Source organism: Pseudoprevotella muciniphila, from assembly GCF_003265305.2.
Classification (GTDB): domain Bacteria; phylum Bacteroidota; class Bacteroidia; order Bacteroidales; family Bacteroidaceae; genus Alloprevotella; species Alloprevotella muciniphila.
Map to the genome: position 1 here is coordinate 2,248,330 of NZ_CP033459.1, position 230,686 is coordinate 2,479,015.

General features: G+C 46.3%; 201 protein-coding genes, 7 tRNA genes and 1 pseudogene (2 of these 209 running past the window's edge). 136 read left to right on the forward strand and 73 right to left on the reverse strand.

Going from position 1 to position 230,686, the window contains the following annotated elements:
* The 4 genes from C7Y71_RS09050 to C7Y71_RS09065 all read right to left on the reverse strand — a co-directional run.
* Positions 1-403, reverse strand: the 5' portion of a protein-coding gene (locus C7Y71_RS09050; RefSeq protein WP_028912861.1) for a nucleotidyltransferase domain-containing protein. It extends 98 nt beyond the left edge of the window; only the first 403 of its 501 coding nucleotides appear in the window; it begins with the start codon at positions 401-403; its stop codon lies off the left edge, out of view.
* An 11-nt stretch (positions 404-414) separates the two neighbouring features.
* Complete coding sequence (locus C7Y71_RS09055) at positions 415-1,056, reverse strand: Vat family streptogramin A O-acetyltransferase (protein WP_193215894.1); 642 nt, start codon at positions 1,054-1,056, stop codon at positions 415-417.
* 157 nt (positions 1,057-1,213) lie between these two features.
* A complete protein-coding gene (locus C7Y71_RS09060; RefSeq protein ID WP_146739392.1) occupies positions 1,214-1,456 on the reverse strand; it encodes a hypothetical protein in 243 nt (80 codons plus the stop codon).
* Positions 1,457-1,722: 266 nt separating this feature from the next.
* The gene (locus C7Y71_RS09065; RefSeq protein ID WP_111898163.1) at positions 1,723-7,239 is read right to left on the reverse strand and encodes an alpha-2-macroglobulin family protein; all 5,517 of its coding nucleotides are present in this window, start codon (positions 7,237-7,239) and stop codon (positions 1,723-1,725) included.
* Positions 7,240-7,600: 361 nt separating this feature from the next.
* Between C7Y71_RS09065 and C7Y71_RS09070 the strand changes: the two genes are divergently transcribed.
* Positions 7,601-7,816, forward strand: a complete 216-nt coding sequence (locus C7Y71_RS09070; protein WP_111898162.1) for a hypothetical protein — start codon at positions 7,601-7,603, stop codon at positions 7,814-7,816.
* A 251-nt stretch (positions 7,817-8,067) separates the two neighbouring features.
* Here the strand turns inward: C7Y71_RS09070 and C7Y71_RS09075 are convergent, their stop codons facing one another.
* The 6 genes from C7Y71_RS09075 to sufC all read right to left on the reverse strand — a co-directional run bounded on the left by C7Y71_RS09075 (position 8,068) and on the right by sufC (position 18,231).
* Positions 8,068-10,848, reverse strand: coding sequence for a calcium-translocating P-type ATPase, PMCA-type (locus C7Y71_RS09075; RefSeq protein WP_111898161.1), 2,781 nt, complete (start codon positions 10,846-10,848; stop codon positions 8,068-8,070).
* A 182-nt stretch (positions 10,849-11,030) separates the two neighbouring features.
* Positions 11,031-14,369 carry a hypothetical protein gene (locus C7Y71_RS09080; RefSeq protein WP_146739391.1) on the reverse strand — a complete coding sequence of 1,113 codons (3,339 nt, stop codon included), beginning with the start codon at positions 14,367-14,369 and terminating at the stop codon, positions 11,031-11,033.
* A 37-nt stretch (positions 14,370-14,406) separates the two neighbouring features.
* Positions 14,407-14,784 (reverse strand): FMN-binding protein, encoded by a 378-nt coding sequence (locus C7Y71_RS09085; protein WP_111898159.1) that lies wholly within the window; start codon positions 14,782-14,784, stop codon positions 14,407-14,409.
* A gap of 63 nt (positions 14,785-14,847) precedes the next feature.
* Entirely contained in the window at positions 14,848-16,059 is a 1,212-nt protein-coding gene (locus C7Y71_RS09090; protein WP_111898158.1) for an aminotransferase class V-fold PLP-dependent enzyme, read from the reverse strand.
* A 42-nt stretch (positions 16,060-16,101) separates the two neighbouring features.
* Complete coding sequence (gene sufD / locus C7Y71_RS09095; protein ID WP_111898157.1) at positions 16,102-17,472, reverse strand: Fe-S cluster assembly protein SufD; 1,371 nt, start codon at positions 17,470-17,472, stop codon at positions 16,102-16,104.
* 12 nt (positions 17,473-17,484) lie between these two features.
* A complete protein-coding gene (gene sufC, locus C7Y71_RS09100) occupies positions 17,485-18,231 on the reverse strand; it encodes a Fe-S cluster assembly ATPase SufC (RefSeq protein WP_111898156.1) in 747 nt (248 codons plus the stop codon).
* A 287-nt stretch (positions 18,232-18,518) separates the two neighbouring features.
* Between sufC and C7Y71_RS11880 the strand changes: the two genes are divergently transcribed.
* Positions 18,519-22,058, forward strand: a complete 3,540-nt coding sequence (locus tag C7Y71_RS11880) for a hypothetical protein (RefSeq protein ID WP_193215895.1) — start codon at positions 18,519-18,521, stop codon at positions 22,056-22,058.
* A gap of 641 nt (positions 22,059-22,699) precedes the next feature.
* Here the strand turns inward: C7Y71_RS11880 and C7Y71_RS09110 are convergent.
* Positions 22,700-25,024 (reverse strand): glycoside hydrolase family 16 protein, encoded by a 2,325-nt coding sequence (locus tag C7Y71_RS09110; RefSeq protein ID WP_111898155.1) that lies wholly within the window; start codon positions 25,022-25,024, stop codon positions 22,700-22,702.
* Positions 25,025-25,232: 208 nt separating this feature from the next.
* Here C7Y71_RS09110 and C7Y71_RS09115 point away from each other — a divergent pair, with 208 nt between their 5' ends.
* Positions 25,233-26,504, forward strand: coding sequence for an O-acetylhomoserine aminocarboxypropyltransferase/cysteine synthase family protein (locus C7Y71_RS09115; protein WP_111898154.1), 1,272 nt, complete (start codon positions 25,233-25,235; stop codon positions 26,502-26,504).
* Positions 26,505-26,637: 133 nt separating this feature from the next.
* Here C7Y71_RS09115 and gdhA read toward each other — a convergent pair whose 3' ends face one another.
* Positions 26,638-27,975: an NADP-specific glutamate dehydrogenase gene (gdhA, locus tag C7Y71_RS09120; protein ID WP_111898153.1), complete on the reverse strand. Its 1,338-nt coding sequence runs from the start codon at positions 27,973-27,975 to the stop codon at positions 26,638-26,640.
* A 322-nt stretch (positions 27,976-28,297) separates the two neighbouring features.
* On the opposite strand from gdhA, the gene C7Y71_RS09125 reads away from it, so the two are divergent.
* The 4 genes from C7Y71_RS09125 to C7Y71_RS09140 all read left to right on the forward strand — a co-directional run bounded on the left by C7Y71_RS09125 (position 28,298) and on the right by C7Y71_RS09140 (position 32,366).
* Positions 28,298-30,025 (forward strand): AMP-binding protein, encoded by a 1,728-nt coding sequence (locus tag C7Y71_RS09125; RefSeq protein WP_111898236.1) that lies wholly within the window; start codon positions 28,298-28,300, stop codon positions 30,023-30,025.
* A gap of 85 nt (positions 30,026-30,110) precedes the next feature.
* Positions 30,111-31,232: an acyltransferase family protein gene (locus tag C7Y71_RS09130; RefSeq protein WP_111898152.1), complete on the forward strand. Its 1,122-nt coding sequence runs from the start codon at positions 30,111-30,113 to the stop codon at positions 31,230-31,232.
* 10 nt (positions 31,233-31,242) lie between these two features.
* Positions 31,243-31,887 (forward strand): ribonuclease HII, encoded by a 645-nt coding sequence (locus tag C7Y71_RS09135; protein WP_111898151.1) that lies wholly within the window; start codon positions 31,243-31,245, stop codon positions 31,885-31,887.
* 11 nt (positions 31,888-31,898) lie between these two features.
* Positions 31,899-32,366, forward strand: a complete 468-nt coding sequence (locus C7Y71_RS09140) for a hypothetical protein (RefSeq protein ID WP_111898150.1) — start codon at positions 31,899-31,901, stop codon at positions 32,364-32,366.
* A gap of 25 nt (positions 32,367-32,391) precedes the next feature.
* On the opposite strand, the gene C7Y71_RS09145 is transcribed toward C7Y71_RS09140, so the two are convergent.
* From C7Y71_RS09145 to C7Y71_RS09185, 10 genes are all read right to left on the reverse strand, one after another.
* Positions 32,392-32,958, reverse strand: coding sequence for a hypothetical protein (locus C7Y71_RS09145; RefSeq protein ID WP_111898149.1), 567 nt, complete (start codon positions 32,956-32,958; stop codon positions 32,392-32,394).
* Positions 32,959-33,194: 236 nt separating this feature from the next.
* Complete coding sequence (locus C7Y71_RS09150; RefSeq protein ID WP_111898148.1) at positions 33,195-33,695, reverse strand: CYTH domain-containing protein; 501 nt, start codon at positions 33,693-33,695, stop codon at positions 33,195-33,197.
* 124 nt (positions 33,696-33,819) lie between these two features.
* Positions 33,820-33,987: a hypothetical protein gene (locus C7Y71_RS11885; protein WP_193215896.1), complete on the reverse strand. Its 168-nt coding sequence runs from the start codon at positions 33,985-33,987 to the stop codon at positions 33,820-33,822.
* Between the two features lie 36 nt (positions 33,988-34,023).
* Positions 34,024-35,145, reverse strand: a complete 1,122-nt coding sequence (prfB, locus tag C7Y71_RS09155; RefSeq protein ID WP_111898147.1) for a peptide chain release factor 2 — start codon at positions 35,143-35,145, stop codon at positions 34,024-34,026.
* Between the two features lie 185 nt (positions 35,146-35,330).
* On the reverse strand, positions 35,331-36,434 hold the full coding sequence (locus C7Y71_RS09160) for an alpha/beta hydrolase (RefSeq protein WP_111898146.1): 1,104 nt from the start codon (positions 36,432-36,434) through the stop codon (positions 35,331-35,333).
* On the reverse strand, positions 36,431-37,018 hold the full coding sequence (locus C7Y71_RS09165; RefSeq protein ID WP_146739390.1) for a cyclophilin-like fold protein: 588 nt from the start codon (positions 37,016-37,018) through the stop codon (positions 36,431-36,433). Before C7Y71_RS09165 ends, C7Y71_RS09160 begins: the two co-directional genes overlap by 4 nt.
* A 37-nt stretch (positions 37,019-37,055) precedes the next feature.
* The gene (locus C7Y71_RS09170; protein WP_111898235.1) at positions 37,056-37,742 is read right to left on the reverse strand and encodes a dihydrofolate reductase family protein; all 687 of its coding nucleotides are present in this window, start codon (positions 37,740-37,742) and stop codon (positions 37,056-37,058) included.
* A gap of 102 nt (positions 37,743-37,844) precedes the next feature.
* Positions 37,845-38,747: a helix-turn-helix domain-containing protein gene (locus C7Y71_RS09175; RefSeq protein ID WP_111898144.1), complete on the reverse strand. Its 903-nt coding sequence runs from the start codon at positions 38,745-38,747 to the stop codon at positions 37,845-37,847.
* 43 nt (positions 38,748-38,790) lie between these two features.
* A complete protein-coding gene (locus C7Y71_RS09180) occupies positions 38,791-40,284 on the reverse strand; it encodes a PQQ-binding-like beta-propeller repeat protein (protein ID WP_146739389.1) in 1,494 nt (497 codons plus the stop codon).
* Positions 40,285-40,383: 99 nt separating this feature from the next.
* Entirely contained in the window at positions 40,384-42,213 is a 1,830-nt protein-coding gene (locus C7Y71_RS09185) for an AMP-dependent synthetase/ligase (RefSeq protein WP_111898142.1), read from the reverse strand.
* Between the two features lie 175 nt (positions 42,214-42,388).
* On the opposite strand from C7Y71_RS09185, the gene C7Y71_RS09190 reads away from it, so the two are divergent.
* Complete coding sequence (locus C7Y71_RS09190; RefSeq protein WP_111898141.1) at positions 42,389-44,605, forward strand: beta-N-acetylhexosaminidase family protein; 2,217 nt, start codon at positions 42,389-42,391, stop codon at positions 44,603-44,605.
* A gap of 1,059 nt (positions 44,606-45,664) precedes the next feature.
* Here C7Y71_RS09190 and C7Y71_RS11890 read toward each other — a convergent pair.
* From C7Y71_RS11890 to C7Y71_RS09245, 12 genes are all read right to left on the reverse strand, one after another.
* Positions 45,665-45,841 carry a hypothetical protein gene (locus C7Y71_RS11890; protein WP_193215897.1) on the reverse strand — a complete coding sequence of 59 codons (177 nt, stop codon included), beginning with the start codon at positions 45,839-45,841 and terminating at the stop codon, positions 45,665-45,667.
* The gene (locus C7Y71_RS09195) at positions 45,838-48,840 is read right to left on the reverse strand and encodes a leucine-rich repeat domain-containing protein (protein ID WP_146739388.1); all 3,003 of its coding nucleotides are present in this window, start codon (positions 48,838-48,840) and stop codon (positions 45,838-45,840) included. Before C7Y71_RS09195 ends, C7Y71_RS11890 begins: the two co-directional genes overlap by 4 nt.
* A 1,455-nt stretch (positions 48,841-50,295) precedes the next feature.
* Positions 50,296-50,997, reverse strand: a complete 702-nt coding sequence (locus tag C7Y71_RS09200; protein ID WP_111898137.1) for a hypothetical protein — start codon at positions 50,995-50,997, stop codon at positions 50,296-50,298.
* A gap of 586 nt (positions 50,998-51,583) precedes the next feature.
* Entirely contained in the window at positions 51,584-52,252 is a 669-nt protein-coding gene (locus tag C7Y71_RS09205; RefSeq protein ID WP_111898136.1) for a peptidylprolyl isomerase, read from the reverse strand.
* Positions 52,253-52,326: 74 nt separating this feature from the next.
* Positions 52,327-53,547, reverse strand: a complete 1,221-nt coding sequence (locus C7Y71_RS09210) for an FtsW/RodA/SpoVE family cell cycle protein (protein ID WP_111898135.1) — start codon at positions 53,545-53,547, stop codon at positions 52,327-52,329.
* Between the two features lie 30 nt (positions 53,548-53,577).
* Positions 53,578-54,915, reverse strand: coding sequence for a UDP-N-acetylmuramoyl-L-alanine--D-glutamate ligase (murD, locus tag C7Y71_RS09215; protein ID WP_111898134.1), 1,338 nt, complete (start codon positions 54,913-54,915; stop codon positions 53,578-53,580).
* A 12-nt stretch (positions 54,916-54,927) separates the two neighbouring features.
* Positions 54,928-56,196 (reverse strand): phospho-N-acetylmuramoyl-pentapeptide-transferase, encoded by a 1,269-nt coding sequence (gene mraY / locus C7Y71_RS09220; protein ID WP_111898133.1) that lies wholly within the window; start codon positions 56,194-56,196, stop codon positions 54,928-54,930.
* A gap of 54 nt (positions 56,197-56,250) precedes the next feature.
* On the reverse strand, positions 56,251-57,699 hold the full coding sequence (locus C7Y71_RS09225) for a UDP-N-acetylmuramoyl-L-alanyl-D-glutamate--2,6-diaminopimelate ligase (protein WP_111898132.1): 1,449 nt from the start codon (positions 57,697-57,699) through the stop codon (positions 56,251-56,253).
* A gap of 24 nt (positions 57,700-57,723) precedes the next feature.
* A complete protein-coding gene (locus tag C7Y71_RS09230) occupies positions 57,724-59,988 on the reverse strand; it encodes a penicillin-binding protein (RefSeq protein ID WP_111898131.1) in 2,265 nt (754 codons plus the stop codon).
* A gap of 3 nt (positions 59,989-59,991) precedes the next feature.
* On the reverse strand, positions 59,992-60,441 hold the full coding sequence (locus tag C7Y71_RS09235) for an FtsL-like putative cell division protein (RefSeq protein ID WP_111898130.1): 450 nt from the start codon (positions 60,439-60,441) through the stop codon (positions 59,992-59,994).
* Between the two features lie 123 nt (positions 60,442-60,564).
* Positions 60,565-61,467, reverse strand: a complete 903-nt coding sequence (gene rsmH, locus C7Y71_RS09240) for a 16S rRNA (cytosine(1402)-N(4))-methyltransferase RsmH (protein WP_111898129.1) — start codon at positions 61,465-61,467, stop codon at positions 60,565-60,567.
* A gap of 27 nt (positions 61,468-61,494) precedes the next feature.
* Positions 61,495-61,938: a division/cell wall cluster transcriptional repressor MraZ gene (locus C7Y71_RS09245; RefSeq protein WP_111898128.1), complete on the reverse strand. Its 444-nt coding sequence runs from the start codon at positions 61,936-61,938 to the stop codon at positions 61,495-61,497.
* A 198-nt stretch (positions 61,939-62,136) separates the two neighbouring features.
* Between C7Y71_RS09245 and C7Y71_RS09250 the strand changes: the two genes are divergently transcribed.
* Positions 62,137-64,392, forward strand: a complete 2,256-nt coding sequence (locus C7Y71_RS09250; RefSeq protein ID WP_111898126.1) for a CotH kinase family protein — start codon at positions 62,137-62,139, stop codon at positions 64,390-64,392.
* Positions 64,393-64,455: 63 nt separating this feature from the next.
* Here the strand turns inward: C7Y71_RS09250 and C7Y71_RS09255 are convergent, their stop codons facing one another.
* The 3 genes from C7Y71_RS09255 to C7Y71_RS09265 all read right to left on the reverse strand — a co-directional run bounded on the left by C7Y71_RS09255 (position 64,456) and on the right by C7Y71_RS09265 (position 66,669).
* A complete protein-coding gene (locus tag C7Y71_RS09255) occupies positions 64,456-65,355 on the reverse strand; it encodes a tyrosine-type recombinase/integrase (RefSeq protein WP_111898124.1) in 900 nt (299 codons plus the stop codon).
* A gap of 142 nt (positions 65,356-65,497) precedes the next feature.
* Complete coding sequence (gene rpsU / locus C7Y71_RS09260) at positions 65,498-65,689, reverse strand: 30S ribosomal protein S21 (protein ID WP_111898122.1); 192 nt, start codon at positions 65,687-65,689, stop codon at positions 65,498-65,500.
* Positions 65,690-65,811: 122 nt separating this feature from the next.
* Positions 65,812-66,669 carry a mechanosensitive ion channel family protein gene (locus C7Y71_RS09265; RefSeq protein WP_193215898.1) on the reverse strand — a complete coding sequence of 286 codons (858 nt, stop codon included), beginning with the start codon at positions 66,667-66,669 and terminating at the stop codon, positions 65,812-65,814.
* An 82-nt stretch (positions 66,670-66,751) separates the two neighbouring features.
* Between C7Y71_RS09265 and rlmH the strand changes: the two genes are divergently transcribed.
* The 4 genes from rlmH to C7Y71_RS09285 all read left to right on the forward strand — a co-directional run bounded on the left by rlmH (position 66,752) and on the right by C7Y71_RS09285 (position 71,145).
* Positions 66,752-67,225, forward strand: coding sequence for a 23S rRNA (pseudouridine(1915)-N(3))-methyltransferase RlmH (rlmH, locus tag C7Y71_RS09270; RefSeq protein WP_111898119.1), 474 nt, complete (start codon positions 66,752-66,754; stop codon positions 67,223-67,225).
* Positions 67,218-68,252: an endonuclease/exonuclease/phosphatase family protein gene (locus C7Y71_RS09275; protein ID WP_111898117.1), complete on the forward strand. Its 1,035-nt coding sequence runs from the start codon at positions 67,218-67,220 to the stop codon at positions 68,250-68,252. The genes rlmH and C7Y71_RS09275 overlap by 8 nt, the downstream gene beginning before the upstream one ends.
* Positions 68,253-68,367: 115 nt before the next feature.
* Positions 68,368-70,020, forward strand: coding sequence for an alpha/beta hydrolase family protein (locus C7Y71_RS09280; RefSeq protein WP_193215899.1), 1,653 nt, complete (start codon positions 68,368-68,370; stop codon positions 70,018-70,020).
* Between the two features lie 3 nt (positions 70,021-70,023).
* Positions 70,024-71,145 (forward strand): endonuclease/exonuclease/phosphatase family protein, encoded by a 1,122-nt coding sequence (locus C7Y71_RS09285; RefSeq protein ID WP_111898113.1) that lies wholly within the window; start codon positions 70,024-70,026, stop codon positions 71,143-71,145.
* 981 nt (positions 71,146-72,126) lie between these two features.
* Here C7Y71_RS09285 and C7Y71_RS09290 read toward each other — a convergent pair.
* The 3 genes from C7Y71_RS09290 to C7Y71_RS09300 form a co-directional block, all read right to left on the reverse strand.
* Positions 72,127-73,251 carry an HNH endonuclease family protein gene (locus C7Y71_RS09290; protein ID WP_226943437.1) on the reverse strand — a complete coding sequence of 375 codons (1,125 nt, stop codon included), beginning with the start codon at positions 73,249-73,251 and terminating at the stop codon, positions 72,127-72,129.
* Positions 73,248-74,342, reverse strand: a complete 1,095-nt coding sequence (locus C7Y71_RS09295) for an adenine-specific methyltransferase EcoRI family protein (RefSeq protein ID WP_111898112.1) — start codon at positions 74,340-74,342, stop codon at positions 73,248-73,250. The genes C7Y71_RS09290 and C7Y71_RS09295 overlap by 4 nt, the downstream gene beginning before the upstream one ends.
* 477 nt (positions 74,343-74,819) lie before the next feature.
* Positions 74,820-76,967, reverse strand: coding sequence for a fasciclin domain-containing protein (locus tag C7Y71_RS09300; protein ID WP_111898110.1), 2,148 nt, complete (start codon positions 76,965-76,967; stop codon positions 74,820-74,822).
* Between the two features lie 373 nt (positions 76,968-77,340).
* On the opposite strand from C7Y71_RS09300, the gene hpf reads away from it, so the two are divergent.
* The 14 genes and pseudogenes from hpf to rpoC all read left to right on the forward strand — a co-directional run bounded on the left by hpf (position 77,341) and on the right by rpoC (position 90,963).
* A complete protein-coding gene (gene hpf, locus C7Y71_RS09305; RefSeq protein WP_111898109.1) occupies positions 77,341-77,634 on the forward strand; it encodes a ribosome hibernation-promoting factor, HPF/YfiA family in 294 nt (97 codons plus the stop codon).
* A gap of 324 nt (positions 77,635-77,958) precedes the next feature.
* Positions 77,959-78,041 (forward strand) — tRNA-Tyr (locus C7Y71_RS09310).
* Positions 78,042-78,065: 24 nt separating this feature from the next.
* Positions 78,066-78,138 (forward strand) — tRNA-Gly (locus C7Y71_RS09315).
* A 15-nt stretch (positions 78,139-78,153) separates the two neighbouring features.
* Positions 78,154-78,225: transfer RNA gene (locus C7Y71_RS09320), tRNA-Thr, on the forward strand.
* 85 nt (positions 78,226-78,310) lie between these two features.
* Positions 78,311-79,492, forward strand: coding sequence for an elongation factor Tu (gene tuf / locus C7Y71_RS09325; protein WP_111898107.1), 1,182 nt, complete (start codon positions 78,311-78,313; stop codon positions 79,490-79,492).
* A gap of 55 nt (positions 79,493-79,547) precedes the next feature.
* Positions 79,548-79,620: transfer RNA gene (locus C7Y71_RS09330), tRNA-Trp, on the forward strand.
* 20 nt (positions 79,621-79,640) lie between these two features.
* Positions 79,641-79,829, forward strand: coding sequence for a preprotein translocase subunit SecE (secE, locus tag C7Y71_RS09335; protein ID WP_111898105.1), 189 nt, complete (start codon positions 79,641-79,643; stop codon positions 79,827-79,829).
* A 21-nt stretch (positions 79,830-79,850) separates the two neighbouring features.
* Positions 79,851-80,390, forward strand: a complete 540-nt coding sequence (gene nusG, locus C7Y71_RS09340; RefSeq protein WP_111898103.1) for a transcription termination/antitermination protein NusG — start codon at positions 79,851-79,853, stop codon at positions 80,388-80,390.
* A 79-nt stretch (positions 80,391-80,469) separates the two neighbouring features.
* On the forward strand, positions 80,470-80,907 hold the full coding sequence (gene rplK / locus C7Y71_RS09345) for a 50S ribosomal protein L11 (RefSeq protein WP_111898102.1): 438 nt from the start codon (positions 80,470-80,472) through the stop codon (positions 80,905-80,907).
* Between the two features lie 25 nt (positions 80,908-80,932).
* Positions 80,933-81,627: pseudogene (gene rplA / locus C7Y71_RS09350) on the forward strand (50S ribosomal protein L1).
* A gap of 13 nt (positions 81,628-81,640) precedes the next feature.
* Entirely contained in the window at positions 81,641-82,162 is a 522-nt protein-coding gene (gene rplJ, locus C7Y71_RS09355; RefSeq protein ID WP_111898100.1) for a 50S ribosomal protein L10, read from the forward strand.
* Positions 82,163-82,263: 101 nt separating this feature from the next.
* On the forward strand, positions 82,264-82,641 hold the full coding sequence (rplL, locus tag C7Y71_RS09360; protein ID WP_111898099.1) for a 50S ribosomal protein L7/L12: 378 nt from the start codon (positions 82,264-82,266) through the stop codon (positions 82,639-82,641).
* Between the two features lie 173 nt (positions 82,642-82,814).
* Entirely contained in the window at positions 82,815-86,627 is a 3,813-nt protein-coding gene (rpoB, locus tag C7Y71_RS09365; protein WP_111898098.1) for a DNA-directed RNA polymerase subunit beta, read from the forward strand.
* Positions 86,628-86,706: 79 nt separating this feature from the next.
* Entirely contained in the window at positions 86,707-90,963 is a 4,257-nt protein-coding gene (gene rpoC, locus C7Y71_RS09370) for a DNA-directed RNA polymerase subunit beta' (RefSeq protein WP_111898097.1), read from the forward strand.
* Positions 90,964-91,042: 79 nt separating this feature from the next.
* Here rpoC and C7Y71_RS09375 read toward each other — a convergent pair whose 3' ends face one another.
* The gene (locus C7Y71_RS09375; protein WP_193215900.1) at positions 91,043-91,363 is read right to left on the reverse strand and encodes a DUF3467 domain-containing protein; all 321 of its coding nucleotides are present in this window, start codon (positions 91,361-91,363) and stop codon (positions 91,043-91,045) included.
* A gap of 217 nt (positions 91,364-91,580) precedes the next feature.
* Between C7Y71_RS09375 and C7Y71_RS09380 the strand changes: the two genes are divergently transcribed.
* The 6 genes from C7Y71_RS09380 to C7Y71_RS09405 all read left to right on the forward strand — a co-directional run bounded on the left by C7Y71_RS09380 (position 91,581) and on the right by C7Y71_RS09405 (position 99,287).
* Positions 91,581-92,930, forward strand: a complete 1,350-nt coding sequence (locus tag C7Y71_RS09380; RefSeq protein WP_111898095.1) for an OmpA family protein — start codon at positions 91,581-91,583, stop codon at positions 92,928-92,930.
* Between the two features lie 244 nt (positions 92,931-93,174).
* Complete coding sequence (locus C7Y71_RS09385) at positions 93,175-94,491, forward strand: OmpA family protein (protein ID WP_111898094.1); 1,317 nt, start codon at positions 93,175-93,177, stop codon at positions 94,489-94,491.
* Positions 94,492-94,668: 177 nt separating this feature from the next.
* Positions 94,669-95,229: a hypothetical protein gene (locus tag C7Y71_RS09390; RefSeq protein ID WP_111898093.1), complete on the forward strand. Its 561-nt coding sequence runs from the start codon at positions 94,669-94,671 to the stop codon at positions 95,227-95,229.
* Between the two features lie 176 nt (positions 95,230-95,405).
* A complete protein-coding gene (locus tag C7Y71_RS09395) occupies positions 95,406-96,122 on the forward strand; it encodes a phosphatase (protein ID WP_111898233.1) in 717 nt (238 codons plus the stop codon).
* A gap of 26 nt (positions 96,123-96,148) precedes the next feature.
* Positions 96,149-98,242 (forward strand): ATP-dependent helicase, encoded by a 2,094-nt coding sequence (locus C7Y71_RS09400; RefSeq protein ID WP_193215901.1) that lies wholly within the window; start codon positions 96,149-96,151, stop codon positions 98,240-98,242.
* Positions 98,243-98,387: 145 nt separating this feature from the next.
* Positions 98,388-99,287 (forward strand): diaminopimelate dehydrogenase, encoded by a 900-nt coding sequence (locus C7Y71_RS09405; protein WP_111898091.1) that lies wholly within the window; start codon positions 98,388-98,390, stop codon positions 99,285-99,287.
* A gap of 78 nt (positions 99,288-99,365) precedes the next feature.
* Here the strand turns inward: C7Y71_RS09405 and C7Y71_RS09410 are convergent, their stop codons facing one another.
* Positions 99,366-100,820 (reverse strand): carbon starvation CstA family protein, encoded by a 1,455-nt coding sequence (locus tag C7Y71_RS09410; RefSeq protein WP_111898090.1) that lies wholly within the window; start codon positions 100,818-100,820, stop codon positions 99,366-99,368.
* A gap of 221 nt (positions 100,821-101,041) precedes the next feature.
* On the opposite strand from C7Y71_RS09410, the gene C7Y71_RS09415 reads away from it, so the two are divergent.
* From C7Y71_RS09415 to rplQ, 37 genes are all read left to right on the forward strand, one after another.
* Entirely contained in the window at positions 101,042-103,303 is a 2,262-nt protein-coding gene (locus C7Y71_RS09415; RefSeq protein WP_111898089.1) for an alpha-N-acetylglucosaminidase, read from the forward strand.
* 379 nt (positions 103,304-103,682) lie between these two features.
* Complete coding sequence (locus C7Y71_RS09420; protein WP_146739387.1) at positions 103,683-104,675, forward strand: hypothetical protein; 993 nt, start codon at positions 103,683-103,685, stop codon at positions 104,673-104,675.
* A gap of 147 nt (positions 104,676-104,822) precedes the next feature.
* A complete protein-coding gene (locus tag C7Y71_RS12055) occupies positions 104,823-108,305 on the forward strand; it encodes an Ig-like domain-containing protein (RefSeq protein WP_226943438.1) in 3,483 nt (1,160 codons plus the stop codon).
* Between the two features lie 344 nt (positions 108,306-108,649).
* Positions 108,650-109,507 carry an IS256 family transposase, variant Zn-binding type gene (locus tag C7Y71_RS12250; RefSeq protein ID WP_449619032.1) on the forward strand — a complete coding sequence of 286 codons (858 nt, stop codon included), beginning with the start codon at positions 108,650-108,652 and terminating at the stop codon, positions 109,505-109,507.
* Positions 109,508-110,028: 521 nt separating this feature from the next.
* Positions 110,029-110,412 carry a 30S ribosomal protein S12 gene (gene rpsL / locus C7Y71_RS09445; protein WP_111897452.1) on the forward strand — a complete coding sequence of 128 codons (384 nt, stop codon included), beginning with the start codon at positions 110,029-110,031 and terminating at the stop codon, positions 110,410-110,412.
* A gap of 128 nt (positions 110,413-110,540) precedes the next feature.
* Positions 110,541-111,017 carry a 30S ribosomal protein S7 gene (rpsG, locus tag C7Y71_RS09450; RefSeq protein ID WP_111897453.1) on the forward strand — a complete coding sequence of 159 codons (477 nt, stop codon included), beginning with the start codon at positions 110,541-110,543 and terminating at the stop codon, positions 111,015-111,017.
* A 25-nt stretch (positions 111,018-111,042) separates the two neighbouring features.
* Positions 111,043-113,163 carry an elongation factor G gene (gene fusA, locus C7Y71_RS09455; protein WP_111897454.1) on the forward strand — a complete coding sequence of 707 codons (2,121 nt, stop codon included), beginning with the start codon at positions 111,043-111,045 and terminating at the stop codon, positions 113,161-113,163.
* A 95-nt stretch (positions 113,164-113,258) separates the two neighbouring features.
* A complete protein-coding gene (rpsJ, locus tag C7Y71_RS09460) occupies positions 113,259-113,564 on the forward strand; it encodes a 30S ribosomal protein S10 (protein WP_111897455.1) in 306 nt (101 codons plus the stop codon).
* A 49-nt stretch (positions 113,565-113,613) separates the two neighbouring features.
* Entirely contained in the window at positions 113,614-114,231 is a 618-nt protein-coding gene (rplC, locus tag C7Y71_RS09465; protein WP_111897456.1) for a 50S ribosomal protein L3, read from the forward strand.
* Entirely contained in the window at positions 114,231-114,860 is a 630-nt protein-coding gene (rplD, locus tag C7Y71_RS09470; protein ID WP_111897457.1) for a 50S ribosomal protein L4, read from the forward strand. Before rplC ends, rplD begins: the two co-directional genes overlap by 1 nt.
* Positions 114,861-114,874: 14 nt before the next feature.
* A complete protein-coding gene (gene rplW / locus C7Y71_RS09475) occupies positions 114,875-115,168 on the forward strand; it encodes a 50S ribosomal protein L23 (protein WP_111897458.1) in 294 nt (97 codons plus the stop codon).
* Between the two features lie 7 nt (positions 115,169-115,175).
* A complete protein-coding gene (rplB, locus tag C7Y71_RS09480; RefSeq protein ID WP_111897459.1) occupies positions 115,176-116,003 on the forward strand; it encodes a 50S ribosomal protein L2 in 828 nt (275 codons plus the stop codon).
* Between the two features lie 20 nt (positions 116,004-116,023).
* Complete coding sequence (gene rpsS, locus C7Y71_RS09485; RefSeq protein WP_111897460.1) at positions 116,024-116,290, forward strand: 30S ribosomal protein S19; 267 nt, start codon at positions 116,024-116,026, stop codon at positions 116,288-116,290.
* Positions 116,291-116,335: 45 nt separating this feature from the next.
* The gene (gene rplV, locus C7Y71_RS09490; protein ID WP_111897461.1) at positions 116,336-116,737 is read left to right on the forward strand and encodes a 50S ribosomal protein L22; all 402 of its coding nucleotides are present in this window, start codon (positions 116,336-116,338) and stop codon (positions 116,735-116,737) included.
* A 10-nt stretch (positions 116,738-116,747) separates the two neighbouring features.
* Positions 116,748-117,485 carry a 30S ribosomal protein S3 gene (rpsC, locus tag C7Y71_RS09495; protein WP_111897462.1) on the forward strand — a complete coding sequence of 246 codons (738 nt, stop codon included), beginning with the start codon at positions 116,748-116,750 and terminating at the stop codon, positions 117,483-117,485.
* A gap of 29 nt (positions 117,486-117,514) precedes the next feature.
* A complete protein-coding gene (gene rplP, locus C7Y71_RS09500; RefSeq protein WP_111897463.1) occupies positions 117,515-117,940 on the forward strand; it encodes a 50S ribosomal protein L16 in 426 nt (141 codons plus the stop codon).
* 2 nt (positions 117,941-117,942) lie between these two features.
* A complete protein-coding gene (rpmC, locus tag C7Y71_RS09505; protein WP_111897464.1) occupies positions 117,943-118,140 on the forward strand; it encodes a 50S ribosomal protein L29 in 198 nt (65 codons plus the stop codon).
* Between the two features lie 8 nt (positions 118,141-118,148).
* Positions 118,149-118,406, forward strand: coding sequence for a 30S ribosomal protein S17 (gene rpsQ / locus C7Y71_RS09510; RefSeq protein ID WP_449619033.1), 258 nt, complete (start codon positions 118,149-118,151; stop codon positions 118,404-118,406).
* Between the two features lie 2 nt (positions 118,407-118,408).
* Positions 118,409-118,774, forward strand: coding sequence for a 50S ribosomal protein L14 (rplN, locus tag C7Y71_RS09515; protein WP_111897466.1), 366 nt, complete (start codon positions 118,409-118,411; stop codon positions 118,772-118,774).
* A 23-nt stretch (positions 118,775-118,797) separates the two neighbouring features.
* A complete protein-coding gene (gene rplX / locus C7Y71_RS09520; protein ID WP_111897467.1) occupies positions 118,798-119,118 on the forward strand; it encodes a 50S ribosomal protein L24 in 321 nt (106 codons plus the stop codon).
* Positions 119,118-119,678, forward strand: coding sequence for a 50S ribosomal protein L5 (rplE, locus tag C7Y71_RS09525; protein ID WP_111897468.1), 561 nt, complete (start codon positions 119,118-119,120; stop codon positions 119,676-119,678). Before rplX ends, rplE begins: the two co-directional genes overlap by 1 nt.
* Before the next feature lie 3 nt (positions 119,679-119,681).
* A complete protein-coding gene (gene rpsN, locus C7Y71_RS09530) occupies positions 119,682-119,984 on the forward strand; it encodes a 30S ribosomal protein S14 (RefSeq protein WP_111897469.1) in 303 nt (100 codons plus the stop codon).
* Between the two features lie 141 nt (positions 119,985-120,125).
* Positions 120,126-120,521 (forward strand): 30S ribosomal protein S8, encoded by a 396-nt coding sequence (gene rpsH / locus C7Y71_RS09535; RefSeq protein WP_111897470.1) that lies wholly within the window; start codon positions 120,126-120,128, stop codon positions 120,519-120,521.
* 15 nt (positions 120,522-120,536) lie between these two features.
* Positions 120,537-121,103: a 50S ribosomal protein L6 gene (gene rplF / locus C7Y71_RS09540; RefSeq protein WP_111897471.1), complete on the forward strand. Its 567-nt coding sequence runs from the start codon at positions 120,537-120,539 to the stop codon at positions 121,101-121,103.
* A 19-nt stretch (positions 121,104-121,122) separates the two neighbouring features.
* A complete protein-coding gene (gene rplR / locus C7Y71_RS09545) occupies positions 121,123-121,467 on the forward strand; it encodes a 50S ribosomal protein L18 (RefSeq protein WP_111897472.1) in 345 nt (114 codons plus the stop codon).
* 6 nt (positions 121,468-121,473) lie between these two features.
* Positions 121,474-121,980: a 30S ribosomal protein S5 gene (gene rpsE, locus C7Y71_RS09550; RefSeq protein ID WP_111897473.1), complete on the forward strand. Its 507-nt coding sequence runs from the start codon at positions 121,474-121,476 to the stop codon at positions 121,978-121,980.
* A gap of 11 nt (positions 121,981-121,991) precedes the next feature.
* Positions 121,992-122,168, forward strand: coding sequence for a 50S ribosomal protein L30 (gene rpmD, locus C7Y71_RS09555; RefSeq protein ID WP_111897474.1), 177 nt, complete (start codon positions 121,992-121,994; stop codon positions 122,166-122,168).
* Positions 122,169-122,190: 22 nt separating this feature from the next.
* On the forward strand, positions 122,191-122,637 hold the full coding sequence (gene rplO / locus C7Y71_RS09560) for a 50S ribosomal protein L15 (protein ID WP_111897475.1): 447 nt from the start codon (positions 122,191-122,193) through the stop codon (positions 122,635-122,637).
* Positions 122,638-122,659: 22 nt separating this feature from the next.
* The gene (gene secY / locus C7Y71_RS09565) at positions 122,660-124,006 is read left to right on the forward strand and encodes a preprotein translocase subunit SecY (protein WP_111897476.1); all 1,347 of its coding nucleotides are present in this window, start codon (positions 122,660-122,662) and stop codon (positions 124,004-124,006) included.
* A gap of 8 nt (positions 124,007-124,014) precedes the next feature.
* Positions 124,015-124,809 (forward strand): type I methionyl aminopeptidase, encoded by a 795-nt coding sequence (gene map / locus C7Y71_RS09570; protein WP_111897477.1) that lies wholly within the window; start codon positions 124,015-124,017, stop codon positions 124,807-124,809.
* 3 nt (positions 124,810-124,812) lie between these two features.
* Positions 124,813-125,031, forward strand: a complete 219-nt coding sequence (gene infA, locus C7Y71_RS09575; protein ID WP_111897478.1) for a translation initiation factor IF-1 — start codon at positions 124,813-124,815, stop codon at positions 125,029-125,031.
* A 12-nt stretch (positions 125,032-125,043) separates the two neighbouring features.
* Positions 125,044-125,160, forward strand: a complete 117-nt coding sequence (ykgO, locus tag C7Y71_RS09580; protein ID WP_111897479.1) for a type B 50S ribosomal protein L36 — start codon at positions 125,044-125,046, stop codon at positions 125,158-125,160.
* A 29-nt stretch (positions 125,161-125,189) separates the two neighbouring features.
* Positions 125,190-125,570 (forward strand): 30S ribosomal protein S13, encoded by a 381-nt coding sequence (rpsM, locus tag C7Y71_RS09585; protein WP_111897480.1) that lies wholly within the window; start codon positions 125,190-125,192, stop codon positions 125,568-125,570.
* A 10-nt stretch (positions 125,571-125,580) separates the two neighbouring features.
* Entirely contained in the window at positions 125,581-125,970 is a 390-nt protein-coding gene (gene rpsK / locus C7Y71_RS09590; RefSeq protein WP_111897481.1) for a 30S ribosomal protein S11, read from the forward strand.
* Positions 125,971-126,064: 94 nt separating this feature from the next.
* Positions 126,065-126,673 (forward strand): 30S ribosomal protein S4, encoded by a 609-nt coding sequence (rpsD, locus tag C7Y71_RS09595; protein WP_111897482.1) that lies wholly within the window; start codon positions 126,065-126,067, stop codon positions 126,671-126,673.
* A gap of 119 nt (positions 126,674-126,792) precedes the next feature.
* A complete protein-coding gene (locus C7Y71_RS09600; RefSeq protein ID WP_111897483.1) occupies positions 126,793-127,785 on the forward strand; it encodes a DNA-directed RNA polymerase subunit alpha in 993 nt (330 codons plus the stop codon).
* Between the two features lie 8 nt (positions 127,786-127,793).
* Positions 127,794-128,384, forward strand: coding sequence for a 50S ribosomal protein L17 (gene rplQ, locus C7Y71_RS09605; RefSeq protein WP_111897484.1), 591 nt, complete (start codon positions 127,794-127,796; stop codon positions 128,382-128,384).
* A gap of 82 nt (positions 128,385-128,466) precedes the next feature.
* Here rplQ and C7Y71_RS09610 read toward each other — a convergent pair whose 3' ends face one another.
* Entirely contained in the window at positions 128,467-128,781 is a 315-nt protein-coding gene (locus C7Y71_RS09610) for a hypothetical protein (protein WP_111897485.1), read from the reverse strand.
* A 183-nt stretch (positions 128,782-128,964) separates the two neighbouring features.
* Here C7Y71_RS09610 and C7Y71_RS09615 point away from each other — a divergent pair, with 183 nt between their 5' ends.
* Both C7Y71_RS09615 and C7Y71_RS09620 read left to right on the forward strand, forming a co-directional pair.
* Positions 128,965-130,146, forward strand: coding sequence for a multidrug effflux MFS transporter (locus C7Y71_RS09615; RefSeq protein ID WP_111897486.1), 1,182 nt, complete (start codon positions 128,965-128,967; stop codon positions 130,144-130,146).
* A 55-nt stretch (positions 130,147-130,201) separates the two neighbouring features.
* Entirely contained in the window at positions 130,202-130,999 is a 798-nt protein-coding gene (locus C7Y71_RS09620) for a TrmH family RNA methyltransferase (protein WP_111897487.1), read from the forward strand.
* Between the two features lie 110 nt (positions 131,000-131,109).
* Here the strand turns inward: C7Y71_RS09620 and purL are convergent, their stop codons facing one another.
* On the reverse strand, positions 131,110-134,802 hold the full coding sequence (gene purL, locus C7Y71_RS09625) for a phosphoribosylformylglycinamidine synthase (RefSeq protein WP_111897488.1): 3,693 nt from the start codon (positions 134,800-134,802) through the stop codon (positions 131,110-131,112).
* A gap of 238 nt (positions 134,803-135,040) precedes the next feature.
* Between purL and C7Y71_RS09630 the strand changes: the two genes are divergently transcribed.
* Both C7Y71_RS09630 and C7Y71_RS09635 read left to right on the forward strand, forming a co-directional pair.
* On the forward strand, positions 135,041-135,415 hold the full coding sequence (locus tag C7Y71_RS09630) for a hypothetical protein (protein ID WP_111897489.1): 375 nt from the start codon (positions 135,041-135,043) through the stop codon (positions 135,413-135,415).
* Between the two features lie 60 nt (positions 135,416-135,475).
* The gene (locus tag C7Y71_RS09635) at positions 135,476-136,351 is read left to right on the forward strand and encodes a carbohydrate kinase family protein (RefSeq protein WP_111897490.1); all 876 of its coding nucleotides are present in this window, start codon (positions 135,476-135,478) and stop codon (positions 136,349-136,351) included.
* 109 nt (positions 136,352-136,460) lie between these two features.
* Here the strand turns inward: C7Y71_RS09635 and C7Y71_RS09640 are convergent, their stop codons facing one another.
* The 5 genes from C7Y71_RS09640 to C7Y71_RS09660 form a co-directional block, all read right to left on the reverse strand.
* Positions 136,461-137,717, reverse strand: a complete 1,257-nt coding sequence (locus C7Y71_RS09640) for a carbohydrate-binding domain-containing protein (protein ID WP_111897491.1) — start codon at positions 137,715-137,717, stop codon at positions 136,461-136,463.
* Positions 137,714-138,157 carry a T9SS type A sorting domain-containing protein gene (locus C7Y71_RS09645; RefSeq protein ID WP_111897492.1) on the reverse strand — a complete coding sequence of 148 codons (444 nt, stop codon included), beginning with the start codon at positions 138,155-138,157 and terminating at the stop codon, positions 137,714-137,716. Before C7Y71_RS09645 ends, C7Y71_RS09640 begins: the two co-directional genes overlap by 4 nt.
* A 481-nt stretch (positions 138,158-138,638) precedes the next feature.
* Entirely contained in the window at positions 138,639-139,538 is a 900-nt protein-coding gene (locus C7Y71_RS09650; RefSeq protein WP_111897493.1) for a DUF2490 domain-containing protein, read from the reverse strand.
* Between the two features lie 17 nt (positions 139,539-139,555).
* A complete protein-coding gene (locus C7Y71_RS09655) occupies positions 139,556-140,284 on the reverse strand; it encodes a DUF4956 domain-containing protein (RefSeq protein ID WP_111897494.1) in 729 nt (242 codons plus the stop codon).
* A gap of 12 nt (positions 140,285-140,296) precedes the next feature.
* Positions 140,297-141,130 (reverse strand): polyphosphate polymerase domain-containing protein, encoded by an 834-nt coding sequence (locus C7Y71_RS09660; RefSeq protein WP_111897495.1) that lies wholly within the window; start codon positions 141,128-141,130, stop codon positions 140,297-140,299.
* A gap of 652 nt (positions 141,131-141,782) precedes the next feature.
* Between C7Y71_RS09660 and C7Y71_RS09665 the strand changes: the two genes are divergently transcribed.
* The 5 genes from C7Y71_RS09665 (at position 141,783) to C7Y71_RS09680 (ending at position 145,530) form a co-directional block, all read left to right on the forward strand.
* Positions 141,783-141,857, forward strand: a tRNA-Pro gene (locus tag C7Y71_RS09665).
* A 122-nt stretch (positions 141,858-141,979) separates the two neighbouring features.
* On the forward strand, positions 141,980-142,225 hold the full coding sequence (locus tag C7Y71_RS09670; protein WP_111897497.1) for an antirestriction protein ArdA: 246 nt from the start codon (positions 141,980-141,982) through the stop codon (positions 142,223-142,225).
* 134 nt (positions 142,226-142,359) lie between these two features.
* A complete protein-coding gene (locus C7Y71_RS09675; RefSeq protein ID WP_111897498.1) occupies positions 142,360-144,411 on the forward strand; it encodes a hypothetical protein in 2,052 nt (683 codons plus the stop codon).
* 426 nt (positions 144,412-144,837) lie between these two features.
* Positions 144,838-144,966, forward strand: coding sequence for a hypothetical protein (locus tag C7Y71_RS12125; protein ID WP_262883949.1), 129 nt, complete (start codon positions 144,838-144,840; stop codon positions 144,964-144,966).
* A gap of 60 nt (positions 144,967-145,026) precedes the next feature.
* Complete coding sequence (locus tag C7Y71_RS09680; protein WP_111897499.1) at positions 145,027-145,530, forward strand: hypothetical protein; 504 nt, start codon at positions 145,027-145,029, stop codon at positions 145,528-145,530.
* A gap of 167 nt (positions 145,531-145,697) precedes the next feature.
* On the opposite strand, the gene C7Y71_RS09685 is transcribed toward C7Y71_RS09680, so the two are convergent.
* The gene (locus C7Y71_RS09685) at positions 145,698-145,877 is read right to left on the reverse strand and encodes a hypothetical protein (RefSeq protein ID WP_146739330.1); all 180 of its coding nucleotides are present in this window, start codon (positions 145,875-145,877) and stop codon (positions 145,698-145,700) included.
* 318 nt (positions 145,878-146,195) lie between these two features.
* Here C7Y71_RS09685 and C7Y71_RS09690 point away from each other — a divergent pair, with 318 nt between their 5' ends.
* Together C7Y71_RS09690 and C7Y71_RS09695 are read left to right on the forward strand one after the other, a co-directional pair.
* Complete coding sequence (locus C7Y71_RS09690; protein WP_111897501.1) at positions 146,196-146,519, forward strand: hypothetical protein; 324 nt, start codon at positions 146,196-146,198, stop codon at positions 146,517-146,519.
* 179 nt (positions 146,520-146,698) lie between these two features.
* Positions 146,699-147,265: a DUF4468 domain-containing protein gene (locus C7Y71_RS09695; protein ID WP_111897502.1), complete on the forward strand. Its 567-nt coding sequence runs from the start codon at positions 146,699-146,701 to the stop codon at positions 147,263-147,265.
* Positions 147,266-147,469: 204 nt separating this feature from the next.
* Here the strand turns inward: C7Y71_RS09695 and C7Y71_RS09700 are convergent, their stop codons facing one another.
* Both C7Y71_RS09700 and C7Y71_RS11895 read right to left on the reverse strand, forming a co-directional pair.
* Positions 147,470-148,726, reverse strand: coding sequence for an ATP-binding protein (locus tag C7Y71_RS09700; protein WP_111897503.1), 1,257 nt, complete (start codon positions 148,724-148,726; stop codon positions 147,470-147,472).
* Between the two features lie 179 nt (positions 148,727-148,905).
* Complete coding sequence (locus tag C7Y71_RS11895) at positions 148,906-149,049, reverse strand: hypothetical protein (RefSeq protein ID WP_193215902.1); 144 nt, start codon at positions 149,047-149,049, stop codon at positions 148,906-148,908.
* Between the two features lie 326 nt (positions 149,050-149,375).
* On the opposite strand from C7Y71_RS11895, the gene C7Y71_RS09705 reads away from it, so the two are divergent.
* The 6 genes from C7Y71_RS09705 to C7Y71_RS09730 all read left to right on the forward strand — a co-directional run bounded on the left by C7Y71_RS09705 (position 149,376) and on the right by C7Y71_RS09730 (position 152,719).
* On the forward strand, positions 149,376-149,678 hold the full coding sequence (locus C7Y71_RS09705) for a hypothetical protein (RefSeq protein WP_111897505.1): 303 nt from the start codon (positions 149,376-149,378) through the stop codon (positions 149,676-149,678).
* 86 nt (positions 149,679-149,764) lie between these two features.
* The gene (locus C7Y71_RS09710; RefSeq protein ID WP_111897506.1) at positions 149,765-150,028 is read left to right on the forward strand and encodes a hypothetical protein; all 264 of its coding nucleotides are present in this window, start codon (positions 149,765-149,767) and stop codon (positions 150,026-150,028) included.
* 663 nt (positions 150,029-150,691) lie between these two features.
* Positions 150,692-151,015: a hypothetical protein gene (locus C7Y71_RS09715; RefSeq protein WP_111897507.1), complete on the forward strand. Its 324-nt coding sequence runs from the start codon at positions 150,692-150,694 to the stop codon at positions 151,013-151,015.
* Positions 151,016-151,067: 52 nt separating this feature from the next.
* Positions 151,068-151,640 (forward strand): ArdC-like ssDNA-binding domain-containing protein, encoded by a 573-nt coding sequence (locus C7Y71_RS09720; protein WP_111897508.1) that lies wholly within the window; start codon positions 151,068-151,070, stop codon positions 151,638-151,640.
* A 105-nt stretch (positions 151,641-151,745) separates the two neighbouring features.
* Positions 151,746-152,321 carry a hypothetical protein gene (locus C7Y71_RS09725; protein ID WP_111897509.1) on the forward strand — a complete coding sequence of 192 codons (576 nt, stop codon included), beginning with the start codon at positions 151,746-151,748 and terminating at the stop codon, positions 152,319-152,321.
* 83 nt (positions 152,322-152,404) lie between these two features.
* Entirely contained in the window at positions 152,405-152,719 is a 315-nt protein-coding gene (locus C7Y71_RS09730) for a MutS N-terminal domain-containing protein (protein ID WP_111897510.1), read from the forward strand.
* Between the two features lie 483 nt (positions 152,720-153,202).
* Here C7Y71_RS09730 and C7Y71_RS09735 read toward each other — a convergent pair whose 3' ends face one another.
* Positions 153,203-153,478 carry a hypothetical protein gene (locus C7Y71_RS09735; RefSeq protein ID WP_146739331.1) on the reverse strand — a complete coding sequence of 92 codons (276 nt, stop codon included), beginning with the start codon at positions 153,476-153,478 and terminating at the stop codon, positions 153,203-153,205.
* A gap of 440 nt (positions 153,479-153,918) precedes the next feature.
* On the opposite strand from C7Y71_RS09735, the gene C7Y71_RS09740 reads away from it, so the two are divergent.
* From C7Y71_RS09740 to C7Y71_RS09760, 5 genes are read left to right on the forward strand one after another with little or no spacing between them, the layout of a single operon-like run.
* On the forward strand, positions 153,919-154,191 hold the full coding sequence (locus C7Y71_RS09740) for a hypothetical protein (RefSeq protein WP_111897512.1): 273 nt from the start codon (positions 153,919-153,921) through the stop codon (positions 154,189-154,191).
* Between the two features lie 14 nt (positions 154,192-154,205).
* A complete protein-coding gene (locus C7Y71_RS09745; protein ID WP_111897513.1) occupies positions 154,206-154,790 on the forward strand; it encodes an N-acetylmuramoyl-L-alanine amidase in 585 nt (194 codons plus the stop codon).
* Entirely contained in the window at positions 154,787-155,242 is a 456-nt protein-coding gene (locus C7Y71_RS09750) for a hypothetical protein (protein ID WP_111897514.1), read from the forward strand. The genes C7Y71_RS09745 and C7Y71_RS09750 overlap by 4 nt, the downstream gene beginning before the upstream one ends.
* A 1-nt stretch (position 155,243) precedes the next feature.
* Positions 155,244-156,272: a hypothetical protein gene (locus C7Y71_RS09755; protein ID WP_111897515.1), complete on the forward strand. Its 1,029-nt coding sequence runs from the start codon at positions 155,244-155,246 to the stop codon at positions 156,270-156,272.
* A 9-nt stretch (positions 156,273-156,281) separates the two neighbouring features.
* Entirely contained in the window at positions 156,282-156,515 is a 234-nt protein-coding gene (locus tag C7Y71_RS09760) for a maintenance system killer protein (protein WP_111897516.1), read from the forward strand.
* 57 nt (positions 156,516-156,572) lie between these two features.
* Here the strand turns inward: C7Y71_RS09760 and C7Y71_RS09765 are convergent, their stop codons facing one another.
* A complete protein-coding gene (locus C7Y71_RS09765; protein ID WP_111897517.1) occupies positions 156,573-156,884 on the reverse strand; it encodes a helix-turn-helix domain-containing protein in 312 nt (103 codons plus the stop codon).
* Between the two features lie 19 nt (positions 156,885-156,903).
* Positions 156,904-158,331, reverse strand: a complete 1,428-nt coding sequence (locus C7Y71_RS09770; protein WP_111897518.1) for an RNA-binding domain-containing protein — start codon at positions 158,329-158,331, stop codon at positions 156,904-156,906.
* A 139-nt stretch (positions 158,332-158,470) separates the two neighbouring features.
* Between C7Y71_RS09770 and C7Y71_RS09775 the strand changes: the two genes are divergently transcribed.
* From C7Y71_RS09775 to C7Y71_RS09810, 8 genes are read left to right on the forward strand one after another with little or no spacing between them, the layout of a single operon-like run.
* Positions 158,471-159,601 carry a Clp protease ClpP gene (locus C7Y71_RS09775; protein ID WP_111897519.1) on the forward strand — a complete coding sequence of 377 codons (1,131 nt, stop codon included), beginning with the start codon at positions 158,471-158,473 and terminating at the stop codon, positions 159,599-159,601.
* Between the two features lie 35 nt (positions 159,602-159,636).
* Complete coding sequence (locus tag C7Y71_RS09780) at positions 159,637-160,590, forward strand: hypothetical protein (RefSeq protein WP_111897520.1); 954 nt, start codon at positions 159,637-159,639, stop codon at positions 160,588-160,590.
* A gap of 29 nt (positions 160,591-160,619) precedes the next feature.
* On the forward strand, positions 160,620-161,234 hold the full coding sequence (locus C7Y71_RS09785) for a hypothetical protein (RefSeq protein WP_111897521.1): 615 nt from the start codon (positions 160,620-160,622) through the stop codon (positions 161,232-161,234).
* A 10-nt stretch (positions 161,235-161,244) separates the two neighbouring features.
* Entirely contained in the window at positions 161,245-161,847 is a 603-nt protein-coding gene (locus tag C7Y71_RS09790; RefSeq protein WP_146739332.1) for a hypothetical protein, read from the forward strand.
* Positions 161,831-162,316 carry a phospholipase D-like domain-containing protein gene (locus C7Y71_RS09795; protein ID WP_111897523.1) on the forward strand — a complete coding sequence of 162 codons (486 nt, stop codon included), beginning with the start codon at positions 161,831-161,833 and terminating at the stop codon, positions 162,314-162,316. Before C7Y71_RS09790 ends, C7Y71_RS09795 begins: the two co-directional genes overlap by 17 nt.
* An 11-nt stretch (positions 162,317-162,327) precedes the next feature.
* On the forward strand, positions 162,328-163,158 hold the full coding sequence (locus C7Y71_RS09800; protein ID WP_111897524.1) for a hypothetical protein: 831 nt from the start codon (positions 162,328-162,330) through the stop codon (positions 163,156-163,158).
* Positions 163,159-163,164: 6 nt separating this feature from the next.
* Complete coding sequence (locus C7Y71_RS09805; RefSeq protein WP_111897525.1) at positions 163,165-163,437, forward strand: hypothetical protein; 273 nt, start codon at positions 163,165-163,167, stop codon at positions 163,435-163,437.
* A 53-nt stretch (positions 163,438-163,490) separates the two neighbouring features.
* Positions 163,491-164,051 (forward strand): hypothetical protein, encoded by a 561-nt coding sequence (locus C7Y71_RS09810; protein WP_146739333.1) that lies wholly within the window; start codon positions 163,491-163,493, stop codon positions 164,049-164,051.
* Positions 164,052-164,066: 15 nt separating this feature from the next.
* On the opposite strand, the gene C7Y71_RS11900 is transcribed toward C7Y71_RS09810, so the two are convergent.
* Both C7Y71_RS11900 and C7Y71_RS09815 read right to left on the reverse strand, forming a co-directional pair.
* A complete protein-coding gene (locus C7Y71_RS11900; protein ID WP_193215903.1) occupies positions 164,067-164,219 on the reverse strand; it encodes a hypothetical protein in 153 nt (50 codons plus the stop codon).
* Between the two features lie 217 nt (positions 164,220-164,436).
* Entirely contained in the window at positions 164,437-166,236 is a 1,800-nt protein-coding gene (locus tag C7Y71_RS09815; RefSeq protein WP_111897527.1) for a tetratricopeptide repeat protein, read from the reverse strand.
* Between the two features lie 312 nt (positions 166,237-166,548).
* Between C7Y71_RS09815 and C7Y71_RS09820 the strand changes: the two genes are divergently transcribed.
* The 16 genes from C7Y71_RS09820 to C7Y71_RS09895 all read left to right on the forward strand — a co-directional run bounded on the left by C7Y71_RS09820 (position 166,549) and on the right by C7Y71_RS09895 (position 185,487).
* Positions 166,549-166,962 carry a DUF3244 domain-containing protein gene (locus C7Y71_RS09820; protein ID WP_111897528.1) on the forward strand — a complete coding sequence of 138 codons (414 nt, stop codon included), beginning with the start codon at positions 166,549-166,551 and terminating at the stop codon, positions 166,960-166,962.
* Between the two features lie 339 nt (positions 166,963-167,301).
* Entirely contained in the window at positions 167,302-168,855 is a 1,554-nt protein-coding gene (locus tag C7Y71_RS09825; RefSeq protein WP_111897529.1) for a vitamin K epoxide reductase family protein, read from the forward strand.
* 7 nt (positions 168,856-168,862) lie between these two features.
* Positions 168,863-169,558: a lanthionine synthetase LanC family protein gene (locus tag C7Y71_RS09830; protein ID WP_111897530.1), complete on the forward strand. Its 696-nt coding sequence runs from the start codon at positions 168,863-168,865 to the stop codon at positions 169,556-169,558.
* A complete protein-coding gene (locus C7Y71_RS09835; RefSeq protein WP_111897531.1) occupies positions 169,555-170,796 on the forward strand; it encodes a glycosyltransferase in 1,242 nt (413 codons plus the stop codon). The genes C7Y71_RS09830 and C7Y71_RS09835 overlap by 4 nt, the downstream gene beginning before the upstream one ends.
* Positions 170,797-170,798: 2 nt before the next feature.
* Positions 170,799-171,647, forward strand: coding sequence for a glycosyltransferase family 2 protein (locus tag C7Y71_RS09840; RefSeq protein WP_111897532.1), 849 nt, complete (start codon positions 170,799-170,801; stop codon positions 171,645-171,647).
* 96 nt (positions 171,648-171,743) lie between these two features.
* Positions 171,744-172,028: a TIGR04149 family rSAM-modified RiPP gene (locus C7Y71_RS09845; protein ID WP_111897533.1), complete on the forward strand. Its 285-nt coding sequence runs from the start codon at positions 171,744-171,746 to the stop codon at positions 172,026-172,028.
* Between the two features lie 115 nt (positions 172,029-172,143).
* Positions 172,144-174,891 (forward strand): outer membrane beta-barrel protein, encoded by a 2,748-nt coding sequence (locus tag C7Y71_RS09850; RefSeq protein ID WP_193215904.1) that lies wholly within the window; start codon positions 172,144-172,146, stop codon positions 174,889-174,891.
* A 130-nt stretch (positions 174,892-175,021) separates the two neighbouring features.
* Positions 175,022-175,279: a TIGR04149 family rSAM-modified RiPP gene (locus C7Y71_RS09855; protein ID WP_111897535.1), complete on the forward strand. Its 258-nt coding sequence runs from the start codon at positions 175,022-175,024 to the stop codon at positions 175,277-175,279.
* Positions 175,280-175,340: 61 nt separating this feature from the next.
* A complete protein-coding gene (locus C7Y71_RS12235) occupies positions 175,341-175,601 on the forward strand; it encodes a TIGR04149 family rSAM-modified RiPP (RefSeq protein WP_111897536.1) in 261 nt (86 codons plus the stop codon).
* Positions 175,602-175,788: 187 nt separating this feature from the next.
* Entirely contained in the window at positions 175,789-178,764 is a 2,976-nt protein-coding gene (locus tag C7Y71_RS09865; protein WP_111897537.1) for an outer membrane beta-barrel protein, read from the forward strand.
* Between the two features lie 140 nt (positions 178,765-178,904).
* Positions 178,905-179,195, forward strand: a complete 291-nt coding sequence (locus C7Y71_RS09870) for a hypothetical protein (protein ID WP_146739334.1) — start codon at positions 178,905-178,907, stop codon at positions 179,193-179,195.
* Between the two features lie 127 nt (positions 179,196-179,322).
* Complete coding sequence (locus C7Y71_RS09875) at positions 179,323-179,586, forward strand: TIGR04149 family rSAM-modified RiPP (RefSeq protein ID WP_111897538.1); 264 nt, start codon at positions 179,323-179,325, stop codon at positions 179,584-179,586.
* A 63-nt stretch (positions 179,587-179,649) separates the two neighbouring features.
* Positions 179,650-181,029 (forward strand): hypothetical protein, encoded by a 1,380-nt coding sequence (locus tag C7Y71_RS09880; protein WP_151908906.1) that lies wholly within the window; start codon positions 179,650-179,652, stop codon positions 181,027-181,029.
* Entirely contained in the window at positions 181,026-182,498 is a 1,473-nt protein-coding gene (locus C7Y71_RS09885) for a hypothetical protein (protein WP_151908907.1), read from the forward strand. Before C7Y71_RS09880 ends, C7Y71_RS09885 begins: the two co-directional genes overlap by 4 nt.
* Before the next feature lies 1 nt (position 182,499).
* Positions 182,500-184,743 carry a peptidase domain-containing ABC transporter gene (locus C7Y71_RS09890; RefSeq protein WP_111897540.1) on the forward strand — a complete coding sequence of 748 codons (2,244 nt, stop codon included), beginning with the start codon at positions 182,500-182,502 and terminating at the stop codon, positions 184,741-184,743.
* Positions 184,744-184,902: 159 nt separating this feature from the next.
* Positions 184,903-185,487: an HlyD family secretion protein gene (locus tag C7Y71_RS09895; RefSeq protein ID WP_193215905.1), complete on the forward strand. Its 585-nt coding sequence runs from the start codon at positions 184,903-184,905 to the stop codon at positions 185,485-185,487.
* Between the two features lie 149 nt (positions 185,488-185,636).
* Here the strand turns inward: C7Y71_RS09895 and C7Y71_RS09900 are convergent, their stop codons facing one another.
* The 4 genes from C7Y71_RS09900 to C7Y71_RS09915 all read right to left on the reverse strand — a co-directional run bounded on the left by C7Y71_RS09900 (position 185,637) and on the right by C7Y71_RS09915 (position 191,285).
* Positions 185,637-187,532, reverse strand: coding sequence for an ATP-binding protein (locus C7Y71_RS09900; RefSeq protein WP_226943440.1), 1,896 nt, complete (start codon positions 187,530-187,532; stop codon positions 185,637-185,639).
* Between the two features lie 165 nt (positions 187,533-187,697).
* On the reverse strand, positions 187,698-189,134 hold the full coding sequence (locus tag C7Y71_RS09905) for an SIR2 family protein (RefSeq protein WP_226943441.1): 1,437 nt from the start codon (positions 189,132-189,134) through the stop codon (positions 187,698-187,700).
* An 86-nt stretch (positions 189,135-189,220) separates the two neighbouring features.
* A complete protein-coding gene (locus C7Y71_RS09910; RefSeq protein WP_111897543.1) occupies positions 189,221-189,934 on the reverse strand; it encodes an RloB family protein in 714 nt (237 codons plus the stop codon).
* Between the two features lies 1 nt (position 189,935).
* Positions 189,936-191,285, reverse strand: coding sequence for an AAA family ATPase (locus C7Y71_RS09915; RefSeq protein ID WP_111897544.1), 1,350 nt, complete (start codon positions 191,283-191,285; stop codon positions 189,936-189,938).
* Positions 191,286-192,093: 808 nt separating this feature from the next.
* On the opposite strand from C7Y71_RS09915, the gene C7Y71_RS09920 reads away from it, so the two are divergent.
* From C7Y71_RS09920 to C7Y71_RS09965, 10 genes are all read left to right on the forward strand, one after another.
* Positions 192,094-193,137, forward strand: a complete 1,044-nt coding sequence (locus C7Y71_RS09920) for a hypothetical protein (RefSeq protein WP_111897545.1) — start codon at positions 192,094-192,096, stop codon at positions 193,135-193,137.
* Positions 193,138-193,140: 3 nt separating this feature from the next.
* Positions 193,141-194,529, forward strand: a complete 1,389-nt coding sequence (locus C7Y71_RS09925; RefSeq protein WP_111897546.1) for a hypothetical protein — start codon at positions 193,141-193,143, stop codon at positions 194,527-194,529.
* Positions 194,526-195,305, forward strand: a complete 780-nt coding sequence (locus C7Y71_RS09930) for a DUF6712 family protein (RefSeq protein ID WP_111897547.1) — start codon at positions 194,526-194,528, stop codon at positions 195,303-195,305. Before C7Y71_RS09925 ends, C7Y71_RS09930 begins: the two co-directional genes overlap by 4 nt.
* Positions 195,265-196,134: a hypothetical protein gene (locus tag C7Y71_RS09935; RefSeq protein WP_111897548.1), complete on the forward strand. Its 870-nt coding sequence runs from the start codon at positions 195,265-195,267 to the stop codon at positions 196,132-196,134. Before C7Y71_RS09930 ends, C7Y71_RS09935 begins: the two co-directional genes overlap by 41 nt.
* A 218-nt stretch (positions 196,135-196,352) precedes the next feature.
* Complete coding sequence (locus C7Y71_RS09940; protein WP_111897549.1) at positions 196,353-196,856, forward strand: hypothetical protein; 504 nt, start codon at positions 196,353-196,355, stop codon at positions 196,854-196,856.
* Positions 196,837-197,283 carry a hypothetical protein gene (locus C7Y71_RS09945; RefSeq protein ID WP_146739335.1) on the forward strand — a complete coding sequence of 149 codons (447 nt, stop codon included), beginning with the start codon at positions 196,837-196,839 and terminating at the stop codon, positions 197,281-197,283. The genes C7Y71_RS09940 and C7Y71_RS09945 overlap by 20 nt, the downstream gene beginning before the upstream one ends.
* Before the next feature lie 327 nt (positions 197,284-197,610).
* Complete coding sequence (locus C7Y71_RS09950) at positions 197,611-198,174, forward strand: antirestriction protein ArdA (protein ID WP_193215906.1); 564 nt, start codon at positions 197,611-197,613, stop codon at positions 198,172-198,174.
* Positions 198,175-198,283: 109 nt separating this feature from the next.
* Complete coding sequence (locus tag C7Y71_RS09955; protein WP_111897552.1) at positions 198,284-198,592, forward strand: hypothetical protein; 309 nt, start codon at positions 198,284-198,286, stop codon at positions 198,590-198,592.
* Positions 198,593-198,666: 74 nt separating this feature from the next.
* Entirely contained in the window at positions 198,667-203,064 is a 4,398-nt protein-coding gene (locus C7Y71_RS09960; RefSeq protein WP_111897553.1) for a phage tail tape measure protein, read from the forward strand.
* 24 nt (positions 203,065-203,088) lie between these two features.
* Positions 203,089-205,266 carry a hypothetical protein gene (locus C7Y71_RS09965; protein WP_111897554.1) on the forward strand — a complete coding sequence of 726 codons (2,178 nt, stop codon included), beginning with the start codon at positions 203,089-203,091 and terminating at the stop codon, positions 205,264-205,266.
* Between the two features lie 33 nt (positions 205,267-205,299).
* On the opposite strand, the gene C7Y71_RS09970 is transcribed toward C7Y71_RS09965, so the two are convergent.
* The 3 genes from C7Y71_RS09970 to C7Y71_RS09980 all read right to left on the reverse strand — a co-directional run bounded on the left by C7Y71_RS09970 (position 205,300) and on the right by C7Y71_RS09980 (position 208,450).
* On the reverse strand, positions 205,300-206,454 hold the full coding sequence (locus C7Y71_RS09970) for a site-specific integrase (protein ID WP_111897555.1): 1,155 nt from the start codon (positions 206,452-206,454) through the stop codon (positions 205,300-205,302).
* A 279-nt stretch (positions 206,455-206,733) separates the two neighbouring features.
* Positions 206,734-206,808, reverse strand: a tRNA-Asp gene (locus tag C7Y71_RS09975).
* 130 nt (positions 206,809-206,938) lie between these two features.
* Positions 206,939-208,450 (reverse strand): leucine-rich repeat protein, encoded by a 1,512-nt coding sequence (locus tag C7Y71_RS09980; protein ID WP_111897556.1) that lies wholly within the window; start codon positions 208,448-208,450, stop codon positions 206,939-206,941.
* A 173-nt stretch (positions 208,451-208,623) separates the two neighbouring features.
* Here C7Y71_RS09980 and trpS point away from each other — a divergent pair, with 173 nt between their 5' ends.
* Both trpS and C7Y71_RS09990 read left to right on the forward strand, forming a co-directional pair.
* Positions 208,624-209,724: a tryptophan--tRNA ligase gene (gene trpS, locus C7Y71_RS09985; RefSeq protein WP_111897557.1), complete on the forward strand. Its 1,101-nt coding sequence runs from the start codon at positions 208,624-208,626 to the stop codon at positions 209,722-209,724.
* A gap of 164 nt (positions 209,725-209,888) precedes the next feature.
* Positions 209,889-210,659, forward strand: a complete 771-nt coding sequence (locus C7Y71_RS09990; RefSeq protein ID WP_193215907.1) for an endonuclease/exonuclease/phosphatase family protein — start codon at positions 209,889-209,891, stop codon at positions 210,657-210,659.
* Positions 210,660-210,674: 15 nt separating this feature from the next.
* On the opposite strand, the gene C7Y71_RS09995 is transcribed toward C7Y71_RS09990, so the two are convergent.
* The 6 genes from C7Y71_RS09995 to C7Y71_RS10020 form a co-directional block, all read right to left on the reverse strand.
* The gene (locus C7Y71_RS09995) at positions 210,675-211,238 is read right to left on the reverse strand and encodes a hypothetical protein (protein ID WP_146739337.1); all 564 of its coding nucleotides are present in this window, start codon (positions 211,236-211,238) and stop codon (positions 210,675-210,677) included.
* Positions 211,239-211,255: 17 nt separating this feature from the next.
* Positions 211,256-212,107: a formylglycine-generating enzyme family protein gene (locus tag C7Y71_RS10000; protein WP_111897560.1), complete on the reverse strand. Its 852-nt coding sequence runs from the start codon at positions 212,105-212,107 to the stop codon at positions 211,256-211,258.
* Positions 212,108-212,159: 52 nt separating this feature from the next.
* Positions 212,160-212,657, reverse strand: coding sequence for a GNAT family N-acetyltransferase (locus tag C7Y71_RS10005; protein WP_111897561.1), 498 nt, complete (start codon positions 212,655-212,657; stop codon positions 212,160-212,162).
* Positions 212,658-212,663: 6 nt separating this feature from the next.
* Positions 212,664-213,428: a diadenylate cyclase CdaA gene (gene cdaA / locus C7Y71_RS10010; RefSeq protein ID WP_111897562.1), complete on the reverse strand. Its 765-nt coding sequence runs from the start codon at positions 213,426-213,428 to the stop codon at positions 212,664-212,666.
* A gap of 70 nt (positions 213,429-213,498) precedes the next feature.
* A complete protein-coding gene (gene folP, locus C7Y71_RS10015; RefSeq protein ID WP_111897563.1) occupies positions 213,499-214,341 on the reverse strand; it encodes a dihydropteroate synthase in 843 nt (280 codons plus the stop codon).
* A 9-nt stretch (positions 214,342-214,350) separates the two neighbouring features.
* A complete protein-coding gene (locus C7Y71_RS10020; protein WP_226943443.1) occupies positions 214,351-214,959 on the reverse strand; it encodes a serine acetyltransferase in 609 nt (202 codons plus the stop codon).
* A gap of 117 nt (positions 214,960-215,076) precedes the next feature.
* Between C7Y71_RS10020 and C7Y71_RS10025 the strand changes: the two genes are divergently transcribed.
* Entirely contained in the window at positions 215,077-216,372 is a 1,296-nt protein-coding gene (locus tag C7Y71_RS10025) for a UDP-N-acetylmuramoyl-tripeptide--D-alanyl-D-alanine ligase (protein WP_111897699.1), read from the forward strand.
* A 106-nt stretch (positions 216,373-216,478) separates the two neighbouring features.
* On the opposite strand, the gene C7Y71_RS10030 is transcribed toward C7Y71_RS10025, so the two are convergent.
* Positions 216,479-216,551, reverse strand: a tRNA-Lys gene (locus tag C7Y71_RS10030).
* Positions 216,552-216,685: 134 nt separating this feature from the next.
* Complete coding sequence (locus C7Y71_RS10035; RefSeq protein ID WP_111897564.1) at positions 216,686-217,891, reverse strand: AI-2E family transporter; 1,206 nt, start codon at positions 217,889-217,891, stop codon at positions 216,686-216,688.
* A gap of 101 nt (positions 217,892-217,992) precedes the next feature.
* On the opposite strand from C7Y71_RS10035, the gene rsmI reads away from it, so the two are divergent.
* The 5 genes from rsmI to C7Y71_RS11905 all read left to right on the forward strand — a co-directional run bounded on the left by rsmI (position 217,993) and on the right by C7Y71_RS11905 (position 227,547).
* Positions 217,993-218,709, forward strand: coding sequence for a 16S rRNA (cytidine(1402)-2'-O)-methyltransferase (gene rsmI, locus C7Y71_RS10040; protein WP_111897565.1), 717 nt, complete (start codon positions 217,993-217,995; stop codon positions 218,707-218,709).
* 149 nt (positions 218,710-218,858) lie between these two features.
* On the forward strand, positions 218,859-219,857 hold the full coding sequence (locus C7Y71_RS10045; protein WP_111897566.1) for a Cbp1 family collagen-binding glycoprotein adhesin: 999 nt from the start codon (positions 218,859-218,861) through the stop codon (positions 219,855-219,857).
* Between the two features lie 62 nt (positions 219,858-219,919).
* Positions 219,920-220,564, forward strand: a complete 645-nt coding sequence (locus C7Y71_RS10050) for a hypothetical protein (protein ID WP_111897567.1) — start codon at positions 219,920-219,922, stop codon at positions 220,562-220,564.
* 318 nt (positions 220,565-220,882) lie between these two features.
* Positions 220,883-227,275 carry a hypothetical protein gene (locus C7Y71_RS10055; RefSeq protein ID WP_146739338.1) on the forward strand — a complete coding sequence of 2,131 codons (6,393 nt, stop codon included), beginning with the start codon at positions 220,883-220,885 and terminating at the stop codon, positions 227,273-227,275.
* 98 nt (positions 227,276-227,373) lie between these two features.
* Positions 227,374-227,547: a hypothetical protein gene (locus C7Y71_RS11905; protein ID WP_193215908.1), complete on the forward strand. Its 174-nt coding sequence runs from the start codon at positions 227,374-227,376 to the stop codon at positions 227,545-227,547.
* Positions 227,548-227,708: 161 nt separating this feature from the next.
* On the opposite strand, the gene C7Y71_RS10060 is transcribed toward C7Y71_RS11905, so the two are convergent.
* Positions 227,709-228,011, reverse strand: coding sequence for a hypothetical protein (locus C7Y71_RS10060; RefSeq protein ID WP_111897569.1), 303 nt, complete (start codon positions 228,009-228,011; stop codon positions 227,709-227,711).
* A 166-nt stretch (positions 228,012-228,177) separates the two neighbouring features.
* Here C7Y71_RS10060 and C7Y71_RS10065 point away from each other — a divergent pair, with 166 nt between their 5' ends.
* Entirely contained in the window at positions 228,178-229,146 is a 969-nt protein-coding gene (locus tag C7Y71_RS10065) for a hypothetical protein (protein WP_111897570.1), read from the forward strand.
* Positions 229,147-229,169: 23 nt separating this feature from the next.
* On the forward strand, positions 229,170-230,686 hold the beginning of the coding sequence (locus C7Y71_RS10070) for a SusC/RagA family TonB-linked outer membrane protein (RefSeq protein WP_111897571.1). 1,837 nt of this gene lie beyond the right edge of the window; the window shows 1,517 of its 3,354 coding nt (coding positions 1-1,517); the start codon lies at positions 229,170-229,172; the stop codon falls past the right edge of the window.

Below are 230,686 nucleotides of genomic sequence, written 5' to 3' on the forward strand. Positions count from 1 at the left end.
GATGGAACTGTACCTGTGCCTCCGGGTTTATGCAGAACACCTCAATATTCCCGATTTTTCCTTTACCTGAGAAAGTTTCGCTTGGGAAAGTGTATCCGTCATATAGAATTCCATCTTCGACATATTCGAAACAATGCAGATCGATTATTCTTCCGTTGTCATCTTTCCAGACAGTATGGCTGTCGGTCGTATAGTCCATTATAACTTCTCTGTATCCCTTCCCTGTAATCACGGATATGGTTATACAGTAGTCTTTCTTCTCTACGAACAGATCGATGTCGTTATGTATTCTTGTTTCTCTGCCTATAAGTGCATCGACACCCCAACCGCCGTCCAAAAATACCTTTACAGATGCTTCAGACAGCATTTCAAGAATCTCACATACATCAAAACAAGTTACCATAAAATTCGAATTTATAGGTTTCTGATCAATGATAAATCACCACTTGACAAAGCTTTGAAATTGCGCTCAATTTTCTCAATGTCCCAATCCCACCATTTCAGTTGCAGCAGAAAGGCGATGAATTCGTCATCAAAACGCATCCTGACCACTCGGCAGGGATTTCCCACGGCAACAGCGTATGGAGGAATGTCTGAGGCAACAACAGAGTTGGCTCCGATAATTGCTCCGTCACCTATGTGAACGCCTGGCATGATGGTAACATGCTGGCCAATCCAGACATCATTGCCCACAACGGTATCACCCTTCAGAGGCAATTCATCTTTCACTGGAGCAATGGCACTTCCCCAGTCGCCACCAATGACATAAAACGGATAGGTTGTCACACCGTCCATCCTATGATTGGCTCCATTCATGACAAACTCCACACCCTTGGCAATAGCGCAGAATTTGCCAATAATCAATCGGTCGCCTATGAAATCGTAGAAATGAGTGACATGCTTCTCGAACTGGTCAGCACCATCCACATCATCGTAGTAAGTATAGTCGCCGATGATGATACGCGGGTTCTTCACCACGTTCTTGATGAAGCAGAGGCTTGGAATCTTCGGATTCGGAAAAGCCTCATTGGGGTTGGGTCTATTATTGATTTCCATAAATTCCGATTTATCTTGATACGTTAGCATTACAAAAATATAAATAAATTCTGTGTTCCAACTACTTTATGATTATTAAATTTTCATTAGTGTCCACCCTAAAATCAAAAGCAGGTACCTAAAGCAAATGTAGCTCGGTGCCTGCTTGAAATGATTGTTATTGTTTAGCGTTGCTTGCTATCAGAAAAGGTTTATTTCTTTCCCTTGCAACATTCTGCTTTTTGCTTGCAGCCTTTTTGCTCGCTCTTGCATCCTTCTGCTTTGGCTTTGCAGTCTTTTTGCTCGCCTTTGCAGCCCTCTGCTTTAGCTTTGCAGTCTTTTTGCTCGCCTTTGCAGCCCTCTGCTTTAGCTTTGCAGTCTTTTTGCTCGCCTTTGCAGCCTTCTGCTTTGGCTTTATCACATTCTGGTTTCACCTTGTCGCATTCAAATTTTTGCGATTTGCAGCAAGCACATTTAGAGCAATCCTTGCAGTCGTTACAGTCCTTGCAATCTTTACAACATTTGCAGTCCTTGCAGTCTTTGCAGTTTCTTGCCACTTTTTCTTTGCAACAGTCGGCTTTGGAACCTTCTGTCTTTGCACATTGTGCACTCACTGAGATGGCGATGAATGCCATCATTAGAATTGATAAGATTTTTTTCATTTTTCTATTATTTATTGTTTATTGTTTATTCTGCATTGATAGTTGCGCCAGATGTTATTGCCTGATATTCTGGTGAATACATGCACTGAATGCGTGCAGGCGCACATTGGTAAACGCCGCCGCGGTCAATGCGCATCGTTTCTGTAAGTACATGTGTGCCTTTAGCAAACTTCTCGAAGAAGAACTTGGTGTCGGCATCGCGTACTTCCCTGTATGCACCACCGGCTGATGTCCATTTGTAGTCGCTGATCTGATCGACTGGCTCGAGACATGCGGCGCGGCCTGTGCGAATAGTAACGTAGTCGAAGTCGCGCTCAGCCTTGATGGTGAACGTCATGCGTACGTTCTGGCCTTTCTTCAGCACTTCGCCTGTATTGACGGGGCGCCATTTGCCGTTGTCTTCCATCTCGATGGTGCGGCTGATTTGGAAGCCTTGTCCTTTACCGACAACCTGTTCCAGCGGCAGGGTGTAACTGGCATAAATGCCACCCCAACTGAGGCCGTCGTCATGCTTTTTAAGTTCTATCTTGTTGGCACAAGTCTTGTCGGGAGTGGTGTATTTGTCGCAATAGTAGCCCACGGTTTCACCGCCTTTTGCACCGGCAGATGTGTTGCCGTCGATAAATTTCTTACCCTGTAGCAGCGTGTAGTGTACAGGAAGCGTTTCTTTCTTCAGGTCGGACACAGCCTGGCTGCCGGAGTTGAGCAGAAGGGCGTAGGTGGCATCAAGGGTGCTGCTCGAAGTTTCCCACATCTGAGTGCGCTTGCTCTGCATCAGCCAGAGGCGCATATCCTTCAGTTCGTCAACATATTTACCATTGCCCATGAAGGTAATGGCTTCCATAGTGGAGGTTTGAGACGGAATACGGTAGGAACTGTACGTCATAGGAGCACGGCGAGTGTCGAAATACCTGCCCTTTTCGGGTGTGCTCACGGTGTGTTCCATCAGGCTTTGCAGGGCAATGTCTGCACTCTCTTTCTCGTTGTAGTAAGAGAGTACGACGGCACTGTGCGACTTGGTGTACATGTCCTGACCGCTGACGTTTTCTTTCACTCTTTCTAATAGATATTGTATGTCCTTCTTGTTCTTTCTGTCCATCGGTTTACCTTCTGTCAGAGCAAGAGCATAAAGATAGTTCAGACCGAGATAACTGCAGCCCTTGTATTTGTACTTCTTCATCTCTTCCACATATTTGTGCATTTCTGTCGTGAGGTAGTTCATACCATCGTTGAACATACGTTTGGTTTTTGTGTCGCCCGTAAGTTTCTGCAGGCGAGCAAGGATTACGCAGATGCGCGATGTGATGTATGGACTGCCGGGACTGAGAGGACACCAACTCCATGAACCATCAGCATTTTGAAGTTTCTGGAGGTTGGCGAGGGTATTATTGACCTTTGCGGCATTCTCGTTGTCGTCGAAGAGGCTGGCGAGCGCATTGACTCGTTCTGTCTCGCGCTGAGATTCGCGTACCCATGGCGACTCGTTCAGCAATGTAATCTTAAGGTCCTCGTTGCGGTTGAGCACGCTCGCCCAACTCTTGTCGTTTTCTGTGGGTTTGAAGGCTTTCTTGATGGCCGGATTGCTGTCGGCAATGTGTTTTGCCAAGAGTACAGCGTAAAGGCGCGTAGCCCAACTGTCGGATGTGAGGCATTCTCTGTCCGCCAGAACGGGGAGCGTGTTGACCACGTACCAGGTCGGGTTGCTTGAAATCTCTACGGTGAGTACTTTGTTGGCAATATCTTTCGAATCGCTCCAAAGTGTGTCAATCTTGAGGGTCTCAGTACCCGAATTCTTCATGCTGAAAGGCAGAGTGCTGATTACCTGTTCGCGACTGGTAAGAATGGGCAGATAGTGCTCTTCTCCATCGCTGAAGTTGCCGCCTTTTCCGGTGATGCGGCAAATAACCACACCGCTGCCGCCAAGTTTGCTGACATCGATGTCGAACATGGCTGCGTCAGACTTGCCGGCAGCCAGGTCGAATTTCTTACGTAGTGTTTGCAAAGGTTTCTGTGTCTCGGCATCAAGGATCTGGCAAACCACTTCTCCGCGGATTTCTTTCTCGTCAATGTTGGTCAGCATCACAGGAATCTGTGCCTTGTCGCCTTCGCGTACGAAGCGCGGCATATTTGGCTGAACCATAAAGAGTTTGCGAGCCACCACTTTGTCGCTGAGGAAACCATAGTTCATGTCCTGAGTATGGGCAAGAGCAAGGAAGTTCCACTGCGTGAGGCTCTCCGGCAGGGTGAAGTTGATGGTAACCTCGCCGTCATCGTCAGTGCGCAGAGAAGGATAGAAGAATGCTGTCTCATTGAAATTGGTGCGAGGACTTACGTTAGTCGCATCGTCATCACCGCTGCCTTCTGTCTTTGTTTCATTAACATTTTCTTGTTCATCAACCAACATCCTGCCAACTTGTTTCTCTCTTACTGCAGATCTCAAAGGTGCTGCTGCCAACGCATCTTCATAATACGCCACTCCATACAATTTCCCGCCAGTCCAATGTGTGAAAATAAGGTTCTTGTCGCTGCGATGATCGTAACTGTAATTTCCTCTGAGATAGGTGGTGGAGAATGAGCGTGAGTTCCATTTCGTTGTTGGAATTTCGCGAGAGAAGGAATGGCTGAAGTACCAGGAATAGGGTATGAGGGCGTCGAGCGAAGCATCGTACAGACGAGTGATGACTGCCGCATTAGCAGGTGTTCCGTCGGCGTTCTTGACCTTCAACCGCCATTCTTCTTTCTGACCGGGAGTAAGTTCGCTTCTGAATGTGGACCAACTCAAGTCTATTTTTTTGTTTGGCAATGGCTTCTTTAATGTTACATCGGCAGTGTAGAGACCATCGTCTTTTACGAAGGCGAAGTCAAAGCGTGCTGCATCACCATACTCGGGCTTGTAGGCAAGATGGAACTGATATAGTGTGTCGGTGAATTGTATGCGGCGGCTTTCAACAAGTCCTTCGTTGGTCACTACGTCGTAGAACATCGTGATGTTGCTCTTTGGCGAGCCTACTACAACTGTCGCGGAGTCGCCCCTTTCGTTGAGTTTGACATATTTCCAGAAAACATCGTTGCTCGCAGGGTGCTTGTCTTCAAGCGAGAAGAAGAAACTCCTTATTGTACGCTTGTACTTCTCTCCTTCGTGTTCGATGGCGAGGTCAACGGAGTAACTGCCTGAAGGCGGACAATCTGTGGGTTTCAGACGCAATGGTTCTTCTGTGGAGAATGTGCCTCTGCAGAATTCTATAGTGTCCTTGCGGATGACGTAGGTGCCTTTGGCAGGAATGTTTTCACAGTTGGCATTGAGCAGATGTATGTTGATGGCGGGCAACTGTTCCTTGCAGATGGTGTTAGGCCAGTTATCATCGAGGAAGGCCTTGTGATAGGAAACGTACAGGCGGTTTGTACAGGAATGGCTCTCGCCGGCAAGCGAGGTAACGGTTGCTTCAGTGCGAAGAAGGGTGCGGCCGTAGGTGTTGCTGCCTTTCTTGACGATGACAGGAATAGAGAAATGACCGTCAGCGTCTGTAACGGTGTCGCAAATCATCTTCTCTTCTGCCAGCTCGTCTCCCCTGTAACGCCAGTAAAGCAGTTCCCTGCGCTCAGTGATGGCATGCACCTTGGCACCCTGAACGGGCAACCCGGTATAGGTCTTTACCGTACCGGTAAGCAGCACAGTGTCACCGGGAGCATACGTGCGCGTTACGGGTTCAAATTCTGTGGTGAAAGTGGGGCGCTTGTATTCTTGCACTTCGAGAGAAACGTCTCGCGAAGCCCCGGCTGTCGTGGCGCTGATGCGATAAGTACCGAGCAAACCGGACTTAGGCAGGTTGAATTCAGCGCCATAGTTGCCGAATTCATCGGTCATAGCCGTGGTGTCTGCAACTCTCTGACGGTTAGCATCGAAAAGCGATATGCTCACTTTTGTATTCGCCACGGCTTGCGTTTCATCACCATCCTGACTGAACACCGTTCCGCCCACATAAACCTTTTGTCCCGGGCGGTATATGCCGCGGTCGATATAAGTGTAAATTTTCTTATTGATGCCTAACAATCTCTGACCATATTTGCGGATGTCCGAGAACGACAAGGGTTCCAGATAGCGGTCGTCTGCTGTCTGGGCGAAGAAATAATAGTCATCGCCGTCTTTCTCGTCGTAGAAGTATTCACCCTTGTCGTTGCCAGTAAGTTCTTTGATTACTGTATATTGACCGTCTTTCTTTTGCGCAACGAGCACTTTGGCGCCAAGTATGGGGTCTCCACTCTTTGTATCGACAACGACATATCTCCGCTTGTTGTGCTCCATGAGGTAAACAATGAGTTTGAGTCTCGTGCAGTAAACAAGGGTAAGGTCCATCTCGTCTTTACCGTCATACACAGAGAACGCATAGATGCCAGGTTCGGCAGGCGACGCCAGTTCAAAGTCCTGTTGTGTCTCGCGGTATTTAATGTGCTTGTTGATGGTGAAAGCATCCGTCCTTATGAGCCGTCGGTCAAGATCGCGCCAGTTTTTACAGTTGGCGATGGACATAACGTCCTGTCCATCAAGTTTGTATAAGCGTATCTCCCCATTCTTTATAACACTTGATTTTATAGTCTGTTTACGCACCATGCCAGGATAGGTGTGTGATTCGATTGGCGAAACGTATAGACTCGGCAGATTCATCTTATCAATGAAGTTGCGAAGCGGATTGGCTCCTTCCTGCTTTCCATAGAGGCTTACTCCGCGTTCGGCTGTCGCCACGAGGACACTATCGGTGGGTTGGTTGCAATAATAATGGTCATTGAGTTCTATCATGGCGCAATAGGTGCGCACGTTGAGCGGCAGCGAACGATATTGGTCCGCCATCCTGTTGAGGAGTAACCATTCGTCTGATTCCAGGAGCTTGCCACTGTGGTTGTCTGCAGAAGATATGGAGTCAAGCATCATGAGCAAGGTGCCCTCCCTGTTGCCGCGTTGACGATAAATGGCGATGGCTTTTCCGTAGATGGCATTTCTTTCTGACGTTGAGAAATACTCTTTGTTGCAGAAACGTTGAATGAATATGTGCAGCAAATCGTTGTTATAGTATTTACTGTCCTTGCCTTTTGTAAACAGCAGGTCGTACGACGTGTATTTTGCATTGGCAAGGGCGTCCAGGTCTTTCAGGGCCTCTTTTGCAAAGAAAGAAGTCTCAGCCGCATTTCGGCGGCTCCATCTCCAGGAAGAATTCTGCTCGGCGAGGGCATGCGACCACAAGGCATGTTCCACAGGACGTGTCTCCTGTTTGTAAAGTTTCAGGATTTCTGCCTTGACCACCTGTCCGGAATCGGGGGCAATGTCATCTGCCATTTTGTATCTGGCGAAAGAACCCTTAATGAGTTGAGCGGCGTTTTTCTCTTGTTCTGCTTTTTCGCAAATCTTTTTCACTGCTTCAAGTGCCGTCTTGGGCAAATCCTTGTCTTCTGCATCTTGATAGGCTGCCCAAAGTTTCTTGTAACTCTGGGCCATCACAGAAGAAACAGCGAGGAAAAGTGTTGCGAATAGAAATAATATCCTCTTCATGGTGAAATTATTTAATTAGTATCTGCAAATGTAAGTAAAAAATGTGAAGGAAATCCTACTCCTTATTCTTTTTTAACGCAAAGAGAGTATATTTAGTGTTTTTTTATGCAACCAGTTAGGATTAAGCCGAACCACACGCGGCAATGGAGGTAACCTTGAGATACTCGACAAAGCCTATCGCTATAACCACAAAATGGGTAAGCAACGCAAGCGCAGGCCGTGGTTCTCGCGCTCATGGGCGATATCCTCTCGCGTCATCGCAGAAGAATGGCAAAAATCCGTCGGAGATGCTTTCGTAGGATTGTTTGATAATCTGGAGGAATAATTTTGCCATGTCAAATATTATGGCTATATTTGCATTATGATACAGATAATCGCATACATTTTAATAGTGTTTTTTTCCTTGCTCTCTCTGTTTGCTTTATGGGCACTTATTTCAGGTTGGAACATGCCAGCAGCTAAAAAGAAAAGAGAAGAAGGCCTTGAATATTGGAGATTAAAATCATACGGAAAAAAAGTATGGTTTAACCATCCTTTTGACAGAAGTAAGGGACTCTTCGGAAGACCTAAGAGATAAAAACTGTCTTTTTTATTCCAATTATAAACGTATTACTTTGCAATATAAGTAATACGTTTTTTTATGAATCAGCAAGATGTACGTAACATCGTCCTCAGAATAAATGATAGCGATGTACAGCAGAAAAACAAAGAAGCAACAATCATTAAGACTAAATCCTAATCTAATCAGGGGATACCTTTACAAAAGGAGTCAACCCATAACAATCAAAACAAGGCTGATAGGAGCAAATAAATGGGATTGAGCAAATGTTACTTATTTTTCCGTCTCTTTCTGAATAACCTGTAAAGCCGAAAGATTTCGCCGCCAAAAACAACTATCAGTGTTAAGAGAATAATAATGCCCCAATCCCAAAGACAAATGGGTTTTACCTCAAAGAATCCATTTCCAAATGTAACGATGAGGATTTGACCGATAAGTATGATTGCAGCGATGAATAAGAAAGTCTTACAGCCTTTCATATTGATAGCGGATTTACCTGTCATGAATGCTTTTGCATTGAACAAGTTCCAGAATTGAAACATTACGAAGATAGTGAATATCAGGCCGTGTTCGTATTGTTCGATATGTCTAGTCGACAAAGCACCGCTGAATAAATACTTAATTTCACTTAAACCCTTCGCAATAAGGTCTGGCCAAGACTTATAGAATGGTATATGCTCAAAGGAGAATGTGAAGAAAAGCGTTATGATGGCGAAGATAAAGCCTGTTACAGCAATACTCTCTCTCATGGGCCTGCTGATAATGAACGCATTCCGTTGGCGCGGCTTTTCTGTCATGACTTCTCTTGAGGGCGGTAGCGATGTCAGTGCCATGGCTGCAAAGGTGTCCATGATGAGGTTAATCCACAAAATCTGGGTGATGGTCAGCGGCATGTCAGTGCCGATGAAGGAGCCGAGCAGGACAGTAAGGCAGGCCGCCACGTTGATTGTGAGCTGGAAAAGGAGGAAGCGCTGTATGTTACGATAAAGCGAGCGCCCCCACAGTACGGCTTTGCAAATAGAGGAGAAGGAGTTGTCGATGATGGTGATGTCGGACGCCTCCTTTGCCACACTCGTCCCGTCGCCCATGGAGATGCCCACATGAGCCTGCTTGAGCGCCGGTGCGTCGTTCGTACCGTCGCCCGTCACGGCAACGACGTGCCCTTTCTTCTGCAAAATCTCAACGAGGCGCTGCTTGTCGAGCGGACGGGCGCGGGCTACAATCTTGATGTCCTCGATATGCTCCAGGAGTTCTTCGTCGGACAGTGCCTCAAACTCGGGACCTGTGATGATGTGCCGTTCGTCCTCATCATCCGCCCAGATGCCTATCTGATGGGCAATCTTCTTGGCTGTGCATGCAGTGTCGCCCGTGATGACCTTGATGGCGATATGGGCATCCAGACACTCCTTCACGGCGGCTGGCACGTCCTTACGCACAGGGTCGGCTATCGCTACAATACCAAGGAACGTGAGGCGACCGGCCGTTACGGCATGTTTGCTGATGACGTTTTCCCCCTCGTCGAGTTCCTGACAGGCAAAGGCGATGGTGCGCATGGCTTGGTTCTGGAAGTCGTGGAGCTGACGGCGTACCTCGTCTTCTGTCGCACCACCGGCGCAGTCGGCACACATGCGCAGCACGATTTCAGGTGCACCTTTCACGTAGAGCATGCGCTTACCGTTCGAAGAGCGCACCACGGTAGCCATGTATTTCCACTCCGTGCTGAACGGCAACTCTTGTAGTATCTCAACGTCCGAACGTATCTGGAGATAGTCGGCACCGTTCTGTGCCAGCCAGATGAGCAGTGCACCCTCAGTGGGGTTGCCGAGCGGTTGGAAAGTGCCGTTTGGCAGGAGTTCCAGGTGGGCGGTGGAGTTGGCACCAATGCTTTCCCTGACGATAAGGCTCATCGCATCGTCTGACAGTCTTTGCCCCTCAAGCGCATAGAACCTGGTCTCGTACACTTGCATGTTGTTCTCGGTGAGGGTGCCGGTCTTGTCTGTACAGATAACGGTGGTAGCACCCATCGTTTCGCAAGCATGCATCTTGCGCACCAGGTTCTTCTCCTTCAGCATCCTCTGCATACTATATGCAAGGCTGATGGAAATAGCCATGGGGAGACCTTCTGGTACTGCCATCACGATGATAGCAACAGCAAGCATCACACTTTGGATATGGTAATCTATGTGTTCAAAATCATACCAAGACGAGCCATCATCCAAATTCTTTATTAACATGGCAACTCTACCGAAAATAACGAGAAATGCTACAACATAACTTGCGTATGCTATGTATTTACCAAGTCTGTCAAGTTGCTCGTTGAGTGGTGTCTTTACACTATCTTCAAGTTGAACAGCCTCCATCACTTTACCGCTTTCAGTGTGGTCGCCAACGGCAAAAACATTGCAGACAGCGTGTCCTTCAAGCACTTTCGTGCCACGCAGCACATGGTTCGTAGGGAAGGTGGCTTCAGGGTCGAAATCATTTTCTTTTGCCGACTTTCGGCACGAAGGCTCGCCAGTAAGGGTAGATTCGTCTATGTTGAGGTTGGTCGATTCGAGTATTTCTGCATCAGCGGGCACTTCATCGCCGGGTGTCAGAATAATGATGTCGCCGACGACGAGGTCTTTCTTCGCAATCTTTGTGTACCGCCCTTTGCGGATGACGAGTACTTTTTCTTCATCATCTACCTTGTTGAGCAACATGAATTCCTTGTTCGCGCGACGCTCAAAATAGAAGGATACACCAGTGGCGAGAAAAACGGCGATGATGATGCCTATAGGCTCAAAGAATACACTAAAACCTTTTGCTCCACTTTCTAAATAAGCAACGATTAAAGAAAGAATAGCTGCAATCTCAAGAATGAAAATCAGCGCATCTCCGTTGTTCCAGCCGGGAATGAAATGACCCAAAGGACCTGTAAGCCGTTCGAAGAAAAGTTTCCAGTTGGAGTCTCTTTCTATGGGAGTGAGGACGTTACTGCCGTTTCTCTCGCGACTTTTCAGGACTTCTTCATCGGTTAGTCCGCGATATTTCTTGTTGTATCTCGCCATTTTGTTGATAGTTCCTTGCAGAAATAATTATAACTCCTGCAATTATACTGCAAAAATAAGCATTTCTGAACAGGGTAAGAAAACTAATGTGTTAAAATGCTGTTACAGTTGCATTGCCCTAAATATAGAAAAGTGCTACATCCACATTAGGAACGTAGCACTTTCATGATGTAATATGATGTTTATTTCACAATCACTTTCCTGCCGCCGACAATATAGATGCCGCGTGGCAGTCCTGTGAGAGTGCCGTTAGAGCGTATCTTCTGACCGGTGATGGTATATACAGCGTTTGGTTGAGTGTCGCCATTGGCGTTAAGGTTGACTGTGGCAATGTCAGTAACGGCTGATGTCGTCAGTTCGATGGCAATGTCGCCGTTAATGTCGGTCGCTGGAATGCCGCCAAGTCGGAAATAGCCTGTGTTGGCTTCTATCGTAGTGCCTGTAGCCTTGGCAAGGTCAATCACTGTGCCTCGCAGGTAGCATAGCGGGCGATTGATGGTTGTGGGATTAACCACACCAGTAAGTCCGTTCTGCTCAAGCCCTTCGAAAGAGTAGTTGATTGCTGTACCATTATTAAGTTCGGTGAGGAAAATGGATATTTCAGGGATGTCCTCCGTGTTGTTTACAATAAACGGACAGCCGGCAGGAATGGTCTCGCTGTCGTTGTAAGCAATGCACTGTACCGTATTGTTCTTTACGCCTATGACTTTGTAGAGCGACATGTCGGGCGTAACGGCCATTATTTCGAATGGCAGGGTAATCACCTGAAGCCCGCTGGAGATGCGGAGAGAGTGTGTGCCTTGATAGTCTGCTTCTTCTATCAGGTAGGCTCCGCCATCCTGACCTTCAGCGTTTTGGGCAACGGTGAAGTTGCGGTAGTAAGGTGTAGAGTAGGCGAAAAGTCCTTCTCCGAGTTCCATGTTGAGGTAATTCTCTGCGCGTGCGCTACGGAATTTGAAAGGCACGGGAGTTTTCGAGGTGTAGATGTCGTTGCCTGCCTTGTCTGTAGTGCCGAGATAAGTACCTGTGGCTGCATTTCGCGCCTGATAGGTGCCGTCAGAATTCTTTGTGAAACGCCACATGTAGTTCAGACGCATTTCCGGGTTTAACTCCGATGTGCCTTCGTTGTTGTAACTTAGACCCATGAGCGAAGTGCCGTTCTTGTCGGCCTTCAGGTATCGTCCGAAGTTGTCGCTGTTGGGCTCGCCGCTTATGATGAAGTAGAGACGGTCTTCTTCGGGTAGGATGAGCGATGCTTGGAATGCAGCAACGGCGGCGTTCAGTTTTTCAAACAGCGTGTTGTATTGTTCCTGAGTCATGTCCGGGGTAATCTGTGGCTCAATCTCATCGAGCACTCTGACAAAGGCATCAGTGCTTCCTTCCTTGTAATAACCCACTACTTCTTGGTCTGACTCAACGGCAGCATAATAATAGGTGCAGGCATCGTCGTAGGCAGCACGCAGAATTTCAGGGTCGCCATATTTTTTGCAAAGCGCGTCGTAGGCAGCCTGCAGTGCCTCGATAGTTTCTTTTGTGGCTTGTTTCGCTGCCAGTTCGTTCTCTGCTTTCTGCATTGAAGTTTCGAGAGCTTCAGTAATTTCGCTGCCGAGTGTTTCGTAAGCACTGCTTTCGGATAAGTATTCTGCTGTGTAAACACCGATTTCGCTCAAGTTGAAGTAGGGCAGACCGTTGATGGTGCCATTGTCCTTTGTGCGGATGACTTCAAAGCGTAGGTATTTGTATGCTGCTGGCATTTCGATGTAGTTAATGCTAGCCAAGTTTGCAATATCATCAATGTATTCTTCAGGAGCGACACCTCGGTTGAAGTTTGTTGCATAAGTCCCGATGCGTGTCCATTCTCCGGTGGAATCATTGGTTGCATAGAGATTATAGAGCATCGGATTAAGATTTGCAGAATTCTCTAAATCTGTAAAGTAACGGCGCACCATCTTTACTGCAAAGGTCTTGACGGGAGTTTCAAGTTGCACATCAAGGAAGTGGAACACATCCGGTGCTGTTTCTGCAGAACTCCAATTACTGTGGAAATATGTATAGAGGTCTTTGTCGATTGCAAATTCCACATTTCCTTCTGTCGGTTCTTGAGCATTCGTACTTACATTTGTGATGAGTCCGGGAGTGTCAAGAGTGCCGCTTGTAGCCACTGTGGAATTATAACTCTTTGTTTTTTCCACCTTTGTCGCTGTCTTGATGTAGAGCGCTGTAAGTTCTTCGTTGAGTGCTTCTTGCTCCTTGCTCTTTTCTATATCTTCAATGTATTGCTCTGACACACTGATCAACTTGAAGAGTGCTTCATCGCTCTTAGGGTCTGGACTGTCAGCATAGCCCACTCGGGTGTCGAGTGTCAGCATAGCCTTGTTGCCCCATAGGTTAAGGATGTTGAACACCCCTCCGCGACAACTGTAATTATCTGCTTGGTAAGAGAATTTATAGTTGCCATATAGGCTCTTGTCGTTTGTAAGTGTTTGTGCACCATTAGAAAGGGAAGATGAAATGGCTTTTTCTGCAAGCAGGTTGACAATATTGAAATAGCCGGGCTCTTCGCTGGGTGTTATGTGCCAGATGTAGGGCGCGGATGCGATATCAAAACTGTCGGGTATTTCATAGTCTTTACAGTAAAGTAAAGAACTGCTTCCATCGTTGACCACATAGAGTAAGTCATCGTTGATATTGCTGATGTAATAGTAGCCTTCAGTCACTGGATTTATCGCTGAAATGGCAGTTTTATATGCAGTTGTTAGCCTGTCTGTGGCTTCATCGCACTCCTGTGATGTGGGCGCATCTTTATCGTAAATGGCCATGGCTGTGTTGTATGCCGAAAGAAGTTCGTCAAATATTTCCTGAGAAATGCATCCAGGCCCACTTCCTACTTGCCATACACCTTCCACTCCGTTGGGCGTGTATTGATCTATAGCAACTCCCAATTTTTCCTTGCCGCCAATTTCCTCTACAGCATAAATCAGCCAACTGCTGAAATACATGAAGTTAGGATAAATCATGCCGTAGCCGGGTCCACCTGCTCCATACGGAGTCTTTGGAACAAAGTAGAGTACAAAACCCGCATTTTCCTTGTGGCGTTTCATGTGGAAAGCCACCTGACTCTCATCTTGTGTCTGTGTCTCAGATAATGACACTACGAGCGCTTTGGTCTTGTCGTCTGTAAATGTAGTGGTATAGGTGTTTTCTGGCAAATTATCTAAGTCGATGATATAGGTGTTTGTCGCTGGGTTTTTGATGTAGTAACAATCTTCGCCATCAATATTGCCCGCTGACTCGAACTCCATAATGGTGGTCTCGTCCACCTTGGTGCCGTAGTATTTGTTTGATGCGTCTGTAGAGAGGTATTGTATTGTAGTAGGCTTCTCTCCGTTCTGTAAAAGATACTTCTTTCCTGCTGCAATAGATGTCTCTTCATAATCTGCCTGTCGGTATTGTGCCGAGGCGGTCATTGTTCCCGCAAGGAAAAGCAGAAAAAATGACAAAATAGAGTAGATACCCTTCATGCTTTATGGTTTTGTGAATTAATGATTATTTTGATTTTTACTTATGCTCCGCATAGTATTTCGCACCACGTCGGATGTTCTCCTTGATGGCATCGGACGAATAGGTGGCTCCGGTTATCCCGTCAACCTCCACACTGTCAGCCATGTTTATTGCCATACCAGTATAGCGTGGTAATAGTCTTTCTTCTACGGGTTTGAAGAAACGGGGTGTCTCGTTGTTCTTAAGTGCAACCACTTTGCGGATGGTGTCGCCTTCTATGTAGATTTCAACTGGCGTGTTGCCGTTAAACCCTTTGACGTCAGTGGCGATGGTTGTGGTGTTGACAATGTAGGTGTCGTTCTCCTTGCGGATGACTTCGTCGATGGTCATGGCGATGCAAAGTGTTGCGAGTACGACAAAACTGATTCTTTTCATCTTTTTATGCTTTGATTTTGAATGTGCAAAAGTAAGAAAAATATCCTAATCCCGCGTTCATGTTCAGAACATACTTGCCACGCGCCGTATGCCGGAAACGAGTGCATCTATCTCGTCCTGGGTGGTGTATAACGCAAAACTTGCGCGTGCCATGCCTTCCACACCGCAGCGCTGCATAAGTGGCTGGGCGCAGTGGTGTCCCGTGCGGATGGCGATGCCGAGTCGGTCGAGCAGGGTACCGAGATCAAGATGATGGATGTTGCCCACATTGAATGCCACGACGGCATCTTTAGCCGGAGCCGTGCCGTAAAGTTTAATACCTTCGATGCCCCGCATCTGTTCCATAGCGTAGGATGTAAGGGCATGTTCGTGGCGGGCGATGTTGTCCATGCCTATGCCATTAAGATAGTCGATAGCTACGGCAAGGGCGTGCGTGCCTACAAAGTCGGGCGTGCCGGCTTCAAATTTGTAAGGCAGACGCTCGTAGGTCGTTTTTTCGAACGATACGCGGGCTATCATCTCACCACCACCCTGATAGGGCGGCATGGCGTCAAGGAGTTGCTCTTTGCCGAAGAGAACGCCGATACCGGTGGGACCATACATCTTGTGACCGCTGAAGGCAAGGAAGTCGCAACCGATGTCTTGCACGTCAATCTGCATGTGAGGGGCACTCTGAGCAGCATCTACGAGGATATACGCACCATGAGCATGGGCAATCTCCGAAAGTTCCTTGACAGGATTGATGGTGCCAAGCACATTGCTCACATGCGTCACGCAGACAAGACGGGTGCGTTCAGTGAACATGGATTCGTAGGCTTCCATGTCAATTTCACCGGCATCTGTCATGGGGATGACTTTAATGACGATGTCTTTGCGGTCGCGAAGGAGTTGCCATGGCACAATGTTGGAATGGTGCTCCATCACACTGATGAGTACCTCATCTCCTGCTTTTAGGAAGGCTTCGCCAAAAGAACCGGCAACGAGGTTGATGCTTTCCGTGGTGCCGCGGGTAAAAACCACTTCGCTCGTGCTGGCGGCATTGATGAAACGGCGGACCGTATCGCGCGCTGACTCGTGAAATTCTGTGGCTTGTTGGGAAAGGAAGTGAACGCCGCGGTGAACATTGGCATTCACAGAGAAGTATTCTTCGCTGATGGCATCCACCACACACCGCGGCTTCTGAACCGTGGCAGCATTGTCGAGGTAAATCAGCGGCTTGCCGTAAACTTCGCGCGACAGGATGGGAAAATCTTTGCGGATGGAGTCTATATTCATTCTTGGCTTTGTTTTCAAAACATAATTCAACGGCAATATGCCTCAACTGCACAGCGAACACCCATGGCAGTCTTTTGCCATACGACCGCGGAATCGCTGATCGACAAGGAATGACAGGCGGTCGCGCAGAGCATCAAGACGCACATGGTCAATGACATCGTTCAGAAACGCGTGTTGAAGCAACAGGCGGGCCTCTGCCTCTTCTATGCCGCGCTGACGCATGTAAAAAAGTGCCATTTCATCGAGTTTTCCTACAGTAGAACCATGGTTGCACTTCACGTCGTCAGCATATATCTCAAGCATGGGTTGGCTGTAGGCACGTGCATCATTGCCGGCGCAGAGGTTGGCATTGATCTGTTCGCTCAGGGTCTTCACGGCACCCTCGCGCACGAGAACCTTGCCTGCGAAAGCGCCAACGCTATGCTCGTTAAGCACATTCTTGTAGAGCATAGTGCTCTCGCAGTTGCTCACGAGATGGTCAACGAGGATGTTGGTGTCGATGCGCTTGTCGCCGTCAACTATACCGGCTCCGTTTAATTCTGTCTTCGCACCTTCGCCCACTAAGGAAATGTCTGTAACGTTGCGGGTGATACCGTTGTGAAGTGTCATATCGTTGAGAGAGAAACGACTGCCGGCTTGCTGCTCTACGTAGAGATTGTTGAAACGGGTGTTGCCCGAACGCGTCTCTTCTATGCCATAGAAATCAACCTGGGAATTTTTCTCGCAGAACACTTCGATAACCTGTGTGGAAAGGTATCTGTGTTTGCTGTCGGCATTGTCGCAGTAGATGATACTGCATTCGCTGTCGGCTTCTGCCACAATGAGGAGACGGCGATTGAACATCATATCTGCACCGGCACTCGGGATGTTGACAATCTGAATGGGGCATTCGGCTTTAACGCCGGATTTTACATATATAAGGAGCCCATCTTGAACAAACAGACTGTTGAGCGCGGAGATAGCATCGTAGGTCTTTCCCGCAAGTTTGTTATAGTAATGAGATATGAGATCAGGATATTCAACCTGTGCTCGTGCAAAGGGTAAAACGAATACACCATCACCCAGGAATGATGCCCGGCCGGTGGGGTCAGCCACCACGTCTCCCGTTACGTAGTATTGCGATGTACTCATGTGCGGCACACTGCAGAGGTGCCCTTTGTAGGGGTCTTGGTCTGCTTTGATGCGATGCAGGTTCAAACCATAGTCGGGTGCGAGAGCGGCATCCACGTTGGTATATTTGTAACGCTCCACCTTACGGGTAGGCAGACCATTGTCGCAAAGACCGGCAAAGGCTGCTTTCCTACACGCATTCATGAATGCAGGTGAATGCTCTGCAATCAGTTGAGAATGGGCCTCGTAGAGGTCTGTGTACTGCTTCAGGCTTTCCGTGAATTGATATTTTGGTGTTGGCATTTTTTTTCTTTTTCAGCGAATGTCTTTTACCCAGTCAAACCCTTTTTCTTCTATTTCGTATCCCAGGCTTGCGTCGCCGTCCTTAACTATGCTGCCATTGACGAGCACGTGAACAAAGTCGGGCTTGAGATAGTCGAGCATGCGTTGGTAATGGGTAATGACAAGGGCGCTCGTCTGAGGGGTGCGAAGGGTGTTGAAACCCTCCGCCACGATGCGAAGGGCATCCACGTCAAGACCGCTGTCCGTCTCGTCCAGTATGGAAAAAGTAGGTTCCAATACAGCCATCTGGAATATCTCATTACGCTTGCGCTCGCCACCGCTGAAACCTTCGTTCACGCCACGACTCATGAAGTGAGCGTCAAGCCCAACAATCTTGCGCTTCTCGCGAAGCATCTTAAGAAAATCCGATGGTTTCATCGGGTCTTCGCCCAGATATTTGCGCTTGGCATTCACTGCCGCACGCATGAAGTTGGTCATCGAAACACCGGAAATCTCTATGGGAGCCTGAAACGACATGAAAATGCCCTCGTGAGAGCGGTCCTCAGGCGACAAAGCAAGCAAGTCCTTGCCATTGAACGTGATGCTGCCTTCCGTTACTTCGTATTTGGGATTACCTACCAGCACATTGCTTAGCGTGGATTTCCCGGAGCCGTTCGGACCCATCAGGACATGTACCTCGCCATCGCGAATCGTAAGATTTACACCATTCAGTATAGGCTTGCCTTCAACGGAGGCATGAAGATTTTTTATTTCTAACATGTCTTGTCATTCTTTTCAACTGCAAAAATACGATTTAATCTTGGAATGAAGCAATTTGTTGACAGTTGCAGTAGTTTTCGACAATATCTATAGTTGCTATAACTGCTATAAATGTCTATAAAAACAAAAAAGCCGCTGAAAAAGAAAAAAATGAATAAAAAAGTAAAGTAAAGATTGCAAAATAAAAAAATATATGTATATTTGCAGCGAAATTCCCTAAGTAGGAACATACAAACGAGATCAACCTAATTTAATTCACATTATTAACCAAATCAAAGTCAAAAACAATGAGAAAATTTACTTCTTTTCTCGCATTGGTGCTTATTTCGATTTTGAGCGTCAATGCACAAGTCTACACGACGACTACGATTGAAACGATTGGTGAGCAGGTTACAAGTCTCGACCAGTTGGAAGACGGAGGCCTCTACCTCCTTTGGAATACCGGTCGTAACTGCTACATCTACGAAGCAGACGGTGGTGCCTTGATGCAAAAGGCTGCTGCCAACGTAGATGACCCGGGTACTTTTGCCATCACGTTCGAAATCGCGTCTAAGGCTGCTGACAACGTAAAGGCTTATTTACGTACAGCAAGTGGGAACTACTTCCCTAACACAGAAGGCAATCAGGCACTTTCTACGTCTTCTTCAAAAGCACTCTACACCATCAATATGGTGTCTGAGGGCGTGTTCCATTTCACCATGCCCAGTGGCAAGGAATTGAATGGTAATGGTAATGGATCTAATGGCGATGGTTCAACCGTGGCTTCATGGATTAGCGGTGACGGTGCTAACGGTAGGTTCAACATATATCCTTGTACGCTCAGTGAGATGTCAGAGGAAGATGTGGCTATCCAGACACTCGATCAGGCTATCTCTACATGCACGGCAGACCGCTCTTCGTTCAGTGAAGATGTAATCGGTGGTTATCGTTCAGACCTCGTACAGAAATGGGAGGATGCTTACAACGAAGCAACCGACGCGCAAATCTATGCTGACGAATATACACCAGAAGAAATTCTCGGGTATGCACAGGCACTGAAAGATGCATACGAAGCAGCCTTTGCTGAGAAGATTGCTATGGATGCCAGCAAGATGCCAACTCCGGGTTACTACTACCTCGTTTCTTCACGCGACACTACTTCAAACAGCATGATTTCCATTGAATCAGCAATGAATCCTCTCGACGTGGACGCTGCTTATTCTGATGGTACAAGCGCACTGTGGAGCATGCACTTCGATGCTACAGTACAGGGTGCCACAGCCGATGCAAAATACATTTGGGAACTCAAGCAAGTGAACGACACGGCTTACACGCTCCGCAACCTTGCATTCGACAACTATCTTACAAACGTTAATCCTTATAAGATGGGTGCAGAAGCAGACGCTGCTACATTCACCATAGGTACATGCCTCGGTGTTGTAGGTAATGCTGAACAAGGCTTCTATTGTGTTACCAATACGGCAGTAAGCGGAGTGAACAACTCTCTCCATGCTGCAGTATCAGGCAAGACTGTCGTAAATTGGACGGCTAGCGCTGGTGCCAGTGGCTGGTATTTCGCACCGGTTGACGATGCAACTGTTGAAGCCATCAGCGGCAACCTTGATGACATCCGTGAACAGCAGGCTCAAAAAGATCGCAACGTGGCTCTCGAGGCACTCGTTAAGCAGTCGAAGGCTGCCGAAGACGCAGGTAAGTCTTACATCTTCGATGGTACGGACGATGGTCAGTTCATTCAGGATGAAAGTCTGAAAGGCCTTGTAAAGGATGCTTCACAAGTTTACTCAAACGTGAAAGACCCGGGTGAAGGTACATACGAAGCTCTCTTCGATGGCAACTATGAATCATTCTTCCACACTTCATGGCACAATTCACTTCAGGCTTCAGAACCTCACTACCTCCAGATGGACCTCGGCCAGGAAGGTATTGAAAACATTATTTTGAAGTATGCAGAGCGTTCAAATGCTCCAACACCTGACCTTCCTTATGAAGTAACGCTTTATGGTACTAACAATCCTGCACTCCTCTCTGGTGTAGAAACTACACAAATGGACGAAGAAACAGGTGAAGAAACTACTGTAACATCTGAAGTTCCTTCTACAGAATGGACAAAGCTTGGCGAATATACATTCGCATGGGATACACAGTTGCTCAATGCTGAAGGTGGAAACCAAAGCCTTTCAGCAAGTCGTTCTTCTGCGCCTATCTTGAAGGGTGCAGGTCAAGCATTCCTTAATATCAATGGTAACCGTTACATCCGTATCGCTGTAACGAAGAACATGCAGCATGCTATCACAGGCAATGTACGTTCAAACGGTGATACATACGACTATTGGAACCTCTCCGAACTTCGTGCTTATCAGGCAGTTTACGATCCTAACTGTATCTATGAAAACATGGATGCTACAGTTAAGGCTAACCTCGCTAATGCTATAACAAAGGCTGAAGGTGAACTCGCCAACGAAAAGGCTTCACAAGCAACCATCGAGGAACTCCAGGCTGCTTACGACGCATTCATGGCTGTATATCCCAGCAAGGACGAACTCCTCGCCCTCATCAGAGAGGCAAAGACATGGACTACTCCAGCACAGGTCGGTGACAATGCAGGTTACTATCCTGATGGTGCAGCAGCAGAACTCCAGGGAGCAATACAAACAGCAGAGGCTGCCGCTGAAAATCTGACATACGCTTCTTATACAGCAAATATGGCTGCTCTGAAGTCAGGCATAGAAAAATTCATTGGTAAGGTTGTTACTCCTGAAGATGGCATTTACTACATTCTTAGCCACACTTCGGGTGCTGCTAAGGGTTCATACGTATGCACAGATGGTACTGGTACTACCGCCAATGCTTACTCCAACGTGAAGTGGAACTACAAGAACGACACTGAAATCAGCAACCGTCTCAATGCTATGTGGGAACTCAAGCATGTTGATGGTGGTATCACACTCCGCAACCTTGCTACAAACCGCTATATCAGCAATGAGCAAGTTACTTTGAGTGGTCATATCGCACAAACTGTAGATACTCATACTCTCGGTCTGCGTAGCGCACGTATCGATACTATACCTGAAGCACTGAATATCACGCTGTATAACGACTCAGTGAAGTACTTCGCAAATGCACAGCCTGGTGGCGCTGTAATGGTAGTTTGGAATGCTGCGCAAGGTGCAGACAACTCTGCATTCGAATTTGTTCCTGTAAACGACTTCTTTGCAACGATGATTCTCGAACACCCGACGCCCGCTACTATCCACTTGCTGCCATTCGCAGTCTCCGCTCCTATGGACGTAACAGCAATGACAGTTACTGGTATCAAGGACAACGCTGTTCAGCTCGCAGCTATTGAAGGTGATGTGATACCGGCTGGTACACCGTTCATCGTAGTTGAAGATACTGCAGTTGTTAAGAACTTCTCAGTTTACCTCACTGTTTTCGACGCTGCTTCTATCGAATACAATTACAGCGAAGCAAACCTCACAACGAACGGTTTCACCGCAGTTTGGGAGCCTGACACACTCAAGGTCAATGCTCATGTGATTGGTCAGAACGCAGAAACTACGGAAGTTGCACTCGTAGAAGCTAATAAGAACGCTGTTGTAGCTGCTAACGAAGGTTACTTCGTAATCACCGGTATGCCTGAAGCACAATCAGAGGGCATCGCAAGCATTCCTCTCGCTAAGGAAATCGTTGACGGTGTAGAAAAGGTAACTCTCGGCAACGTAATCGTAACGAAGAAGGGTACTTACTCACTCAGTGGTGTAAAGGTCAATGGCAATAACCTGCCGAAGGGCGTTTATATCATCGACGGTAAGAAAGTCGTTAAATAATAACTGACTTATCAAATGAATAAAGGTGCAGATTTCTGCACCTTTATTTTTTTGCTATCGACTCTCAGGTTTCTCATAGGCTCCCAGGCAACGGATAAAGGAGATTGGTAGAACCCCTACCGATTATTCACCCCTGTTGCAGTCCAAACGTGACGCGACATATATGCAGGTGTGTAAGGAGCAAAGCGACTGAAACCATTGTTATATGCAGTAAGATGTCATGAGTCCAGTATGGACGATACATAATTTGTCAAAAGCAAAGAGCGCCGAAGGCGCGCCGGACAACAGTCAGGGGTACAGCGAAATGAACGCAGTTCATGGAGCGGAACCCCTGTCTTACGGTATAATGTCCATGCGTTCCGAAGGACAGCAGGAAAAGCCTGTTTAGATGCTTTGTGCCCCCACCATTGTTGCGCATTTAAAACTGCTACAACCCGTTTCGACACACCTTTATGGTATTGGTGTTTGGCAAACGGGCTGAAAGCCCCAGAAGCGCATAGCCCAGAGTAGCGCCCTGGGTGAATGTGATCAAAACCATTGGCGCGCTGTAAGCGCAAAAGCAGAAATGCTATCAAAAAAAGATTTTCTCCCATCTTTAACAATGAGAGAAAATCCATAAGAGTTTGTTTGCAAATGATACCTTAACTGATAAAGTACTTCTTGCCGTTTTTGATATATATACCGTTTTGTGGTTTAGACACCTTCCGACCACTCAGGTCGTAATAAGTGTTCCTACCTGCAACTTTATCTTCTCTGGTCATGGCGTTGATGCCTGTTGATGCGCCGTCAGTAATGACGATCTTAATGTCTGCAAATGCACCACCGTTGGTCAGAATATCGTCTTCTTCTGCAATCGAACCTGCCGGATTGTAATTATTCCAGTCCACTTTATAACGCATTTGGTAAGTGCCTGGTTGGAGATCCTCAGGAATGATGAATGAAGGTGTTTCCATCGTGTTGTTATCCGATAGAGCCTCTCCAGAACTGTTATATCCATCGTAGTATGAGAAACTCATCATATCTGTACCCTCTGCAATCACACCATCTATAGGTTGTAAAACGTTAAAGAGTCCATTATTGTCTAAATCCATGTAAACGTAGCCGTGCATCCAGTCCTCAGAGAAGTTGAATGATGGTTTTACTGTGTCGCCAGCAGCTGCTGTGAAAGTAATGGTGCTATTTATCCTATTGTATAGCCTTGTGTTATCAGGGATGTCAATCGTTTGGTCGTTGAGAGAGATGCTGTTCAGACGACGTGTGGCATGAGTAACTGCTTGGTCGCGGTAGAAGTATGTGGGATACTTCATAAACTCATCGTAGGCTGCACGGACTACAGGCGTCTTCTGATAGACACGAATCCAGTCAACGCGCGTTTCGTAGGTGAACGCCTCATCAGCGGCAGCAGCCCAAGAGCCGTTGCCCACACTCTGATTGATGATGAGGTAAAACGCTTTGTCGAAGGGCCATTGACCATTCTCGAGGGCATTAGGACTCGTAATCTTCTTGGGGTAGGTAAAAACCTTTTCATTGTCCATATACCAGCGAAGTTCCAGAGAATCCCATTCAATGGCGTAGATGTGCCAGTCTTCCACACTGACCCACTTGTTGTTAGTCTTTTGGGGATTGCCGCTCTGACCCAGTGTGTTGCCCCATTTGGAGTGGATTGTGAAGTAGGCTCGGTCTTCTGAGTCGATAGTCTCCATGATGTCTATTTCGCCACATGCAGGCCATCCGCCAGTAGTGTTGGTCGGCATCATCCAGAAAGCGGGGAAATTGCCTTTGTGCTTCGTTGACTTCAGACGAGCCTCTGCACGACCATACTTGAAGTCGAAATTACTTTGGCGCGCACCACTAAGCATTGCTGCATCGTCCACAGATGTGTCCGGATTGGGGATGGTGCGAAGGACGAGAGCGCCGTCTTTGATGTATGCCACACTGTCGCTGTTCGAGACAAATCGTTTCCAGGTGATGCCGGGCGAGCGAGTCGTCATAATCCATTTCCCATCGTCCGTCTTGCTGTAGTCCGCCTGATTGAACTCATCGTTGAACACGAGTTTCCAGCGCTCCACCTCTTCAAGTTCTCCTTCTGCAACAGGCTCAAAAAGGCCTGTTACGGAAGTGTTGGTGCGGAAAAGGCTGCCGGCAATGTCGAAAATGTTCAGGTTGGTAGCCGAAAAGGTTTCTTCGCCATCTTCGTTGGCTACCTTCAATCCCACTGGCTTGTAGCCTTCATTTGCAGCAAGAAGGAATGTGGCAGGGGTGAAGAATGGGTGCAGAACGCCTTCCGTCATGGCGCTGCCGTCAAAGTATTTCACACTGCCGCCTTCTGTAGTAACATCGGTAATAGTGATGGATTTCGGCTTGCTTCCCAATACGACAAGGTCAATGTCGGCAATAGCGCCGCCATTCCTTAAAATGTCGTTGCCTGCAACGGTAGAACCGCCGGCATCGATGCAGTTCCAGTCCACCTTGAAACGCATCTTGTATGTGCCGGGCGCAAGGTCTGCCGGGATAGTGAACGAAGGCATGGAAAGGCTCACGTTTGGCGAAACAGAAGTGCCGTTGCTGTTCTTGCCTGCGCCTTCTATGCTATAATAGGTGTAGGAAACAAGTTCATTTCCTTCTTGCAGCGTACCGTCAGCGTTGGGCTCGCTCACATCGAACTGCTTGTTGCCGTTGTAGTCAATGTAAGCATAGCCGTGCATCCAGTTAGAACTGAAATCGAATGCAGGAGTAATCGTCTCACCTGCATATACGAAGAAACTTTTGCCTGTAATGTCGTTGTAAATCAACGAGTTGTCAGGAATGCTTACAGTGGCTCCTGCCAAAGATATGGCATTGAGACGTCGTGTGGCATGTCTCACGGCAGACGTCTTGTCGTAATTGATGGGATAATCATCTGCCATGACAATGGTGGGCCAAGTCAAGGTCAGCAAAACTGTAAGTAAAAAGTGTTTTGTTGTCATCTCTATTTTGTCTTTTTATCTTTTCCTTCTCATTTTATGCGAATTTGTTAGAATACAAAAAACGCAAATTCGCTACAAAAATACGAATTTTATTCGAAAAAAAGTCTTTTTGGGCTTCTGTAAATAAAGCATCCCGACTGTCAAAAAACAACTATAAAAAAAAAGAACTAACTTCGCGTCCGAAAAGTAAAAAGACATACCAAACATTATGAAAAAGAATTTAGACACAATTTGTGTGCAGGGCGGATGGAAACCCAAGAAAGGAGAGCCACGCGTCCTCCCCATCTACCAAAGCACAACTTTCAAGTACGACACCAGTGAGCAAATGGCACGCCTCTTCGACCTGCAAGACAGCGGCTATTTCTATACACGCTTGCAGAACCCCACAAACGATGCTGTAGCGGCAAAAATCGCAGAACTCGAAGGCGGAGTAGGCTGTGTACTTACATCAAGCGGTCAGGCAGCAAACTTCTATGCCATCTTCAATATCTGCGAGGCTGGCAGCCACTTTATAGCCATCACAGGCATTTATGGCGGCACATTCAACCTCTTCGGCACCACACTCAGGAAACTCGGCATAGAATGCACTTTCGTTGACCCAGATGCCACCGACGAAGAAATAGAAGCCGCCTTCCGCGACAACACAAAGTGTTTCTTCGGAGAAACCATATCCAACCCGGGTTGCAACGTGTTCGACATAGAACGCTTTGCCAAGATAGCGCACAGGCATGGCGTGCCACTCATCGTGGACAATACCTTCGCTACACCCATCAACTGTCGGCCCTTCGAGTGGGGAGCAGACATCGTAACACACAGCACAACGAAATACATGGATGGTCATGCCACACAGGTGGGCGGAGCCGTTGTCGATAGCGGCAACTTCGATTGGGACGCGCACAGCGATAAATTTTCAGGGCTGACCACACCCGACGAGAGTTACCACGGACTGACCTATACCAAGGAATTCGGAAAGATGGCATTCGTTACAAAACTCACAGCACAACTCATGCGCGACCTCGGCAGCATACCCAGCCCGCAAAACTGCTTCCTGCTCAATCTCGGTCTCGAAACGCTCCACTTGCGAATGCCGCGCCACGTGGAGAACGCGCAGAAAGTGGCAGAGTGGCTGCAGAAGCACCCCAAGGTGGCATGGGTGAACTATAGCGGCCTTCAGGGCGACAAATATTATGAACTGGGGCAGAAGTACCTCCCCAAGGGTGGTTGCGGTGTACTCGCCTTCGGGCTGAAAGGCACACGCGAAGATGCCATCGCCTTTATGGATCGCCTCGACTTTATCTGCATCGTAACACATGTGGCTGACGCACGCACCTGTGTGCTCCACCCGGCAAGCCACACCCACCGTCAGATGACAGACGAACAACTGCTCGAAGCCGGTGTACGTCCCGACCTCATACGTCTTAGTGTAGGAATAGAAGCCCTGGACGACATCATAGCCGACCTCGAACAAGCCTTGAAATAAGCATTTCAGAAAAAACAAAAAATCCGGAAAGCCCAAAGCCTTCCGGATTTTTTATCTGAAGGAGAGAAATTTTCTATAGTATCTATAACATCTATAGTATCTATTGCCTCTATAGAAAACTTTCAACTCTCAACTAAATAACCCCCTGCTGCATCATAGCATTGGCAACCTTCATAAAGCCGGCTACGTTTGCACCGCGCACATAGTTGATGAAGCCGTCTGCCTGCTTGCCATAGCGGAGGCACTGCTCGTGCACGTCGTGCATAATCTGGTGAAGGCGCTGATCCACTTCTTCTGCCGTCCACGACAAGTGCATGGCATTCTGTGACATCTCAAGTCCGCTCGTTGCCACACCACCGCTGTTCACAGCCTTGCCGGGAGCGAAGCACGCCTTGTTCTCGAGGAAGTAGTCAACAGCCTCTGCCGTACAACCCATGTTGCTGACTTCTGCAACGATAAGTGTCTTGTTAGCCACCAGTTTTTTGGCGTCTTCAATGTCGAGTTCGTTCTGTGTGGCGCAGGGTAGGGCAATGTCCACTTTCTGCTCCCAAGGTTTCTTGCCGGGATAGAAGGTGGCAGAAGGATAGCGCTCTGCGTAAGGTGCAACGATATCATCGCCAGTGAGACGAAGGTCGAGCATGTAGTCAATCTTTTCGCCGGAAACACCATCGGGGTCGTAAATGTAGCCGTCAGGACCGCTCAGTGTAACCACTTTCGCACCAAGTTCAGTAGCCTTCTTGACGGCACCCCATGCCACATTGCCGAAACCGCTCACTGAGATGGTCTTGCCTGCAATGCTCTCGTTGATGTCGTCGAGCATCTGTTCTACGAAATAGAGTGCGCCGTAGCCCGTAGCCTCGGGGCGAAGAATGGAGCCGCCAAACTCAAGACCCTTGCCGGTGAGTGTGCCGGTGTGCTCCTGCGTGAGACGCTTATACATACCATAGAGGTAGCCCACCTCGCGACCGCCTACGCCGATGTCGCCGGCAGGCACGTCGGTGTCAGGGCCGATGTTGCGCCAAAGACCCAGCATGAATGCCTGGCAGAAACGCATAATTTCTGCATTGCTCTTGCCGCGCGGAGAGAAATCGCTGCCGCCCTTCGCACCGCCCATAGGAAGTGTGGTCAGGGCATTCTTGAATGTCTGTTCAAAGCCCAGGAACTTCAGGATGCTGAGGTTTACGGAGGCGTGGAAACGAATACCACCTTTGTACGGACCAATGGCGTTGTTGAACTGCACGCGGTAACCGAGGTTCACATGTACCTCGCCCTTGTCGTCCGTCCAGGGCACACGGAACGTTACAATCCTGTCGGGCTCAACAAGGCGCTCAATAATCTTGGCACGTTCAAATTCGGGGTGTTCGTTGTAAACGTCCTCAATGCTGAGGAGAACTTCTTTCACGGCTTGCATATACTCTTTTTCGCCGGGATGTCTGGCTTCAAGAGATGCCAGAATTTGATTTGCTTTCATAACAAAACAATCAGATTGGTTAATGGGTTAGTATATAAAAAATAATGTAATGTTCTGTACCGCGAAGTTAGTAACTAAACTTCGATACAAAAAACAAAATAGGGTATTTTTATTTCGATAAATGTGTAAATCGCTGAAAATATGAAGCATAAAATTTTGTCTTTTTGGCGAATGGCGAAAGAAAGAATAAAAAAGTTGCATTGCTCAATTATTTTTATGTGCAATTTTATTGTAGTATAAGATTTATGTGTAATTTTGCGCAAAGTTTTGCAGATTGTGCAACAATTTAAAGAAAATTAGAAATAAGGAAATTAGACATACCATGCAGACCACGGCAGAAACAAACTCAGCAAGAGATCAGAAGAATAATAATGACTTAACATCATCAAGGGATTTCATCCAACTTATCCAGGAGTCAATAGTAAAGCATTGGAACGAGGAAGCACTGACCGACTATAAGGGCGACACGCTGCGTTACAAGGATGTGGCGCGCAAAATAGAGAAAATACATATCTTCTTTGAACAGACAGGCATAAAGAAAGGCGACAAAGTGGCGCTCTGCGGTAGAAACTGCGCGCATTGGGCGGTGGCATATATAGCCACACTGACATACGGTGCTGTGTGCGTGCCAATACTTCATGAGTTCAAGCCCGACCAGGTGGAAGACCTCGTGAATCACAGCGAAGCGCGACTGCTCTTTGTCGGCGACTATATCTGGCCGCAACTTGATGCTGCTGCCATGCCCGACCTTGAAGGCATCATTGGTATTCTCGACTTCCAGGTGCTGCTGAGCCGTTCTGAAGAACTGACTTATGCACGTGAGCACCTCAACGAACTCTATGGAAAGAAGTTTCCCAAATTTTTCCGCGCTGAGCACGTACACTATCGCACATCAGAGCCAGAAGAACTCGCACTCATTAACTATACCAGCGGAACAACGAGTAATTCAAAGGGCGTGATGGTGCCCTATCGCGCCATGTGGTCCAACTACCACTTCGCGCTGGAGGTGCTCGAACCATATATGCCGAAAGAAGGAGCACGACTGGTGAGCATCCTGCCGATGGCGCACATGTATGGCATGGCATTCGAGTTCCTCTATGGCTTCCTGCGGGGCACGCATCTCTATTTCCTCACACGAGTGCCTTCACCAAAAATCATATTCCAGGCCTTTGGCGAAATCAAGCCGCATCTCATCATTTGTGTGCCGCTCGTACTCGAGAAGGTTATCAAGAATATGATACTGCCGAAGTTGCAGACACCCAGCATGAAAATCCTGCTCGGACTGCCTGTTATCAGTCAGCACATACGCAACCGCATACGCGAACAACTCTTCCAGGCATTCGGAGGCAATTTCTATGAAATCATAGTGGGCGGTGCAGCCTTCAACAGCGAAGTGGAACTCTTCCTGCACCGCATTGGCTTCAACGTAACTGTGGGCTACGGCACAACCGAAACAGCACCTATCATCAGTTATTCAGACTGGAAAGAGGCGCGAACCACATCATGCGGAGTTGCGGCACCGAGAATGGAAATAAAGATTGACAGTTCCGACCCATATAACATAGTAGGAGAAATCCTCACGCGCGGCGACAACGTGATGCTTGGCTATTACAAGAACGAAGCTGCCACACAAGCCTCATTCACAGAAGACGGATGGTACCGCACGGGCGACCTTGGCGTGTTGGATGAGGATGGATACCTCTATATCAAGGGGCGCAGCAAGAATATGCTCCTCGGTGCTAACGGACAGAATATCTACCCGGAAGAAATAGAGGACAAACTAAGCACCATGCCTTACGTAAGTGAGTGCATCGTCATACAGAAAGGCGAACACCTCTATGCACTTATTCATCCTAACTATGAAGAGGCGCAACGCGACAATGTGGAAGGCGAAGCACTCCTCAGACAACTGGAGCAAAACCGCAAGGACCTCAACGAACAAATACCTGCCTACGAGCGAATACAGGGTATAAAGATTTTCGAGGAGGAGTTTGAAAAGACGGCGAAGCGCACCATCAAGCGCTATCTCTACGTAAACGAGGAAGTATAATCAGAATAAAAGAAAACAACTTTTATGGCGGCGGGGCTTGTGCCTGTCGCCATAATTGTAAGGATTATAGGAAGTTTTATAAATTATGCGTGACTCATCCTTCTCCATAGTAAAGGCGTTCGGCATCATGCTCGTCGTCTTTTTCCATTGCAACGTGTTGCCTGTGGTGGGAAGCCTTGCGGGGTCAATTTGTGTGTCGGTGTTCTTTATTTGTTCAGGTTATTTCTTTAGCGGCAAGAATGTGCAGCCTGGAGGACCTGAACGTTTCATCGCACGCAGGTTCCGAAGTCTTTACGTGCCGTTCCTGAAGTGGGCTGTTATCTTTCTCGTGTTGCATAATCTGCTGGTACATATCGGCGTGGAGTCGGGCAGTGGGCTTGGTAAACTTTATGATTGGCAAGCGTTTAGTCAGCGCCTGTGGAGCGTAACATTCAATATGAGCGGTTTCGACGAGCAACTCAGCGGCACATTCTGGTTCTTCCGATGTCTGCTTATCTGTTCACTGGTGATGCTGGCTATCCTTTGGACTATACGTCATTGGTTTGGCGAAAAGTCGCTTCACAGAGCGGCATGGGTGGTGCTGCTGTTGTTGGTTCTCCTTGTTGTCTGGAAAAATATGCTGGGGTTGAAAATTACCGGAGTGGCGCAAGGGGGGTCCAGAGAACTGGCAGGACTGTTCATGATGTTTTCGGGTTTTCTATATCGGAAATATGAAGCGAAAGTGCCCGTTGGCTGGAAATGGTGGCCGCTCTGTTTTGCTATACTCCTTTCTGTGGCATTCTTCTATCCCTCTCTGATGTCTTACAATCAGGACACACCGCATTTCTTCGCCTGGACGGCTGCATCTTACGCTGGTTTCCTGCTCTTGCGCGGTATAGCAAAAGCCATCTCCACACATCTGCCAAAGGCAACGGATTTCCTCGCTTATATCGGCGATCGCACATTGTGCATCTTCGCCTTCCATTTCAGTGCCTTTAAGGTGGTGAGCCTTCTTAAAGTTTGGCTCCTCGGTCTTCCTTCCGGCTTGCTTGCTAACCATCCCGTAACCAATGCCGGAAATGCATGGGATGTTCCTTTTATGGCACTATATTTTATCATGGGTGTGGTACTACCCCTCGCATCAAAACACCTCTACGATACATACTGGAAAAACAGAAGACGGCGCGTTGTTCATGGGTTGCTGTCGCATTTCCACAAAAAATGCTAATTTTGCGGTTATGAAGACTCATAAAGTTCTTGAACCGGTGTTTAACGACCTTGGACTTGTCGAAGCGGGTTGTGACGAAGCAGGACGTGGCTGTCTGGCAGGGAGTGTGTATGCCGGAGCAGTCATTTTTCCGCCTGACTATCGGAATGAACGCCTTAACGACTCCAAGCAACTCACAGCCAAGCAGCGGTATGCGCTCCGCGAAGAGATACAGCGCGATGCGCTGGCATGGGGCATAGGTGTGGTAACGCCGGAAGAAATAGACAAAATCAATATCCTGCGTGCTTCAATAACGGCTATGCACCGTGCGCTCGACAGTCTTGCGATACGTCCCGGATTTATCATCGTCGATGGCAACAAGTTTTTCAATTATGGCGATACGCCATGGCAGACCGTAGTGAAAGGCGACGGGAAGTATCTGTCCATAGCCGCAGCGTCCATTCTGGCAAAAACCTACCGAGACGACTATATGGCGCAACTTCATGAGGAATACCCCTATTATGGTTGGGATCATAACGCAGGATATCCTACAAAGGCACATCGCGATGGCATCCGTAAGCATGGCATTTCGCCCTATCATCGCAAATCGTATAACTTGCTCGGCGACGGACAACTGGAACTTTTCCCCGACGTCGCTTTTTCAGATGAGAAATAATACACCATATTATGAAAACTAAAGCAATTTTATCTATAGTAGCATTTCTGTTTGTGGCTATGCCCTTCCATGTAGGGGCTCAAGAGTACAAAATGAATGTAGAGAAAACGGACGGGCAGAGGGTTACGTTTCCTACAAAAATAGTCAGACAAATAAGTATTTCTGCCGAAGAAAATGCCGAAAATTCCACCCTTGAAGGTGCTATAACAGGACAATGGAAACGGCAGTCAGGCGGTTTCTTGCTCCATGCAGAAACAGACCATACAAAGGCACGACTGGTATATGGCGATTGCAGTTTCAATGATGACGGCACCTGTACACTCGATGGTAGGTCAGCCACATACGTAGTGAAAGGAAATTCTATCTGGCTCTATATGGTACTGGCAGAATACGACAGCACATACTACTATTCAGCCAAACTGAAATACCGCCTGACGGACAATACGCTGATCATCGGCGGACTGGTGCTCAAGAAATAGTTTATAGAATCCCCCTTGTTTGTGCTTATTGCAACTCCCTGCTGAAAGCCACAATTTCTTTACCCATTGTGGCTGTCATCGTGTTGCCATGAATCTCTACGTCGCGGAGGGCACTGCCGCTGTTGTGCTTGTAATAACCTTTAAGTACGTTCCTAATGGTGGAAAGATAATTCTTTATCTGAACCTTGTTGCGCTTTTCGAATGCTCTGCGCAGACTGCCCTGAACAGCATCGTCGTGCTCGGGAAAACTGGTGCCGAGATGTTCCACTTTCAGCGTCTTGCAGTTATAGACGATGAGGATGTCATTGCCGTTGATAGCCCATTTTCCTTCTATGCTGCTTAAAAATGAGAAAACCACGATTTCATCGTTATTATCCCTCACTTCTTCCTCATAGACCACAGTTTCTGCGAGAGTGCCGTCGGGGACAAATTTCCGCACGGAACGTTGTGTCTCGTTGGTGCCGCTCTGCTCGTCAGTGGTAACCAGCGTGCGTGTCCATTTGCCTGCAATAGCATGCTGAAGCGGGGTTTGTGCAGCAGCAAATTGGATGGAAATAAAGCATATTGCAAGAAGATAAAGTGTCTTGTTCATGGGGCAATGTTTTCTGTCTTCTTCTCTTTAAAATAAAAAAATGGGTTACCGCTGTAACCCAACCTTGTTAACCTTAAATCTAATATTATGAAAAACACAATGCAAATCTACAGATTTTCCTTACATTTGAGAGAAAAAACAACAAATTTGTTCGCTTTTGTAAGTTTTATGTTGAGTTTTCTGCAGTTTTTGCAAGGTGAAGTTTGCAAATTGTCAGGTTGTTGCAAGCGTTGGGTCTACGGGTTATCGGTATTGTTTTTTTCTTCCTCGCTCCATTTTTTGTAGGGAGTCGTGCGCAGGAGCGAATTATAGTAACGGCGTTTGCCGGTTACTTCGTCGCCGAGGAAGTCAGGCCGTTCGAAAGGCTCGTTCTCGTCCTTAAGTTCTACCTCTGCCATGACGAGACCTTCGTTGTCGCCATAGAATTCATCAACTTCAAACACGTGCTTACCCACAGGCACAAGCCAGCGTGTCTTGTGGATGATGCCGGGCTCGCAGATGCTAAGCAGTGAGAGACCTTCGTCGCGGGTTATTTCTTTCTCAAATTCATAACGAGACAGTCCGCCGCGTCTGGATGGCCCTTTGATGGTGAGGTAGCATTTGTCATCGCGCAGCCGCACGCGAACCGTCCTGCCTCTTGCGCTGCAAATGTAGCCTTGAATGATGGTGGTGTGGGAGGTCGATAACTTTTTGTAGTCGCCTTTGATGAGAAACTTACGTTCTATTTCTAATGGCATAGGTGTAGTTGTATTGCAGTAGTGTTATGGTCAATGAGGGTAATACGAATCAGCAGACAACCCAATTGCGGCGAGTTGTGTGCCCGTCGTAAGTGGTGAGGAGAATTGCTGTATAAAGGGTAAATCAATGAGCGAGGTTGTAGTAGGCTATCATGCCCAGGACCATGAGAATGAGCAGTCCGAAGAAAATACCCTTCATGATGCGGTCTGCCTTTCTGCGTTGCGCCTCTTCTCTCCGTTTACTTTTGGCTTTGTGCCCGTTTGGCTTGTTCTTGTTTTTATTGTTGCTCATAAATCGCTATAGTTTGCGGCAACAGGGTTGCCGAGGTTAGTTTTCATTGTTCTGTCCTGCAAATTCCATGAGGTAAGCCTTGATGAAACCGTCTATTTTCCCGTCCATCACACCATTTACATCGCTTGTCTGATAGTTTGTGCGGTGGTCTTTTACACGGCGATCGTCGAACACGTAGGAGCGTATCTGGCTGCCCCATTCAATCTTCTTCTTGCCGGCTTCAATCTTTGCCTGTGCGGCTTTTCTGCGCTGCAATTCGCGGTCGTAGAGTTGGCTGCGCAGCAAGCGCATGGCGTTCTCGCGGTTTTCCAACTGCTTGCGGCTTTCGGTGTTCTCTATGAGGATTTCTTCCTGTTCGCCGGTGTCGGGGTCGGTGTATTGATAGCGCAGACGCACACCTGTTTCCACCTTGTTCACGTTCTGACCTCCGGCTCCACCGCTGCGGAAGAGGTCCCAACTGATTTTTGAAGGATCCACGTTCACTTCGATGGAATCATCCACCAGTGGTGTTACGAACACACTGGCAAAACTCGTCATGCGCTTGCCCTGTGCGTTGTAGGGCGAAACGCGAACCAAACGATGAACGCCGTTCTCGCTCTTAAGGTAGCCGTAGGCATAGTCGCCCTCTATCTCGAATGTAACGGTCTTGATACCCGCTTCTTCGCCTTCCTGAAGGTTGGAAATGCTCACTTTGTAGTCGTTTGCCTCTGCATAGCGCATATACATACGCATGAGCATCTGTGCCCAGTCCTGACTCTCTGTACCGCCTGCTCCGGAATTAATTTTCAGTACGCATGACATGGCGTCCTCTTCTTGGCGGAGCATGTTCTTGAGTTCGAGCGCTTCGATGGCTGCGATGGCTTTGGCATAGTCGTCGTCCACCTCGCTTTCTTCAATCAGGCCGTCCTTGCAGAACTCGAATGCCAGTTGCAGTTCATCGGTCAGAGTCTTCACCTCTTTGTAGCCGTTCAGCCATTTTTCGAGTCCCTTGACCAACTTCATCTGCTCCTCGGCACGTTTCTGGTCCTCCCAGAAGTCGGGAGCCTGGGTGCGAAGTTGTTCTTCCTCGTACTGCATCTGCTTGGCAGGAATGTCGAGGTAGCGGTAAAGTTGCTCGCAGCGGTCTTGTGCTTCTTTAAGTTGTTCTGTTGTTATCATTATGAATGCAAATGTACAAAAAAAGTCTGTAACGAAACACTGATTCAGGAATATTGACGCAAATATGCAATAAGGGTGCTCTGTAAATCAGGAAAATAACAAGACGATGAATATATTCCTTATTTATAGAACACCCTTGTAGAAGTCTCAGTATGTTTTGTTAATCTGTTATAAGAGGAAGACTTCTATTTCTTTAGGTTTGACTTGAAGAAGTTTTCTAACTTGTCGAACGGAATCACTCCTGCTGCGTCGTCGTAGAGGTCCACGTGGGATGCGCCGGGAATGATGAGCAGTTCTTTATTCCCTATCGTCTTGCTCACGCCCTCCACGTGCTGCCCTGTCATCTTCTCGAAGGCACCCTCGCTGAAGTAGCGGCTGTGAGCCTTCTCGCCGTGAATGAGCAGCACGGGGCGGTCAATCTCGTGGGCATAGGCGAGCAGGGGCTGATTCATGAACGACTGGGTACCAATGGTGTTCCAGCCATCAGTTGAGTTACCACTGCGCTCATGGTAGCCGCGTGGGGTCTTATAGTAGGCGTGATAATCCTTGACGAACCACGGAGCATCTTCCGGTAGCGGATCAATGACACCGCCCGTGCGGCCATAGTCGCCCGTCTTATATGCCTTGGTGCGTGCTTCTGCCATCATCCGTCGCATAGCATTGCGTGCCTCGGCATTGTCGTTCTGGTCGAAGTAGCCGTTCGCAGCATTGCGACTGATGTCGTACATCGTTGATGCCACCGTTGCCTTGATGCGTGGGTCGAGTGCTGCGGCATTGATTGCCATGCCACCGAAACCGCAGATGCCGATGATGCCGATGCGTTCTGCGTCCACATCTTCGAGGGTGGAGAGGAAATCAACGGCTGCAAGGAAGTCTTCTGTGTTGATGTCGGGTGATGCCGTGCGACGAGGCTCACCTCCACTCTCGCCTGTGTATGAAGGGTCGAAAGCGATGGTCAGAAATCCACGCTCTGCCATGTGCTGTGCGTAGAGACCGCTCGACTGTTCCTTCACTGCACCGAACGGTCCGCTTACGGCGATGGCAGCAAACTTACCGCCTTCGGGGGCAGACTTCGGTGTGTACATGTCTGCTGCGAGTTCTATGCCATAGCGATTGTGGAATGTTACCTTCTTATGGTCCACCTTGTCGCTCTGTGGGAAGGTCTTGTCCCACTTTGTTGTCAGTTGTCGTTGGGTCATATTCTTTTCGTTTTGATTGTTTTTTTCTTTTTGTGCACTGACGGTCAGCATGATGCCGGCGAGGACAGTGCATAGTAATAACTTTTTCATCTGATTATCTTTTTACCGTTTTTGATAATTATTCCTTTTGTCCTTGCCTGGGCTATCGTGCCTTGAAGGGTATATTCCCCAGACTTTCTTTCGTCGGACTCTGTTTGACGAATGCCTGTTGTCTGGTTCAGCGACAATGTTACGCTGATATTGCTTTTGCCCGCTTTGAGAAACGCCCGCAGTTCGCTTTCAGACAGTCCGTCTATCCTCCCAAGAAGGGTGTAACTCCAGGAGTTTGAGCCATAGAACATGCAGATGTTGCTCCCGCCATAGAGGATGATGTCGCCTGGCTGTGCTGTCATTTGCTTATTGCTCGCAGGCAGCGTGAAACCCAGTGCGCCCCATATCTCAAATCCGCCGCTGGAGTTGAGTGTTACTGTTATGGGCGCTTCCTCAAGTCTTGCTGTCAATGCTCTGGTGGCTGCGTTGTCGGTGAGTGTGGCTGATTCTGTCCTTCCGTCGATGGTGATGTACATTTTTTGTGTCAGGTTGTCTGAGGTTTTATTGTCCTGGGCTTTAATTGTGCTCTCCGAGGAACAGCATGTCAGTAACAGGACAGACAGTATGACGAATAACTGTTTCATTCGCTTTATCATTTATAGAACACGCCTTTATCATTTTTTATTTCTTTACTTCCACAAGGTATCTCATCCATACGATGCCGTCCTGTTCTTCCACACTCTTGAATGTGAGGCGGATAGGCTTGCTGGACAGTGTGCGACCGTCGAAAGCAGCAGCCATTCCCTCGCGTCCGTCGATGCCGTAGCCGTACATCATGCTTATCTCGTCTATCAGTCCAAGGTCGAGGAGCGATCCGTTGATATGACCACCGCCCACCACGGCAAGCCGCTCCACGCCGAAGACGGTGCGTAGCGTTTCGAATGCCGAGGCGAAGTCGATGCCGTTGCGTCCTGAAGTGATAAACGAAATGTGCTTCTGTTTCAGGTAGTCCAGATATTCCTGACTGGTGTGTTCCGAGAGAATCATCAGTAGCGGACGCCCAAAGAGTTCTGTAGTGTTGTCATCCCATCGCAGTGTGCCATTGGTGTCTATACCTACTGCGTAACCCTTTGCTTCCACGGCCTTATACAACTGCAGCCCTGCATCTTCATGTGCTCTTGCAGGCTGAAAAGTTCCCTCCTGTGCATAGTGCATCGCCAGTGTGGTCTTTCCTTCAAGTGTTGACGGGCAGCCGAGTTGTGCCAGTGCCTCGTAGTAGTGGTTGGTATCATCAATCTGTTCGGTCATGGCACAGTCTATCCTGCCATCGAGCGAAGCCATCATGTGGCAGATTACGTATGGTCTCATTGTCATTATATGTTTGAATTCTTTTTCCGTTGCAAAAGTGCGGCGAAAAAAACGCAACCCGATTAGACGGATTGCGGATAAATCTACCAAAAATGAGGATTTCTACTTTTTGCGTTGTTCGGCGTAGAATTGAGAAGGTGTCTGCCCGGTTGACTGTTTGAAAATGCGGGTAAAATGGTTGGGGTACTCAAAACCCAGTGCGTCCGCCGTTTGTGTTACGCTGTGTCCGCCAAGCAGCAGATTCTTGGCGCGTTGGATGATAAAACTGCGTATGTAATCCTTTGGACTTTCGCCGAGGGCTTCACGCACGATGTCGCCAAAATAGCCTGCCGACAGACACAACTCACTGGCGCAGTACTTCACGCTGGGCAGTCCTTTCTGCCGTTGCAAGCCATTTTCGTAATAGTCTTTCAGTACTTGCTGGAAACGGCTGAGTATGTCGCTGCTCATTGTTGTCATCTCCTTAAACTGGCGTGCATAGAAACGGTTGCAATAGTCGAGTATCAGCAGAATGTAGTCCTTGATGATGTCGTCCTGTCCTATTTCATCATTTTTCATGATTTCCGTTCTGACGTTAGCCATCAGTCCTGCCAGCGTCTCCTTCTCCTCGGCTGTCAGAAACAGGGCTTCGTTGGCATTGTAAGAAAAGAAGTGGTAGTTGCTGATACGTCGCTCTATCTCCGTGCCATGAACGAACTCTGTGTCGAACAGTAGTACCCATCCGTGGTACTGTCGCAATGTTCCGTCATCCTGCTTGCCGCCAATCTGTCCTTGCGAGTAAGCCATCAGCGAACCGTTACCCTCCCGATAGGTGCCCATGCCGTAAGTCAGACCCTCAGGAAACTCCCGTTGCAGAAAAATGCCGAAACAGTTGATGCGGTTCAGTGAATGGCGTATTTTGCCCATCTCGTCGTAGTGTATCACAGAGACGTGAGGGTGATAGACCGGCGCACCGATGTCGCGTGCGTAGTCGTTCGCTTCGTTGATGTAAAGATCTATTTTCATAGCAGTTGCCTTGCGCGTTCCGAATCAGTGAGGATATGTGCGATTATTCCACGTGGAAACGCATGATTCTGTTTCCCCGTGACCCTACTGCAAACATATTGTCTTTGACGATGGGGGATGACTCAAAGTTGTCGCCGAGCACTTCCTTGAAGATTACGTCTCCGCTTTTGCCGTTGATGAGGTAGAGCCTGCCCGATGAATCGCCCACTACGATGAACAGTTCCTGTCTTTCGTTATAGAATGCGACAGGCGACGACCAGGCAAAGAAGTCCATAGGAATTCTGTAGATGATTTGTCCTGTCTGTTTGCTGAATGCGATGAAATCGGCATTTTTGGAGTCGTTGGGTTGGCAGATGCTGGCGAAGATCATGCCCTCGCAGTTGCCGTGCCCGATGAGCGGGGTGCAATAGAGGCCGCCGTCGAAATGCTTTTTGCCTATCATTCGCTTGGTGCATGGTATTTTCTGTTCCCATACCTTTTGTCCGTTGAGCGCATCGAGTTTCACGAAATGACAGGTGCCTGTGTCTCCCCGTACGTCGATTTCGTTGGCTGTGTAGATGAAGGGATGGTCCGTGTCGTCTGTTTCGCACACGATAGAGCCGTCGGTGTCGTCGTGGTTGTCGTAGTGCCATATCACGTGCATATTGTTGAGGTTGATGCAGATGATGTGGCCGTTGTTGTCGCCGATGTAACCATAGTTCCGGAATATGCACATACTGTTTTCAGTGCCTAACACACTGTTTGGTGCGTCTTTCACCCTGTATCGGAGAATGCTGTGCATTTTCAGTTGTCCGTTGCCTGAACGTGTGTATTTGTAAATGCTGCCGTTTTCTCCGGGCCAGAAGAGGAACTGTCCCGCTGCTACGGGCGAACTGTCGTAAGTGCTCCAGCCGCGATAAGCCTTCTTGTCTCTGCCGAAGTAGTAGGCGATGGTATGGTCGCAGAGGTTGATGGCGAGGTGTCCGAAGGGTTCCGGTCCCGGGAAACCATGTCCCACATAGAGGCTGCCGTTCATTGCCGGGTCAAGGCTTACTGAACCTTTGACGGGGTTTACGACATCAATGGGTTGTCGCGATGCTTCTCCGTTGTCAAAATTCAGGAAATATACTTTTCCTGCGAGTGAACCCACAATCAGTTCGCGCTTGCCGAACTGTGGCGTAAGTCCCGGAGAGGTCTGCCTGAACTTGGTGAGCATCGTGTCGTGCCATTCCACATAGACCGGTTGCCCGTTCCATCCACTTCCGCCTCCCCAGTCGCCTTTCATGTCTGTGCGGAATGTCCAGTCGCAGACAATTTTTGAGGGTGTGCCTTTCACTTTTCCCGCAATCGGTGCATCGCGATGTGCAGAGCCGCGGAAAGTGAACCAGCCTGTTGCGTTGTCGTAAAGGTTTTCGAGTGTGGAGAGTTCGCCCGAAGAAGTGCTGTCCGCTATCTCTACGGTATAGTCTATTTCCCCGGCTGAAGGCATGGGCTGGTCGGGCAGGGCAGTGATGACCTGAATGTCTGAATTGTCATTATCACCTTTCTTGAGCCCCAAATTGCAACTGCATAATGTAATTGCACAAAGGCTCAATGCAAAGATTATTTTGTGCATGTATGGAGAAAAAGTGCTTGTATGTCTTGATTGAAAAAGGTTTTAATGTGCAAAATTCTTCTCTGCCTGTTCGTAGAGTTCGTCGATTTGCTCTGCATAGCGCTCGTTCACTACGTTTCTCTTGATTTTCAGCGTGTTTGTGAGTTCTCCTGTCTCTATGCTGAACGGGTCGGGCAGGAGGATGATGTGCTTCACTTTTTCGTAGTTTGCCAGGTCCTGCTGCAAGGTGTTGATGCGCGCCATGATCATCTTCCGGATGTTCATGTCTTTGCACAGTGCCTCTCTGCTGCCGTATGCTATGCCGCGTTCGTTGGCATACTGTTCGATGAGTTGATAGTTCGGCACTATGAGTGCGCTGACGAACTTGCGCTTGTCGGCAATGACTACCGCCTGTTCTATGTAGCGGTCAACGGAGAGTTTCGACTCTATCGCCTGCGGGGCAATATATTTGCCGTTGCTTGTCTTGAAAAGGTCCTTGATACGTTCTGTCAGGAAGAGTTCGCCGTCCTTCAGGTAGCCGGCATCGCCTGTGTGGAACCAGCCGTCTTCGTCGATGCTCTGTGCCGTGGTGGAGAGTTTGTTGTAGTAGCCCGGCGTGATGGTCTTGCCGCGTAGCAGAATTTCATCGTTCTCACCGAACTTAATTTCTATACCGTCAATCAGTCTGCCTACGGATCCGAGTGTGGTGGGCATGCCGTCGATGTCGCACGACACTGTTGCCGTGGATTCCGTCAGTCCGTATCCCACCTTCATATTGATGCCTGCAGCGTGAATCAGGTTCTCCACCTTTGCGTCCACCTGTGCACCTGCTGTGGGGAAGAAGTTGCCGCGGTCCAGACCGAGTGTCTTGCGCAGTACACTGTAAACCAACTTGTCGTACATCTTGTGCTTCATTGCCAGTGTCAACGGCAGCGGTTTACCCTTCGATGTGTAGTCGCGCCAGCACCTGATACCCGTTTTGAGCGCCATGCTCATCACTTTCCTTTGCAGTGGCGAACTGCTTGCTATTTTCTCAATCACTCCCTGATATACCTTTTCCCAGAAACGCGGCACACTGCTCATGCACGTTGGTCGTACCTCCTTGAGCGATTGTATCACGTCCGTGGGCCGCAGGTTAATCGCCTGAATGGCACCCTCCGTCAGTCCGAGGTAGGTCCATCCGCGTTCGAACACATGAGTCAGCGGCAGGAAGTTGAGCACGATGTCCTTGTCGGAGAAATTCAGTGCGAGGTCGTTCACACGCATCGCCTCATGGTAGTTATTGTGCGTCAGCATGACACCTTTCGAGTGTCCTGTCGTTCCGCTGGTGTAGAGAATGTTTGCCAGGTCGTTGAACGATGCTTCGTCCTGCCGTTTCTTGAACTCGCGGTCGAAATCGCCGACGTTGCCCATTTTGATGAACTCGTCGAAATAGATGCTCAGTTGATCGCTCGGCTGGCGCTTCACTTTCTTGTCGAAAATGATGATTCTTTCGAGTGTGGCACAGAGCGGTATTGCCTGAATGGCAGTGTCGTATTGTTGCTGTTCGCCTACGAAGAGAAACCTCACCTTCGCGTCGTTTATCATATATGTGATTTGCGGTACGCTGCTCGTGGGGTAGAAGGGTGTGGTTACTGCGCGTATGCCGTATGCGCCGAAGTCCACGAAAAGACATTCGGGCTTGTTTTGCGAGAAGACGGCAATGTTTTCCTGCACTGTCGTGCCGTATGCCAGGAGTGAGTACGACACATGCTTCACCATTTCGGCAAAAGCGTTCCAGGAAATGTCTTTCCAGACACCGAGGTCGTAGTCCCTGTACTTGAGTGCTGTGCGGTTTCCGTAGGTCTTCGCCTGTTCGGAAATCAGTCTTGAAAAGTGGCAGTTGTTGATCATAACCCTTTTGATGTTGTTGTAACGTACAAAGATAATGTTTTTTGTCGATTTATAGCGCTGTGTTCATTTTTTTTCGATATAAGCGGATTTTCATATCAGTTGCGTGCAAGGTGCATCGCAGATAAATCGTATCTTTGCATCATAGATTGAATAATAAAAAATAAAGAACCTTTCTATGAACAAAAAGTTTGCAAGTCTTGTTTTAGTCCTTTTCAGTGGTGCAACGCTATGCAGCGTGGCGCAGACCGTTGACCTGTCGCCTGTTCCGCAGAGTGTGGAGTGGGGTAGTCGTGCTTTCAGCAACCAAACGGCGTTTCGCATCAAGGGTGGTTTCAATGCCGACTATGATGCCGTGGAACTCCTCAAGCGCAAGGTGAATACGAAGAATGGCGAAGTGAAAATCATTATCGGCGAGCGTGGCGACAAATCCGTGAAGGCATACGCCGACCGCATACCTGACAGGGCTGAGGGCTATTATCTGAGCATCAGTCCGCGTCAGGTCATCATTGCCGGCAACGACGGGCGCGGCACGTTCTATGGCGTTCAGACCTTCCTGCAAATTCTCAGGCAGCCTGAGGTGATGAGTGTTGTGGTGAAGGATTATCCCACCATGCCCGACCGCGGCATCATCGAAGGTTTCTACGGCAATCCTTTCAGCCATAAGAACCGTCTCGACCTTTTCGACTTTATGGGGGCTAACAAGATGAATGTCTTTGTCTATGGTCCCAAGGACGACCCCTACCACCGCGACAAATGGCGTGAGCCCTATCCGGCAGATGAGGCGGCGCGTATGACGGAACTCGTAAAGGCAGCGCACAAGAACCATGTGCAGTTCGTGTGGGCTGTGCATCCCGGTGTGGATATCCGCTGGAACAAGGCAGACAGCATCAATATCCTCAGGAAATGCGAGAGTGTGTATCAGATGGGTGTGCGCGCCTTCTGTGTGTTCTTCGACGACATCGGCGGAGAGGGCACCAAGGCAGAGAAACAAGCCGCTTTGCTCAACTATCTCAATAAAGAATTCGTGAAGAAACACAAGGACGTTGCACCCCTCATGATGTGCCCCACACAGTACAACAAAGGCTGGAGCCACGGCTCCTATCTGAATACGCTCGGCACGCAGATGGATCCTTCGGTGCGCATCATGTGGACGGGTAATACGGTTGTGGACATGATAGAACGCAACGATATGGAATGGATAAACGCCCAGATCAACCGCAAGGCATACATCTGGCTCAACTACCCTGTTACAGACTATTGCATCGACCATCTGCTCATGGGTAAGACCTACGGCAACGGTCTGGACATCGGCGACATGGTGAGCGGTTTCTGCTCCAATCCGATGGAGTACTGCGAGGCCTCAAAGGTGAGTTTCTACAGCATAGCCGACTATGCATGGAACCCCGTGAAGTACGATGCTGCGAAGTCGTGGGAGATGTCGCTGAACTATCTTATGCCGAACGAGGAAGAGGCTTTCCGTGTGTTCTGTGAGAACAACGTTGACCTTGGTCCTACGGGGCATGGACTGCGTCGCGAAGGCGAGTCTCCGCGTTTCCGTAGTGCCCTGAAAGCCAGTACGGACGGTCTTGGCAACAAGGCTCTGCGCGAAGTGTTCAACGAGATGCGTGTATCTGCCGAGGTGCTGCAGAAAACGACTGATGCGCCGGAGATGATGGAAGAAATAGCACCTTGGGTAGAAGCCATGCGCCTTACGGCATTGCGGGGCGAGGCTGTTCTGAAAATGGATGATGCGCTTGGTGTGGGTACGCCTGAAGTCTTCATCGATGCCTATCTCGCCTATGCCGATGCCAATGGCAAACAGCGCGAGTTGCGTTCTCGCGACTTCCCGGGCAGCATCAAGGTGGCGAGCCCTGTCGTTGCCACGAATTATGTGGAGCCGTGGATGCGAACAATGGTTGCCAGTCTTATTGACCAATACAAGGAAAAATACGATTATCGCCTCGACGTGTTCCCCAAACAACTCATTCCGCAGGGCAAATACTTCATCAAGGTGGATGGTGCCTATCTTACTGACCCTGACAGCAAGCAGGGCGGCATAGCCGCCGAACTGCGAGCCGACCGCGATACCATCAACCCGCAGTCGCAGGAATGGACATTTACGCTCGACCCCAATACCAACCGCTACAAGATTGTCAACAATCAGGCAGGGCGTTATATCAATGAGTTGGGCAAGTTTGGTACCAATCCTTATAATGAGATGTGGAACACCTACGAAATAACGCTGCAAGACGGTAAGTATGCCATCCGCAACGGCGGTAATGCCGGCAACCGGTTCTGGGGAGTGAAGGACGGCAAGATTTATCAGGTGAGCACGCCACAGCCTGAGGCAGGGGCTTTCCGCTTTGAGATTGTTCCTGTCGGGGGCATGTAGAAATATATAGCAGTTATAGCAACTATAGATACAATAGACACAAAGGCCCGCCTGCAACAAAACAGGCGGGCTTTTCCTGACTTTGACAATGCGCCATCCGTGCCAACACCAACAACAAAATTTCAATTATTGCTGTCCGGTAAAAAACAGGAACAGAGAAAGAACTCTTATATAGGCATGTGAATACAAGTTGTGGCGAGTTTAAACGCGAAAGACGCAAATGAACGCGAAGGCATCATCGCTATCTTTCTGACGCTAATTTTAGCCGCAGAGCGGCGATACAGCTTAGGCAGGGGTGTAAAGAGCAAAGCGACTGAAACCCCTGTTTTTCAGTATATAAGAAACGTGAACCCCATAGGGGTGGTACAGAAAAAACAAATAATGGTACATCTGCACACAATGAATATGATGTTTTAATCTGTTGATTTCTGTATCGCCCATACAGCCAGGGGTTATTACCCCTGTCTAAGTTGTGTCGCCCATACTGGGCTCACTATGCTATTCCCTATATAACAGGGGTTCCAGTCGCTTCGCTCCCTACACCCCTGCCTATGGTTGTAACGTCCCTACAGGACTAACATGCAACAAGAAAATAATTTCTAATACCGAACTCACGTTAATTATATCTTCGCTTCGCTTGATGGATGACGCGAATGCCTACGGCGTGGGAATATCAAAAACAGTATCCGCAAGGTCTTCGCGTCTTCGCCGAGTGAAGCAATGGCTGAATTCGTGTCAAAGACAGGGCGAAAAAAGTTCGTGTAAATTCCTTCGCGTTATAAAAACCACAATGCCCATCACGTTCCAAACAAACATATATGTTATAAAAAGTAAGCCCATCATCAACGAAAAACTCAAAACAACGATGTAAACGGACTTGCAGCAGTTCTCTTAAAACACCCATGCTGTTTCATAGAACGCATGGGCATTATACTTTATCCGCTGACCCTACAGGATCTGTTTCAGTAGTTTTGCTTTAGATGCAAAAAGCCCGCCTGTTTTGATTCAGGCGGGCTTTTCGGATTATATAGTTTTGTTTTATGAAAGGTTCCTTTCTGATTAGTCCCAATAACCAAAGCGATTATTAGTCTCTTCATCTTCTTCCAGCCAATCAGCATCAAGTTCCTTCTTGCGTGAGAAGAAGTCGCCTGTGTCAACACTGAAATTCATCAATGGTTCGCCCGGAAGTATAGGAATGATACGCATTGACGGACGTTGATATACACGTTTTTTCATCGGATAACCTCCTTTCTGCCGTTATGGATATATACACCTTTTTCTGTGGGACGACCTGTCAGGCGCACGCCGTTGATGGTGTACCAACCTTCATTCTTTTTAGCAGAGGCGGCGGTGCGGATGCCTGTAGTTGTGTTCTCGTCGATGTCGTTGGTGAACGAGAAGAGCAGACCCGGGCTGCTGTTGTTTACGCCAGCTTTTTCAAGTTCTTCAATTGGAATGAACGCGCGGTGTGCCGGAATCACAGTACGGCTGGAGGGCCAGAAACCGATGCGTGACTGAGCGGTGTAACCCGAATCGTCTGAGCCGGCGGGGCGGCCACGTCCAAGGGCAAGCACACTGTATTTTGCTAGTCCAGTAGAGTCGGTGAGCACACCCTTGAAGATGTTGTTTGCAATAAGGTCGCTGCCATCTTCTGCCACACCGAGGGGCTGTACTATGCCACCATGGTTGTTGCGGTCGAAAGAGAACAGTCCTGTTTCTGTAGCACTCTTTACATATACCGGCGTATATGCAGGAACAACTACTTCTGTGGCACCTGCGCCCGGTACGAGTTTAACCAACTGCAATTGGTCTGCCACAACTTTCTCCTGGCCACCACTTGCTGTACTGTAAATTTCTTCCTTATTGATATTAATCTTCTTTGCAATATAAACCTCTGTGCCTGCCGGAACAACAGCATCGTAGTCAAGATAGATGGTGCCGGAGTAGAAGGGGCTGCCCGGGTTGGCTTCGTTTAAAGAGTGGTTGTCGGCACTCAGTGGGTTGATGTGCATCACGTATGGATAAATCTTTACAGAGATGTTTTCATTGCCACGTTCGGGGTTTTTGTAAACTGTTTCTCCGGCAAGGGTGTAGTTATGATCTCCTGAATAATAAACTGTCTTGCCAAGATTCTCGTCATCATTAGGATTCAAGATATCCAAGATATAGTAGCAATAAGAGAACGTCTTGCCGTAGAGGTCTACGTCCGCCTTTGTATCGTTTGTATTGTCATTTGTGGTTGGGTCGCCGATGTTGTAGATGGATAACCAATATTTTCCGTCGCGATAAAGCACTTCGCCATGTGCAAGATCGTAACCGCTTCCGGACCATGTGTAGAAGTAGTTGAGCGGGTCATCGTTGGGATCGCCAAAGCCTGCAGCACCATTAGGAAGTTCGATGCACACTTTGCTGTGGTCGTAAACCTTGATGTCTTGAATGTCGCGTTGGCAAGAAGCAATGACTCCGGTATGTGTCAGGTTAGAACAGTTGCTTAAGTCGAGCGAGAGAAGTGCATTGTTGTCGCACTTGAGTGCCGTAAGGGAGTCGCTGTTGAGCTTCAACACTTTCAGCCAACGACCATCTGAATTATAACCACCTTGTGCGTCGCAGAAGAGTGTCTTCAGTTTTGTACATGGGGTCATGTCCATTTCGGTAAGTTTGTTTTGTGTCAGAAGCAGTGTCTCCAATGCCGTCAGTTTTGTGAATTCGATTTGTGTCAGGTTGTTGTTGTTCGCCTTGCAAACCTGAAGGTGCTCGAGGTCATCAAAGCCTGAGATGGTGTTCAGCCCGCAGTTGTTGCAGTAGAAGTCCTCAATCAGAGGATTGTTTGTTACATCTAACGTATCAATAGGATTGTTAGAAATACGCAATTTCTTTAGTTTTTTATTTTTAGTAATATCTAAATCACTTAATTGATTACTGTAACAATATAACGTTTCTAAAGAATCATTATGAGTAACGTCTATATTCGTTAACTGATTACCACTACAATCCAAATATTTCAGAGTTACATTAGTTGCACCAGAACAATCCAAACTTGTCAGTTGGTTGTTGGCACATTCCAGTCTTACCAACGCGTTGTCTGCCACGTCGAGTGTTGTTAAGTAGTTGTTTGAACACAACAACATTTTGAGTTGAGAGTCCGCGTGGAGGTCAAGCGTTGATATGCTGCAGTTCTGACATTTCAGGATTTGAAGGTTGGGGCACTGATCAAGATGGTCAATCTCCGTAAGCAGCGGGCAGTTCTTGAAATCCATGTATATCAAGTTGTCGTATGTGCCACTATGAACAAAAGTAGTCAATTTACTGTTGTTAGGCATATAGAGCGTTTTCAGAGCAGAAAGACCTGTAAGATCAATACTTGCCAAATCAGTACGCGATGCAAACAAAGTAGTTAAACCGGTACAACCAGATAAGTTAAGGTAATCTACATGGCTATAGTCAACATCAACGTGATACAAGCCTGGATTATTTGAAAGATCTACGTGCTCAAGATTGTCCAAGTGATCAGAATCGAAACCACCTGCGTAGAATTCATAGAGATAGCAGTCGGTGGCATCTACGTAGGTCAGGTGGGGGAAGAAACGCAGCATATAGCCCAGATAGCGGTATTCGTAGTAGCGTGTCTCCGAGGCTCCTGTAAATGGGTCTGTCCATGAGTATGAACCTGTACGCTGATTGGGATTGATACCAGTCCAAGGGTGATAAGGGTTGGCGTAGTCGTATTCCCCATTTGATTTTTTAGGGTAGAGTACATGCAGAGGGATTACGCCAGAACGCAAATTGTTGCCCGAAAGATAAAGTTCTTCTAGATTCTCAAAAATCTGAATACCGGTAATCTTGGTTAATCTAGTGCCACCATTAGCAGAAAGATCCAAAACTGTTATCGCCTGTGCTTGTTCTTTGGTGATGTAAAGGTCGCGACTTTTATTCCAAGTATAACCACCTACACTTGTATTTCCATATCCTGTTGGCGTTTCATAGCCCATTGCTTTGGCTATACGGAATCTCAAAGTACCATCAGGGAAGTTGCGGGTTTGGTCGCCATCCTCACCATTGTCCTGATAGATACGGCAGTACTGCGTTCCGGAGGGAAGGGATATATATCCTCCTCCTGCTGCATCATTTTGCCAGAATTTTTTGCCGTCGGGACCGGTAGCAGTTCCGTTTGCCGTGAGCCATTCTACGGCATGTAGTTGCGTTGCTTGCAGCAAGAGTGCAAGAATTGCTAACAAAAAGTAGCATTTTCTCATAAGTTCAAAATTTTTTAAGTTTCTATTCTCAATTCGTTGCGCCAATTCTTTAGTATGTTTTGTATAAACAACCTAAGCATCAGAAATGTATGGCGCTTGTAGATGTAATCTGTGCAAAATTATTTTAATTTTTATAAATACAAATTTATCCCTGTAATTATTACATAATTTTTTCATTTTCTGTTTTTATTGCCCTTATTTTGCAATGTAGAGATTGCAAAATACCCCCCCCATCCCCCTTTTTTTTATGTTTTTTTCTGTTTGTATGCGAATATGACGTATGACGCTTGCGGGTACGACTTTTTGCTTCGTGATTTTATCACGAAGGGGATGATTATTTAAGTTCTCAACTTTCGCAAGTGATTATTTATTGTTTTATCAAGAATTTGAGAATTTGAGAATTATATATTCCGTACAATCTGCATCTTCTGTTAGTGATTTTTATCGAGTTATCAAGAATTTGAGAATTATTATTCTCTGTTCAGCGTTTTCCATCCATAATTTTTCAGATAGTATGTAGTTAGTAGTGAAATAAATTCTTTAATTCTCAAATTCTTGAAAATAAAACTATCTTTTATGTTTTTTTCTGTTTGTATGCGAATATGACGTATGACGCTTGCGGGTACGACTTTTTGCTTCGTGATGTTTTCACGAAGGGGTTGATTATTTAAGTTCTCAACTTTCGCAAGTGATTATTTATTGTTTTATCAAGAATTTGAGACGTGTTGTTGAGCGTATGCGAAAAATTTGAGAATTATATATTCCGTACAATCTGCATCTTCTGTTAGTGATTTTTATCGAGTTATCAGGAATTTTAGAATTATTATTCTCTGTTCAGCGTTTTCCATCCATAATTTTTCAGATAGTTAGTAGTTAGTAGTGAAATAAATTCTTTAATTCTCAAATTCTTGAAAATAAAACTATCTTTTATGTTTTTTTCTGTTTGTATGCGGATATGACGTATGACGCTTGCGGGTACGACTTTTTGCTTCGTGTCACGAAGGGGATGTTTTTTTAATATCTCAACTTTCGCAAGTGATTATTTATTGTTTTATCAAGAATTTGAGAATTTGAGAATTATATATTCCGTACAATCTGCATCTTCTGTTAGTGATTTTTATCGAGTTATCAGGAATTTGAGAATTATATATTCCGTACAATCTGCATCTTCTGTTAGTGATTTTTATCGAGTTATCAGGAATTTTAGAATTATATATTCCGTACAATCTGCATCTTCTGTTAGTGATTTTTATCGAGTTATCAGGAATTTTAGAATTATTATTCTCTGTTCAGCGTTTTCCATCCATAATTTTTCAGATAGTTAGTAGTTAGTAGTGAAATAAATTCTTTAGTTCTCAAATTCTTGAAAATAAAACTATCTGATATAATACATGACAACTTACGCAACTTGAATAGAGAACTGTTAACCATTGTTTTTTAAGGTGGGCTGTTGGCGAAGGTGTCCGTGGGCCTGTTGTCTTGCCATGGCATGTGTCTGTTGTTAAGGCTTTCTTTCTTTTTGATTAGTGAAGCGCTGATGGCTGTTTTCGTTAACGTATCCTCAGACGACTGACGTTTTGTCGTTTTAGTTGCAGCCGAATTACGCTTAGTAGTCTTATGTGCAGATATCAGCCCCTTCGGCACTTCAGGCATCGGGGACAGGCATATAGGCGCAAACCCCGGTAACGGTTTGTCAGGTCTCTTCTTTTTGCGGACCTTAGGCAGTTTTATGGTTTCCGGATCATCATATTTATCGTTCTTGTAATTGTCAAGTTGTGAACTACTGAAGTAATATGTGCCATCGCCTTTTGGTGAAAACAGCGGAACATATTCAACGTCAGGTGCCTCTGACATGGTTTTTTCCAGCGCGTAATCTTCCTCAGTCATCTTAGGTTCGAATGGCGGGAAGATGGTCTTGACATAGTTTGACGTGTCCCTTGCGAGGCGTATCTGTCCTCGTTTGAAGTAGATGCTGTTTTCGATAATGGCAATGGCTGCCGGATTGTCTGTGGAATATGTGGCGACATCCCAGCGGCATTCCATAACGCTGCCTTTTGTGAAATGAAACCACACAGCGGCTTTTCCGCACGGTATGCGCAACATCCATTCTGTCAGATCGGGTGCATAATAGGTTTTCATGGTTAACAGTTCTTTTTAATGATTAATTCAAGTGATTTAAGTTTTTCTTGAAGTTAACGAAATTAATGAAGTTAAAGCAGTTAACGACGTATGTTTTGTACGACAGATGGTCATTGACATCCCGCATGTCGGTATTGTCGATAACTTTGTTGACTCCGATAATTCCGAGCGTAGCGATAACTTCAGCATGCAGATTTAATTAACGGAAAATTGATAATTATTCAGGCCTGAAATATGGGGTGTTTTATAAATTAGGAGTTATTGCTTTATAGAGCACCCCTTGTTTTCCGATGCAAAGGTAGGGTGTGTAAACATAGTGACCAAATTTTTCCGTAAGTTGCGTGCACGCCTTTATATAGTGGTGTTCTGGCGATTTTTGCCGGAACTTTTATCAGTCGCCAATAACACTGTTTGTGCTTTTGCGCCTACAGCGCGCTGTTTTCGTCATGTCATTCTCCCAGGGCTTTTCCCCGGGCTATGTGCTTTCCGGGCTTTCAGCCCGTTTTGTGGATGGCAATAATAAAAAAACGGCGTCGTTAAGACGCCGTTGGTGTTTCCTATATGTAATAAGGTGTTTAAGATGGTTTTATTCTATTATTTCCGCTTTTATGATTCTGATGTCCTTAAGTGGTCTGTCGTTTTCGTCGGTTTTTGCGCGTTGTATCTTGTCGATGGTCTCCATGCCTTCCGTTACTTTTCCGAAGACGGTGTAATTGCTGTCGAGATGCGGTGCACCTCCGCGTGTGGCATAGTCGCTGAGCATGTCGGCTGTCCATTTGGGTTCGTTGAAATTGTTTTTTCTCATCCAGCGCCTGATGCCTGCTATGTCCTCGCTCATGCGCTGTGTGCCCGTTACGACATAGAACTGTGCTCCGCTGCTTCTTCGTTCAGGGTTGGCTTCGTCTCCTTCGCGTGCTGCAGCCAGCGCACCGCTGTGGTGATAGTATTTCGGGAAGATGATTTCAGCCGGCAGCGTGTAGGGCACGTCGCGGTCGCCATAGAGCATGCCTTCTTCGGCGTGTCTTGACGAAGAATCGCCTGTCTGCACCATGAACTTGTCGATGACGCGGTGGAAGATGATGCCATCATAATAGCCATCCCTGACCAGGCGCAGGAAGTTGTCGCGGTGGATGGGTGTGTCGTCGTAGAGCACCACGGTGAAGTCGCCCTTTGTGGTACGGAAGCGCACGTGGTTTGTTTGTGCGCTTGCCGTGGTTGCGAGAAGGGTCAGGGCTATCAGGATTATTTTTTTCATTTTGTTTTTTTTGCGGAGGTTCCGGATTTTCCGGGTTTTCCGGAGGTTCCGGAAGTTCCTGTTTTTTTTATGGTTTATTCTTCGATTTCTTCATCGTTTTCTTCTGATGCAATGGCCGCTTTGTTCTTTTTCTTTGTCTTTTGTGCATAGCGGCTTACGCTCAGCATCATGCCAATGTAGATCGATGTACATACGATGGATGTTCCTCCGCGGCTGATGAGCGGCAGGTTCTGTCCTGTTACAGGCAACAGTCCGACAGCCACTCCCATATTGATGAAGGCCTGGAAGACTATGAGTAGCGCCAGTCCCAGTATGAGGAATGCGGGGAAGTTTCGTTCGCATCGTCGCGCTATGATGGCTGAGCGGAAGAGCAGTATGATATATAGCAAGAGCACTATGCCTCCTCCGAGTAGTCCGAATTCTTCGATGATGATGGCATAGATGAAGTCGCTGTATGCCTGGCTGAGGAAGTCGCGCTCCACCGACTTTCCCGGTCCTTTTCCTAAAAATCCTGATGTGGCGATAGCGATTTTTGCATGTCCCACCTGTGCATGCTCCTGTAGTTGGAATTTTGCGGGGTCTTCCGGCTTACTGTCTTTTCCGAAATTCTGTACGCGTGTAGCCCATGTTTTCATACGTGGCAGCGTGTCGAAGAATTTGCTGTCTTTCGGTATGCTGACGAGTAGTATGAAAGCCACGGCTATCGTTCCAAAAATAACGCCGAGCAAAGCCAGCAGCCTCTTCATCGGGATACGTCCTACGAACATCATCATCATGACCACAGCAAAGAGTATGGCAGCGGTAGAAAAGTTCTCGCTGAAGATCAACAGGCACACAAAGCCGGTTATGACAAGTATGATCTTGAACGCGCGCGGGTCGGCACCTTCTTCTTTCTGGTTGAACGACAGGCACAGCGCCACGGAAACGACCACTATCCCCTTTGCCAGTTCGGACGGCTGGAACTGAAATCCAAAGACGTTTATCCATCTTGCTCCTTCGTTCACTTTTTCAGAAAAGAAGAGCACAAAGATTAGCATCAGGCAGATGGCAGGCAGCCCCGGTAGCGGTATGGTCTTGAAAAATCTGCACGGGATGTTGTGTATAAGGATGACCAAAAATGTTCCCAGCCCCAGATACATGGCCTGTTGCACCAATGGCATCCAGAACTTGGTCTTATATGTGAGTGTGCTTGCTGCGCTGTACACCTCAATGAGCGAGATGATGCACAGGAAAAAAAAGACAGTCCAGATGACGGGATCCCCTTTGAATATGCCTCTTGATGTTATTTTAGTCATCGTTGTATAACTCCTTTCTGATAGATATTCTTATTTTGCTCGGTTGAGCACCATTTCCTTAAACATGTTGCCGCGTTCTGCCATGTTGTTGAAGAGGTCGAAACTTGCGCAGCACGGGCTGAGTAGCACTGTGTCGCCCTGATGCGCCAGTGCCTTGCATGCCTCTACGCAGTCCTTCATGCTGTGCGTGTCGGCAATGGTGATGCCGGTGGACCTGAAGAAGTCCTTGAGTTTCGTATTGTCTGCCCCGAGGAACACGAGTGCGCGGCATTTTTCCTTTACGAGCGGCAGTATCTCATTATAGTCGTTTCCTTTGTCCTTACCGCCTATAATCAGCACGACGGGTGTGGTCATGGCATCGAGCGCATAGTAGCATGCATCTACGTTAGTGGCTTTCGAGTCGTTTATGTAGTGCACGCCGTCCACTGTGCCCACTTTCTCCAGTCTGTGCGGCACTCCCCGGAAGTCCTGCAAGCCCTCTCTGATCGTCTGCTCCGGCACTTCTGCCGCGAGTGCTGCTGCTGCCGCCGCGAGCGAGTTTCGCACGTTGTGCCTGCCTTGCAGGGCGAGTTCTGCTACGGTCATTGTGAAATCTGCGGGCGCAGTCAGTACAAAACTGCCGTTTTCCGCATATCCTGTTACGCCCTCCTTCCTTTCGTCGGCAAATGTGCATAAATGTGCCTTTTCATCATATTTTTTCAGTTCTTTCTCGATGTATTCATCGTCTTTCCAATAGATGAAATAATCGGTTGGCTGCTGGTTTCGTATGATGCGCATCTTGGCATCCACATAGCCTTGCATCTTATAGTCGTACCGGTCGAGGTGGTCGGGTGTGATATTGAGCAGCACGGCAATGTTTGCTCGGAAATCGTACATATTCTCGAGTTGGAACGACGAAATTTCGAGCACGAACCATTCCGGCGAGGTGGTGGCCACCTGCAGCGCCATGCTCCTGCCTATGTTTCCAGCCAGTCCGACGCTGAATCCTGCTTTCTGCAGGATGTGAAAGATGAGCGACGTGGTAGTGGTCTTTCCGTTGCTTCCTGTGATGCAAATCATCCTGGCATCGGTGTATCTGCCTGCAAACTCTATTTCGCTGAGAATTGGAATGCCCTTTTCAACAGCCTTCTTCACCATTGGTGCGTCGCCCGGTATGCCCGGGCTTTTCACTATTTCGTCGGCATTGAGGATGAGTTCCTCCGTGTGGTGTTTTTCTTCCCATGCCAGACTGTGCGCCGTGAGTTGCTCTTTATAGTTGTCCTTGATGCACCCCATGTCGGACACGAACACGTCGTATCCCTCTTTCTGTGCGAGGATGGCTGTTCCCACGCCGCTTTCGCCGGCTCCCAAAACTACCAGTCGTTTCATATCGTTGATTTGTTATCTGATTTTAAGCGTGATGATTGTTGCAGCAGCCATAATGATTGTTGCGAGCCAGAAACGTATCGTTACTTTCGATTCGTGCCATGCTCCGCGGGGCCATTTCAGGAGGTACTTGCAGTCGGGCTCTAACTGACTGTCGAGTACGCGGAAATTGTCGTGTATAGGTGTGCGTTTGAAGATTCTCTGCTTGATGCCTTTTCGCTTGCCAATCTTGAAGTATCCCACCTGCAGGATGACGCTGAGGCTCTCCATGAAGAAGATGAAGCAAAGGATGGGCAGCAGCAACTCCTTATGTATAATGATTGAAAGCACAGCAATGACACCTCCTATGGCGAGTGACCCTGTATCGCCCATGAAAATCTGCGCGGGGTAGGCATTGTACCATAGGAATCCGAGCAGTGCCCCCACCATGGCGCTGATGAAGATGACGAGTTCCTCCGTTCCCGGTATGAACATGATGTTCAGGTATTGCGCATACTGTATGTGGCTCGACACGTATGCGAGCACGCCGAGCGCTATACATATTATTGCAGAGTTTCCTGCCGCCATGCCGTCCATGCCATCATTGAGATTAGCCCCGTTCGATACTGCCATGATTACGAAAATCGTCATCAGGACAAATACTATCCATCCGCCAAGCGATTGATATTCACCAAGAAAGGATGTGATGGAAGAATAGTCGAAGTCGTTGTTCTTGACAAACGGAATGGTGGTCTTCGTAGATTTTACAGGCGTGTTTTTATGCACTACTTCTACTTTGTCGCCCACTTTTTCAGTCTCAATATTTTCCCTGATGGTAGCATCAGGACTGAGGTATAGCGTAATACCCACAAACAGACCAAGCAGCATCTGCGCCACCAGTTTCCATCTGCCCGCCAGTCCTTCCTTATTTTTCTTGAAAATCTTTATGTAGTCGTCCAGGAAACCCACAAGCCCGAGCCAGACCGTAGTAACAACAATCAGTATGAGATATATGTTTCTAAGGCGTCCCAGCAAAAGCGTGGGCACAAGTATCGCCACGATGATGATGATACCGCCCATTGAGGGCACGTTGATTTTCTTTTCTCCGAAAGGGTCGATTTTAGGGTCACGTTGTGTCTCACTGAAGTTTTTTCGCTTCATGTATTTGATGAAACGCTCTCCAAACCATGCGGAAATGACGAGTGCAATTATGAGCGCCAAAAGTGCACGGAAGGAAATATATGTCCACATACCCGATCCGGGTATGCCGTAGTCGCCTAAAAAACGGAAAATGTAGTATAGCATATTTTATTCTTCTGTAATAGTTTTTGAATATTCATTACACGTGCTCCCTTCTTCTCAATCAATACCGAAAGCCTTTTTGATTTCTTCGTGGTCGTCGAAGTGGTGTTTCACTCCTTCTATCTCCTGATATGGCTCGTGTCCTTTTCCTGCAACGAGAATGATGTCGCCTGGCTGTGCCATCATCACTGCGGCTCGTATGGCTTCCCTGCGGTCGGTGATGCTGATGGTTTTCTGCATCATTTCTTCATCAAGTCCTGCGAGCATGTCATTGATGATGTCTTGCGGATTTTCGAAACGTGGGTTGTCGCTGGTAATAATGACGCGGTCGCTGTTCTTTGCTGCTTCCTGTGCCATGATGGGGCGCTTCCCCTTGTCGCGGTTGCCGCCTGCCCCGCATACTGTGATGACACGTCCCTGTTTCTTGATGTCGTTTATCGCCTGAAGGACGTTGACTAACGCATCGGGCGTGTGTGCATAGTCCACCACTGCGCTGAAACCTTTCGGTGAGCGTATCGCCTCAAATCGTCCGTTCACGGGATGCAGGGATGAGAGCACGCGCAGCACTTCCTCCTTTTCCTTGCCCAGCATAACGGCTGCGCCATACACTGCGAGCAAGTTATACACATTGAACCTGCCTACGAAGCGCACACTCACTTCTTGCCCGTCGATGTCGAGCAGCATGCCTTCGATGCTCTCTTCCACGATTTTTCCCTTGAGGTCGGCAGCAGTGCGGGTGGAGTAGGTGAGGACTTTTGCTGCGCAGTTCTGTACCATGATCATACCATTCTTGTCGTCGGCATTGGTGATGGCGAACGCGGACTTGTCGAGACCATCGAAGAATGCCTTTTTAGCATCCCGATAGTTTTCGAACGTCTTGTGATAGTCGAGGTGGTCGCGTGTAAGATTCGTGAAGATACCACCAACGAATTTGAGTCCTCCTATGCGTTTTTGCTGTATGGCATGCGACGAACATTCCATGAATGCATATTCGCAGCCTTCCTTCACCATTTCTGCGAGCAGCCGGTTGAGTGTGACGGGGTCGGGCGTGGTGTGGCTTGCCGGCACTTCGCGGTCCTCTATGTAGTTGCATACCGTGCTGATGAGTCCGCATTTGTGCCCCATTGCCCGGAACATGTTGTATAGCACTGTGGCGATGGTGGTCTTTCCGTTTGTGCCTGTAACTCCTATCAACCTGATGTGTTCTGTCGGGTTGCCATAGAATGCTGTAGCCACCTTTCCTGTGGCATCTTCTGTGTCGTCCACGCGCACGACCGTAATGCCTTGCGGTACTTCGACATCTTCGCAGACGAGTACTGCCGCAGCACCCAGTTCCACCGCCTTTGCGATGTATTGGTGTCCGTTGCTTACGGTGCCCTTCACTGCGATGAACAAATTGCCCGGTTTTACCTGTCGGGAGTCGATGTTCACTCCTGTGATATCAATTTCGGCATCGCCAGTTATGACTTTTGGCTGCAGGTTGCCGATGATGGTTGATAGTTTCATATTTTGTTATGCTTTTTTTCGGTTTTAGCCCTTTCTCTCGCCATTCTTTTGTGGCGTTGCCGGGTTTACGGCTTTGGTTTTAGGCTGGTCGTTGCCATTTCCCTTCCGGGGATTGTCTTTATTGTTTTGGGCAGTCATTGTACTGTCGTTCTCGTTTCCTTTTCTGTTTCCGAGCCAGATGATGACCTCCTGATTGCGTGCTATCTTTGTGCCGGGCGCTATACTCTGCATAGTAACTTTTCCTACACCCTTAGCCTTTACCTTGAGTCCGAGGTTTTCAAGTCGGAAAACGGCATCCCTCAGTCCATATCCGATGACTTTCGGCATGACGTTGCCGGACGTGTTCTCCGTAGCCAGGATGGCTTTATCGTTGTTGTAGTTGCAACTGCCCCAGTTATAATAATTGTCGTTCATGCCAATCAGATCGTTCTCGATGTTGAGTTCCGTCAAGATGCGCTCCATGGCATTCATGTCGCCTGCAGAGAGGGTAGGCATGTGTGCATTTATGCTGTCTGTAGCCAAGGCATAGTTGGTGCTTAGGTTGAGCGCCATGACGTTTTCTGCCACTTTCCTGAAGACTGGTCCGCAATGTCCTCCTCCTGATGCACCGGGTCCTTCTTTGATGCAGACAATCATCGAGTATTTTGGTTTGTCAGCCGGGAAATAACCTGCAAAAGAGACGATGTATTGCGACTGGAATCCTTTGTCGGACCATATCTGTGCCGTTCCCGTCTTTCCTGCTATTTCGAATTTTTCGGAGCGTGCCTTTTTCCCCGTTGCGTGTTTGCCTTTGACCACTCTTGAGAGGCACTCCTGTATGTTTGCTATGGCTTCCGGTTTTGCCATTTGTGGGCGAATGACGGATACCGGATATTCCTTTACGATTTCATCATCCCGGGTGAGATGTGTCACAAATCTTGGGCGAACCATTTTTCCGCCATTGGCTATGCCATTATAGAAAGTGAGGGTGCTGATGGGTGGTATTTCCGTTTCGTATCCTATGCTCATCCAAGGTAATGTTGTTCCGCTCCACATTCTGGGTCGGATTTTTGGTATCGCATAACCGGGTATGGGGAGTTTCAGGTCTTCTCCGACTCCTAATTTATATATACCATTGATAAACGCTGTGGTATCTTTTCGATAGATGCGGTCTATTGTGGTGCTTACGGCAACGTTTGAAGAGCGTTCTATGGCTTCAGCCACTGTTATCATTCCTGCTCCTCCGTTTCTCCAACTGGCATCGCGCATTGTCCTGTCGTAGAACTTATGTGTGCCGTTTCCTGCGTTGGCGGGAGTGTTGAGTTCTATTTTGTCATCGTTGAATGCCACGAGGAAGGACATGGGTTTGAATACGGATCCCGGTGCAAGACGTTGTGAGAGTGCCCAGTTCTGTATGGGGTAGTATTTCCCATCTTTAGCCCTGCCTATCGTTGTGATAGCCTTAACGTCTCCTGTTTCCACCTCCATAAGTATGCACAATCCATACTCGGCACTGAGTTCTTCCAGTTTCTCTCTGAGTGCTTCTTCCACGATGTTTTGCATCACGACGTTGAGAGTGGTGTGCACATCGCAACCGTTAACAACAGGTGTGATGGGTATGTTGACCGTGGAGTTGTATTTCTTTTCTTTGATTTCCTTACCTGGCGTGCCTCTGAGTATTGTATCGAGCCCTACTTCCAGTCCATACATTGCAGTATCTTTTCCTGCATAGAATCGTCCTATTGTACGTTTTGCCAAGTTTCCGTACGGGTAGCATCGCCTGATGTGTTTCTCAGCATTGAAGTTGAACCACCTAATCTTTGCGAGCGATCGGATTTGGCTGTACTGTGTGTAGTTGATGTATCTTTTGCCGTTGAGTTTGAGGTGTCTGGCATTATTCTCTCTTCCTTTGAGAATGTGTGCTTTGTATTCTTCTGCCGTTTTGTCCTTTAACACTTCTGCCAGTAGTTCGCTGACAGAATCCACTTTTGCATAGAGTACAGAGTCGCGCTTGTGCTGGTCTTTTTTTCTTCTGTTGAGTGTGTCTTTCTCGTATGACATAAAGTCGAGGTAGATGTCGTATGCCGGCACTGTTGCAGCGAGTACTTCTCCTCCATCGGCATAGATATTGCCGCGTGAAGGCGGTATGGTGATAATTCTGTTGTTGGAAGAGTCTTTCACTGTAGTCCAGTATTTGCGCTCCACTGTCATGGTGTAGCCTGCCTTAGCCAGAATGGCAACGGCTGTCGCTATGAAAACAATAGCGATGACGATATATCTTGGTATAACTTTGCTTGATGGAAATCTCATTTTTTAATCCTCCTTTTCTTCTTTTTTATCCCCTTCGCCTGTTTCGAGACTGTACATGGGTTTGTTGGTGTGTTTTACATTTGGCGCTGAATCTTCCTTGACAGTGCCTTTTGTTGATGTGATTAGATTTTGAGCAGTGAGCAATTTGTAATTTCTGTCTTCAAGTGTGTCGCAGAGGTGTTTCCGCTCAATTTCTGCGTTGTCGTATGCGTATCTGTTGCTGACGAAGATGAGTGTCAGCACTACGCAAAATACGATAAAAAAGATGTACTTTCTGAACCACTGTCCGCTGAGCATATCTCCCCCTAACACCGATTTGAGCGTGAGTTTTGTACGCTGCTCGTTGTTGATGTCGATTGTGTCGTGCAAGGCCTTCCTTGCTTTTTCATTTGCTTTCTCTCTTGAGAGAATTCTTTCCTTTTCCTTTTTCCTGATTTCTAAGTCGTCCGTCATTTTCCTTTTTCTCCCTAAGCAGGAAGAACTTTTTTGATTTGTCTCCCTGCTTTGTTTTACCTTTTTCCTTTTCCTTGTTTTTCCTTTTTTCCTTTTATTAGTTTGTCCTCAGAATGTTTGTCCTCAGACTTTCTGCGCGATGCGCAGTTTTGCACTGCGGCTTCGCGGGTTCCTTTCCTGCTCTTCTGTGTCAGGAACAATCACTTTGTTGTTTACCGGTTTGAGCGGTACAATCCTGTTTCCGAAGAAATCCTGTTCAACTGCCCCTTCAGCATTTCCACTCTTCATGAAGTTTTTTACCATGCGGTCTTCGAGCGAGTGGTATGTCAGCACCACGAGTCGTCCTCCTGTGCATAATGCATCGATAGTGCTTTTGAGCATCTCTTGCAGTGCAACCATTTCGCCGTTTACCTCTATGCGCAGTGCTTGGAACACCTTTGCCAACTCCTTTTTTTCGCGTTCTCTCCCGATGACGGGTCTTACGGTTTCGATGAGTTGTCCGGCTGTTTCAATGTGTTCCGAAACTCTTGCCTTTGTGATGGCTGCAGCCAATCTTCTGCCGTTTTTCAGTTCTCCGTAGAGTCGGAAAATCTGGCAGAGTTGTTCCTCCTTGTAGGTGTTGAGCACATCAGCGGCGTTTATTCCTCCTGCTTGATTCATTCTCATGTCGAGTGGCGCATCGAAGCGGAACGAAAAACCTCTCGTCTCATCATCGAAATGGTGGCTTGATACTCCGAGGTCTGCCAGTATGCCATCGACGTGTTCGATTTCGTAATATCTGAGCCAATTTCTGAGAAAGCGGAAATTGCTTCTGACGAAGGTAAATTTCTCGTCTTCCGGTATGTTGGCTTCGGCGTCAGCATCTTGATCGAACGCCAGGAGTTTGCCCTCCTTTCCCAAATGCTTCAGAATTTCTCTGCTGTGTCCTCCTCCTCCGAATGTCAGGTCAACGTAAATGCCATCGCGTCTGATATTGAGTGCTTCAACACTTTCTTTTAGTAGTACCGGTACGTGGTAAGTCATCATTGAGAAAGTTTTTCAGTTTGCGACCGATTATTCCGTTTTTCCTCCTAAAAGTGCTTCGACAGCCTTGGCATAGTCTTCCGGTGCAATGAAGTCGTTTTCGCGCTTTGCCCAGATTTCGATGCGGTCGTCCATTCCTACGAAAGTGACAGCGTGGTCAATGCCTGCAAAGGCGAGCAGGCGCTTAGGTAAGATGAAGCGTCCGTTTGAATCGAGTTGGAACTGCTCAGCGTCGCTAAGATACTGCCGGAAAATCATAGCCTCCTGCGGATTCCATCTGTTCAACTTAGTGCGCAGTACTTCTACCTCCGATTGCCATGCGGACATGGGGAACACAACGAGGCAAGGTTGATAGATGTCCCTTTTCAGGACAAACTCTCGCTCGCTCTCGGGCAGGAGTTTGCGAAAAGAGGAAGGGAAAAACACGCGGCCTTTCTCATCCAGTTTTGCTTCTATCGAACCAGTAAACATCATCCTTTTTTAGTTTTGTGTACAAAATTAAACACTTTTCCCCACATTTCCCCACCTTTTTTTAAATAATTTTTTTAAAAATATCACAAAATCTTGTAACTCAAAGAAAATCAGCATAATACAGAATGAAAAAATATTAATATTTCTATTCGCTCAAATAAAGTGTCAGATATTTTTTATCTTTGCAAAAAAATCAGGAAAATGCGGAAAATAATTCTTTTTTTGATGATAGCGCTTGCTCTTCCAGTGTCCGCGCAAAACTTCGACAGCAATACAAGCTATAGAATTTCTGTTGAAGAAAGCCTGAACGATGGAGCGCTTTATATGTATTCTTGGGATGGCGAATACGAATTCTATTATTTCAAGACGAACAATTACGACATCTACAGCATCGTATGGTGGAAGTTTGAAAAGTCGGGAAACTATTGGACCATAAAGAATGAGGGAGAAAACAAATACCTCACATACACGAGGAAGACGTACACTATCGGTTATGGTTCGAATACAAGCACAGGCTACGATGACGCGCTTACCGCTCAAAGCACGGTAAAGAATGACAGTTCAAGATGGATAATAGAGGCTGCAAATGGTTGTTATACAATCAGGAATGCCGCTGCACCAGAAAAGTATCTTCATGTGAAAGTTGAAAGATATGGCGAAGGCAGCAATGTCTATATAGACGGATATGTTTACATGGGCGATTTGGAAGAGAACCAGACCGATGTTTATTTTCGCTTCTTCGACAGGAGCGGTGAAGAACTTCCCACAGGTCCTGTTGCTAAAACGGCAGTCAACTATTTACGCGTAAATGGCAAGCGGTTGATTTATGACAGAACGAGCCAGTCCTATCTTTTGCCTATTTCGCAAACCTATATGGGAAAGAGTACTTTTGTCGGTAATATTACTTTCGAAGGCATAGAAGACGAAGTTTCCTATCAAATGGTAGTGGACGACGCTATAAATCAAAATACACGCTTTGCGGTGAAGGATTTCTCCTGTGAGAATCCGCTCACTTTTACCCTGAAAGGTAGCGATGGAAGTGAGGCAGGACCCTACAAGTTGTTGCTGACATTCATGCCGGTTGTGGAAATAAATGTGAGTAGTGTTAATTCCAGTACATACTCTCAAGGCTCTTTCCGTGTGAACGACGGAAATACAACTGAAGAAGATACCACGTTTACAGCCGGTTATAAATACCGCGGTGCATCTGCTCAGCGTTATGGCAAGAAGTCGTACAACGTGAAACTCTTTGAAGAAGATTTTGCCACGGATTATGATGCCAACATCATGGGGCTCAGGGAAGACCACACCTGGATACTCGACGCGATGGCTATCGACCGTGTACGAATGCGTAACCGCATCTGTTTCGACGTCTGGAACGAAATAGACAAACTGCCGTATTCATCGAACTATAACCAGCGCAACGGTACGGTGGGCAAGTTCGTGGAAGTGGTTCTCAACGGCAAGTATCACGGCATTTACTGCTTTACCGACAAAATTAACCGTAAGTTGCTGAATCTGACAAAAGTGCTTGAAGATACGACGGGCGGTACTGCAACCTACACTCAGCGCGGTCTGCTCTACAAGGGCAAACAGTGGGGCGACGCGGTATATCTGAAGAGTAGCAGCGGAACGCCACCTCTTTCGAGTGTAACGTGGCAGAACTGGGAACTTATGTATCCCGATGAGCACCCCACTCAGGCGGCATGGATTCCGTTGCGCAACCTGATCAATTACAACAACCGTTCTGATTCGGTATTCTGTGCCACATTTGCTGACCACTATTATTTCGACAATGTGTTGCATTATGTGATGCTCCAGTTGGCTTACAACCTTCAGGACAACGGCATGAAGAATATGTATCTCAGTACGAAGAATATCCAGAAGTTCGGACAATGTATGCTCTTCACCGTATGGGACATGGACAGTTCTCTCGGTGGTTACTGGGATGGCAGTTATCATGATGTTGTGGCTGATACCACTTACGTTACCCGTGTGTTGCCATTGTCAAAACTGTTTTCGAGAAATCTTCTCGGATTCCGCGACAGTCTTCGTGCATACTGGCATGAGCACAAAGATGTGGAATTCTCTTACGATTCGCTCATGAGTAAGATGAACGCATATAAGGACCTGTTCGTTGAGTCGGGTGCCTGGCAGCGCGAAATGAATCTGTGGAGTGAAAATACTACAACCTACAAAATGCCTAAGTTGCAAGAATTGGAAGCCGAAGTGAACTATGTGGGCGAATGGTATAAGCGTAACATCGCCTACCTTAATCAGTTGCTTCCTGAGCCGGAGCCTAAAGAAGATCCGGACATCACGGCTATTCAGACGCTGCAGACGGGCAAGACGGTCGATGCGATATACACCATCGATGGAAGAAAACTTGAGAATGTGAGTCTTCGCCAGTTGCCACATGGCATTTACATCGTCAACGGAAAGAAAATTGTCAGGTAGCAACTTGGTAAACATGAAAAAGGCATCAGTTTGGTGCCTTTTTTTCTTTATCTTAATCTGTGGCTATGAATCGTGTTTTTCGCGCGGGTGCGCCTTTTCGTATTCCTTGCGCATATCGGCGAAGGAGAGGTGGGTATATACTTCCGTTGCTTCGAGACTTTCGTGCCCGAGCAATTCCTGCACGGCACGTATGTCGGCTCCGTTGTTCAGCATGACGGTGGCGAAAGTGTGGCGCAGGGTATGGGGTGTGCGTTTCTTTTGGTTGGTGACCAGCGTGAGGCGTTTTTTTACTATGTTCCTGATTTTCGGTACGGTCAGTCTGAACCCCCTTTTGTCGATGAACAATGCTTCTTCATTTCCTATGCGGCTTAGTTTGCTTCGTTCTGTGATGTATGCTTTCAGTGCGTTGTGCATTTCTTCTCCGAAAGGCACTATGCGCTCTTTGTTGCGTTTGCCCAGTACTTTCATTTCGTTGCCGGAAAGGCTGAGCGATGACGTGTTGAGCCCTGCCAATTCGGAAACACGTATGCCGGTGGAATAGAACGTAAGTAGTATGAGGTGGTCGCGGTGTCCTTCGAAGTTGTCGTCGAACTCTGTGTCGTCGAACAGTCTGTCCATTTCGCTTTGCTTCAGGAATGTGGGCAAGCGTTTGGCTACCTTCGGATTGGTTACGAGGCGTGCCGGATTTTTGTCAGTAATGCCCATAATCATAAGGTATCGATACATGGTACGGAGTGCGCTGAGTTGCTTTTTCACCGTTCTTGCATCTGTGCCGTTTTCCCGGCGCTGTGCTATCCATCGACGTATGATGTCCACGTCTATGCTGTTCCAGTCGAGGTCTTCGTCCAATGCAGCAACGAAGTTTACAAAATCGCTTATTGCGGTTCTGTATGTTATTACCGTTTGCTGAGAATAGCCCTTCTCTGCTATGAGGTATTCGAGAAATTCGTTGATGTGGTCCATAATGCCGTTGGTTGTGCCTTGTACTGCAAAGATATGTTACATTTTTGGATTTTGCAAAATAGGTTTTGCTACAATCAGTTACAAAAAAATGCCGTACACATTTGCACGGCACCCTTTTCTGTTTCAAGAGAACTAAATTCGCTTAGTCCTGATTCTGATGCAACTGCTGAACATATACAGCATGCTCCATGGCGAGGCGCTTCTTTACAGAAGGCTTCGTAAACTGCTGACGACGGCGAAGTTCTTTCGTTACACCTGTTCTTTCGAATTTTCTCTTGAATTTCTTGAGGGCGCGTTCGATGTTTTCGCCTTCCTTAACGGGTACAATGATCATTTTTTGGTTTTGGTATTTTTATTGTTATTTTTATATTTCAGTCCACTTTGGGGTGCAAAAATACATAATATTTTTCTTATACACCAACAAAACCGATACTTTTTTGATTTAAAAATTTCAGATTATTCCTTCACGATGTGCACGGTGCGTTGCGGGAATGGTATTTCTATGCCTTTTTGTTGGAACTGTCTGTAGATTTCAGCATAGATGACTGATTTGGCGATGATGACGTCTTCGCTCTTTACCCAGGCGTAGATACTCAGGCTGACGCTGCTGTCTGCCATTTCATTCACCATGACGCTCCATGCTGGTTCTTTCAGAATGTATTCGTTTTTATCAAGAACATCGTTGACGGCTGTCTCCACTTCTTTCAGGTCTGTGCCATACGCCACACCAATAGTCCACTCAATGCGTCGTGTGCCTTCCCGTGTCTTGTTGATGATGGTGGCAGTGCTCATGGTGCTGTTGGGTATGTAGATAATCTGGTTGTCGATTTGTCGCAGTATGGTATGGAAAATCTGTATTTCCTCCACCTTTCCTGTCTTGCCATCCACTTCGATGAAGTCGCCAACGCGGTATGGCTTGAAAATCAGAATAATGATTCCTCCAGAAAAGTTTTGCAGATTGCCCGACAGCGCCATACCGACGGCAACGGCTCCCGAAGCCAGTAGTGCGGCGAAGGATGTGGTTTCTATGCCGAGTGCGCCGATAGCGCTGATGACCAGGAGTGTCATCAGCACCATGTTTGCCAGACTTCGGATGAAACTCTGCACCGCCGCGTCAATCTTGGTCTTCTCGAGCATTCTTCGGATAAGCCTATTGATAAACTTTATAATAAGCCTTCCTACGACTATAATGATAATCGCTACAATGATGTTCTTCCCGGCGCTGACGCCAATGTCCATCAACTTGTCGAGCAAACTTGTCATTTGGTCTGTAGAGGGCAACTCTTTTGGTATAGTTTCTATTTCTAATGGCATAATTCTGTTGTTGTTTTGGGCGGCGAAAATACGAATTTTATTCTGATTAAGCATTATCTTTGCCTTACAAAGTAGTTCAGTTATGAAAGTATTGCTCATCGTAACAGGAAAGACCACCGATAAACGCATCGAGGCATTGACGGCAGAATACCTCAGGCGTTCGTCGCATTATGTGCCGCTTCAGATGGAGGTGGTTCCCGATGTGAAAGCTGTCAAGGGGCAGTCCTCACGGAATGTGAAGGACAGGGAAGGTGAGGCTATTATGCGCCTGCTGCAAGAAGGCGATTGTGTTGTGCTGCTCGATGAAAAGGGCAAGGAGATGCGTAGTGTGGAATTTGCCGGATACCTTGAGAAGAAGATGCACAGTGGTGCGCGGCGGCTGGTATTTGTCGTTGGTGGAGCCTTTGGCTTTTCAGAACAACTATATGCACGGGCGAACGAGATGATTTCGCTGTCGAAGATGACCTTTACTCATCAGATGGTACGCCTTTTCTTTGCGGAGCAATACTATCGTGCCATGACCATACTGAAAGGAGAACCCTACCACAATGAATAGCCGCTACACCATTATCATCTTCATTTTGCTCTCGCTCCTGTCGCAGACAGTTTCCGGGCAGCGTTGGTTTCGTGTGGCGCATTACAACATGGAGAATGTGTTCGATACTATCCATGATGCAGGCAAAACAGATGAAGGTTTCCTTCCTGCCAGCGAACGTGAATGGGATTCCCGGAAGTACCGGACAAAACTTGCTAACCTTGCCCGCGCCATAGCGGGCATGGGACAGACGCAGCCAGTGGATGTCATCGGGGTGTGCGAGGTGGAGAACGATTCTGTGCTACGCGACCTCACGGAACGGACGATGCTGCGGCGATTAGGTTACAAGTATATTGCCACATCGAGCAACGACGTGCGCGGCATAGACGTTGGGCTATTGTATCAACCGGAGCGTTTTCTGCCCCTGTCGGTTGACACCATTTCTGTTCCTTATGACTCTATTGAGCGCCCTACGCGCGACATTCTCCATGTGTGCGGTATGGCGGCGAGTGGCGATACGCTGCACATCTTCGTCAATCACTGGCCCAGTCGGCGTGGCGGCAAACTGGTAACACAGGATTACCGCATGAGGGCAGCGCGGACTATCATGCAATTCTTAGATTCGCTCTTTGTTTCGGAGCCTGATGCCAAAATCATACTTGTGGGCGATTTTAACGACGAATACAGAGACAACAGCATCCGACACGGCCTGCGGGCGCGTGCAGGTTTCGACTATAAAGGCGAGGCAGACCCGCGAGGGCTTTATGTGCTGACGGCACGGAAGAAAGGGCGCAACGGCATAAAGGGCACGTACAAGTATCGCGGCAGGTGGAATCAACTCGACCAGATAATAGTCAGCGGCAATCTTTTGCAGGGTAGGGGACTGCGGACTTCGTATGACGACTGTCGAATCGTTGACGACATCCCTTTCCTGCTTGAAAAGGACAAGAACGGCAAATCGGTAAAACCCCGACACACCTACTACGGTACATACTATCGCGGCGGGACGAGTGACCACCTGCCTGTAATTGCTGTCTTTCATTATTGATTCTGAAATGTCGTTTCACGCTAATGGTTGCGGAATCGTTTTTTTTTTACAAAGGGACTGTCTTTTAAAAAATATATATATAAATTTGTATTTTAATATTCTAAAACAACTTGATATGGAGATAAAATCATTACTAATGGGTCTCGCACTCTGTTTGTGCCCCCAACTTTTGTCTGCACAAATAACAATAGGAGAAATCAGAATTATCCATGAGACCGATACTATCTGGAAATTTGGCTATGAGGGCATCAATCTCTACAGTCGTCCGGTACATCGTATAGACATTGCCTATCCATCGAAGGATCCTAAAGGCAATCCGACGGAACTGAGTGGTTATGTAGCAATTCCCGCAGACGTCTATTCGGGTGAACAACCTGTTGACGGTATCATACTATACAACCACTACACCCAGTTGAATTTCAACGATGCACCGACAAAGGGTTATGCTACGGGTGAAGACTATGTACTTGCAAATCCTTTACGTCCCAATTACATCATTGTATGCAGCGACTTTTATGGTTTTGGCATCACTGAAGGCAAGGGACAGAGTTTTTGCTATGGAGAAGCAAATGGTCAAGCCAGTATTGATTGTCTGTTAGCCGCTCGTGCATTGCTCGATGATCGCGGTATCAGTCAAGGCAAGTTTCTTGTCAATGCCGGTTACTCATCAGGCGGATACGATGCTATTGCCGCACAGAAGGTGCGTGATATGAAATATCGGGATGAAATATCCTTTGATAAGACTATAGTTGGCGGTCTGCCATTCGATGTGGAAGAAGCATTTAACGACGTTATTTCAGACAAGGATGATAATGAAAAGGAACTCTTTGGAATTCTGATGATTCTTGACAGTTACAATATAAATGCAGGTCTGGGACTTGATTTACCCAGTATGTTGAAAGAACCCGCAGCGTCAAAGTTCGATGAATGGATGCATTCCGGTAAATATACCACACAGGACATCAAAGATGCGTTGAAAGGACTTGCCCTCACTGATGTCGTGCAGGATACACTGTTGAAGTCTTCTTCTCCGGTGGTTTCTCTTATAAAAAAGTCCATGCGTGATGTCGCATTAAAGAATGATTGGCAGCCCGACACAACGCAGAACTACTTTGTGTTCAATCTTTTCAAAGATGAGACGGTTCCTGTGAACAGTTGCAGGGCTTTGATAAATTTCCTGTCCAATTATGACGGCTGTTTCAAGAAAAGCATTGTGCCCGAGCAGACGCACCTGCAAACCAACTTTGTGATTCCATCCAAAGGTCATACTGTAGTGGGAGGTATTGTTTATTTTATGAACCTAATTGCTACTGTTTCAGCCTTACCGGTTCTTTACTATGACGGAGAGCTCAATACGCATTATGCAGATTTAGTGAAAGACGTCACACCAATGGGTATTATCCACAAACTTGAGGACGCAGGCATTGATGTTAAGAAGATTGTAAAAGAGCGTATGGGCGAAGGTGGCGGACTTGGCGATATTTTCTCTCTTATTGCATCGCTCGACGAGAAGCTCAAGCCATTGGGAATCACTACAATCGAGTTGTTGACGATGGCTGATGACAGCGGACTTTCGCTTTTGGAAATTATGGAGATATACTCATATCTTACTTCTGATGATGCCAGTGAAAGTGCCAAACTCAGGAGTCAGAAGTCGTTGCCGCGCCAAACAAAACTAATGGTCGGTACAACCGATTATTATAGATTTTTCCTGATGGATTGGTTGAAAGAGAATAATGTAAACATTTACGAATCCCAAAAGCACTAAAATATGAAAAAGATTATATTAACGATAGTAGCCTACGTTGTTGCAATGGCAACAAGTGTCAGCATGGCGCAAACCGAAGACGGAACATTCAGCATTATGACGCTCAATGTGGACGGACTGCCCGGAAAATTCCTGATGTTCGACGTCAACAAGGATGGTCCAAAGTCTGATGGCAGTTTAGCAATAAGTAAATACATCTTGAGCAAGGATTGCGACATTATTGCTATGCAGGAAGATTTTAATTATCGTTGGGAGATTTGGTCGCATCTCTTTGCCAATTATGACCACGACGAGTGGACCGGAGGTGTCATTTTCGAAGAAATGCAAGACTGCGACTTTATACACCCGCAAAATATCAAACTGCCATGCGACGGACTGAATATGTCGTGGAAGAAGAATAGTCAGTCAACTGCCTACGAGCGTGTGGCATGGGAGAAAAGTTTCGGTAAGTTCAGCCACGAATTCGATGATATCGTGACTAAAGGCTTCCGCCGCCATGAAATGACTTTAGAAAATGGCAAGCAACTGGTGGTATATAATATGCACATGGATGCAAGCAGCCTCAGGGACGAGCGTTTAGGTAACGACGTAAAAGACCGTGAAGCGCGGCAATCACAGTGGGAACAGTTGCGCGACCATATCCTCGTGCATCTCGACAGTCGTCCCATTGTTGTTGTTGGCGACATGAACAGTCTTTATCACAAGGATTCTGTAGAGTCTGTCTTTATCAATGCCATAAATGCTACAGGACGCGCAACTTCCGGCGACGCATGGGTAACCTTGCAGAGAAATGGTATTTATCCGAAACTTGGCGATGAGCCGCAAAAAGATGAACTTCTCGACAAGGTTATCTATATCAATCCAACGGATGCTGACTACACCATCATTCCTGTGAGTTATGAAATGGACAAGGCGGGCTATACTGTCGATGGTGAACCTCTTGGCGACCATTACCCCGTCATTGTGCATTTTAATACGCTACGGAGCAAGAATGTCAGTGGTGTAAATACAGTAAATTCCACAATAACCGATGAGAAATGGTATTCACCTCAAGGTGTTCGTCAACATGGCATAACCAAGGGAATAAACATTAGCGGTAGCGGTAAGAAGGTGCTGGTGCGATAATCTGCACAATAAGCCTATATTTTTGGGTATCTTCTTATAAGAAACTATTTCAATTGTGGAAAAAAAGATGGCATCTAAGCAAAAACAGCCTTAGAATGAAAAATCCGCTACTTTTGTTGGAAGTAACGGATTTTTTGTACCTTTACAGCGTGAGAGGTGGATTAACCTTTAGAGACCGCGTCTCATTCCAGCCAAGTTAAACGCTTGGCTTTTTTATTTGAACGCGAATTACGCTAATTTCGCGAATCCATGCGGCATGAAAATGACGCAAATTTTGCCAACGCTTCGCGCGGCGATTACGCGAAGGCTTGCAGAATGTTTGTGCAGCGGAAATAAATAGCTTCTATGCCGAATGGCTTCGCGTAATCCATCGAGCGAAGCAATGATAAAATTAGCGTAATTTCACAACACGCGATAAAATATCCCGAAAGGCTTCGCGAAATTCTTGCGGTAGCAAGCGAGCAGAGCTCGATTACGCGTAATTCGCGTTCAAAAAAGTCTGCCACGCAAGCGGCACTTCTTTTTAACGTGAGTTCGATATAAGAAATTAGTTTTTTGTTGCATAGTAGTCCTGTAAGGACGTTACAACCATAGGCAGGGGTGGAAGGAGCAAAGCGACTGAAACCCCTGTTTTTCAGCGTATAAGAAACATAAACCCCATAGGGGTGCTACAGAAAAAAACAAATAACGATACATTTGCACACGATGAATATAATATGATGTTTAATCTCTTAATTCCTGTGTCGCCCATACTGGGCTCACTGTGTTGTTCTGTACATAACAGGGGTTTCAGTCGCTTCGCTCCTTCCACCCCTGCCTACGCTGTATCGCCGCTCCGCGGCTAACGGACACCAATCTTTCAAAATTTATTTATTTGTGAGATTTGTATGATTTGTATTATTTCTGCCTCGACAGAGGCACTAGATTTACTTTAGTCGCTTCGCGAGTCTTTTATTCCTAACCTCTATCTTTTCTTTTGCTTTACTTCGCACCCTTCCTGCGATTACATTCGCGGCAGAGCATCTGGCAGTTTTCGATGACGGTTAGCCCGCCATCCCGCCAGGGGGTGATGTGGTCGCCCTCCATGAATTCAAAGTCGTATTCCTTTCCGCAGTGTGGGCAGATGTGGTTTTGTTTCTCCCATACGGCGAGTTTGATATTTTGAGGGAATGCTCGTAGGTCGAGAAAGCGCTCGTCGCCTGTCAGGACGTAGGGTATGATGCCTTTCTGTCGCTGTATTTCGCCATCTGTCATGAGTTCTGAGATACGCTTGCCGAGATCGGCAGCGTCGAGGGTTTCTGAACGGTATTTATCGTAGTAGAGCGCCCAGTCGAGCCCTTTCATGATGCGCCGGAACTTCTTCATGTCGAAGTTGGTCTGTGCCCAGTTGAGCACGTTCTGGAAGTATGTCCAGAGGTTGTTGGCGTTAGGGTCGTGCTGATGTGCTGCCATGTATCCCACGGGCGTCTGTCGCTTTCCTTCGCGCGTTTCATGGTCTGCCATCCATTCGAGTGCTCTTTTCAGGAAGTCCTGACGTATGGGCGTGCCGTCCACAAGGTCTTTCCCCAAGCGGTATGCGCCGCAGTTCGACTTTGAGAAATGGCGCTTGGCATCACTCACGAATGGTCCGGCATACACGGCATTGTTTATTTCCTGTTCGTTGAGTGGTTTGCCGGCGATGTTGATGGTCTTGAACCACTCAAGTTTCTCCGACGCCTCGCCCTCGCAGACGTAAACCGTGAGTTTGTAGTCGAGTATTTTGTTCTTGATGTCGTCGGTGAGGTTGAAGAAGTTCTTGAAGTCGTAGGAGAACTTCCCTGCCACATATTCGCAGAGCGACAGCGTGCGCTGCTGCCCGTCCATCACCTCGTAGGGGCACTCCGCATCGTCGCTCCGCTTCACCCAATACATCACGTTGAGCGGGTAGCCGTGCAGCACGGTCGTTATCACTGCCTGCTGCTCCTTGTCGCTGTAGATGAACTCACGTTGATAAGGCGGACGAATATCTAACTGGCCGTTATAACCACGCACACCTTGCTCATCGTTATTGATATAACCAGTAGTTATATCTCTTACTGTTACTTCTATTTGTTTTATCGTCATCATGGCATTTGGGGGTGTTTGTTGCGGATGAAAATTCGTGCATATTTCTTTTTACCATTTATATGCCAACCATCAGCACCTGGCGAGAGCAGTTCTACTTCTTTTGAAACTACATCTTTAATATTTATATTGGCATATTTCTTGGAATAATCATTGGCATTTACTATTTCAAATTGTTCTGGGCAATACTTGTCAAGGAAAGTTATAGGAACTCCCATTATTCCATCATAGTTACAAGGGATGTCAGACGTTCTATCTACATTGATTGCGTCGTAATTGTCATATTGAGGGTATTCTTCAGGGGAGTAGCGGCAAACTAAATCGAGTTCTTCGTGACGCTTGTTATGATCCATATTTGTGAACCATCTTACTCCTTTTACTCTTATATACTTCCTTCCATCATCATCAATGCCACAAGTTGCTGCATTTAATGGATAATCATCTGGAACATTAAATTTCCTATCACCACTTGTTATACTCGGACCTATCCACATCTTATTTTCTTTAATGAGTGGGAAAATGTCCCTATATGTTAATGCGTTAACGTTGCCTATTATCAAAAACTTCTTCCCATACTCCATAAGTTGTGCCACATACTCCCGAAATAGTGAGAAGGGCGGGTTGGTAACGACGATGTCTGCCTGTTTGAGGAGTTCTATACATTCCTTTGAGCGGAAATCGCCGTTGCCCTTGAGTTCCGAAAGCACATTCTTGTCGTTTTGAATCAGGTACTCCACGTCAGCGAGATCCACTGCCCCGTCTCCGTTCACGTCCTTTACTTCGGATATCTCTACTTTGTAGGCAATCTTCTTTTCGTTGCCTTCGGTATCAAGTCCGAAGAGGGATAGTTGTGTACCTGCTACGGGTGAACCGTTGTAGCAGGTGCAGATGAGTTTTTTCAGCCCGAGTTGGTTGAAACGCAGGGCAAAATATTTGAAGAAGTTGCTTTCGTAGGGGTCGTCGCAGTTGCAGAGCACCACCTTGCCGCGGAAATGCTGCCAATAGTGCTGCAACTCGCGCTCTATGTCCGCCATCTGCGTATAGAATTCATCCTTTTTTGCAGACTTTGCGGCATTCAGTGTCTTGTTTGCCATAATATGGATTGATAGTTGGTTCATTGCACGCTTCACTATCAATCCGCTGCACACAACAAGGGCGTGATGCACCTTATTGCGTTCAGCTTTGAGGCAGCCTCGGACGGAAACCTCAGGTAACTAACAAGAATGCACCACGCCTGAGCGCAGTTGCATTGCTATATTGCTACCTAAGGCGTTCCATACGAACACCTTATCACATATTACTTCTGTGCGTTATGTTATTTCCAAAGAGTTTCCGAGGCTTTTGGCTGAACGCGAAATAATAGCGAATGCTGTTGTTGTTTGTCGGGGTTTTTCTCCCGATTCGGTTGTAAAATTACTAAAAAGTTTGGGAAGGAAGTAGTCTGGGGGATTTTTTTACCACGAACGATCACGATTTTATAGCTTAGCGAGTGTTTTTCTCCACGTGTTTTAGGAATGGAAAAAAAGGAGACAAGCGGTTGCCTGTCTCCTTGTTGTTTCTTGTAAAGCTGATTACCAGATGTCTTCCGGTTCTGTGCCGTTGAAGACGTTAGCCGGTACGAGTTCAAAGTAGTCAAGGAAGAACTGTGAGTCAAGTTTCTTCAATGATGATTTGAAGCGCAGGTAATATGTCTTGTTTGCTTTCATGTCTGCCACAGTAATGATACGACGCAGTGCCGGCAAAGAGCCATAGCCTTGGTCGCGGGCAGAGCTTTGGAACATGGTATCCCAGAAATAAGCGGGTGCTTTCATGTAGCCGTGCGTGCGGAGTTCTTTGTCGTTCTCAATGATGAGGTCTTCATCGAAATTGAGGTCTTCATCTTTGATGTATGGCACTTCGTAGTTTTCGAATGTTCCTGTGTCCTTGTTGTAGTTTGTGCCTTGACGCAAGTCGAACGGCAGACCCACAGGCAGTGTGTTGTCTGGCGATTCACCGAAGTATATGGTACACATGCCTCTTGAGGGGTTAAGAGCGGAACCCATACGGATTTCGTAGGTACCATCAATAGGTACCGGCGGGAGGCGTAATATGAAGTCGTACAGTCCGGAGAACAGGTATTCGTCGCCTTGGTAGTCGTGCCAGTAGCCGTAGCCATTCCATCCGCATACCAAATAATAGATCTCAGTTCCGTCTGTTTCGTTAGAGATGTCTTCGAAATAACCATGCTGGAAGGCTTGGTATTTAATGGCGCGGAAGTTGTTTGAGATGAGTTCCGGAGTTATAGTAGTAAGGTCGAACCTTATTCTTTCGCTACCGAGTGCGCGACGTGTTTCTATATCATAGAGCAGAATGCCGTCGATGGGGTAGTAGTAGCCGTTAGAAGCATTGTTGTCATTTGCTCCGTTGTTGGCATTTATCTTGATGTTGATGCCCGAACCTGTTGTGTATGGGCGTGTGGAGATTTCTTTATATGTTCCCTTGATACCATTATCGTATTTTGAAATGCGATTGAGGTAGATTTCATGTTCACCAGTAGGAACCTGAAGGACCTTTATCAAGCCTCTTCTGCCGTCTGAACCCATGTTGATTGTATAGAAGTAATCCCAGATGTCAACGGTGTAGTTTACTTCTTGCGGCTCAAGTATGTTTGAACCAAAGCGGTAGTTGTGTTCGCAGCAATGGTGTACAAACCTGTTGTATGCCATCTTTCCTTTTATGAAGTGGTAAGCAACGAAGCGATAGAAGGCGCTGTTGGGGTTCTTTGGGTCGTCGCTTGTGGCATCTGGATAGGCAGCCTGCACCTTAGCCTTGATTTGTGGTTCGATGGCTTCCCAGTTGGTAATGTCACCAAAATCGTTAGTCTGTGGCATCGTGATGCCCCATTCTTTTTGGAATACACTGTCGGTCTCTACGAAAGCGGTGAAGCCCAGATACCGGTGGCGAGGGATGTCCCAGTTTTGGTTGGAACCTTGGTATGCCACACTTGACCAATAGCGAGTTTCAGGCAAATTCTCATCGTTCTCATAGTCCATATCCTTCTCTATGGCAAGACTATCTTGAAGACCTGTTATTTCAAGCAACTTACCGAAAATCTTGAGGTTGTCTGCACTCTTAATGAGTTCTGCCACATTGTTTCCGGAAGGTGCGATTACAGTTGAAACGAGGTGGAGGTAGCCATTGGTCGCTTCATAGTCTGCCGTTTGAACAGGTGAAGTGCCATTGATGATATACACGTCATTTTCGTTAACAACACATGACAATAGACGGTCGTTGAGGTTAGTATTGAGGAATGACCCATTTACAGGGAATTCTGCCGATTCGTAGGCGTTTGCTCTTCCGCAGTCGATGATACAACTATATGCGATGAGTTGCTTCTGTTCGTATGTCAACTGACTGACGTCCTTGCTGCCCGTAATCTTTTCGCAATATGCTTCCACAGCTTCATTCGTTGGTGCGAATACGGTGTAGTTTCCTCGTGCTGAGAGTACGCTTGAGAGCGACGATGCGCGGTCGGAGGAGCTCAGACGCACCTCTTCCAGGATTGCTTTGATATACGACAGACTGTCGTTTCCGGTTATTAGTTCTGTCAGTGTGGGCTTGTCTTTAATGGCATAGTTAGAATCATCAATTTCCTCGGAGCATCCTGCAAAAAAAGATACAATACCAACGAGGAACAGCATCTGTATGCCTCTAATCAGATTAAGTCGGTTAAGCTTCATAGGTTGCAATATCTTTAAAAAACATTGTTAAATATCTAATAGTCTGTTTGCATCTGACTGCTGAGTATAAAACTCATTCTTCCAATTGCAAAGTTCGGCTTGCAAAATAACGAATAAATTTTCTATCGTCCAATCTTTTTTGCAAAAAAGTTACTCTCTCTTTATTTTAGTTTTCTGCCTTGTCTTTGTTGTTCAAATTCAGAAAGTAGAGTAAACAAAAAAAGATTTTGGTTCATTTTTTTTTCGTTTTATGGTGTTGATACAAAAATTTTGCTTAAATTCGCCATTGAAAACAATGATAAATGACTTTGCGTTTAGCAGAGTCAGTGCAAAACATTTTAACCTGTTCGCAAGAACACAAAATGAGTGTATTATGGAAATCAAGATTAAATCTATCCATTTCGATGCAACTGAGCAGTTGCATGCTTTCATCGAGAAGAAATTGTCGAAACTCGAAAAGAACAACGACCGTATTGTGAAGGCAGAGGTTTCCCTCAAGGTTGTTAAGCCTGAAACGGTAAAGAATAAGGAAACGAGTGTTCGCGTGCTGATACCGGGAAATGAGCTCCATGCTGAAAAGGTTTGCGACACTTTTGAAGAGGGTGTTGATCTTTGTCTGGAAGCCCTCAAGAAACAGCTTGAAAAAATCAAAGACAAGAGAAAATAAAGGCCTATAATATAATAAGGAGTGAATCAACTCCTATAATATAATAAAATCGAGGCGGTTGCATCAGGCTTCCGCCTCTGTTTTTGGTGTAGGAGTGTTTTGTTGTCATATTATACCCCGATCGCGTCAAAATTGCAGAACACTCTTGCTGTGTTTTTGAAAAAAATGTATTTTTGCACCACTTTTTCCCAAAGCGTGAATATATTTTTTGGAAAAAAACGAAAAAAAGTTTTGTAAGTCGAAAAATATATCTAACTTTGCAGCCGTTTCGCAGTGTACTTATGTGCTTGCGAACGAGACAGACCGTTTGAAATAAAGCGGCACGGGCAAATACCAGAGTGGACAAATGGGGCAGACTGTAAATCTGCTGGCTTTCGCCTTCGGTGGTTCGAATCCATCTTTGCCCACACTCCTTTACAAGGGGTGCTAATGCGGAAGTAGCTCAGTTGATAGAGCACTAGCCTTCCAAGCTGGGGGTCGCGGGTTTGAGCCCCGTCTTCCGCTCTAAGACAGAGAGACGCTGTTATAGCTCAGTGGTAGAGCACTTCCTTGGTAAGGAAGAGGTCACGAGTTCAAATCTCGTTAACAGCTCTCTAAAAGTATGGTGAAAAACCAACAAAAAAAGAGAGTTAAAATTATCAACGAATAATCATTCATATTAAATAATTTTCAAGCTATGGCTAAAGAACATTTTGAAAGAACCAAACCGCATGTAAACATCGGTACTATTGGTCACGTTGACCACGGTAAGACTACTTTGACCGCTGCCATCACTACTGTATTGGCAAAGAAAGGTCTCTCTGAAGTGAAGTCTTTCGACCAAATCGACAACGCTCCTGAAGAAAAGGAACGTGGTATCACTATTAACACTGCACACGTTGAGTACGAGACTGCAAATCGTCACTACGCTCACGTTGACTGCCCGGGCCACGCCGACTATGTAAAGAACATGGTAACCGGTGCTGCTCAGATGGACGGTGCTATCATCGTTGTTGCTGCAACTGACGGTCCTATGCCTCAGACTCGCGAGCACATCCTTCTCGCTCGTCAGGTAAACGTTCCTCGTCTCGTTGTATTCCTCAACAAGTGCGACATGGTTGACGATGCAGAAATGCTCGACCTCGTTGAAATGGAAATGCAAGACCTCCTCAGCCAATACGAATTCGAAGAGGATACTCCTATCATCCGTGGTTCTGCTCTCGGTGCACTCAACGGTGTTCCTGAATGGGAAGAAAAAGTAATGGAGCTTATGGATGCTTGCGACAACTGGATTCAAGAACCAGTTCGCGACAAGGATAAGGCATTCTTGATGCCTGTTGAGGACATCTTCTCTATCACTGGTCGTGGTACTGTTGCTACAGGTCGTATCGAAACCGGTGTAGTTAAGGTAGGCGACGAAGTTCAGATTCTCGGTCTCGGTGAAGACAAGAAGTCAGTTGTAACCGGCGTTGAAATGTTCCGTAAGATTCTTGACGAAGGTGAAGCAGGTGATAACGTTGGTCTTCTCCTCCGCGGTATCGACAAGAACGAAATCAAGCGTGGTATGGTAATTACTCACCCGGGTGCCATTACTCCTCACTCAAAGTTCAAGGCTTCAATCTACGTATTGAAGAAGGAAGAAGGTGGACGTCACACACCGTTCGGCAACAAGTATCGTCCTCAGTTCTATCTCCGCACCATGGACTGTACAGGTGAAATTCACCTTCCCGAAGGTGTTGACATGGTAATGCCTGGTGATAACGTTGAAATCACAGTTGAACTGATCTACAACGTAGCCCTCAACGTAGGTCTCCGCTTCGCTATCCGCGAAGGTGGTCGTACGGTAGGTTCAGGTCAGATTACTGAGATCCTCGACTAATCAAAAATGACATTGGGTTAGAGGTTTGGTTTGTCCAGGCCTCTAATTCCAACTTACGGGAATAGCTCAGTTGGTAGAGCACTGGTCTCCAAAACCAGGTGTCGGGAGTTCGAGCCTCTCTTCCCGTGCGAATTAAAAGAATGCATATATGTTTAAGAGTATTGCAACATATTGTAAAGGTTGCTACGAAGAACTGGCCCTAAGGACTACTTGGCCTACTCGCAAAGAACTTACACACACCGCAATTGTCGTTTTAACTGCTTCCATTGTGATTGCGCTTGTTGTGTTTGCGCTCGACTTTGTGTTTGAGCATCTTATGCAGTTGATTTATCATTAATCCTTTATCAAAGACTACACTATGGCAACGGAAATGCAGTGGTATGTGCTGCGTGCAGTTAGTGGTAAGGAAGCAAAAGTGAAAGAGTACATCGATGCCGAAATTAAGAACAATCGGTTTGATGGACTCGTTTCGCAGGTGCTTATCCCTACCGAGAAGGTGGTTCAGCAGCGCGGCTCGAAAAGAGTCGTGAAGGACCGCACTCTCATGTCTGGTTATGTTTTTGTTGAAGCGAAGTTAGTTGGTGAAATTGCTCATGAACTTCGTCAGACGCCCAACGTGTTGGGATTTCTGGGAGGTATGGACAACCCCACGCCGCTTCCATTGCGTGAGGTAAACCAACTTCTTGGTAAGATGGATGAGATGCAAGCGGAAAATCCCGAAATGGAGATCCCGTTCACTATCGGCGAGAACGTTAAGGTTATAGATGGTCCTCTCAGTGGTTTCTCAGGGGTTATTGAGAAAATCGACAGAGAAAAGAGAAAACTCATCGTGGTTGTTACCGTCTTCGGACGTAGCACCCCGCTTGAACTTGGGCCTATGCAGGTGGAGAGAAAATAGGTAATGTTACGTGCCTGAGATTCTCTCAATTTTTTGTTGCAGGTATTCTGCGGCAATGACTTAAAAATTAAAAACAAAAATGGCAAAAGAAGTTGCTGGATTAATCAAATTACAGATTAAAGGTGGCGCTGCAAATCCATCTCCACCCGTAGGCCCCGCTCTCGGTGCCAAGGGTATCAACATCATGGATTTCTGCAAGCAGTTCAATGCCAGAACTCAGGAGAAGGCTGGTAAGGTGTTGCCAGTGGTAATCACTTACTACACCGACAAGTCCTTCACATTCATTGTGAAGACTCCTCCTGTTGCAATTCAACTGCTTGAGGCAGCAAAGAAAAAGAGTGGCTCTGCTCAGCCGAACCGCCAGAAGATCGCTTCGGTCACTTGGGATCAGGTTCGTGCCATCGCAGAGGAGAAGATGCCAGACTTGAACTGCTTCACCGTTGAGTCCGCCATGAAACTGGTGGCTGGTACGGCACGCAGTATGGGTATAACAGTAACGGGCGACTTCCCCGGTTAATCATTAAACTTCAATTTTTAGAACAATGGCTAAACTGACAAAAAATCAGAAATCAGTCGCTGACAAAGTTGAAACAGGGAAGGCTTATACATTGGCAGAGGCTGCCGAATTGGTCAAGGAGATTACTACGACCAAATTCGACGCTTCGTTCGATATCGACATCCGTCTCGGAGTTGACCCCCGCAAGGCGAATCAGATGGTTCGCGGCACGGTTTCTCTCCCTCACGGTACAGGTAAGGTAACGCGTGTGCTCTGTCTCTGTCCCCCGAAGCTGAAACTGCTGCAAAAGAAGCTGGCGCTGATTACGTAGGTCTCGATGAATATATCGAGAAGATAAAAGGTGGCTGGACCGACATCGATGTTATCATCACGATGCCTGCCATCATGGGCAAGATTGGTGCACTCGGACGTGTACTCGGACCGCGTGGCCTCATGCCTAACCCTAAGAGTGGTACCGTTACCCCAGACGTTGCTAAGGCAATTCGCGAGGTAAAGCAGGGTAAGATAGACTTCAAGGTTGATAAGACTGGTATTGTTCATGCATCTATCGGCAAGGTGTCGTTCACCCCTGAGCAGATGGTAGGCAATGCCAAGGAATTCATCAACACTATCCTCAAGTTGAAACCCGCTGCAGCAAAAGGTACGTATATCAAGAGTATTTATCTTTCATCAACTATGAGCAAGGGTGTCAAAGTTGATCCCAAATCAGTAGAATCATAATTTTTGCACGAAAATGAAGAAGGAAGATAAACAAATAATCATCAAGCAACTTGGTGAGAAACTCAACGAATACGCACACTTTTATTTGGTAGATGTAACCGGTTTGAATGCACAGCAAACGAGCGATTTACGTCGCAAGTGCTTCAAGCAGGAAATTAAGATGGTTGTAGTTAAGAATACGCTCCTTCAGAAGGCTCTTGATGCTGAAGAAGTTGACTATTCTCCTCTTTATGGTTGTCTTAAAGGTACTACTGCCGTGTTCTTCTGCAACACAGCAAATGTTCCTGCAAAACTTCTTAAAGAGGAAAGCAAGGCTACAGGCATTCCTGCCCTGAAGGCTGCATACGCCGAGGAAGGCATCTACGTAGGTGCAGACCAGATTGACACACTGTGCTCCATCAAGAGCAAGGCAGAAGTACTTGCAGAAGTTGTGGCATTGCTGCAATCTCCGGCAAAGAACGTCGTCTCTGCTCTTCAAGGTGCCGGACAGACGCTCCACGGTGTGCTTAAGACATTGGGTGAACGCCCTGAATAATCAGCCGAATAACGGTTGGCGGGCTTAAAAATATTTGAGTGGCGTCAGGCGTTACGGAAAACCAAACAAATTGAATTAATAACAAAAAAATATTTACAAAAATGGCAGATATTAAAGCTCTTGCTGAACAATTGGTAAATTTGACAGTAAAAGAAGTTAATGAATTGGCAACAGTCCTCAAGGAGGATTATGGTATCGAACCCGCAGCCGCTGCAGTTGCAGTAGCAGCAGCTCCCGTAGCAGGTGGTGAAGGCGCAGCAGCTGAAAAGACTGAGTTTGATGTAGTTCTTAAGAGCCCGGGTGGTGCTAAACTTCAGGTAGTAAAGGCTGTTAAGGAAGCTTGCGGTCTTGGCCTCAAGGAAGCAAAGGACCTCGTTGACGGTTGCCCAAGCAAACTCAAGGAAGGTGTAGGTAAGGAAGAAGCAGAAGCACTGAAGAAGGCTCTCGAAGAGGCTGGTGCTGAAGTGGAAATCGCTTAACACACACATACCCCCCTTTACAGGGTGTCGGTTAAGAATCCTCTGGTAGGGGGTTCTTAACCTTTTTGCGTCTAATAATTCTATGTTTCGGGACCTAAACGAGTACTCATCCCGAAATTATGTAAAATTAAGGGTAAAAACCAGCCCTCAATCATATATTCAAAAACGAAAGAATGTCTTCAAATGTAATTAACCAACGTGTCAACTTTGCATCGGTAAAGAGTCCGATGGAATATCCTGACTTTCTTGATGTTCAGTTGAAATCATTTCAGGATTTCCTGCAACTTGACACACCGTCCGAATTGCGCAAGAACGACGGATTATACAAAGTGTTTGCAGAAACGTTCCCTATTCAGGACACTCGCAACAACTTTGTGCTGGAATTCCTCGATTACTACATCGACCCGCCACGTTACAGCATCGAGGAGTGTCTTGAGCGTGGACTGTCGTACAGTGTGCCTCTAAAGGCCAAATTGAAACTCTTCTGCACCGACCCCGACCATGAGGATTTCGGCACAATGGTGCAGGACGTGTATCTCGGTCCAATCCCCTACATGACCCCTAATGGCACATTCATCATCAATGGTGCTGAGCGTGTTGTTGTTTCTCAGTTGCACCGCTCGCCCGGTGTGTTCTTCGGCTCGAGCATACACGCCAACGGTACAAAACTCTACAGCGCCCGTATCATACCTTTCAAAGGCTCATGGATTGAGTTTGCAACAGACATAAACAACGCGATGTACGCCTACATCGACCGTAAGAAGAAATTGCCTGTAACCACGCTGCTTCGTGCCATCGGTTATGAAAACGACAAGGACATTCTTCAAATCTTCGACCTCGCAGAAGAGGTTAAGGTAAACAAGACTCAACTCAAGAAAGTCGTAGGCAGAAAACTTGCGGCAAGAGTACTCAAGAGTTGGGTAGAGGACTTTGTTGACGAAGATACCGGCGAAGTTGTTTCTATCGAGCGTAATGAAGTGCTGTTCGATCGTGAAACTATTATCGAACAGGATATCATTCCCGAAATCATCGAAAGTGGTGCAAGCACCATTCTCGTTCACAAAGAAGAAAATACTGCAGCCGAATTCTCCATTATCTTCAACACACTGCAGAAAGACCCGAGCAATTCTGAAAAGGAAGCCGTGCTCTACATCTATCGTCAGTTGCGTAATGCAGACCCTGCCGATGATGCCAGTGCACGTGAGGTTATCAACAATCTCTTCTTCTCAGAGAAGCGCTATGACCTCGGCGAGGTGGGACGCTACCGTATCAACAAGAAACTCAACCTCTCAACTGATATGGAAACGCGTGTGCTCACCCGCGAAGACATCATAGAGATTATCAAGTATCTTGTACAACTTATCAACTCAAAGGCAGACGTCGATGACATCGACCACCTTTCTAATCGTCGTGTACGTACAGTAGGCGAACAACTCTCTAATCAGTTTGCCATCGGTCTGGCCCGCATGAGTCGCACCATTCGTGAGCGCATGAACGTTCGCGACAACGAAGTATTCATGCCGACCGACCTTATCAATGCGAAGACCATCTCTTCCGTCATCAACTCTTTCTTCGGTACGAATGCGCTTTCGCAATTCATGGATCAGACGAACCCGCTTGCTGAAATTACGCATAAGCGTCGTCTTTCTGCGCTTGGTCCTGGTGGTCTGAGTCGTGAAAGAGCCGGTTTTGAGGTTCGTGACGTACACTATACTCACTATGGCCGCCTTTGTCCAATCGAGTCGCCTGAAGGTCCTAACATTGGTCTTATTTCGTCTCTTTGCGTTTATGCAAAAATCAACAATCTCGGATTTATCGAGACACCTTATCGTCATGTTGAAAACGAGGTTGTTGACCTTAATAACGACCACATAACCTATCTCAGTGCTGAGGAGGAAGAAGGTGTTATTATCGGTCAGGGTAACGCACCATTGCGCGATGACGGAACATTTATCCGCGACCGTGTGAAGTGTCGTCAGGATGCCGACTATCCTGTTGTTCCACCTTCAGAGGTGAAACTTATGGACGTGTCGCCTCAGCAGATTGCATCTATTGCAGCCGCGCTGATTCCCTTCCTCGAACACGACGATGCCCACCGTGCACTCATGGGTTCTAACATGATGCGCCAGGCAGTGCCTCTCATTCGTAGTGAAGCACCTATCGTAGGTACCGGTATCGAAAAGCAGGTTTGCGAGGATTCGCGTACGATGATCACTGCGGAAGGTGATGGTGTGGTGAAATATGTTGATGCTGAGAAAATTACCATTCTGTACGACAGGACAGAAGACGAAGAATTCGTCAGTTTCGACCCTGCATTGGTTGAATATAAAATACCCAAGTTCCGTCGTACGAACCAGAATATGACCATCGACCTGCGTCCTATCTGCGAGGTAGGGCAGCGTGTAAAGGCCGGTGATATCCTTACAGAGGGCTATGCCACAGAGAATGGTGAACTTGCACTCGGCAGAAACCTCCTTGTGGCTTACATGCCTTGGAAGGGTTACAACTACGAGGACGCCATCGTGCTCAACGAACGCATGGTTCGCGAAGATATCCTCACCAGTGTACACGTTGACGAATTCTCACTCGAGGTGCGCGAAACGAAGCGCGGTATGGAAGAACTCACGAACGACATACCTAACGTGAGCGAAGATGCCACAAAGGATCTCGATGAGAATGGTATCATCCGCATTGGCGCCCGTGTTGAACCAGGCGACATCCTTATCGGTAAGATTACGCCTAAGGGTGAAAGTGACCCCACTCCCGAAGAAAAACTCTTGCGTGCCATCTTCGGCGACAAGGCGGGCGACGTGAAAGATGCTTCGCTCAAAGCCAATCCATCGCTCTCGGGTGTGGTCATCAACAGCCGTCTCTTCTCAAAGGCTCAGAAGTCGCGCTCGTCGAAGGCTGCTGAGAAGGCAGAACTTCAGAAATACGACGATGAATTCAACAAGACTACAGCCGACCTGAAGGCAGAAATGATCAAACGTCTGCTCAAACTGACAAAGAATCTCAAGTCGAAAGGCATCAAAGACAACCTTGGCGCCGAAGTCATGGCGAAAGATGCCAAATTCAGCAAGTCTGTTCTTGAAAATCTTGACTATGCATCGATAATGCTGAACAACTGGACAGACGATGAGCATACCAACGACCTCATCCGCCGTCTCGTTATCAACTATCAGCGAAAGGTGAACATCCTCGATGCCCAACTCAAGAGAAAGAAACTGGCGCTTACTATTGGTGATGAATTGCCCAGCGGTATTATCCAGATGGCAAAGGTTTACATCGCCAAGAAACGTAAGATTGGTGTTGGCGACAAGATGGCAGGTCGTCACGGAAACAAAGGTATCGTTTCGAAAGTTGTTCGTCAGGAGGATATGCCATTCCTCGCAGACGGAACTCCGGTTGACATCGTGCTGAATCCTCTGGGTGTGCCTTCGCGTATGAACCTCGGTCAGATTTTTGAAGCCGTACTTGGTTCTGCAGGAAAGAGACTCGGTGTGAAGTTTGCAACACCTATCTTTGATGGTGCAAAACTCGAGGACCTGCTCGAATGGACTGAAAAGGCAGGGTTGCCCAGATACGGCTCTACACAACTTTATGACGGCGGCACGGGCGAACCCTTCGACCAGAAAGCAACAGTGGGTATTACCTACATGCTCAAACTGGGTCACATGGTAGAAGACAAGATGCACGCACGCTCCATCGGTCCGTACTCACTCATCACGCAGCAGCCGCTTGGCGGTAAAGCCCAGTTCGGTGGACAGCGCTTTGGTGAGATGGAAGTCTGGGCAATCGAAGCCTTTGGTGCTTCTCATGTGCTGCAGGAAATACTTACCATCAAGTCGGATGACGTAACAGGACGTTCCAAGGCATACGAGGCAGTAGTCAAAGGCGACAAGATGCCCGAGCCCGGAATACCTGAATCGCTCAATGTACTTTTGCACGAATTGCGCGGACTTGGTCTAAGCATTAAACTCGACTAAAATAACAGACTCTTTAAAGGGGTGTTGTATAAATCCTGATTTATTAAACATCACCAAAGACATAAAACCAAAATAGAATATGGCTTTCAAGAAAGAAAATAAATTAAAGAGTAATTTCACGAAGATCACCATCGGTCTGGCATCACCTGAGGAGATACAGGCAAACTCATTCGGTGAGGTTCTGAAACCTGAAACCATCAACTACCGTACATACAAGCCTGAACGCGACGGTCTTTTCTGCGAACGCATCTTCGGTCCTACGAAAGACTATGAGTGCAACTGCGGTAAGTACAAACGTATTCGCTATAAAGGCATCGTGTGCGACCGTTGCGGTGTGGAGGTTACGGAGAAGAAAGTGCGTCGTGAGCGTGCCGGACACATCACTCTCGTTGTGCCCGTAGCCCACATCTGGTATTTCAAGTCGCTGCCTAACAAGATAGGCTACCTGCTCGGACTGCCAACTAAGAAACTCGACTCCATCATCTACTACGAGCGTTATGTCGTAATTCAACCCGGTCTTCTTAGTGAGGACTGTAACGAACTCGACTTGCTTACGGAGGAAGAATATCTCGAACTCCTGAAGAAACTGCCACAGGACAACCAATACCTCGAAGACACCGATCCTAACAAGTTCATTGCCAAGATGGGTGCCGAGGCTGTGTATGACCTCCTGCATCGCCTTGATCTTGATGCACTTTCTTACGAACTGCGCGACCGTGCCAATACCGACACTTCCATGCAGCGTAAGAACGATGCACTCAAGCGTCTTCAGGTGGTAGAAGCCTTCAGAAGCAGCAAGGAAATCAATAAGCCGGAGTGGATGATTATGAAGATTCTTCCGGTTACTCCGCCAGACCTCAGGCCATTGGTACCACTCGATGGCGGGCGTTTTGCAACCTCTGACCTCAACGACCTCTATCGTCGCGTACTCATTCGCAACAACCGTCTGAAGCGTCTCCTTGAGATCAAGGCACCTGAAGTTATCCTTCGCAACGAAAAGCGTATGCTTCAGGAGGCAGTGGACAGCCTTTTCGACAATAGCCGCAAGAGTAGTGCAGTGAAGAGCGACAGCAACCGTCCACTCAAATCTCTCAGCGACTCGCTCAAGGGTAAGCAGGGGCGCTTCCGCCAGAACCTGCTCGGTAAGCGTGTGGACTATTCAGCACGTTCCGTAATCGTTGTAGGTCCTGAACTCAAGATGGGCGAATGCGGTTTGCCAAAACTCATGGCAGCAGAACTCTACAAACCGTTCGTTATTCGTAAACTGATAGAGCGCGGAGTGGTTAAGACCGTGAAGAGTGCCAAGCGTCTTGTGGATCGTAAAGACCCGATGATCTGGGATATCCTCGAGTATGTGATGAAGGGACATCCCGTGCTCTTGAACCGTGCTCCGACACTCCACCGTCTCGGTATCCAGGCTTTCCAGCCGAAGATGATAGAAGGCAAAGCCATTCAACTACATCCGCTTGCTTGTACGGCATTCAATGCCGACTTCGACGGCGACCAGATGGCTGTGCACCTCCCGTTGAGCAATGAAGCCATCATGGAGGCACAGATTCTGATGCTGCAGAGCCACAACATCCTCAATCCTGCCAATGGCGCACCTATCACCGTGCCATCACAGGATATGGTGCTCGGTCTCTATTACATCACAAAGATACGTCCGGGAGCAAAAGGCGAAGGACTGACTTTCTATGGTCCCGAAGAGGCTATCATCGCTTTCAACGAAAACAGAGTGGATGTACACGCACCTGTTAAGGTGCTTGTAGATGACCTCGATGAGAACGGATTCCCTGTTAAGCACATTGTTGAGACTTCAGTGGGACGTGTCATCGTCAACGAAATCATCCCGAAAGAAGTTGGCTTTGTCAACACCATCATCTCAAAAAAATCGCTGAGAGATGTCATTACACGTGTTATCAAATCCGTTGGTATGGCTGAAGCCTGTGAATTCCTCGACGGTATCAAGAATCTGGGTTATCGCATGGCGTATGAAGGCGGTCTTTCGTTCAACCTCGACGACATCATCATTCCGGAAGAAAAGAAGAATATCGTCAAGAGGGGTAACGACGAAGTTGACCAGATTACAGCCAACTATAACATGGGCTTTATCACGGATAAGGAACGCTACAATCAGGTCATCGACACCTGGTCGCACGTGAATACCGACCTCAAGAAGATTCTCATGAAAGAGATGACAGAGGCAGACCAGGGTTTCAATGCCGTGTTCATGATGCTCGATTCAGGTGCCCGTGGTTCTGCCGACCAGATTGCACAGTTGGCAGGCATGCGTGGTCTTATGGCTAAGCCACAGAAAGCCGGTGCTGAAGGCAACATGATTATTGAGAATCCTATTCTCTCCAACTTCAAGGAAGGTATGTCGGTACTTGAGTACTTTATTTCTACTCACGGTGCTCGTAAGGGTCTTGCCGACACCGCTCTCAAGACAGCCGATGCCGGTTACCTCACACGTCGTCTTGTCGATGTGTCGCACGATGTCATCATCACAGAGGAAGACTGCGGCACACTGCGCGGACTCGTATGCCATGCGCTCAAGGACGGCGATGAAGTCATTTCGTCGCTCGGAGAACGCATACTCGGACGTGTTACGGTGCACGACATCATCAATCCTGAAAGCGGACGACTCATACTGCCTGCAGGTGAGGAAATCACTGAGAGCGTTGTGGCAGAGATAGAAAATTCACCTATCGAGAGCGTCGAGATACGTTCCGTACTCACATGCGAAAGCAAGAAAGGTGTTTGCCAGAAGTGCTACGGACGAAATCTTGCAACAAGCAAGATGGTACAAATTGGCGAACCTGTCGGCGTTATTGCAGCACAGTCCATTGGTGAACCTGGTACACAGCTCACACTGCGTACGTTCCACGCCGGTGGTATTGCCGGTGATGCTGCGGCAAACGCAACCATTACAGCCAAGTCCGACTGCCGAGTAGAATTCGAAGAACTGCGTACAGTAGATGTCAAGGAGGAAGATGGTACACCAAGCAAGGTAGTTGTCAGCCGACTCACCGAAGTACACTTTGTTGATGTGAATACCAACATTGTTCTTTCTGTTATGAATGTGCCTTATGGCTCACACCTCTTTGTTGACGATAAGCAGATGGTAAAGAAAGGCACACTCGTTGCGCGCTGGGACCCGTTCAATGCCGTTATTGTAACTGAAGATGGCGGTAAGATCAAACTCGAAGGCGTGGAAGAAGGTTCTACCTATCGCATCGAGGAGGATGAAGCAACAGGTCTGCGCGAACGCATCGTCGTAGAGTCGAAAGACCGCAACAAGGTGCCCGTAGCGCACATCATGAAGGGCAAGGAAGTGCTCCGTACCTACAACTTCCCCATCAACGGCCATATCTCGGTCGAGGACGGACAGAAAGTGGTGCCGGGCGACATCCTCGTCAAGATACCGCGTGCCGTAAGCAAGGCTGGCGACATCACTGGTGGTCTGCCTCGTGTAACTGAACTCTTCGAGGCCCGCAACCCGAGCAATCCTGCGGTGGTCAGCGAAATCGACGGTGAAATTTCAATGGGTACCGTCAAGAGAGGTCATCGTGAAATCATCGTTACCTCAAAACTTGGCGAGGTGAAGAAATATCTCGTATCGCTGTCTAAGCAAATCCTCGTTCAGGAGAACGACTTCGTTCGTGCCGGAACACCGCTCAGCGATGGTTCTGTTACTCCCGCAGACATCCTTGCCATCCAAGGTCCTACTGCCGTGCAGAGTTACATCGTCAATGAAGTACAGGACGTTTACCGCCTGCAGGGTGTGAAGATTAACGACAAGCACTTTGAGGTTATCGTGCGCCAGATGATGCGCAAGGTAGAAATCCAGGATGCAGGCGACACACGCTTCCTCGAACAGGAAATTGTTGACAAACTCGACTTTGCAGAGGAAAACGATCGCATCTGGGGCAAGAAGGTAGTTACGGATGCGGGCGACAGTGAAAACTTGCACAAGGGACAGATTGTAACCGCCCGCAAACTGCGCGATGAGAACTCGTTCCTCAAGCGTCAGGATAAAGCTATCGTTCAGACACGCGATGCCGTTCCTGCCACGAGCCGTCAAATACTGCAAGGAATCACGCGTGCAGCGTTGCAGACCAAGAGTTTTATGAGTGCCGCTTCCTTCCAGGAGACTACCAAGGTACTCAATGACGCTGCCATCCGCGGTAAAACCGACTATCTGGAAGGTATGAAGGAGAACGTTATCTGCGGACACCTGATTCCTGCCGGTACGGGTCTGAGACAGTTCCAGCGTATCGTCGTAGGCGACAAGGAACAGTACGACCGCCTGCAGCAGTCGGAAAACGTGTATTAAAACTGGATAACACGAAACTAAATAAAAATACCCCGTGACGTTTGAACGCGTTACGGGGTATTTTTCTTGTTGTCAGAAATTATGCCTTGCCTTCCGGCATTCCAAATGGTGTGGCAGTGCGGCCATTTTGACCAGGAGGCTCGTTCAGGCGGATGCCGCCGAAAACTCTCTCGTATTTGTCGATGTTTTCTCTCAGCGCATTCATCAGGCGCTTGGCATGTTCAGGAGCCATGATGATGCGGGATTTTACGTTGGCCTGCGGCAAGTTAGGCAACATTCGGATGAAATCCATGACAAATTCCGCACTTGAGTGGGTAATTACAGCCAGATTGGCATATTCGCCCTGTGCTACTTCCGGCGACAACTCTATCTTCAGTTGTCCTTCTTTTTGTTTCTCCATATCGAATTTTATTTGTGAATTAATGTGTTATTTTACTCTGCAAAACCCGTGCCAACCCAAAATTCGCTAAATTTACATGGCGAAAAGCAGTTTTTTGGCTGATTTATGTCATTTTTGTGAAAAAATATTGCACAAAAGATTTGCCATATACAATAAAGTTGTATTTTTGCACCGATAAAAAAGGAAACAAAACATTTTTTTATTCAATTTAAATAATATGAGAAAATTATTTACTGTTCTCGCAGTAGCTCTTGCTATGACTGCTACTGCACAGAAGAATGCCTTCGACAGCAATGGCTTCTTCGACAATTGGTCTGTTGGTATCAATGCTGGTGCACAGTCTGATATCCATGGTCTTCGTTCAGATCTCGGCTATAGAGGCCAGGTTAATCCTGATGTTCAAAGCTTCGAAAGCAACCCTGGTAGCTTCTGGCAAAGAGTTCGCCCAACTATGGGTCTTGAAGTAACAAAGGCATGGAGCCCTATCTATGCTACTGGTATTATGGCTAACACAGCTATCAACTCAAACCCAAGCCACACTGTATTTGATGAGTGGAACGTAGTTTTGACCAACAAGATTAACTTTTCCAACCTCTTCTGTGGCTACAATGGTAAACCTCGTTTCTTTGAAGTAGAAGGTGTTGCAGCTATCGGTCTTGGTTCTCACATTCTCAACGATTATTCAGACTATGAGATTGATAACGGACTTGTTCCTGTTCTTAACCAATCCCCAGTTGCAGGTACTGCACAATTGGCTCAGTATGGCGACAACGACCACTACTTTATGTCTCGTCTTGGTTTGAATTTCAACTTCAACCTTGGTAACTCAAAGGCTTGGACAATTTCTCTGAAGCCTGCCATCGTTTACAACCTTGACAAGGAGACTTATCATGGCAAGAAGAACGGCGGTGGTATCTCTTACAAGTATGAAGGTGCCGGTTTCGACATCAACTATGCTAAGGCTGAACTCATGGCTGGTGTAACCTACCACTTCAAGAACCGCAATGGTGAGCACTACTTCACCAACGTTAAGGCCGGTTACAGTCAGGCTGAAATCGATGCTATGAACGCACGCATCAACGCTCTCAAGGCTCAGCTCGACGCTAAGGACGCTGACATCGCTCGTCTGAACCGCGAAATCGCTGACCTCCAGAAGAAGCTCAACGACTGCCTCAACCGCAAGCCTGAAACTAAGATCGTAGAAAAGATCGTAGAAAAGCAAGGTCCGGACCGCAGCCGCCTGACAACTCTCGTACACTTCCCAATCAACAAGACTGTCATCCAGCCTTCTCAGGTGCCCAACGTAGAACGCGTTGCTGCTTACCTCAAGAACCACAAGGATGCTACAGTAGTAGTAGAAGGTTGGGCTTCAATCGATGGTCCTGCTGACAATAACAAGCGTCTCTCTGAAGGTCGTGCTAAGGCCGTTAAGGATATGCTCATCAGCAAGTATGGCATCGCTGCCAACAGAATCGATGCTCGCAGCATTGGTAACGGTATCCTTACCGAGTACTCAGAACCCGAATGGAACCGCGTAAGTGAATGTACAATCGTAGTTAAGGACTAATCAGATAATAGTTCATACATAAAAAAATCCGGACAGCGTAAGTTGTCCGGATTTTTGTTTTTTTTGGGATTTAAACCACATAATTGGTGGATTTTTGGGTTGAAAGGCGTAAAAAATGTCAGAAAGTCAACATTTTTTAATTTTTTTTTGCGAAAAATGATTGTATTTGTCAATTATTGCTAAATTTGCAGACGAAATATAAGAAACTAACATTTACAAATAGTTCAATAACCATTATTTAATTATGAGAAAATTATTCACAGTTCTCGCAGTTGCAGCAATCGCACTTTCTGCTTCTGCACAAAGGGGTTCATTTGAAGGTAACAAGTTTACTGACAATTGGTCCGTAGGTATCATTGGTGGTGCTCAAAGCGACATTCACGGTTTACGTAGTTCTTTGGGACACAATACAGTTGATTTAAGAGATCCGGTAAGCCATCCCGGTAGTTTCTGGCAAAGAACACGTCCTGTTGTAGGTCTTGAATTGTCAAAGCAGTGGACTCCTATTTTGGCTACCAGCATTATGGGAACAGCTACAGTTAACACTACTCCCAGCCACACCGTATTTGATGAATGGGGTGTAATGGTTGCCGGTAAAATTAATCTTGTAAACCTCTTCTTAGGTTATACAGGTGCTCCTCGTTTCTTTGATGTAGAAGGTGTTGCAGGTATCGGTCTCAGTAGCATGCGTCTGAATGACGAACTCGTTCGTTATACTGATGCAAACGGCAGAGTCTATGGTAGAAAGATTACTAAGAGTGAGAACGTTTTCGAACCTGTTACTCGTCTTGGTTTGAACTTTAATTTCAACCTTGGTGAATCTAAGGCTTGGACAATTTCTTTGAGACCTGCTATCGTTTATAACCTTGGCAAGGAAACTTATTATGGATTTGGCAATGGTGTAGGTCGTGCAGGCGACTACAACTCTGCAAGTTTCGACATCAACTATGCAAAGGCTGAACTCATGGCAGGTGTAACCTACCACTTCAAGAACAGCAACGGTCTTCACTACATGAGCAATGTTCAGGTAAGAGACTGCCAGGCAGAAATCGACGCTCTCAACGCACGTATCAACGCTCTTCGCGCTCAGCTTGAGGCTAAGGATGCTGACATCGCTCGCCTCAACCGCGAAATTGCTGACCTCCAGAAGAAGCTCAACGACTGCCTCAACCGCAAGCCCGAAACAAAGATCGTAGAAAAGATCGTAGAAAAGAAGGGTGTTGACCGTAGCCGTCTGACAACTCTCGTTCACTTCCCCATCAACCAGACTACTATTCAGGCTTCTCAGGTGCCCAACGTAGAACGCGTTGCTGCTTACCTTAAGAAGAACCCCGAATCAAGTGTTGTAGTTGAAGGTTGGGCTTCTATCGACGGACCTGCTGCTAACAACAAGCGTCTCTCTGAAGGTCGTGCTAAGGCTGTTAAGGATATGCTCATCAACAAGTATGGCATTGCTGCCAACAGAATCGATGCTCGCAGCGTAGGTAACGGTATCCTTACTGAATACTCAGTTCCCGAATGGAACCGCGTAAGCGAATGCACAATCGTTGTTAAGGACTAATCTTTTAACAACAAGTTACATAGCCGGACAGCGCAAGTTGTCCGGTTTTTTTGTTGCTTTGCAAATGCTAAAAAATATTAAATTTTTGCTTTGATTGTTGTATAATTCAAATTTTGTGTAAGTTTGCAGCGTTTTGAAAATCTTTAATTCACATAATTCACTAACAAAACAAACATTATGAAGAAATTAACTTTTGCATTGGCAGTCCTTTTCGTAGGTGCCATCAGTTTTACAAGTTGTGGTAACAAGGCCGAAGCTCCCGCAGCAGGCGAGGGTGCTGACAGTGGTGAAGTAGTAATCGATCCTGCAGCAGCCGTTGACTCAGCCGCTGCATCTGCAACAGAAGGTGCTGCAGGTGTTGTAGGTGATGCTGTTGAGTCAGCAAGCAACGCAGCCAGTGATGCAGCAGCAACAGCAGCCGACAAAGGTGTTGAAGCTGCAAAGAGCGGTGTTGACGCAGTTGGCAAGGCAGCAGAAGGCGCTGTTGACAAAGTAGCTGAAAAAGTAGGCGTAGGCAAAGAACAAGTTGAAGCTGCCAAGGCAGCTGTAAAGGAAGGCGTTACCAAAGGCAAGGAAGCCGTACAAAATGCTGCAAGCGATGTAAAGGAATCTGCAAAGAATGCCGCAAAGGAAGCAACAACTGACGCAGCAAACAAAGTGGCTGATAAGGCAAATGCTGCTATAGAAGCAGGCAAGGCAAAAGCTGCAGAAGGTCTGAACAAAGCATTGGGTAAATAATTCTTTTATAACATTCTAAATAGTCCGCTCGTTCATGTGTTCGAGCGGGCTGTTTTTTGCTAATTATTTTGGAGCAATAAAACGATGATTTAGGCAAAAGGTGTTAACTTTGCCTATAAGAAAAGTTTTTTGTGTCCAATAAGTATCTTGGTGCTTTAATGGCAAAATATGACAATGTGAAATTTGAGTTGGATGTCCATACGCACACCATAGCGAGTGGACACGCTTATTCCACCATCAACGAAATGGTGGCGGCTGCCGAGGAAAAAGGCTTGCGGCTGCTTGGCATCACAGAACATGCTCCTGCCATGCCAGGGTCGTGCCATGAGATGTATTTCCACAATCTCTATGTTGTGCCAAGACTGCAAGGGGGTGTGGAAGTGCTTTTGGGTGCGGAAGTCAATCTGCTTGATACGGAGGGGCGTCTTGACTTGAGACCAAGCACAATCAGCCGTCTTGATCTTTGTATAGTTGGCATTCACGTTCCGACTTTTGTCTCTGGAACAAAAACGGAGAATACAGACGCCTTGGTAAAAGTGATGTCTCGTCCAGACGTACATATTATTTCTCATCCCGGCGACGGTACAGCCGAACTGGATTTTGAACCTATTGTCCGGGCTGCTGCGGAGCACCATACACTGCTTGAAATCAACAACAGTTCTGCACGTCCCGAAAGAAACAAACCACAAGCGATAAGCAATATGCTCGAACTCCTGCGTCTGCATAAGGAATATGATTTGCCTGTCATACTTGGCAGTGATGCGCATGTTCATTTTGATGTGGCGAGGTTTAATGAGGTTATACCATTGCTCGAAGAAGCAGATTTTCCACCCGAACTCGTCATTAACACCAGTGTTGAAGCCTTCAAGTCATATCTCAATCTCAAATCATAGAAAAGCGCGTTATGGAATTGTCTTCGTTGAATAAACAGCAGCTTGAGGCGGTGTGTGCCACTGAGGGGCGCATTCGTGTGGTGGCAGGTGCGGGCTCGGGTAAGACCCGTGCGCTGGCATACCGCTATGCTTATCTGGTCAATGAACTCGGCATATCTCCGGCAAATATCCTTTGTCTGACGTTCACTAACAAGGCTGCACAGGAGATGCGGCAGCGCATAGCCAAACTTGTGCCCGAAGGCAACTTCAACGACTTTATCTGTACGATACATGCCTTCTGTGTGAAAGTGCTCAGAAAGGAAATCTACCGCGTGGGCTATCCTAAGTCGTTCGTCGTTCTGGATGAAGAAGATGCCAAGGCACTGGCTAAGGAAGTGCTGGAAGACGTCAACGAAGACCGCACAGAAACCACTGTGCAGAATTTCCTCAACGAAATAGCGCAGAGAAAGGCTGACCAGACGTATGTGGGACAATATATGCTACCTGACTCTCCGTTGGTGAGCAGTGTCTCTGATAACTTTGTGCGTTATCTTGAAAAACAGAAGCGAGGTTTTGCGCTCGATTTCAACGATATTATCGCTTTCGCCATCTACATTCTCGACCGCTTCGCGTCGGCTCGTGAATATTGGCAAAAGGAACTCAACTACATCATGGTTGACGAGGCTCAGGACTGCAGTGGTTCCGATTGGTACATCGCCGACTTGCTGAGCAAGCGGCACAACAACCTCTTCATTGTGGGCGACCCCGACCAAGCCATCTATGAATGGCGTGGCGCCAAGCCCGATTTGTTTGTCTCTTTCAAGTCGGACCGCGACATCATTCTCAACCAGAATTACCGCTCTACTCCTGAAATTCTCGATGCGGCGAACAGCATCATAGCCAACAATAAGAACAGGATACCCAAGGACCTCTTCACGCGCAGGCCTCTAAGCACTAAGGTGGTTCATTTCCATGCGAAAAATGAGAAAGAAGAGGCGGAGTATGTGGCACGCAAGATAGTGGAGATGGCAGGGCAGGGCAGTTCGCTCTCTGATTTCGCCATTCTCTTCAGGGCAGCCTATCTGAGCAGGGGCTTGGAGCAGGAATTGATGAAATGCAAGCTCGACTATACCATGTGGGGTGGGGTGCGCTTTTTCGACAGGAAGGAGATAAAGGATGTCCTATCTTATCTCCAACTCATAGAGTTTGGCAATGACCTTGCTTTCGAGCGGGTGGTGAATGTGCCTTCAAGGAAACTGGGCAAGGCATTCCTTTCCGAACTGAGGAAGCGTGCTTCGGTGGATGGCAGCAGCCTGTATGATACGCTCAAACGACATATCAACGACAAACCGCTTAACCGACCCGGCGCACATGAATTCGTGGCGTTGATAGAGAATTGCAGGTCGTACAAGATGGCTGTCGGGATAACCGGTCTTATGACATATCTTCTCGATGAGAGCGGACTGATGCGGCTCGTGCGCGAGGACGAAGATGAGGACAGGCTCGAGAACGTGGAAGAGCTGCTGCAAAGCATAATGGCATACGAGGAAGAGAACAAGGAGGACGATGTTACGCTGCAGAACTACTTGCAGGATGTGGCGCTATACACGAATCTTGACCGCAAGTCCGTCGGTCCGCGAATAAGGCTGATGACCATTCATCAGTCGAAAGGTCTTGAATTTCCTCATGTCTTCATAACAGGATTGAACGAGGGAATCTTTCCCAGTGCCAGAACTGTTCGTGAGCGTCGCGTTTCTGGTCTTGAGGAAGAGCGCCGTCTTATGTATGTGGCTGCAACGCGCGCAGAAAAGACACTCATTCTGACCGAGAGCGAAGGTTTCAATATGGCAACGAAGACCAATAAATATCCCTCGCGATTTATCGCCGAGATTAAGAAGGGGTGTCTCGTTACGGAGGGTACGATGGACGAAACACTTTGGGAAGGCACTCGCGAACTCATGCGCTCGCTGATGCCGGAAGAGTGGACAGAGCAAGCATTGAAAAAGGGCGATAAAGTGGTGCACAAAGTGTTTGGGGGAGGCACTGTTGCAGCCGTAAACTTGCAGCAGGACGCATACGAGGTGCATTTTGAAAACGGAGATATCAGAAACATTCGCGGCAAATTCCTTTCTCTCTGCTGATTTTGACATTTTTGTTTTACAAAAGACAGCTTTTTGCGCAAAATATTTGATATTTTCAATATAAATAGATGGAATCCTTTCAAATGTAACTGATTTTGGTTATTTTTGTGGCAGATAATTATATAAATCAAATATATTACAGAAAATGAAAAAGATCAGAGCCGCCGTTGTAGGTTACGGCAACATCGGACATTACGCACTTCAGGCACTGGAAGCAGCCCCCGATTTCGAGGTGGCAGGCATCGTTCGCAGGAAAGGTGCAGAGAGCAAACCCGCCGAACTGGCAGATTATCCCGTCGTGAAGGATATTAAAGAGCTCAAGGACGTTGACGTTGCTATCCTTGCCACGCCGACACGCAAGGTAGAGGAATACGCCAAGGAAATACTTGCACTCGGTATCAACACCGTTGACAGTTTCGACATTCACACACAGATTGTTGACCTGCGTCGTTCGCTCGGAGAAGTAGCAAAGAAGCATGGCACAGTGAGCATCATTTCAGCCGGTTGGGATCCGGGTAGCGACAGCGTGGTACGCACCATGCTTCAGGCTATTGCTCCTAAAGGCATTTCCTACACCAATTTCGGTCCCGGCATGTCGATGGGACACACTGTGGCAGTGAAGGCTGTGCCGGGTGTCAAGGCTGCACTCAGTATGACTATTCCCACTGGCGAGGGCATTCATCGCCGCATGGTATATATTGAAGTGGAGGAAGGGCATAAGTTTGAAGACGTGGCTGCTGCTATCAAGGCTGATGCCTATTTCGTGAATGATGAAACCCATGTTATCGAAGTACCTTGTGTGGATGATGTTATCGATATGGGTCACGGTGTGAACCTTACGCGTAAGGGTGTATCCGGAAAGACACAGAACCAACTCTTCGAGTTCAATATGAAGATTAACAACCCGGCGCTCACGGGTCAGGTTCTTGTGTGCGTGGCACGTGCATCAATGCTCCAGCAACCCGGGTGCTACACCATGCCTGAAGTTCCTGTGCTTGATCTTTTGCCAGGTGACCGCGAAGAGAATATCCGCCACCTTGTATAAAGGTGAACCTGCATTTGTACTATAAAGAAGCCCCGCAATCCCGCGGGACTTCTTTGATTTTAAGAGGCTTGATTTGGCTTATGAGCCTATATCAGAGCGGTGCTTTCTAAGCCAGATGATAAACCATGTTGTACTGAAAACTGCAGCGCATAGTGCTACGACATATCCTATGTTCTCGTCAAATCCGAACCCATTCTTCGCTACTATGAGGTAGGAGGAGCACACGGCAGTCATGAATATAGCGGGGATAAGTGTGATGATGTAAGGCTTTCGCTTATGTGCCAGATAAACCGTTACCGTCCAAAGTGTGAAGATGGAAAGCGTTTGATTAGACCAGCCGAAATATCCCCATATCACGTTGAATCCATCCGGGTCGGCAATATTGTACCAAAGCAATACGGCAGTAAAGGCGAAAAGCGGTATGCAGATGTAGAAACGTTTGCGCACTGTTTTCTGCTCCAGTTTCAGGAAATCGGCTATGATGAGTCGTGCACTGCGGAGTGCAGTGTCGCCACTGGTGATGGGTGCAGCGACAACGCCGAGGATAGCCAGAATACCGCCGAACGTGCCCAGCCAGCCTGTGGATACTTTCTGTACCACTTGCGGTGCACTTGCTGCAATATCGCTGCCTACTTCGTTGTAACCGCCGTCATACAGGAAATAAGAGGAAATGGTCGCCCAGATGAGAGCAACGATGCCTTCCGTAATCATGGCACCATAGAAGATGGGGCGTCCTTGCCGTTCATGCTTGAGACAACGCGCCATGAGAGGGCTTTGTGTGGCATGGAAACCACTGATGGCACCGCAGGCTATGGTGATGAAGAGGCAAGGGAAGAGTGGTCCTGTCTTATCGTCAGCAAAACTCAGCCCTTCCCATATCTCGGGAAGCGATGGCCACTTGATGAACAATACGACGGACAACGCAAGCGCCATGAAAAGCAGCGAGAAGGCAAACACGGGATAGATGCGTCCGATAATCTTGTCGATAGGCAGCATCGTTGCAATAAGGTAATAGACAAAAATGATACCCACCCATATCATTGTCGCAGTGAAAGTATGTTCTGAAGCGGAGTTGGTTATGCTGCCGAGAATAACAGCCGGACTGTAAATAAACACTGCAGCAACCATTATGAGAAGAAGCACGCTGAATATCAGCATGACCGTCTTTGTGCTCTTGCCAAGATACTTTCCGACCAGTTCGGGAAGTCCCGCACCGCCATTTCGCATTGACAACATACCAGACAGATAGTCGTGGGTGGCACCTGCGAAGATGCATCCGAAGACAATCCAGAAATAAGCCGCCGGACCGAACTTCATACCCATGATGGCGCCGAAGATGGGACCGGTGCCGGCGATGTTGAGAAACTGAATCATGAATATTTTCCAACTCGGCAACACGATGAAATCTACACCGTCAGCCTTCGCCACTGCAGGTGTCTGTCTGTTGTCCGGTCCGAATATGCGTTCAACTATTCTTCCATAAATAAAGTAGCCCAAAACAAGTGCTACAAGGCTTATAATAAAGGATATCATAATAAATCTGTCTTTTCTTCTGAATTATCTTTTCTCGAAAGCCGAAAAAAATCCTTCGGAAAACACTGCAAAGGTATAACTTATTTGGCAAATAACAGGAAATGAAAGAAGTGTTGTTTTTTTGCTTTTGTATATTGTTCTTTTTGACGAATATAAATTAACTTTGTAAAATCATTCTAACCTAATTTATAGGACACACCTCATAACATGATTATCAGGAAATGAAAAGATTTGTTTTTATGCTTGCTCTTACCCTCTCATGCTCAATGAGTTCTGCCCGCAGTCCAAAACCTGTGAGAGATATGCTTTCGCGTATTCTCCCCAACAATGGCGACGCAGCCAAGTTTAAGTGTAGGGTCGTGGCGGGCGCGGCGGATTATTTCACCCTGTCGTGCGACGGCACATCGGTGAAAGTGGAAGGCAACAACAATGTAAGCATATCTACCGGTATCAACTGGTATCTCAATCATTACGCCGGAATAAACATCTCGTGGAACAATTTTACAGCGACCTTGCCAAAGAAATTGCCCGTGTGCCCCGAAGAGACCCATGCGGCAAAGGCAGACTATCGCTATTATCTGAACTTCTGTACGCACAGTTACTCCATGGCATTCTGGGATTGGGAGCGTTGGGAGAAGGAAATCGATTGGATGGCACTGCATGGCATTAACCTGCCACTGCAGATTGTGGGCTTCGAGACGGTGTGGAAAGAAGTGCTGATGACGGACTATGGCTATTCTCTCGAGGATGTGAACAAATTCGTTACGGGAGCAGCCTATTATGGTTGGTTCTTTATGAACAATATGACGGAGTGGGGTGGGCCGCAGCCGCAAGAGTGGTATGACAGCCGGAAGGAAGTGGCAAAGAAGATATTCCGTCGGTTCAACGATTTCGGCATGACACCTGTCATACCCGGTTATGTTGGCATGATACCTAAAGACTTTCTCAGCGAGGCTACGAAGGGCGTGCAGGCGTGGACAGCACCGGACTGTATTGTGAATGGCGGTTCGTGGAACTCCTTTACACGTCCATACTTCGTGAACGATACCACCTGCCTGAAAGAATTTGCAGCCAACTACTATAAAGCCATCAAAACCGTGTTCGGTGATGTGCTCCAAACCAATTATTATGCCATCGACCCTTTCCACGAGGGTGGGGTACCTAATGGTGTAACCAGTGCAGTGAACAGCATCAGGGCTATGTATCATGCGCTGACTGAATACGACGGCAACGCCTTCTGGGTAGCGCAACACTGGCAGAACAATCCCACGACGAACCTGACGCACAGTATCCCCAAGGACCGCCTCATTATTCTCGACCTTCATGCTGATTCGCGCGCACACACAGACAACGACGGCGCGCATACCACTGCTTCGGGCGAGAACCACCAATGGATATGGTGCATGCTGAATAATTATGGTGGCAATGTGGGTCTGTTCGGGCGAATGCAGACGATGATAAATGCCTATTATCAGGCACAGAAGAATGCCACAAACACAAATCTTAAAGGTATAGGAACGATACCGGAAGGCATAGAAAACAACAGCATCCTCTTCGACCTCGTGTATGAGATGCCTTGGACAAATGCAGACTATACGCTCGACACGTGGATACGCGCCTACGTGGCGATGCGATATGGTGTTACGGAGCAATCTGATACCTATAGCTATCGTACACTTGTCAGCGCATGGAAACGCCTTGCTGTGAGTATCTACAACTGCAACAGTTCTAACCAACAGGGAACTACGGAGTCCGTGTTTATGCAGCGGCCATCGGATAAGCCAAGCGTAGTCAGCACATGGGCTTTCTCTTCGTGGTATTGGGATTTTGACCAGGTCCGGACGGCAGCATACGAGTTCCTGAAGGTGAAAGATGTTATGGCTGGTAACAATAACTATCAGTATGACCTTGTTGACCTTATGCGGCAGGTGCTTGCAGACCACGGCAAGGAAGTGCTCGAAAGTATTGGTAAGGCAGACGGATCGGAGAAAGTAGCATTGCAGAATAAGTTCCTGGACATGATACTGACTCAAGACACCTTGCTTGGTACGCGAGAGGAATTCCGGCTCGGCAACTGGATCAGCCGCGCACGAAGCCTTGCAGGAACAAACACAGCGTTTGCCGACTTGTTGGAAAAGAATGCGCGTATGCTCCTGACCACATGGGGCGACCAACCGCAGTGTATAAACGGCCAACTTCATGACTATGCCAACCGCGAGTGGAACGGGCTGCTCTCGTCCTATTATTACGAACGCTGGAACTGCTATTTCAAGACCGGCAGTTACGAAAAGCCCTTCTATGACCACGAATGGCCCTTCGTCGTGGCAAGTACATCAACACCCAACTGCCAATACCTTCCGCCAAATGCCCCATACGCATACGGCACATTCAGCCCCACAACCATGGACGACCCTGTGGAGACGGCATCAAAGGTGTTCAATAAATATCTCCCCAATTTTATACCTGAGAACCTTTCAAACTAATCTGTAAGGTTGTTAGAATTGTTGCATATAAATGTACAAATAATTATTGGTGTCCGGTAAAATAATTTGAGAGTTTCAAAGTGCGGAAAAATATTATTATATTTTTTTCTTTGTGTTGTGAAAAAAATCTTATATTTGTGGCATGAAAGTGAGAAATATGAAAAATATGGTTCAAAAAGTAGGGCAGAAATTTGGCTGTTCCGCAATTTTGTGTACTCTCTCTCTCTCTCTCTCTCTCTCTCTCTCTTAATACTTAATATATTTACTTACATAAACTGTAACTCTCTCTACGCAGTACGTGCGCTGTGTGGAGAGTGTGTTGTTGTCTATTGATGTAACTTAATCTTACTCAAAGTGAACAATATAAAGAAATACAATTATGAAACAGGGAATTATCAACTTATCCATAAACCAATTAAGTAAATCGTCTTTGACAAAGGCACAATTGGCCGTGGTGAGTAGTGTAGTGAAAGCCTATATAACAAGGAGTAAACAGTCGAAAGCCGTTCCCATTTCATCTTTTATTGTGTCGAAATGGACAGAGTATCAAATAACCAAAGACCCACAATTGTTGCGCTTTTTGCTTGCTTTCTGCATAAGAATTCATCATGGACAAAGGATGCCTTGGCTCAATACTTACCAGGCTGTGCTTGCAATCGAAAAGAGTGGAATCCTTAGCTCAAATTATTCTTCTTTTGAAGATCTTTACGATGCCGTGAAGTGTGCATTCAAGGGTATTCCGTTTGCACAAGGAAACCTTACTGTTTATGATACAGCACGTAACCTTGCTTTGTTCTTTGGCAACCAAGTATCTCCAAAGGATTATGTTTATCTCGCCGCAGGTGCCAAAGAGGGCGCAGAAGCTTTGCTCGGACCGAAGATTAAAGATTTCCGCATAAAAGTTGAAGATTTTGAAAGCGTTGGGTTATATCCTGCACTCAATGCAGAAGAAATTGAAGATCTTTTATGCGTCTATAAGTCTGTCTTCGTAAAGATGCGTCAGACAAATGTCACGAATAAAGATATTGACGATATAGATTGTTGCTGTGGAATACCACAATCTTTAAAAGATAATGAAGACGAATACATAGCTACATATCTCAAGAAGATGCATGCGGAAGCATTTAATCAGCTGACAGTGAGCGTAAAACAAACTAATGAAACAGATGTGACTTTCTGCATACAGGTGGATGACGTGGTTTTGCGTGATTATTTGCTCTTTACTATACTAAAAGGAAAGAAAATCACGGTTACGCCAAAAAACGAAATAATTTTAAGTAATGAAAAATTAGCTTTATTGATATCGGTGTTGATTACATATAAGCAAAAGGAGGAAATCAAGAAAAAAAGCAGGGAAAAAGGTGGAAAATAGTAAATATAATAAAGATAATATCTAAGATTATAGCATTAATAAAAGATTCTTGTCAAATATGGGAAATCATAAAAATAATTATAAATTAATTATAGTTCCTTTTATAAACGCTTATAAACGATTCTATTAAATAAAACGGTTTTTATTATGAAACGATTTTTTCTTTCAATTTTGTTCCCTCTTTTAACTCTTTCGTCTTGGGGACAAGAAGAAGCGATGGGCTATAGAGAAATAAATGGGGTGAGATACTCTTTCTATAGAGAAAGAGTCGGCTCGTACTATGGTTACATCGCCAAGGTGAGTAGTGCTAGCACAGATATAAAAGGCAGTATTACCATTCTCCGTACAGTTTATCGATTAGAAGATGGATTATTTTACCCCGTTACAAGCATTGAAGATCTTGCATTCGATGGTTGTTCAGGTCTAACGAGTATCACTATCCCCTCGTCCGTTACAAGCATTGGAGATGATGCATTTTATGGTTGTTCAGGCCTAACGAGCATCACTATCCCTTCGTCTGTTACAATTTTAGGTACGTTAGGTGAATGCTCAAATCTTAAAAATATTTATGTGAATTGGACTTCCTTTAAAGGCGTTTCTTTTGCGAATCAGTACTTTTCCTATAACGAAGCAACAGTATATTGTCCCGAAAAGTACTTAACTTTGTATCAATCAACAGTTCCATGGAAAAATTTTAAAAATATAAAACCAATCGCAACAAGCATTTCCCTAAGTCAATCGTTGTTATCTTTAGAAAAAGGTCAGTCAGCAACCTTGTCTGCCATAGTTTTGCCAACAACTGCCTCAAATAATCCGATATCTTGGACAAGCAATAATCCAAGAGTAGCCACCATATCCAATGGTATTGTTACAGCTGTATCTGAAGGTACTGCAACCATAACAGCAACAACAGCAGATGGTCCAAATATGACTGCAACTTGCTACGTAACGGTAACTAATAATTCATCAAATGATCAGACAATTGGTAAAATCACTCATATAGGTTCTCCAATAACAAGTGTCAGTGAAATAAATGCTAACTCATATTATCTTTTAACAAGTGTTGGTCGTCATCGTTTTGATGGACAATATCTATATGAAAGAAATGGTAGAGATTTAGGCTTTGAAGAAGTAACTGCTGGTCATGATATAACTGCTGCATTTAGGTTCGAGCCTGTCGGTAATAATCAATTTCGCATAAAAACAACTTCTGGTAATTATATTCCAGTAGCCCAAACAGCCGGTTGGTTCACAGTAAGTGCAGATAATCCTGGTACTTTCCTTATAGAACCAATTGAGGGTGTAGATGATCAGTTTACTTTAAGTTGTGTAGGAACAGCATACTATCTTGATGCCAATGTATCGACTGCCTCAATGTGGAATACAAAAAGTTCTGCAAATGGCAATGGTGCATATCGTATCCTACCTGTTACTCTTTCAGATAATAATTTCGTTAAAAACGTGAGCCTATCTCCTACTACACTCACATTGACTGCTGCAGGACAGATGGCAGCGCTTACAGCGATAATCTCACCTGCCAGCGCCTTGAACAAGAATCTAATATGGACAAGCAGTAATCCAAGTGTAGCCACCGTATCCAATGGCATTGTTACAGCCGTGGCTAATGGTATAGCAACAATTACAGCAACAGCAGCCGATGGTTCAAATATGACAGCAACTTGCAACGTAAAGGTAACTATAAATTCATCAGATGATCAGATAACTGGTACAATTACTTATATAGGTTCTTCAATAACAAGTGTCAGTGAAATAAATGCTAACTCATATTATCTTTTAACAAGTGTTGGCTGTCATCGTTCTGATGGACAATATTTATATGAAAGAAATGGTAGAGAGTTATGTTTTGAAAAAGTAGATGTAGGTCATGATCAAACTGCAGTTTTCAAGTTTGAGCCTGTAGGTAATGATCAATTTCGCATAAAAACTGCTTCTGGTAATTATATTCCAATTGCCCATCCAATTGCCCAAGGTATTCCAATTGCCCAAACAACCGATTGGTTTACAGTAAGTACAGATAATCCTGCGACTTTCCTCATAGAACCAATTGAAGGTGTAGGTAATCAGTTTACTTTAACTACTTTAGGTCGTGATGGAATAGAATACTATCTTGATGCCACTAAATCGAATGCTTCAATGTGGGATTTTAAAAGTTCTGCAAATGGCAGTGGTGCATATCGTATCGTACCTGTAACTGTAACTCTTTCAGATGATAATTTCGTTAAAAACGTGAGCCTATATCCTACTACACTCACATTGACTTCTGCAGGACAGTTGGCAACGCTTATAGCGATATTCTCACCTGCCAACGCTACGAACAAGAATGTGACTTGGACAAGCAGCAATCCCAGTGTGGCTACCGTAAGTAATGGCGTGGTTACAGCCGTAGCAAATGGTACAACTACTATTACAGTTAGGACCGCTGATGGTTCAAATAAGACTGCGACTTGTGCCGTAACCGTGAATATAAGTTCTGGAGATAATCCAACAAAAAAAGTAATTGGAACGATTGGAGAGCCTATCACAAGCGTGAGTGATTTGGTTAATGGTGGCACATATCTGATGACAAGTGTGGGCCGTCACGCTAATGATGGTATATATTTATATGAAAACGATAACCACTACCTCTTATTTGAGAGTGTTGCTGAAGGGCATGATGCAAATGCAGCTCTGATAGTAGAGATAGTAGATGGCTCTCATATATACATCAAAACACAGTCTGGTTACTATATTCCTCCTTATGCTGATCCACGCGGTAGATTCAAATTGAGCGAAACAGAGAAAGAACCTTTGCTCATAGAGGCCATTGATGGTGTAGAGGGACAGTTTACCTTGGCTTATACGACCTACGCAGGAGGATCGACTGCTTACCCCAATGCTTCCACCATCTATTTAGATGCGGATGCTGCCAACCTTTCCAATTGGGGCAGCAGAAGTGGTGCAAACGGCAATGGCGCGTTCCGCTTCGTGCCTGTAACGTTAGTTGGTCCAGATGATCAGACAACTGGTACAATTACTTATATAGGTTCTCCAATAACAAGTGTCAGTGAAATAAATGCTAACTCATATTATCTTTTAACAAGTGTTGGTCGTCATGGTTCTGATGGACAATATCTATATGAAAGAAACGGTAGAGATTTATGCTTTGAAGAAGTAGCTGTAGGTCATGATCAAAATGCAGCTTTCAGGTTCGAGCCTGTCGTTAATAATCATTTTCGCATAAAAACAACTTCTGGTAATTATATTCCAATTGCTGAGACATTCGGCCCGTTCTCATTAAGTGCAGATAATCCTGCGACTTTCCTCATAGAACCAATTGAGGGTGTAGATGATCAGTTTACTTTAAGTTGTGTTGGAACAGCATATTATCTTGATGCCAATGTATCGACTGCCTCAATGTGGAATTATAAATCTACAGCAAACCACAATGGTGCATATCGTATCGTTTATTGTGAAATTGAGAGAACGACAGCAATAGATAATATTATTGACAATCCTGAACGCAATACAGACCAATCTGTTTACACCCTTCAGGGCCAACGCGTTACAAATACGCGCAATTTGCGTCCGGGAGTTTACATTATTGGTGGCAAGAAAGTTTTGATAAAATGATTTGGTTAAAGGTGTCGTTCTCGACCTAATTATCCTTTTATTGGAATGTTCCTCCCATGCTGTTCTCAATAGCGTGGGAGGAGTTTTTTTGTTTGGTGGTTAACTAAACCAGCAAATAAAAGGCTTATGGGTCATTTTGCAGGCTGAAAGTTGATCAACGACGCTCTATGGGTCATTTTGCAGGCTGAAAGTTGCGTAAAAGTCCGATGATAACTATATTTGTGTTCATTTGAAATGCTTCAAACCGACTGAAATATGAACAAAAAAATGCCCGTCTTGTCATTCGCCTATATTAAAGAAGAACGGGCTGCGCCAAGGCGTACAATTGTACAAATGCATGGCATGTGGTAGGCAGTTCAGAGGAGGTCATAAAGTCTGTTCTAGTGATGTTTGGCACTTATACTTACATAACAAGCAGACAGTGGCCGAAAATTTCAAATTTGTTTCACAAAAGTGCTTCAACAATAAAGCGCAGGCTACGTGAAGTCAAGATAGATTGGATTCAGCCATCATTGCAAGGTGAAGGTGTGGTACATATAGATGCAACTTACTTTGGTCGCAACACAGGTGTACTACTGGCATTGGAAGCAGGCAGCGGCAGGCTCCTTTACATGCGTCATATCTCTCATGAACACATAGCAGACTACGAAGAAGCCGTGGCCTATATCCAATCGCAAGGCTATAGGATAAAAGGCATAGTGATAGATGGTCTGCAAAAGTTGTTCAGTGTATTGAGTGATTACCCTCTTCAGATGTGCCAGTTCCACCTCGTAGCCATAATCAGACGCAAACTGACTAAAAAACCACATTTGCCCGCCTCTCGTGAGTTATTGGACTTAGCTTATAGGTTAAAGGATATGGATAAAGACACTTTCCAATCTGAATTTGAGCAATGGAAAGCAAAATGGAAAGATTTCTTAGCCGAGAAAACTACGAATCAAGTTACAGGAAAGATCGTATTCACACACCGAAGGCTACGTTCAGCTATGGTGACTATAAGCTTCTACATAAAATGGTTGTTTACCTATGAGGAAGTTGATGGTATGCCCAATACCAATAACTTAATAGAGGGAACATTTACCGACCTAAAGAAGAAACTGCGCAATCATCCTGGTATGTCGGAAGAAAATCGCAAACGTTTCATGAATGGGTTTTTCTTGGCATACGCGAAATTGCATAATGAAAATGGAGGCGGTATCTAACCACCTCCATACAGATGCATTATGCATATTCGGCGATACTATTCCTGGCGGAGTTGCTCCCCAGCAGAGCTCCGTTACGCTTCGTGTCGCAAGGCAAAGATAAATAACTATTTTATCTGGTCAAAACGATGCTAAATTTTCAGCCTGCAAAATGACCCATAGCGCGATTTACTCCGAACCAAATCGGCTTGAAAACTTTTGAAACGATTTAACTAAATGTAAATCATCATGTTACAAAGATTTTAGCCTGCATTTTGACCTATACGCCAAAATGTTTGATAAAGTATAGGTTTCATAGGCTGATTGTTTCCCGATTTGCAAGGCATGTCATACTCCTTATTTATATACGCGCGCGCGAGTGCCTAAAACATCGGTTAAAAAATATTTTAGAAAAACACGCAAAAATTTATTTGTCATTCCGATTGTTTGTTGTAACTTTGCAGCCCGAATGGGCATATTGTGCCCTGACGTTAAAGTTGAAATATAATATATAATATATAAATAATTAAAAATCAAACAAAATGCCTACAATTCAACAATTGGTACGTAAAGGCAGGGTCGTAACAAAGGAGAAGTCGAAATCTCCTGCTCTCGACTCTTGTCCACAGCGTCGCGGGGTTTGCGTGCGTGTTTATACCACGACACCGAAGAAGCCTAATTCAGCGATGCGTAAGGTGGCACGTGTTCGCCTTACAAACTCAAAGGAGGTCAACTCCTACATTCCCGGTGAAGGACACAACCTGCAGGAGCACAGCATCGTGCTGGTGCGTGGTGGTCGTGTGAAAGACCTTCCCGGTGTTCGTTATCACATCGTTCGCGGTGCACTCGATACCGCTGGTGTTGCCAGCCGTACACAGCGTCGCAGCAAATACGGTGCAAAGCGTCCTAAGGCCGCAAAGAAGTAAAAAGAACCGGCGCGTTGATGCGTCGAAATTGAATTAACAAAACATTTGGTTCGCAAAGGGTTGAGTAAATATTCCGACGGGAATGTTGAAGACACGCTAAGCAGCCTAATCAAAAACCAATTCTAACAATGCGTAAAGCAAAACCAAAGAAGCGTGTGGTCCTCCCGGACCCCGTTTACGGAGACCAGAAGGTTTCCAAGTTCGTAAATCACCTTATGCTCTCGGGCAAGAAGAACATTTCGTACGCTATCTTCTACAAGGCACTCGAGATTGTCGGTGAAAAGATGAAAGACAACGAGAAGTCTCCCCTCGAAATCTGGAAGACGGCTCTCGACAAAGTAACTCCTCAGGTAGAAGTGAAGTCCCGCCGTATCGGTGGTGCTACATTCCAGGTGCCTACGGAACTTCGTCCCGAAAGAAAGGAAAGTGTTTCGATGAAGAACCTGATTATCTTTGCCCGCAAGCGCGGTGGTAAGACTATGGCCGACAAACTTGCAGCAGAAATCATGGATGCCTTCAACGAGCAGGGTGGTGCTTACAAGCGTAAGGAAGACATGCACCGCATGGCCGAAGCTAACCGTGCTTTTGCACATTTCAGATTTTAATTAACGAGACTAACGGAAAAGAAAAATGGCAAAAATAGATTTGCATTTGACGCGTAATATCGGTATCATGGCTCACATTGATGCTGGTAAAACAACGACATCAGAGCGCATCTTGTTCTACACAGGTAAAACCCACAAAATTGGTGAAGTACATGAAGGTGCTGCAACAATGGACTGGATGGCTCAAGAACAAGAACGCGGCATCACAATTACATCTGCTGCTACAACATGTTCATGGACATGGAGGGATAAGACATACAAGCTTAACCTTATTGACACTCCGGGACACGTTGACTTTACAGCAGAAGTAGAGCGCTCACTTCGTGTGCTCGATGGTGCTGTAGCAACTTACTGCGCTGTGGGTGGCGTGCAGCCTCAGTCTGAAACTGTTTGGCGTCAGGCAGACAAATATAATGTGCCACGTTTGGCATACGTCAACAAGATGGACCGTTCTGGTGCTGACTATTATGAAGTAGTGCGCCAGATGAAAGCCGTTCTTGGTGCTAATCCTTGTGTGGTAGCAATACCAATCGGAGCAGAGGAAAACTTCAAGGGTATCGTTGACCTCATTCAGATGAAAGCCATACTATGGCACGACGAGACAATGGGTGCAGACTATGATGTTGAAGAAATTCCTGCAGAACTCGTTGACGAAGCAAAGGAATGGCGCGACAAGATGCTTGAAACTGCTGCTGAGTGTGACGAAGCTCTCATGGAGAAATTCTTCGATGACCCAGATAGCATCACAACCGATGAAATCATCGCAGCTATCCGTAAGGGTACCTTAGCAATGCAAGTAACTCCTATGACTTGCGGTTCTTCATTCAAGAATAAGGGTGTTCAAACATTGCTCGACTATGTCTGCATGTTCTTGCCCAGCCCTCTTGACACACCAAACGTAGTTGGTACAAACCCATCAACAGGTGAAGAGGAAGATCGTAAGCCAGATGTAAACGAAAAAACTGCTGCTTTGGCATTTAAGATTGCTACAGACCCATACGTAGGTCGTCTTACCTTCTTCCGTGTTTATTCAGGTAAGGTAGAAGCAGGTAGTTATGTTTACAACGTACGTTCTGGAAAGAAAGAACGCATTAGCCGTCTCTTCCAGATGCACTCAAACCACCAAAACCCAGTTGAAGTTATCGAAGCTGGTGATATAGGTGCCGGTGTAGGTTTCAAGGATATCCGTACTGGTGATACACTTTCAGACGAAAGCGCACCAATCGTATTGGAATCTATGGACTTCCCAGATCCAGTAATCGGTATCGCAGTAGAGCCTAAAACTCAGAAAGACCTTGACAAACTTTCTACAGGTCTTGCAAAACTTGCAGAAGAAGACCCAACCTTCACTGTTCATACTGACGAGCAGAGCGGTCAGACCATTATCAGCGGTATGGGTGAACTTCACCTCGATATCATTATCGACCGTCTGAAGAGGGAATTCAAGGTTGAATGTAATCAAGGCAAGCCACAGGTAAACTATAAGGAGGCTATTACCGAAACGGTTAATCTCCGCGAAGTTTACAAGAAGCAGACCGGTGGTCGCGGTAAGTTTGCAGACATTATTGTAAACGTAGGTCCGGTTGACGAAGACTTCAAAGAAGGTGGTCTTCAGTTTATCAACAAAGTTACCGGCGGTAACATCCCCAAAGAATTTATTCCAAGTGTACAGAAAGGTTTCGAGAATGCAATGAAGAATGGTGTTCTCGGCGGTTATCCTGTTGACAGCCTCAAGGTAGAGTTGCTCGATGGTTCTTTCCACCCTGTTGACTCTGACCAGTTGTCGTTCGAGGTAGCAGCCATGAGTGCCTACCGCAATGCTTGCTCCAAGGCAACCCCCGTATTGCTGGAGCCTATCATGAAACTTGAAGTTGACACTCCGGAAGAAAGCATGGGTGACGTTATCGGCGACCTCAACAAGCGCCGTGGCCAGGTAGAGGGTATGGAAAGCACTCGTAGCGGTAGCCGTCTGGTGAAGGCTATGGTGCCATTGGCAGAGATGTTCGGCTATGTAACAGCTCTGCGTACGATCACCTCAGGTCGTGCAACAAGTTCAATGACCTACGATCATCATGCACCTCTCTCTGCTAATATCGCAAGAGAAGTCTTGACAGAAGTAAAAGGTCGGGTAGACTTGATTAAATAATCAAAACAAGTTTCCAGGAGGCGGACAAACAAATGACTCTTTGTCCGCCATCCTCCGAAACAAAACATCATTTTTTTAATAACAACAAAACAAACATGAGTCAGAAAATCAGAATCAAACTGAAGAGTTACGATTACACACTCGTTGAAAAGTCAGCAGAGAAAATCGTAAAGAACGTAAAGGCTACCGGTGCTGTAGTAAGCGGTCCGATACCCCTTCCCACACGTAAGCGTATTATAACCGTAAACCGCTCCACTTTCGTAAACAAGAAGAGCCGTGAGCAGTTCCAGATTTCTACTTACAAGCGCCTTATTGACATCTATAGTTCAACTGCCAAGACAGTTGACGCGCTGATGAAACTTGAGCTTCCTTGTGGTGTTGATGTGGAAATTAAGGTGTAGTACACTGATAATGAATCAATTATAAACAACAAATCAATAAATTACTGAAATGCCAGGATTATTAGGAAAGAAAATCGGAATGATTTCCGTATTCAGTGCCGACGGCAAGAATGTGCCGTGCACTGTTATCGAAGCAGGTCCTTGCGTGGTAACTCAGGTTAAAAGTGTCGAGAAAGACGGTTATGCAGCCGTGCAACTCGGTTTCCAAGAGGCTAAGGAAAAGAATACTACCGCGCCTCTGATGGGACACTTTAAGAAAGCCGGAGTAACCCCGAAGCGCCACTTGGCCGAGTTCAAAGATTTTGACAAGGAATTGAACCTTGGTGATGTCGTAACCGTAGAACTCTTTGAAGATGCTCATTACGTTGACATCACTGGTACGTCGAAAGGTAAAGGTTTCCAGGGCGTGGTTAAGCGCCATGGTTTCGGTGGTGTAGGCGACTCTACCCACGGCCAGGACGACCGTCAGCGTGCACCCGGTGCAATTGGAGCATGTTCATACCCTGCAAAGGTGTTCAAGGGTATGCGTATGGCCGGCCAGATGGGCGGTGAACGCGTGACTACCCAGAACTTGAGAGTGTTAAAGGTAATCCCTGAAAAGAATTTGCTCCTTATCAAAGGTAGCGTAGCGGGTTGCAAAGGTTCAATCGTAATTATTCAGAAGTAATGGAACTGAGTGTATTAAATATTCAAGGACAGGATACCGGCCGCAAAGTGACGCTTAATGACAGCGTTTTCGGTATCGAACCCAGCGACCACGCCATCTATCTCGACGTAAAGCAGTATCTTGCAGCACAGCGTCAGGGTACAGCCAAATCTAAAGAGAGAAGTGAAGTCAGCGGATCTACCCGCAAACTCGGTCGCCAGAAAGGTGGTGGCGGTGCACGTCATGGAGATATCAACTCACCCGTACTTCGTGGTGGTGGTAGAGTTTTTGGTCCCAAACCACGCAACTATTCCTTCAAACTGAACCGTAAGATGAAGGCTCTCGCCCGTCGCAGTGCTCTCACTTACAAGGCTCAGGAAGGCAACATTATTGTGGTTGAAGACTTCACATTTGAAGCACCAAAGACGAAGGATTTCTTAACAATTGTTAAAAATCTTAACGTAGAAGGCAAGAAACTGCTTGTGGTTTTGCCAGGTAATGATAAAAACGTATATTTGTCGGCTCGAAATCTGCAGGGTGCCAAGTTGGCCATTGCATCTGACATCAACACATACGGTGTGCTTGATGCCAATGTTATGGTGTTAACTGAAAAGGCACTTGAGAGCATCGAGACTGTCTTAACCAAGTAATAAACAGCCGAAAAATGGGATATATCGTAAAGCCTCTGATTACAGAGAAAATGAATAACATCACGGAGAAGCAGGAGAATGTGTTCGGCTTCATCGTGCGTCCTGAGGCAAACAAGCTTCAGATTAAGGCAGAAGTAGAGGAAAAGTACGGCGTTAATGTAGTTTCAGTGAACACATGCATATACGCTGGAAAGAACAAAAGCCGCTATACGCGTTCAGGCCTTGTGAAAGGTCGCACCAATGCGTTCAAGAAGGCTATCGTAACCCTTAAAGAGGGAGAAACTATCGATTTTTACAGCAATTTTTAAATAACAAATGGCAGTACGTAAATTGAAGCCCACTACCCCTGGGCAAAGACACAAAGTTATTGGTACGTTCGAAGAAATTACTGCACGCGTACCAGAAAAATCTCTCGTAAGAGGAAAGAAACGTACCGGCGGTCGTAACAACAGCGGCCAGATGACCATGCGCTACATTGGTGGTGGTCACAAGAAAAAGTATCGTTTCATCGACTTCAAGCGTGAGAAGGACAACATCCCTGCAACAGTGAAGACCATCGAGTACGACCCTAACCGTTCTGCTCGCATCGCCTTGCTGTTCTATGCAGACGGTGAAAAGCGTTATATAATTGCTCCTAATGGATTGAAGGTTGGCGACAAGTTGATGTCCGGAGCAGAAGCAGCACCCGAGGTGGGCAACTGCTTGCCCCTTAAGAACATCCCTGTTGGTACAGTTATCCACAATATCGAGTTAAGGCCCGGTCAAGGTGCGTTGCTTGTACGTTCAGCAGGAAACTTCGCGCAACTTACATCTCGTGAAGGTGATTATTGTGTTATTAAACTCCCTTCAGGAGAAACACGTAAGATTCTTAGTGCTTGTAAGGCCACTATCGGAAGTGTAGGCAACAGCGAGCATTCACTCGAACGCTCCGGTAAAGCCGGACGTAGCCGTTGGCTCGGTCGCAGACCTCACAACCGTGGTGTTGTTATGAACCCCGTTGATCACCCGATGGGTGGTGGTGAAGGCCGTCAGTCCGGTGGTCATCCCCGTTCACGTACAGGTTTGTATGCTAAGGGTAAGAAGACACGTGCACCTAAGAAGGCATCGAACAAGTACATCATTGAAAGAGCAAAAAGAAAGTAACAAGCACTAAACAGTAAATTATGAGTCGTTCATTAAAAAAAGGTCCGTATATCGCTGTTTCTTTAGAGAAGAAGATTCTTGCCATGAATGAAAGTGGTAAGAAAAACGTGGTGAAGACTTGGGCTCGCGCTTGCATGATTTCTCCTGATTTCGTGGGCCACACTATAGCAGTGCATAACGGCAACAAATTTATTCCTGTTTACGTTACAGAAAACATGGTAGGACACAAACTTGGCGAATTTGCTCCAACACGCAAGTTCGGCGGCCATGCAGGTAATAAGAAATAAACAGGCAGTAAACCATTTTCAATCCAGAAAAAATAGAAAAAAATAATGGGTAAAAGAAAAAGAATCGCTGCAGAAGCACGCAAGGCTGCAAAGAAGGATCAATTCTTTGCTAAATTGCAGAATGTTCCCTCATCTCCCCGCAAGATGCGCTACGTTGTAGATATGGTACGCGGCATGGAGGTGAACAAGGCACTCGGCACGCTCCAATTCTCCAAGAAGGCTGCTTCAGCCGATGTAGAGAAAGTGCTGCGCTCTGCCATTGCCAACTGGGAGCAGAAAAATGACCGTAAGGCAGAAGATGGCGAATTGTTCATCACAGAAATCTACGTCAATGAAGGCTACACGCTCAAGCGTATGCGTCCGGCACCTCAGGGACGTGGATACAGAATTCGTAAACGCTCTAACCATGTGACAGTACATGTGGGCACAATAACCGATAATGAATAATTAAAGAAGTATGGGACAAAAAGTTAATCCAATAAGCAATCGTCTCGGTATCGTACGTGGCTGGGATTCTAATTGGTACGGAGGTTCTAACTTCGGTGACACAATCCTTGAGGATAGCAAAATACGTAAGTATCTCAATGCACGTTTGGCTAATACGAGCCTTTCACGCATTGTCATCGAACGTACTCCAAAACAGATTACCATCACGGTGTGCACTGCACGTCCGGGCGTCATAATTGGTAAGGGCGGCACCGAAGTAAACACTCTGAAAGAAGAACTGAAGAAGGTTACGGACAAGGATGTCCAGATCAATATCTACGAAGTGAAGCGTCCTGACCTTGATGCTACGATTGTTGGCGACAGCATTGCTCGTCAGATTGAGCGCCGTGTGGCTTATCGCAGGGCAATCAAGAACGCTATCAGCAATGCTATGCGTGCAGGTGCTGAAGGTATAAAGGTTCAGATTTCCGGACGCCTTAATGGTGCTGAAATGGCACGTAAGGAAATGTTCAAGGAAGGTCGCACACCTCTCCACACTTTCCGTGCAGATATTGATTACAGTCTGACAGAAGCACACACGAAAGTGGGTGTGTTGGGCATAAAGGTATGGATTTGCCGCGGCGAAGTCTATGGCAAGCGCGACCTTGCACCTAACTTCCAGCAAAATGATAAAAACAACGGCAGACAGGGCGGTGGACGCGGACGCGGTAATCGTGATGCGCGTCGTCGTAACAACGATCGCAAATAAGTTCTAATCTGCTAAAACAAATTGTTATTATGTTACAACCGAAAAGAACAAAATACAGAAGACCGCAGAAGGGTCGTTGCAAAGGAAATGCACAGCGTGGTAACCAGCTGGCTTTCGGTAGCTTCGGTATCAAGAGTCTTGATACGCACTGGATTACAGCGCGCCAAATTGAAGCAGCTCGTGTAGCCATGACACGTTATATGCAGCGTGAAGGTCAGAGCTGGATACGCATCTTCCCTGATAAACCCATCACCAAGAAACCTGCTGATGTACGTATGGGTAAAGGTAAGGGTGATCCTGTTGGATATGTATATCCAATCACACCGGGAAGAATTATATTTGAGATAGAAGGTGTCAGTTTCGAAGTTGCTAAAGAGGCACTGCGTCTTGCAGCACAGAAACTTCCCGTGACCACCAAGTTTGTTGTTAGACACGATTACGATAAAAACGCCTGATTATGAAAATTGCAGAAATTCGTAACTTATCAGTAGAAGAACTAAAGGAACGCATTGCAGGCGAAGAAGCCAATTACACACAGATGCGTCTCAACCACAGTATAACTCCTCTGGAGAATCCTGCACAGATAAAGGAAGTACGTCGTAATATCGCAAGGATGAAAACTGTGTTGCGCGAAATAGAACTCAACAATAAATAATTGTCCTGATGGAAACAAGAAATTTAAGAAAGACAAGACAGGGTGTTGTTGTTAGCAACAAGATGGACAAGACTATTGTTGTTGCTGCACGTTTCAAGGAAATTCACCCCATTTATGGTAAGTTTGTCTCCAAGACGAAGAAATATCATGCTCACGACGAGAACAACGATTGCAACATTGGCGATACGGTTCTGATTATGGAAACACGTCCATTGAGCAAGACCAAGCGTTGGAGACTGGTAAAAATTGTAGAAAGAGCTAAGTAATTATGATACAAGCAGAATCAAAACTGACAGTAGCGGATAATAGCGGTGCTCGTGAAGCGCTGTGCATCCGCGTGCTGGGTGGTACACGTCGTCGCTACGCATCTGTAGGTGATGTTATCGTTGTAGCCATTCAGAACGTCATCCCATCGAGTGATCTCAAAAAAGGTGCCGTATCAAGGGCTTTGATTGTACGTACTAAGAAGGAAATCCGTCGTGCTGACGGTTCCTACATACGCTTTGATGACAATGCTTGCGTTCTCTTGACGAATGCCGGCGAATTGAGGGGAAGTCGTATTTTCGGTCCTGTAGCGCGCGAACTTCGTGCAGTTAACATGAAAGTCGTATCGCTTGCACCTGAAGTACTTTAATCCGTAAAACAAAGTATAAAGTAATGAGTAAGTTACATATAAAGAAAGGTGACACAGTTTACGTCAATACCGGCGTGGACAAAGGAAAGACCGGCAAGGTAATCAAAGTACTTGTCGCAAAGCAACGTGCCATCGTGGAGGGCATCAACATGGTCTCCAAGAGCCAGAAGCCAAGCGCGCAGAATCCGCAAGGCGGCATCGTAAAGATGGAGGCTCCTATTCATATTTCTAACCTGAACGTAGTAGATCCCAAGAGCGGCGAGCCCACACGTATAGGTCGTCGTCTCAATGATGCAGGTAAACTCGTTCGTTACGCAAAAAAATCTGGGGAGGAGATTAAATAATGAGTAATACAGCAAGTCTTAAGAAAGAATATGCTGAGCGCATTGCGCCAGCCCTGATGAAGCAGTTCAATTATACTTCTCCGATGCAGATACCTGAGTTGAAGAAAATCGTTATCAACGAAGGTCTCGGTATGGCAACCGCCGATAAGAAGATTATTGAAGTTGCTATCAATGAACTGAGTGCCATCACAGGTCAGAAGGCCGTTGCTACGGTCTCTAAGAAAGACGTTGCACAGTTCAAGTTGCGTAAGAAGATGCCTATCGGCGTTATGGTAACGTTACGTCGTGAGCGCATGTACGAGTTCCTGGAGCGTCTTGTGAGAGTTGCTCTGCCTCGTATTCGCGACTTCAAGGGTATCAATAGCAAACTTGACGGACGTGGCAACTACACACTTGGTATCGATGAGCAGATCATATTCCCTGAAATCAATATAGATAACATCGAGCGTATCGTTGGTATGAACATTACTTTCGTAACAACCGCTAAGACAGATGAAGAGGGCTATGCTCTCCTTAAGGAATTTGGTCTTCCGTTCAAAAACGCTAAAAACAACCAATAAGATATGGCAAAAGAATCCATGAAGGCTCGCGAGATTAAGCGCGCCAAGTTAGTAGCCAAATACGCAGCCAAAAGAGCCGCATTGAAGGAAATCGTGAACAAGAGCAACGACCCTGCAGAAGCATACGAGGCAGCACGCAAATTGCAGAAGATACCTCGCAATGCCAACCCTATCCGTCTGCACAACCGTTGCAAAATTACGGGCCGTCCTAAAGGTTATATCCGAATGTTCGGACTTTCCCGTATTCAGTTCCGCGAGATGGCTTCCCAAGGACTTATTCCAGGTGTAAAGAAAGCAAGTTGGTAAGAAAGTCTAAGGTAACTCTCCACAGGAAGTCTCTGAAAAGCTGTTATGCTTACAGGATAACCTTCGGAGAGACATAGCAGGAAACATTTTTATTATTTAATATTGTCGGGGCAGTCCCGATCAATTAAAAACATTTTTATAATGACAGATCCAATAGCAGACTATTTGACGCGAGTGCGTAATGCCATTATGGCAAAGCACAGAGTGGTTGAAATCCCTGCGTCAAATCTGAAGAAGGAAATCACAAAAATCCTCTTCGACAAAGGATTCATCCTGAACTACAAGTTTCAGGATGACGGACCACAGGGTAGTATTAAAATCGCCCTGAAGTATAACCCTCAGACACGCGAGAATGCCATTCGCTGCCTCAAACGCGTATCACGCCCAGGTTTGCGTAAGTACACTGGCTACCGCGAAATGCCACGAGTTATTAACGGACTTGGTATCGCCATCGTAAGTACATCGAAAGGTGTGATGACGAACAAGGAAGCCAGCGAACTGAAAATCGGTGGCGAAGTATTGTGTTACGTATATTAATACAGGAGGAACAATATGTCAAGAATAGGTAAATTGCCAATTAACATTCCTTCAGGAGTTACAGTAACGATGAAGGATAATGTAGTGACCGTAAAAGGTCCGAAGGGTGAGTTAAGCCAAAAGGTTGATCCTTCTATCAATGTCTCAATCGAAGATGGTACTATCACTATGACCATCAACGAAAAGAGTGAAGTTGAGCAGAAGCAAAAGCAGGCTTTCCATGGTCTCTACCGCGCATTGATTAACAATATGGTTGTCGGTGTGAGCCAGGGATATAAGAGAGAGATGGAACTCGTAGGTGTGGGCTATCGCGTATCGAATACCGGTAACCTCATGGAGTTTGCACTCGGTTATACTCATCCCATCTATATTCAACTTCCACCCGAAATCAAGGTTGAGACAAAAACAGAAAGAAACAAGAATCCCTATATTTGTCTCGAATCCTGCGATAAGCAACTTCTTGGACTCGTATGTGCCAAGATACGTTCTTTCCGTAAGCCAGAGCCATACAAAGGCAAAGGTATTCTGTATGTAGGAGAACAAATCCGCAGAAAGTCGGGTAAGGCAGCAGGTGCTAAATAATTTTAATTAGGCTAAGATTATGACAACCAAGAAAGAACAAAGACGTATAAGAATCAAATATAGGGTTCGCAATAAGATCTCTGGTACTGCCGAACGCCCTCGTATGAGCGTTTTTCGCAGTAACAAGCAGATATATGTACAAATCATCGACGACCTCGCTGCCCGCACACTTTGTAGCGCTTCTTCGTTAGGTATGGAGAAGATGCCCAAATGCGAGCAAGCAGGCAAAGTTGGTGAAGCAATAGCAGCAAAAGCACTTGCTGCAGGTATCAACGAAGTAGTATTCGACCGCAACGGCTACCTCTATCACGGAAGAGTAAAGGAAGTGGCTGAAGGCGCACGTAAAGGTGGACTTAAATTATAATTGATTATGGCAAACAGAATAAACGTAAACAGCGAAGAATTAAAGGATAGACTGGTTGCTATCAATCGTGTAACGAAAGTAACCAAAGGTGGTCGTACCTTCACTTTCGCAGCAATCGTAGTCGTTGGCGACGGTAAAGGCGTTATCGGATATGGTCTCGGTAAAGCCGGCGAAGTACAGGCTGCCATCGCAAAAGGCGTTGAAGCAGCAAAGAAGAACCTTATAAAGGTGCCAGTAAACAAGGGAACCGTTCCTCACGAGCAGTTAGCACGATATGGAGGAGCAGAAGTTCTCATCATGCCGGCATCAGAAGGTACCGGAGTTGTGGCAGGTGGTGCTATGCGTGCCGTATTCGAAAGCGCAGGCATTAAAGACGTACTTGCCAAGTCGAAAGGCTCATCCAACCCCCACAACCTTGTGAAGGCTACTTTCGAAGCCCTTGGTTTGATGCGCGATGCACGTATGGTTGCAGCACAGCGCGGTGTTTCACTTGAAAAAGTATTCAGAGGATAAGTACAACAACTATGGCAACAATAAAGATTAAGCAAACAAAAAGCCGTATTGGCGCACCCATAGACCAGAAGCGAACACTCGATGCTATGGGTTTGAGAAAACTCAATAAGGTTGTTGAACTTGAAGATACTCCGTCTGTACGCGGTCAAATCCGTAAGGTTCATCACCTTGTAACCGTCATTGATTAATAAATCCGGAAAATCATTCATAATGGAATTACATAATTTAAAACCTGCAGCAGGCTCAACTCACTCTCGTAAAAGAATTGGTCGCGGTCCCGGCTCTGGCAAGGGTGGTACTTCAACACGTGGTCACAAGGGTGCAAAAGCACGCTCAGGATACAAGAAGAAGATAGGCTTCGAAGGTGGTCAGATGCCACTCCAGCGCCGTCTTCCTAAATTCGGTTTCAAAAACATCAACCGAGTTGAATATAAAGGTATCAATGTCTCCACTCTTCAAGCACTTGCAGACAGCAAGGGTTTGACGAAGATTGGAATTGAAGAATTGCAGAATGCAGGTATCATCTCCAAGGGTCGTCTGGTTAAGATTCTTGGTAATGGTGAACTCACTGCGAAACTCGAAGTTGCAGCACATGCTTTCTCAAAGAAAGCAGAAGAAGTTATTGCTGCAGCCGGCGGGACAGTAACAAAACTCTAACAATTAATCCAATCTCACGTCGATGAAGAAAATAATCGAGACAATCAAGAACATTTGGCGAATAGAGGACCTGCGCACACGTTTGCTCATCACGTTCCTCTTTGTCGCTATCTATCGCTTGGGTTCTTTCGTAGTATTACCTGGAATTGACCCTACAGCACTTTCAGCACTGCATGAGCAGACAAGCGAAGGTCTGATGTCGTTGTTGAACATGTTCTCTGGTGGTGCTTTCGAGAATGCGTCTGTATTCGCACTCGGTATTATGCCCTACATCTCGGCTTCCATCGTCATACAGTTGCTCGCAGTCGCTGTGCCTTCTTTCCAGAAACTACAGCGTGAAGGAGAGAGCGGCCGCAGAAAAATCAATCAGTACACACGCTGGCTCACAGTATTCATTCTGTTGTTCCAGGCACCTACTTACTTGATTAACCTGCGTGCACAGACTGCTGGTTCAAACGCATTCCTCGTGGGCGATGGCTTCAACTTTATGCTGACATCGACGCTCATTCTTGCAGCAGGATCTATGTTTATCCTCTGGCTTGGAGAGCGCATAACGGATAAAGGTGTAGGAAACGGCGTTTCTCTCATCATTATGATTGGTATCGTAGCGCGTATGCCCGGTGCCATCGGTGAAGAATTCGTTTCAGCCATTTCAGGAGCAGAAGGTGGTGGACTGATCAAGTTCTTGTTCGAAATCATTGCTCTCCTGTTCGTGATGGCTCTTGCCATATTGCTTACTCAAGCAGTGCGCAAGGTGCCCGTACAGTATGCTAAACGCGTAGAAGGCAATCGTCAGGTAGGTGGTGCACGTCAGTACATCCCGTTGAAACTGTTTGCAGCAAACGTTATGCCTATCATCTTTGCTCAGGCCATCATGTTTATCCCGATGATGATTGTGAATGCAGGAGCACAGGATGGACCGAGTTGGTTGGGACAGCAGTTCCAGGACAACACGTCATGGCTCTACAACATAGTATATGTGATACTCATCATAGCATTCACATATTTCTATACAGCCATCACGATGAACCCTGTTCAGATGTCAGAAGACATGAAACGCAACAATGGATTCATACCTGGTGTAAAACCTGGTAAACCCACAGCAGATTTCATTGATACGGTCATGTCGAGAATAACCCTCCCCGGATCGCTCTTTATAGCAATAATAGCCATACTTCCTGCTTTCGCAAGCATTTTTGGAATTAAGCATGGTTTTGCACAATTCTTCGGAGGTACATCATTGCTCATTCTCGTAGGTGTAGTAATCGACACCTTGCAGCAGATAGAAAGCTATATGATGGTTCGTCACTACGACGGTTTGTTGAATTCAGGACCGCAAAGATCCCGTTCAAGGGTGAAAGCATACTGATAGTTCGGATGATCTACCTCAAAACGGATGATGAAATAGAGTTGCTGCGAAAAGCCAACTTGTTGGTTGCAGCAACATTAGCAGAAATAGCAAAAATTGTTCGGCCGGGTGTAACAACCCGAGAAATTGATACACTCGCCGAGCAGTTTATTCGCGACAACGGAGCCGTTCCCACGTTCAAGGGGTTCCCTAATCCCTACGGACCAGAATTTCCCGGTGCAGTATGCACATCAGTCAACGATGTCGTTGTACATGGCATACCTGACGACACTCCGCTAAAAGAAGGAGACTTAGTCTCAGTCGACTGCGGTACGAAGATAGACGGATTTTGTGGAGACTCCTGCTACACATTTTGCGTAGGAGAAGTCAGAGAGGAAGTAAAGCAATTACTTCGTGTAACTAAAGAATCCCTCTATAAGGGCATTGAACAAGCAGTGCCAGGTCATCGCATCGGCGACATAGGTTCGGCAGTTCAGCAGCATGTGGAAGCATACGGCTACGGAGTGGTGAGAGAAATGACAGGCCATGGCATAGGCAGAGAAATGCACGAAGAACCATACGTTCCAAACTATGGTCGCAGAGGAAATGGCAAAGCGTTGAAAAATGGTATGTGCATAGCCATCGAGCCCATGATAACCATGGGATCAAGAGAAATCTTCTTGCTTGAAGACAGGTGGAGCATTGCCACTCAAGACAAATTGCCAGCGGCCCATTTCGAACACACTATCGCTATCCATCATGGTAAGCCTGACATACTTTCATCATTCGAAGAAGTAGAAAAAATAGAACAACAGCAACATTGATATATGGCAAAACAAGCAGCAATAGAACAGGACGGGACCATCGTTGAAGCACTCAGCAATGCTATGTTCCGTGTAGAATTGCAAAACGGCATCGAAATTATCGCGCATATCAGCGGTAAAATGCGTATGCACTACATCAAAATCCTCCCCGGAGACAAGGTTAAGGTGGAAATGAGCCCATACGACCTTACAAAGGGAAGAATCGTTTTCAGATACAAATAAAAAAAGCAAAATATGAAGACAAGAGCATCTTTGAAGAAGCGTAGTGCCGACTGCAAGATTGTACGTCGCAAGGGACGCTTATATGTAATCAACAAGAAAAACCCCAAGATGAAGACACGTCAGGGGTAATCCAAAACAGACAATAATAAAATCATAATATGGCAATAAGAATTGTTGGTGTCGATTTACCTCAGAATAAACGAGGCGAAATCGCGTTGACCTATATTTTTGGAATAGGTCGCAGTAGCGCAGCCAAAATCCTGGATAAGGCTGGCGTGGACAGAGGCATCAAGGTGCAGGATTGGACCGACGAACAGGCAGGTCGCATCCGCTCTGTCATCGGTGAAGAGTTCAAGGTTGAAGGTGACCTGCGCTCTGAAATACAGATGAACATCAAGCGATTGATGGACATCGGTTGCTATCGTGGTGTACGTCATCGTAACGGACTTCCGGTACGCGGACAAAGCACAAAGAATAATGCCCGCACACGTAAGGGTAAGAAAAAAACTGTTGCTAACAAGAAAAAGGCTACTAAATAATAAATAAACTATGGCAAAGAAAACAGTTGCAGCAAAAAAGAGAGTTGTAAAGGTTACTGCACAGGGACAACTTCATGTTCACAGTTCCTTCAACAACATCATTGTGTCTCTTGCAAATAGTGAAGGTCAGATTATTTCATGGTCAAGCGCCGGAAAGATGGGCTTCAGAGGTTCAAAAAAGAATACTCCCTATGCAGCGCAAATGGCAGCACAGGATTGTGCTAAAGTAGCCTACGACCTCGGTCTGCGCAAAGTAAAGGCATACGTCAAGGGTCCTGGCAACGGTCGTGAGAGCGCTATTCGTGCCATTCACGGTGCCGGTATCGAAGTCATCGAGATCGTTGACGTTACTCCACTGCCACACAATGGCTGCCGTCCTCCTAAAAGAAGACGTGTATAATTATCTTTATCAATCGTAATTAACAGCATGCACTTCTGCTGTGAAAGTAGATGGGCAAATCATCAACAGACAATAAAAAATACAATAAAAGAATATGGCAAGATACATTGGACCAAAGTCTCGTATAGCCCGCAAGTTCGGTGAAGCAATCTTCGGACCGGACAAAGTACTTTCTAAGCGTAATTATCCTCCTGGCCAGCATGGTAACAACCGCAGACGCAAAACGTCTGAGTACGGCATCATGCTTGCTGAGAAGCAGAAGGCTAAGTACACTTATGGAGTCCTTGAAAAGCAATTCCGTAACATGTTCGACAAGGCTGCAAAATCTTCAGGCATTACCGGTGAAGTTCTGCTTCAGAACCTTGAATGCCGTCTCGACAATGTAGTCTATCGTCTCGGAATAGCACCAACACGTGCCGCAGCACGTCAACTCGTCAGCCACAAGCACATCGTAGTTGATGGAAAAGTTGTCAATATTCCATCTTATAGCGTAAAGCCCGGCCAAATAGTTGGTGTAAGAGAGAAAGCAAAATCTCTCGAAGTAATCGCTGATTCACTCGCCGGTTTCAACCACGGCAAGTATCCATGGATAGAGTGGGATGAAAGCAGCAAAGCAGGTAAGTTCCTTCACAAGCCCGAGCGTGCTGATATCCCAGAGAATATCCGTGAACAGCTGATTGTCGAGTTGTACTCTAAGAACTAATAATCTTGACAGACCCCGGAGCCGACCATTAGTCGTCGCGTTCCTACTCTTAAATCTTAGAGAAAGAAGTGCGTGAGCATTTCATATTAAAACTCCCAAACAACAAAAAACAAATTCAAATGGCGATATTAGCATTTCAAAAACCAGACAAAGTAGTTAAAATCGAAAGCGACGACAAGCATGGCGTATTCGAATTCCGCCCCTTGGAGCCAGGTTTCGGTGTGACAGTTGGCAATGCTTTGCGTCGCATCTTGCTTTCATCTCTCGAAGGATATGCCATCAATACCATCAAAATAGAAGGTGTTGACCATGAGTTTGCTTCAATTCCCGGGGTGAGAGAAGATGTAACCAACATTATCTTGAACTTGAAGCAGGTACGTTTCAAGCGTACAGTGGATGATGTCACTGAGGATAAAGTCTCTATCGAGGTAGCAGACATGAATGAATTCAGAGCAGGCGACATCTCCAATTATCTCAATGGATTTGAAGTGTTGAATCCTGAACTCATTATTTGCCATCTCGCCAAGAAAACTTCAATGAAGTTGGAACTCACCATCAACAAAGGTCGTGGCTACGTGCCTGCTGATGAAAACAGAGAGTTCTGCAGCGAAATCTCGCAAATTGCAATAGACTCCATCTACACCCCCATCAGAAATGTGAAGTATAGCGTAGAGCCCTATCGTGTAGAGCAAAAGACTGACTATGACAAGTTGGTGCTCGATATTACTACTGATGGTTCCATTTCTCCGCAAGATGCGCTTAAGGATGCAGCAAACATCCTGATACAGCATTTCGTATTGTTCACCGACAACGAGAACTTTGATGGTAAGCGTCCGGATGACCCAAGCGATGAAATTGGCGAAACTGAGTTGAGGATGAGAAAACTGCTCAAGACAAAACTCACCGACATGAATCTTTCCGTTCGTGCCATTAACTGTCTCAAGGCTGCTGCAATTGATACGCTCGGCGACCTTGTTCAGTATTCGAAGGCCGACCTTCTGAAGTTCAGAAACTTCGGAAAGAAATCGCTTACCGAACTCGAGGAAATGCTTGCAAACTTCGAATTGAGCTTTGGAATGGATATAAGTAAGTACAAATTAGATAAAGAATAATACTTGAAATGAGACATAATAAGAAATTCAATCACCTGAGTCGTACTGCATCTCACAGAAAGGCAATGCTTGCCAATATGGCTTGCTCTTTGATTAAGCACAAGAGAATTACTACGACTGTGGCTAAAGCAAAAGCACTCAGAAAGTACGTGGAACCGCTCATCACTAAGAGCAAGACTGACATCACGAATTCTCGCCGTGTAGTATTTAGCAAACTGCAAGACAAACAAGCTGTAACTGAACTCTTCCAGGAAGTGGCACAGAAAGTGGCAGACCGCAATGGCGGCTACACACGTATCATTAAGTTGGGCTTCCGTCCAAGCGATGGTGCTGATATGTGTTTCATTGAACTCGTTGATTACAATGAAGCAATGGCAAAGACACAGAAGAAGACCCGCCGCTCACGCCGTAGCCGCAAGGCAACAACAGAGGCTGCTCCTGCCACTGCAGAAAATGTAGTTGAGGAAGCACCTGTAGCAGAAGAAGCACCAGTTGAAGCACCTGCAGAAGAAACTCCAGTTGAAGCACCTGTAGCAGAAGAAGCACCAGTTGAAGCACCTGCAGAAGAAACTCCTGCTGAAGAGGAAAAGGCTGAATAAATCAACCTCATAATTGTAATAATCCCGAGTCAGGAAACGATTCGGGATTATTTCTATGTATATATCCAGCACTTTGTTTATGCTATTTGTACCTATAGTGCTTACGATGTTTCAGGTACGTTAGGTCTGATTGGTGTCGGTATGCCTCTTTCTCAAATCTGATGTTGAAGTAGGCGTCTCTACCATTGCGGTATTTTATTAGCAAAACGAGCCATTCGAGGATATACCAAATGAAAAATGGTATGTACAGAAGTTCGCGCTGTTGTGCAGAATGAATGCGCTCGTGGTTGAGTTCTGTTTTGTTCAGTTTTCGTTTAGAAAAAATGATTCCGAAAAGGCAAATGGCAAGATAACTCTTACCAAATGGAAGAATGCGGTTGATAATAACTTTGCTCATGTTTTCCTGATGTTTGAATTAGATAAGTTGTTTTCTATAAATTATTTACTTGCAAATTATATACCAATCAATTCCTTTCTATTGCTAGTGTCTTCAATAAATAGATAAACATGAGTACAATCTCTTATTTTTTTGTATCTTTACAACCAAAATAACGATCAAACCCTAAGTTAAACTTTATAGATGGAGAAGAGACCCGGTTTATTCCTTTCCCTGACGATAGGCATATTGACTGCGTTCGGACCTTTTCTGACCGATTTCTATATGCCTGCTCTGCCAGAGATGGTAGAAGCACTCAAAACAGATGAGGCGGCAGTGCAGATGAGCCTCACGGCATGTATGGTGGGTTTGGCACTCGGTCAACTGATTATAGGTCCTCTTTCTGACAAATATGGTAGAAAATCGCTCCTGATAGGGTCTTTGGCATTATTTCTTGTGGCATCAGTGTTCTGTGTTGTGGCATCCAATATCACGATGTTCAACATTGCGCGTGTTTTCCAAGGACTTGGTGGGGCAGGAGGGATAGTGCTTTCCAAATCTATATCCACAGACCTCTTTACAGGAAATGCTTTGACTAAATTCCTCGCTGTGCTGAGTATGATAAATGCTGTAACGTCGCTTGCAGCACCGCTCGTGGGAGGTGCTTTGTTGCTGGTTATGCACTGGCAGAGCATCTTCATAGTCTGTGCAGGAATAGGCCTGATGCTCATTGTTATGTGCGCTTTCGTTCCTGAATCGCTGCCCAAGGATAAACGCAGTGATGTGTCTGTCGTCAAGTCGTTTGGCGGCTTGTTCAAAGTCTTTGAGAGTCGCACTTTCTTCTATTCAACGCTTGTTTTGATGACGATGTATTTCCTCTTTTTCTGTATTGTTTCATCTTCAACTTTCATCTTGCAAACCACCTATGGCATGTCGTCCACACTATATGCCGTGGTTTTCGGAGCAGGGTTACTTGTCATAGGCTTTGGAGCAGCACTGTGTCCAAGGTTTCAGTCGCAGGTAAGGGCGTTGCGGACAGGAGTACTACTCATCGCAGTCTCTGCAATAGCGACTGTCGTTTCGCTACTGGTGCTTCGTAATGTTTATTGCATCATTGCCTCCTATGTATTAGTATTCTTTTCCTTTGGTATGATGCAGACACTCGCCACCACTCTCGGACTCGATGCTGGACGTAAAAGGGCTGGTAGTTCAAGCGCCACACTGGGTGCGTGCAGTTTTATTGCCGGTGCCATTGCACCACCGCTTATTTCTCTCGGTGGTAATCTGGAATCAGGCTCATGCATTGGCATAGGAGTGAGCACCGCTTTGGCATTGGTTTTTGTAATGAAACTTACGCGTTTACCATCGGTAAGGGCAGGCTTCTGAATGAAGGTGTGTTCTGCTAATTCTGATATTTGAAAAATATCCCTTAAAAGATGGAATAATGGTTATAGAAGTTACGTCGCTCGATATAGATGAACTGAAAGTGTTCTGCAAACTGACTGAGGCTCAATTACGCAATCGTTTAGACCCCGAGCGGGGCGTTTTCATAGCAGAAAGCCCGAAGGTCATTCGTGTGGCACTCGATGCAGGTTGCGAGCCTGTCTCGCTTCTCTGTGAGCAGCGGCATATCACTGACGATGCTGCCAACATCATCGCACGTTGCGGCGACATACCTATCTATACAGGTCAACGCGACTTGTTGGCACGGCTCACGGGCTATTCCCTCACTCGTGGAGTGCTTTGTGCCATGAGGCGACCCAAGCAGCCACGTCTTGGGGATATTCTCAAAGGTGCCAGTAGGGTAGTGGTCATCGACAATGTGGTGGAAGCCACGAACGTCGGTATCATTTTTCGTAGCGCAGCGGCTCTTGGCATTGATGCGGTGCTTATGTCCCCTAATGCCTGCGATCCGTTCAACAGGCGAGCAGTGAGGGTGTCGATGGGGAGTGTGTTCCTCGTGCCTTGGACCTGGCTCGATGGTGGACTTGCAGATCTCGAACGATATGGTTTCAAAACGGCAGCAATGGCGCTGACAGACGATAGCATACCTATAACTGATCCCATCCTGCAGCAACAAGAGCGTCTTGCTGTCATTATGGGAACAGAGGGCGAAGGATTGCCCGAAGAAACGATAGCGCATGCTGACTATGTCGTGAAAATACCTATGTCGCATGGTGTTGATTCCTTGAATGTGGCAGCAGCGGCAGCAGTGGCATTTTGGGAATTGAGAAAATAATCTCTAATGACCTATTTGGGATAATGCAAGTCCCCGCGTCTTCTGTTGGACGCGGGGACTTGAGAGTTATTGTTTTTTGTGGGATATGGTTGCAGTCTCAATACTAGTGCTTATTTCCTGTGTTGCTCTACCCATTTCCGTGCATTGACGAAAGCCTCCATCCAGGGGGTGATATCGTCCTTTCGGCGATCTGCAGGGTAGTATGCGTTCTGCCAGGGGAAGAAAGCGCGTTCCAAGTGAGGCATCATAGCCAAGTGGCGGCCGTCGTCAGAGCAAATGCCTGCTGTGCTGTAGCGGCTGCCGTTAGGATTGCCCGGATATTCGTCATAGGTGTATTTCAGCACGATGTTGTAGTCGTCTTCAGGTTGTGGCAAGTGGAACTTTCCTTCGCCATGTGCCACCCAGATGCCCAGACGATCTCCGCTCAGGCTGCCGAACATCACACTGCGGTTAGTCGGAACCGTTACACCAAGGTAGGCGCTCTCAAACTTGTGCGAGTCGTTGTGCTGCATTTTTGTGCCTTCTCCACCGACAAGTCCCAGTTCCACCATGAGTTGGCAACCATTGCAAACGCCTAATGAGAGTGTGTCTTCGCGAGCATAGAAACGGTCGAGTGCCTGCTTTGCCTTTTCGTTGAAGAGGAATGCTCCTGCCCAGCCTTTGGCACTGCCAAGAACGTCGCTGTTGGAGAATCCACCACAGAACACAATGAAGTTCACTTCGTCGAGTGTTTCGCGCCCGCTGATGAGGTCGGTCATCATGACATCTTTCACATCGAAACCTGCCAGGTGGAGCGCATAAGCCATTTCGCGTTCACCATTGGTGCCTTTCTCGCGAATGATGGCAGCCCTTACTCCGCTCTTCTCGCGGCGAGAGGCGTTGAGACCAAATTGTTCGAAAGTTCCTTTGAATTCCGGATGTATGTTGAATTCCAGAGGTTGCTGTTTATAGTTCTCATAGCGTTCCTTCGCCTTGCCGTTGAAACTCTGGTCGCAGTCGAGCAAGTAAGACGTTTCATACCACACATCGCGGAGATAGTCGATGCCAAACTGATAGGTTGCACCGTCCTTTTCTGCAAGAATATGGCGTTCTTCTGAAGGTGTACCGAGTTTTACATAAGCCACCTCATTATCGTCCATAATCTCTTCAAATGCAGCTCTGTCGTTATTGTCCACCTGTACAACTATACCAGGATTTTCAGCAAACAAGGAAGTGATGAGATCGGCTTTCTTGAACGCGTCAAGATTGATGTCCATTCCTCCTTCCGTGTTAGCAAAGCACATTTCGAGGAGACAAGTGATGAGACCGCCTGCCGAAACATCATGCCCTGAAAGGATAAGGTTGTTTTGTATAAGTTCCTGAACGGCATTAAATGCAGCGCGGAAGTATTCAGGATTCTTTACCATTGGTACATCACTGCCCACTTTTCCTTGGCTTTGTGCAAAAGCAGAACCACCAAGTCGGAGTTCATCGAAACTGAAGTCTATATGGTAAAGTGTAGTCTTCGTGTTATTTACCATTACGGGTGTGATGGTCTTGCGAATGTCGCTCACTTCGCCGCCTGCACTCACGATAACCGTTCCCGGAGAAATAATCTTTTCCCCGTTGGGGTATTGCTGTGAGAGTGAGAGAGAGTCTTTACCCGTTGGTACGTTGATTTGTAGTGCGCAGCAGAAATCGCTAAGTGCCTGTACTGCGTTGTAGAGTCGGGCATCTTCGCCCTTCTGTGAGCGGCAGGGCCACATCCAGTTCGCACTTAGGCTCACGCTGTCGAGCCCCTCGGCGAGCGATGCAAAAACGAGGTTGGTCAGTGCTTCTGCCACAGAGAGCACGCTACCTGCAGCAGGGTTTGCCAGTCCTGCCTGCGGTGCATGTCCGAGAGCTGTTGCTATGCCGGCACGCCCTTGATAGTCGAGCGCCACCACACCAACATCTGCCAAAGGCAATTGCAATTCACCAACACACTGCTGACGCGCCACCTTGCCTGTTACGCTACGGTCCACCTTGTTGGTCAGCCAATCCTTGCAAGCAACGGCTTCAAGTTGCAGCACACGGCTGAGATATTCCTGAAGTTGCGATGGCTCATAAGCCACATTTTCGTATTTACGTTCTACTGTTTCATCGCGCATCACAGTCTTAGGAGAGTGTCCGAACATCTGTGCCACATCGAGGTCGAAGGGGCGTTTTCCGTCGCCCTGTTCGAATGAGAAGTGCGCGTCGCCGGTGGTTTCACCCACAACGTACATCGGTGCCCGCTCGCGGTCGGCTATCTGTCGCACATGCTCAAGATGTTCTTCCTGAATGAGTAATCCCATTCTTTCTTGGCTCTCGTTGGCGATGATTTCCTTTGCGGAAAGTGTTTGGTCGCCGATGGGCAATTTCGTCATGTCTATCTTGCCGCCGCATTCTTCCACCAGTTCCGAGAGGCAGTTCACGTGGCCAGCAGAACCATGATCGTGGATAGAAACAACGGGATTGACCTCTTCTTCGCAAAGAGCGCGAACCAAGTTGTTTGCACGTTTCTGCATTTCCGGATTGGCGCGCTGCACGGCATTGAGTTCGATACCGGAACTATAACGTCCTGTGTCAACGCTCGAAACAGAACCACCACCGAGCCCGATGCGATAGTTGTCGCCACCGACCACCACCACCTTATTGCCTTTCTCAGGAGTACCCTTCAGGCAGTCGCGTTTTGTGCCGTAGCCCACACCGCCGGCAAGCATAATGACTTTGTCGTATCCATATTTTTCACCGTTTTCCTGATGCTCAAACGTGAGCACAGAACCTGTAATCAGTGGCTGTCCGAATTTATTGCCGAAGTCGCTTGCACCGTTCGACGCCTTGATCAGTATCTGCTCGGGCGTCTGGTAGAGCCACTTGCGCACGGGGAGTATGTCTTCCCATTCCCTGCCGCCATCAAGACGTGGGTAGGCGGTCATATAAACTGCCGTACCTGCAATGGGCCATGAGCCGACACCACCGCCCATACGGTCGCGTATCTCGCCGCCGGTGCCTGTAGAAGCACCGTTGAAGGGTTCTACAGTGGTGGGGAAGTTGTGCGTCTCGGCTTTCAGCGAAATAACACTCTCTATGTCCTTGATGATGAAATAGTCGCTCGTGGAGTGGTCCTGTGGGGCAAACTGCTCTACTACGGGACCTTCTGCGAAAGCCACGTTGTCCTTGTAGGCACTGATGATCTTATGTGGATTTTCCTTTGTGGTCTTCTTAATCATGGCAAAGAGCGATGAAGGCATTTCCTTGCCGTCGATGATGAATGTCCCACCGAAAATCTTGTGGCGGCAGTGTTCGGAGTTGATTTGTGCAAAACCGAACACTTCTGAGTCGGTGAGTTTCCTGCCCAAGTCATTTTCAACCTTATGTAGGTACTCTATCTCTTCGGGCGAGAGGGCAAGCCCTTCCTGTTCGTTGTAGGTTTCCAGGTCGTCTATCTGCATGATGGGTGCAGGCTTGATATTGACCTCGAATATCTTCTGGTCCAACCCTTCGTAGAGGCGTTGCAGCATAGGGTCGTAGTCCGCATCTTTACCTTCTACGGGAAAATACTCCTCAATGCGACTAATACCCTCCAAATTCATGTTTTGCGTGATTTCCACAGCATTCGTGCTCCAGGGCGTAATCATTTCTCTGCGTGGTCCTACATACCATCCTTCAATGGTCTCCCCATCTATCAGGGTAGAATCGCCGTAGAGCCAATTCAGTTCAGATAATTCTTTATCGTTGAACTTGTGGTTTGTTTCAGTGGCAATAATGCTGCCGTTTGCCGTTTGAAAAAAGGAAATCATACTTTCATGTTTTTTATTTGCTGCGAAATTACAATAAAATACACAAGAAGCAAACAAACCTTCACGCTTTTGTTTGCAAAATCAATAGTTAATCAGGTTGATTCGTAAAAAAAAGTTTAAATTTGACATACTAATTTTAAATTTTTCCGTATTATTGCAGTCTAATAAATAAAAATGCCATTTTTGGCAGTTGATTTAGAGTGATAAAAATGTTATTAACCCAATAAATAATAAAACAATGAAAAAAGTTCTTATCTTTACAATTTTGGCACTGCTTATACCTACGTCTTTCACGTCTTGCGATGATAGTTGGGAAGACGACCTCATCGGAGGGTACTTTTGTGAATATAACGGCAATTATATCAGACTTTATGGGAATGGTAGAGGTTTTATGGAGGATGATTATAGAAGTGAAAGTTTCACATGGTGGGCAGGCAGTCGTACTATCACTTTTGCCTTTGATGGAGGTCCAACAGAAACTTGGGATTATCGTTTTACCCACGATGGCATCTACTTCGGCGGCGATTTCTATATCTATTATGACTACCCATTATATGCAAAGAAAAAAGCCGCAAGGCTGAAAGTGGAAAAGAAAGCCGAAGAAAAGAAATAGAATAATGATAGATTGGAAATTGGAGAGTTATTCTCTCTTTCCTAAATATAATATCGAAATATGCCGAAAGTCGTAGGAATCGGCGAAATATTGTGGGACGTCCTGCCCGAGGGTAAACAACTCGGCGGGGCGCCCGCTAATTTTGCATATCATGTCAGTCGGGCAGGAACAGATGCCGCTATTGTGTCGGCGGTGGGCAATGATACGTTAGGAGATGAGACGTTCTCCCTGCTTGCTGAGAAAAGAATGGACTGCAAATATGTGAAGCGTGTGGGTTTTCCAACAGGACAAGTGAATGTTACCCTTGATGCGGATGGCGTGCCGCAGTACGACATTTGCGAAGGCGTGGCTTGGGACAATATCCCTTTTTCGGATGATGTTCTTTGCCTTGCTTCCGAATGTGATGCCGTATGCTTCGGTACATTGGCACAACGGAACGATGTTTCGAGAGACAGCATTTGCCGTTTCCTTGATGCTACTCCAGGTCAGTGTATGAAGATTCTGGATGTCAATCTGCGGCAGGATTACTATTCTGAAAAGGTGTTGGTGGAAAGCCTGAAACGCGCTGATGTGTTGAAACTTAATGAAGAAGAACTTCCCATTGTGGCACGTTTGGCAGATGTCACAAGCAAGGGTGAAGCGGCGATTTGTCGTTCTATAATGGAAAAGTTCGCGCTTTCCATAGTTATACTTACTTGTGGTGCCAAATATAGTCTTGCCTTAACAAGCGACGGGCAAATCAGTCGCATGAATACCCCACATGTGAAAGTTGCAGATACCGTAGGGGCAGGAGATGCATTTACCGCAGCATTTGCCGCCGCCATACTAAAAGGATGTAATCTCAAAGAAGCGCATGCAAAAGCGGTCGAGACATCTGCATACATTTGCACGTGCCATGGAGCAATGCCCGAATATGGTGGCTTTTGCAGAGAATAATTACAAAACTTACTATACAATAAATCCCCGAATGTTTTCCTAACACCACTCGAGGATTTATTTTTTGAAAGTTTATTAAGTAGTTTCTGTCAATTTGCAGAACTGATTGTCAGAGTTTCTTGTATCCCCCGTCTGCAGTTGGTAAAATGCTTCTGTCCACTATGCCGGTCAGTGCTGATTGCAGGTAGTAGAATATACCCTTGACGCGCCATGTTTTCTCACTGGCATTTTGTATGTCGATGGTTCCGCCGCGATAGTAGAAATCGTTTACAGAACGCAGGGCACGGCAATTCTTTTTGTCAGTAGTGCCATCTGGAAGTGTAACTGTGATACTTGAACCAGGAGCCTCTGTATAAATATAACCGCCTTCAACGATGAAATTTCCACCCGATGAAATACCCTTTGATCCGTTTGCGTTTGCGTAGGTATTGACGCGGCCGCCTGTGATGGTGATGAGTGTGTCGGCTTTTATGGCTTTTGTGTCAACTGTGTTCGTTTTTGCCGTTATAGTGCCACCATTGATGTAAAGCATACCATTGTTCACATCTGTCGGGTCGTTGGTAAAGCCTACGTCGATGCCGTCGCCAGTATTGTTTTCTATGGTAATAGTACCATTATCTATCTGGAGGTACTGCTGCACATTGATGCCGTCAGAAGCAGATTTAAGTACATTGAAGTTGCCTGTGAAATCTTCTGAGAAGATGGTGTATTCATCGGAGCGGTAGCCGTGACGGGCATTACCTGTGATGTTGATGTCGCCATCGCCGGCAAAGCGTGCATGACCATTGATGAAGAATGCACCTTTCTGACCACCTGTTGCGCCATCAACTAAGTTGTTGGTACCGCTGACATTCACATCTACGTACTTGCCATTCAGGAAATTGATGGCAGCCGTGTCGCTGTTGCTGATGCTGACCGAGTTCAGATTGATTACACTGGCGTGCTTGCCGTCTGCTATGAACGCTCCATTGTCAGTAGAACCGCTCAGATTGTAGGTGATGGTGTCTGAATAGGTTGTATCGTTCGTTATGGCTGATACGTATGCACCTTTCACTGTGAGGTCGATATAGGGAACTATGTCTGCTGTCAATGTGACGGTGGCATTGGAGGATGCAAAGTCCACTGTGACGGAACGGTTCATGTCCACTGTGGCATTCTTTTCCACTTGTATGCCCTTAATCTCGCCCGTGTTATAACTGTTGCCCTGAATGGTCAGGACGCTGCCGCTATTTGAAAATACGAGGTCTTCTGCACTCGCATTATACAGGTGCATGACATAGCCTCCGTTCAGCATCACGGTAACTTTCTGTGCAAGAGCCGTGGAAACAGCGGTAGCGAGGAAGAGTAGGAGAGTAAACTTTTTCATCGTATGTACATTTTCTGGGTCATACCGTTTGCCTTGATGATGTATAAGCCTTTGGGCAGACTTTCAGTGGGCAGACCGTTGCCTTGTTTTGTTGTTCTGAGGAGTTGTTTGCCTGTCATGTCGTAAATCGTAACCATTGTGCCATCAGCCAAGGCAGACAGGTCGCTCGGCTGTGTAAGGGTATTCCTGATGCCTGTAGCCACTTCTGAGAAAAACATTCGGTTGAGGCTTGCCAGCGGAATGGAAACGTTGTCAGTGCCGGTAGTTGCGCCAGTGCTGATAACCATGTTGTTGTCATTGCTGAACGTGATGTAAATCTGATCAGTCGCAAACGACCTTTGTGCGCCATCCGATGTCTCTACCGTCAGGAAAGAGTAGGTCTGGGCGCTTACTCCTATGGCAAACATTGCCAATAATGCGACCATGTAAAATTTTTTCATAAGAATTTATTGATGTTTTTTTGGGGTGTTGATAATTCTCTTTTATTTCGAATGCAAAATTAGTGGTTCAATCTCGATTATTTCTGAAAATGAATGTGAAAATAATGTTAAATTTTACACAAAGGAGGCAGTTTTACCTAAAAAAATCAGACAACCCCTTATGGGATTGCCTGAAATATGCTTAACAGTATTAACATATAAAATATAGTTCTGTGAGGCGTCTAAGGGAACTTTTATAAAGTGTCCCTTGCTTGTTTGCACTGCAAAAGTCTGAAAAAGCATCAATCCTCGCAAATTTATTATACAAATCGTTGGATTTTATAGACGAATGGGTATGAGATGGTCGTAGAACCGTTTTTTTTAGTTTTGTTCTGGATAGTTAAAATTTTCGGAGTACTCTGAATCGTCTGAGAACTCCGAAAACTCTGATTTCTCTCAACAATGTCTGTGGCAGGAGAAATCTCAATAATAGTATCAAGGTTTAGAACTTGAACTTGTAACTGAGGTTGATGGCATGCAGGTCGCCCTCGTTATCATCATCAGTGCCATGGTTGTAGACGTATGCCAAGCCAAACTGGTGGGTCTTCTTGATGGTGTAGTCGGCACCGATGGTGTAGCGGTATTTCTTAGGATTCCATGAACTTCCTTCTGTAGCGGAGCTTTTGTGCGTAGAGAAGCCGAATCCCTTATTGAGGCAGTGGCTCAACTCAATAGAAGCGTATGGTTCGAGAGGTATGCCCTTGATGTTGTACGACACCTGGAAGCGCGAGCGTACGTAGTAGCGGTTCTTGCTGTGCTTGTTGTCAATGACTTCTTCTTTTGAACCAAAATACTGGTTGTTGTAAGTATAAACGCTTCGCCCCATCATTTCGTAGAACTCTTTGCTTTCTTCGTCAAGAGGTGTACGATATTTTATGCTGTTAGTTTCATCGGAGCGATAATGGGTGTACTGTAAACGCTCGCGCAGAGAAAAACTGAAACGCCCCACATCAAGTTTACCTACGGCTTGAATATAAAGGCGATGCTTATTGCGACGGAAATCTTTATCAATATTGTAACCTGAGAAAGTTGTAGTGCCTGTTTCCGCGTCAGTGTCATATTTGGTGTTCACCTCTGTATCCTTCCAATCGTTCATAAATGCATAACCGGCACCGAAGCGAAGAAACTTCCAAGGCTTATAGGTAACACCAATATTGAACCCCGTACGCGTAACCTTAGTAACTTTATCTTCGAAGCGTGCTTCAACACCGCCTTCAAGAGAAAGTTTTTTGCCAAATTTCTTTTCTATTCCGACTTCGGTCCAAATGCCGAAGTCGTCGCTTTGTGCCGATGCTGAGAGTACAGCCATGGCACCAAGCACTAATGAAAGGAGTCTTTTCATATTGATTCTTTATAGTTTTATTTCATTCGGATATTCTGGTTCACTGTGTTAGGACCGCGGTCCACTCCTGTAGGGTCGTAATGTACGTTGAGCAGGCAGCAGTCGAGCAAGAAGTCAACGGAACCTACTTCCACATTGGTAATCTTTATGCCCAGACGCTTTTCGAGGTCTGCCTTGAGTTCTTCGCGCTTCTCCGGTACAATGAGGTCGATGTTGTCGTATTTCACGAGTTTTGTGGCCCGGCGTCTGCGGTTTACGGAAAACTCCATGGTGGATGCCACAAGTACGAACACAATGTTTACAACGAGGATAAGCATAAACTCCTTGCTGCTGACCAGTGTTCCAGGGTCAGAGAAGGCGAGACTCCATTTAACATTGGGAGATGTGCCGTTAGCCACACTGAGTGCAACGAGATAGAACAGGTATGTCATTTCGCGCACATTCACCTGCTCCGTCCTGTAGCGAAGAATGCCGAATACGGCGAACAAACCGAGGGCGGCACCCATCTGGAGTTTCGTACCCTGAGCCATGAAGAGCAGTACGAATATCGCTGTGGAGAGCAATATGAAAGTGAAGTAGTAAAGGCGGTTGCGGCTCTTCTTAAAGTAGAGCACGTGAGTGATGAACCATACCGACAAAGAGTTGATAACCAGTAGCGGTACGAAGTTCATGATTGTAACGAGTGCAGACTGACGCTGCGCGGCTGTGTCGAGCAGTTGTTCTGCCGTTTGTTGTAAGAATATCAAGGTATAATGTTTTTAGTTTTCTATGTTTACTTTCTTTTCCTCATCGTTATACTCCTTGAGATAAGAATCGGGATGGTTGATGCGTTTCGCCACGGTGCGTAGGCGCTTGCGCAACAGGTTTTGCCGCAGTGAGCTGTTTGTGATAGCACTTCCGATGACGTATTTACTGAATCCGCTGGGCTTGATGCGCAGTTCGCGCAGCATGGCAAGCAGGGGAGAGTGGGTGCGGCCGTCACGCTTCAGTTCAATGATGACGAGGTTGTCGAGCCGTTGCTTCTTGCCTGTCTCGTGATTGTCGAAGCGCAGGTTGAAGTCTATCGTTACGCGCTCCGTTTTCTCATAATTCACAAGTGTTATACGTGAAAAGAAATTGCTCATGGCAGGAATCAGGTCGCTGAATTTCAGCCCGAGTTGCTCCTCGAGGAAGGGCTCACCCACCAGAGAGTCCTGCATGATAGTGTCCTGCATAGGCACCTTCACACGCTTCTTCCGTGTCTTGCCATGGTTGTCCTTCCGCTTTATCTCAAGAAAGGCAATGCCGCTATCTACATAGCGCCTCGTACGTACCTTCGTGCGAGGTTTGCGCTTTTGGGCGTGAATAAGATAATAGTGGTGGTCATCGCAGAAATCCCAGTAGAGTGTGTTATAGTTCGCTATGCGCGAATCGTTGATTTCCTGAACATAATACTTGCTCTGCGTGAGTTGAAGCAAACGCATAAGCGTCGGCACATTAGTAACATACTTTGTGTCGTTCCGCTTCATCAACTTTACAGCAGACATCTCTTCGAGCGAAATGGTCTTCATCTCGGAAAGCAGACTCAGGATGTCCGTCATGGTATCTGTCATTATGCTTGCAAAAATAATAAAAAAAAATACTAACTCAGTCTGTCTTGGAAAAAAAAAGACAAAAGGGCGGATTGTGTCGACGAAAACAATACCGTTGACTTTAAGTCAAAATCTCTATCTATCAGACATTTTCTTTTCAAGAATGATAGAATTCAAGAATTTAATCTCACCACAAGTTATGAGGATTAGGCATGAATTGAAAAGTGAGTTGTATAGGAAATAAAAATTCTCTAATTCTAAAAATCTTGATATAATTATTTCAGATTGTTTTTCTTTAAGAATGATAGAATTCAAGAATTTAATTTCACCACAAGTTATGAGGATTAGGCATGAATTGAAAAGTGAGTTGTATAGGAAATAAAAATTCTCTAATTCTAAAAATCTTGATATAATTATTTCAGATTGTTTTTCTTTAAGAATGATAGAATTCAAGAATTTAATTTCACCACAAGTTATGAGGATTAGGCATGAATTGAAAAGTGAGTTGTATAGGAAATAAAAATTCTCTAATTCTAAAAATCTTGATATAATTATTTCAGATTGTTTTTCTTTAAGGATGACCATTTCATGTGCAAAAGCGAAATCTTTTAGAAAAAATTGTAGGAATAATTTGCACAATGTAAAAAAAGGTTATACTTTTGCACTCGCAATTCGGGGTGTAGCTCAGTTCGGTTAGAGTACGCGTCTGGGGGGCGTGGGGTCGCTGGTTCAAATCCAGTCACCCCGACTTGTTTCAGGAACCGTTAGGCATCAACTGCTTAGCGGTTTTTGATTTATACAGGAACAGAGGATTTGGTGCATGTTTGGGTTTCTTTGTGTTCTAAAACCATTTTTGATACAGAAAATATAATGTATTCCTTATTTTTAGTTTTAATCGCAACATTGACAGGTGAACGCGACATAGATGCTGCCCGTGAGAACCACTGCGGACAGTGGGACAGCGAGGAAGACTTCGCCTGGCATATCTTCGATGAAATGTATGCCTATCAGATACCCGAATCGATGCACCATTACTTCGACATCAAGCGTCTTGCCAGCGACCTTTTCGATTTCGACTACTACTTTGAAAACGGACACGTTTTCAATCGGTGTTGACATTGTTCAACACTTTTTTAACGAAAGCTCGGTAAAGCCGAGCTTTATTTTTTTATCGTTATAAAAATATTCTCTTGGTCATCAATGATTTATTTTGTTTCTTTGTATAGTTTTAACTATAAGCAAAGACTATCATGAAAAAAGTATTATTTTTTTTAGTTATTTTCTCTTTGATAATATCATGCTCTCATGATGATGCAGACGATGTTGTTCCCAATAATGAAGAGCAAAAGGAACAAATAGACAAAGTAATAGAGGGTCTTGACGAATTGTTAGGACAAGGTAAAAAAGTTCCTTACGAACAAATACAATCCTATTTAAGTAAGTATTCAGGTGTTACTACCTATGTAGAGGATGGACTTTTGAATATAACTACAGAAGAAGGCATGTCATTTATTATTGATAATGATGCCATCTGTTCTTTAAAAGAAAGCTCTGATACTTTAGATGAAAATTATGAAGACATTGCAACCTTAATAGATGAAATAGAAAACGATTTATTTCCTAAACAAGAATCATTAAATGCTGTTTCAGCCTCTTCGTATCCAAAGCATATTAACAAAACGATGAATGCTAACGCAGTAGCAGCCTCTTCTTCATCTTCCCAAAATATACGCTTTCTTAAAAAGAAAAAAATCTTAATATGGTCTCCTTGGGAACTTAATGACAAGTATGCTCAAAGAATCGAAGCATCTTGCAATTCATATAATGCACGGAATAGCAAAAAAATTCAATGTGTTTACAAGAAAGGTGCTGCGGAATGTACATTACAAAGTATGAATCAGTTTTCAAATTATGATATAGTTGTACCGATATGTCATGGAACACCAAAAGGATTTATAGAACTTCCAATGATAAAGAATACCAAAGAAGATGGAACCAAAGAAGATGATATAGATGCACAAAAGCGCTATGCAAAAGCAGGATATGAAATAGTCAAAACATATAACGAGAAGACAAAAAGATATGAATATAGTATTAAACCATCAGAAGAAATGCTTAAAAAGAATTTACCTGCAAGTCTTGAACATACTATAATGTGGACAGCAATATGTTTTGCAGGTAAAAGTAGTAATTCAGTATTGAAGAAGGTTTGTGAAGATAAAAAAGTAGCAGCATTTTATGGAGCGGATAAAGAAACAAGTGGAAATTTTGCCACGAGTGTCTTAAGGAATTTTATTCCTAAATTCTATTATGGAGGAACTGCAAGAGCTGTCATATATGATATTTTAAAAGCATATAGTTCAAAATATTCTGAAGTGGTGGATGTGGATTTTAATCTAAAAAAATATATTGGAGGTACCTATCATCTTGAAAATAGCAATCAATATGAAATTGCTCATATTATACTTAAGACATTAAGAGCGAATCCAAATCCAGGAGGTAGTATCGTAGCTCCTAAAAATATAAATAGTCAGTCAAGTCGCTCTCCTTCAAATAGTTTACTTAAAGAATCGATGTCAGGTAATCAAGAAGTGGGTTTGTGTTTTACTAACCAAAGCACTGGAAAGATAACCAATATACCTTTTGTTCAATCTAATATAGTTAACTATAACATAAATAATAGTACGCTGAGTTCATGTTATAATGTAGAATGTAAAACAGATGTCTTAGAAGCAGGTACATATAAATACAAGACATATCTTATTATAGATGGTGAAACCACCTATGCAACAGAAGAATATGAATACATCAAAGACAACTCCCTCTGCCCCAACAACAACCATCCTCACGCCATCGACATGGGTGCCGCAGGCGTATGGGCTTGCTGCAATGTCGGTGCAAGTAAACCAGAAGACTATGGCGGCTACTATGCTTGGGGCGAGACGAGAACGAATGATGTGGCATGTCAAAAGTGGGGCGGTTCTTGGCGCATGCCATCGAAAGAACAATTAGAAAATTTGGTAGACAATTGCACGTACAAGTGGACGCAAGTGAACAACGTATATGGTCAGATGTTTACAGCCTCGAACGGCAACCGCATCTTTCTTCCCGCTGCGGGCTACCGCGACGGCGCGTCGCTCTACTACGCAGGTTCTTGCGGCTACTACTGGTCGCGTACGCTCATCTCAGACGGCCTCGCGGTCGGCGCGTACACTCTGGACTTCGGCTCGGACTGCTTCGACCTCGACGACCGCTTCTACGACGACTGCGACGGACTTTCGGTTCGGCCCGTTCGCCCTTAAGAACTGAAAGTGCATCCTTCCCAATGCCCCACAACGCACAGATTTGGGACTGTTCTTCTTTGTGGGGCGCAAAGCTGAGGCTTTAGCCTCTCGCCCCAACGGAGAAGAATAGGCTCAAATCTTCTAAGAAAATAAAATAATGGCAAGTATTAACGTATTGGTACAATCTGAATAAGAAGTTAAGAAATAGTCTGTCTTTTCCCACCCCCATAAAAGCGTGTTACTTTGCAACAAACCGCAAAGTAACACGCTTTCTTTATGACCTCCACCGAAATCAAGACCATTGAACTCATCGTAAACTCCGAGCAGGCGAAGTCTTTTAAAGCAAGTTGAGCGCAGAGGCAAAACTTGTTTTTACTATGCCGAGCCGAAGCCCAAAAGTCTGTAGAGAAACGCCTTGACGAGTAGGAGATACGCCTCGAAAATATGCGCGAGACGGACGAGAGCCACTTGGAAGAACGCACGGACTTCTCCGATGCTTTCGATACGATCTATATCGGTTGCGAACGTTTTCCGCAACAACAAATAGTGCTTCCTACAACGTCTGATTTCTAAATGAATTATTGCTTTGTCCAACCGTATAAAATATCACTTTTGTACTCTAATATTAAGATAATGCTTAATTTTGCGCCCATGCAAACCGAACAAAAATACTTTGAAGATGATGTTTTCAAAGAAAGATTGATGATAAACGTAAATGCTGATAAGCGCGAACTTTCAAGTAATATTCGTGCAGCACGTGCTATACTCAATTCTTTTCCAGATGTAACTATTATCATCAATGCACACTCATATACCATAGGTATTAAGAATCCCGAATATACCGTTAACGAGAAACTCGGTGACAGAAAAGGAATTATGAGTGAAAAAGGCGTAACCGCTGGCTTTAAGTCTGCCAAAAAGCAAGGATGCAAGGTAGTGGTGATTGATTTGGATGAACATATTTGGCTGGTCAGACCATTTGAACTGTCCAAATACATTTCGAGGAGAAAAGCGGATTTTGAGCAAGGTCTCATTGAGGCTTGCTATGTTGTTTTCAACGGTGAAGCGGTTTGTGTCAATGCTAAAGAGCAGACACGACGAGAAATAGAATCCATTATAAATGAATTAAAGCCGTAGGTTCTCGACCTACGGCTCTTATTCTTGACGGTTGCGGAGCTTGATGTTATCGCGCCTATATGCAACTCTCATCTGCTGCAAAAGTAGGCATTTTTTTTTATATAGCAAATTATTCTCGATTTTTTTAGGCTGTTACCGTATTTTTTTATCAAAAAAGGGTCAGGGTTTCATATATCGAGCCTAAAGTCTCGACCGGAAGGCTTCATCTCACGAGCCACTTGTCCGTAGTCAGCCTGCCGCGCAAAGTGCGGCGTAGGCAGGAACGGACGTATTAAAGTGGCAAGTAATCCTTCGCTCGAGCTTTGCTCGCTTGCAAGGCAAAAACGCAGGCGTGCTATGAATGGCACGCTTTTTTTTTGTTCCCACCCTGTCGTCTGCATAGGTACTGTGCATACGACTTCCGACTTTTGAGCGGTGCGGATTGTGCTTGCCTTTGTTTGTGAGGGTAAGACTTTAACGTGTTTATGCCCACCGCATTTCTACTGCAAAGGTAAGGGACGCTACGTTGGGTACGCTGCGCCTGCAAGGGTTTCCACAAAAATTGTCAGACTGCGCAGAAATTTGGGCGGACATCCTCCCTTGCAGCCACTACGCGCCCACCTTTCGTAGGCAGTATAAATCACGGGGACAACCCCACAAGTCTTACTCTTAAACTCACAAACAAAATGAAAGCAATCACTATCCTTCGCGCACTGCTCAAAGAAAGCATCAACACAGAAAACTGCGGCATCGTCCGTGTACACGAAGAACTGCCGTACACGGAATTCATCCGAAAGTATCTTTACAGCGACTTCCAAGACAAGGTTATCGACTACCACCGCTTCGTGGCAACCGAAGGCGAGTACTTCTACTGCTGGAACAGCATCGAAATCGACTTTAACCCGATTCACAGACGCTTCGGCTGTGGCTTCTCCTGCTACGTCCATTACATCGACGGACAGTTCCTGCACATCATGCCGCTGGACGAGGAAGAAAGCGAGGTGGATTGACCACCTCGCCTTTCTGCAAAAGCAAAGTCGTTATTTAATCACTGGCGATTTACTTATTTATTCGCCTTTACGGGTTCTTAAATGCTCCTAATTATTAAAGTTTTTAACTTTTGTCCTCATTTTTGTCTTGTTTTGAACTCTTAAATTCGTAATTTTGCAGACACTAAATAATTCTAATTATGAAAAAGTTTGCTTTATTATTCTTTTTTCTCTTAACTGTAGCCATCAACGCTCAGGATGATGGAGTAAAACCTTTGGAACTTGATACAGTAATTCAAGTCAATGATGCGTCTAAACAACAAATATACGATGGGCTAAAGACATGGTTTGTTGAAAATGCTAAAGTTGATTCTCGCTTTTTATTGCAGATTGACAATAGAGATGATGGTTTGTTACAGGGTAAACTTACCTATGAAGTTGTTTGGAACAACCTTACTTGGGCGGCTTTGACTGGATATGTTGAAATCGTATTTAACATTCAAATTAGAGAAGGTCGTTTTAGATTAAAGCTATACAATGTTACACATATATCTACTGAGCCTAATAGAAATTTTGCAAGGCAGTGGTCGCAGGGCTTAGTATATATAGGTGGTTATCCGCCTCATATTAAAGGTTTAGCAAAAAAACCGTATTCTAAAATGCAAGATAAGGTTATACCCTTATTTAAAGTAGAAAGTTTGTCTATGATTAACTCTATGAAGAACAACATTGTTTCAGGAGCTTCAAATGACAATGATGATTGGTAATTTTGTTTTTTGATGGCGTTCCGGCAATGCCGTCAGGCTTTCGTAAATCGAGCCTAAGGTCTCGACCAAAAGGCTTCAATCCTTAACGCGAGCGTGCTATAATGGCACGCTTTTTTTATTCCCACCCAGTCGTCTGCAATGATACTGTGCATACGACTTTTTCCCAAACTTTTGGGCTGAGGCTCGGTAAAGTAAACGAGTTTCCTATGTATCTAAATCAACTTTTCCCAAAAGGAAATCGATAAGACTTATTACTAATATCCCGTTTTCCGTATGCCATGGGATAGTCCTACTTTTTACTATGATAATCTTCCGAAAGGCATCCTTTATGTTCAGCAAAGACTGACTTTCTTGTTCCAGTTTATCTCTGTCTGGAATAGATAATGCCGACTGTATGTAATACCGTTTGCTGAAATCGTTGACCACAAAATCTATTTCCAAATGAGTTCGTTTTGATTCACCTGCTTCATTGCGCTTACGAATTTCCACATCGCCTACATCCACTTGAAATCCTCTTGCGAGCAATTCATTATACAATACGTTCTCCATAATGTGACTCTCTTCTTGTTGCCTGAAATTCAGCAATGCGTTACGAATACCCAAGTCTTCAAAATAGTATTTGGACAAAGTTCCGATATACTTCCGACCTTTCACGTCATAGCGTTCTGCCTTGTTGACGATAAACGCATCCGTCAGATATGAAAGGTATTGGCCGATGGTTCTGCCATGGATGGCAACGCCCTCAACGCTTTGAAATGTATTTGATATCTTGTTGGGATTGTTAGGCGAACCTATCTGAGAGGCTAATATCTGAACTAACTTGTCAAATTCTGAAACATTCTTGATTTTGTATCGTTCCAAGATGTCAGATAAATATGCAGTCTGATATACACTACGAAGATAATTTGCCTTGCTTTCTGCGTCTTCAAAAGAAAGAACTTGGGGAAGGCCACCATAAGTGCAGTAGGACAGCCACGCGTCTTCCTTATCACCGCCTATAGCTGAATAAAACTCTGCGAAACTTAACGGATGAAGCCTAATTTGATGGTCGCGTCCCCTGAACTCCGTTGCTATGTCTGATGATAGAAAACGGGAATTGCTGCCAGTCACAAAGACATCTACATTATGAATGCGCAGCAAACTGTTGAGGACATCGACGAATTCATCCAATCTCTGCACTTCGTCAATAATTATATAATACTGACCTTCTGCCGTTATCTTGTTACGCACATATTCCATCATCTTAAAGGGATTTCTCAATTCATAGAAAGCCATGTCTTCCAAAGAAATCTCTATGATATGGTCTTCTCTTATTCCTTCCGATAAAAGCTGTGAGTGGAATAATTTAGTTAACAGAAAAGATTTACCGCAACGGCGTGGACCGGTAATGACCTTGATCAGTCCATTCCCTCGGCTTTTAGTAAGCTTTTCCAAATAATAGTTTCGATTGATAACGTTCATGTTGCGATAGATTTCTGGAATTTGTACCGATTTTTCAGCGCAAAGTTAGCGATAGTTGTTATATAGACAAAGATATTTTCTGTTTTATAAAGATATTTTCTGTTTTATTATTTTAGGTGGGCGTTTCCCTAACAGGTCAGGCTTTCGTAAATCGAGCCTAAGGTCTCGACCGGAAGGCTTCATCTCACGCGCCACTTGCCCGTAGTCAGCCCGCCGCGCGATGTGCGGCGAAGGCTGGGAAGGACGAAGAAAGTGGCAAGTAATCCTTCGCTCGAGCTTTGCTCGCTTGCAAGGCAAGAACGCAGGCGTACTATGAATGGCACGCTTTTTTTGTTCCCACCCTGTCGTCTGCATAGGTACTGTGCATACGACTTCCGACTTTTGAGCAGTGCGGACAGTGCTTGCCTTTGTTTGTGAGGGTAAGACTTTAACGTGTTTATGTCCACCGCATTTCTACTGCAAAGGTAAGGGACGTTACGTTTGGTGAACCAAGTTCAGCGAAGCCTGAAAGGGTTTCCACAAAAATTATCAGACTGCGCAGAAATTTTGGCGGACATCCTCCCTTGCAGCCACTTCGCGCCCACCTTTCGTTGGCAGTATAAATCACGGGGGCAACCTCACAAGTCTTACTCTTAAACTCACAAACAAAATGAAAGCAAACACTATCCTTCGCGCACTGCTCAAAGAAAGCATCAGCACAGAAAACTGCGGCATCGTCCGCGTACACGAAGAACTGCCGTACACGGAGTTCATCCGTCAGTATCTTTACAGCGACTTCCAAGACCAGGTTATCGACTACTACCGCTACGTCACACCCGAAGGCGAGTATTTCTATTGCTGGCACAATGACGAAATACACTTCGGCTTCGGGCAAAGCTGCTACGTCCATTACATCGACGGACAGCTACTGCATATCATTCCGTTGAATGACGAAGAGAGCGAAGGGGACTGACCCCTCGCTTCTTAAATTTCTCATCGTTATGCCTACGGGTATAGCGACTTTTTATTATTTTTGCAAATAAATAAAATACTTTTGTTATGCTTGATTTTGAAGAAGCCAAAGAGTTCATGAAGAAACCATTGCCAGAGAGATTTCATATCTATATGATTTCTGAAATGTGCGATGAAGATGGTTATAATGAGATGATGAAGAATAACAACTACAATTATCTTCCAATTTTACAACAAATCAAAGAAAAATTACCAGCAGAGTTCTTTGCTTATTTTAATGATTTGTTAATTGAGGAAGAATACGACAAATACTTTGATGCTTTCAAAAAGGCATTAGGAGGAATGGTCTAATAAATTTTACTTAGGGCGTTTCCCTTTCGGGTCAGGCTTTCGTATATCGAGCCTAAGGTCTCGACCAAAAGGCTTCAATCCTTAACGCAGGCGTGCTATGAATGGCACGCTTTTTTTATTCCCACCCAGTCGTCTTCATTGATACTGTGCATACGACTTCCCACCCTTATCTAAGGTGTTGCAAATATGTGAACTATTTGTAACGGGTTTCTTTGTTTTTCTTCTCTCTATCTTGTACTACGCTTCTCTGTTGTGCTGGCTGGTCTTTGCCATAATGTCGGCTGGGAATCTGGGTGTTCAAAACCAAGACAGTTGTCTTTACATCATTTTTAAGTCTTGATGATACTAGCCGTCTATGCCCGTCTGGTGCTCCGCAACGGTATGTGTATTCGAGATTTGCCGCTGCAAAGGTAGGGACGCACCGCTTGGGAAACTCCTGAGAGTTTGGCTCCGCCTGCAAGGGTTTCCACAACTTTTTTCAAAAACTTTTTGCCGCTGCGCTTACCAAAAACTTTTCTGAAGGTCTGCGACTGAAATAAGTTGCGGACGACCTCCCTGTGCACCTGCTTCCTGCGCCTTACCTCTTAGGGCAGTGTCAAAAATCGAAACATACCGCGAAGCGACAGGCGACGCAAAGTATCAACAATTCAAAACTTAAAAATCATGACAACTCTCTTTAACACATCCGATTTCCAGCTGACGGCTCAAGAGCAGCCCAAACGCACACGACGCAGCGCTGACAAGATGTCAAAAATCTCACACCCGCTCGCTCAAGGTTCTACAATGTATCGTAAGGCGCAAGCCGCGTTAGGCATTGCACTCGCAAGCATTTCAAGCGTTTACAGCGGACAAGCCGCAATTATCAGTCGCGAAGCATACAACAACGGCACAGCCCAAGTAATTGCCGAAATATGGGAAGACGGCGAAAACGTACTTTGCCAATTTGACATAAACGAAGACGGCGATTTTACCGAAATCCGCCTATAAACCGACACACAAAACACAATCCACATTTATAAACATTCAAAATTTTACAGCGATGAACACACAGACAACCACCGCTACGAGAACCAGCAACGCGACCAAGAGCCGCAGAGTAACGAACCGCAGCAGCAAGGCAAGCAGCAGCCGCAGGGCAGCAGACCGCCGCACGGCAACCGAACCGCAACACGTTTCGGAAGTAATCCCCGAAGCAGTCGAGGAAATAAAGCAGAAAGCCGAGAGCCGCAAGGAAGCAGCCAAGCAACGCCGCGCCGAACTGAAAGCACTTTCCAACCAGCTTAAACAAGGCGTGCAGGCTGGAATGATACCCGAAAGCGAGGACGGCACTATAAACGGACTTTTGCGCTTTTTCTATGCACAGCAGGGACACACCGAGCTAAAGACATTCGACGAGTGGAAAGAAGCCGGCTATATAGTCCGCAAAGGACAAAAGGCAATTTTACTTTGGGGCAAGCCGCGCAAGCACAATGCAGGCAAGGAAAACGCCGAAGCAGGCGAGGACACCGACCAGCAGACCACCGACCAGCAAGACGATTTTTTCCCCGTGTGCTATGTTTTCTCAAATCTGCAAGTCCACGCAATCAACAAGCCAGCCGACGCGCAGGCATAAAGCAACCCGATAGGATAAAGGGCAAAGGGGAAGCCCGAAAGGGCAACCCCACCGCCCAACCTATAATAACACACTTTATTTTTCACACTTTAATTTTTTACAACTATGGCAACAACAACAGCCAAGAGCGCAACACGCGCAACCGAGAGCAAGAACGCAGCCGCAGCCGCTGCAAGTGTAGCAACCAGCAAGAGCGCAACCGCAAGCCGTATTATTGTGGCAGGCATACCCAAGCCCAGCGAGAAGCCCGAAGCAAAGCCAGCCGAGAAGCCGCAGAGCGCAGCCAGCGCAAACACTGTGCAGGCAGCAGCACCAGCAGCCCAGCCGCGAGAACTCACAGCGGAAGAGAAAGCCGCCCAGCTGCAAAAGGAGATAGAGCGCAAAACGGCAGCACTGCAAGCTGCACTAACGGAGCTTGCACACAAAAAGGAGCTAAACGACCACCGCACGCGCTTTCTCAAAACTTTAGACCAGCTGCAAGCAGCCGAAGCGCAGTTAAACGAAACAGACGATTTTGAAGCCCCAAAATGCAAAATTAGCTTCGAGACCAAGCCCGACGGCTACAGATGGGACACAGCTTTTTCTATCGGTAACGCCGAACTGCAAAAGGAGTTTATAACCTTTATTCGCGCCAAGATACGCGCAAAGGTTGAGGACATCGAAGCCGAACTAATCAAGTAAGGCAGTCCAGCGACAAGGAGAGCGACGGCAAGACCGCGCCGCCGCTTTCCTGCTTTTTGTTAAACCCATAAACAAGCAAGACAATGAACACAACAAACAACACCGACACACGCAGCCCGATTTTAAGGCAATACGAACAAATCAAGGAAAAGCACCCCGACGCCGTTTTGCTTTTCCGCACGGGCGATTTTTATACAATGTACCACGAGGACGCAGACACCGCCAGCCGCGTTTTAGGCATAACCAAGCGCACGGGCAACGACTTGAACGGCTCACGAAATTACGCCGTACCTTTCGCCAGCTTTCCATATCACGCGCTCGATATTTATTTGCCGCGACTGATACGCGCAGGCTGCCGCGTAGCCATTTGCGACCAATTAGAGCAGCCCAGCCGATGACCGACAGGCAGCAACACGACAACCGCCACCGCAGCCCAGCGATGGCGGTAAATTTTGCTTTTGCTTGTTTTTTTTTTGCTCGGTACGGCGGTTTGCGATCTTGCCCAAGCCATACCCTTACTTTCAGTTTATGCCCAGACGCAAACCGCCGTACCTTCGCCAAACCAGGCAAAAGAACAGAGGAGTGCGACAGAAGGATAAACCTCAGTGCCGCACGGCAATATCAAATGCCCAACTCCATTGCATTTCGTTTTCCCACCCACCCGTTTTGAAAAAGCGGAGTGCGGCGAATGGGATGCAATGGTCTCCGTAACCGTTACGCGGCAAAGAGCAGGCACTTCATCACCTTACGACAGACGGGGACGGAAACACACATTGCCCTCCATTCCGTGTTGATACCTCAATACTACATTACGGCAAAGAGTGTTCAAGCTTTCAGCTTAACCGTCCTTTGTTTGTCAGTCGCAGGTGCGTGCTTGCTCTTTATGCTGCTTCACTTCCACTTACAGACCGACACATCCCGTCCGCCGCGCGTGTTTGTGCGGCACAGCCGCGAAGAAAGAGATGATTTTGGAAAACAAGTGTAGCGGTCAGGACTGCCACACACGTTTTCCGAAAACAAAGCGGAGCGAAAAATCCCGTCGGCAAGTCGCCAAGATATTTCGCACGAGCCACTGTGCGAGCCTGCATATAGCGCACGCCGAAACGCGAAAATCGGAGCAAACGGCGTAGGGCGTTGGGGGGTACTATCGTACACATACCGCAGAAATCTGCGGTGTAAAACAGTCTAACTCGCTGATTTTCAACTTAATTATGCTTTTACATTCCGAAGAAAAAAGCACGTTGAAAATCAGCGAGTTAGATTTTAAGCCCATTATTGTTTTTAGCCCTAAGACATCAAACAAAACGGAGCCTAAAGAGCGGAAGGCAAAGAGAACGAAAAACGCTCATATTGCCCTAAAATAAAAGCCTTTACGCTTGCGCGTCTCGGCAGAAAGTTGTACTTTTGTACTGCAATCGATGGAGATTGCAGGTATCAATAGCACTTCGTCCCGTAGCCTGATAAGCACGGGACTTTTTTGTTTTTCCCCACTCATTACATTTCGTTCCCACCCACCCATTAAGGTGTCCCTCTCGCGTCTTTTCTGAGGAAGAAGCAGCAAAGTAGTTTTGCATCATCATTTCAATACTGCAAAACCATGACACGAGAAAGACGTATCAGTTTCCAATACTACACCGCCGCCGCTATGCTGCTGGTCGGTGTGGCATTAGCCATCGCTGGCTTCATCGTTTCGCCACTCGGCGAAATTTCCGACTCCGTACTCTACTTCACCGCGCAATGCTTCATCTACGCAGGAAGTGTGTTCGGAGTTTCAGTTTATGTCTCCGATAAGTTCAAGAACCTCCAGAGCAAGCTCGGCATCAAGGAGAAAGATGAAAGCGAAAACTCCAACGAAGAAACAGAACCCTAAAACAATTATGCCCTATGAAGATACTAATCGACAACGGTCACGGCTACAACACGCCTGGCAAGTGCAGTCCCGATAAGCGACTGTTGGAATGGAAATACACCCGTGAGATAGCCACAGAACTCCTTGCCCGACTGAAAGCCGCAGGCTTCGATGCCGAGCGCATCGTCACCGAGGACGTGGACATCTCCCTCAAAGAACGCTGCCGCCGCGTCAATGCCATCTGCAAGAGGGTGGGAGCAAGCAACGTGGTACTCGTCTCCATCCACAACAACGCGGCAGGCAGCGGCGGCAAATGGCGCGATGCCACAGGCTGGTGCGGCTTTGTCTATACCAAAGCCAGCAGCAGGAGCTGTCACCTTGCCCAGCTACTCTACGCAGAAGCCGAGAAGCGTGGGCTGAAAGGCAACCGCTCCGTGCCTCGTGAACACTATTGGATGAAAAACCTCGCCATAGTACGCGACACGGCTTGCCCTGCCGTCCTCACCGAAAACCTGTTCCAGGACAACAAGGGCGAAGTGGATTTCCTGCTTTCTCCCCAAGGACGCGAAGCCATCGTCTCGCTACACTTCGACGCACTCATAAAATATGTTTCCGAATGAAGAAACTCCTACCATTACTCATCGCCATATTCTCCCTCGCAGGTTGCAAGCCCGACGAGATAATCATCACGCAGACCGAAGTGCAGCGCGTCACGGACACCCTGCATCAATACTCCGTCCTGCGCGACAGCATCTATTTCCGCGACAGCATCTTCCTCTACCGGGAAACGATGCCGTCAGTATTACCCGAAGGACGCGACACGGTAAGGGAAACGAAGTTCGTGTATCGCTACCTCTACAAAGAGCAGAAAGGCAAGGACAGTGTCCGTGTGATAAACCGCACGGACACCATCCGTATTACAGAACCTGACCTCAAAGCCCTCGAAGCTGCCGAATCGGAAGCCAAGGCAGAAAAAGCCACCGCCGCTAAATGGCGGATTTACTTTTTCCTGCTCATCGTCGCAGTCATTGGCTTCGTCATTTATTTCATCTACCGCAAAATCAAGCCTTGATATGCCACAATTCGACGAACGCCTGCCTGGTATGGCATTTCCCACACACCTCGATGAAATACTCATCCACTGCGACGATACAGACCCACTGACTTTCGCCGTCAAGATTGACGGCACGACAGTATTACAGACTACGCTCTATCCCGACAGCAACTTAATGGTCACTGTCTCCGACTTGGCAGAGTTTATTTCGGATAATATCCCCAACGGACATATATCCGAAATAGGCTTCTGGCTGAATGGGCAGTTTGAGGACGGCACGACACTCATCCCCAGCAAGGCAGACATCGATTGCGATGTCGATACCTTCTGTAGGAAAAACTTTCTTTCTCTGCTCAAAGGAGCAAAGACCACCTACATAGGAGGGGACGAATATCTTTCCTACTACTCTACTACTGCCGTAACACCCATCATATCGTGCCTGTGGGTAAACCCTGAAACGGGAGAGACACGGCAGGCTGCAGGCATCGTGGCGATGATAACCCACCACGGAGGAAGCCTTTACACCATCCGCTTCGTGCCAGGCAACTTCGTCTGCCCAGCAGAAGGCTTCATCCTGCACTCCTTCACGGTCAGCGCAGGAGAGCGAGAACAGGAGTACATCCTGCACACGCCCATCGACTGCGACCCGTTCTCACTACGCTTTGAAAATAACTTCGGAATGAGTGAGACGTTCCATTTCTTCGGTACGACAGTAAAGGAACTCAAACCCACGCGCAGCACGGCATCGTTTTCCGGCAAGACCAGGAACTATCGTGTGGAAGCCGTCCCCACTTGGAAGTGCGAGACGGGCATCCTCTCCGAAGCCGTGCAACCTTTGTTCGCAGACCTCTGCGCAGCAACTAAAGTCTGGCGCGAGGACAACGCACAGGAAGTAACCATCACCGAGAACGAACACAAGATAAGCAACGACCGATACGAGATACAACGTGGCACGCTCACTTTCCGAGAAAGCAAGCGCACCACCTTGCACAAGCCGCTTGAACAGGGTGCGACTTTTGACCAAACTTTTGATAACACTTTCGATTAAGCACTACCTATGAAATCCATCCACAAACGCGACGCGCTACGCCTGCTCGAAGACCGGCAGCTGCACACCATCAAAGTCTGGAAACTCTCCACGGGCGACATTCTCACCTACAAGGACTGCATCTGCCACTCGGCAGACCGCAGACGGGGTACGCATAAAATCCGCGTACCCTTGTCGGGAGTGCTCCGTGAGTTCCGCGACATCACGCTCTTTGAAATAGACGAGCTTAGTGTGTACCTCTAACAATGCAAAAGGCGACAACTCCGAAAGAGCTGCCGCCTGTTAGTATTTGAATCATGCTTATCGCAGAACGGGTACAAGCTGTATGCCCAGCACCATGGCAATGCGTAGGAAACTACTCAGCTGCACATCCGTCTCGCCTTTTTCCACTCGGGCGATATAGGAGCGTTTCACACCCACTGCATCGGCGAGTTGCTGTTGCGTCAGTCCTAACTGTTTGCGGCGGTCGCGGAGCAACTCGCGATAATACCAGGCTGTGCTCTGCTGGTTAAATTCCTTGCGACTTATCGTTCCCTCTTTGCCATATTTATTGTCAAAAAGTTCCCTTGCAGTCCGTAAGCCGTTGAGTTTATTTCCATCTAATTGAGCCATCGTCCAATATTTTCCATACTTAGTTGTTTCCTACTTCCCAATGGCCGCTATAGCCACTACCAACATATTTAATATGAGGCAACTTTGCTATATGACGTTTGATGGTTTTGGGATTTAGCCCACATGCTTTCGCTAATTCTTCAGTAGAGATTTTAGGATTCTTCTTTATTTGATTTTCAATCCATATATCTAAATCTCCTTGAGAGACATCTTGAGGGACATCTTGAGGGACACTTAGTGTATTCTCCTTTGTGTCATTGACCGTTGAGAACACATTTACAACAAAAACCGTCAGTTTGGAAACATCAAATTCCGCCTCTTTGTTATTGTTTTCTCGCAACATTTCTTGTACACGCCTTATACCTTGATTGAACATGTTGACGTACTTCATTTCTTTCATGGCTTCGGCAACGATAGGGTTGCGATAATCATTGACAGTAGGAAAATTTTCGGGACGTGCTTCACCATAAAGTCCTCCAGCATTCATGATTTCTATATGGTCGTCAAACTGGTACAACCGCACAGGCATGTTCGACTGATAGTCTCGGTGCATACAAGCGTTCATCAGTAGCTCACGCAACGCATTGTTCGGATAGTTGATAACTGTCCTCTCTCGGAACAGACTTGCCGAAACTGGACGTTGAGTGATGATAGCGTTGCTTACAAACGTTTCCAACTCCGGCAATAGTGAATATAGCGGTCCTTGAAAACGCTTCTCATTGAGTACATCGCCTCCAATGGCATTGCCCGAAAACCGTACATACTGAATGTAGAAGCCAGGCAGGAAATGACGAGGATTCTTGCCGAAAAGGATGATGCCAGCATAAGTGGGGCAATCGTGCGTGGTGTCGTACAAATGGATTGCCGCCAATTGTTCTTTTATATCGCGCTTGTCGCTTGCCAAAACCTCGGCATCAACAACCATTGGTAGATAATGCTTTTTAATGATGTCAATATTGAGGTTTTCTATTGTTGCCCCAAAACAAGGCGTGGCATCAAACGTGGCCATAAAAGCAGTTCTGCGCTCCATCAATATCCGCTCCTCCGCTTCGGTCGCAATGTCTCGGCGCGGACCGATGCGGACAAAAGTCCTGCCGCGATAGCGGACAGGAGGTACTAACGAAGGCGACACTTCTACAACGAGCAAATCACCCTTGTCGTACTCAAAGCTATCTACAGATATAACGGGCAATGGAAGTATATTACCGTTAGAACGGATGGAAGCTATCTTCTTAAGCAATGCATCGTCAACTCTAAGACCAGAAAAATTCCCATTGTCATCTGCTCCTATAATGAGATAGCCCTTTTGCTTAGAGTTTGGCAAATCGTTGGAAAATGCACAAATAGCCTCCTGAAATTTGTCCATATCTCCAGTCGAAACAGTACGTTCCACCCTAAATGTTTCTGTGCTATGTAATAGTGAAATAACTTCAGTTTTGGAAATCATAGTCGGTAAGATTGTTTTTTTTGTTGTTATTATGATTTGCAAAAGTAACTAATTCGTTGCACTTCTCCAAATTATTTTTGTCTTTTCTGCCTTGCACTACGAATAGTTCCTTTGCATCGTCAATCTGAAACAAAAGACTATGACCTATAATCTCTACATCAACGACACCATAGGCTGGCCTATCAGTGCAGCCTATGTCCGTTCGGAGCTTGCCAAATGCAAAGACAAGCCCTGCGACGTGTATATATCCTCGCTCGGCGGCGACGTGGCCACCGCCCTGCAAATCCGCCAGCTCTTTATCGAGCACGGCGACGTAACCGCCCACCTCCACGGCTTCGTGGCTTCGGCAGCTACCATAGTGGCCACCGGAGCCAAGCAGGTCAAGATGGGTGAGTTCGCGCTGTTCATGATCCACAAATGCTCCGCGTGGCAAGAACAGTGGGGACAGATGAACGCCGACGACATCGCCGCCGCCATCGACAAGCTCACTTCTGCCAAAAATGCCCTTGACTCGATAGACCAGGTTATCGGCTCTATCTATGCCCAGCGCACGGGCAAGGATATTACGGCACTCGTGGAAATGATGAAAGCGGAAACCTGGCTCTCGGCAGAAGAAGCCATGGAGCAAGGTTTTGTGAATGAAATCATCCCTGACGAGCAGCCAGCCTCCCTCACGGACGATATGCGCCAACGCATCGTCGCTTACGGCTACCCCGTACCCGAACTGCAAGGCAAGCAGCAGCCTAACAGCTGGCAACGCTTTGCCGCACTCATTGAAAACCTTTTCAAGCAGCAGTCTAAGCGTATCGCTGACGACGCACTCGAAAACCTTGAACCCAGTAACTCAATCCATAATCTTAAAACACATTCAACCATCATGAACAAAGACTACAAATCCATCCTCGCACTGCTGGCTGTTGAAGCCATCGCTGTCAGCGAAGACGGGAGTGCCACGCTTTCCGCGTTCCAGCTCCAGCAGATTGAAGCCGCCCTTGCCGTAAACGCAGACAAGCTCGCCACGGCAGACAAAGACAATAAAGACCTCCAGAAGCAGGTCAAAGACCTTACAAATCAGGTCTCAGACCTCAGTTCCGAGAAATCCAGACTAGAAGACAAGGTAAACGAACTCACTTCACAAGTTGAAGCCCTGCAAAAGGCAGACGGCGAAGAAACCACTCACATCGAAGGTAATGGCGAAAACAATACCGCCATGACCTATGCCGCTCGCGCACGTGCGGACTATGAAAAGATAAAGAGTCTCATCGCCTGAATCATTTCTTTTTAACCTCTTAATTCCCTACCCAAATGCCAACTATCAACATTACAGACGTGGATTTGCAGAAATCCGCGCATCAGTACAAAAAAGAGCTGCTGCTCATGCCAATCATTGCAGCCGAAGCAACGCTTCAGCACATGACAGGCCGTCCAGGAGTGGCAGGTCGCGAGACTGTCGGCCAGCTTTCCGGCAACATCGAAATTGCCCCCTACAACGCCAGCCGTGTTGATAACACGGGCGTGGCTATCACACCGCGCACGCTGGAGACATTCCTCGGCAGTGTCATCAAGAAGTTCGACCTTAACGAAGCCGCCAAGACGGTTTATGGCTCGTTTATCACTCAGGGCGAAGCCCTCACAAGCCTTGACCTTGCTCATCAGATACTCAACTATCTGACAGGACAGCTGGGACAGAACTTGAACCTCGCAATCTGGAGCGCACAGCGCAACGCGGCTGGCACGCACACACAAGACCTCTTTGACGGTTTTGACACCATTACCGCTGCTGAAATCACGGCTGGAACGATTGACACTACCGAAGGAAACTACAAGAAGCTCACGGCTGACATCGACGAAAACAACGCCCTCGACATCCTCATGGGAATCTACGAAGGTGCGGACGACAACCTCCAGAGTGTACCGACCAAACTCTTTGTTCCTGTTCCCGTCTATCGTGCCTACAACAAGGCATATCTGAACACCTTCGGCAGCGTGCTCTACAACAAGGAATACAACAAGCATTTCCTAGAAGGCTCAGACAACCTCTGCGAGATTGTCCCCTTGGTAAGCAAGCGCAACTCGCCGTACATTCACCTCACGCCTAAATCCAATATGATTTACGGCTATGGTGACGGACTCGACGCCGAAAAGCTAGCTATTGAGAAGCACCACGAGTTTCTCCTGTCCTTCGTGGCTACGATGTTTTTCGGCGTTCAGTTCGAGACCATCAGCAAGGAACGTCTCTTCGTGGCAGAGTTGCATTAACATTCGTATAACTCTAAACAAATAGCACTATGCCAAACAGATGTACTTATGGAGGCGTGTATGCCTCCCTCATGTTCTGCAAGGGCAAAACCGTCCTGCCAGGACTCCGAAACCGCCTTTACTTCATCCCCAAAGCGTGGATTGTTTCGTGGCCGACGCTGCGCCCTGTCGCTGGCGATATGGTCTCCACTTTTTCCATCTACGACGGTAGCTTCACCCTTGCCGCAGATAAGAAGTGGATGTATATCGACATCATCGACAATAAGGGCAAACTCGAAAGCGAGAGCCAGGGCGACAAGCCTTCGCGCACGTTCCTCAACAAGTTGAGTGTCGTACACCCGGAGACGGATGAACTCGCCAGCTCGTTCTGCCGTCAGGCGAACTCCGATGACTTCGTGTATCTCGTGCAGCGTCGCAACGGCAAGTTCCGTGTCTTGGGCAACCAGATGTTCGAGACGGACACCAAGCCCAAGCAGGACAGCGGCGAGGGCGTATCGGGTGACTTCGGTACAACCATTGAAATCGAGGTGACGGACGAATGCCCTGCACCTTACTATTTCGGTACGATTGAAACCGTAGATGGCGACATCGAGATAGACCCTATAACAGGTGAAATCACTTCCGATGAAACACACGGTCAATAACAGCAGAAATATGTTAGACAACAAATTCACCCAAGCCATGCAAGCGTGGCTCAACGCGCCCAGCGAGTCCCGTTCCCTGCAAGAGGGAGCGGAACTCCTGCTGCGCTTGAACCGCAACAAGTGGATGCACCAGCAAATCCTCCGTACACGGAACTTCTCCAAACTCGAATACGAGTTGAAGAAACACCTGCAAATCCGCCTGGACGGACTGACCTTGCAGGAAGTCGCAGACATGGAAAAGCGCGTTGTTCCCCAAGCCAAGAAAAGCATTGAGGACAACGTACCCACCATCAGCACCGATGCGGAGAACCCGTCGCCGCAGTTTGCTGGTAAGCGTGCCGACCATGACACGTTGCCAGACGACATCAGGGATTTGTACGAGAAGAACGGAGAAATCTACTTCAAACTCAAACAGACCTTTGAAACCTTGAAGCAGATGCACGACGCACAGCCCTGCGACAGATACGAATACCTCAAAGTGCTATCCGAGCAGGATAAGCAATACCGCGAGAACTGGGCGAAGTACGACAGTTATGACCCCAATACCGCCAAGGCTGCAAAGCCCAAGCGCAGCATCAGCAAAAAGAAATCATCCAATGCGCCAACTTCGTGAGAAGCCTACTATCCTTGACCCGTGCGTAGCCGAGTGCCAAGTGTTCTTAACGGATGCTTTCCAACTCGGCTACGTTTTAGAGCAAATACTTGCTTTCACGGGTAAGGCGAAGATAACCGCCAGCACCTTCGGTAATGGCGAGGAGTTTTTGCGCAAGCTCATCATGCTCAAAAACAAGGGGATGATAACGGAGAGTGTACTTTACTGCGACACCAAAGCCGCAGAGAAGAACGCCAAAATGCACCCGTTGCTCCGCTCCGCTTACGACCGCATCAATTTCTGCGACAACCACAGCAAGGTGCTTGTCATAGAGGGCGCATATCCAGTCGTGCTTTTGGCAAGCCAAAACCAGACACGCGGCAACCGCTTGGAAAACTACGTTATCATCCAAAACGAGGACACGGCAGAGTATTGCCTAAAGATTCTCGCGCAACGTAAAACTGCACAGCTTCACGGATTTAATCATTAGAAACACACGTCATGAAGAAAATCCGCATAGGTAAAGACATCAATATAAATTGGCAAATCAAGATAGACGGCCAAAGTCGTGAACTGTCTGCATACAACCTTTCACTCTTCCTGCATCACGATGCTGTAGCTCTACGTATGCCTCTTGACTTTGAAACAGACGGCGATACCATCATATCCTCCGTTTTGGGTAAAGACCAAAAACACACAGGTATTTATCGACTGACCTTATGGCTCAACAAAGGCTCGGCAAATCAAAGTGTACTCGACAGCAGCAATGCCTTTTGTCTTGTTCCACGCACCGAGTTGGAGGGTGGGGAAGATGACGACAACCTTAACACTGAAACACTAAACCTTACGGGCGATTTAAGTACAGACCCCATTAAGAAAATTGAAGCCATTGAGTCATTGATACCTACGCAAGTATCACCCAACACCATTGACTTGGATTTGAAGAATAAAGATGGCGAGGTCGTTCTCAAATTGCCATTTGCTACAGCAAGAGCATCGGGTGTAGTGAATCCTACTATTTATGACAGGTTGATAAATAGTCTGCCTGGCAGGAATTTAGGAACATTCGCCACTTTTGAAGAACTCGACCAAGCCGTTTTAAGATACACCGATTACAAATATGGCGTATTTGTAACCTATGGTATGGTCAATGACTATAGCGGTAGTTTATGTTGTCTAAATCTGCCCGCAGGTGAAGACCTTGTAGTACAATACTTCTTTCGTGTACAAAATGGTAAGCGCACCCTCTTTAGCCGCATTGCATACTGCGACCCTGCAACCGGCAACTACCGCACACGCGGAAAACAAGACATACAAAATGCAAACATATAGTTCACAATGATGATAAACATAGACCTTGACGAACTAACCAAACTCACCGAGCAAATGACACCCATCAGTGACATTGCTCTTTTGCTCGACATCCCAGAAGGCGACCTGCGCGATGCGGTGTCCGACCACGAAAGCCCCGTCAGTATCGCCTATCGTAAAGCAAAGGCACGGCTAACTTTGCAAATGCGTCAGCAGGACATCGAACTTGCAGAAGCAGGATCGCCGTCAGCTGCCGAAGCTATGCGAAGCCACTTACTTAAAATGTTACAAGACGAGTGAACCCCGAACTAATCAAACGCACCCAAGATTTTCTTTTCGCAAGCGAAGAAGAAATGGAAAAGGCACACGTCCCGATTGACGTGCGCCAGCGTTTGTATCGGCTTCGGGATATGTATTCTTATTGGCTTCGCAACCCCAAACAAGGCGACCGCCACATTCTCGCCGAGATAAAGCGGCGAAACGGCTTGGGCGACACACAAGCCTACGAAGACCTCCGCTTGCTGAAGCTCTGTCTGGGCAACCTCCAGCAGATGACACGCGACTGGTATCAATACTTATTCATCGCACGTTGCGAGGAAGGCTTTCAGATGGCACGCGACAAAGGCGATGCCGGAGCCTTCGCCAAAGTCCTCGCTTCGCTCGGCAAGTTCACGCGCCTCGACCACGAGCAACTTACAGGCCCCGACTACTCGCAGATTATCCCACAGCAGTTTGAGATAACCAGCGACCCGTCGGTGGCAGGCTTCCAACGCATCCCCAACGTGTTGCAGCTTACGCAACAGTTGGAAAAGCGTTTCAAGAAAGAAATCGAAGCCGCAGAGTACGAAGTTATCGAAGTAAAACCCATATACGAAAATGAACCAGCCCATTCTGCGACATATCCGCAAAATTGAATATTGCGCCGCCTATCATTTGAAACGCGCCATCATTCTGCCAGCCCAAGCCATAGCCCTTGTTCGTGACCCTATGCCCTGGCAGGAACTTCCGCTTGTCGGACTTGCTTCTCTTGAAGTTAACGACGAAGTGGAAAATGGTGTACGGATGTATACGTCTAAACTCACAGCTATACTCTGTAAACCATTTCAGCACTCCTCACGCCCATCGGCTTTCCGTCTTACAGATGTTCAAAACCGAACCTACATCCTTGGCACTTCCTATTCCCCATATCCCTTTGTCTCTCAGACCTTGTCTTGCACAACTGAGTCTTCAAAGAGCTCTACAACAGTCTTATCAATAAATCACCAATCCATCTATCCTTTACTCTCTATAGGTATATAATTATACATCGCTATCATCCAGCGCATCACCAAGAAGTTCTGATATTTCTTTTGAAAGGCGATGAGCAGAACTTCGTGGAATATCTGTAACCACCATTATTTCCGACCAACTTAATCCCAGTTTGAGCAGATAGCAAATTTTTAATTTCCTTTCATTCAGTTTTTTGATTCGTTTTTCTGCCTTATAAAGAAAATCAGGGTCAGCTAAATTGATGGCATCCATAAGTAACGACCAATCATCACCATTTATACGAACGCCATTTTTGTAGTTCGCAGCATCTTTAAATTTTCTGAATATTTTCTTTTTACTGACACCTGCTGCTGTGTTCAATTTCACTTTGGTCAATCTCGTATTTCTTTCCTCCGTTTTCTTGATCCGTTCTTTTTGTTGTTCTATTATCTTTTCTCGTTGAGCGAGAATCTTGTCCTGCTTTTCTATTCTCACTTGATTAAGTTCTATTATGCTTTCATTTCTTTGAATTTCTACTTCTTTGCCGGCAATGATGCTCTGTTGCTCTGAAATACTTCTTCTCTGATTCTCAATAATACTCTCTTTGTCGTGCAATTCCAAATCCTTTTTGAATAGCTTATGCTTTAACTTTTTCCTGTATTTCATGTATATGTAGGTTATAATCCCAACCAGCAAGAAGGAAATGAGTAATACAAACACAGAAGTTCGCCACAATGCAGATGACTTCTTGTATGCAGCAGCTTCAGCTTCAATGTCTCGGTTGTACTGATATTCATTGTGAGCATCTTCTGCCAATGCCTGTTGCTGCTTGAGGTTAAACGAGTCAATGTTGGTCGCATATAGATGAGCGTATTTCAAAGCGTCTTCAGTTTTTCCCTGTTCGGACAAGACCTCCATCAGTCCTCGTGCTTCCTCACAATTTCCACTAAGGCTCAAATCTGACTCAAGAACTTTCTGATAATATATAGCAGACGAATCCAATTGATTTGCATGCTGGAAATAAACGGCCTTTGCCATGTAATAATTTCGAGGTATTCTGCCGTCCAAATGGTCATCTAAAAGCGATACGAGTTCAGTTGCTTTCTTTATGCTGTCTTCCTTTGCGTAGAAAGAAGCCTGTTCAGCAATAATATCTGTGTTTGAGCTATAGGAAGCATCCTGTTTAATAAGGTTGATAGCTTGGTCATAATAGAGTTGCATAGAATCTTTCAGTCCTAAATGTTGGTAGCATGTTGCTACATCCATCAGGCTGCGTTCATCCAATTTGCCAATCCTATCTTGCAGGAGGTACTCATTTTTGGAAAACTTTAGTGCATTCTTAAAATCGTGTAACTTGAAGTATATGAATGAAAGCTGTGAATAAATGTTAGAAAGTATCAATGTATCAATCTTCTCATCAGTCTGCTGAGCTATTTCAACTGCTTTCAGATAATTCCTCGCAGCACCGGGGGCGTCGTGCATATCTCTGTGAACACTCCCCAAATAGTAATAGGCTTCCATCCTTTCATTAGCGAAGCCGTTTTGGTCATAATAAGAAACAACTTCTTTAATTAGCGAGTCGGAAGTATGAGGAATAAAAGCCTTGTCCTGTGCTTTAATCTTTAAGAGGAGATACCTATGCCTCGTTCTGTCCTCCATGTTCTCTATTTGCGTCTCTATTGAGTCAAGCTTTTCGCAGGCGTTCTTCGGTTCGGAATAGCAAAGAGAATCAACATGCGCCAAAAAGTCTTGTAAGTTTTGACTTGTTGAGTTTGCGTTAAAACTGCCAAAATATTTTCCAACAATAAATGAACAGATTATGCACAAGACTAGAATTGCAACTTTCTTCATAAGCAAAAACTAAAATCTTTTGAAGTGCAAATGTACTAAGATTTGTGTTAAACGCCTCTATTTTAACACTCGTTATTACAATTACTTTATTTTTTTGCTAAAAATAATCTCATAAAAATGTTTGTTTAACACATTGATAATCAATACTGTAAATGGGGGGGGGTAAATTTTTAGATTTAGTTTTTGGGATTTTCGCGGGATTAATAGGACGCTTTTTGTTTGCAGGATTATTATGCCGACTCGTAACTTTGCATTCGCTTAATTAAAAACAAAACGTATCAAACACAAACTTAATCAAACATAACTATCATTATGAAAAAAATTAATTTAAGAATTTGCGTTTTCGCAATGTTTTCCTGTCTGTTCAGCTTCGGTCTAGCGCAATCGTTGGATTCTATACCTATTCCTTTCACCATGTTAAACGGTGACATTATAGGAGACTCACACGGTAGGCATAGAGGCCCGGCACTGAACCAGCCATTACCTGTTGTTTATTATGATACAACAGAAGAGTTTTTATATTTCGAGTCAGAAGAATTAATTAATGGGCTATCAGTACAAATTGTGGACGAATCAGGTGTTATCATAGAAGAGCAAATTATGACCATCCAGCCTGACGTGTATACAACAATTGATGTTAGCAACCTATCTGAAGGGTTATACTTTATAATAATCTATATGAACGGTCGTACCTATATTGGCGAATTTGAGCCTGGTGGTATTTAGAATCGTATTCTTACTCTCAATAGATGAAGAAAACCAATACAATTGTAAGTCTAAATGTTACTAATTTGTTATTGTAATCTTTCAGCAGTCAGTATTACGGTTTGTGCCCCAAACAGGGACAAATCCGTAATACTACGAGAGTTTGTTAATCAATTTGTCTTTAATTGTCAAAACCGCGTTGAGAGTCTCAAAAACTAAAAAAACAACAGTTCAAAAATACAAGAAGAGTTTCCTGCTGGCAATTACTTAATTTTAAGTAAACTTTAATGGCTTTCAGTCCACGCTGTAATATCACGCTGACAGAAGCTATTTAATAAATAATCTATATCATATTTGAAGATGGCGACACCATTCGAAAGATTCTTATCGGACCTTAAAGTTGTTCATACAGAAAAGTTTACAGATACGGTGTATAATGAGCATCCGTATAAATATACTTTATATGGATTGGGTCAGATGTTGTCTCGCTATAAGATAGAGAATGAGGCACTGAAATTGGAGAAGAAGGATGAGTTTCTACAACTTCAAACACCTTTTATTGCTCAAGCAGCACATGATATTGTTATCGTAAAGTCATTAAGCGACAAGGAAGTGGTCTATGACTGGTATGGAGATGACATCAAAATAGATTATTCAAAGTTCAAGGACATTTTCACTGGGGTCGTTCTCCTTGCTTATCCCGATGAAAAATCTTCAGAACCTAACTATAAAGAACATCATCGCAAGGAAATATTGGAGAAGTCCGAGTGGAGTGTCATAGGATTATCCATTTTCCTGTCAGTCTGTTGCTTATTCTTTGCAAATAAAGTATATGATGATATACTGCTCTTTCTGAGTAGCCTATTGGGACTTCTTGGAGCATTCGTCTCCTATCTAATCATTCAAAAGACCCTTCATGTAGAAAGCAAAGCGGCTGATCGGTTGTGTTCCGTTTTCAAGAAGTCCACTTGTAACAACGTCCTGGAAACACCTGCAGCAAAACTGTTTGGTCGATATGGTTGGGGACAAATAGGGTTAGCCTATTTTTCTGTAAATCTTATAGCTGCTTTCTCCTTTCCTCCATTTGCTTCTAAATATCTCCCGATAGTATCTATTTGTGCATTGCCTTATCCCATTTGGAGCATTTGGTATCAGAAAGTAAAGGCAGGAAGTTGGTGCCCTCTTTGCTTGTTTATCCAACTTATTATATTGGTACAAGCAGTATTGGGCTTCTTTTCTATGACATCTTCACCTGCAACTATTCACGATTATATAGATTCAAGAATCTTTATCCTTCTTTTAGGTTATCTTGCATTTACCCTCTTGCTATGCAAATTTTCTAGACTATATGCAAAAGCAAGTGAAGCCAACGAATGGAAAGCAAAATTAGCATTGCTCAAGTATCGCAAGGATATTATTGAAAAAATGTTCGATTCTATGCCTAATCATGATAATAGCGAAACAGCCTCACGAATTATCTTTGGTAAAAAAGAATCCCCTTACAGAGTAACTGTATTCAGCAATCCCTATTGTAATCCTTGTGCATCAATGCATAAGAAAATAGAAGAACTATATGCCGCAGGATGTCAGATACAATATGTATTTACCTATTTCTCAGAAGATCTCAGCATGGTGAATAAATTGATGATGGCTTCATACGAACAACGCGGAGAAGAGCACACATGGAAACTATTATCTGCCTGGTACGATGGTGGGAAAAGCCAGCAGGAAAAGTTTTTCAGTAGTGAATTAGACACTGAGACTCTGTTTGTGAAAGAAGAGTTCAACAATCATGGAAGATGGAAGAACCTGACAGGTTTTAATGCTACTCCTACATTGCTATTTAATGGGAAAGAAATGCCTGATTCATACAACACACAAGACCTTCTCTTCATAGTTACCAACGGACTATAAAAATAGAATGAAAACAAGAATATTCACAAATGAAGAAAAACTCCTGAATCATTTGGTACTTCACTCTAATGATATGCCATCTGCATTAGGACTTCTCAACGGGCAAATGGGAATAGTCATTGTTTTGGCTCACTATGCAAGAGTCAGGAAACAGCATCAGATAGAGAGAGTTTCCGAACTCCTCCTGGAGAACATCTTAAAACGGCTGACCAAAACAGTAAGTATAGATTTTGCAGATGGATTATGCGGCATAGGCTGGGGGTTGGAATATCTTATACAAAACGACTATATGAAAGGAAACTCGGCTGAGTTGCTCCAAGAAGTGGATGCAAAAATTATGGAACACGATGTGCTGAGAATTCAAGATACAAGTCTTGATACCGGCTTGGAGGGAACACTTCACTATGTATTGGCACACTTGCAGGGTGCTAACCGGGCAGGACAAAGAGTTTTTGATAAAGATTACCTTGAAAATTTGGTTACAAGAGTACGGCAATTATGTATAAATAATCAGAAAAATCAAGATTTTCAAAATCTGTTTGCAAAACTCATCGAAGGCATCAATGGCAGCGAAAATTTTTATGGATTTCAACTATTACGATTTATCAAACCAAAATATAATCCCAAGTTTCTGACTCTGAAAGAGGGAACGGCAGGTCAATTGGAATTACTCATAAACCGAACAGTGGAGCAATCATTATGAAGCGTATCTTTTTAATAGACGAGCATATCAGTTCCAAGCAGAATGGCGTGGGAACTTTTATGACACAATTCCTTGAAAGCCTCCGAAATACTGAATGTGATGTCAACTTCCTTTCATTTAATGACAGTAATGGCCATTTGCGTATTTCCGTAAAGGATGGTTACAGGTATTATCAAATCCCGTTTAGCAACCGTGGCGACTTCTTAATGAATGGAGGCCAAGTGTTTCCATTGCTTTCTCTGTATATCAAGGATACACCTGAAAACCTGTTTTTCATCAACCACTCTCCCTGCGCCGACTTTATGAAAGCGTTGAGAAGAAATTTCCCAAAATCAAAAATTGTCTTTACCATTCATGATCAGGGTTGGACTTCTCCTTGTCTTGGGGATGTTGAAATGCTTCAACATATTTTGCAGAAGAAAAGAGTCTGTGGGAAAGACAAGAGAGTAGAGCAATTTGTCCGCAGATATTGTCGTAATGAACGGACAATGTATAGAACTGCCGATGCTGTGGTTTGTCTGAATCAATCTACTTACGACCTGTTGCAAGATTGTTATTTCGTTCCGGAAGAAAAGATATGGCTTATTCCAAATGGAATAGAAATATCGTCTTTGCAACATTCTCACAGGATGCAGGCACAAAAAGAAGCGAAGTCCAATTTGGGTATTCAGGGTGATGAACAACTGTTCTTGTTTGTCGGTCGTCCTACAAAAGCAAAGGGACTTTTTGAACTGCTTGCTGCTTATGACAAGTTTTTCCTTAAATATCCAGATACGCGATTAGTCATTGCAGGAGGAGTAGAAAACTTTTCAGAATGTTCAAAATACTCTATAAACAGCGCGGCACACGTCACTTATACAGGTCTTATCCCAAAAGAAAAACTTGATCTGTGGTATAAGGCCGCTGATTTTGGCGTTCTACCGTCTTACACAGAACAATGCAGTTTTGCAGGCCTTGAAATGATGAAGAACATAGGAATAGTAATTGCCACCGATGGATGGGGACTTCAGAAGATGTTTAAAGAAGGAGATAATGCACTTGTTGCTCACATACCGGACAGGAAAGAGGATAAAACGAACGGACTTGTTGAAAACCTCCTAAAGGCATTAAGTCAGGCATATCATCTTCAGCAGGAAGAAAGAGAAATGTACAGGAAGAGAACTCAAAAAAATCTTTTGGAGCATTACGATGCTGAAATGATGCGTCAACATTATGTAGAACTGATAAATTCATTATAGTTATGAACAGTAAGACAGGTAACTCTCCTCTTGTCAGCATAGTACTTCCTATGTACAATGCTGCCAAATACATCAAAGAATGTGTCGATAGTATATTGGCACAGACATATTCAGATTTTGAATTGTTGATAATAGACGATGGCTCCACTGATGACAGCGTGAAAATTGTTGAGACATATAAGGATTCTCGTATTCGTCTGATAAGAAACAGTCACGACTTTATAGCTTCCCTCAATAAAGGAATAGTAGAGAGCCGCGGAAAATACATCGCACGAATGGATGCAGACGATAAGATGAAACCGCATCGTTTGGAAAAGCAAGTAGAAGTAATGGAAACCATGCCGGAAATAGTTTTGTGCTGTTCCTATATGCAAAGGATGGGCGGAACAGATATATACAACGCAGGCATTAAAGGACGATTTCCGCACTTCAAGTCGCTGCTTCTCGTCGGCAATTTCATTTCTCACCCAACCACTATGATGAGAAAAGAATACTTGGAAACAAACGAGCTGGACTATAAAAACGGTTATCCATACGCGGAGGATTATAAACTATGGACGGAGATTGCTCTGCTCGGAGGTGGACTGTATATTGTCCCTGAACCACTCATTGACTATCGTGTTTCAGAATCACAAGTAAGCAGAATGCATCATAATACACAGGAAGCATCAGCGCTAAAGATACGTAATGAATTACTGTCTTATTTGATTGAGCACGAAAGTGGTGAGTATAAAAAACACATCTCCAATTTATATGATAATTTTGTAGCTCTAAACGGGAAAAATTTGATAGACGAAGAGACTATTTTCGGAGTTTTCTATCGATTGTTTTCTATACTGGAAAGTAAGTAAATAGATACCTAAAAGTCAAATAGATACTTTAGTTGCAACAAAGTATAGTTCACGTGGAGTAAAATCCACAAATGTTTAACTAAAAAAAAAAAAACAATGAAACAAATCAAGAAAGTAGTCTTGAAAGAGGCTACAAGGCTCTCCCAAGAAGAGATGAAGCATGTATTTGGTGGTAGCGGTTTAGAAAGTGAATCTGGAGCTTGCGCTGGAGTTAAAGATGATCCGGAAAGTGCCTGCGTAGGAAAGGCGGAATGGGATAGTTGCTATTTTTGTATTTTGAGTGGAACGCAGTACGAAAACCTAATACGTGGATATTGTAAAAAGCCTACAGGTTCTGTTGTAGAAGTACACAAAAATATGTATTGTTATAATCCTAGATAGATGTTTTATGATTATCTGCAATGTTGAATATTTGCAGATAGTCATTTTGTTTTTTATGATTAAGATAAATAAAATATGTATCATCATCTCATTTGTATGCATAGGATGTTTGCAAATGGGGGCAAAGGAATACGAACACACAGTACAGGGCTATGTAGTAGATAATATGACGGGAATAGGTATGGATAGTACTCATGTGACTCTGATGAAAAGCGATAGCACTGTTATCGCCTCATCTATGACAATCCCCAAGATAGATGACCAATTAGTTGGAATGTATCGATTTCAAATTCAAAAAGTCGGAAAATATATCATCAAGGCAGAACGTAAAGGATATGATGATGGTTACATGGATTTTGAATTACGCAGTAATCGCGAAACGTTTATTTCAGTTAAAACTATTCGTATGACAAGAGTTTCTTTGCTGCCACCAGCAATCGTGAAGGCGACAAAAGTGAAAATGGTGATGAATGGCGACACGATTGTTTATAATGCTGATGCTTTTAACTTGGCCGAGGGCTCGATGCTTGACGCATTGGTGAGCCGATTGCCGGGAGCGCAACTGACGAAGAATGGCGAAATTTTCGTGAACAGTAAGAAAATAGAGAGTCTCCTCATCAACGGACGTGACTTTTTCAGCGGTAACCCAAAGGTGGCTCTGCAAAACTTGCCCGCCTACACGGTGAGCAAAATCAAGGTTTATGACGAGGCAGGTGTCGCTTCGCGCATTATGCAGCGTGATATGGGCGACAAGCGGTATGTGATGGACGTAAACTTGAAAAAGGAGTATTCCAATACCTACATCGGCAACGCTGAGGCTGGGGGCGGCACCGACGAGCGTTATCTGGCAAGGGCCTTCGGTATGAAAATGTCGGATAATGAATGGGTGATGGGGTCGGGTAGCATCAATAATTTAAACGACAACCAGAAAATAGGGTATGATTATGGAAACAATGGTTTTGGCTGGACTCCGCAGGAAACCATTGACGGACGGATGATCAATCGCGAGGCGGTGTTCAGCTATACACGTTTTTTTGACAGGCAAAACAAACTGGGTGGCGACATCACATTGAACCATACCAATGGAAACAACGAGTCGCGCATGAATACGCAGACCTATCTGCCTGAGAGCGATTCTTTTCTAAAACAACATAGCCATTCCACTCCGAAATCAACACTGCTCAAAAGCTATCTTTATCATAATTTTGAAAAAGACAGGGCTTTCAATCAGAGTGATTTCAGTCTGCAATACATTCGAAACAACAATTTCAGCCATTCCGAACAGACCACAAGCGATTCGATTTCGGTTCTCAACGAAATGCTGACACGAGGCTCTTACGAGAATCAAAGAATCGTTGCAAACGGCTCCATCAGCGGTGGCACAAAAATCATCGTTGATATGCTTCGATGGGATCTCAGTGCCAACTACAACCGCTACAGCATCGACCAATTTTTGCTCAGCGACATCCAATATACAAACGGACAGACACCATGCGACTTCCGCAACACCTACCTCGACAATAGCCATCAGCAGTGGAACATCAAGGCAAGCACCAAATATGACATCTATTGGCCAGGATGGATAATAGCACCAGAATATGAATACAACTACCGTTACAACAAGTCCTCGAATATGCTCTATCGGTTGGAAAAACTCGCTGGTCGCGATTCCACAATTTGGGATATACTACCCTCGACCCGCGAGGCTCTTGTTGATGTGCTCGACTGCCAAAACAGCTACGATTTTCACGAGTATCAGAATCATCATCGTTTCAGTGTTCGAGTAATGTCTGAGCCACAAATGGCCAATCGGAATTATCGTGGCATTTTCCAACGCTGGAGTCTGCTGCTTCCTTTGCGCATCGCGCATAACAACATCTTCTATAATCGCCTCGGTCGGCACGACGTAAGGCGTAACGCCGTGTTTTTCGAACCGAATGTCTACGCCACAGGCTTCTTCTCAGGTCTCAAATGGACCTTAGAGGGCCGAATGTGGTCTGACATTCCCGATATGACGATGCTCATCAGCTACCGCGACGACACGAATCCGCTCAACATTCGATTCGGCAACCCTGACCTGCGCAATCAGCACAACTATAGCACATCGCTTTATCTGAGTCGATCACTCAGTAGCTATCAGCAGAGCTACTGGTTGCGCTTCGATTACAACCAACAGGACAATGCCGTAGCCTACGCCAATGAGTTCGACAAGAATACCGGAACAAACACCATTAGACCCATCAGCGTAAACGGCAACTGGAACTCCAGTGCAAGCCTCGGCTACTCACGTGCGCTCGACAAGGCAACGAAGTTCACCATCGACAACCAATTGAGGTACAAATACTACCATAGTATTGATATGGCTTCAGTCTCGGGTATGGCCTCGACTATGCGCAGCATCGTCAATAACCATTTGCTTAGTGAAAACCTTAAACTGAACTTTCGGCTCAACAACAATTACGAGTTCACGCTACATGGTGGTGGCACATACTATCTCGTCGTTAGCCATCGAAAGGGGTTTGAGAGCATCAACGCATGCGACTATCAAGTCGGCTTCAACACGACGCTGAAACTGCCTGCGAATTTCCAGTTTACGTCGAACTTGACGATGCACGCTCGTCGAGGTTATCAGCAGAGTGAGATGAACACAACCGATTGGGTCTTGAATGCCCAACTGACGTGCAGTTTCCTCAAAGGAAAACTTCTCGCGAAGCTTAGGGGCTACGACATCCTGCAACAACTTTCTAACACGCATTATGTGATGAATGCGCAGGGGCGAACCGAGTCATGGCACAATGGCATTCCACGATACATGATGCTCTCACTCTCGTGGCGATTCAATGTCACAAAGAAGCAGAAATAGTTTTATTTCAAACTGGACTCTTCTGAGTTTTCTATATTGGAGATAAAAACAAATAGATACTTTTTGCGCAACAAAGTATAATTCACGTGGAGTAAAATCCACAAATGTTTAACTAAAAAACAAAAAAACAATGAAACAAATCAAAAAAGTGCTATTAAAAGAGGCTACAAGGCTCTCCCTTGAGGAGATGAAGTTCGTGTTCGGCGGTAGCGGATCCGAAATGACAAGATGTGATACAAGCTGCGAGGGTAATCGTAAGCCTGTAGAGATAATAGATTGTCATGGAACTTGTATCGCAAAACCAGGTTCGGGTGTTACCTGTAGTGGCGCGACAAAAATTATGACTAAATTCTGTAATGGTACTTCCTCTACTACCCAAATTGTATAATAGCTATTTTATAAAAAAATATCATCTACTCAATAATTATAAACGAATTATTATTTGATTTATGAAAACTATCAAAAAAGTGACCTTTAAAACAGCCACAAAACTCTCTCAAGAAGAGATGAAATATGTTTTTGGTGGTAGTGGCAGTGGTAATGGAGTGTCAAATTGTACATCAGATTGTGGTACGCAACAAAGTGTTTATATTACTAATTGTTATGGGACTTGTATAGCATCCGATGGTAATTTCGTCCGTTGTAGTGGCGTTACATCTGTTTTGACAAAGTATTGTGATGGAACATCGTCTCTTCTGAAGAAGTATTAAATGTATGTTGGGGGTGTGGCAAAGTGAATTGAGTACGCTGTCGCGCAGATATCCAAATCTAACACACTGATTATTCAACGATGCTTTTTCGTATTTGGTTAGATTTGAAATAATCTTGCCTTTGTTGTTGACTTCCTCATTTTTGACACACCCTCTTCTTCAATGGCATTCATTATATCATACGAAAATGAAATTAAACTTTATGGCTTCTTTTTTACCAAAAGATACCAAACGAATACGACCTTGTTGTTACAATAGAGTAGCTGCCTTTTTGCGTGGCTTGCTTTTTTTGTTCTTTAGTGTTGATACGATAGCTAGTTATGCCCAGAATGAGAAGATTGTAGGTTCTGTGTACGATCCGGTAAGGGAAATTGGAGTTGATGATGCAGAAATACAAATACTGAATACAGATAGTGTCGTGGTAGTTTCAGGCTCTTCTTCGATTCAACGGGTTTGGGATGAAAATGGTGTGCACGAATTCAAAAAAGAGCCGGCAGTTTTTTCTATTAGTGGAGTGCCTGAAGGAGAGTACATCCTTAAAATTGTAGGAAAAGAATATCAAACGTTATTTCAGCCGATAACAGTTAAATACGTTGGTCGGGACAAAATCTGTGATGTCGGTGAGTTTTGGCTCGACCGTGATAATGTGCAACTACCGGTAGCTGTCGTGCACGGTACGCGCCTTTTGGTGGTGAATAAAGGCGACACGCTGGTTTACAATGTGTCAGCACTACAGACGATGGACGGTGACATGTTGGGTGAGTTGGTAAAGAAACTTCCCGATACAGAAATTCGCGATGGCAAAATATATGTGAGAGGAAAGTTCGTGGAAAAATTGCTGATCGGTGGCAAAGATTTCTTTAACGGTGATATTGCTCAAGCGTTACGCGGTTTGCCTGCCTATACTGTGAATAAAATCAAAATTTACGATAGAGCTGGTGATGCCACGGAATTGACGGGTAAGGATATGGGCGACCAGCAATATGTGATGGATGTGTTCTTGAAAAAACAATACAATGGCCGATGGAATGGAATGCTCGATGCGAAAGCCGGTACGCACAAGCGTTTTGACTTGTTAGGCAGGATCCTACGTTTTGACGACCGGCAGGCTGTTGTGCTTATCGGTGAAAGCAATAATCTCGATGAAGTCACAGAAGGGTCAGACCCCAAATGGACCGGTCGCTATTTTAGCAACAGCGGCAATAACTTTATTCAGTCGCTCTATAGCGGCTACAAATTTGAACCTAATCGCGACCTCAGCTTGGGCATCGTTGGTTTTGTTCGTCGTTATCACAACTATGGCTATACATATTCAGCTTCAGAAGCGTTTCTTGATGGTTCAAACTTGTTCGGTCGCAGTGATAACAATGTTTCTTCCGCCCGCACGAACTTATCCTTGAATATGAATATGCGTTATCGGCCATTCAAAAGATTGCTCTTGAATGCCCAATACAATCTGGATTATTTGCGACAGCATGCCAAATCTTTTTCGCGCGAGCTAAATACGCTGGATAATCCGGATTTCTATTATGCAAAAAGTCCTTTAGACAGCGTTTTTGCAATTTCTCCTGCGAATAGTGCACTTTGGGGATGGATACAATCGCGCATCAGACAAGAGGATTTCGCCCTAAGTAACAGAATAAAGCATATTGCCGCTTTTTCTGCGAAACAAGCTATTGGCAGTAATTTGCTCAATGTCGATTTAAATATTCAACTCTCGCGGATGCAACAGGAACGTTTCAATCTATATGACTTGGATCGTCTCAATGACTTGAGCGAGCATCGCCACCAATTTTATGACGACGCTTCTCATGATGCAAATGTTTCGGCAACGGCTGATTACACGTTTGTTTATGTTGACAAAGAGTCTGCTTACGGTAGAATTACGCCTTACTATCTCTACAGTTATACATACAGTCATACCGACAATCCTCTTTATCGTTTAGATTGGATAGAGGACAGAGAATCCTATCCTCTGTCTTGGTTGCCTTCTGAAACACAAGTGCTGATGAGTTGCTTGGATGTTTCTAATTCTTTTGATTCTAAACAGCACAGTCATAAACATGAGGTTGGCTTGCGATTTATGCAAGACATTCGTTTTATGGGTAGTAAATGGGTGCGCCTGAATGTCTCGATTCCTGTGGAACACCGTAATGCACACATGAATTATGTCCGTGGTGGTTCCCAATTCGATGTCAAGCGCACTGCATTATTCTTCAATCCAAATGTAACGCTGCGTTTCTCGCTTGATTCAAACGACAGGGAGGCCAGAAAACGCAATGTTCAAATCGCCTATATAATGCGTAATAGTTTTCCAGATTTGCTTTATCTGATAGGCATCACCGATGCTAGCAATCCGCTCAATATTCTTACAGGAAACCCTAACTTGCGTAATACGACGCACCATCAATTGCGACTTACGGCAAAGCTTTTGTCAGATAAAGTGACTTGGAATGTGTATGGTTCTTTCAATGGCATACGCGATGCCATAGCCTTTCAGCAAGTGTATACACGTTCAACAGGTGTGCTGCATCGCACACCAGTAAACATTAATGGCAACTGGAATGCAGATATTAACAGTAGCTTGTATCTGCCGGTAACAAACTCGCAAACGATACAATTTCATAAATCTATCGGGTGTTCCTATCAGCGCAGTGTCGACCTCAATGACTGGGATACGACGGCACAAATTTCTACAGAAAAAAATGACGTAAAAACTTTTACTCCGCGCATAACCATAGGGATAGGCTGTCGTCCAAGTAGCAAGTTTTATATAGACTTTAGCGCAACAGGTATATGGCAACATATCAGTGGAAGTTCGCCTGGATTTACAACCCAAAACGTCTATACTACTCACTATAGTGTTTCTGCATCCGCTACTTTGCCATGGGATGTGAAACTGAAAACGGAATTTGATTTATCGTCTCGCTATGGTTATTCGGATCGAAGCATGAATAAAACCATCTGTATGTGGAACATGAACATTGAAAAAGAATTGAATAGTTCAATCACGTTTTCGCTCAAGGCTTATGACATACTGCAACAGTATCGCGGTATAACCTCTGAGATAAACGCCCAAGGTCGCACTGAGACTTACAGGGAATCATTACCCTCACATTACTTGTTCGGTCTGATTTGGAGGTTCAATAAGAAGCATAAATGATATTTTTCAAACTGGACTCTTCTGAGATTTCTATCAAAAGATTTCTATATTGGAGATAAAAACAAATAGATACTTTTTGCGCAACAAAGTATAATTCCCGTGGAGTAAAATCCACAAAGTATAACTAAAAAGTGTAATTTATGAAACAAATTAAAAAAGTGGTATTAAAAGATACCAAAAGACTTTCTCCGGATGAGATGAAATTAGTCTTTGGAGGAAGTGGTACAAATGTAGGAATGCCAAGTGAAATGTGTTATTTACCATGTAATGACTTTTTTATTGTAACAACAATAGAAAATTGTCCAGAAGGTTGCATGTCAAACTATCTGGAACAGACACTAACTTGTAGTGGCACTAACTCTGTAATGACTTTTGTATGTTCTGGTGGGTTAATAACTTCTTCCGTTGTAACAATAGAACCTCCAATTTAATACCATAATTGGAATGGTATTACATACTTTTGGGATTTACTTGGAGGTTTAAAAAGAATTTGCGCAACAAAATATAAATTCACGTGGAGTAAAATCCACAAATGTTAAACAAAAAAAACAAAATTCAATGAAACAAATCAAAAAAGTAGTCTTGAAAGAGGCTACAAGGCTCTCCCAAGAGGAAATGAAGCAAGTGTTCGGCGGAAGCGGTACTGATGACGATAATCAGATTTGTGGTACCACTTGCAGGACAAAAGAAGGTCTTATACTTACGTCTGGACCTACAGCTAATTGCGAGACTCAGACAGTAAGGGACTTTTGTTCAGGAACAGAATGGGACTATGCTATCTGCGTTTGCGATGCTGAAAGCCCTTCATATTTAGTCAATTAAACATCGTCATACACTCGGTTAGTCATTATTATGACCGACCGAGTGTGTCAAAGATTTTTTGCCATGAAATGGAAATTTCTTTTATTTTTCTTCTTGGGTTCTCTTGCTATATGCGGCAATAATGTGCGTGAAACAGACGACTCTGTTAAAATAAGTGGACAAGTTAAAAACGCCCTGAATGGCAATATCATAGAATCAGCGCGTATAACGTGTGTAAATATAGATAGCATTTCATCTGAACATTATGTGTCTTTTGTGAAAGACATTTCCAACGTACCACACTTGTGGCATGAATATATGTATGAGTTCAAGGTGCCAAAGTCTGCTAAATACAGATTATATATTGAGTCGGAAGGTTTTGATAAAGACTCTATTACAATAGAAATTCCCGAAAGGCAATATGGACGACGAGTTCGTGAATGGGAAATGGAAGATATATTTATAATACCAAAACGTCAAGCAGAAAATTTAGGCACAGCCGTTGTGCGGGCAACTCGCGTGATGGTAGTAATGAAGGGGGACACGTTAGTGTATAATGCTTCTGCTTTCAAGTTAGCTGAGGGTTCAATGCTTGATGCATTAATTGCACGCTTGCCAGGAGCGAAAATTGATGAGAATGGACAAATTTTCATCAACGGGAAATATGTCAATAGCCTGTTACTCAATGGGAAAGACTTTTTTAAGGGGCAGGCACATGTCGTGTTAAAGAATCTACCTGCTTATACAGTCAATAAGATAAAGTTTTATCAGAAAGAGGCTGATGATGCTTATCTCGTAAAGCGAGATCAAATTGACCGACAAGGTGACCCTTGGGTGCTTGACGTACAGTTGAAAAGAGAATATAGTACAGGGTGGTTAGTTAACGCGGAAGCAGGATTTGGTAGTATGCATCGCTATATAGGTCGTGCTTTTGCTTTGCGTTTTACAGAAGTTTCTCGCTTGATTACTTATGCGGGTAGCAATAATTTAAACAATTCTTCTTCAGCAGACTTAGATGGTACATGGAATTCATTTGAAAAAAATGTAGGGCGAATTGTAAATAAAGCTGGTGGCATAGATTACCTAAAAGAAAATCCACTTCGTCATAGCCAGTTTAGACTGCACTTGTCTGGAACTCATCAATCATATTCTTTGGAGGAATATTCAAACCAAACGCTTTACCTCCTCAATCCTAATGTTTACAAAAGAACCTTTTCACAATCTCAAGACGCTAACTCTAACATCAATGCATACGCTCAACTTCAATATAGGATGAAAAAGATGTTTCTGTTCATGAAATTGGAATCTTCTTATGAAAGGCAAAACAACAAGTCTTTTTCACGCGAGGCGTCTTTTGATGCCCCCCCGAGGAATATAGTTGGGGAGGAGCCCTCGACAGTCTTTACGAAGGTTCTCATGCATATAAATCAAGAAATTCATTTATCAGCAGGTTACAGGATTTGAATACAATAAAACGTGACACGTGGAGTTTCAACTATTTTCTGAATTCAAGCATAGTTTCTCCATTTACAGGTAAGAAAATCGGTCTAAAAATCAATGCTCAGCATAGTAATAGTTGTGCAACTGGTCGGAATGCCTATGATTATGAGAATGAGGGCATCAATACCAATCTGCTTCAGAAACGTCCTGCACACGCCCGAACGAGCAAATTAGAAACAACGATGAGTTATGAACTATTAAGCAAGAATAAATTCCTAATAGAGCTGATATACAACTTTTTCTATGGATATACTAATGACCGTCTTTCTATTTTTGCATTGCAAACTGACACCAATTTTATATCTGCCACCGATTGGGCTATTGCAACTACAGAAGTATTGCAACCAAATTCTTATCGAACGAGCATCCAAAATGTAGAACACGAACCTTTGCTTAAATTATATTGGCGGCTTTCGCCTAAGATGGTAGTTAATATGTCTTACCCTGTGCGGTTTATACATGAAAAAATAAATGATTCCCGTTATGCATTTTATCAAACCAAACGTCGCAACTATGCCACCTTTGAACCAAATATAAACGTTTCCATTCCTGGAATAGGAGAACTCAATTATCATATAAGCAACCGCGCTGCGCCTATAAAGAATCTTTTGGATATAAATGACGACACTCAACCCCTTGTCAACCGTTTGGGTAATTCAATGCTCAAACGACCCGTATCACACCAGATAATGTTTTGGTGGCAACGCATGTTAGGAAAAAATCAGCGCATGATGAACGTATATTATTGGTACAATATTTATGTCAACAAAGTGTCGCTGGGACTGAGCTATGACCATTTGAGTGGAGTTTCAACCATAAAGCCAGATAACGTCAATGGCAATTGGGATATGTCTCTGAGATTCTCACTGTCGCAAGCACTTGACAAGGCACAACGGCTTCGTGCTACCATCGGGCTCGGGGGAAAGTATGTTAATTCTGTAGAACTTATCAACAATGATATGTCTGCAGAACCGAAAAGGAGCAGTGTGCGGAATTTTGAACCAGACATATCAGGGCGTATCAACTACAGCCTCAACAAACTGAACTTAGCCCTCCGTGCTTCTACATCATGGCAGCACATCACAAATACATCAAACGCTGACAACAACATCAACGCATGGAAATATCAAGTTGGTCTTTCTGCACAATGTCCATTGCCATTAAAACTGACATTGAATTCTGAATTATCAGTACGTGGGCGCAGAGGCTACAACTTTAGTGAAATCAATACGGACGAAGTTGTGTTGAATGGGTCATTATCTCGTGCTTTCGGCAAAAAAGATGAGTTCATCGTAAAACTATATGCAGAAGACATTCTTGGCGGTCGAAAGAATGTCAGTACCATTGTAAATGCCCAAGGTCTTACCGAGAAGTGGCAAAACACATTGCCGAGGTATGTCATGCTAAGTATCATGTGGAATTTCCATAAATAACATGAAAAAGCATTTCCCACACTACTTTCAGAGCGAGATGATGGACTGCGGTCCGGCGTGCCTGCGCATGATAGCCAAGCACTACGGACGGCACTATTCGTTGCAGACACTGCGGCGTAAGTGTTTCATCACACGTGAGGGCGTGTCGCTCCTTGGCATCAGCGACGCGGCGGAGAGTATCGGTTTTCGCACCAATGGCGTAAGACTTCGGTTAAATCAACTGGTGGAAGAAGCAAAACTGCCTTGCATTCTTCACTGGAACCAGAACCACTTTGTGGTCTGCTATGATATCAAGACAAACAGAAAAGGCGAACACACTTTCTATATCGCTGACCCAGCCTCACAGTTGCTCAAATATAAACAGGACGAGTTTTGCAAATGCTGGCTGGGCGCATCTGTTTTGTCTGACCAAAAACAAGGAACGGCTTTGCTTTTAGAACCTGGTGTAAACTTCGCCAACACAGAGGACGAACCGGAAAAAAGCACGAAGAAAGATCTGCTTTTCTTCCTTCGTTACCTGTTGCCTTACAAAAGTCAGTTTGCACAGCTGGCCGTAGGAATGCTCTTGGGCAGTGCTTTGCAGATGGCGTTCCCATTGCTCACACAATCCCTTGTCGATGTAGGTATCAACGGAAAGAATTTGGGGTTCATTACACTGGTCCTGATAGCCCAACTTGCTTTGTTTGCTGCGCAATTAGTGGTAGGCTTTATCCGTAGTTGGATTATGCTGCACATCAATACGCGCATTGACATCGCGTTGATTTCCGACTTCTTGATGAAGCTGATGAAATTGCCGTTGAGTTACTTCGACACAAAGATGACAGGTGACATCATGCAGCGCATCGGTGACCACGGACGCATCAAGTCGCTTCTGATGGGCAATTCGTTCAATATCATCTTCTCCATCTTCAACTTCTTCCTGTTTGCCGCCATTTTAGGTTATTATCATCCACTTATTCTCGGCATTTTCCTTGCCGGCAATACGCTCTATGCCATTTGGGTATTGTCGTTCATGCGTTTCCGTCGCGAGCTGGACATCAAACGCTTCAACCAGAGTGCGGGCGAGCAAAGCAAACTTATACAGCTGGTGCAAGGAATGCAGGAAATCAAACTTAACAACTGCGAAAAGCAGAAACGATGGGAATGGGAACACATCCAGGCACGGCTGTTCAAAATCAGCGTGCGCGGAATGTCGCTCGGACAGATACAACAAGCCGGCTCCGTGTTGTTCACGCAAAGTACACAAATCATTATCTCCTTTATTGCAGCAAAAGCGGTGGTTGAGGGAAACATGACACTCGGTATGATGATGTCCATGACCTACATCCTCGGACAGGTTTCTGCGCCAATCGGCGAATTTATCGGCTTCGCACAAGCCGTGCAGGATGCCAAAATCAGCCTTGAACGCCTGAATGAAGTGCACAACCAGAAAGATGAGGAGCAGGACAGCGAAACAAAACTTCATGAATTACCTGCAAATCATGACATACACTTGGAAAACATACGTTTCAGTTATAGTGGTGCAGAACGCGACTACGCCCTCGATGGTGTCTCGCTCACAATTCCAGCCCATAAAGTAACCGCCATTGTCGGAGCCAGTGGTAGTGGCAAAACAACAATCGTAAAATTGCTGCAAGGATTTTATGAACCGTTGCACGGACAGATAAAGATAGGCAACACACCGTTGTCTATGATACACCCCAGAATGTGGCGCAGCCAGGTGGGGTCGGTAATGCAGGAAAGTTTCATTTTCTCAGACACCATTGCCAATAATATTGCAGTGGGTGTGGACGAAATAGACCCTGAACGCCTGAGACATGCAGCACAGGTTGCCAATATAGAAGAATTCATACTTTCGCTCCCGATGGGCTATAGCACCAAGATAGGTATGGAGGGTAACGGCATCAGTGCCGGTCAGCGACAACGCATACTCATAGCGCGGGCGGTCTATAAAAATCCCGAATTTATCTTTCTTGATGAAGCCACCAATTCACTCGACACGGGCAATGAACGCAAAATCATGGAAAATCTGAACGAGTTCTATCGTGGTAAGACTGTCCTTATTGTCGCTCATCGCCTTTCCACGGTAAGAAATGCCGATAAAATCATCGTGATTGACCATGGGAAGGTAGCTGAAGAGGGAACGCATGAAGAGCTCACCGAGAAGAAAGGATTTTATTATGAATTGGTCAGAAATCAGTTGGAACTGAACCGGAAAACGACAAAAGAGAAAGCAAATGGATAGCGAGAAAGATTACATGAAAGGATTGTCTCTTCGCAGTGAGGAGGTGCAAGAAATCATGAGCAAACCGCCTCACTGGACGTTGCGATGGGGATTTTTACAATCGCAATGATTCTTTTGGGGCTGCTTGTCGGAAGCTTTTTCATACGATATGAAGAACAAATGTCTATCGTCGCGGTTGTGGAGAACAACATTCCCATCGTGAACATCACCGTGCCAACAGACGGGACTTTAGAATGTAATTATGTAAAGAATGGAGAAAACATAACCTGTGGCGATACACTTTTTACTTACCATCCCAAAAAGATGAACTCCAAAGAAACCGATGACAGTCTATGTGCTATTCTCAGCCCAACAGACGGCATGATAAGTTTTCCTTATCCACGCACCGCAGGAATGTCGTTGAAGGCAAAATCTCTTTTCATGGATATCGTGCCTGCCAAAATGCAGGATTCTTCTATGCATGCTTACGGATTCCTGTCCGAATCTGATAGAGGCAAGGTAACTGTGGGGCAAACGCTACGTATTCCCATTGATAATGATGTCTTATTGGGCACTGTCGGTGCTATTTCTCCTTTGCCCAACGACAAAGGGCTCTACTATTTTGATATAGCATTGTCACCTAAATCAGAAGAACTTATTATGGATAGAAATACGCTCTTTTATCATAAAGATCTACCTGCTGAAATAATCATTGGAAATTCACGTCTCATATACAAAATCTTCGCTTCGTTTACGAACTGGTAGTTTACAATGTACAGTTACTCACGCTACAGTTGAAGCAGCGTTTCAAGAAAGAGTGTGAAGCACACAGAGTTCGATATATACAAAGACTATTGGAGCTAAAGTCTAATTTACAGATATTTTGTGACACATAGTTAATCATGTATTTCAAGCTATGATTCTGTTTGAGTATCTTTCTTATTCTGCCACTCATCAGCAATTTGCTCCCAGTTAATATTACGTTCCTTGCATCTTGTCCAAACATCCCAATAGTCAGGGTCATCGGATTGTGGACATTGTGATTTCGGCAAAGTTCTCATCTTCACCATGACAGGTAATTCAGATGCCCAACCTAGCAAAACTGCATATTGGGATGGAAGTGATGGCATTTCACGCAGAATGCCCCTCATATTGTCAGGTAATAATCGATGTACTAATTCTTGATCTCGATCATTTGATATTCGGTGTAACAAGAACGAATTGCACTGAGAAAGTACTGTTGGAGATAATTCGGAAGGTCTTTGTGAAGAGAGTACTAATCCCAGACCAAATTTTCTTCCTTCTCGTGCTATCTTTTCAAATACTTTGCAGCATTGGGTGGTGGGACCTGTGTTCTCAGCATCGTCATTATAACGTTTCACGAAATAATGAGCTTCTTCCATAATCAATACAGTAGGTAAGCACTGCTTGTTTAATTTGAGGTAACGTTGTTGAGCCTCAAACACCATACGAGCAATTACAGCAGTTACTATACTTGTGACATCAGACGGGAATAATGACAAATCAATTATTGTTAGCGACTCTTTATTGTCCGCACCAATATAGTTACTTAGCCAATCATTCAAATTAAGGCTCTCGTCATCAATAACTTTCTTGACTCGAACATCTGACAACAAGGTCTTGATTCGAGGCAGTAAAGTAACTACATATTCTGTTGTATTCAGTATTTCTGCATTTGCCTCGATTGAACGTACAAAATTTTCCCCAGTGAAAGGAATGGGACTGTCTTCATCAGTCGGCAAAAACTCTTCTTCCTTACCACCCGCTTGTAAAAACACGTCATATAGAAGCGTTCGTAAATCATTGATTTCAAATCTATTATATGTATAATCTATAAATCCAGAGCCAGATCTCGTACCTTGGAATTCAACTATTTTAGAACTAACAGCGGAAATAGCAGTCTTTAATTCGTTTGAAAAATCATCCGTTGCAACGATTCCCTCACACCATTTCATTAATAAATTATGAAAGCCCATCGTTTTTCCACCACCAATCCAAGGAAGACCATTCTTTATGCTTACATCAAGAGCCGAGATTATTGTTCTTACATAGTTTGACAATTCTCGTTCTTGAGTTTGTTCCTCAAACTGCACTCCACTTCTTACCGACTTTAGAGCATGTACGATAGTGGTTCTATGGGTCTTCGGGGATGCTTTGGTAAAACCACACCATTCATCGGTATTCCAAAACCAAAGTGGGACTTGTAATTGTTTCTTCCCATCCCCTTCTTCCACATTAACCGTGTAGATGTTCGCATTCGCCTTATCTGCAAAAGCCTTGCTGTATTCCCCATTTGGATCTAATACTATAAAGCGGCTGTTAATGGATTCTCCTTCTTTAGCCAATTGTTGTCTAGTACTTTCAAGAGACCACCTTATTAAACCTGCTACAGAACAAGACTTTCCGCTACCAGTATTTCCAAGTATAGCAAGATGTCTTCCAAACAAACGGTCTGGATCAATCATTACTTTTGCATTACCCATAAGTGGGCTTTTACCAATATACACCCTTCGATTCTCTCCTGATTCAATGATAGATTTTAACTGATCTTCCGTTGGTAAGATTACAATATCTCCTACCGATGGGAATGTTTCCAATCCGCGTTTAAACTTATAGCCATTCTCTGTTCCCACAAGTGTTCCTAATGGCTGTAATTCCATTTTTCGTAGTGGAAAAGGCAAATCTATCAAGCCAAAGTCTTGAAAACCGCTACGCTTAGGATATGGGGAGCGTTGTATTGTTATCCATGAAACTTGCCCTACTACAAAGCCTAAATCAATAGGAATCATCACGTATCCGTTTATACGTGGGAAGTTCCGTGGGGTGCCTGTATTAAGAGCTACACTGTCTGGCGATTCTATGTCAAGCAACACTTCAATCCTGTCTGGCGATATAAATTCCACCGTACCAACTCGAAGTGAGGATAACTGTTCAATGGGGGTTGTAATCATATGCTATACGATTGGGGTTGTTGGAGTTGTTGAGGTAGAAGACGAAGGAGTGACGGGCGCGGATGAAACTGAAGATATTGTTGCAGACGCGCTTGAATCAGCACCCATTCTGTGCTGTAACAGTTCTGCCATTCTAATAGTAGTCCTGTCAATAGCAGACTTAGGCAAGTAATCATTAGCCAAATTGGTAATGTCTCCCAAATCTTTACCAATTAGCATAGACATCTGTGCATAATGTGCCGATTCATAGTAAAACTTCAATATACGACCAATTGGATCATCATAAGAAATGACCACTAAGTGTGTTGAAGGTATAGTAAGCATATCATGAATGGCACGGTTGATATGCTCATCTCCGAAACCATATCCGTATGTCACCAATGTGCTATTGGGTCTGCAAATAGCTGCAGCAAAATCACGGAATAACTCTACATAGGGATATTCAGCCGTTTCACGGTCTTTTGCAGAGTTGGGATATATCATCAACTTTAGCGCATCAGAGCCTTTCAGTCCTGGTGCGCTCAAATATGGCCCAATATCATTAGCGCCAAAAGGCAAGCCTACGCGTCTTATTTCACTGCCATTCTGTATCCAGTCAACAGAGCCATGAAGTTTAGTCAGCCTCGCAACACCTTCGAGATAACGTGGTTCTCCTCGTATTCCTGGCGGATTATAGTGGATGTCAAGATTTAATCTTGAAGACCGAAATACTGGCATCATGGTTCCTACAAACCTGTCCATCAAATGTACACCTGCCAATTCTGTTCCAGCCTCAATTAATCTATCATAATTGGTTGTAAATATATTCAGTCTTTCCCTATTTCCTGTGCGACTTGCAAAACTGAGGAGGAAATTAACAAGCACAGAATAAGCGTTTTCCCGTTTATCCTCAACAGCTGTTGCTATTCTATTCTCAGATTTTAGTATAGACATCGCAAATTCTGAGATAATCATATTTAATTCACTTTCCAATGCTGCTGCCTCAGAATCCCTCTTCAAGATTCTTAGCCCACGCAACAAATCATTTGCTGTCCTTATCTGGTCTTCTATATTACCTTTCTCGCGTCCACTCGCTTCTGCAGAAGCCTCTGCGGCCTCTTGAATCTCATCCTTAAATTGGGTGAAAGTAGTTGCTCGCATCGTTGTGCTGCCTGCTGCTCCTGCTAAGAAACTGATAGCATTAGTAATACCAGAACCACAAAGAAGAGATAGATGCTCTGATTGGAATAGAGAAGTCAACCATGGTTCAATACGTTTACGAAACACAGATTTATTTACCTCTCCATTATCATCGGGCAACCATCCACAACTGTCAGCATTCTGCACCTTTCCGTCCTTATCAACGAGAATTAATTCACGGTCATCCCGTGTTTTTATTACATTACCTCCTTCTTTAAGCACCGTTTGGGCTTTTTCTATTTCTAGTTTTATATCCATCATAGACCAAATTGTATAATATTAAATAATACTTTTCTTTAACTTACCTATTCGCTTATTCGGTTAGTTTGTCACAATGTTTGATGGTTTTATGATTTTTTCTTCTGTTTCAAGATTTCCTTCTCTATGTTTGGCAACGAGGCTACGAATTTTTCAAAACGAACCTTGCCCATGCGTTCATAAAGTGCACGGCCCAACTGATAAACCTTTGTCTGTAGCAATTCTGGCATATAGCTGTCGGGATTCGTGTCGGCTTGCTGTGCATTCTCGATGGCATTGAGCATCAGGGGCAGGTACTTGATGTAGTAGTAACCACCTTTTTCTATCTTGTCAAGCGCCTGTTTGGCATCGTGGGCAGTCTTAATACCAAGGTCTGTCAGGTCTGCCCGTTTGTGATAGAGTAGCCATATCTCAATGCTTGGGTTGCTGATGACCAGATGCCAGTTGTCCTTCTGGGCGCAGAAGGCATGAAGTTCCTCTATCTGCTCCTGCGGCCAACGGTCAACGTCGATGACACACCATAAGGAGTCGCCATCATCGGCGCTCAACTGGTTCTCAGCGATGTATGCCTTCACCTTTTCTAGTACTTTCGACGGAGAAGATGCCTTTCTCTTTTCTTGCGGGTTTTCTTCGTCAAAAACCTCTGGCTCAATGATGTCAACCTTGATACGGTCGATGCCGTCGAAAAGTCTGAAGTAGTCTGGCTCACGCTCAGTCCCTTCTGTAGCAATGGCAAATAAGGAATAGTCGCGAACCTTCTCCTGAGGGACGTCCCTCGTATAGCCTCTAACTTTGAATCCCATATCACTCCCAGTTTAATTCGTTGAAACGTGCCAAGAAAGGAATGGCTCCGAAACGGCCATTGAGGTAACCTTTCTCCAAATCAAGATCTGCACGGGGCTTGAATTCGTCGAGCGTGTACAGATGGGTACTCTGCGTCTCGCGGTCTTTCTCTGCAAACCAAATCTCATCGTTGCGGAACACTTTTCCGTCGAGCAGACCTGCATCGTGGGTGGTGAAAATCAGCTGGCCCTTCATGATCTTGTCATTGACAATACGTGAAACTAGTGAACGTACAAGGGTGGGATGCAGGCTGCGGTCCAATTCGTCAATGACGTATGTGCAAGCCTCGCTCTTGACATTCTGAACCATCGGTACAAAGTCGAAAATGCGCTGGGTGCCGTCCGACTCCTCCTTCAGTTCAAAGTCATAAAGGTTGTCGTTGACCTTATGGAGAGCCTTTACACGGCGCACGAAATACTTGTTGCCTTCGCGGCGCATACTGACGGTGAAGGCACCCGTATCGATCATCACTTCTTCTGAACCCTCGGGCGAACGTGAAAGCCTCTTAACAATGCCATCCACGCCCTGCACTAGTTCGGGCCATTCGGAAAAGCTCTGCTTGAACGACTCAATATCCTCGTCCTTTAAGGTAAGCTCGTTGATGCCGAGATCCAAGGCTGAGATAAGGGCTTCAGACTGGGATTTGAATCTTTCGTCGGAATACCTATTATCGAAAATAGAGGTCGAGCGGGTCTCAGGGAAGATGACGTGCAACTTGGTGGTCAACCAAAGGAACGCATCGGTCATCTGATTGTTTTTCACCACATCGTGCTTCGACAGCATCAGTTCGTTGCCCTTCAGCAGATTGTCTTCTAACAAAGAAATCAGCAGTTTATTCTTTGCCTCGTCCTTTTTGTTGCCAGCCAACCTGATGTTGGTCTTACCAGTCTGCGCATCATACTTTCGTTCAAACACGCAAACGGGTTTCTTAACAGTAGAATACAGCCATTCTTCCATACAGAGGTTGCCATGATAACTCACTCCGTATGAATACTGGTCTGACTCGGTGCCAAACTCCACTTCGATGGTTGCAGGCATTTCCGGATCGTTGTACTTGTTGGCATCTCTGAAAGCAGTTGGAGGCAGATTGCCAACAGCAACCATAGCCTGGAGTCGGCCAAGTGCTTTGACTAAACACGACTTTCCAGCGCCATTTGCACCATAAATCAAAGCTGTTCTCAACACACTGGCACCATGGTCTTGACTATGAACATGCCAATACTTCCTGCGGACATTTGATGACGGCAACATATTGAATTCTGTTTCCTGGCCGTATGACTTAAAATTCGTCGTTACAATCCTAATTAGCATAGTAAAACATTTTTGTTTTGCGCAAAGTTGCGAAAAAATCGTCACATAAAACTCGCTCTGCTTCAGTTTTTTTAATAGTTTAACTGTTTTTGCTGAAAATTGTCTTTTTTTGTTTAGTGAGGCATATTATATAGGAAATGGATTGAATTAGTAGCATCTTTTTTCTAAAACTATTTTTAGAGTTACACCCTTAAGGGAGTGTTTCCGAGTTTCTTAGATGTCATTTTGGTGTTGTTGATTGTATCTTTGTGCCTTTTTAAGGAAAAAGTCTTCATAATTCATAAGTTACCAATATAGTTAGAAAAACGTTAAATCTTTATTTAATTCACCCTTTGTGGAATCTTTATTACTACTGTTCTATAATTTAATGCGTAAAATGATTATACAAAACGACTTCATATACTATGGCTACATCTGTTAAAACACTCATTTATGAGTGATTTTTTAGGAACAGCTATACTTTATAACCTTTTCTTGAGTGTTCCTCGAAAGGGGCTGTAACATGAATGGAGTTTGTAATCTCCGCCATTCGGCTAATATCCCTAACGCAATTATATATTACTATGTTGCAATAATGATTTAATATTCAACAAATATTACCGAGCCGTGAGGCTAAGTTTATTCACGCAGACATGTGCATTGCTTATTCTTGGGTTTGTTTCTTGAGTTTGCCATGTTTCCGAAGCGTCGAATAATAGCAAATGCTTGTGGGGATGCTTAACGGCATCCCCTTTTGATTTATAAACTGTCTTTTCCAACCCCACCTAAATAAAGTTCCTTTGCCGTATCAATCAACAACTGATACACTATGGCAAAGGAACTATCTACAATTTTGACCGCCGCCGCCGAAGTGCGCGATGCTTCCGAACGCGGCGAGAACACTGCCACTCGCGTCGGCGGTGTACTGTGTGACCTGCTCGAATACCTCGCCGCCGCAGTCTTGGCAGGGGACATACAGGTCGTCAGCGACGCGGCAGGCACAGGACTTGTCGTAAAACTTCGACAAGCGAACGGTGTGGCGTACAACCAACGCCTGAACCTTCCCGTCGCCAACGCTTCGGTAAACGGACTGCTCACACCCGACCTGCTTGGCAAACTCAATGCCGCCTACAGCACCAGCGGCACCAACCAGACCGCCATCGAGACACGCCGCTTGGAAATCGAAGAACTCACCAAACGGCTCAAAGGCCGCAGCGACTACTCCAACGCCTTCACCGACCCACAAGTATTCCTCGGCGACCTCGACACCATCGAGGAAGTGAACGCCGCCATCGACGCACTCGTTACTTCCGCCGCTTCGCCCGAAACGAAGTACACGGGATATTGCGTCGTCGGTCTGTTAGGCTCACGCTTCGACATACACCAATACGCTCTGCACTTCGCAACGGGCGACTTCGTGCAGTGCGTCAGCGGCTGCGTGAAGATTGCCCCCGATGCCATGAACCTCCAACAACACGGACAATACAACATCGTATTCCGCCGTGTCAGCAACTTCACACCCGACATCTGGAAAGGCATCTCAACACTCATCCCCAATGCCGATGAAATGTACTATGGTCTGCTCGACCCACGCGACAAGATGAAACTCAACAACGTCGTTGACCTCGGCTATGTGACCACCAGCGCGACGGCAGAGAACTGGGCTAAAAACCCTTCATATCTCACAGAGAAGAAACGCCCCACGATATTCCAATACTACGATGCACGCAACGCACAAGTCGGTATGATAATATCGCTTCCTGCCAGCGCAACCACTTTCGGACAGACACTGCTGCTTGGTACTTACATCTATAGACGCACCGTCACAGTGAACGGCACAACCTCCACCGCAACAAGTTGGACTTCTTTATAGCTTATGACCCCCAAGATCAAAAACCAATACACCCTTAAAGTCCCTGTCAGCGACACGGAACTTTTAGACCTCGGCGTGGACGGCATCATGGCCAGCGTCTCCACCGTGGAAGACACTACCAGCGTATTCGACGACTGGAGAATGCAGTTCCGTCCCGTGCCTGGTTATGCAGGCGAAATGTTTGCACCCTTTGGCATAGACAACCAACTACCGTATAAGATACGCGAACTCATCGGCAGCGATGAAGTCACGGCGCAAAACAAGCTCTTTAACGTGCTGACCTGCTACGGTGCAGGCTTGCAACTGCAAGACAGCACTACGAAAGAGCCGACTAAGAACGCCGAAGCCAACAAATTTGCCAGACGAAATGCCCTGTCCTCATTCTACTTGGAACAAATCACCGACATGAAGTATTACTTCTATGCCGTGTGCATTGTCATATTGAGCAAGGACGGCAGCAGGATCAATCGCCTTGTGCATAAGGACGCTTGTTTCTGCCGCCTGCAAAAGGCAGACCGCCAAGGCAGGATAAGACACGTCTATTACGCCAACTGGCAATATAAAAGCCCACAGAAAGGTGAAGTGGAACGCATCTCACTACTAAGAGAACACGACCCAATCGGCGACCTTATGGTCAAGATGGGCAAGGAGGCAGGTATGGACGGCAAGAAGTTCGTCAGGACAAAGGAAAGAAAATTCGCCATCCTGCTAAGATTCCCGACAGTAGGTTGCCAATACTATCCCACGCCATACTACGCCGCCATGTTCAGAGGCGGCAGCTACGACGAGAAACGCCTTATCTCCGCTGCCAAGATAGCCAAGATACGCAATCACGCTTCGGTAAAATACCAAGTCGAAGTAAACCGCGACTATTGGCAGAAGCTGATTTCAGAGGAACGGATAACCGACCCACTGAAACAGCGCGAGCGCATCAAGAAAGAAAAGGAGAACATCCGCGACTTCGTGGCAGGAGTCCACAACAGCGGCAAAGCGTGGATAACCGGCTTCTATATTGACCCGATGGGGCACGAAGTCAGGGACATCCGTGTCGTCAATATAGAGGGCACGAAAGAGGGTGGCGACTATGCCGACGACATCAATGTAGCCGCCAACACACTGTGCTATGCCGACAATACGCACCCCAACCTTGTCGGTGCAGTACCGGGCAAGAGCCAACAGAACAACAGCGGCAGCGACAAGCGGGAATTGTTCACGATGAAGCAGGCAATGGAAACAGCTTTCCATGATCTGCTCCTGCGTCCCCTCGAACTCGTCTGCGAGTTCAACGGTTGGGACGACATCGTGCCCACCGTCCCGATGATTATGCTCACCACCTTAGACCAACACAAAGACGCAGAGCGCATCAATCCCAAACAACAGCAAAAACTATGATAACCAAGTCATACTTTGAAGCCCTCGTGCCGTCCTTCCGCGACTGCGAGGACGAAATCTTCCATTCGATAGAACCCTTCTTGCAGAACATAGCTCAGTCAGTACAAAGCGAGTTTGAACTGACACAGGAACAGACAGAGAGCGAAACAATCGCTCCGCTGTTTTTTGCCTACGTCTGCAAGCGCACGGCATACGAAGCCCTGCCACACCTTGATTTGATACTCACCGCCAACGGCTTTGCCGTAGCCAGTAATCAGAACCTCACGCCAGCCAGCCGCCAGCGCGTCTATGACCTGCGAGAGAGACTGCGCAGGGAAAAGTCAGACGCACGCGATGCACTGATGGCAGAACTTGCTACGAGCGGACTATACGCGCCAAAGACGCTGCTTTGGTCTCCCAAGCTGATACGCAAGTACGGTATCCGCACAAAAGACGGCAACATGGTCTATGAGGAAGAAATGCAACTCGTGCAGACGGACATAGACGCAGCGCAGCACAAGTGCGCCATGATAGTAAGTGAGGAACAAATGGAAGAACTTATATCGTTACAGGAAACGATGTTCTACAATGACCTCACTGACCTTTGCCGCCGTTTCATCGCCTCACACGTCAAGGGCGACTTTCGCCAAATAAGGCTGATGACCAACCATGTGCAGGACTATCTCAATCGCCATGCCGACGACCTCCCCGTGTATAAGTCCAGCTCCAAGTACGAAGCCGACCATTTTGTTTCCTATGAAAACAAAAGAGAAGACCCGACCTACTTTTTCGGATAGTACCGAAAAGACAAAGCTCATTCCCAACGCGATTGAAGTTTTCGTGCCAGCGAGTTGGCAGGAACTGACGGACAAACAACTGCGGTTTGTCTATCGCCTGTTGGGAGAGGATATACCCGCCGAGCGGGTGATGCTCTATGCTTTCCTGCGCTTTGCAGGACTGCATATCATTCGCAAGGAGCGAGAGGGCGTATATATCATACGCAAGGGACATTCGCTCTACGCCGTGAGCGAGAGCGACCTTATCTGTGGCGCAATGCAGCTTGATTATATCGGCCAGCCATCGACGTTCCCCTTACGGGTAGAAGCATTTAACGGTCATCTGGCTGTCAATCCCGACCTGAGAGAGTTTCCCTTCGGGCACTATCTGCAAATCGAGGCTTATTACCAAGCTGTCTTGCGTAATAAGTCTGAACAGCTGCGTTCGCAGTCAGCCCGCCACGCGGAGTGTGGCGAAGGCTGGAGCGAACAATTAAGCAGCAGTGAAGAATTACTTTGCTTCACGGAGATAGCCGCCTTGTTATATCCGGGCTTCAAAGGAATCCCAAACAAGACGCTACAATACAACCTGCTTGCCTGGCTATTCGGTGTAAAGCATCTGTTTGCTTCCGAGTTCCCCGACCTTTTCCGTCCTGTAGTAGGGAACAAGGACGGTGAAAACGACTGGCTGGATATGAAAGCCATTACGGAAGCCGAAATCAGAGCCTTGAACGGTGGCGACATCACCAAGACCGAAGCCGTCCTCGCAGCCGACACCTGGGGCGCACTAGCAGAACTTAATGCAAAGGCAAAGGAAGCAAAAGAGTTAGATAGAATTAGAAACAAATGAAAAACCGCACGCGGAAATCCGCCCACGTTTGCAAAACCACTGTGCGCCCCCATATCGCTTGTAATATACAAAGCTCGCAAAGACACAACCGAGAGTATTTATTCCTGTACCTTCAATCCACCGCTGATTTCGGTACGGTATAAAGTGTTCAGGGAGTGCCATTTATAAATAAAACGCACACTTGTTTTACCCCGACCACCACCCCTAAAGATAACAATATGGACGCAACAACATTATTTGATTTTCACACTTACCTCTACGAGCTAACAGAGAAAAACAAACTGGCAAGGGAACACGACTTTTACCCTTGCTCTTGCAGCGGCATCGGCTATTTGGAAGAGATGCTTGCTTCCAGCCGAAGCCACAAAGCCTTTGTCTGCGTCTCCGACGTGTCGGAAGACTGCACCCAAAGGCACAGCGGCGGATGGTTCAAACGGAGAGTTTTCACCGTATTTATCCTTAGTAGATACAACATAAGGAGTACAGCCGACTACAACGAGAAGCTCTCTTTGTGTAGGGAACTGTTCCGCCAGTTGCACAGTCGCTTTCTCATAGATGAGCACGACTTGCAAAACGAACTCGCCTACTTGGATGTGGAAAATATCCGAAGCAGGGAGTTGGGCGGTCAGTTCCTTAACGGCTGCACGGGTCTTTACTTTATGCTCTCTATTGACGAGCCAATCGATTTACAATACAACCGCGATGAGTGGAAGCAAGAGTAACAGCCAAAAGCAGCACCTAATTAGCACCTACTCCAAGGAGTGGTATGCAAAGATGGTTGAAATCTGGCGCGACCGCTTGGACGCGATGGGCATCCACGATACGGGCGCGTTGCGTTCCTCCGTACATAAAGGCACATTCAACATCTCCGATGCAGGCGGAGCAATGACGTTCCTCTATCTCACCTACGGCATCTATGTCGATTTGGGCGTAGGCAACGGCTATCGTCGGGGCAACGGCGGCGACCTAAAGTTCCTCGACCCCGTCTATCGCCACGAACACCATAAGGGTCAGCCACGGAAACGTCGTCCTTGGTTCAATGTGTCGTGGTTCATCTCCGTGCAGGTCTTGAAAGAGAAACTCGGTGAACTTATTGGAGAGGAGTTTAGCGGTCTTTTCGATAATCTCACACGCCGCGAACGCGGTTGAGCCGTAAGTGCCGACGGCAGTAATTACCCGTGCTTTTGTTATATAAGGCTGGTGGCAATCTCGCTTCCGGCCTTTCTTCGTATATAGGAATCACGTTTCAAGTCCGTGCTTTGACACATCGGTCTGTTTGTATCGGTGTTTTTCTGGCGCAAAGTTACGGGGCGGAGCGTTTGGCAAGGGTTTCCATAAAAATTGAAGACTACGCATAAATTTTGACGGACATCCTCCCTTGTCCGCTATACGCTCTTGTTGCCCTCGTTCCGAAGCACCATAAAATTCACTGCTAATTCAAACAGCACAATGTTTAACATCAAAACACTTACCACAATGAAACGCAAGTATTCAGAAGAAGAAAGACAGGAGCAGATGATGCTTCACAAACATTTCTCACGCACGGGCAATCCAGCCCTTTACGTCGGTACCTACGCCAAGTACAACAGCGGCTCGCTGTATGGCATGTGGGTTGACCTCGCCACCTTCTCCAATTATCAAGAGTTCATCGAGTTCTGCCGCCTGCTCCATTGGGACGAACGCGACCCCGAACTGATGTACCAGGACTTCGAGGGCTTCCCCGAAGAATGGTATTCCGAGTGTGGCATAGGCGAGGAGACCTTCGACCTCATTGTCGAGTACGCTTCGCTTTCCGACGAAGACAAAGAAATGGTCGATGCCTACGCCACCTGTACAGGTGAACACGACATAGACGCCGCCCGCGACAACCACTGCGGACAGTGGGATAGTGAGGAAGACTTCGCCTGGCATATCTTCGATGAGTTCCACGCTTCACTGATACCCGTATCGATGCACCAATACTTCAACATCGAGCGGTTCGCCAGCGACCTTTTCGATTTCGACTACTACTTTGAAAACGGACACGTTTTCTTTAGGTAGTCCTTAAAGGTGCTGCATCAAGTGTTAAACCGCTGTCATTTGACGGCGGTTTTTCTAAATTTTATTTATAATTTTGCTCATACAATAATAACATATAAAACGTTTAATTATGATATTATCAAAGCAGACAATTAAAGAAACTTACAAGTCGAATCGTTTTTGGCTTATTATGGCTGTAGTAGGGATCTGGTGTCAATTATTTTACACCATCTATCAGAACAGTTTACAAACAAATGATGTTTATGTTAGTGGAGGTTCTATTGATGTTGATGGTACCGTTAATGTTCGAGGTTCTGTAGATGTGGATAATACTGTAGATGTAGATCTTAGAGCTATCAACGGATATAGGAATTGCTTTTACAACAATTATTCAAAACACCCCAATGACTATTATAGACTTCCTGTAATAGTTAATTAGACGCATCTATGTCTTTTACCACCCCCATAAAAGCGTGTTACTTTGCAACAAACCGAAAGTAACACACTTTTCTTATGACCTCCACCGAAATCAAGACCATTGAACTCATTGTGAACTCAGAGCAGGCGAATAAACGCTTAGACGACCTCAGCCGTCGCCTGACCACGCTCAAACAGAAAAGGGAAGAAGCCTTGAACAAAGGCGACAGCAAAGGCCTGCAAATCTACACCCGTGAGATTCAGAAATTGGAGCGCGAGATACGCAACACCGAATCCCGCGCCAACATGATGTCAGCAGCCCTGAAGAACCTCGACAAGTCGTCTCCCAATGAACTCAAGCGCACCCTGCGCGAACTCCAGAAAGAACTGTCCTCCGGCAAAGTCGCTCGCGGTAGCAAGGAGTGGAATACACTCACCAAGAGCATCCGTGAGACCAAAACCGCCCTCAACGCTGTGAACGCTGAAATGAAAGCCGTCAAGAACGTCGGCTTCCTTGACCGCGTGGCGGAGTGGAACAGCAAGTGGATGGGCTTCATTCTCAACCTGCAGGCAGGTCTGCAAATCATCACCGGACTGCGACACATGATGCAAGGACTTGTCGCCGACTTCGCCCAGATGGAGGAACAACTCGCCAACACCAGGAAGTACACCGGCATGACCGCCGAACAAGTCGGACAGCTCAACGACGCTTTCAAGAAGATGGACACCCGAACCAGCCGCGAACAACTCAACGAACTCGCTCAGGAAGCCGGACGCTTGGGCAAGACCTCGATGGAAGACGTACAAGGCTACGTCGAAGCCGCTGACATCATCAACGTCGCCCTCGTTGATTTAGGCGACGGAGCTACACAGACCATCGCCAAACTCACCAACATCTTCGGTGTGGAACAACTACTCGGCACCAAAGACGCGATGCTCGCCGTAGGCTCTACGGTAAACGTCCTCTCCCAGAACTGTACCGCCAGCAAGCCCTACCTCGTGGAGTTCGCACAAAGAATGGCAGGCGTAGGCGCACAAGCCGGCATGACCATCCCCGAAATCCTCGCTTTCGGTGCCACCCTCGACGCCAACGGACAAAAGGTAGAAATGTCCGCATCCGCCATCGGCAAACTCACGATGAACCTTTTCCAAAAGCCTGCCGAGATTGCCAAGCAGGTAGGGCTTGACGTGGAAAATTTCACCGAAACCCTCAAACGAAGCACCAACGAGGGCTTGATGATGTTCTTGGAACGCATCAACCAATTAGGCGACAAAGACGGCTTGGCAGTCCTTGCCCCCATGTTCAAGGACTTGGGCATGGACGGCGTAAGAATGTCGCAAGTCTTAGCCACCCTTGCCAAACACCTCGATATGGTCAAGTGGGAACAGCAGGAAGCCAACAAAGCCTTCCGAGAAGCAAGCAGTGCTACAAACGAATACAATATCTTCAACACAACAGCCCAGGCAAAGTTAGACAAGGCAAGGAAAGCCGTCACGGAAATGCGCGTGGAACTCGGCGAGAAACTCATGCCCGTAGCTGCTCACATGCTCAATGTCACGACCGCATTTCTCAGAATACTCAGTACCACCATCACCTTTGTCGGCAGACACAAGACCGCCATACTGACACTCACAGCCGCTATCGTAGCCTATACGATAGCCGCCAACGCTGCTGCCATTGCCACCAAAGCCAAAGCAGCAGCCATCACCATAGCCAACACGGTAACCAAAGCTTATACCGTGACCGTCAATACCTTGAAAGCAGCCTACATCGCCCTGCAACTCGTCATGGCGAAACTGCAAGGCAACTGGCCACGGCAGTCGGCACTCATGCTCGACTTAAAGAAAGTCGGCGCATCCCTCGCCAGCGGCTGGGGCGCACTGATAGCCATCGGCATCACGCTCGGCAGCACCCTCTATAACCTCACCAAGAACTACATCGACAAACGCAGAGAAATGGAAAGGGTACGCAGAGAACAGGAAAACTATCGCCACGCCACCGCCGCCATCATTGACGTACAGAAAAAAGCCCAGCAGAGTTACTACACCGAAAAGCAACGCTTAGAACAACTGCGAAAAATCGTCAAGGACAACACCAAGAGCCTTGACGAACGCAAGAAAGCTATTGTAGAGATACAAAGAGTCGTCCCCAACTATCTTGCTTCGCTCAGCAACGAGGGACGGCTGCACGAAAAGAACGCCAAAGCCATCTACGACTACTTAGACGCCCTGAAGAAAAAAGCCATCGCCGAAGCCCTCTACCAAAAATTGGTGGAGAGCATGAGCAAGAAAGCCGATGCCGACATGGCCGCAGACAGCTGGGAACGCGGCATCAACTACCGCAAGGGACAGATACGCATCGCCGAGCAAGGCGCACAAAAGTCCGCCGACTACACCGAAAGCGTCACGGGCGGCTGGACGGCGGGCTTTACGGAAAGCTCTGTCGCACGCCTTGGTACAGGACAGTTGAACAAAGCCGAACTGCAACGCCAGCAAGACATCCTAAAATACGACGAACAACGCCGAGACTTCTGGAAACAAAAATCCGCAGACGAAGACGCTTTCCAGCAATCTTTGTTTGCCTATGCCAAGAAACAAGGCGTATCGGCACAGCTCGAAGCCCTCATCGCCAGCGGTGGAAAGACCACCAATATCAACGACCCCGGCTTCGGTGCTGCACCTGGCACAGCAGGCGGTGGCGCAGGGGCAACGGGAACAGGCAGCAGCGGCGGCGGAAGAACTGGCAAAAGCGGCAGGGGAGGAACCACCAACACCACCGACCCCAAGAAAGCCGCCATGGAACAGTATGAGCGCGAAGCCCTCGCCAAACGGCTCTACAACGAGATGCAATACCAAGTCGGCTTGATAGATGCAAGGGAATACCAGAAGAAAATGCTGGAGATAGAAGATGAATACCTACAAAACGCACAGAAACTCTACGAGCAGGACAGCGAAGATTGGAACTTGCTCCAGCAGAAACGCTACGACAACAGCCGTACCTTGAAGAAACTGGAGGACGAATGGGAACTCCAGGACATTGCACGGCAGGAAGTGGAAGAACAACGTGCCTTGCAGGACAAATACCTCGCTAATCAAATTACAGAACAGCAGTACGAGGAAGAATTCCTGCGCATCAAGCTCGACTACGCCCAGCGGCGTGCCGACTACACCCGTGACGCGATGAGCGAAGACGCGGTGAAGTATGCCGCTGCCTTAGAGGAAGAACAATACCGCCAGCGTTTAGACCGACAAAAGAAATTCCTCCAGCAGGCACAGCAGCTGCAGCAGGAATACTTCAAAAAGAGCCTTGACGAACAAGAAAAGGACGAACTCGCTTTGCTTGACCGCCTTATCGAAGCCGGTGTCATCGCCAAGGAAAAGGAAGAAGCCTATAAAGCCGAGATACAAAAGAAATATGCCGACCTCAGACTAAAGGCAGAACAGGCCGCAGAGGAAGAAGCCAAGAAGAAAAAGAAAGAGGAAGATGAAAAGAAAGGCAAGATAGACGACCCACTGAGTGGTAGCAGTTCTGCCCTCGACGAGTGGTCATCCACCTTCGTGACCATGATGGAGAATCTCAACTCCATGCAGCAGAAACTCAAAGACGGCGAAGCCGGCTGGAAAGACTACGCCGCCGTTGCCACGGCAAGCCTTGGTATGATTTCCGCCATAGCGTCATCTTTCGCCAACCTGTACCAGGCAGAGCAAAGGGGAGAGGAACAAACTATCGAGCAGAAGTACGACAAGGAAATAGAAAAAGCAGGTCAGAACACCAAGAAAGGCAAGAAACTCGAAGAAGAAAAACAGAAGGAACTTGCCAAGATAAAGAACAAGTACAACAGCAAGGCTATGGCTATGGAGATAGCGCAGGCAACAGCTAGCACCGCCATGGCCGCCATCAACGCTTACGCCAGTGCTGCAGAGATACCCCTTATAGGGCATATCGTCGCACCCATCGCCGCAGGACTTGCACTTGCCGCAGGCGCAGTGCAGATAGCCTCCATCAAGAAACAACATGCCGCACAAGCGAGCGGCTACTATGCTGGCGGCTTTACCAGCGGCAGGAACTACCGCAAGAAAGCCGGTATCGTTCACGAGGGCGAGTTCGTGGCAAACCACGAAGCCGTGAACAATCCGCAGTTGCTGCCCGTGCTACAACTCATAGACACCGCCCAGAAGAACAACACCGTCGCAAGGCTGACGGCAGAAGACGTGAGCCGCACGCTGCCCGGCAACCCCTTGTCGATAGTGTCCTCACCTATATCCCTCTCCGAAAAATCTTCAAGGGATATAGCGACAGCCGTTCCGACCTTTGCTTCTAACAACGAGACTTCGGGGAACGTCACGGGCACTACTGACACACGCACAGCGGCAGCGTTGGAACGCCTCACGGAGCGTTTGGAACAGCCCATAGAAACATTTGTTACTATAGACGGCCCAAACGGACTGCACAGGCAATACAGCAAATACCAGAAGATGTTAAATAGAAAATAACCATAAAAGGTAATTTCCTTATCCATGCTCCAAATCTACATCAATAACCAGCAAGCCGTCTTAAAGACAGGCACGCAAATCAAGTTCACCCGTGAAAATCCCTTCTTCTCCGAAGCAGGCGACTACACTCTTGACGTGACTTTTCCGCTTTCGGGCTGTGCCCAAAACCAAAAGATCTTCGGTGCGGTACACCGTCCCGAAGCGTCACGCAAGGCATTGCTGCAACGCTCCTTCACGTTTCGATTGCAGGCAGGGCTTTTCTCCCTGTCAGGCAAAGCCGCCGTGACGGGTGTCACGCAAGAAGAAATAAAACTCCAGCTGCTTGCAGGCAAGTCTGCCTTCAACTTCGACAGCACGGACACCGACAGCGGCGAGGAAGTCTATATCGACGAACTGCCACTCGGACTAATGACGCAGCGCATCTACGATAAACTTAGCGAATGGACGGCAGACCACATGCAGGAATACCTCGACAGCTTCAGCAGTTCCGGCTGGCTGTACGGTAAGGACAATCTTATTCCCTCCGTACTGTTCTCCAAAGTCCTTACTCCAGCAGAACGCAGTCAGTTCATGTTCGGCGACAGCGACCATACCGACTGCGTGTTCTTTCCTATCTACTCGCAGGAGGACGAAGCATGGAGCAACTGGCTCGACTATCGCTATTGGGGTGATGACATCTACATGGGCGACAACGCCAATCCGCGCCATACTTGGCGCAGGGATATGGAAACGTACTTCTTCCGGCTGAAAGCTGGAAAGTCGTTTCCGCTGCCGCACAGCCAGCCGCCTGGAGCATACCTGTTCCAGCAGCTTACTGTGCAGAACGGCGAATGGGTGACGGACGATTTCTCCGTCGCACCGCAGCCATACCTTTGCTTCGTGGTGGAGCGCATCTTAGCCGCTTTGGGCTACACGCTCAATCCCGCCGACAATGCCCTGAGAAAAGGCGCGTTCAAGAACGTCTTTATTGCCAATGCAAGAAACACGCAACAGCTTGCCGCCATCCTGCCGCACTGGACGGTCAAGCAGTTCTTTGAGAACCTGCAGAAGTTCTTGAACGTGATGATAGTCGTAGAGGGAACAGGCGTCAAGGTGGAAAGCCGTAACACAGCCTACCAGAGCGGCACGCCCGTAGTGCTGCGCTCCGTCTCGGACGAGCAGAGCACAGACCTCGACGAGGATGGAGACAGCAAAGACCCCACGGCAGGCAACGTGGGCTACGACTTCCCCGACGCGATGACCGCCAAGAACAACCTCGGCGAGAGATACGAACAGGTGGAAGTGCGACGCTTCAACTCATATGCGGAGATACAGGCTGACTTCGCTTCCCTTGACCAGACCGCCAAGTCGGAGAGTAACATACTCTACATCGACATGAGTACCGGCGAGCGGTACTACATCGCCTACACGCCGCAGCCCACCGAGCAGGATATATGGGCAGGCGCATACGAGCTGAAGACCATCGACCTTATGGGACCACTGTGGAGAACCAGCAGCGGCAAGATAGACAACGAACTGAAATTCGTGCCGTGCCGTATGACTGACTACACACCCACTTTCCGCACTAAAATGGAATGGGGCGACGCCGTGAACAAATATGTTCCGCAGTCGCAGCCATACCCGTTGCACCCCGAAAACGTGGACTTGGACGGCGGTCAGTACGGCGGCTTCCATATCCCGTACCTCGTAACCAGCGATACACGCGAGAGTTTCATCGAGACGAAGCTCAACCTCAGTCAGGAAGTGATGCGCGTAGCAGGGGAGGAAGACGAGGAAACGCAGGAAGCCACTGGCAAGCGCGACGTGATAGAACTTGCCTTCAACGCTGATGCCGAGCACATGTTTGTCTATGAACAGACATACCAGCCCTTGGCAAACTATCCTGGTACTATCAACGTGCGCTTGTCCTATCCCGTAGGCGTGCCGTACTACGCCGACCGCTTCGGGAACTGGAAGGACGAGGGCGAATACCTCTTTGTCATACGCAACCGAACAGGGCAGGTGGCGCAGGAACTCGATGCGCTCTCACTCGACATCGACACGCGCTCCGTCACGCAGTTTCAGTTCACGGACAATCTTTTCGACCCTGCGGCTGTCGTGATTGTCCGAGGACGCAAGTACGTCTGTCAGAAACTCGAAGTGACGATAGACGAGCGCGGCCTGCAGCCAATGAAGCGCGGCTACTTCTACGAACTTGGGTAGAAGCAGCCGCGCTATACAATATTATAAATATGCTCACATCATCATACGAGCAAGGTTCTGTGCCTGGTCATGCACTGAGTTCTTTAGAATTTTCGCGTAAATCTGCGTCGTCTTGATGTTTTTGTGTCCGAGCATCCTTGCCACTTTGTCTATCGGCACATTGTACGATAAGGCAACGGTGGCAAAGGTGTGACGGGCAATATGAAAAGATATTCTTTTCTTGATGCCCAGCTGTTTTTCCAAAACGTGCAGGTACATATTCAATTTCTGATTGCTTATAATAGGAAGCTTGAAATCATACTTTTTCAGTACTTCCATGGCAGGGGGTAGGATAGGGGTATAGAAATTGCTGCCCGTCTTGGTACGTTTGCCGTCGATGAAAAACATTTTGTCTTGCTGCTCCGTCATGGTCTCGAAGTCGAAACTCATTACGTCGATGTACGCAAGCCCAGTGTAAGCCGCGAAGATGAAAAGGTCACGCACCCTATCGAGATACTTATCCGTTATTTTCGCATCGCGCAGCACGACGAGTTCATCCTCCAACAATGGTTTGCGCTCCTTATTCTTGCCGCGCTTTATCTTTACGCTAAGATAAGGATCGCGGCTAATCATTTCTTTTTGGAACGCAAACATGATGTAATGATGCAGGCGTTTGTGGTAATTGTCTATCGTCGCGCTTCCAAAAGGCTCGCCGTTAGGCTTTCTTTTGGCGCGAAGATACAAATCGTAGTCCTTGATGTTGGAGGGAGTGAGGTCGGCAAACGTCTTTAGCTTGCCAAAAGCTTCTACATCACGCAGGGAAACAAGACGCTGACGCTTTGTCTCGTGGTCGATGTTCTCCTTGTTTATGCAATCAAGCATAAAGTCAATAAACGAACCTTGTTCTGTTTCTTTTTCTTCAATTTCCTTTTTCGCCTTTCCTTCTATATGCGAAAGGAATTTCTCTACTGTCATTTCCTCACCGAGAAAGCGCATAGAGGAAATGATTTTTTCATAATTGGCTACAATACTTTTCAGTTCATTACTTTCTGAAAAGTAGTTCCATTCAACGGCAGTACATTCCTTAATTTTAATGTACTTCCTAACACCAGGCGCAAGTCTAACATGGATTTCGACATTGCTTACGCCTCTGCGATTCAAGTCTTTGCGTCTGTCAAAGACTACAGTGCAAGATTTTTTTTCTTTCATTCTACTGCTTTTTTTTGCGCAGCAAAACCGATTTTTCCGTGTAGCCGATTTTATTCTTGACCCATTTTCGTGTAGCCGATTGGAAAATGTAGCCGATTTGTGTAGCCAAAATGAATGTTTTTTGTCGGCGTTTGTCGGTCTTTGTCGGTTTTTGCATTGCAGTTAGACAATCTTTGACTAACTGGCAGTAGTCTGAAAATTAAGAAGTTAGCAACGTAAGCACCTCGTTTTGAGGGAAAAAGAAAATGGGAGTGTTGTGACTCCCATTTCTTAGGTTCGCGGTGCGTACGGGACTTGAACCCGTGACCTCCTGCGTGACAGGCAGGCATTCTAACCAGACTGAACTAACGCACCATTGTCTCATTAGCGACTGCAAAAGTAGGGTAATATTTTTATTCTTCCAAATTTTTTTTGATTTTTTTCGATTTTTTTATCGTTTTTATACTTTTCGGGCTTTTTGAAAGCAATGAGGAGTGGTCTTTGCTTATTGTCCAAGTATGATATTTATCAATGATACGACGTCGCTTACGTTGACAGTGCCGTCATGGTTTACGTCGCCGTCTATAGAAGACGAGGCGCTGATAATTTCTGGAGCATCGCCGTTGGTGTTGTCATACTGTAGGTATGCATTGTTGGCAGCCATGTCGATGCCTGATGAGGGTACTCTCACAAACGCTGTCATTGATTCGCCGCCGCCCGCGAGGATATAGTTCGCCATGTTGCTGTCGCTATGCTTCAAAGATGTTGCGGAGAGTACACCTATGAGGCAATTTTCGGCGGGTGCTGCTGCGTAGTCGGCATAGGGAATAGAGGAAGTGTTGCCAGATGTGCCTTTGACTATAAAGCCTACACCTGCAGGAACCTTCGTTATTCGGGTTAAGGTGGCGGTGTTGCCGTCGAAACTACTTACCACGTATGCTTCAACGTCAGATGACGTAAAGTCGAGAATATAAGGACTGCAGAATGTGCGATAAGTGGAGTTGAAAAAGATACTCTCATTAAGATCCTTTTCTACAATATTAAAGTTACTCCACGGCGAATATTCATAAGATGACATGCAGGATGTAGGAACGTAAAGTGTTGCGCCCGATACACCATAGAACACGTTATTTCCCGTTTCTGGTGCGCTCCGCATAAGGCTGTGTATCTCTTTAAGATTGTTGCATCTGTAGAACACGCCCTGTCCCAAGCGTGTCAGTGTGGATGGCAGGCCAATGGCTGTGAGCCCGGTGCAATTGTAGAATGCGTTTTTTTCTATTGTCTCCACTCCTTCCGGGATGGAAACAGATGTCATGCCTGTACAGCCAGAGAAGCAACTGCCTGCGATGGCCTTAATGCCTTCAGGGATGACTATAGCGCTTTTCTCGGGCATAGTGCCAAAGTATTGGTAGGCAACTGACCCTAAACATGCTAACCCGTCCGGTTGACTATTGCTCCATGCAGTGCCTTCAAATGCATGCATGCCGCACTTTGTTACAGAAGTGGGTACGCTGATGCTACTCAAACGTGTGCATCCCGAAAAGGCTTCCGTGGCTATTGTTTCGAGGCCTTCAGGGAGTGTTATCGATGTGAGGGTAGTGCAACCGAAGAAGGCATTATCCATGATTTCAGTGAGTCCCGTACCATTGAAAGTTACGGATGCGAGTTTTGAACAGCCGTAGAAAGCATTAGGACCAATATGGTAAACATTGGCGGGGATGCTGACACTCGTTACGTTAGGACAACCATAAAAAGCGTCTTCCAGAATACTTACAACCTTATAAGTCAAGTTGTTGTATTTGATGGTATTGGGAATGTTTACTGTGCCGCTGTATTCTCCAGAGACACTATTGTATGCTGAGCCGCTGTATGTAACCTCAACTGAGCGTGCGTATGCGCTCGTTGAAAGGATGTTGTAATATATGGTTACGCCGTCGCTATTTGCAAGGGCTATGTCATGTGCACTGGCAGGAATTGCAAGCAAACTGAAAATGAAGGGTAAAAGTTTCTTTCTCATCTTCTTTATAATAATTTTCTATCTAGGTTTGTAAGAATATTATTCAATGCTGCAAATTTAGAGAAAAAAAACAAAGTTTCCATGTTTGCTAAAATAATTAGTCTTATTTTTCGTTCGAACGTCCAAGAATACGCGTCTTTTTTGCTACTTTTGCACGCAAAAATTTTTGAGTTATGGCATCAGATAAGATTATATTGACGGGCGACAGACCCACAGGTCGCCTCCACATCGGACATTATGTAGGCTCACTGCGTCGCCGCGTGCAGATACAGGACGAGGGCGACTACAAGCGCATGTACGTGTTCATTGCCGATGCTCAGGCATTGACCGACAATGTTGACAACCCTGAAAAGGTGCGGCAGAACCTCATCGAAGTGGCACTCGACTATCTTTCCGTAGGGCTTGATCCAGAGAAGACCGTCATTTATGTACAGTCGCAGATACCTGAATTGTGCGAACTGACTTTCTATTTCATGAATATGGTTACCGTAAGTCGTCTGCAGCGTAACCCCACGGTTAAGACGGAGATTCAGATGCGCGGTTTCAGTGGAGAGAGTATTCCGGTGGGTTTCTTTACGTACCCCATAAGTCAGGCTGCAGACATCACAGCCTTTGATGCCACTCATGTGCCGGTTGGCGAAGACCAGAAGCCGATGTTGGAGCAGACCTGCGAAATTGTGCGGAGGTTCAATAATATCTATGGCGAAGGCACTCTTACAGAACCCAAAATCGTTCTGCCCGACAATGCAGCCTGTCTGCGCTTGCCCGGAACGGACGGAAAGGCGAAGATGAGTAAAAGCCTTGGAAACTGCATCTATCTGAGCGACACGGCGCAGGAGTTGAAGAAGAAGGTGATGTCGATGTATACCGACCCGCTCCATATTCATGTGGAAGACCCCGGACACATTGAGGGCAATACGGTATTCACTTATCTTGACGCTTTCAGTCGTCCTGATCATTTCGCAGAGTATTGGCCAGAATATCAGAATCTTGATGAGCTCAAAGAACACTATCAACGTGGAGGTCTTGGCGACATGAAGGTAAAGAAATTTCTCAACAAGATTCTTGAGGAGACATTGGCTCCCGTTCGTGAACGACGCAAGGAATACGAACAAGATATTCCTGCTGTTTATGAAATGCTGCGAAAGGGTAGCGAAACAGCGCGCGAAGCCGCTGCTGCAACGCTTGACCGTGTGCGCCATGCCATGAAGATAGATTATTTTGATGATGCTCAACTCATAGCCGAACAGGCAAAAGCATTTAGTCAGAAGTAAGGAAAACAACAGAAACTCAGAGCCCCTTGCCATTCCACACAAAGAGAAAGGCAGGGGCTAATTTATTCTTATTCTCCATGAAAAAGTGTGCCATCCTGATATTTGTGTTTCTTACAACATTTTTGTGCATAACGTTGCCTTGCCATGCACAGCGCCTGAATGTCATGTCCTTCAATATTCGCTATCAGAACAAACAAGATGGCAATAACGCCTGGGTATATCGCAAAGATAATGTGGTGTATTTCCTTAACGAACACCATCCCGACGTATTCGGATTGCAAGAAGTGCTTGATGAGCAATACATCTTTCTGTGCAACAATCTTTCTGACTATGCCGCAGTGGGAGTTGGACGTGATGATGGTATGCGCAAAGGCGAATATATGCCCGTTTTCTTTCTTAAAAACCGTTATAAACTTATAGACAGTGGAACCTTTTGGCTTAGTGAAACACCCAACGAAGTGAGCAGAGGCTGGGATGCAGCCTGCAATCGTATTTGTACGTGGGTAATCCTGAAACATCGTAAAAGTGGTAAGCGTTTCCTCTTTGCCTGCACGCATCTTGACCATAAAGGGAAAACATCGCGTTCTAATGCAGCAATTTTGATAAAACAGCGTCTTGAATCTATAAGTTCCGGATTACCAATAGTTCTTGTTGGCGATTTCAATGTGTCGGAAAAGAGTGAGGTGTACGAAACAATGTGCAGCAAACCCTATGCTTTTAATGATACATGGAAGGTGGCTCAAAAATGTGAAGGTTTGACTTACACTTTCAATGGATTTGGAAAATATGATGCCACGAACGGCAATAAGATTGATTATATATTTGTTTCGCCAGGCATGAAGATAAAAAATGCGACCATCTTCGACTCACACATCGCAGAAGGTCGTTATCTTTCCGACCATAATGCAATATGGGCGGAGATAGAAGAGTATTGAAAAACTGTAAAAGACTTATTTCGTCTTGGGCAATTTAGTCCATTTTATTTTTGAAAAGTCTTGTGCCGTGAAACGGTCAAAGTAGGGCTTTCCTTCAGCCTCGGACACATCATCTCCGTCAATGCTATAACCGGAGTCCATTTCTTCGGTCTCGATGTTGTATTCGTCCATCTTTTCTATTCGTTTGCCCATCTTGCTGTCTTCGATGAGCGTAATGGCAGAATAGAACGCACCTGTACCGGCTCCTCCACTCGTCATTACAGCACCATCTGAAACAGAGATATGAAACTTGAAATCCTCTGCACAGACAAGGGTTATTTCATCGCCGCCAATGGTAAATATCGCGCCATCCTCATTATTGTCGTTGCGCAACCATATTTCAGGTGTTCCATCCTGGTCTATGTCAATAAGGGCATATTTCGTAGGGTCCTTCACGATGTCCGACATGGCTTCAGCACGATAAATCTCAATCATTTCTGCAGCATGTCCTTTCCAAAACGCTTTGAAATTGAAGGCCTTTTGTGCGCTTACAGTTTGCACCAGAAACCCAACAGACAATAGCACTAATAGTTTCTTCATAGTTGTATCATTATGCCTTAAAGAACTAATCTTAAACCCAGTCCGCGATGTTTGGTGGAGGGGGGTAGGTTGTTGCGCAAGGTAAGACGTGCGCGGCTTTCAGAGTAGGAAAAACACCCGCCTCGGCTTACGCGATTTGAACCATTTGCCAGACCTGCAGGATTTTCTTGTGAAAGGGATGAATAAGCACCATAAATATCGCTACACCACTCGAAAACATTGCCTGTCATATCGTATATGCCTATCTCATTGGGCTGCAGTTGCGCTACGGGATGTGTGCGCCGTTTCGCATTTTTATGGCACCAACCCACTTCTTCAAATTGATTGCTGCCGCTGTAAGTGGTTCCGCGGGCTTTTTTGCCACCGCGCGCTGCATATTCCCATTGCGCTTCTGTAGGCAAGCGGAATTTCAGTCCCGTTATGGTGTTCAGTCGCGTAATGAAAGTCTGGCAGTCTTTCCATGTAACATTCTCAACAGGCAAGTCATCGCCTTTGAACACCGACGGATTATTGTCCATTACAGCATTCCAGAGTTGCTGGGTTACCTCTGTCTGCCCGATGGCGAATGTGCGCAGCGTTACTTCGTGTAGTGTCTTTTCGTCATCGAATGCTGCTCTGTCAGTATTTGAAGAGCCCATTGTGAAACTGCCACCTTCTACGACAATAAGTTTAATGTTTACACCCGCCTTGACGGGTACGGTGAGTATCGTCGAACCCGACTTAGGATCTACCGTGGAGTCTATGTTACTATAGTCGGTAGCCGTTTCGTCCGTAACGTAAGCCACGTCGTAGGGTAGGTCGTCTGTGGAACTGCATGCTGAGAAAAATAAGCAGCCCAGAAGAAAGATGGTCTTTATAGATAATTTCATGATGTCAGCGTCTTATGGAATGTTTTTATAACGGACGGATAAGCGATTTATTTTAGGTCTCAATGATATGTTCCATCCCCACTTTCTGAGGCACGAGTCCGAGCGATTCATAGAATTTCATGGCGGTCGGGTTGCAAGTCCACACGTTGAGTGTAACGTTGTAGCAATGCTGTTCCTTTGCGAAAGCCAATACCGCTTCGTAAATGCGCTTGCCGATGTGTTGTCCGCGAAGTGTTTCGTCCACACAAATGTCGTCTATGTAGAGTGTGGTAACAGGCTGCAGTACATGGCTGTCTTCGTGTCGTTCAAAAATGCAGAAAGCATAGCCGGCAACGCTGTCGTCTGCATCAGTACAGACAATGACGGGGGTTTCAGTATTTCTGAAAATGCCTTTCAATTCATCGTCGGTGTATTTGCGCTCGCCCATTTTGAAGAGATCCGGGCGTCCTTTGGCATGTACGGCATTTACCTGTGTGAGTAGGTGGTGTATGCGGGGTATGTCCGCATCACATGCAAAGCGTATGTTATATCCCTTTTGTCTTTGTTTCATAGAAAATCATTTCCACTTTTCACGCAGTATGTTTTCAAGTTGTTCGCCGCTGATTTTTCGGGAGAGTATTCCGTTTTCTGCCACGGAGATGTTCCCTGTTTCTTCCGACACCATGATACTCAGACAGTCGCTCTTTTCCGACATGCCGATGCCAGAGCGGTGACGCAGACCGAGGTTCTTGGGAATGTTCGGGTCGTGAGAAACGGGTAGCACACAAGCGGCTGCTGCCAGTCGGTGGTTGCTGATGATGAGTGCGCCGTCGTGCAGGGGGCTGTTCTTGAAGAAAATGTTCTCGATGAGTCGTTGGCTGATGTTGGCATTGATGTTTTCCCCGTCTTTCATCTCGTTGAGAAGGCCCACGTTTCTTTCGATGATAATGAGCGCACCCACTTTCCCCTTGCTCATGTTCATGCACGCTCGCACAAGGGGCATGATGTGCGGGTTTTGCTCAGCCTTGTTCTTTCTGTTCTGGAAGAGACGCATGGCAAAGTTTACGCTTCTGTGTGTGCCGATGTCAGAAAAGAAGTGGCGGATTTCTTCCTGGAACAAGATGACGAGGGCGATGACACCGATGTTCACCACCTGGTCCATAATGCTTCCGAGCAGACGCATACCGATGACGCGCGACACAATGAGCCACATCACGATGAAAATGATGATGCCGCTGAATACGTTGGCAGAACGTGTGGACTTCATCAGGCGGTAGATGTAGAACATAATCAGTGCCACGCAAAGGATGTCGATGAAGTCTTTTATGCTGAAACTATACATCTTGTCACGTTTTGTAGATGCTTGTTGTTGTGTCGGACTGCAAAGATAATGATTTCCGCCGAAACAAAAACTATTTGTAACTTGTTGCAGTAACGCATTCCACTATTGCGACCACCTCAGCAGCCGCTTTCACATCGTGTACGCGGAGAATGTTGGCACCTTTGAGCAGTGCTATGGTGTTGAGTGCTGTGGTGCCGTTGAGTGCTTCCTGTGGCGTAGTGTCGAGTAACTTGTAAATCATCGATTTGCGGGATATGCCTACGAGTATGGGGACTTCGAACTCTCTGAACATCTGCAAGTTGCTCATTAGTTCGTAGTTGTGTGCGAGTGTCTTGCCGAAACCAAATCCAGGGTCAAGGATAATGTCGTTCAGACCCATGTCGTGAAGTCTGTTGATTTTTTCTGAAAAGTAGAGGAACACCTCTCTGATAAGGTCGTCGTAGTGTGGTTCGTCCTGCATGTCTTGTGGTGTACCTTTGATGTGTGTCAGGACGTATGGCACATTCAGTTTTGCCACAGTTTCAAACATACGGTTGTCCATCGTTCCGCCAGAGATGTCGTTGACGATGCCCACGCCATATTCTTCCACGCACATTTTCGCCACATCGGCGCGAAAAGTGTCAACACTGACGATGGCATCGGGCAATTCCTTGCGCAGCAGTCCCAATGCCTTGTGCAGTCGCTTCATTTCCTCTTCCTCGCTCACTTCTTCTGCGCCAGGGCGTGTGGAATATGCGCCGACGTCGATGATTGTTCCGCCCTCTTCCAAAATTTGTCGGGCGCGCGAAACGATGTCCCGTTCAATCGTCTTCCGGCTTTCGGCATAGAAAGAGTCAGGCGTGATGTTCAGAATGCCCATCACGCAAGGCTTCTGCAGGTCGAGCAGAGTACCGTTGATGTTTATTGTGGTCATAAAACTGTTTTATTTTTCCTCGAAAGGGTAGGGGTGAAGGATGAGTTCGGGGTGTGTCTTGTCGGAAATACGTCGTGCCGGATTGCCTGCAGCAGTGCTATTTGCCGGTATGTCCTTAACAACGACCGAACCCGCTCCAATCGTACTGCCGCTGCCTATTTTTACACTATCTACGATGGCAGTGTTTGGCCCGATGTAAACATTGTTGCCTATTGTTGCCGCTTCTTCCGAATGGGAACCGATGGTAGTAAATTGGAAAATATCGACATTGTTGCCGATAATGGCTTTCCTGTTGATGACTATGCCGCAGCAATGGTGGATATTGAAGCCGTAGCCGATGCGGGTACCCGCCTTAATGAAAAGACCGTATTTCTTAAAGCCGTGCATGCGCCAGCGGGTGAAAGGAAACAGCCAGCCCTTGTGTTCGCAGAGGCGCATGTAGATGCTGAAGCGCATACTCGTGCGTGTGATGCTACCTATCCATATCTTCAGAAAACTTGCCTGCTTGCCGCTATGGCGGTAATAGTCGCTCTTTATGAGTTTGATGCAGTCCTTGTAATTCTCTGGGATAGGAATACTGATTTTTTCGCCTGAAAGGTCGTAAGTTTCTTGTTTCATCGTTTGCAATTTGTTTGCAAAAATAGCGAAATGCTTTCAAATGTCAGTCCCGAAGAATGTGTCAATCTGTAAAAACTTTTGTAATTTTGCCAAAACAAATATGATAATAAGGTTATGATGACTATCGAACAACTTTACAGTTTATATCTCGAACACCCCGTTGTAACGACTGATACACGCGATTTGCCCGAAGGGTCAGTCTTCTTTGCCTTGAAAGGGAATACGTTTAATGGCAACAACTTCGCCCTGCAGGCCTTGGAGAAGGGATGTGCATACGCTGTGGTGGATGAACCTTCGCTCGATGGCAAGGACGAACGGCTCATTCTCGTGGACGACGTACTGACCACTATGCAAGAACTCGCACGGCACCACCGCCGCGCACTCGGGCTACCCATTCTTGAAATAACGGGAACAAATGGCAAGACCACCACGAAAGAACTCTGTGCAGCGGTGCTCGCAAAGAAGTACAACTTGCTCTATACGCTCGGCAATCTGAACAACCATATCGGTGTACCGAAAACATTGCTCCGCCTGAACAAGGAACACGAAATGGCAGTCATCGAGACAGGTGCCAATCACCCGGGCGAAATCAAGACTCTGGCAGAAATAGTGGAACCCGACTGTGGGCTGATAACGAATGTGGGTAAGGCGCATCTCGAGGGCTTTGGCTCGTTCGAGGGGGTGATGCGTACGAAAGGTGAACTCTACGACAACCTGCGCGCCTCGGGAGGATTCCTGTTCCTGCACGGCGATAACCCCTATCTCGGCAAGATGGCAGAGGGTATGACTGCCGTTACTTACGGCACTCCCGGGCGAGGCTACGACGTTGAAGGCGAAGCAGTAGAGGGCAGCGCTTTTCTCAAACTGCGCTGGCGGGTGAAGGATGGCGTATGGCACGAAGCACAGACGCATCTTATAGGTGCCTACAATGCCGACAATGCTTTGGCTGCAGTCGCAGTGGGACACCATTTCGGGGTTGCACAAGAAGATATCAACGCAGCCTTGTCGGAATATGTGCCCACAAACAACCGTTCTGAACTGAGGATTACGGAAAGGAACGAACTCATAGTGGATGCCTACAATGCCAACCCCACCAGTATGGCTGCGGCATTGCAAAACTTCAAGGGCATACACCACGACCACAAGATGCTCATTCTCGGCGAAATGCGGGAACTCGGCGCGGTGTCAGAGCAGGAACATGCCAATATCATCAGAATGATCGACGAAATGGATTGCAAGACAGTATGGCTCGTAGGAGAAAATTTCCGGAAAGTGGCAGGAGATAAGTATGTCTGCTTCAAGGACGTGGAGGAAGTAAAGGACAGACTGAAATCAGAATCCGTTTCAAGTCGACTGATTCTCATCAAGGGTAGCAACGGCACACGTCTCTTCGAATTGCCGGAACTGCTGTGACAGGTGAGGGTTTTTAGGGTCTTTAAGGATCTTAAGGTATTTAAGGTCCTTTGAGTCCTTACTTAAATTCAAATAAAAGAAGGAGACCGTAAGTCTCCTTCTGAAGTGATCCGCTTGGGGCTCGAACCCAAGACCCCAACATTAAAAGTGTTGTGCTCTACCAACTGAGCTAGCGGATCGCCTTTGTGCGTTTAAGCGGGTGCAAAGATACGCCTTTTTTGATGAAAACAAGCAAAAAAACAAATAAATTTCAGTTTTTTTGAAAAAAAATCGTAAAAATACTGCACTTCTGTGTATAAAGTGCATTCGTCGGCTATATCTTCGGCGTATCGTCCGCTTTTGTACTCGCAGGTTGCTCTCCGGTCGTCGCCTCGTCGGCATTGGCGGCAGGCACGGCTTGCAGTTGTTTAGGCAGGGCGTCAGTCTCTGTCTGCGAACTCACTTCGGCGTCTATCTCGCTGATGTAGCGCTTATAGTAACTGATGATGATGGTCGTAACGGGCAGCGCCAGGATAAGCCCGATGATGCCCAGTATGTATGCCCCCACAGAGAGCGAAAGGAGTACGATGGCAGGGCGCAGACCCATCATCTTGCCCATGATGCGGGGCGTGAAGATGGTGTCTTGCAGTATCTGAACCACTAAATAGACAAGGCATACACCACCGATGAGCATCCAGAAGTTATCGCCCGTCTTCGCCGCCTGAAGCAGGGCGAGTATGGTGGCAGGCAGGAAGCCCACCACTTGCAGGTAAGGCACGAAACTAATCACGCCGATAAATACACCCAGTGCTATAGGGGCAGGGAAACCGATGATGACGAAGCCGATGACGAACATCACGGTGTTGCTCAGTGCCACGAGCGACTGCCCGCGGAAGAAATGCCCCATGCTGTTGTCCACGTCGTTCATCAGCGTCCTGACAAAAGGCTGACGGTGCTTGGGCGCCATTTTTACGAAGCCCTCCGAGAAGTGTTCATAGTCGAGCAGCAGGAAGAAGAGGTAGAGCAGGGCGATGAGCGATGCCACGATGCTCACTATTGTGCCGGCTGTGGTCCAGAGGAAGTCCCACACCTGCGGCACGGTGTCCTTAATCAGGTTTTGCACGTCCTCTTTCAGCAGCAGTTTCTTCAAATCGTACTGACCGAAGGTCTGACGGAAAAAATTCTCGATGAAATCGGGGATATTTGCATTTCTCGTCCCGTTCTCTATGAAGTTGATTGCCACGCTCTTGATGTTCCCCACCTCTTCTATCAGCACGGGCAGGATAAGCAGTACCACCCCCGACACGAGAGCAATGGCGAGCAGCAGCGTGATGATGATGCTCACCACGCGGTTGCGCAGGTGGCATTTGTACTGGAAGAACTTCACCACAGGGAAGAGCATGTAAGCCAGCATCCACGCTATGAAGAAGGGCAGCAGCACGGGCCACAGATAGCGTATCAGGAAGTAGCCCGCCACGAGTGCACCTACGAAGAACAGGGCACGGGCAAAGGTGTCGAATGTTATTTCTCGTTTCTTCATCGTCTTTCCGGAATAGTATGTAACGATGCAAAAGTAGGACAAAATTCCCGCATTTACGATTTTAAATGCTAATTTTGCTTGAAAATACAGATAAAAATCCCATGCTCACACTCGTTCCAACGCCCGTAGGCAATCTCGACGACATCACCATGCGCGCCATCAAGGTGCTCAAGGCAGTTGATGTCATTCTCTGCGAAGATACGCGTACCTCCGGCATATTGCTCAAGCATTTCGGCATAGAAGGACGCCTCATGTCGCACCATAAGTTCAACGAGCACAAAACGGCACACGCCCTCGCACAGCGCATGGCGGCAGGCGAACAGATGGCACTCGTCACCGATGCCGGCACGCCTGCAGTGAGCGACCCGGGCTTCCTGCTCGTGCGCGAGTGTGTGGAGCAGGGCGTGGAAGTGCAGTGCCTGCCGGGAGCAACCGCTTTTGTACCCGCTCTGGCATGTTCCGGACTCCCTTGTGAGCGTTTCACGTTCGAGGGGTTCCTGCCACAGAAGAAGGGAAGGCAGACGCGCCTCAGGGAACTCGCCGAAGAGCCCCGCACCATGATTTTCTACGAGTCGCCCCACCGCGTGGTAAAGACGCTCGGACAGTTCGCCGAGTTCTTCGGACCGGACCGCCGCGCCTCCGTCTCGCGCGAAATAAGCAAGATACACGAGCAGACAGTCCGCGGAACGCTGGAAGAACTCCTTGCCCATTTTTCCGGGAACGAACCGCGCGGCGAGTTCGTCATCATCGTGGAAGGATTAGGAAGAATGAAGGGATCAGTAAATCCCTTAAGGTCTAAAGAGTCCCCCGAAAGTTAAATAATCAAAAAAAACAGCCGTATAAACACCAAAATAGCCAAAAGGTATTACTTTTGCAGCGCAGAACTCTACATAAAGGTGTCATAGAGCACCTTTTTAAACTTTACAAAACATTATTCATCAAAAAAACAGCAAAACCGAACAAAAAGATGAAAAAATTACTGATACTGATGCTGGGCGTAACGCTCCTCGCAGGTTGCGAGCCTAAGAAGAAGGGTAACAGCGACAAACTCGCCAGTGAAGTACGCTACGACTCGCTCCTGCAAGCCTTCGAGCAGTCCAAGAACGAATCGGGCGACCTCATAGAGACCATGAATCAGATAGAGGCAGGCTTTGAAGAACTCACCGAAGTGGAAGGCACAGTCAACCAGATTAAGGAGGGTGGGGTAACATCAGCCAACCGCGAACGCATCATACAGATGATGGCGCAACTGCAGCAGACCATGAAACTCAACAAGGAGCGCATAGCAGAACTCGAAGAGCAACTCCGCGTGGCTCAGCAGGCAGACCCCAAACTGCGTGAGGCTACGGAGAAGAAAATACAGAACTACGAGACACTCTTGGCGCAGAAAGAAAGTTCCATAGCAGCACTCATGGCAGAACTCAAGCGAAAGGATGCCACCATTGCACAGAAAGAGGCGGAAATCACAGACCTCAGCGTGAAGAACACCGACCTCACCACGCGCAATGCCGACCTGCACGCCAAAAATGAGGAACTCGGCGCGAAGAACACCGAACTCGGACAGAAAAACGACGAACTGGCGAGCCAGAACCGCGCAAAGGATGCCACCATAGCAGCTAATAAGGAAGACATAGCCAGCAAGGCAAAGACCATTGCCAATCAGGATCAGGCAATGCACACCGCCTACTACGTCTTCGGCACAAAGCGCGAACTCAAGGCACAGCACATCCTCGAGGACGGACAGGTGATGCGCTCAAAGAACATGAATCAGGACTATTTCACCAAGATAGACCTCCGCGTAACAAAAACCATAAAACTCTATTCCAAGAAAGCGCAAATCTACACCAACCACCCCGCTGGGTCCTACACACTCGACAAGGACGAACAGGGGCAGTACACCCTGCGCATAACCGACCCGCAGCGCTTCTGGAGCGCAAGCAGATACCTCGTAGTCATGGTGAAATAACAATAATGAACGAAATAACGTCATAACGAAATACCGTAATAACGAAACAACGAATCAGAATCATGAAAAAACTCACAGCATTATTATTGGCAACCGCCTTGGTAACGACGAGTTGCGAATCTTACGAACAATTCTGGGGCACTGCCACCGGTGCAGGCATCGGCGGCATGTTCGGCTCCGCAATAGGCGGCATCATGGGCGGACCGCGTGGCTCCGACGCAGGTGCTGTCATAGGTATGGTAACGGGTGCCGTGGTAGGCGCAGCAGCCACCTCGCCCGAAGTGATGGACGAAACAGCGCGCCGACCGTCATCTAAAGGCGACGTGCGCTACGACAACGACTATGCTTACACCACACCCACATCGCTCTACAACTACATCGAGGTGCAAAACGTAAGTTTCTCCGACAAGAACAACAACCACATGATCGATGCCGGCGAAGTGGCATACGTCACGATGGAAATCTACAACCGCAGTTCCGAGACCATGTACGATGTGGCACCTCAGGTAACGTGCGACAACAAGCGCGTACTCATATCACCCACAGCCATCGTCAGCCAACTCGACAGCGGAAAGGGTGTGAAGTATAAAGCCATGGTCAAGGGTGCAGACAACCTCCGCAACGGCACAGCCAAGTTCACCGTAGCCTTCGGCTCAGGCAGCAACCGCGTAGTAGCCAAGACGTTTACCCTGAACACAGGCAAATAACCGCCACTAACCACATACACCCAATCCCCCACGTGACCGTTATCGGTCGCGTGGTTTTTTTGTCTCCCCCCCCTATCTCTCTCATCGCCTTTTTGCAAACTCGCCTTTACAAACAATCCTCAAATAAACAAAAATTATAGAAAAATAACAATTTTTCCATGCGCCTTCCTGATTAAATCCGTATATTTGCAACCGCATAGAACGTATGCTTATATGCCCAACGGCCACAGAACAACGACCGCAGACATACAGACATCATTCTGCAACATCAAGCAACTCAGAAGTTTATATAGTAATTTAAAAAATAATTATTGTTTTATGAAAAGGATTACGTTATTGTTCGTTTTCCTGCTTTCATGGTTGGTAGTACCGGTAAGTGCGCAGACATACGCCATCACCCCAGGTACGAGAGTAGCACTCTCCGACCTTGTGGTAGGAAACAATTACGTCATTTTCAGTACGGCTGTAAATTCAAGCGATTTGTCAGCCCTTTCTTGGGCAGGCTACGTTTACGATACTGGAAGTGCTTTTAAAATGCGCCGACCAGGCGAATTGCCAAAGGATCATACATCTGCTTCTGATGAAGTATGGACCTTAATGGCAAAAGAAGGTTCAACAGTAACTTTTAAGAATGTCAGCACGGGCAGGTACATTAGTAGCAATACTTCAAGCCCGTTGAGTTCAGAAGAAGCATCTGTTAAATTTTATGAGTACTCAAGTTTGCCTTCTGGTGTTAACAAGACAGGCTCCGATGTATCGTCAGTTTCTGATGATGGCACGTCCAGTATCAATTGTGCCAATGGAGACTTGTCAGGTACAAACGTATACGGCATTGTTAATACAGATGAGACAAAGGGTTTAAAGATGGTTCCAGGTACATCAGTTGTTGAGTATGGTTCTTTCTGTTACCCCTTTACAGTATATCAAGCCTCAGAACTGGCAACGGTTACTTTCAATTATGTAAAGGATGGCGTTACGTATTATACAACTACGGACAATTCAGTTTCACTTGGTGATACTTACACTTTCTTGGTGCCTAACGCATACAAAGGTTATGCCATCACTTCTGCCACTGATGGTACGAATACGGCTACTGTAGGTAACAATCTCAGTTTTACAACAACCTCAGGCGGCAATACCATCACAGTAACACTCGGACAGCAAAACAGCATCCGCGACTTTAAGGAAATAACAACTGATCTGACACTGACAGAAATAACGAGCATTGATAATATTTCTGAGGGTCAGCAGATTGTTATGCAGATTAACAGAGGAGGCACTTGGGCGTACATGATGTGGGATGGCAACGGTCAGATTGGCAAAATGCCTAACATGAATGGTTTTGAAGGAAATGTCTTTACTATAACCAAGGCTGTGGCCAACGGAGATGCTAAGACCGTACAAATTATGGGTGAGACAGGGTCTTACTTCCCTGATTTAACAAATGTAGCAAATACATCAGTAATTACATTAGGAACAGCAGCTGATTATACCTTATCTAAAAATTCTGATGGCTATTTCCATTTGAAAAATGGTAGTAAAGGTGTAGATAACAATGGTGGCTTTGGTTTAGCAAAAATAAGTGTATGGAATTACGAAGAAACAGGTCAAAACCAGCAGATAAGAATTTACGAAGTTACAAAAGGTATGCCTAATCTCAGTGTGTCAAGCATCCCTACGGACGTATTGGGCAATCCTGTAACCAATGGAGGCAGATATGCCATCAGAGTACCTGCATTGGGCAATAATCCTTCACTTGGAATTACCCAACCTTATCGCTATCTGACAAGTTCAACGAGCAGTGAAAAGATTTCAAACAGTACTGTAACATACGATGACGCAATGTTATGGACGCTAAGTTACAGTTCTCAAGGTTTGATAATCAAGGCGAACAAAAATGGCAAATATGTTTCTTATGATTTGTACGACTATAGTAATACAAATGATAAAAATTTCCTGACAGCCACTACTTCAGATGCTGCAGAGGTTTGGTTCCCTGCTTCTGATACCAGAAGTCCTTATAGTGGCTATTCGCTGAAAACCACTTCCGGAAATATGGTAAGTACATACTTGAGCCAAAATAGTGCGAGTTACTCTACTGTTGGATACTATCCAAGCCTTCACAACGGAACTTTGTTCCAGTTCGTACCTGTCTATGATGTGAACTTTGTAGATGAGAACGGCGACCCCGTATCAACCACCCTCAACGGTGTAGCATCCGCAGCCGGTGAATTCGTTGTACCTCACAGAGGTTATTACACATATAGCACAGTTATCTTCCCCGAACTGACAGGCATTACCACATTGGAAAACACCTATTTCGACATCAACGGCACGGAATGGGATTTCCAAGGACTTTGCGATGCCCTCGCCAAGGTAACGGGCAATATGACCATTACGGTTAAAACCAATCAAATTGACTACACCGCAACCGGTGCGCTGACACGTATTAACGACAAGAACGACGACAAAGTAGTAACAGGCTCACGCTACTTCCTCAAGATGCGCCAGAACGCCTCCGGTACTACTGATGCAGAAATCGATGCCAATGTGGCATACCAGACCAAGAACGCTTCAGGACAAATTGCGCCACTCGCATGGAATGGTGATGTGGCACAGACCTGGCATCCTTATGGTACACTAAAGAACATCGTGCTTAAGAATGGTGACAATGCCTACCTGAAAGTAGTTGACTATCCAACATCAGGCATAGGTTATGGCACATCATTCGGATTCGATGTAACACTCGCTAACGCCACACCGTTCTCGGCATGGCCATGCGACGCTACACTCCTCAGATATTATCTCACCACTTCTAAACTCGACGGAAGCATCTATCAATATACTTCCGATGTGGTAAACAGCGCGAACACCGCAGGTCTCAACACTGAAATCGTAACCACCGACGTAGGCGAGAAAATACAGTTCGTACCAGCCATCAAGCTCTCCTTCGTCGTGAAGGATGCCAATGGCGATGAAATGACCGACGCTTCTATCACATACAACGGCGTAACGTTCGACAACACTACGATGAAAGCCATCTATGTGGAAAAAGGAAAGGGCTTCTCAAGCCTCACCATTACGGAAGTTTCAGGCGATAATATCGGTACGCACAACTTCGATGCCGGTTATTACACCTACCTCGTAGGTAGCGCGAATATGAAGCCTAACAGACTCTCCGGTACCATCTCAACACTTACCGGTGATGCTACCATCTATATCCAGAGGAAAGCACTGACAGGATACGAAGTGGAAGGCCTCCGCGACGTGAACGGAGAAGTGGTACAGAGCAACCAAATCTACCGCCTCCAGTTAGTGGCGCGCACCAATACAAGCAAACAGCAAAACAGCCAAGATTACTACCTCACACAGGTGCACAACTCAGATTCACTTATGGCTTCCAATGCCATCATAGGTAATGGTAAGCAGCATTGGTATGCACAGCCCAGCACCACGGCAGGCAAGATACAACTCTTTGCCGCAAACGAGACCGGTTATGTAGGTAATTCTGCTGATGCCACAGGCAACGCATACGGAGAAGCAGCAGTGGTTGCCAATGCTTTAGACTTTGCCTACACCAGCGTAGGTGATGAAAGCAGTAACGAATGGGTTTACACCCTCAAAGCCTCTGTAAACGGCGCAGACACCTACCTCGGCAATCCGACCGGCGTCAACAAAAAAATCGGCTTCTGGCAATCCGGAGGCAATATCTGCCAGTTCAGTTTCATACCTATAGGTCTGGCATACGGTGTGTTCGGACAGGAAATTACTAATGGTAAGTACCGCATAGAACTGCCCGGACGCGCTACAAACACTTCAGGTCCCGTCACACTCACCATGAATGGTGGTGTAGGTCAAGCCGCTAATCTCTCAGACCGCGAGCAGTACTACCTGAACCCACAGAGAATGGAAGATTATCGCAGATACTATTGGTTAAGCGAAATCGATGACAATGTGAAGTACCGCAATGACTCCACACAGGTTTGGGAATTTGAGTTCAATGGTATTGCCGGTGTATGGATCAAGAATATCAATGGCAAGTATCTGAAGGCAGAAAGTTTCGAGGCAGGTGCCCGAATGATTACTGATACTGTGTCGAGACGCGAAAATGCCACCCTCTGGGCTATCAGACCGGTAGCCATCAGTGGAAAAACCAACACATACAACCTCATTGCCGCAAACGACACCATCGACACACCGACAAACTGGTACTTGTCAAATAATGGTGGTGGTAATAACAACATGGGCTTCTACAATAGTGCAACTGATGGCGGTTATTACTTCACCTTCACGCCCGTAAGAAAAATCTCGCGCGCGGAAGCCTATAGTCAAGGTATCGTCAATGGTTACGGATACACATGCTATGGTCTTGGCTACAAGAACATGACCTATGCCCCGGGTGACAACCGCGACTCTATTCAGGGCTACATGTTGCCTGAAAACCTATGGTTGCCATACAACCCCATGAGTAACTCGTTCTCGACGGTTACGTTCCACCAGCCCGACTTGATTGGCTACAACTATGACAAAGGTATTACAGAACCGAACCACTCTGACCACGTCATACGCTATACCTGCTACGAAATCGACAATTATCCTATAGAGAGTTCAGATGCTCCAACTATGGTGAATGGTCAGTGGACTTTCGATGAAAATACGCATTGGTATGCCATCACGGTAAGGGCATGCGACGGTGATGCAAACCCCTACGTCATGCGACAGGATTTCTGGCGCTATGACCAGTTGTCAGACATCAACACACCGTTCTGCGACAGATACCTATGGTGCTTCGTTGGCGACAGCATCAGCGGATACCTCGTCTATAACAAGGCGGAAGGTGCCGGTAGATACATGGGTAGTGTGAATGAAGACCACATCGCTACTACAGGTATCCACAACATTACATGGTTGCCGAACGACAACTCCGATGCAGTGAAATTATATTCAAAGCACCTCTTCCAGATTACGCAGCACACACAAAGCGGTCATTACATGCTGATGGACAGATACAGCAACCTCAGTTTCGATGCTTACAACACGGGCCCGCACTATGGTTTCTCTAACTATTGGCACTCAAGACATCAGAGCAATGGTGCCTACATCAAGAATGTGCTCGGTACTGAAGAATGGACAGGTGGCCAGACATTCCAGGCCGCTTCGTATGAGCCTTCGATTTACCATGTAGGTGGTAGTTTCTATGCACGTACCATGACATTCCCGCGCCTGACGGATATCTACAAGCAGACGTTTACACCGGCATACTTCAATGGCTTTGTAGGCTTTGTAGGCATGCACGAGAATACGGACAGTGTGGACCTGAACTTCCGCCGTCTCAATGCGAACCTCGCATCCATCGGTACCGTAAATCCAGCGGATTATAACACTACGGCAGCATTCAAGGCAGCCTTGGCACATGCACAGAGCGACTCTCTTGCTGCATACGACATCTTCCTTGAGAACCTTTACGAGAATGGTGTGAAATATGATGAGCACAAGGCATATCGTCTCGTCAATGAGAAAACCGGACAGTGGCTCTCTGTATCAGGCGACAACAATGACGGGCCTATCACACTGAAGGGTGTTGCAAACTTCTCGGAAGACACCGACCCGGGTTCGCTCTGGAAATTCATCGAAGTGGACGATGCACATCCTGCAGATAACCATACGATGAACAACAAGATCTATAAGATGCACAACATCTATCGTAGCGCCAACCTGAATATCGCGAACGATGGTACAATCACGCTCGTGAGAGAACCTTATGCAAACCGCTCATCCTATGGACACGACTCTGGCATAGGTACCAACATCGACTTCGTGAACGACATGGTATATATGCAGAGTTGGGGCGAATTCGTATTCAAACCCGCTGCTGCACCGATTACAGGTTCTGGCACAGGTCTCCTCCTTAGCAGTACAGAAAGCAATAGTTTCTCCACAGGCTACGACCTCGGCGACAACGACGTTGCAGCACGCTGGTTCATGAAGGGCTTCTCGCTCGACTCCATCAGCCTCACTATGCCAACGACCGGTAGCAGCGAAGCCTCACAGGTTTACTCCTCGGCTGTAGATCCAGACCACGACTTCACATGGCCCTACGAACACGGACTCTCCGCTTGGCGTATGACATGGCGCCACGCAGACGTAATACGCGGACAGAAGATCACACCGAACACATCGACAGACCGTCCGTTCATACACGCAGGAACAGGTATCCTCTTCCGCGGACCGAAGGGCGTGAAGTTCCCCTTGCTGCCATGCTCTTCCACGACAGCCATCAGCAGCCTCCTCGTTTCGCCGGACGAAACAGTGGAGAAAGACACCATCGAAGGTGTGCCGGGCTTCAAACTGCCTGCGGGAAGTGGCTTCGTGATTGACTATGCGAATAGTGAAGACGTTGTACGCTGCTGCCTCATCGGCTCAGCAGGCTACACTTCTTCCAACTATATCGCGCTCGATGACGGCTACGTATTCCTGCCGAAGACCAAGCCCTACATCCCCAACGATGGCGACCACTACGGCAGCGAGAACTACACGCTTGAACTCGAAGACGAATTTGGCAACGTAACGAAGATCGGTACTGTCGATACCAACGGTAATGTGAACCTCAACGACGACAACGCGTTCATCGATTTGCAGGGTCGTCGAGTAACACAACCGGTTAAGGGACAAATCTATATCCACAAAGGACAGAAAATTTATTTCAAATAAGCGATTGAAGCGAAAAAGGGACGGCGGCAAACACCAACAGCCTGCCGCCTCCCCACTTCGCACAATGTTCAACTAAAAAAGAATAAAAAAAGTAAGATATGAAGATACCCTATATCAAACCGGAATTCAAAGTACTCAACCTCCGCGACTTCTGTTCCGAGGACGACGATCCCGAAACAATCTCTTTCGGTACACTCGCACCCAAGAATGACCTCGATGCAGATGAGGAACAAGGACAGGATAACTATTGGCGCAAATTCGACTGGCAATAAAAACCGGTCAGGAAATACCAAAAAAAGCACGGCAAATTTTGCCGTGCTTTTTTATGTCGGTGCGATGACAGTTCGCGCTTATCATTGTGGTCCTACGCACCTTCGGCGCTTCATGGCTGCGCTGTGTTTGCTAAATTCGTGCAATTCGTGGTTTTTATTTATCACACATAGCAGAAATTCGTAATCTCAATCTCGCCAGCCTGTGAATCCTTCTCAGGACGGTAAACAATCCGCAGGCCGCGATACGCCTTCGACACCTTAATCGTGTCAAACACATTCCACATCGGCTCACCGTAGTCGCCCGATTCGTCGTAAAGCAGCATGACGTTGTTGATGATGTCTATCTCGTAGTAACCGCCGCCGTAACAGTCTTTCTCCCCTTTCCTGACCAGATCCTCGTGAAGGCGAACCCTGCCAAGACGCAGTTCGCCGTTTTCGGAAATAATGAATTTTGGATGTAGCATAGTTCTTGTTTTTTTATGGTTATCTGCAAAGATAGGGATTTTTTTTGGATTTCCGGCCTCTCCGGATTTTCCGGACTCTCCGGATTAGCCATGATTTCTATGTTTTCCGCTCCTTTCTCGAAAAAAAACACTAAATTTGTGCCAAAATAAAAGAAGAGTTCACGATATGAACATTTTGCGAACCATAACGCTCTCGGCTTTCCTCGCAACCGCCTTGTCAGCGGCGGGGCAGGGGAAAACCGTCCTCACGGCGGAAACCATCGACTATACAGGTCAGAAAATCTACATCGACTGCATTCAGACTCCGGCATACAGTGCAGAGTTTGACTACGCTGCCGGCGAAACTGCCACCTACACTTTTGCCCCCACCCGTCAGGTGGGAATGCTCATCAACTCCCGCACACTCGTCATCGTGGCGCCGGGCGATTCCATACACGCCAAGGTGAGATACACCGACCCCAAGAACGTTTCCGTAACATTCAGCGGTACACCGTCGGCAGTGGCAGCCAACCGCCTCTATCAGAAGGTACAGGCGCTGAAGAAGTCCATGCGTTACCGCTCGCAACTCCTCTCCTGCGTAACGCTCGACGAGAAACCCGCTCAGCGCATCGCGCAGTCGCGGCAGTTGCTCGAAAAGACTGCCGCATTCGTGGAAACCGCAAAAGATAAGGTAACACCCGAGGCGGCAGCCTACGTCATGGCAGAATCAGAAGGACTGGCATACCTCTCGTTCATGGAGTACCCCAAGATGTATGCCGAACTGAGAAAACTTCCCATAGCCGAGCAGGAAATAGGCGACTATTGGGCTCTTATGGACAGTGTGGAACTGCGCGCCGACGCTGCTTCGCTCTCCTGCCCGGAATATGTCAGCATGCTCATGCGCTATGTGGCATACACGAATGAGAAGGCTGCAGACGGCACCTACACCATGCCGCAGAAACTCGAGGACATCTATAGGGAAATGGCAGAAGGCCTCGAAGGCGCACAGCGCGACGCCGTGCTCTTCCATCTGCTCACCAACTTCATACGCGGCGGAAAGGAAGTGGAGCGGGCAGAGCCACTCATCGCCGAGTACCGCCAGAAATACAATATCAACAAGGACTACATCGCCATTATCGACGGCTTGATGGAATAAAAAAAAATCATACCTATACATATATGAACAGATTGCGATATATATTGGTGCTCGCAGCGCTGGCGATATGCAGCCTCGGCACCTTCGCCCAGACCGACGCCGGCTGGAAAGACCGCAAGGTTACACTCCGCGTCAGCAACGAAACGATGGGCGACATCCTCGTGAAACTCGCACGGCAGGCTGGTGCCGACGTGGTGTTCGAAGGCGTAACCATCGAAGGCATCAACGAACCTACCACACTCAACGTGAAGGACATGCCCCTCGACAAGGCAGTACTCCGGCTCATAGGCGACCAACCTGTCAGCGTGAACTACGAAACAGCGGGCAGGATAGTGTTCCGCCCACTGGCAGAAGATGCTGCGGCGCAGGCAGAGGACGCCGCGCAGTATCACCCCGTCTCTGCAGTAGTAACCAGTATGGAGGACGGCGAACCCATCGTGGGTGCCATGGTGATGATTACCGACGGCGGAAAGAACGGACGCTCCGGCGGTGTTACGGACAGCAACGGAAAATTCTCACTGCGCGTGCCAAACAACGCCTCCGTGCGAATATCGTGCATAGGATATGCCTCGCAGTCCTTTCAGGTGAAGCAACCCATGCTCAACGAAAAAGTGGTGCTCGAACCCAACCGCACAGAGGAAGAGAAAGCGGTGGTAACAGGTATGAGCAAGCGCAGCATGACGAGTTTTACGGGTAATTTCGTCAGTGTGAAGGGCGAAGAACTCCGCAGGATGAATCCCAACAACATACTCGAAGGCCTGCAGTTCTTCGACCCCAGTTTCAAGATTGTGGAAAACAACGCCACAGGATCCGACCCCAATGCCACACCGCAGTTCAACATTCGCGGCGACCAGACACTGGGCAACAACGTGGACCTCAACTCCATGGACCTGCTACTCGACAATGTGTCGAGCCGCCCCAATACACCGCTCTTCGTGCTCGACGGATTTATAGTGCCACTGCGCCGAATACTCGAACTCGACCCGCAGCGCGTGGAGAACATCACCATACTCAAGGATGCCTCAGCCACAGCCATCTACGGCTCGCGCGCATCGAACGGGGTGGTGGTAGTCGAAACGAAGGTGGCGCCCGATGGTGCACTCTCCGTAACCTACAACGGAAGCCTTACCATACAGTCGCCCGACCTCACGGGCTACAACATGATGAATGCCAGCCAGAAACTCGCCATGGAGAAAATGGCAGGCGTCTATAACGAGAACGATCCCTACCAGAAGAACACGTACAACAAGTACCTGCGAAACATACTGGCAGGAGTGGATACCTACTGGCTCTCGCAACCGCTGCGCACAGCCGTGCAGACACGACACACACTCACCGCAGCAGGAGGAACGGACAAGTTCCGCTACAACCTCGGACTGAATGCAGGATTCATGCCGGGTGTGATGAAAGGCTCGCAGAACGACACAAAGGGCGTAACCTTCTCCATGAGTTACAGAAAGGACAAGTTCACCGTGGGTGCAGACATCAACCTCAGCGAAACCAACGGCAAAAACTCTCCCTACGGCAGTTTCTCGTCCTA

Coding starts and splice junctions, on each gene's coding strand:
- C7Y71_RS09125 (WP_111898236.1), top strand. CDS start 28,298: ATGCAGACCACGGCAGAAACAAACTCAGCAAGAGATCAGAAGAATAAT.
- C7Y71_RS09965 (WP_111897554.1), top strand. CDS start 203,089: ATGCTCCAAATCTACATCAATAACCAGCAAGCCGTCTTAAAGACAGGC.
- C7Y71_RS10050 (WP_111897567.1), top strand. CDS start 219,920: ATGAAAAAACTCACAGCATTATTATTGGCAACCGCCTTGGTAACGACG.
- C7Y71_RS09160 (WP_111898146.1), bottom strand. CDS start 36,434: ATGAAAAAGTTATTACTATGCACTGTCCTCGCCGGCATCATGCTGACC.
- C7Y71_RS09980 (WP_111897556.1), bottom strand. CDS start 208,450: ATGAGAAAGAAACTTTTACCCTTCATTTTCAGTTTGCTTGCAATTCCT.
- C7Y71_RS09380 (WP_111898095.1), top strand. CDS start 91,581: ATGAGAAAATTATTTACTGTTCTCGCAGTAGCTCTTGCTATGACTGCT.
- C7Y71_RS10005 (WP_111897561.1), bottom strand. CDS start 212,657: ATGAAACAAAGACAAAAGGGATATAACATACGCTTTGCATGTGATGCG.
- folP (WP_111897563.1), bottom strand. CDS start 214,341: ATGACCACAATAAACATCAACGGTACTCTGCTCGACCTGCAGAAGCCT.
- C7Y71_RS09925 (WP_111897546.1), top strand. CDS start 193,141: ATGACCCCCAAGATCAAAAACCAATACACCCTTAAAGTCCCTGTCAGC.
- rpsD (WP_111897482.1), top strand. CDS start 126,065: ATGGCAAGATACATTGGACCAAAGTCTCGTATAGCCCGCAAGTTCGGT.
- C7Y71_RS11890 (WP_193215897.1), bottom strand. CDS start 45,841: ATGAAAAAACGTGTATATCAACGTCCGTCAATGCGTATCATTCCTATA.
- C7Y71_RS09130 (WP_111898152.1), top strand. CDS start 30,111: ATGCGTGACTCATCCTTCTCCATAGTAAAGGCGTTCGGCATCATGCTC.
- C7Y71_RS09795 (WP_111897523.1), top strand. CDS start 161,831: ATGCGCCAACTTCGTGAGAAGCCTACTATCCTTGACCCGTGCGTAGCC.
- secY (WP_111897476.1), top strand. CDS start 122,660: ATGAAGAAAATAATCGAGACAATCAAGAACATTTGGCGAATAGAGGAC.
- C7Y71_RS09720 (WP_111897508.1), top strand. CDS start 151,068: ATGAACACACAGACAACCACCGCTACGAGAACCAGCAACGCGACCAAG.
- C7Y71_RS09950 (WP_193215906.1), top strand. CDS start 197,611: ATGAAACGCAAGTATTCAGAAGAAGAAAGACAGGAGCAGATGATGCTT.
- C7Y71_RS09640 (WP_111897491.1), bottom strand. CDS start 137,717: ATGAAAAAGTTTACTCTCCTACTCTTCCTCGCTACCGCTGTTTCCACG.
- rlmH (WP_111898119.1), top strand. CDS start 66,752: ATGAAAGTATTGCTCATCGTAACAGGAAAGACCACCGATAAACGCATC.
- C7Y71_RS09695 (WP_111897502.1), top strand. CDS start 146,699: ATGAAAAAGTTTGCTTTATTATTCTTTTTTCTCTTAACTGTAGCCATC.
- C7Y71_RS09235 (WP_111898130.1), bottom strand. CDS start 60,441: ATGACGGACGACTTAGAAATCAGGAAAAAGGAAAAGGAAAGAATTCTC.
- C7Y71_RS09810 (WP_146739333.1), top strand. CDS start 163,491: ATGGAAAAGGCACACGTCCCGATTGACGTGCGCCAGCGTTTGTATCGG.
- rplB (WP_111897459.1), top strand. CDS start 115,176: ATGGCAGTACGTAAATTGAAGCCCACTACCCCTGGGCAAAGACACAAA.
- C7Y71_RS09385 (WP_111898094.1), top strand. CDS start 93,175: ATGAGAAAATTATTCACAGTTCTCGCAGTTGCAGCAATCGCACTTTCT.
- rplQ (WP_111897484.1), top strand. CDS start 127,794: ATGAGACATAATAAGAAATTCAATCACCTGAGTCGTACTGCATCTCAC.
- C7Y71_RS09995 (WP_146739337.1), bottom strand. CDS start 211,238: ATGAAGAAACTATTAGTGCTATTGTCTGTTGGGTTTCTGGTGCAAACT.
- C7Y71_RS09300 (WP_111898110.1), bottom strand. CDS start 76,967: ATGAAGCTTAACCGACTTAATCTGATTAGAGGCATACAGATGCTGTTC.
- C7Y71_RS10055 (WP_146739338.1), top strand. CDS start 220,883: ATGAAAAGGATTACGTTATTGTTCGTTTTCCTGCTTTCATGGTTGGTA.
- rpsN (WP_111897469.1), top strand. CDS start 119,682: ATGGCAAAAGAATCCATGAAGGCTCGCGAGATTAAGCGCGCCAAGTTA.
- C7Y71_RS09610 (WP_111897485.1), bottom strand. CDS start 128,781: ATGAGCAAAGTTATTATCAACCGCATTCTTCCATTTGGTAAGAGTTAT.
- C7Y71_RS09295 (WP_111898112.1), bottom strand. CDS start 74,342: ATGGCAAACAAGACACTGAATGCCGCAAAGTCTGCAAAAAAGGATGAA.
- C7Y71_RS09820 (WP_111897528.1), top strand. CDS start 166,549: ATGAAAAAAATTAATTTAAGAATTTGCGTTTTCGCAATGTTTTCCTGT.
- C7Y71_RS09660 (WP_111897495.1), bottom strand. CDS start 141,130: ATGACAGATACCATGACGGACATCCTGAGTCTGCTTTCCGAGATGAAG.
- C7Y71_RS10060 (WP_111897569.1), bottom strand. CDS start 228,011: ATGCTACATCCAAAATTCATTATTTCCGAAAACGGCGAACTGCGTCTT.
- C7Y71_RS09915 (WP_111897544.1), bottom strand. CDS start 191,285: ATGCTAATTAGGATTGTAACGACGAATTTTAAGTCATACGGCCAGGAA.
- rplD (WP_111897457.1), top strand. CDS start 114,231: ATGGAACTGAGTGTATTAAATATTCAAGGACAGGATACCGGCCGCAAA.
- C7Y71_RS09815 (WP_111897527.1), bottom strand. CDS start 166,236: ATGAAGAAAGTTGCAATTCTAGTCTTGTGCATAATCTGTTCATTTATT.
- C7Y71_RS09725 (WP_111897509.1), top strand. CDS start 151,746: ATGGCAACAACAACAGCCAAGAGCGCAACACGCGCAACCGAGAGCAAG.
- C7Y71_RS09970 (WP_111897555.1), bottom strand. CDS start 206,454: ATGAAAGAAAAAAAATCTTGCACTGTAGTCTTTGACAGACGCAAAGAC.
- C7Y71_RS09690 (WP_111897501.1), top strand. CDS start 146,196: ATGAAAGCAATCACTATCCTTCGCGCACTGCTCAAAGAAAGCATCAAC.
- cdaA (WP_111897562.1), bottom strand. CDS start 213,428: ATGTATAGTTTCAGCATAAAAGACTTCATCGACATCCTTTGCGTGGCA.
- C7Y71_RS09175 (WP_111898144.1), bottom strand. CDS start 38,747: ATGAAAATAGATCTTTACATCAACGAAGCGAACGACTACGCACGCGAC.
- rplK (WP_111898102.1), top strand. CDS start 80,470: ATGGCAAAAGAAGTTGCTGGATTAATCAAATTACAGATTAAAGGTGGC.
- C7Y71_RS09785 (WP_111897521.1), top strand. CDS start 160,620: ATGCCAAACAGATGTACTTATGGAGGCGTGTATGCCTCCCTCATGTTC.
- C7Y71_RS09715 (WP_111897507.1), top strand. CDS start 150,692: ATGACAACTCTCTTTAACACATCCGATTTCCAGCTGACGGCTCAAGAG.
- C7Y71_RS09250 (WP_111898126.1), top strand. CDS start 62,137: ATGCGGAAAATAATTCTTTTTTTGATGATAGCGCTTGCTCTTCCAGTG.
- C7Y71_RS09880 (WP_151908906.1), top strand. CDS start 179,650: ATGAAATGGAAATTTCTTTTATTTTTCTTCTTGGGTTCTCTTGCTATA.
- rpoB (WP_111898098.1), top strand. CDS start 82,815: ATGTCTTCAAATGTAATTAACCAACGTGTCAACTTTGCATCGGTAAAG.
- C7Y71_RS09110 (WP_111898155.1), bottom strand. CDS start 25,024: ATGACAACAAAACACTTTTTACTTACAGTTTTGCTGACCTTGACTTGG.
- C7Y71_RS09065 (WP_111898163.1), bottom strand. CDS start 7,239: ATGAAGAGGATATTATTTCTATTCGCAACACTTTTCCTCGCTGTTTCT.
- C7Y71_RS09390 (WP_111898093.1), top strand. CDS start 94,669: ATGAAGAAATTAACTTTTGCATTGGCAGTCCTTTTCGTAGGTGCCATC.
- C7Y71_RS09745 (WP_111897513.1), top strand. CDS start 154,206: ATGAAGATACTAATCGACAACGGTCACGGCTACAACACGCCTGGCAAG.
- rplP (WP_111897463.1), top strand. CDS start 117,515: ATGTTACAACCGAAAAGAACAAAATACAGAAGACCGCAGAAGGGTCGT.
- rpsG (WP_111897453.1), top strand. CDS start 110,541: ATGCGTAAAGCAAAACCAAAGAAGCGTGTGGTCCTCCCGGACCCCGTT.
- C7Y71_RS09245 (WP_111898128.1), bottom strand. CDS start 61,938: ATGATGTTTACTGGTTCGATAGAAGCAAAACTGGATGAGAAAGGCCGC.
- C7Y71_RS09845 (WP_111897533.1), top strand. CDS start 171,744: ATGAAACAAATCAAGAAAGTAGTCTTGAAAGAGGCTACAAGGCTCTCC.
- C7Y71_RS09805 (WP_111897525.1), top strand. CDS start 163,165: ATGATGATAAACATAGACCTTGACGAACTAACCAAACTCACCGAGCAA.
- gdhA (WP_111898153.1), bottom strand. CDS start 27,975: ATGAAAGCAAATCAAATTCTGGCATCTCTTGAAGCCAGACATCCCGGC.
- C7Y71_RS09735 (WP_146739331.1), bottom strand. CDS start 153,478: ATGTGTACGATAGTACCCCCCAACGCCCTACGCCGTTTGCTCCGATTT.
- C7Y71_RS09615 (WP_111897486.1), top strand. CDS start 128,965: ATGGAGAAGAGACCCGGTTTATTCCTTTCCCTGACGATAGGCATATTG.
- C7Y71_RS09765 (WP_111897517.1), bottom strand. CDS start 156,884: ATGGCTCAATTAGATGGAAATAAACTCAACGGCTTACGGACTGCAAGG.
- C7Y71_RS09945 (WP_146739335.1), top strand. CDS start 196,837: ATGAGTGGAAGCAAGAGTAACAGCCAAAAGCAGCACCTAATTAGCACC.
- rplE (WP_111897468.1), top strand. CDS start 119,118: ATGAGTAATACAGCAAGTCTTAAGAAAGAATATGCTGAGCGCATTGCG.
- C7Y71_RS09285 (WP_111898113.1), top strand. CDS start 70,024: ATGAAAAAGATTATATTAACGATAGTAGCCTACGTTGTTGCAATGGCA.
- purL (WP_111897488.1), bottom strand. CDS start 134,802: ATGATTTCCTTTTTTCAAACGGCAAACGGCAGCATTATTGCCACTGAA.
- C7Y71_RS09190 (WP_111898141.1), top strand. CDS start 42,389: ATGAACAAAAAGTTTGCAAGTCTTGTTTTAGTCCTTTTCAGTGGTGCA.
- tuf (WP_111898107.1), top strand. CDS start 78,311: ATGGCTAAAGAACATTTTGAAAGAACCAAACCGCATGTAAACATCGGT.
- C7Y71_RS09855 (WP_111897535.1), top strand. CDS start 175,022: ATGAAACAAATCAAAAAAGTGCTATTAAAAGAGGCTACAAGGCTCTCC.
- rsmH (WP_111898129.1), bottom strand. CDS start 61,467: ATGATGACTTACCACGTACCGGTACTACTAAAAGAAAGTGTTGAAGCA.
- C7Y71_RS09280 (WP_193215899.1), top strand. CDS start 68,368: ATGGAGATAAAATCATTACTAATGGGTCTCGCACTCTGTTTGTGCCCC.
- C7Y71_RS09170 (WP_111898235.1), bottom strand. CDS start 37,742: ATGAGACCATACGTAATCTGCCACATGATGGCTTCGCTCGATGGCAGG.
- C7Y71_RS09405 (WP_111898091.1), top strand. CDS start 98,388: ATGAAAAAGATCAGAGCCGCCGTTGTAGGTTACGGCAACATCGGACAT.
- C7Y71_RS09085 (WP_111898159.1), bottom strand. CDS start 14,784: ATGAAAAGAATCAGTTTTGTCGTACTCGCAACACTTTGCATCGCCATG.
- C7Y71_RS09075 (WP_111898161.1), bottom strand. CDS start 10,848: ATGGCGAGATACAACAAGAAATATCGCGGACTAACCGATGAAGAAGTC.
- rpmD (WP_111897474.1), top strand. CDS start 121,992: ATGGCAACAATAAAGATTAAGCAAACAAAAAGCCGTATTGGCGCACCC.
- map (WP_111897477.1), top strand. CDS start 124,015: ATGATCTACCTCAAAACGGATGATGAAATAGAGTTGCTGCGAAAAGCC.
- C7Y71_RS09730 (WP_111897510.1), top strand. CDS start 152,405: ATGAACACAACAAACAACACCGACACACGCAGCCCGATTTTAAGGCAA.
- rsmI (WP_111897565.1), top strand. CDS start 217,993: ATGCTCACACTCGTTCCAACGCCCGTAGGCAATCTCGACGACATCACC.
- C7Y71_RS09635 (WP_111897490.1), top strand. CDS start 135,476: ATGCCGAAAGTCGTAGGAATCGGCGAAATATTGTGGGACGTCCTGCCC.
- C7Y71_RS09205 (WP_111898136.1), bottom strand. CDS start 52,252: ATGAAAAAAATAATCCTGATAGCCCTGACCCTTCTCGCAACCACGGCA.
- C7Y71_RS09750 (WP_111897514.1), top strand. CDS start 154,787: ATGAAGAAACTCCTACCATTACTCATCGCCATATTCTCCCTCGCAGGT.
- C7Y71_RS10045 (WP_111897566.1), top strand. CDS start 218,859: ATGAAAAAATTACTGATACTGATGCTGGGCGTAACGCTCCTCGCAGGT.
- C7Y71_RS09990 (WP_193215907.1), top strand. CDS start 209,889: ATGTCCTTCAATATTCGCTATCAGAACAAACAAGATGGCAATAACGCC.
- rplV (WP_111897461.1), top strand. CDS start 116,336: ATGGGTAAAAGAAAAAGAATCGCTGCAGAAGCACGCAAGGCTGCAAAG.
- C7Y71_RS09145 (WP_111898149.1), bottom strand. CDS start 32,958: ATGAACAAGACACTTTATCTTCTTGCAATATGCTTTATTTCCATCCAA.
- C7Y71_RS10020 (WP_226943443.1), bottom strand. CDS start 214,959: ATGAAACAAGAAACTTACGACCTTTCAGGCGAAAAAATCAGTATTCCT.
- C7Y71_RS09755 (WP_111897515.1), top strand. CDS start 155,244: ATGCCACAATTCGACGAACGCCTGCCTGGTATGGCATTTCCCACACAC.
- C7Y71_RS09290 (WP_226943437.1), bottom strand. CDS start 73,251: ATGATGACGATAAAACAAATAGAAGTAACAGTAAGAGATATAACTACT.
- rpsS (WP_111897460.1), top strand. CDS start 116,024: ATGAGTCGTTCATTAAAAAAAGGTCCGTATATCGCTGTTTCTTTAGAG.
- C7Y71_RS09115 (WP_111898154.1), top strand. CDS start 25,233: ATGAAAAAGAATTTAGACACAATTTGTGTGCAGGGCGGATGGAAACCC.
- C7Y71_RS09905 (WP_226943441.1), bottom strand. CDS start 189,134: ATGATGGATATAAAACTAGAAATAGAAAAAGCCCAAACGGTGCTTAAA.
- rpsL (WP_111897452.1), top strand. CDS start 110,029: ATGCCTACAATTCAACAATTGGTACGTAAAGGCAGGGTCGTAACAAAG.
- C7Y71_RS09890 (WP_111897540.1), top strand. CDS start 182,500: ATGAAAAAGCATTTCCCACACTACTTTCAGAGCGAGATGATGGACTGC.
- C7Y71_RS09875 (WP_111897538.1), top strand. CDS start 179,323: ATGAAACAAATCAAAAAAGTAGTCTTGAAAGAGGCTACAAGGCTCTCC.
- ykgO (WP_111897479.1), top strand. CDS start 125,044: ATGAAGACAAGAGCATCTTTGAAGAAGCGTAGTGCCGACTGCAAGATT.
- rpoC (WP_111898097.1), top strand. CDS start 86,707: ATGGCTTTCAAGAAAGAAAATAAATTAAAGAGTAATTTCACGAAGATC.
- C7Y71_RS09200 (WP_111898137.1), bottom strand. CDS start 50,997: ATGAAAACCTATTATGCACCCGATCTGACAGAATGGATGTTGCGCATA.
- trpS (WP_111897557.1), top strand. CDS start 208,624: ATGGCATCAGATAAGATTATATTGACGGGCGACAGACCCACAGGTCGC.
- C7Y71_RS09255 (WP_111898124.1), bottom strand. CDS start 65,355: ATGGACCACATCAACGAATTTCTCGAATACCTCATAGCAGAGAAGGGC.
- C7Y71_RS09420 (WP_146739387.1), top strand. CDS start 103,683: ATGAAACAGGGAATTATCAACTTATCCATAAACCAATTAAGTAAATCG.
- C7Y71_RS09700 (WP_111897503.1), bottom strand. CDS start 148,726: ATGAACGTTATCAATCGAAACTATTATTTGGAAAAGCTTACTAAAAGC.
- C7Y71_RS11880 (WP_193215895.1), top strand. CDS start 18,519: ATGAGAAAATTTACTTCTTTTCTCGCATTGGTGCTTATTTCGATTTTG.
- C7Y71_RS09740 (WP_111897512.1), top strand. CDS start 153,919: ATGACACGAGAAAGACGTATCAGTTTCCAATACTACACCGCCGCCGCT.
- rplX (WP_111897467.1), top strand. CDS start 118,798: ATGAGTAAGTTACATATAAAGAAAGGTGACACAGTTTACGTCAATACC.
- C7Y71_RS10025 (WP_111897699.1), top strand. CDS start 215,077: ATGACTATCGAACAACTTTACAGTTTATATCTCGAACACCCCGTTGTA.
- C7Y71_RS09955 (WP_111897552.1), top strand. CDS start 198,284: ATGATATTATCAAAGCAGACAATTAAAGAAACTTACAAGTCGAATCGT.
- C7Y71_RS09790 (WP_146739332.1), top strand. CDS start 161,245: ATGTTAGACAACAAATTCACCCAAGCCATGCAAGCGTGGCTCAACGCG.
- C7Y71_RS09910 (WP_111897543.1), bottom strand. CDS start 189,934: ATGGGATTCAAAGTTAGAGGCTATACGAGGGACGTCCCTCAGGAGAAG.
- C7Y71_RS09600 (WP_111897483.1), top strand. CDS start 126,793: ATGGCGATATTAGCATTTCAAAAACCAGACAAAGTAGTTAAAATCGAA.
- C7Y71_RS09705 (WP_111897505.1), top strand. CDS start 149,376: ATGAAAGCAAACACTATCCTTCGCGCACTGCTCAAAGAAAGCATCAGC.
- C7Y71_RS09940 (WP_111897549.1), top strand. CDS start 196,353: ATGGACGCAACAACATTATTTGATTTTCACACTTACCTCTACGAGCTA.
- secE (WP_111898105.1), top strand. CDS start 79,641: ATGTTTAAGAGTATTGCAACATATTGTAAAGGTTGCTACGAAGAACTG.
- C7Y71_RS09960 (WP_111897553.1), top strand. CDS start 198,667: ATGACCTCCACCGAAATCAAGACCATTGAACTCATTGTGAACTCAGAG.
- mraY (WP_111898133.1), bottom strand. CDS start 56,196: ATGCTATACTACATTTTCCGTTTTTTAGGCGACTACGGCATACCCGGA.
- C7Y71_RS09210 (WP_111898135.1), bottom strand. CDS start 53,547: ATGACTAAAATAACATCAAGAGGCATATTCAAAGGGGATCCCGTCATC.
- murD (WP_111898134.1), bottom strand. CDS start 54,915: ATGAAACGACTGGTAGTTTTGGGAGCCGGCGAAAGCGGCGTGGGAACA.
- C7Y71_RS09650 (WP_111897493.1), bottom strand. CDS start 139,538: ATGAAAAGACTCCTTTCATTAGTGCTTGGTGCCATGGCTGTACTCTCA.
- C7Y71_RS09630 (WP_111897489.1), top strand. CDS start 135,041: ATGAAAAAAGTTCTTATCTTTACAATTTTGGCACTGCTTATACCTACG.
- C7Y71_RS09900 (WP_226943440.1), bottom strand. CDS start 187,532: ATGATTCCTATTGATTTAGGCTTTGTAGTAGGGCAAGTTTCATGGATA.
- C7Y71_RS09675 (WP_111897498.1), top strand. CDS start 142,360: ATGAAAAAAGTATTATTTTTTTTAGTTATTTTCTCTTTGATAATATCA.
- rpsE (WP_111897473.1), top strand. CDS start 121,474: ATGGCAAACAGAATAAACGTAAACAGCGAAGAATTAAAGGATAGACTG.
- C7Y71_RS09230 (WP_111898131.1), bottom strand. CDS start 59,988: ATGAGATTTCCATCAAGCAAAGTTATACCAAGATATATCGTCATCGCT.
- C7Y71_RS09090 (WP_111898158.1), bottom strand. CDS start 16,059: ATGAATATAGACTCCATCCGCAAAGATTTTCCCATCCTGTCGCGCGAA.
- C7Y71_RS10065 (WP_111897570.1), top strand. CDS start 228,178: ATGAACATTTTGCGAACCATAACGCTCTCGGCTTTCCTCGCAACCGCC.
- rplJ (WP_111898100.1), top strand. CDS start 81,641: ATGAAGAAGGAAGATAAACAAATAATCATCAAGCAACTTGGTGAGAAA.
- rpsM (WP_111897480.1), top strand. CDS start 125,190: ATGGCAATAAGAATTGTTGGTGTCGATTTACCTCAGAATAAACGAGGC.
- C7Y71_RS09865 (WP_111897537.1), top strand. CDS start 175,789: ATGAAATTAAACTTTATGGCTTCTTTTTTACCAAAAGATACCAAACGA.
- C7Y71_RS11885 (WP_193215896.1), bottom strand. CDS start 33,987: ATGAGCAACAATAAAAACAAGAACAAGCCAAACGGGCACAAAGCCAAA.
- C7Y71_RS09930 (WP_111897547.1), top strand. CDS start 194,526: ATGATAACCAAGTCATACTTTGAAGCCCTCGTGCCGTCCTTCCGCGAC.
- C7Y71_RS12055 (WP_226943438.1), top strand. CDS start 104,823: ATGAAACGATTTTTTCTTTCAATTTTGTTCCCTCTTTTAACTCTTTCG.
- C7Y71_RS09680 (WP_111897499.1), top strand. CDS start 145,027: ATGCTTAATTTTGCGCCCATGCAAACCGAACAAAAATACTTTGAAGAT.
- C7Y71_RS10000 (WP_111897560.1), bottom strand. CDS start 212,107: ATGAAATTATCTATAAAGACCATCTTTCTTCTGGGCTGCTTATTTTTC.
- C7Y71_RS09645 (WP_111897492.1), bottom strand. CDS start 138,157: ATGAAAAAATTTTACATGGTCGCATTATTGGCAATGTTTGCCATAGGA.
- C7Y71_RS09225 (WP_111898132.1), bottom strand. CDS start 57,699: ATGAAACTATCAACCATCATCGGCAACCTGCAGCCAAAAGTCATAACT.
- C7Y71_RS09150 (WP_111898148.1), bottom strand. CDS start 33,695: ATGCCATTAGAAATAGAACGTAAGTTTCTCATCAAAGGCGACTACAAA.
- C7Y71_RS09375 (WP_193215900.1), bottom strand. CDS start 91,363: ATGGAGAAACAAAAAGAAGGACAACTGAAGATAGAGTTGTCGCCGGAA.
- C7Y71_RS09830 (WP_111897530.1), top strand. CDS start 168,863: ATGAAAACAAGAATATTCACAAATGAAGAAAAACTCCTGAATCATTTG.
- C7Y71_RS09080 (WP_146739391.1), bottom strand. CDS start 14,369: ATGAAGGGTATCTACTCTATTTTGTCATTTTTTCTGCTTTTCCTTGCG.
- rplO (WP_111897475.1), top strand. CDS start 122,191: ATGGAATTACATAATTTAAAACCTGCAGCAGGCTCAACTCACTCTCGT.
- C7Y71_RS09895 (WP_193215905.1), top strand. CDS start 184,903: ATGTCTATCGTCGCGGTTGTGGAGAACAACATTCCCATCGTGAACATC.
- C7Y71_RS11905 (WP_193215908.1), top strand. CDS start 227,374: ATGAAGATACCCTATATCAAACCGGAATTCAAAGTACTCAACCTCCGC.
- C7Y71_RS09760 (WP_111897516.1), top strand. CDS start 156,282: ATGAAATCCATCCACAAACGCGACGCGCTACGCCTGCTCGAAGACCGG.
- rplW (WP_111897458.1), top strand. CDS start 114,875: ATGGGATATATCGTAAAGCCTCTGATTACAGAGAAAATGAATAACATC.
- C7Y71_RS09670 (WP_111897497.1), top strand. CDS start 141,980: ATGTATTCCTTATTTTTAGTTTTAATCGCAACATTGACAGGTGAACGC.
- C7Y71_RS09265 (WP_193215898.1), bottom strand. CDS start 66,669: ATGCCATTAGAAATAGAAACTATACCAAAAGAGTTGCCCTCTACAGAC.
- C7Y71_RS09415 (WP_111898089.1), top strand. CDS start 101,042: ATGAAAAGATTTGTTTTTATGCTTGCTCTTACCCTCTCATGCTCAATG.
- rpsQ (WP_449619033.1), top strand. CDS start 118,149: ATGGAAACAAGAAATTTAAGAAAGACAAGACAGGGTGTTGTTGTTAGC.
- C7Y71_RS12125 (WP_262883949.1), top strand. CDS start 144,838: ATGCGCGAGACGGACGAGAGCCACTTGGAAGAACGCACGGACTTCTCC.
- rplR (WP_111897472.1), top strand. CDS start 121,123: ATGACAACCAAGAAAGAACAAAGACGTATAAGAATCAAATATAGGGTT.
- C7Y71_RS09135 (WP_111898151.1), top strand. CDS start 31,243: ATGAAGACTCATAAAGTTCTTGAACCGGTGTTTAACGACCTTGGACTT.
- rpsJ (WP_111897455.1), top strand. CDS start 113,259: ATGAGTCAGAAAATCAGAATCAAACTGAAGAGTTACGATTACACACTC.
- nusG (WP_111898103.1), top strand. CDS start 79,851: ATGGCAACGGAAATGCAGTGGTATGTGCTGCGTGCAGTTAGTGGTAAG.
- rpsK (WP_111897481.1), top strand. CDS start 125,581: ATGGCAAAGAAAACAGTTGCAGCAAAAAAGAGAGTTGTAAAGGTTACT.
- rpsH (WP_111897470.1), top strand. CDS start 120,126: ATGACAGATCCAATAGCAGACTATTTGACGCGAGTGCGTAATGCCATT.
- C7Y71_RS09710 (WP_111897506.1), top strand. CDS start 149,765: ATGCTTGATTTTGAAGAAGCCAAAGAGTTCATGAAGAAACCATTGCCA.
- C7Y71_RS09410 (WP_111898090.1), bottom strand. CDS start 100,820: ATGATATCCTTTATTATAAGCCTTGTAGCACTTGTTTTGGGCTACTTT.
- C7Y71_RS09775 (WP_111897519.1), top strand. CDS start 158,471: ATGACCTATAATCTCTACATCAACGACACCATAGGCTGGCCTATCAGT.
- C7Y71_RS09850 (WP_193215904.1), top strand. CDS start 172,144: ATGGGGGCAAAGGAATACGAACACACAGTACAGGGCTATGTAGTAGAT.
- prfB (WP_111898147.1), bottom strand. CDS start 35,145: ATGATAACAACAGAACAACTTAAAGAAGCACAAGACCGCTGCGAGCAA.
- rplC (WP_111897456.1), top strand. CDS start 113,614: ATGCCAGGATTATTAGGAAAGAAAATCGGAATGATTTCCGTATTCAGT.
- C7Y71_RS09275 (WP_111898117.1), top strand. CDS start 67,218: ATGAATAGCCGCTACACCATTATCATCTTCATTTTGCTCTCGCTCCTG.
- C7Y71_RS09185 (WP_111898142.1), bottom strand. CDS start 42,213: ATGATCAACAACTGCCACTTTTCAAGACTGATTTCCGAACAGGCGAAG.
- rplL (WP_111898099.1), top strand. CDS start 82,264: ATGGCAGATATTAAAGCTCTTGCTGAACAATTGGTAAATTTGACAGTA.
- C7Y71_RS09920 (WP_111897545.1), top strand. CDS start 192,094: ATGGCAAAGGAACTATCTACAATTTTGACCGCCGCCGCCGAAGTGCGC.
- rplN (WP_111897466.1), top strand. CDS start 118,409: ATGATACAAGCAGAATCAAAACTGACAGTAGCGGATAATAGCGGTGCT.
- C7Y71_RS10035 (WP_111897564.1), bottom strand. CDS start 217,891: ATGAAGAAACGAGAAATAACATTCGACACCTTTGCCCGTGCCCTGTTC.
- C7Y71_RS09770 (WP_111897518.1), bottom strand. CDS start 158,331: ATGATTTCCAAAACTGAAGTTATTTCACTATTACATAGCACAGAAACA.
- C7Y71_RS09780 (WP_111897520.1), top strand. CDS start 159,637: ATGCCAACTATCAACATTACAGACGTGGATTTGCAGAAATCCGCGCAT.
- infA (WP_111897478.1), top strand. CDS start 124,813: ATGGCAAAACAAGCAGCAATAGAACAGGACGGGACCATCGTTGAAGCA.
- sufD (WP_111898157.1), bottom strand. CDS start 17,472: ATGCCAACACCAAAATATCAATTCACGGAAAGCCTGAAGCAGTACACA.
- rplF (WP_111897471.1), top strand. CDS start 120,537: ATGTCAAGAATAGGTAAATTGCCAATTAACATTCCTTCAGGAGTTACA.
- C7Y71_RS09140 (WP_111898150.1), top strand. CDS start 31,899: ATGAAAACTAAAGCAATTTTATCTATAGTAGCATTTCTGTTTGTGGCT.
- fusA (WP_111897454.1), top strand. CDS start 111,043: ATGGCAAAAATAGATTTGCATTTGACGCGTAATATCGGTATCATGGCT.
- C7Y71_RS09800 (WP_111897524.1), top strand. CDS start 162,328: ATGAAGAAAATCCGCATAGGTAAAGACATCAATATAAATTGGCAAATC.
- C7Y71_RS09835 (WP_111897531.1), top strand. CDS start 169,555: ATGAAGCGTATCTTTTTAATAGACGAGCATATCAGTTCCAAGCAGAAT.
- C7Y71_RS09870 (WP_146739334.1), top strand. CDS start 178,905: ATGAAACAAATTAAAAAAGTGGTATTAAAAGATACCAAAAGACTTTCT.
- C7Y71_RS09055 (WP_193215894.1), bottom strand. CDS start 1,056: ATGGAAATCAATAATAGACCCAACCCCAATGAGGCTTTTCCGAATCCG.
- C7Y71_RS09825 (WP_111897529.1), top strand. CDS start 167,302: ATGGCGACACCATTCGAAAGATTCTTATCGGACCTTAAAGTTGTTCAT.
- rpsC (WP_111897462.1), top strand. CDS start 116,748: ATGGGACAAAAAGTTAATCCAATAAGCAATCGTCTCGGTATCGTACGT.
- C7Y71_RS09840 (WP_111897532.1), top strand. CDS start 170,799: ATGAACAGTAAGACAGGTAACTCTCCTCTTGTCAGCATAGTACTTCCT.
- rpmC (WP_111897464.1), top strand. CDS start 117,943: ATGAAAATTGCAGAAATTCGTAACTTATCAGTAGAAGAACTAAAGGAA.
- C7Y71_RS09070 (WP_111898162.1), top strand. CDS start 7,601: ATGATACAGATAATCGCATACATTTTAATAGTGTTTTTTTCCTTGCTC.
- C7Y71_RS09165 (WP_146739390.1), bottom strand. CDS start 37,018: ATGAAACAGTTATTCGTCATACTGTCTGTCCTGTTACTGACATGCTGT.
- sufC (WP_111898156.1), bottom strand. CDS start 18,231: ATGTTAGAAATAAAAAATCTTCATGCCTCCGTTGAAGGCAAGCCTATA.
- C7Y71_RS12235 (WP_111897536.1), top strand. CDS start 175,341: ATGAAAACTATCAAAAAAGTGACCTTTAAAACAGCCACAAAACTCTCT.
- hpf (WP_111898109.1), top strand. CDS start 77,341: ATGGAAATCAAGATTAAATCTATCCATTTCGATGCAACTGAGCAGTTG.
- rpsU (WP_111898122.1), bottom strand. CDS start 65,689: ATGATCATTGTACCCGTTAAGGAAGGCGAAAACATCGAACGCGCCCTC.
- C7Y71_RS09935 (WP_111897548.1), top strand. CDS start 195,265: ATGAAAACAAAAGAGAAGACCCGACCTACTTTTTCGGATAGTACCGAA.